Source organism: Azospirillum brasilense (genome assembly GCF_007827815.1).
In the GTDB taxonomy this organism is placed as follows: Bacteria; Pseudomonadota; Alphaproteobacteria; order Azospirillales; family Azospirillaceae; genus Azospirillum; species Azospirillum brasilense_C.
In genome coordinates this window covers 220,595-408,909 of sequence record NZ_VITH01000008.1, presented here as the reverse complement: position 1 = coordinate 408,909, position 188,315 = coordinate 220,595, and the positions used below count along the sequence as shown (strand labels likewise).

The window sequence follows — 188,315 nt, the reverse complement described above, 5'->3', positions numbered from 1 at the left end:
ATCAGCACCTTCTCGGCACCCGCTTCCAGGTGCTTGGCGGCGTCGGCGCGCTTGGTGAAGATGCCCGAGCATTCCATGGCGATCTGGATGCCCAGATCCTTCCACGGCAGCTTGGCCGGGTCACGCTCCTGCACGACCTTGATCGAGTGGCCGTTGACGATCAGCTCGCCGTCGCGGGTCTCGATGGTGCCGGGGAAACGGCCGTGGACGCTGTCGTACTTCAGCAGGTGGGCGTTGGCCTTGAGGTCGGCCAAGTCGTTGATCGCCACGACCTCCACGTCGTTGCGGCCGCTCTCGTAGATGGCCCGCAGAACCAGACGGCCGATGCGGCCAAAACCGTTGATCGCTACCCGAACAGCCATTGTTTTTCCTCCAGTCTGGCATTCCCCGACCCCGAACCATCCGGCTTGGGGCGGTCACTCCCGGCCCCGGATGTGTGGTCCGGGGCGGCAATTGTCAGCCCCGGACCGTCGGCCCGGAGCCCGATCCCACGAAGGCTCGCTCTTTTACAGGCGCGCCTTCGCCGCGGCGACCACGGCCTCGGCGGTGATGCCGAAGTGCTTGTAGAGTTCCTGATAGGGAGCCGACTCGCCGAAGCCGCTCATGCCGACGAATGCGGTGGCCGTGGCGCCCGGATAGCCGAGCCAGCGGTCCCAGCCCTGGCGGATGGCCGCCTCGACCGCGACGCGGACGCCGCTGCCGAGCACGGAGGCCTTGTAGGCGTCGTCCTGCGCTTCGAACAGCTCGAAGCTCGGGATCGACACCACGGCGGCGCCGATGCCCTCGGCCTGCAGCGCCTTGCGGGCCTCGGCGGCCAGCGAGACTTCCGAGCCGGTGGCGAGCAGCGTCACCTTGCGCTCGCCCTCGGCCTCCTGGATCACGTAGCCGCCGCAGGCGGAACGGTTCTCCGCCGCGTGCTCGGTGCGCAGGGTCGGCACGTTCTGGCGGGTCAGCGCCAGGACGGACGGGCCGTTGACGCGCTCCAGCGCGATCTGCCAGCACTCCGCGGTCTCCACGGCGTCGGCCGGGCGCAGGGTCAGCAGGTTCGGGATGGCGCGCAGGGCGGCCAGATGCTCCACCGGCTGGTGGGTCGGGCCGTCCTCGCCGAGGCCGATCGAGTCGTGGGTCATCACGAAGATCGAGCGCTGCTTCATCAGCGCGGCGAGACGGATCGACGGGCGGCAGTAGTCGGCGAACTGCATGAAGGTGCCGCCGTAGGGAATGACGCCGCCGTGCAGCGCCATGCCGTTCATGACGGTGGCCATGCCGTGCTCGCGCACGCCGTAGCGGACGTAGCGGCCGTTGAACTCACCGCGGCCCTTCACGTCGGCGGTGTTCTTCGCCTTGGTGTTGTTCGACGGGGTCAGGTCGGCGGAGCCGCCGATCATCTCCGGCACCGCCGGGACCAGGACGTCGAGCACGTTGCCCGAGGCGACGCGGGTCGCCCAGCTCGGCTTGTCCTCCGACAGCTTCTTCTTGAAGGCGGCGATCAGCTCGTCCAGGCCGGCGGGAACGCCACGGTCCATGGCCGCCTCGAACGCCTTGCGGGCGGACGGGTCCATCGCCGCGACGCGCTGCGCCCAGTCGGCGTAGGCGGCGTCGGCGCGGGTGCCGGCGGCGCGCCAGGCGTCCAGCACGTCCTGCGGGACGACGAAGGCCTCGTGCGGCCAGCCGAGATTCTCACGGGTGGCGGCCACCTCGTCGGCGCCCAGCGGCGAGCCGTGGCAGCCGTGGGTGTTGGCCTTGTTCGGGGCGCCCTTGCCGATGATGGTGCGGCAGGCGATCAGCGTCGGCTTGTCGGAGGTCTGGGCGGCCTCGATGGCCTTGGCGACGGCGTCCGGATCGTGGCCGTCGACGGCCGTCGTGTTCCAGCCGTAGGAGCGGAAGCGGGCCGGCGTGTCGTCGGTGAAGCTGAGGTCGGTCGAGCCGTCGATGGAGATGTGGTTGTCGTCCCACAGCACGATCAGGCGGTTCAGCCCGAGATGGCCGGCCAGCGAGCAGGCCTCGTGGCTGACGCCCTCCATCAGGTCGCCGTCCGAGGCGATGACGTAGGTGAAGTGGTTGATCAGGTCGTCGCCGAAGCGGGCGTTGGTGATCCGCTCCGCCAGGGCGAAGCCGACGGCGGTGGAGACGCCCTGGCCCAGCGGGCCGGTGGTCATCTCGATGCCGAGGGAGGGGTCGACCTCGGGGTGGCCCGGCGTCAGGCTGCCGAGCTGGCGGAAGCGCTTCAGCTCGTCGATGGTCATCCGCTCATAGCCGGTCAGGTAGCCCAGCGAGTAGATCAGCATCGAGCCGTGGCCGGCCGACAGGATGAAGCGGTCGCGGTCGGCCCAGGCCGGCTGCTTCGGGTTGAACTTCAGGAAGCGCGTGAACAGCACCGTGGCCACGTCGGCCATGCCCATCGGCATGCCGGGGTGGCCGGACTTCGCGGCCTCCACCGCGTCCATGGACAGCGCGCGGATGGCGTTCGCCATGGTGGTGATGGGGGCGGGCGGGGTGGCGGCGGAAGCAGCGGACATCGGGCAGGGTTCCTGAAGAATGTTCCCGTGGGCAGGCGGGCAGCGGGGCCGAATGGGGTCGGGCAACACCGATTGGGCGGGAAACAAGGCTTCCCGCAGGACGCGCGCACCATGCAGAACCCGTGTGCGCAGGTCAACCCGGGAATGGGGATGGCGGTCCGGCTTCCGGCGCATTGTGACGGCGCCATTTCCACCGTGAACTGCGGCGTAATTCCGGTTGACGGGGCGGCGTGGCCGGCCCAACTGTAGCGCTCGGCATTTTATGCATGTGCGAACATGCGGCCCGCCCGCCGTCCATCCGTCCGTCAAGGTTCCCCCGCCCATGGATTCCCTGAAAGCCTCGCTCGACCGCCTCTCCAAGGCCGTGGATCGTCTGGAGCATGCCGCGTGCGCCCGCGAGGAACGGGTGGCCAAGCGCGAGCAGGAGCTGAGCGAGTCCCTGCGCGAGGCGCGCATCGAACAGGCGCGCGCCCAGGAGAACGCGGAAACCGTGTCGAAGCGTCTGGAGGCGGCCATTGGTCGTCTCGAAGCGGTTCTGGAGAATTAAGCCATGGCCCAGGTGGACATCGAGGTGAACGGGCGTGCCTACCGCGTCTTCTGCCAGGACGGCCAGGAGGCCCGCCTGCGTGAGCTGGCCGGCTTCGTGGACGCCAAGCTGAAGCAGGTGACCGGCGGCGGGAAATCCGGGTCGGAGGCGCAGATGCTCGTGCTGACCGCCATCGTCATGGCCGACGAGATGCAGGACGTCATGGCCGGCCGCGGCCTCGCCCCGCTGTCCACGGTCAATGAGGCCGAGGTGGCCGCCGCCGTGGACAATGTCGCTTTGCGCATCGAAGAGGTTGCCGCGCGGCTCGAGCGCGCTTAAGTTAGTGAATGGAAGGTCGCTGCCTGGTTCGTCAGGTCGCAATAATCCCCAGGGCCGATAATCTTAGACTCTCGGGAGCTGTCCCTGTCCGGACCCTGGTCCGGTTACACGGCGCCCACCTGCTCTGCAGGTCATGGAGGATAAGCAATGCCAACGGCCAAGGCGGCACCTTCCGCCTTTCCCCCGAATTTCCCCGACCTTTCCAGGCGACGATGACCGACCCGCGCGCGGCCAAGGATGCCGCCCGAGCCCAGGCGCGCGCCCGGCGCGATTCCCTCAGCGACGACCGGATGCGCGCTTTTGCCGCGGATGCCCTGCGCGACCGCTTCCTGGAGGCGCTGGTCCGGCCGGGGATTCTCCCCGATGGGCCGGTCGCCGGCTATTGGCCGCTCGGTTCGGAACTCGACGCGCGGCCTTTGCTGCTCCATCTTAGATCGGGTGGGATCAAGGCGGGCGGGCGCTCCATCGCGCTTCCGGTGTCCGGGCCGCGCGGGCAGGCGCTGACCTTCCGCGACTGGGACCCGGCGCTGCCGTTGGCCGCCGGCCGCTACGGCATCCAGGAGCCGGGCGCCGACCGGCCCGAGGTCGTGCCGGCGGTGCTGCTGGTGCCGATGCTGGCCTTCGACCGCAGCGGGCATCGGCTGGGCTACGGCGCCGGCTACTACGACCGGACGCTGGACGCCTTGCGCGCGATCCGCCCGGTCCTGGCGGTCGGCATGGCCTTCGCCGCTCAGGAGATGGACGCGGTGCCCCATGGGGCGCACGATGAGCGGCTCGATTGGATTCTGACGGAGCGCGAGACGCTCCGCTTTGCGCAGTGAAGGTTGGGGACGATGCGGCTTTTGTTTCTCGGTGATGTGGTGGGGCGGTCGGGACGCGACGCGGTGATCGCGCACATGCCGACATTGCGCGAGCGGCTCGACCCCGACCTGACCGTGGTCAACGGCGAGAACGCCGCCGGCGGCTTCGGCATCACCGTGAAGATCGCCGAGGAGTTCTTCGCCGCCGGCGTCGACGTGGTGACGCTGGGCAACCATTCCTGGGACCAGAAGGAACTGGTCGCGGCGATCGACCAGCAGCCGCGCATCATCCGCCCGCTGAACTACCCGGAAGGGACGCCGGGGCGCGGCTTCGTGCTGCTGCAGGCGCGGGGCGGGCGCAAGGTGCTGGTCATGAACGTGATGCTGCGCCTGTTCATGGACCCGATGGACGACCCCTTCGTGGCGGTGGACCGGGTGCTGCGCGCCCACCGGCTGGGCCCCAACGGCGCCGACGCCATCCTGGTCGACGTCCATGGCGAGGCGACCAGCGAGAAGATGATCATGGGCCATTTCTGCGACGGCCGCGCCTCGCTGGTGGTCGGCACGCACAGCCATGTCCCGACGGCGGACCATGTGGTGATGAGGGGCGGCACCGCCTATCTGACCGACGCCGGCATGTGCGGCGACTACGACAGCGCCATCGGCATGAAGAAGGAAGTCGCCATGGCCAAGCTGATCCGCAAGCTGCCGACCGAGCGATTGAGCCCGGCGGAAGGCGAGGGCACCGTCTGCGGCTGCTACGTCGAGACGGACGACCGCACCGGCCTCGCGACCAGCATCCAGCCGGTTCGGTTGGGCGGGCGGCTGAGCCAGTCCATGCCGGTCCGGGGCTGAGCGGCGCCGCCGGTTCCGGTTCCGCGGGGCGCAAAAGGGGCGCCCCAATACTGCCATATTGACTTTCTATATGGGTAGGTGTCGTCTCCGGCGCCGAAGGCGTGCGGTGGCGCACAAAGGCTGGTACATGTGTCCCACCGCTTTCCAAGCTGTTTCACAAGACCTTTGTCTCTTTGAATCCATCTGGGGCTCGTTCGACGCATGGCCGGTCATAGCCAATTCAAGAACATCATGCACCGCAAAGGCGCGCAGGACGCCAAGCGGTCGAAGATCTTCAACAAGCTCGCCCGCGAGATCACCGTGGCGGCCAAGGGCGGCCTGCCGGACCCGGCGGCCAACCCGCGCCTGCGCGCCGCGATCACCGCGGCCCGCGTGCAGAACATGCCGCGCGACCGCATCGACCGCGCGATCAAGCAGGGCACGCCCGGCGGTGGCGACGACGCGAACTACGACGAGGTGCGGTACGAGGGCTACGGTCCCGGCGGCGTCGCGCTGATCGTCGAGGCGCTGACCGACAACCGCAACCGCACGGCGTCGGAAGTGCGCTCGGCCTTCACTAAGTACGGCGGCTCGCTGGGCGAGACGAACTCGGTCAGCTTCATGTTCAGCCGCGTCGGCGCGATCTACTACCCGGCCGCCGCCGCGGCTGCGGACGCCGTGTTCGAGGTGGCGCTTGAGGCCGGTGCCGAGGACGTGGCGTCCGACGAGAACGGTCACGAGGTCACCACCACGGTGGAGAATTTCGCGATCGTGCGCGACGCGCTGGAGGCCAAGTTCGGCGGTGCGGAAAGCGCGCGCCTGACCTGGAAGCCGCTGAACACCGTCGCCCCGTCCGAGGACGCCGCCGCCAGCCTGATGAAGCTGCTGGACGTGCTGGAGGACAACGACGACGTCCAGACCGTCGAAGGCAACTTCGACATCTCCGACGAGCTGATGCAGAAGCTGACGGCCTGATTTCAGGCCGCGGAGCGGAGGGAACCGGGGTGCTTGGGCAGGCCGGAAGGAGCGGGGCGGCGCAGCAGCCGCCCGTACGCCTGTTGGGGCTGGACCCCGGCCTCCGCCACACCGGCTGGGGCGTCATCGACGTGTCCGGCAACCGGCTGACCCATGTGGCGGACGGCGCCGTCCATTCCGACGGCGACCGTCCGCTGGCCGAACGGCTGTGCCAGATCCACGACGCGCTGACCCAGGTGCTGGAGCGCTACCGCCCCGACGAGGCGGCGGTGGAGGAGACCTTCGTCAACAACAACGCGGTCTCCACGCTGAAGCTGGGGCAGGCGCGGGCGGTGGCCCTGCTGGTCCCGGCGCTGGCCGGGCTGTCGGTGGCGGAATACGCCAACAACATGGTGAAGAAGGCCGTGGTGGGGCAGGGCCGGGCCGACAAGACGCAGGTTCAGGCCATGGTGCGCCTGCTGCTTCCCGGCTGCACCATCACCACGCCGGACGCCGCGGACGCGCTCGCCGTGGCGATCTGCCACGCGCATCACCGCGCGAGCTGGCAGATGTGGCGGCGGGGGGGTGACCAATCCCTCTCCCGCCCCGGGAGAGGGTGGCCCGAAGGGCCGGGTGAGGGGGATGCGCGGCGCGGTGCGTCCGGCACACGCGCAACCCCCTCACCCCAACCCTCTCCCCAGAGGGGAGAGGGAGTATTGTTGCCGGTAGCAAAGGACAAGCCGGCGCCTTTGCACACCAATCGAGCCGTGCAAATGCGGCGCGATTCCACCGAGGTGGAAAAGATCGTATGGCAACGTTTGCGGAACGCGCAGATGGGGGCCAAATTCCGTCGGCAGGAACCCATTGTCGGCTTCATCGTAGATTTTGTCGCGCACGACCATCGGTTGGTGATCGAACTGGACAGCGGACAGCACGCCGATCAGGCGCCCTATGACGAGCGCCGGACGCGCATGCTGGAACAGGCCGGTTTCCGCGTGCTGCGCTTCTGGAACAACGACGTGAACGACAATCTGGAAGGCGTTCTCGAAACCATCCGCACGGCGCTTTCCGCGACCACCGTGTTGCGCCGTGATCCCCTCCAGCGTTTGAGGGACAAGGAGAATTCCCCATGATCGCCAAGCTCACCGGTGTCGTGGATTCGGTCGGGACCGACTGGGTGGTGGTGGACGTCAACGGGGTCGGCTATCAGGTCGCCTGCTCCAACCGCACGCTGTCGCGCATGGCGGTGGGGGAGCGGCGGGCGCTGGTCGTCGAGACCTTCATCCGCGACGACCGGATCACCCTCTATGGCTTCGCCGATGCCGGCGAGCGCGACTGGTTCCGGCTGCTGACCACCATCCAGGGCGTCGGCTCGCGCCTCGCTTTGTCGATTCTCGGCGTGCTCGATCCCGACCAGCTCACCCGCGCCATCGCGGCGCAGGACAAGACGGCGCTCACCCGCGCCGACGGCGTGGGGCCGAAGGTGGCCGCGCGCATCGTCAACGAGTTGAAGGACAAGGTGGGCAACCTCACCCTCGGCGCCTCGGCCGCCGCCCCGGCGGCGGGCGGCAAGGCGGCGCCGGCGGCGGGCGGCCCCGACAACATGGTCATGGCGGACGCCGTCTCGGCCCTCGTCAACCTCGGCTACGGGCGATCTGAGGCGTTCGGCGCCGTCGTGGCCGCCGGGCGCAAGCTGGGCGACGGGGCCGGCGTGTCGGAGCTGATCCGCCATGGCCTTAAGGAACTCAGCCAATGACCGCCGACCAGAACGGCTCCGATCCCGACCGGCTGGTGCAGCCGGGGCGGGGCGCCGGCGATTCCGGCGAAGCCTCGATCCGCCCTCTCTCGCTCGCCGAGTTCATCGGCCAGCGGCAGGCGCGCGAGAACCTGTCGATCTTCATCCAGGCCGCCCGTTCCCGCGGCGAGGCGCTGGACCATGTGCTGCTGTTCGGCCCGCCGGGCCTGGGCAAGACGACGCTGGCCCAGATCGTCTCGCGCGAGCTGGGGGTGGGCTTCCGCGCGACCTCCGGTCCGGTCATCGCGCGGGCCGGCGACCTCGCCGCTCTGCTGACCAACCTGCAGCCGCACGACGTCCTCTTCATCGACGAGATTCATCGCCTTAATCCCGCCGTGGAAGAGGTGCTCTATCCCGCCATGGAGGATTTCCAGCTCGACCTCATCATCGGCGAAGGCCCGTCGGCGCGGTCCATCCGGATCGACCTGCCGCCCTTCACGCTGGTCGGCGCGACCACGCGCTCGGGCCTGATCACGCGCCCTCTGCGCGAGCGGTTCGGCATCCCCGTGCGGCTGCAGTTCTACGAGCCGGACGAGCTGGAGCTGATCGTCCGCCGCGCCGCGGCCGTGTTCAACATGCTCATCACGCCGGAAGGGGCGCGGGAGATCGCCAACCGCTCGCGCGGGACGCCGCGCGTGTCGGGGCGGCTGCTGCGCCGGGTGCGCGACTTCGCCTCGGTGGCCGGCGTGCCGGAGGTGGACGCGCGCATCGCCGACGCCGCCCTGACCCGGCTGGAGGTCGACCGGCTCGGCCTCGACAGCATGGACCGGCGCTATCTCGGCATCATCGCCAACAACTACAACGGCGGCCCGGTGGGCGTGGACACGCTGGGCGCAGCGCTCGGCGAGCAGCGCGACGTGCTGGAGGAGGTGGTGGAACCCTACCTGATCCAGCAGGGCTTCCTGCAGCGCACGCCGCGCGGGCGCATGCTGACCGACCAGGGCTTCCGCTATCTCGGCCTCAACCCGCCGTCGGCGCCGACCCGCCAGTTCGACCTGCTGGACCGGCTGTCGGAGGCCAACCCGGACCCGGAGGACGGCGATGTCTGACGGCCTTGGGGCGGCAAATCTCTCGGGCTGGTTTGACGAGAACGCGCAGCACAGGCTGCGCTTGCGGGTCTACTACGAGGACACGGACGCCGGGGGGCTGGTCTATCACGCCAACTACCTGCGCTTCTTCGAGCGGGCGCGCACCGAGATGCTGCGGCTGACCGGATTCACCAACGCCGGGCTGGCCGAAAGCGACGGTGTGTCATTTGCGGTACGACGGGCGGAGATCGATTTTGTCGCTCCCGCAAAGCTCGAGGATACGCTTGAAGTGGTGACGCGAATCACCGATACCGGCGGTGCCTCCTTCGCAGTTGCACAACTTGCCCGTCGCGACGGTCGCGACCTCGCGCGGGCGGAGATTCAACTGGCGATGATCAATTTGACCGGTAACCGGGCCGGACGTCCCGCGCGCCTTCCGGCGCCGGTCCGCGAGGCGCTCATCGATTTGTACAAAAGGCAGAAGCGAGACTGACTGCGATGGATCTGAATTCCGCCCAGGTGGTCGGGGCCGCGGCGAAGGCTCACGACATCACGATGTGGGGCCTGTTCTGGCAGGCCGACCTGATCGTCAAGGTCGTGATGCTGATGCTGCTGGTTGCCTCGGTGTGGTGCTGGGCCATCATCATCGAGAAGCTGATGCGCATCCGCCGCCTGAACGCGCAGGCGGACGCCTTCGAGGAGAGCTTCTGGTCCGGCGGCTCGCTGGACGCGCTGTACGACCGCATCGGCCAGAATCCGGCCGACCCGATGTCGGCGACCTTCGCCGCCGGCATGCGCGAGTGGCGCCACGCCGCCGACCGCGGCATCGGCTCCATGAAGGGCTCGCTGCAGCAGCGGGTCGAGCGCGTCATGTCGGTGACCATCGGGCGCGAGATGCTGCGCGCCGAGCGCTACATGACCTTCCTGGCGTCGGTCGGTTCGACGGCCCCCTTCATCGGCCTGTTCGGCACGGTGTGGGGCATCATGAACTCCTTCACCTCCATCGCCGCGTCGGGCAACACCAGCCTCGCCGTCGTCGCCCCCGGCATCGCCGAGGCGCTGTTCGCCACGGCGCTGGGTCTCGTGGCCGCCATTCCCGCCGTGATCTCGTACAACAAGTTCACCACCGACCTCGGGCGCTACGCCGACCGGCTGGAGACCTTCTCGGGCGAGTTCTCGGCGATTCTGTCGCGCCACCTCGAGGAGCGGGGAGCCGCCTGACATGGGAGCCCAGCTCGCAGGAAAGGGCGGCCACGGTCGGGGCCGCCGCCGCGGATACCGCGCGATGGCCGACATCAACATGACGCCCTTCATCGACGTCATGCTGGTGCTGCTGATCGTCTTCATGGTCGCGGCACCGCTGCTGACCGTCGGCGTGCCGGTGGATCTGCCGAAGACCAACGCCGCCCCGCTGGAGGCGCAGAAGGACCCGCTGTTCGTGACCGTGCAGTCCGACGGCCGGGTCTATGTGCAGGAGACGGCGGTGGAGACGGCCAACATGGTGCCGCTGCTGATCGCCGTCACCAACAACAACCCAGACGCCCGCATCCTGGTGCGCGGCGACGCGAAGATCGCCTACGGCAAGATGCTGGAGGTGATGGGCACCATGAGCGCCGCCGGCTTCAAGAAGGTCGGGCTGGTCGCCGAAATGCCCAGCGGGCCGGGCGCCACCGGGCCGCGTGTCGGCGGCTCGGCGCAGCGCTGAGACGCCACGGCGAGTTGAAGGCTGACCCATGCGCAAACCCCTGATCGCCTCGGCAACGCTGCACGTCGCGCTGGTCGCGCTGTTCGTGCTCGGCATGCCGCCCAGCGATCGCAAGCTGGACATCCCCGAGTCCATCCCGATCGAGATCGTGGACATGGGCGAGGTGACCCAGGCCGCGCGCGTCGACAAGGGCGAGCCCAAGCCGTCGGCGCCCAAGCCGCCGGTCCCCGAGGCCAAGCCGAGCCCGCCGGCCCCCGCGCCGCCGGAACCGGCCAGCGAGCCGCCGCCCCCGCCGCCGCCCCGGCCCGAGCCGAAGGTTCCGGAGCCGCCCAAGGTGGCCCAGGTGACGCCGCCCCCGGCGCGCGAACCGCCGCCGCCGCCCAAGCCGGCGCCACCCCCGCCGCCGCCCGATCCGGAGCCGGCGCCGGTGGTCAAGCCGCCCGAGCCCAAGCCGGAACCGAAGCCGCAGCCTCCGAAGCCGGAGCCGCCCAAACCGGAACCGCCGAAGCCTGAGCCTCCCAAGCCCGAGCCCCCGAAGCCGGAGCCGAAGAAGCCCGAGCCGCCGAAGCCGGAACCGGCCAAACCGGAACCGCCCAAGCCCGAGCCGAAGAAGCCCGAGCCGGCCAAGCCGGAGACTCCGAAGGCCGAGCCGAAGAAACCGGAGAAGCCGCCGGAGAAGACCGACGCGCTGGCCGACCTTCTGAAGAACGTTCAGAAGAACGCCCCGGCCAAGCCGGCGGCGTCGGAGAGCAAGGCCGACGCCAAGCCGACCCAGCACGCCGCCGCATCGGCGGCGCCCTCAGGGGCGGCCAAGGCGGTGAACGGACCCGACAAGCCGTTCAAGCCGTCGGGCCGCGCCATCGACGGCATCCGCGGGGCTGTGAGCAAGAACTGGAACTTCGACCCGGGCCGCAAGGACGCCGGGAACATGCAGGTGGAGATCATCGTTGAGCTGGGCCGCGACGGTTCGGTCCTCAACGCGACGATCAACGAGAGGTACCGCTCCCGCTACATGTCGGACGCGGCCTTCCGGGCATCGGCCGACGCCGCGCTGCGCGCGGTGAAACGGGCCAGCCCCCTGCCGATCAGCGAGTTTTCCGGCGACTTCACGCCCGCCCGGTATGAAGAGTGGCGTTACTTCGTGTTCAATTTCGACCCGAGGGACATGTTCTGACGATGACGAAGAAGACGAGGCTCCTGCTGAAGGCCGCCGGCTGCGCCGGCGCCCTGCTGCTCGCCCTCGGCGTCGCGGCGCCCGCCCCGGCCCGCGCCGAGGTGCGAATCGACATCACCAAGGGCGTGGTCGAGCCGCTGCCGATCGCCATCACCAGCTTCGCCGGTGCCGGCGGGCGCGAGGCGCAGGTCGGCTCGGACATCTCCAAGGTGGTCGCCGCCGATCTGGAGCGGTCGGGCCTGTTCCGCCCGCTCGACCCCAAGGGCTTCCTGCAGACCCCCGACCAGCTCCGCTCCGGCGAGCCGCGGTATCAGGACTGGCGCGCCGTCGGCGCCCAGGCGCTGGTCGCCGGCAACACCACCGCCATGGGCGACGGCCGCATGAAGGTGGACTTCCGCCTGTGGGACGTGGCCGCCGGCCAGTACATGCAGGGGCTGAGCTACACCGCGACCGCCGACAGCTGGCGCCGCATCGCCCACATCGTCGCCGACGCCATCTACAAGCGGCTGACCGGCGAAGAGGGCTATTTCGACACGCGCATCGTCTATGTGGCCGAATCCGGCCCGGCCAACGCGCGCAAGAAGCAGCTCGCCATCATGGACCAGGACGGTGAGAACCATCAGTTCCTCACCGACGGCAAGAATCTCGTCCTGACGCCGCGTTTCTCGCCGGCGACCCAGGAAATCACGTACATGTCGTACTTCAACAAGAAGCCGCGCGTGTACTTGTTCAACATCGACAGCGGCCGCCAGGAAGTCCTTGGCGACTTCGTCGGCATGACCTTCGCCCCGCGCTTCTCGCCGGACGGCAACAAGGTCATCATGAGCATGGCGCAGAACGGCAACACCGACATCTACGCGCTCGACCTGCGGACCCGCCGCCAGACCCAGCTCACCGATTCGCCGGGCATCGACACCGGTCCCAGCTACTCGCCGGACGGCCAGCGCATCGTCTTCGAGTCGGACCGCGGCGGCAGCCAGCAGCTCTACATCATGAACGCGGACGGCTCGGGGCCGAAGCGCCTGACCTTCGGCGAGGGCCGTTACGGCACGCCGGTGTGGTCGCCGCGCGGTGACCTGATCGCCTTCACCCGCCAGCGGGGCAGCAACTTCGCGCTCGGCGTGATCCGTCCGGACGGCACCGGCGAGCGCATCCTGACCGAGTCGTTCCACGTGGAAGGCCCGACCTGGGCGCCGAACGGCCGCGTGCTGAGCTTCTTCCGCGACGTTCCGGCCGGCGACGGCCGCGGGCGAAGCGCGAAGCTCTACACCATCGACGTGACGGGCGCAAACGAACGCCGTGTGATCACTCCGCTCGACGGCTCCGATCCCGCATGGTCGCCCTTGATTCCCTAGTGGAGTAGCCCTATTTTGCGCGCGCAAGAACGACGCTCAAGACGAAGGCCGGAAGTCGGTACTTCCGTCGGGGTCTGGCGGAAGTCGGCGGCGTTCTTCCACCACAATCCGGTCAAAACATCTCGTGTCGCTTAGGGGGTCATTTAACATGCGTATCAAGTATCTGAGCCTGATCGCCGCCGTCGCTCTGGTCGCCGCTTGCGAAACCGCTCCGAAGGATGCCGGCAACGGCGCTGGCACCGGCACTGCCCAGACCAAGCAGATTCAGGGCGGCACCCAGGAAGACCTGGTCGTCAACGTCGGCGACCGCGTGTTCTTCGGTCTCGACCGTTACGACCTGGCTCCGGAGGCTCGCGCCACCCTGGATCGTCAGGCGTCCTGGCTGAAGCAGTACCCGAACGTCACCGTGACCGTCGAAGGCCACGCTGACGAGCGCGGCACCCGCGAGTACAACCTCGCCCTGGGTGAGCGCCGCGCCAACTCGGTGAAGAACTACCTCGTCGCCGGCGGCATCAACGCCTCGCGCGTCAAGGTCATCTCCTACGGCAAGGAGAAGCCGGCGGTCCTCGGCTCGAACGAGGCCTCCTGGGCGCAGAACCGCCGTGGCGTGACCGTCGTCGACTAACGACGGCGCCCGTCCGGGTTCCAAGGGAAACGCCGCTCCGGAGCGATCCGGGGCGGCGTTTTCTTTTGGGGTGCCTGAGCTTGGCGAGCCTTTGCCCCCATCCCGACCCTTCCCCGCTGCGCGGGATAGGGGGCCTTATGCGAAGCGGCATCCATTCCCTCCCCTGCGCAGCGGGGGAGGGTTAGGGTGGGGGCAGAACGCAAAAAGCCACGCAAGCCGGGCAACGGCTGCGCTTCAGCATTCTCGAAGAAATCAGAAAGAGGGAGGATGGTGCTGCCAGAGAGGATTGAACTCTCGACCTCTCCCTTACCAAGGGAGTGCTCTACCACTGAGCTACGGCAGCGCCGGGACGGTGATGCTGGCCGGGAAGAACTTGCGGCCAACCGTCGAAGTGGCGCGGGTTATGCCACAGGCTTTGCCGCGATGCAAGCGGGGAAGAGCCTTTTCGCCAAAGAAAAATGGGCGGGGAAATCCCCGCCCATGGACACGCCCGGGATCATGCCCGCGCGTCCTCCGTCAGCCGGCCCCGGCCTCGCCCGGAGTGCCGCCGAAGGCGCTCGGCGGCGGCAGGACGGCCTCGGCGCGGAAGTCGGGGACGATGTTGGAGAGGATCGTCATCACCCGCTCCGCGTCGCCGGCGCGCGCCGCCGTCTCCAGCTCGCCCAGGGCGCGGTTGATGAGGGCGTAGTCGATGACCCGCGGCGAGGCGAGGAACACGCCGTCGGCCTCGGTGCGCGACGGCGCCTCCGCCGAGGTCAGGATCTCCTCGAACAGCTTCTCGCCGGGGCGCAGGCCGGTGAACTCGATCTTGATGTCCTCGCCGGGCCGGTAGCCGGCCAGCCGGATCATCTGCCGGGCGAGGTCAACGATCTTCACCGGCTCGCCCATGTCGAGCACCAGCACCTTGCCGCGCTCCTCCGCACGGGCGACGCCGTGGGCCGAGGCCTGGAGCACCAGCTCCACCGCCTCGCGCACCGTCATGAAGTAGCGGCGCATGTCGGGGTGGGTGACGGTCAGGGGGCCGCCCTTGGCGAGCTGGCGGGTGAACAGCGGCACCACCGACCCGCTGGAGCCCAGCACGTTGCCGAAGCGGACGGTCATGTAGCGGGTCGCCGTCTCGCCGCCGTCGCGCGGCGGCAGCATGTCGAGCGCCTGGCAGTAGCACTCGGCGAAGCGCTTGGTGGCGCCCATCACGCTGGTCGGGCGGATCGCCTTGTCGGTGGACACCAGCACCATCGCCTGGCAGCCGTTGGCCCGCGCCGCATCGGCGACGTTGCGGGTGCCGATGACGTTGGTCAGCGCGCCTTCCGCCGGGTTGGCCTCGACCAGCGGCACATGCTTCAGCGCGGCGGCGTGGAAGACCATGTGCGGGCGCTGCGCCTGGAACAGGCGGAAGATGCGGTCGCGGTCGCGCACGTCGGCGATGACCGCCTGGAGCGTCAGGGCGCGGAAGCGCTCCCGCACCTCCATCTCGATGCTGTAGAGGTTGAACTCCCCGGCATCGACCAGGGTCAGCGTTTCGGGTTCGAGGGCGGCGATCTGGCGGACCAGCTCGCTGCCGATGGTGCCGCCCGCGCCGGTGACGACGACGCGCCGCCCGGTCACCAGACTGGCGATGGCGCCGCGGTTGAGAACCGCCTGGGGCCGGCCCAGCAGGTCCTCCAGCGCGATCGGCCGCACCTCGATCTTGCCTTCGCCCAGCGCCGACTTGAACTCGGTCAGGCTGGGCAGGCGGGCCATGGACAGGCCGAGCGATTCCGCCTGCTCCAGCAGGTCGCGCAGGACGGTGCCGGGCACGTCGGCCTGTCCCTTGGCGATGATCAGGCGCTGTGGGCGGTCGCCGCGCTGCGCCAGCTCCTCGACCACGCGGGGCAGGTCGTCGGGGCCGCCCAGCACGGGCACGCCGCGGATGGCGTGGCCGATGCGCCGGTTCTTGTCGTCCAGCAGGCCGACCGCGCGGTAGGCGGCCCCGGCGTTCTGATCGAGCGAGCGGATGAACAGCTCCGCCGCGTCGCTGACGCCGAGCAGGAGCACCGGGATGCGCGGGACGCCCCCCGATGCCGGATCGTGAAGGCCGAGGCGGCGGTCCTTGAGAAGCCGGTAAGCGAAGCGCGGCCCGCCCAGCAGGACGAGCTGCACGAACCACAGGATCACCGGCAGGGAGCGCGGCAGGGCCTCCAGCCGGGTCAGCAGGAACATGACGGCGACGAAGCACAGCACGACCATCGTGACCGCGCGCAGAAGCTGCGCCAGATCGGGAACGGAGGCGTAGCGCCAGATGCCGCGGTACAGGCCGGACAGGCGGAAGACCACCGCCGCGATCAGCACCAGGATGGGAAGGCCCGTCAGCAGCGGGTCTCTGTATTCGTCGAACGCCTGCTGGCCCACGCGCAGATACAGCGCCACAACCAGGGAAACGGCCGTCATCGTCAGGTCGTGCAGGTAGACGAGGGACGCCCGCGGGGACGGGATGCGCATGCGCTTTACCTTGGAATATCGCTTTGCCGGGGCCGTTCCCTTTCGGGCAACCCGCGGCCATGATGGCCGTTCAGCCGCGCACAGCTTTGAACCATTCGGCGGTCAGGCGCAAGCCGTACGCAGGGTAGCAGGGCGGGCGCCAGTTCAGGGCGCGGCGGATGGCCCCGTCGTCGATCACCAGCGAGCCGGCGATGCGGTCGAGCATGGCCTCGCGCCGGGCCAGCCGCGCGGCGAGCGCCAGCAGGGACGGCGGCACGGGCAGAAGGCGCGCGGGCTTGTCCAACGCTTCCGCGATGGCCCGCACCAGCTCCGCCGTGGACATCGGGCGCCCGTCATGGACCAGGAATCGCCCGCCGGCCGCCTGCGGGTGGGTCAGGCACTCCTGGATGGCGTCGGCGAGGTTGCCGACGAAGATCAGGCTGCGCCGGTTCTCCAGGGATCCCAGCGGCAGGGGAATGCCGCGGTCGACCGCCTGCATCAGCCGCAGGAAATTGCCGCCGACGCCGGGGCCGTAGACCAGCGGCGGGCGGATCACCGCGACCTCCAGCCCGGTGCGGGTGGAGATCTCGGCCAGGGCGCGCTCCGCCTCCAGCTTGGAGATGCCGTAGGGGGAATGCGGGTCGGGCTCGGTCTCCTCGCTCAGCTCGTCCGGACGGCTCTCGTCGGCCAGCGCCTTGACGCTGCTGAGATAGACCATGCGCTTGACGCCGGCCGCGGCGGCGGCCTCGGCCAGCACGCGGGTTCCGGCGGTGTTGACTCGGCGGAAGGCGGCCAGCGGGTCGGACTCGCGGTCGCGCATGACGTGGACGCGGGCGGCGAGATGGACCACCCCGTCCATGCCCTGGAGCGCGTTGCCCCAGGCGGTGGCCGGGCCGATGTCGCCGATGGTGACGGTCTCCGCCGCTTGCGGAACCGCAACGTCAGGGCGGCGAACCACGGCGCGCACGCTGTGCCCGCGCGCCACCAGCAGGGGAATGACCGTCCGCGCGACGAAACCGGTGGCCCCGGTGACCAGGACTCGCATCACGCCGCCGCCCGCACAGGCCGCGCCAGCAGCGCCAGCAGCAGAACGACCGCCGCGGCGCCCGCCGGGAGCACCACCCAGCCGAGCGCCAGCGACGCCACGGCCAGCAGCAGCAGCGCGACGTTCAACGTCAGAACCAGCCGGACCACCTGGGCGTGGCTGCGCCCGCGCTGGGTGGCCTTCTGATAGAAATGCTCGCGGTGGGCCTGCCAGACCTTCTTGCCCTCGGCGAGGCGGCGCAGCAGGGTGACGGTGGCGTCGGCCAGGAAATAGGCGGGGATGAGCAGAGCCGCGACCCACAGCCCCGAGGCTGCCAGGGCCAGCAGCAGCCAGCCCAGCGTGAAGCCCAGCGGCACGCTGCCGACATCGCCCATGAAGAGCTTGGCTGGGTGCCAGTTCCACACCAGAAAGCCCAGCGCGGCCCCGGCCACGGCCAGTCCATAGAGGGCCAGCGCCGGGTCGAGCGCGGCGAGCGTGGCGACCAGCGCCAGCCCGGCGCCGATGGACGCCGCCTCGCCGCCGGCCAGCCCGTCGATGCCGTCCATGAAGTTGAACAGGTTGACGAACCACAGCCAGCCGACCGCGGCCACCAGCCGGTCCGCCCAGAAGGGCAGCAGGCCCTGGAAGACCAGCCCGTCTCCGGGAAGAGGGCCGCCGGGAAGCGTCCCACCGGGAAGCGCGGCCAGCCCGGCGACCACCGCGGCGATCTGGGCGAGGAACCGCGGCGCCGGACCCAGCCCGCGCCGGTCGTCCATCCAGGACACCGCCATCAGCGCGACCGTTCCGGCCAGGATCGGCAGCGCCCGCAGCGGATGGTCCGCCGTCATGGCGATGAGCGTCCAGGCGGGGAGGAGGGTGAGCATCACGCCCCAGCCGCCGCCGCGCGGCGTCGGGATGGAGTGGCTGGACCGGTCGTTCGGGTGGTCGAGGATCGCCTTGCGCCGCAGATAGGCGAGCACCCGCCCGGTGAGCAGCCAGGACAGGGCGAAGCTGCCGCAGAGGGCGAGAAACGGGGCCAGGGGGCTGGTCATGATGCCTCCGCGACCGGGGCCATGCCCGATTGGCTGAACTTCAGCAGGCGATGGTACAGTTCGACCGTCTTCGCGCCCACCCGGTCGGACGCCATGTCGGACTCGACGAGCCTCCGGCTGGCGGCGCCGAAGCGTTGGCGCAGGGCGGCGTCGCGCACCAGGGTTTCCAGAGCGTCGGCCAGGGCGGCGGCGTTGTCGGGCGGGACCAGCAGGGCGTTCTCACCGGCGTGGGCCACCTCGCGGCAGCCCGGCACGTCGGTGGCGACGATGGCCCGCCCACAGGCCGCGGCCTCCAGCAGGCTCTTGGGCAGCCCTTCGCGGCGGGAGGCCAGCACGGCGATGTGGCAGCGTGCCCAGACCTGCCGCACGTCGGCGCTGTGGCCGGGCAACTCGACGCCGGGAAGGGCGGCCCAGCGGTCCAGCTCGGCCTGGGTCACGGAGGTCGGGTTCTCCGGATCGGGCGTGCCGGCCAGAAGGAGCCGGACGTCCAGCCCCCTGGTCCGCAGCATCTGCTGCGCCTCGACCAGCGGGCCGACGCCCTTGTCGGCGAGCAGGCGGGCGACGCAGCCCACCGTCACCGGCGGTTCGGGCGGCTCGGGAAGAACCTGATAATGGGTGGTGTCGACTCCGGAACCGCGGATGATCCAGGCCCGCTCGTCGGGCAGCAGGCCGGCGGCCACCAGCGTCTGGCGGTCGTCGTCGTTCTGCAGGATGGTCAGGCTGTTCGGGCGCTTCAGCAGCGTCCGCAGCAGCGGCCGCGCCACCGCTCCGGCAACGCGGGACTTGAGTCCGCCGGTGCCGATGAAGGCGGAGCCCAGCCCGGTCAGCGCGTTCACCACCGCCGGCACCCCGGCCAGCCCGGCGGCCAGCCCGCCGAGAAGAACCGGCTTCATGGCGACATGGTGGACCAGATCCGGTGCCTCCCGCCGGTACAGCGCGGCGATCTCCGCCACGGCGGACAGGGCGCCCGCCGGGTTGATGCTGCGCCGCTGCCAGGACAGCGGCAGCACGCGGAAGCCCTCCGCCTCGATGCGCGGGCCGTGCTGGGCGACGCGGGTGGCGACGGCGACCTCGAACCCGGCCTCGCGGGCGGCGCGGGCCATGGGCAGGCGGTGGGACCAGAAATACCAGTCCTCCGTCACCAGATAGATCAGCTTGCGGCGGGCCGTTGCGGCGCGGGCGTTCACGGGACGGGCCTCAGGCAATGCCGTGATAATCCTTGTACCACGCGATGAAGCGGGGCAGGCCGACGTCGATCGGCGTCTTCGGCTCATAGCCCAGGTCGCGGCGGCTGACCTCGATGTCGGCGGTGGTTTCCGGCACGTCGCCCATCTGCAGCGGCTCCATGACCTTCACGGCCTCGCGGCCCAGCGACTCCTCGATGATGCCGATGAAGCGCATCAGGTCCTCGGTCCGGTTGTTGCCGAGGTTGTAGACGGCGTGCGGCGCGCCGTTGCCGTCCGGCCGCGCCGGGTGGTCCAGCGCCGCCAGCACGCCCGCCGCGATGTCCTCGACGAAGGTGAAATCCCGCTTCATCCGCCCTTCGTTGAAGACGCGGATCGGGCGGCCCGCCATGATCGCGTCGGCGAACAGGTAGGCGGCCATGTCCGGACGCCCCCAGGGGCCGTAGACGGTGAAGAAGCGCAGGCCGGTCGCCGGGAACTTGTAGAGGTGGCAGTAGGCGTAGGTCATCATCTCCGCCGCCTTCTTGGTCGCGGCGTAGATGGACATGGGGGAGTCGACGCGGTCTTCGACCGAGAAGGGCATCTTCTTGTTGGCGCCGTAGACCGAGGAGGTCGAGGCGTAGACGAAATGCTTCAGCTTCGGCATGCGCCGCGCCGCCTCCAGCAGCGCCACCTGCCCGGTGACGTTGGCGTCCACATAGGCGTACGGGTTCTCCAGCGAGTAGCGGACACCGGCCTGGGCGGCCAGATGCACCACGCCGGTGGCGTCGGCGAAATCGGGGTCCAGCGCCTCGATGGCGCTGCGGTCGGACACGTCGGCCTTGACGAAGCGGAAGCCGGGACGGGTGGCGAGGCGGGCCAGACGGGCTTCCTTCAACGCCACGGAATAGTAGTCGTTGAGGTTGTCGATCCCCAACACCGTCTCGCCGCGATCCAGCAAGGCCGCCGCGACGTGCGAGCCGATGAAACCGGCCGCGCCGGTGACCACGATCGTCATATCCACCACCCTTGACGGGCGCGCGCCGGCCAGACCCAGGGATGAAACGAATGCGCGCGCCTCCAGCCCGTCTTATGCCCGAGCCGATGGTCGGATGCCAGCCCGCAAACAGCGCCCGCCGCTTGACAGCCGCCGGGCGCACCCGATCTACTGCCGCAACCTTAATCACGTTGCCGAGCCGGACATCCATGCCGCCGAAAAAGAATCCCGCAAACCTCAACCCGCTGCAGCTCAAGACGCTGACCCTTCTTCAGGAGCTTGCCCGTCTGGAGCAGAAGCCGGTCGAGGGCGAGGAGGGTGCTTTCCAGGTCACCAACCTGCCGCACGCCCATGGCAACCACTTCCATCTGGGCAGCGCCGTCGTCGCCTCGCGTGACGCCACCGGCCTGACCAACGAGGCCGTCTGGACCATCCTCGAGCGCAAGGGCATGCTGCGCCGCGACGCCGGTTACGGCGTGGTGACCGCCGAGGGCATGGCCTACGAGACGGGCCTGCGCGACAGCATCCTGCACCGCTCCGACCACTGAGCGAGGGCACGCGCCGTGTGCGGCATCTGCGGCTTTCTGGCCGGCCCGGGCTCCGCCTCCGGGCTTGAGGCCACGGCACGGCGCATGGCCGACTCCATCGCCCACCGCGGCCCCGACGGGGACGGCGTGTGGGCCGACGGGGAGGCCGGGATCGCGCTTGGCCACCGGCGGCTCGCCATCGTGGAGCTGTCGCCGCTGGGCCGCCAGCCGATGGAATCGGCGGACGGGCGCTGGGTCATCGCCTACAACGGCGAGATCTACAATTTCCAGGACCTGCGGGCGGAACTCGAAGCCGCCGGCCACCGGTTCCGCGGCCATTCCGACACCGAAGTCCTGCTGGAGGGCTGCGCCGCCTGGGGCGTCGAGCGCACCGTGCGGCGTCTGGTCGGCATCTTCGCCTTCGCCCTGTGGGACCGCCGCGAGCGCACGCTCTACCTTGTCCGTGACCATCTGGGCGTGAAGCCGCTCTACTGGGCGCGGATGGGCGGGGCGTTGCTGTTCGGCTCCCAGCCCAAGGCGCTGCGCGCCCATCCCTCCTTCACGGCGGAGATCGACCGCGACGCGCTGTCCGCCTATCTGCGCTTTAGCTACGTCCCGGCGCCGCACAGCATCTACCAGGGCGTCCACAAGCTGGAGCCGGGCAGCATCCTGACCGTCCGTCCGGGGCGCGACCCCGAGCGCACCGTCTATTGGGACGCCGGCGACGCGGCGCGGGCCGGCATCGCCGACCGGCTGGCGCTGTCCGACGCCGACGCGACGGACGCGCTGGAGGCGCTGCTCAAGGACGCGGTCGGGCGGCAGATGATGGCCGACGTGCCGTTGGGCGCCTTCCTGTCCGGCGGGATCGACAGCTCCACCGTCGTCGCGCTGATGCAGGCGCAGAGCGCGCGGCCGGTGCGCACCTTCACCATCGGGTTCGGCGAGGACGGCTACGACGAGGCGGTGCACGCCCGTGCGGTCGCCGCTCATCTCGGCACCGAGCACACCGAGCTTCGGGTGGAGGCCAACCACGCGCTGGAGGTCATCCCCAAGCTGGCCGACTGGTACGACGAACCCTTCGCCGACAGCTCTCAGATCCCGACGCTGCTGGTGTCGGAAATGACCCGGCGCTCCGTCACCGTGGCCCTGTCCGGCGACGGCGGGGACGAGCTGTTCGCCGGCTACAACCGCTACCTCACGGCGCCCGCCCTGTGGCGGCGGATGGCGCCGCTGCCCGCCGGGCTGCGCCGGGGCGCCGCCGGGCTGATCCGCGCCGTCCACCCCGCGGGCTGGGACGCGCTGGCCGGGCTGGTCCCCGAGGGACGGCGCCCGCGCCAGACCGGCGACAAGCTGCACAAGCTGGCCGGCGTGCTGGACGCCGCCGGACCGGACGCCATCTACCGCCGGCTGGTCAGCCAGTGGCAGGACCCCGACGCGCTGGTCCGCGGCGGGCGGGAGCCGCATGGCCCGGCCTGGGACGACGGGCTGGCGGCGGGCATCCCCGATTTCGTCGAGCGCATGCAGCATCTCGACAGCGTCACCTATCTGCCGGACGACATCCTGGCCAAGGTGGACCGCGCCAGCATGGGCGTGTCGCTGGAGGCGCGCGTGCCGCTGCTCGACCATCGGGTGGTGGAGTTCGCCTGGCGCGTGCCGCAAGCGCAGAAGCTGCGCGACGGCAAGGGCAAGTGGCTGCTGCGCCAAGTGCTCTACCGCCATGTCCCGCCGGCCCTGGTGGAGCGGCCCAAGGCCGGCTTCGCCATCCCGCTGGACGGCTGGCTGCGCGGCCCGCTGCGCGACTGGGCGGAGGATTTGCTGGATGAGGGGCGGCTGCGCCGGGAAGGCTTCTTCGACCCCGCGCCGATCCGCGCCTGTTGGGCGGAGCATCTGGCCGGAATCCGCAACAACCAGCACCGGCTCTGGAACGTGCTGATGTTTCAGGACTGGAACCGCCGCTGGGGCAGCGCCGCCGCCCCGGCCCCGCTTGCCGCGAGCGCCGCATGACCATGGAAGACCAGACCAAGACTCCCGCCGTTTTGCCGAAAAAGGACGACAAGCAGGACCGGCTCGCCGCCCGGCTGCGCGAGAACCTGCGCAAGCGCAAGGAGCAGGCGCGCGGGCGGGAGAAGGACGGCCAGCCGGTCTGACCGTTGCAACGCCGGTGACGCATTTGCCGCATCGGTCCGGTTTCACGCGCACGGTATCGTTGCCGCCGATCCGGAACGGGGCAGGGCGGGGCCATGAGGGTTGATCCGGCGCGGGCGCGCCTGTGGGGCTATGGCTGCATCATTGCTTCCGCCCTGCTGTTCGGCGTGGCCGGGACAGCGGCCAAGATGATGTTCGTCGCTTCCATGCCGCCGTTGGTGATGATCGCGGTGCGCGCCATGGTGTCCGCCGCCGTGCTGGCCGCGATCATGCTGGCGCTCGGCCGGCCGATCCGGGTGCGGCGGGCGGACCTGCCGTTCCTGGGGGAGCTGGCGGTCTGGCTGACGCTGGTCAACCTGACCTTCTTCTACGCCATCGCCCTGACCAACGTGGCGCTGGCGCTGATGCTGGAATACACCGCGCCCATGCTGATCGTGGCCGCCGGGCTGCTGCTCGGCACCCACCGGATGAACCGGGCGGTGGCGCTGATCCTGGCCGGCAACGCCGCCGGCTGCTTCCTGCTGGTCGGCGCCTACGACCCGGCCCTGTGGTCGGGCAACGCGCTGGGGGCGGCGGTGGGCATGCTCTGCGCCGTGTGTTTCGCCGCCTACAACGTCCGTTGCGCCCACGGCCACCGGCGGGGGCTGGACAGCTGGTCGATGACCTTCTGGCCCTTCTTCCTGTCGGCGCTGTTCTGGCTGCTCGCCACGCCATCCATCGACTACGCTGCGGTCGAGGTGACCTGGGAGACCGTGGGCTTCGTGCTGTTCATCGGCGTGTTCGGCACGGTGGCGCCCTACTGGCTCTATCTGGAAGGGCTGAAGACCATCGAGCCGTTCCCGGCGACGGTGATCGGCATGCTCGATCCCGTCTTCGCCGGGGTGACGGCCTTCCTGCTGCTGGGCGAAACCTTCGAATTGCCCCAGCTCGCCGGGATGGCCGTGGTCTGCGCGGTGATCGCCTTCCTGAAGCGCAACGAGTCCGCCGTGCAGGCTATTCCCCGTCCGGCCGCAGAGCCTTCCTGAGCCAGATCTGCGTGTGCCCCGGCGGGTAGCCCTCCATCTCCGCCCAGACCTCATAGCCTTGCTTGCGGTAGAAGCCCGGCGCCTGGAAATCGTAGGTGTAGAGGCGCGACCAGCGGCAGCCGCGTTTCACCGCCTCCGCCTCCGCGGCGGCCAGCAGCCGGGCGCCGAGGCCGCCGCCGCGCCGGTCGTCATGGACCCACAGATAGTCCACGTACAGCCACTCCCAGTTCGTGTAACCGGTCAGCCCGGCCATCAGCGCGCCGTCCGCGTCGCGGACGGTCACCTGGAGGTCCCGCAGGTCGTAGGGGACGGTGAAGCGCTCGTTGAAGGCGCGCAGTTCGCCGTGGATCTGCTTCACCTCGTCCGGGTCGAGCCGTCCGGAGAGGGAGAGGGTCAGCCCGGCCATCATGCTGTCCTGGGTGTTGTCCCGGGCGCTGTCCTGTGTCACGCGGTCCGTCCTTTCAATTGCGGCGGGAGAAGGGCTTCCATGAGAAAAAGCCTCAATTCCTTCCCTTGAGCGCGCCCGCATGCTCCGCTACAACGCCTGACAGATTCAATCCCCGTACGACTCCCGAGACGTCCGCCGACGATGGGCGTGTCGTGGACCCTCGGACCCGCAAGATGGCCTAATCCGCCGGGCTTCGGCCTTTTCGACAGCATCTGACCGGACAAGACAGCTTCATGGACAAGATCCGCATCCGCGGCGGCAAGCCCCTTCACGGGTCGATCACGGTCGGCGGCGCCAAGAACGCGGCGCTGCCCCTGATGACCGCGGCGCTCCTCACCGACGGGACGCTGACGCTCACCAACCTGCCGATCCTCGCGGACATCAACACGCTGTGCAACCTGCTGCTCCAGCACGGCGTCGCGATCCACATGGCCGGGGCGGGCGGGGATTGCGCCGGCCGCGTGGTGGAGTTCACCGCGCGCGACATCACCAACACCACGGCCCCCTACGACCTCGTCCGCAAGATGCGGGCGAGCGTCCTGGTGCTCGGCCCGTTGCTCGCCCGCTGCGGCGAGGCCAAGGTGTCGCTGCCCGGCGGCTGCGCCATCGGCGCGCGCCCGGTGGACCTGCACATCAAGGGCCTGGAGGCCATGGGGGCGGACATCCGCATCGAGGGCGGCTACATCGTCGCCAAGGCGCCGCAGGGCGGCCTGCGCGGTGCGGAGTATGTCTTCCCCAAGGTGTCGGTGGGCGCCACCGAGAACCTGCTGATGGCCGCCACGCTGGCCCGCGGCACCACGGTGCTGGTCAACGCCGCCCGCGAGCCGGAGGTCAGCGACCTCGCCGAATGCCTCGTCAAGATGGGCGCGAAGATCACCGGCATCGGCACCGACCGGCTGACCATCGTCGGCGTCGACCGGCTGAACGGCGCCCGCCACATGGTGGTGCCGGACCGCATCGAGACCGGCACCTACGCCATGGCGGCGGCGATGACCGGCGGCACGCTGGACATCCTGAACACCCGCCTGGACCTGATCAAGGCGGCGGTGACCGCCCTGGTCCCGGCGGGCGTGGAGTTCACCGAGATCGACAACGGAATCCGCGTGTCCCGCGCCAACGGCGAGCTGGTCGGCGTGGACGTGATGACCGAGCCCTATCCCGGCTTCCCCACCGACCTTCAGGCCCAGATGATGGCCCTGATGTGCACGGCCAGGGGTGCCGGCATGATCACCGAGACCATATTTGAGAATCGGTTCATGCACGCGCCCGAGCTGACCCGCATGGGAGCCCGCATCACGGTGCACGGTTCCTCCGCCCTCGTCCGGGGTGTGGAGCGTTTGACCGGCGCGCCCGTTATGGCGACGGATCTCCGCGCGTCGGTGTCGCTGGTCCTGGCCGGTCTTGCGGCGGAAGGGGAGACGACGGTCAACCGCGTCTATCACCTCGACCGCGGCTACGAGCGGCTGGAGGACAAGCTGGCAGCCTGCGGCGCGGACATCGAACGCATCCGGGCGGAGGACGACTGACGGCGTCCTGCGCCCGTCCAGCCGTCCACAGCGAAGGGAAGCCCACGAGGATGCCCATGTCCGCCACGCCGATCCGCCTGCGCGCCCAGGATGCCGAGGATCTGAAAGTCGTCTCCGCCTGCCTGCAGGACGCCATCCTGCCGATCGGCGACATGTGCTTCCTGCCCGAAGAGGCGCGCTTCGTGCTGGTGGCCAACCGCTTCAAGTGGGAGACGGCGGACCGGCGCCGACCCGGCCCGACCGCCGACGACGACCACCTGAACCCCTTCGAGCGCGTCAATTGCGGCGTGCGCATCGAGGGGGTGAAGGCCGTGAAGCTGCGCGGCCTCGACGTGAAGGACCGCGCGCAGATCCTGGAATTGCTTTCCGTCGAGGCGGCCGACGGCGCCCTGGTCCTGAATTTCGCCGGCGGCGCCTGCATCCGGCTTGAAAGCCCGTCCTGGACCTGCTTCGTGGAGGATCTGGGCGAGCCCTGGCCGACCGGCTGCAAGCCGTGCCATCCATTGGAAGACGAACAATAATCGGGAGACCGCCATGAAGGCGCGGGTGAAGTGGGTTGATGGTCGGATGTTCGTCGGCGAGTCCGGCAGCGGCCACGCCGTGGTCATGGACGGCGCACCGGAGGCGGGCGGCCGCAACCTGGGCATCCGTCCCATGGAGATGCTGCTGATCGGCATGGGCGGCTGCACCGGCTTCGACGTGGTGATGATCCTGGAGAAGGGCCGTCAGGCCATCACCGACTGCGTGGCCGAGATCGAGGCCGAGCGCGCCGAGACCGACCCCAAGGTCTTCACGAAGATCCATGTCCATTTCGTGGTGACCGGGCGCCGCCTGGACCCGGCGAAGGTGGAGCGCGCCATCGCCCTGTCGGCCGAGAAATACTGCTCCGCCTCCATCATGCTGGGCGCCACCGCCGCGATCACCCACGATTTCGAGATCGTCGAGGCGCCGTAAGGGCGCCGGCGGCGGAGTTATGGTTGCGGAACCGGCGGGCCCCGCACGGGTTTGGACAGCGTCGATGCCTGTCCCAGCCCATGGAGCCCCGCCGCCATGTCCAGCAACCCCATCGCCGACCGCAACCGGCCCGTCGTCGTCGTCACAGGAGCGTCCGCCGGGGTCGGGCGGGCGACGGCGCTTGCCTTCGCGCGGGAATGGGGGGCGGCGGTCGGGTTGATCGCCCGCTCCCGCGACGCGCTGGAGGACGTGGCGGTGGAGGTCGAGCGGCTCGGCGGTACGGCGTTGGTGCTGCCCGCCGACGTGGCCGACGCCGAGGCGGTGGAGGCCGCCGCCGCCAAGGCCGAGCGGGAACTCGGTCCCATCGACGTCTGGATCAACAACGCCATGGTGACGGTGTTCGGGCGCATCCGCGACCTGACGCCCGAAGAGGTCCGGCGGGTGACCGAGGTGACCTATCTCGGCTCCGTCCACGGCACGATGGCGGCGCTGCGTCGCATGCTGCCGCGCGACCGCGGCCTCATCCTGCAGGTCGGGTCGGCGCTGGCCTACCGCTCCATTCCGCTCCAGGCCGCCTATTGCGGGGCCAAGAGCGCCATCCGCGGCTTTGTCGACAGCCTGCGCTCGGAACTCATCCACGACGGCAGCCGCCTGCGGGTGACCATGGTCCATCTGCCTGCCGTCAACACGCCGCAGTTCGACTGGGCGCGCAGCCACATGCCACACCGGGCGAAGCCGGTCGGCGCCATCTTCGACCCGGACGACATCGGCCACGCCATCGTCCAGGCCGCGGCGGACCCGAAGCGGGAGCACTGGCTGGGCTTCACCACGGCGGAAGCGATCATCGGGACCCAGGCGCTGCCCGCCTACGCCGATTACCGGGCGGCCTTCACCGCCTTCGAGGGGCAGGAAACGGAGGAGGCGGAGGCACCCGGCCGGCCCGACAACCTGTTCGAGCCGGTGCCCGGCCTGCATCGCACGCACGGACGCTTCACCGGGCAGGAGGAGCGTCTGTCGCTCAGCACCACGGGAACCGCGGCGCGCGGCATCGCCATCCTCGCCGGCCTGGCCCTGGCCGGGGGGATCGGCTACGCGGCGCGCGCGGCCCTGCGGAAGGAACGCGCCTGATGGCGGCACCGGCGGAGCGTCAGGGCGTGATGAGCTTCAGCCCGAGGATGCCCGCCACGATCAGCGCGATGCAGCCGAGCCGCAGGATGTCGGCGGACTCCCCGTAGATAAAGATACCGAGGATGACGGTGCCCACCGTTCCGATGCCGGTCCACACGGCGTAGGCGGTGCCGAGCGGCAGCGACTTCAGCGCCATCCCCAGCAGGGCGAGGCTGGCGACCATCGACGCGATGGTCAGCGCGGTGGCGAGCGGGCGGGTGAAGCCCTCCGTCTGCTTCAGGCCGACGGCCCAGCCGATTTCGAAGAGGCCGGCGAAGAACAGGATGACCCAAGGCATGGAACACCTCCGATGGATTGGAGGCAGGGTCGTCCCCGCCGAACTCCCCACACCCGAAACGGGTGTGCCGTGGTGAGGTCGTCCTCACGGGAGGGCGACCGGGATATAGGGATGCGGGTGGCCCGGTCAAGCCCCGTCCCAGCGGTGGCCGCTGTCGGTTTCGCACAGCATGGCGACCTCGCGGCGGGGGCAGCGGCGGTCATCCAAGGGCAGGACCGTGAAGCCGGGCGCGGGGCGCTCGCGGCTGGCCGGCTGCGGCGGGGAGGGCGACTGAGGGGGCGTTGCGATGCGGCGGGTCATGGCGGTCACCGGGGCGGAAAGGGCGTTCATCCCACCCTAGCGGCGGCGGCATTCCCGCGCTGTGGCGGGCCTCACAGGACGCGTCAGGCCCGCTTGCGCTCCGTCGCGTCCCTGGGCAGGAACAGGCGACAGGTCAGGACCGGACCGATCTCGTAGCCGTTCACGCGGGGGAAGCGCTGGGCGACGCGGTCCAGCGCCTCCTTCTGGTTGGCTGCGACGACCAGATAGGCCCGCCCGTCGCGCCAGGAGGCGGCCATGGCGCCGCTCGTGTAGAGCGCGTCCGGAGCGCGGCGGACCGACACCTCCCAGATGGTTCCGGGGCGGGCCTCCAGCCGGTCGAAGACGTGGAAAAGCTCCATCGGCGCCTGCTGGGCCGCGTCGAGCTGCCGCTCCAGAATCTCGGTCTGCCGCTTGGCCTCGGCCAGCGCCTCCTCCAGGCCACCCAGCGTACCGCGCGTCGTCTCCAGCGTCTTCCGGGCCTCTTGGAGGCGCTGCTCCATGGTCCGGATGTCCTTTTCGGCGGTGGCGATCTCGCCGCGCGCCGCGCGGACGCGGCGTTCGCCCATGCGGTTCACCAGGACGCTGACCGCCAGCAGCAGCAGCGAGGCGTAGAGGATGATCGCGGTCATGGTGAGCCCGGCCGTGCGCTGTCGTTGGCCCCGCTTGCGGCCGGGATCAACGGGATTGTTTCCGGCCGCGAGGAGAGCACCCCGTTGCGCGCGCTGAAGGCGCGCTGGAGCATCGCCGCGGCCGCATCCGGCGTGTCGGCCCAGACGCGGGCGATGTTCCGGCGATCCCAGATGGCCCGCGCGAACAGCATGCGCCGGGGATCGAGCCGGGCGAAGTCCGGGACGGTGCGCAACTCGCTCTCATAGCGCTGGGCGCCGCTCTGCGCGTCGCCGACCTCATGCACCAGGGCGATCTTGGACGCCTTGACCGACGCGATCAGGCCGGTCAGACGACCCCGCTCGGCGGTCAGCCGGTCGAGGGCTTCCTGCCGCGAGGCGGTTTCGGCCTGGGCCACCTCGATGCGGCGGCCGAGGTCGGCGAGGTCGGCGGCCTGGGCCTCCAGCTTGCGCCGCAGCAGCGCCTTGCGGCTGCCGGTGGCGGTCAGGCGCGAGGCCTCGTAGACCACGGCCAAGCCGAGCGCGCCGACGCACAGGACCAGCACGGCGAGGGCGAAGGTGTCCATGTTCATCGCGTCACCATCCGAACCGTCAGCGCCCGCCCGGTGTGCCGGTGATGTTCATCACCCCGGCCAGGGGAGAGGCGGGCGGCGCGGACAGGGATTGCCCGGAACGCCGCGCGGCTTCGAACAGGTCCCGCAGCCCGCGGTCGGGCGCGTGCGCCGGGCTGCCGCCGCGCATCGGTGTGTCCGAAACACCGCCATCCGCTTCCTCGCTGTGCGCCGTCAGCCATGCGGCGGCGGAATCGACCAGCGGCAGCGGCAGCAGCGCCCGCAGCGCCGCGCCGAGCAACGGATCGCGGCGCGCGTAGAGACCGGCCACCGCGAACAGGGCCATCGCCTCCGGCGGGACGCTGTCGTTGGCCATCGCGCCGCGCACGCAGGCCAGCAACTCGTCGATCTCCATGTCCGGCGCCCGCCCGCCCAGCGTCCGCCATCCGTCGGACAGGCGCAGCGCGGCGGCCAGCGTCTCCACGTCCGCGCCGTCCAGCGGCCGGAGCGTCACGACGCCGCCGGGGATCGCCAGGGCGCTGGCGGCGCGCATGCGGTGGGTGTTGGCCTCCTCCAGGAACAGGGCGAGCGCGGTTGGGTCGGTGCGCAGCGCGTCGAGGACGGTCAGCGAGCGGTCGCGCAGAACTTCCGCCCAATCCACCATCTCCGGCGAGGCGAGCACCCGGTCCAGGGCGCCGTCGGCCAGCCGGTTGTCCAGGCGGTTCTGCACGGTGGCCGGAAGGTCGTCCATGCGTCGCGACAAGGCCGGCCACCAGCCCGCGGTGTCGAGAACGCGGATGCAGCCGGGCAGCGGGTCGGCGATCGACAGCAGGGCAGGGTCGCGCAGCATCACCGGCTCCAGCCAGCGCGCCCACAGGCGGCGCGTGTGCGCCTGCCGCCGGCTGGACAGCAGACCGAGAAGCATGGCGCGCACCGGCAGCCCGGCCGATCGCTCCGCGGCTCGCGCCGCGCCGGGACGATGGTCGAAGCGCGACAGGAACCGGCGGAAGGCCGCGTACCGGCCGCCCGGCACGCCGTCCCGGTCGGGGCCATCCCGATCAGGGCCATCCCGATCAGGGCCATCCAGGGGGGCACCGTTCCTGCCCGTGCAATCTGGGGTCATGCCGTCCAGGTCCCTGCCATCGGAAATCCCATTTTTGAGGTCCCCGCCCTTGAGATCCATGTCCATACGCGGGTCAACTCCCTCAATTTCGGAGAGTATAAAAGATTACAGTAATACTTGGGTATTCATCAAAGGGCAGAATCGGCCCAAATTCGTGCCAGCTGCCTCTTTTGCATGGCGTTTTGTGACAATTTGCTACAGCCCTGGACGGGTGGGCTTAGGTCTCGTACCGCTTTGGTGCCTTCCTTGTCCGTCGATGCGGAACCATTTGGGTAGGTCGTGCGTGGAGGAGAGCATGGGCCAGGGTATGGACGAAGGTCTGGACGACGAGCCGTTGTTCGGACCCGACGACGGCTTCGCCGACGACTCCACGGCCAACGCCCGGCCAGCGGACCCATGGCCCGTCCTGGTGGTCGACGACGATCCCCAGGTCCACACCATGACCGAGGTTCTGCTGCGCGATTTCGAGTTCGAAGGCCGCCCGTTCGAGGTGGTCAGCGCCTTGTCCGCCGCCGCCGCGCGGTCGCTTCTGCTGACCCGCCCGGACATCCCGGTGGCGCTGCTCGACGTGGTGATGGAGACGGACGACGCCGGCCTGCGTCTGGTCCGCTTCATCCGCGAGGACCTCAACAACCACCGCATGCGCATCATCCTGCGCACCGGCCAGCCCGGACAGGCGCCGGAGCGGGACGTGGTCGTCGCCTACGACATCAACGATTACAAGGCCAAGAGCGAACTCACCGCCCAGCGCCTGTTCACCACGCTGGTCAGCGGCCTGCGGGCGTGGCGCGACATCGTGACCATCGAGCGGCACCGCCAGGGGCTGGAGCGCATCCTCGCCGCCTCCGCCCCGCTGTTCGAAACCCGCTCCATGCGCACGCTGGTGGAAGAGTTGGTGGACCAGCTCAGCAAGGTCGTGGACCACAGCGGCGGCGCCGTCCTGGCCTGCCGCCTGGTGGACCGCGGAGACGGCAAGACGCGGGCCACCGTGGTCGCCGGCTCCGGCCGCTTCTCGCGCTTCGTCGGGCGGCCCGCGTCGGACACGCTGGAACCCGACCTGACCGCCCAGGTGATCGCCGCCTTCGAGACGCAGCAGAGCGATTTCGGATCGTCGCGCTGCATCCTCGCCTTCCGCACGCGGGAGCATGGGACGACGGTCTTCGCGCTGGAGCGCAGCGAGCCCTATCGCGAGGACGATCATCGGCTGCTGGAGCTGTTCTGCGCCCGCGTCATCATCGGCTTCGACAATGTGTGCCTGTACGAGGATCTGGTGGCGCTGAACCAGTCGCTGGAGCGGCGTGTCGGCGAGCGGACGGCCGAGCTGGCCGCCAACCAAGCCGCCCTGGTCGCCGCCAAGGAGCGGGTGGAGCGGGCGCTGGAGGCGGAGCTGGTCGCCCGCGAGCAGCAGCGCCAGTTCGTCACCATGGTCAGCCACGAGTTCCGCACGCCGCTGGCCATCATCGACAGCGCCGCCCAGATGCTGACGCTGCGGGCGGAGCGGGAGACCCCGGACTCGCTGGAACGGCTGCGCGTCATCCGCAGCAGCGTCCAGCGCCTGACCGGGTTGATCGATACGCACCTGACCGACGAGCGGCTGCAGGCCGGGACGCTGCGGGTGCAGCGGGGCGAGGTCGACCTGCGGGCGCTGCTGCGCTCGGTGACGGAACCCTTCCGCACCGCCTACACCGGCTGCGACTTCCATCTGGACCTCGACCGGCTGCCGCCGATGGTGATGGCCGACGGGCATCTGCTGGGCATGCTGTTCAGCAACCTGCTGAACAACGCCTTCAAGTACTCGGACGGCGACTGCCGCATCACCGTGCGCGGCCAGAGCGAAGGGTGCATGGCGGTGGTCGAGGTGGCCGACCAGGGCCGCGGCATTCCGCAGCACGAACTGCCCCTGCTGTTCGAGCGGCATTACCGGGGAACCGGCTCGGCGGGCGTGCCGGGGACGGGGATCGGATTGCACACGGTCCGGCAGATCATCCTGCTGCACGGCGGCTCGATCAGCGCCGAGAGCACGGTCGGGCAGGGCAGCCTCTTCCGCGTCCGTCTTCCCGTGAAAGGCTGATCGCGCAAGGCCGCTCCGCCGCCGTCCACCCCTGATAATCCTTCCAGCGCGGCGGACGGAAATGTAACGTGCTCATAACAAGGCCGACGCGATGTCCGGAAACCGGTCCGGACCCTTCTGACGCGGCGGACGGCCTTTTCGCACTCCAACGGAAGAACCGTGGACTCCATTATGCTCGCTCAGCAATATGCCGGGATCAAACGGGACCTTGACGAGAAGGGCATCATTTTCTCGTTCAGTGGCTATCTGTCCGAGGGGATACTCTATTCCCTGGGCGAGGCCTTGCGGGAAAAGATGACGCTGGAGGAAACCGACGGCCCGACGGTCCGCCGGGTCTTCGCCGTCTTCGTCGAGCAGATGCAGAACATCATCCGCTATTCGGCCGAGAAGGTGACCGGCGCGCGCGAGAAGCCGGTCGAACTCAGCGCCGGGATGGTCACCATCGGCATGGAAGGCGGGAAGGTCTTCATCGTCTGCGGCAACACCGTGTACAACGCCGACGTGCCGCGCCTGCGCGACCGGTTGGAGCATCTCAAGGGCTTGGACAAGGACGCGCTCAAGACCTATTACCGGGAGCAGCTGCGCGAAACCCCGGAAGAGGGGGCGCGGGGTGCGAACATCGGGCTGATCGAGATTGCGCGGCGCGCCAGCGAACCCATCGAGTACGACTTCCTCGAACTGGACGACGGCAAAAGCTTCTTTTGTCTCAAGGCTCGGATCTGAGAGCGGCTGTGGATACCCGGACGACCATGGAATCCCTGAAATTACCCGCAACCGGCCGGACGCCCGAGGTCGATTTCGACTTCGCCCAGGGCGTGCTCCGCCTCAGCGGCGAGTCCTATCCCGACGACGTCGCGACCTTCTTCGGCCCGATCTTCGCAGCGCTCCGCAGCTTCCTTGCCGAGGAGGGCGGCCACCCCATCCGCTTCGACATGGAGCTGCTGTATTTCAACAGCTCCAGCGCGAAAGCCCTGATGAACATCTTCCAGATGCTGGAGACGGCGGCCGGCAACGGGCGCAGCATTTCCGTCACCTGGTGTTACGAGGAAAACGACGATTCGATGCAGGAGCTGGGCGAGGACTTCGCCGAGGACCTGGAGCACGTCGCCTTCACGCTGAAACAGATTCCCGCAGACGGGGCGTCATGACCTTCAACCTCTTCGCCGCTGAGGAGCAGGCCATCGAGCAGGCCCGCCTTCTGGGGGAGAGGCTGGGCACCGCCGCGCCCGAGCTGCGCGCCGACTTCGAGGCGCTGGTGGAGGCGTTCCAGCGCAGCACGCGCGAGCAGCGCCGGCTGGTCCGGGTCAGCGACCGGCTGCAGGCGCAGCTCGGCTCGGCCAACCAGGAGCTGGAGCGCCGGCGGCAGGAGGCGGAGACCGCGCTGGCCGACCTGCGCGAGGCGCAGGAGGCGATGGTCCGCGCCGAGAAGCTGGCCTCCCTGGGCGCCCTGGTGGCCGGGGTGGCGCACGAGATCAACACGCCGGTGGGCATCGCCGTGTCCTGCGCGTCGCACCTGTCCGACGCCACCGCCGGGCTGCGCCGGCGCGCCCAGTCGGGCGAGCTGAGCAAGGCGGACTTTTCCCGCTATCTGGCCACCGCCACGGACACCGCGGCGCTGATCCTGACCAATTGCGAGCGGGCGGCCAAGCTGATCGCCAGCTTCAAGCAGGTGGCGGTCGACCGCGCCAGCGCCGAACGGCGGGCCGTCAACCTCAACCGCTACATCCAGGAGACTTTGGTCAGCCTGGAGCCCAAGCTCCGCCAGGGCCGGCACACCATCGGCGTGTCCTGCCCGGACGGGCTGGTGGTCGACAGCTACCCGGGCGCGCTGTCGCAGATCCTGACCAACCTCGTGATGAATTCCGTCACCCACGCCTTCGTCGACGCGCAGGGAGCGGAGGGGCAGGGCGGCGTCCTGTCGATCACCGTGGACGAGCCGGAGCCCGGCACCGTCCGGCTGGTCTATGCCGACAACGGCCGCGGCATTCCGCCCGACCATCTGCCCCGGATCTTCGACCCCTTCTTCACCACCCGGCGCGGCGAAGGAGGCAGCGGGCTCGGCCTGCACATCGTGCATAATCTGGCGGTCGGGGCGCTGAAGGGCACGATCGTGGCGGACAGCGCGCCGGGGCAGGGGACGCGCTTCGTCCTGACCTTCCCGAAGAACACGCCCCCGGACGAGACGGCCGCCTGAACCCACCGCCTGAACCCGTCGCCTGAACGGTGTCAGACCATCCGGACGGGGGCGGAGAACACGTAGCCGACGCCGTGGACCGATTTGACCGGGGCGGTCTCGCCGATGGCGTTCTCCACCTTGTGGCGCAGCCGTCCGACCACCGTGTCGATCGAACGGTCGTCGGGATTCCAACGGCGGTTGTAGAGCGCCACGGAAATCTGGTCACGAGTCGCCGGCTGGCGGGCCTGCCCGGCCAGCAGCGAGACCAGCTTCATCTCCATGCTCGTCAGGCTGACCCGCACGCCCGCCGGGCTGGTCAGCGCCCAGGCCGTGGCGTCCAGGACCCAGCTGGCCTCGTCCGCGGAGGGCTGGCCGGAAGGTTGCGGGGCCGGCGTGGCGATGGCGGCGTTGCTGGTCTCCAGACGGCGGAGCAGGGCCTTGGCCTGAGCCTCCAGCTCACGCATTTCCACGGGCTTCACCAGATAGGCGTCGGCGCCCAACTCCAGCCCGACCACCCGGTCGACGGTGGAGCCGCGGGCGGTCACCATGATGATTCCGATGGCGGGATTCTCGCGCAGCCGCGTGGCGATCTTGAAACCGTCCTCACCCGGAAGATTGACGTCCAGAACAACCAAGGAGACCGGGCGCGAGGCGATCTGTTCGTCCAGTTCGCGCCCATTCTTCGCCCCGACCGCATCGAAGCCGCAACTGCGCAGATACTCGATCATGTCACGTCGCAGAGACGCCTCGTCCTCGACGACAACGATCGTAACGGCCGCCATCCCCTCTGCTCCCCCGTTACCGGTGCTTATTGTTCATAGGGCCGGCGCGGAAACTATATGAATTCGAATGGTAGGTCGAGCGACTTCGCCCCACGACGGCCCCCCTGCTGCACTATCACGCAACCCTCTCACGCTTAGTTACGCGATTTCCCACAGTGTGTTCCGCGTCGGGACCGCCGGATCGTCGGCCAGTCGGACGCGGAAGCCGACCATGGTGATGTCGTCGCGCTGCGGGCGGTCGCCCTGGAAGCCGGACAGGCTGGATTCGATAAGCTCCTTCTGCCGGTCGAGCGGCAGCGCGCGGCATTCCTCGACCACGCCGTGCAGCCGGCGCTTGCCGAAGCTCCGCCCCCGTTCCCCGCCGCACTGGTCGGTCAGGCCGTCGGTGCAGATGTAGAAAGTCTGGTCGGGCTGCAGGTCCAGGCTGTGATTCGTGAAGGGCGGGGTCGGGCCGGACGCGCGGTAGCCCAGGCTGCGGCGGTCGGCGCGGATCTCGGTCAGCCCGTCCGGGCCGGCGATGGCCAGCGGCAGGCGGGCGCCGGCATAGACGAGCCGCCGCCGCGCCGGCTGGACGTAGCACAGCGCCAGGTCCAGCCCGTTGTCGAAGCCGCCCTCCCAGCTCGCCGCATCGCCGTCCTGATGCAGGGCCGCCCGCACCTTCTCGTCCACCGTGGCGAGCAGCGCCGCGGGATCGGCGGCGCCCATGCCGTCGACCACGTTGTTCAGCACCGCGCTGGCCGTCATGGTCATGAAGGCGCCGGGCACGCCGTGACCCGTGCAGTCGGCGACGCCGATCAGGAAGCCGTCCTCGACCTCGCGGTAGTAGTAGAAATCGCCGCTGACCACGTCGCGCGGCCGCCACAGCACGAAATGCTGGGCCAGCCCGCTGTCCAGAACCTCGGGTTTCGGCAGGATCGAGGACTGGATCAGCTGGGCGTAGTTGATGCTGTCCATGATGCGGCGGTTGATGTCGGCCAGAGCCTCCGTCCGCTCCTGGACGCGGGATTCCAGGGTCTGGGTGTAGTCCTGGACCGTTTCGGCCATGCGGTTGAAGGTTTTGGTCAGGACGCCGATCTCGTCCTCCCGCTCGGTGGCGAGGCGGGCGCCGTAATCGCCGCGGGAGACCGCCTGGGTCGCCTGGGTCAGCCGCCGCAGCGGCCCGAGCACGACGCGGTTCAGCATGACGCTGATGATGGCGATGGCGGTGACCAGGGACAGCAGCAGCAGCCCGACCACCGGCAGCAGGGCCTCCAGCGTGTTGCGGTGGACCTCCTCCGTCGAATAGAGCAGCCGCAGCGTGCCCACCTGCCGGGTCACCCCGTCGCGCCCGCGCAGGTCGATGACCTTCTCGATGGTGGTGGAGTCGGCGGAGGTCCTGGGGTTGCCGGACACCGCCATCGGTTCGCTGTGCCCCGGCTCGAAGACGGAGACGGCGAGAATGGCCGGGTCGCGCTCGCGCAGCGAATCGATGATGTTGCGGACGGCGCGGTCGTCGATCTCCCAGATCGGGTTGGCCAGCGCGTCGGTCTGCATGGCGGCGACCAGCTGCGCCCGCTTGGTCAGCGCCGAGAACTGCTGGTGCTCCACGATGTTGGCCGACACGGCCACGGCGACCACCCCCACGGCGGCGGCGGTGACCAGGATGATGCTGCCGATGCGGGTCAGCAGCGAGCGGTCACGCCGGCCGACGGCGAGGGCGCGCAGTTCGGTCATTGGGTGATTCCCTGGCGGGCCCACAGCGCCGGAAGGGCGCCGCTGCGCTCCAGCCGATCAAGGGTGTCGTTGACCCAGGCGACGCCGACCGGGCCATCGCGGCGGACCAGGATGGTGTGCTCGTAGATCTGGTCGGTGCGGTCGGACACCAGGAGTTGCGGCGCCATGTCGGGGTTGGCCTTGAGGAATTGCGCCAGGAAGGAGCGGGTGACGATGGCCAGCGCGGCCCGCCCGGCGGCGACGCTGCGCACGTTGCCCTCATGCGTGACGGTCAGCCGGGTGTTGAAGCGCTTTTCCAGGATCTCCGGGTCGGCGGTCATGCCGGCGAAGGCGTAATGATAGCCGAGCCGCCCGAGGATCGTCTTGTCGTCGAGCCGGTCGAAATAGCTCTGGTCCATGCCCGGGCCGGCCTTGGCGACGAACACCTCCGCGTCGCGCAGATACACCCGCGAGGCGTCCACCGGGCGCCCCTTCCATCCCCAGGCGAGGCTTTCGAAGGCGATCAGGTCGAAGCGGCCCCGCTCCATGTCCTCGTAGCGCCGCTGGGGAGAGGTGCGGACCAGCTCGAATCGGAAGTCGGTCTGCTCTGCGTTCAGCAGGTCGAGCAGGGCCTGTGTGACGCCGCCGCCGGATTCGGTGACATAGGGGGGGAACTCGTAGGCGCCGACCTTGATGGTCACCGGTACGGCGACCGGGCCGGCCGGGGAGTCGGCTGTTGCAGCGAGGCCGGACGAGGGCAGGCCGCCCGCCGTCAGTCCGGCGAGCGCCAAAGCCAGTATCGTTCGGCGGGCAACCGCTTTTGCCATCCTCAGCCCCGATGCTGATCGCACGATTGTGCGGAAATTCTACGGCATTTTACCAATGTATGCGCGTATGCAGCAATCTTTGTCGTTGAATGTGAAAGAAGATTTTTACCATTAGGCCGCTTCGGTTTCCCGCTCCTCGGCCGCCAGCGCGCCGATCTCGTCGCCGCTCAGCGTCTCGCGTTCCAGCAGGGCGGCGGTGATCCGCTCCAGAGCGACGCGGTCGGCGGCCAGGATGCGGCGGGCGCGCTCCATCCCCTCGTCGGTGATGCGGCGGACCTCCTCGTCGATGCGCCAGGCGGTGCGTTCCGAGCGCACGACGGCGGGGTCGTTGCCGGCGTGGGCGACATAGCCGATGGCGTCGCTCATCCCCCAGGCGGTGACCATGCGGCGGGCGAGGTCGGTGGCGGCGCGGAAGTCGGCCTCGGCCCCGGTGGTGACGGCGTCCGGCCCGAAGACCAGATCCTCCGCCGCGCGCCCCGCCATGGCGACGGCGATGTCGGCGAGCAGCTTGGCGCGCGACACCGACACGCGGTCGCCCTCCGGCAGCCGCACCACCATGCCCAGCGCGCGGCCGCGCGGGATGATGGTGGCCTTGTGGATGGGGTCGGCCTCCGGGCAGCGGATGGAGACCAGCGCGTGACCGGCCTCGTGATAAGCGGTCAGGCGCCGCTCGTGATTGGACAATGCGAGGCTGCGCCGCTCGTTGCCCATCAGGACGCGGTCCTTCGCCGCCTCGAAATCGGCCATGCCGACGATGACCCGCCCGTTGCGCGCGGCGGACAGCGCGGCCTCGTTGGTCAGGTTGGCCAGTTCGGCGCCGGAGAAGCCGGGCGTGCCCCGCGCCACCGTGCGGACGCAGACGTCGGGGGCGAGGCGCAGCCGGCCCGCGTGGACGTCCAGGATGGCCTCGCGGCCGGCCACGTCGGGCAGCGCGACGTGGATGTGGCGGTCGAAACGGCCCGGCCGGGTCACGGCGGGGTCCAGCATCTCGGCGCGGTTGGTCGCGGCGATCACCACCACCTCGCCGCCGCCCGCGCCGCCGTTGACGATGCCGTCCATCTCGACCAGGAGCTGGTTCAGCGTCTGCTCCCGCTCCGAATGGGAGTTGGATTCGCCGCGCTTGCCGGCCAGGGCGTCGACCTCGTCGATGAACAGCAGGCAGGGGGCGGCGGCCCGCGCCGTCTTGAAGACGCTGCGCACCCGCGCGGCACCCAGCCCGACGAACATCTCCACGAAGTCGGAGCCGGAGACGGTGAAGAAGGGCACCCCGGCCTCGCCGGCCGCGGCCTTGGCCAGCATCGTCTTGCCGGTGCCCGGCGGGCCGACCAGCAGGATGCCCTTGGGCACGCGGGCGCCGGCCATGGCGAAGCGGCGCGGGTCGCGCAGGAACTCGACGGTCTCGCGAAGCTCGTCCTTCGCCTCGTCCACCCCGGCGACGTCGGCGAAGACGGTGCCGGTGTCGCTCGGGCGGACGCGGGTGGCCCGGCTGCCGCCGAGAAACTGCCCGCCGCTGAGCAGAAGCGCGCCGATCAGCAGGCCGATCACCAGGAAGGGCGCCAGCTTCTCCAGGACGGAGACGGTGCCGGAAACCAGCCCGCCGGCGTCCTCCTCGAAGGCGATGGCGATCTTGCGCCCGCGCAGTTCCTTCAGAAGATCGTCGGTGACCGGAACGACGGCGCGGAGCCGCTGGCCGTCCGGCGTGACGGCGTGCGCCCCGTCACCGCGGAAGGTGACCGAGGCGATGTCTCCCCGTTCGGCCGCCGCCACCAAGTCGCTGTAGGTCGCGATCTCCTCGGCGCCGTCGCGCGCGTAGTCGGCCCAGGCCGCAATGGCGAACCAGCCAAGCAGAAGCGCAGCAACGGCGGCGAGGGCGATCAGATACTTTTTCGGGATCGGCGGCATGGCGTCCTACAAAGGCAGCGAAAACCGTTTCCGGCACATCGCTGTCATTGATGAAGGCGCCACCGCCCGGCATCAACCGCATTCGGTCCAGGACTATTCTTTGACATACAAGTGACGAGAGGGTTAACGGGCCGGTGTCACTCCAGCCCGGCCTTCTTGCGCACGTCGTAGCTGCGCGTCCTCGACCACTCCTCCATGAACTTGACCAGCTCGGCGTCGGGCGGGTCGGGGAGGACGACCTTCAGCTTCACATACTGGTCGCCGGCCTGCTTGGTCGCCTGGTTCATCACGCCCTTGCCGCGCAGCCGCAGGGTGGAGCCGGTGTTGGCCCCCGGCTGGATCTTCAGAGCGACCGGTCCACTGACGGTCGGCACGCGGATGGTGGCGCCGAGAACCGCCTCGTTCAGGGTGATCGGCACCTCGACGTGGATGTCGGAGCCCTGGCGGGTGAAGAAGGGGTGCGCCTCGACATGGACCTCGACGATGGCGTCGCCGGCCCCGAAGCCGCCGGCGCCGGGGAGCCCCTGGCCCTTCAGCCGCAGCTTGGCCTGATCCTCCGTCCCCGGCGGAACGGTGACGTCGATGCTCTTGCCGTTGGACAGGCTGATGCGCCGCTTGGTGCCCTGCGCCGCCTCGACGAAGGGCACGGAGACCGAGTAATTGATGTCGCTGCCGCGCGACCGGGAAGCGCCGCCGCCCGCGCCGCCGCCCGCCGCGCCGCCGCGCTTGCGCCCGCCGCTGAACAGGTCGGAGAACCAGTCCTCGCCGCCGAAGAAGGAATCGTCGTCGGCGCTGCCGCCGGCCCCGCTGTAGGCGCGGCTGCGTCCGGCGTTGGCGCGGGAGCGGCCGCCGAAGCCGTGGTGCCGTTCCTGGCCGGAGGCGTCGATCTCGCCGCGGTCGAAGCGGGCGCGCTTGTCGGAATCCGAGAGCAGCGTGTAGGCCGCCGAGATTTCCTTGAAGCGCTCCTCGTTCGCGGCGTTGCCGGGCTTCAGGTCGGGATGGAACTCCTTGGCGAGCTTGCGGTACGCCTTCTTGATGTCGTCGGCGCTCGCGGAGCGGGTGAGGCCGAGGATTTGGTAAGGGTCACGCATGCGGTCCACGGACAGAGTTATTCCACCCCGAAGCCCGGGGATGAGGCGTTACGAATTGGCGACGATCTTCCACGTACCGTCGGCCTGTTTGCAAGCGGTTCCGTAGGCCAATTCGGTCTGGCTCTTCGTGGTTACCGTTTGGTGGAACTCCCGGCAATACTGACCGGCGTTGTTGTAGCCCTCGCGCGTCGTGGTCAGCGAGCCGTAGTGGCCGGTCGCCGGGTTGGTCCAGCCGATCTTGTCGCCGACCGGGGCGGCGTAGGCGCGCTTGGCCGCGGTCTCGGCGGCGGCGGCGTCCGACGGCTCGATGGCGGCCGAACCGATGAAGGCGCCCAGCAGCGGGCCGGTGCCCGAGGAGGCGACCTTGCCCGACGCGTTGCCGTAGGTCGACGAGATCCGGCCGCCGACGGTCTCCGCGTTCTTGGTGGCTTCCTTGGAGGTGCTGACGCAACCCGCAAGCAGGGCGATCGCCATCGCCGCCGGGACGAGCTTCTTCACGAACATCGATGCTGCCTCGAAAGGTTGGGAGCCGGCGTGCCTTGCTTCTGGCGCACCGGTGGACACTCATATATGCGAGGCTATCCTATCTGTGAATTGGGCATATTTGTGAACTGGCAAGACGCCGGAAACGGCGCCGAAACCTGACGTTGAAACTATGGGCCTACGGCCGCGTGACGAGGGGACAATGAGCGAATCCAACGACCGGGACCCGTACGCCCTGTTCCAGGACTGGATGGACGAGGCCACCCGCAGCGAGATCAACGATCCCAACGCCATGGCGCTGGCCACCGCCGACGCGCAGGGGGCGCCGTCGGTGCGCATGGTGCTTCTGAAGGGCATCGATCCGCGCGGATTCGTCTTCTACACCAACACGGAAAGCCGCAAGGGCGAGCAGCTTCTGGCCAACGCCAACGCCGCCCTGTGCTTCCATTGGAAGACGCTGAAGCGGCAGGTCCGCGTCGAGGGCGCGGTGGAGCAGGTGTCCGACGCCGAGGCCGACGCCTATTTCGAGAGCCGCCCGCGCGAGAGCCGCATCGGCGCCTGGGCGTCGCAGCAGTCGCGCCCGCTGGAGGGCCGCTGGGAGTTGGAGAAGCGGGTCGCCCAGTTCGCCGCCAAGTTCGGTCTGGGCGCGGTTCCCCGCCCGCCGCACTGGACCGGATTCCGCATCCTGCCGCGGCGAATCGAGTTCTGGCAGGATCGCCCCTTCCGCCTGCACGAGCGGCTCGTGTACCTGCGCGAGGGTGATCCGGCGGCGCCGGAGCCGGCGCGCTGGACGACGGAGCGTCTCTTCCCGTAAAGGACCGGTACCGTCACCACATAAGAAGACGCTCATGAGCGAAGCGCGTTCGCACCGGCTGCGCCGGTACGCCACCTACGCCAGCGTGTCGGTCTCCCTGACGCTGATCCTGGCGAAGCTGGCGGCCTATCTGGCGACCGACTCGGTCAGCATCCTGTCGTCGCTGATTGACTCCAGCACGGACATGATGGCCTCGGTGGTGACGCTGCTCGGGGTGCGGACGGCGTTGCGCCCGCCGGACGAGGCGCACCGCTTCGGCCACGGCAAGGCGGAGGCGCTGGCCGCCCTGGCCCAGGCCGCCTTCATCGGCGGCTCGGCCCTGTTCCTGACCATCGAGGCGGTGCGCCGCCTCGTCACCCCGCAGCCGGTGGGCGAGGGGGCGGTGGGCATCGCCGTGATGCTGCTGTCCATCCTGCTGACCGCCGGCCTGATCACCTTCCAGCGCCATGTGGTGACCGCCACCGGCTCGGTCGCGGTGGGGGCGGACCGGCTGCATTATTCCGGCGACCTGCTGATGAACGCGGCGGTCATCCTGGCAATCCTGCTGACCGGCTGGACCGGCATCAGCGCCTTCGACCCGCTGTTCGGGCTGGGCATCGCCGCCTTCCTGCTCTACGGCGCCCGCAAGGTCGCCCGCGAGGCGCTGAACGTCCTGATGGACCGGGAGCTGCCGGCGGAGGAGCGGGAGCGCATCGTCGCGCTGGTGGAGGCGCAGCAGGACGTCGCGGGGATGCACGACCTGCGCACCCGCAGCTCCGGCGTCGGCGCCTTCATCGAGCTGCATCTGGAACTCGACCCCGCGCTGTCGGTCGCCAGGGCGCACGACATCACCGACCGGGTCGAGGACCGCCTGAAGGACGCCTTCCCCGGCGCCGAGGTCATGATCCACCAGGAGCCCGCCGGCCTTCAGGACGACCGGCTGGACCATCGCATCGCGGACGGTCAGAGCGTTGGTGGGCAAAGCGCTGATGGCCAGAGCCCCGGTGGCCCGGGCGTCGCTGAGTAAGGTGCCGCTGATTGAGGCGCCGCGGCGTCGCCGGCGGACGTTTTTCCGCCACCGGTTGCGCGTGGGTTACCGATGCGCAATAAATGATCACATTGCCTTTTAGAATGACCCTTCCTCCGTTGCGCATTTGTAAGAGTTCGGTAATAATTGCATTGGATTTTAGCGCTCTGCGCATTCTTGTGAAACGGATGGCGGAAAGATGGACAGTGCGTTCGGCAGCCGCTCTCATTTGATCGCGGACATTGCCACCGAAGCGGGCAATCTCGGCATCGAGATCGCGGACATCGCGGGCCATGTGGAGGAGGTCAACGGCCGCCTCGGCCATCAGGCCAACGTTTTCGCGCAGTTGCGCGGCACCGGGAACAAGATGTCGGAGAGCACGCAGCGCATCTCCGCCGCCGCCAGCGTGGCGCGTTCCGTGACCGAGCAGGCCCGGCAGGAGGTCGAATCATCCCACGACCGGGTCCAGCGGTCGATGAACGACATCCACACCCTCGTTGCCGCCGTGGGAAGCATCGAAGGGCAGATCGCCGGCCTTCAGGAGGCGCTGGACCGGGTCGGCCGGGTCGCCAAGGAGATCTTCGTCATCGCCAAGCAGACCAACCTGCTGGCGCTCAACGCGACCATCGAGGCGGCGCGCGCCGGGGAGGCCGGGCGCGGCTTCGCCGTGGTGGCGAACGAGGTCAAGGCCCTGTCCAAGAAGACCAGCGAGGCGACGACAGAGATCGACGCCACGCTGAAGTACCTGAACGACCAAGCGCAGCGCCTGATGGCCGAAAGCGCGTCCAGCGCCGGCAAGGCCCGCGCGGTGAGCGAGGGCACCACCGCCATCGGCGCCGTCATCGAAACCGTCGGGCGCGCCATGGCGGAGCTGAACGGCGAGACGGACAAGATCGATGCGGCCTCCTCGGAGATTGGCGCCAACTGCGAGGAGCTTCAGCACGAGATCGACGACCTCGCGGTCGGCGTGCAACTGTCCAGCGACAATCTGGCCCAGGCGCGCGACCGCGTGAACACGCTGGTCGGCATGAGCGAGCGGCTGATCGGCATCACCGCCGAGCTGGACGTGGAGACGGTGGACACCCCCTTCATCCGCATGGTCAGCGACGCCGCGTCGCGCATCTCCGCGGACTTCGAGGACGCGCTGTCGCGCGGCGAGGTGCGCGAGGGCGATCTGTTCGACAGCAACTACCAGCCCATCCCCGGCTCCAACCCGCAGCAGCACATGACCCGCTTCACCGAGTTCTGCGACCGCATGCTGCCGAAGGTCCTCGATTCGCTGCTGGGGCAGAACGAGCGCATCGTCTTCTGCGTGGCGGTCGATTCGAACGGCTACCTGCCGACCCACAACCGGAGGTTCAGCCAGCCCCAGGGGAACGACCCGACCTGGAACGCGGCCAATTGCCGCAATCGACGTATCTTCAACGACCGGGTCGGCCTCGCCGCGGGGCGCAGCACGAAGCCGTTCCTGCTCCAGACCTACCGTCGCGACATGGGCGGCGGCCAGTACACCCTGATGAAGGACGTGTCCGCTCCGATCACCGTGCGCGGGCGGCACTGGGGCGGGCTGCGCCTAGCCTACAAGGTCTGAACCGCCGCCTCCGTCCCGCCCCCCGGTTCGCGTGCCATTGAATGTTGCAGTTTTGTGATTGCATCCATTGAATGCCGCCGGGGTGGGTTGCGGATGGTCGGCTGAGCCGGAAAGAATCGGTCGTTCGGTCATCCACGGGCGTCATCGCTGATGATCCTGGGAGGTGATGTTTATGCCCGAGCGAATCGTGGCTTTGTCGCGCGCCGTGTCCGATCTCGCCACGCGCAAGATGGATGAGATCCAAGCCGTCACGAACACGACCAAGATCCTGGCGCTCAACGCCCTGATCGAGGCGATGCGCGCGGGGGAGGCCGGGCGCGGCTTCGCCGTGGTGGCCCAGGAGGTGAAGGCCATTTCGGAGCGGATCACCGGCATCGGTGACGAGCTGCGCACCCAGATGGCCGTGCAGACGGACGAGTTGAACACGCTCGGCAACCGTTTGGTCTCGCAGTTGCGGGGCGGCCGGCTCGCCGATCTGGCGCTCAACATGATCGACATCATCGACCGCAATTTGTACGAGCGGTCCTGCGACGTTCGCTGGTGGGCCACGGACCGCGCCGTGGTGGATTGCGCTGCCGATCCCTCGGAGTCCAACCGCCGCGAAGCCGCGCAGCGGCTGGCCGTCATCCTCGGCGCCTACACGGTCTATCTCGACCTCTGGGTCGTCGACGCTCGGGGCGTCGTCCTGGCGAACGGACGGCCCGACCGCTATCGCCGCCCGGTGGGCGCGTCGGTCGCGTCCGAGTCCTGGTTCCGCGAGGCCATGTCGACCCGCAGCGGCACCGATTTCGCGGTGGCCGACATCGGCGCCAACGACCTGCTGGACCGCGCCACCGTCGCCACCTACGCCACGGCCATCCGGGCCGGCGGGGAGGAGAACGGCCCGATCATCGGCGTGCTGGGCGTCTTCTTCGACTGGCAGCCCCAGTCCCAGGGCGTGGTCGACTCCGTCCGCCTGACCGACGAGGAGCGCGCCCGGACCCGCTGCCTTCTGGTGGACAGCCGTCACCGCGTGATCGCCGCGTCCGACCGCCGGGGCGTCCTGACGGAGAGTTTTCCCCTGCGCACCGGCGGCCAAGGGCAGGGCAGCTATCCCGACGACCAGGGGCGTGTGGTTGGTTTCGCCGTGACGCCGGGCTATGAAACCTACAAGGGACTCGGCTGGTTCGGAGTGATCGTCCAGAACTCCGCCAGTCATTGCGAATAGGCGTTTCGGATTGCAGCAATTCGAATCTTTTGCGGGTCGCGCTTGAAATGTTAGCGAAACACCGCCGTGGTGCAGTTGAGCCACGGAAAGGTGTTTCGCATGCAGGCTCTCAGGCAGATCGTGATCGTACCGGAACAGGAAGACGACCTCGTGGCGGAGGCGATCCGCGACGTGTGTGTGGCGGACGTCATCGATCAGGCCACGAAGGATCGGCTGGTGGATGGGCTGACCGTCCTGAAGGCCGGGCTTCCCTGCACCGATGCCGGCTGCACCGGCTGCGTCCACCGGCGGTCCTGCGAACGTTTCATCGAAAGCATCCTGTGGACCAGTTGAACCCGTGCCAATCCGGAAGGGGACGGCCTCCCTCTTTGGAACCGGCGGGGCTGTGACGGTCGTCACCGCGTAAACCGAAAACCATGCTAAAATGCCGTTTTAACGGTCCCCGCCTGCGGTTTCCCCAGGGGATTCCCCAGTGGATTCCAGGGCGGCGCGGTGGCCCGGAGATTGGCGTCTTGAGGTCGGTATGGGCTTTTCGGTGACCTTCTGGGGGGTTCGGGGCACGGTTTCCTGCCCCCTGCCGTCCCATATGGGCTTCGGCGGCAACACGAGTTGCGTTGAGGTCCAGGCGGGCGACCAGCGCATCGTCATCGACGCCGGCACCGGCATCCGCATGCTCGGAAAACGCCTGCTGAAGGAGGGCGCCGCCACGGCGACCCTGCTGATGAGCCACACCCATCTGGACCACATCTGCGGCTTTCCCTTCTTCGCCCCGGCCTACACCAAGGGCTTCCACCTGCGTATCGTCTCCGGCCACCTGAACGGCACCCCCGGCATCGAGGCGGCCATGGCCCGGCAGATGGAGCGACCCCTGTTTCCGGTGCCCATGCGCACCATGGGAAGCAACATCGTGTTCGACGAGATCACGGCCGGCGACCGGTTCGCGCTGGGTGAGGGGGTGCAGGTCCGCACGGCGCGCCTGAACCATCCGGACGGCGCCACCGGCTACCGCATCGAGCATATGGGCAAAGCCTTCGCCTATGTGACCGACACCGAGCATGTGCCGGGCCACCCCGACCGCAACATCCTGGACCTGATCGACGGCGCCGACCTCGTGCTCTACGACAGCACCTACACCGACGAAGAATGGCAGAACCGCATCGGCTGGGGCCATTCCACCTGGACCGAGGGCGTCCGGCTGGCCCAGGCGGCCGGCGTGAAGAGGCTGGTGCTGTTCCACCACGACCCCGACCATGACGACGCCGCCATGACCGCCATCGAGGCGGCGGCCCAGGCGGTGTTCCCGGACTGCTTCGCCGCACGGGAAGGGATGACGGTCACGCTGGCCTGACCTCGGCTTGGCGCCTCTGGCCGGACCCTATGCCGGGCCGTTATAGAGGGGCTTCCTCCCCCCGCAGCGAACCCCCATCCATGCCCATTCCCTTCCTGGCCGTCCCGCCCATGACGCTGACGGTCGTCGCGCTGTTCGTCCTCACCTATGTCGGCATGGCGCTGGGGCGCTTCCCCGGACTGCGCATCGACCGCACCGGCATCGCCCTGGTCGCGGCCATCCTTCTGCTCGCCATCGGGGCGCTGGAATCGGGGCAGGTGACCGAGGCCATCGACTTCCCGACCCTGTTCATCCTGTTCGGGCTGATGGTGCTGTCCGCCCAATACGCGGCCAGCGGCTTCTACGACTGGTGCGCCCTGCGGGTCGCGCAGGCGGCGCGTTCTCCGGCCCGGCTGCTGGCGGTGACGGTGGCGGTGGGCGGAGGCCTGTCGGCGATCCTCGCCAACGACGTGGTGGTCTTCGCCATGACGCCGATGCTCTGCGTCGGACTGCTGGCGCGCCGGCTGGACCCGCGGCCCTACCTGATCGGTCTGGCCGGAGCGGCGAACGCCGGCTCGGCGGCGACGGTGATCGGCAACCCGCAGAACATCCTGATCGGCCAGATGGGCCATCTGGATTTCTGGCGCTTCCTGGCGGTCTGCGGGGTACCGGCGCTGGTCGGCCTCGTGGTGGTCTATGTCGTGGTGTGGCTCGCCTGGCGGGGCCGCTTCGGCGAGCCCGATGACCGGATGACCGGGGAGGGCGGGGCGGAGCCGGTGACGCTCGACCGGGCGCAGCTCGGCAAGGCGGTGGTGGCGACCCTGGTGCTTCTCGGCCTGTTCACCACCGACCTGCCCCACGAGATCGGCGTGCTGCTGGTCGCCGGGGCGATGTTGATCAGTCGGCGGCTGGCCTCGCGCGGCATGCTGGGCATGGTGGACTGGCATCTGCTGGTCCTCTTCGCCGCCCTGTTCGCCATCAACCACGCGCTGAAGCTGACCGGCCTGCCGGCGGAGTTCGTGTCGGGGCTGGAGGCCGCCGGCTGGCTGCCCGACCGGCTGGCGGTGATGACCCCGCTCGCCCTGGCCGCCAGCAACAGCATCGGCAACGTGCCGGCGGTGATCCTGCTGCTCGCCGCTTGGCCGTCGCCGCCGGAGGGGGCGCTCTACGGGCTGGCGATCCTGTCCACACTGGCCGGCAACCTGCTGATCCCCGGCAGCCTCGCCAACATCATCGTGGTGGAGCGGGCGGCGGCCTCCGGCGTCCGGCTCGGCTTTGTGGAGCACGCCCGTTGCGGCATCCCGATGACCTTTTTGTCGATGGGATTCGCCGTTTTGTGGTTGTGGGGCACCGGCTGGATGCGTCTGAGCTGATTTTTCTCCTTATGGGCTATGCGAATGGTGCCGCCCCTCTCCGTCCGGGGCATTGCCCTCTCTTCGCAAAGCAAAAAACTTGGGGTGGCCTCTTCGAGGCATGCCCCAAGGCACCGATGCCCAAAGCCCAAATGCCCGAAGCTCAGACGAAGGACGGAAACCGCATGTCAGAAGCCCAGACGCCCCGGACGCTGGACACCGGAGCCCAGGAACGGCCTCGGGAAACGCCCTGGGAGACGCCGGTCGTCGCGGTGGTGGTCACCCACAACCGTCTGGCCCTGCTGAAGACCTGTCTGGCGGCCATCCACGGGCAGGAGCCGCGGCCCGACCGCATCGTCGTGGTGGACAACGGCTCCAGCGACGGCACCGCCGAATGGCTGGCCGAACAGAGGGCGGTGATGCCGGAGCTTCTGGTGGTCCGGCAGGCCAACATCGGCTCCGCCGGCGCCTACCACACCGCCTTCGCCACGGCGCTGGAACTGGGCGCCCGCTGGATCTGGAGCACCGACGACGACGGCATCCCGGCGCCCGGCGCGCTGGCCGAGCTGCTGCGCCAGGGCGAGCGGCACGACCTCGACCTCGTCGGGCCGACCGTGGTCGCGGCGGAGGACCGGGGCGATCTGGCCTTCACCATGCAGGGCTTCACCAAGGCCGACGCCTTCGCCGCCGCGGCGCAGGACGGCATCGTGCCCGGCACCATCGCGCTGTTCAACGGGACCCTGCTGCGCCGCCGCGTGTTCGAGCGGATCGGCAACATCAAGCGCGAGATGTTCATCTGGGGCGACGAGTGGGAATTCACGCTGCGCGCCCGCCGGGCCGGGCTGCGCGACGGAACGGCGGTGCGCGCCCTGCATGTCCACCCGCGCAACCGCCGCACTCAGCGCCCGCTGGCCGGCGGCTTTCTCGGCACCATCGAGGAAATGCCGGAGAACCGCGCCCCCTATTTCTTCCGCAACATGGGCTACATCCACGCCACCTACGAGCGCAAGTCCATCGCCCGCATGATGGTCAAATACACGCTCTACTACCTGCTGCACCGGCGCGCCGACGTGAAGGGGCTGCGCGGCTTTTGGACCCATTACCGGGCCGGCCTCCAGAACCGCTATCCGCAGGACCTGCAGGCATCCCCCACGGCCGCGGCCCCTGTGGACGCCTCTGGCGCTCCGCCCCAGTCCTTCCCGAAAAGCGTCTGAGGGGGGCCGCATGTTCAGGGATTACACCGTCGACGGGCGGGCGGCGTCGCGCGCCGAGTCTGCGTATGTCTGGCCGGCCGCCCTGCTGATCCTGGTGGCGGCCTCGGTTCCCGTCTGGATGTTCGAGATTCCGGCGCTGGGCGACTACGTCAACCACGTCACTCGCATGTACGCCCTGGCCCATCTCGACCAGGACCCGGCGCTGGCGCAATTCTACATGGTGCGCTGGGCGATCATCCCCAATCTGGTGATGGACATCGTCGTGCCGCCGCTGGCGAAGCTGATCGGCGTGCACACGGCCAGCCGGCTGTTCGTCACCGCCAGCTATCTGGTGCTGGTGACCGGCTCCATTGCGCTGTACCGCGCCGTCTGGGGCCGGGTGGAACTGGGGCCGCTGGCCGCCGGGCTGTTCCTTTACACGCTGTCCACCTACATGGGCCTGTTCAACTACCTGTTCGGGCTGGGGCTGGCGCTGTGGGGAATCGCCGGCTGGATCGTGATGCGGGAGCGCGCGCCCTGGCAGCGCGGGCTGGCCTCGCTCGGCATCGTGCTGCTGCTGTTCATCTCGCACCTGTTCGCGCTCGGGCTTTACGGCCTGACGCTGTTGTCCTTCGAGGGCTGGCGGCTGTGGCGGAGCGGCGGCTGGCGTGAGCCGCGGCGGGCGCTGCCGGACGCGCTGGCCTTCGGTCTGCCCTTCCTGATCGTGCCGCCGCTTCTGCTGATGAGCCCGTCGTCGGGCTTCGCCGACGCGGTGCTGTGGGTCGGCACGGCGAAGCTGATGGGCTTCGACTTCCTGTTCGGTGGCTACGCCGACACGGTCGGCTATGTGACGGGCATCGCGGTCGGGCTGGGGATCGCCTGGGGCCTGTGGAGCGGGGCGTTGCGCGTCCATCCGGTCGGCGCCATCACCATCGCGCTGGGGCTGGTGGTCTACGCGGCGATGCCGCTGGTCCTGTTCGGCTCCTGGTTCGCCGACAGCCGCCTGCCCATCGGCATCGCCTTCGTCGCGCTGGGCTTCATCCGGTGGGAACTGGCGACCTCGGCCATGCGAGCGGCCTTCCTCTCCGTGGTCGTTGCACTGTCGCTGTTGCGCAGTGCCGACGCCGGGGTGGGGCTCGCCAGGGTGGACCCGCTGCTGGAGGAGGTGCGCCAGTCCCTGCAGCGGATCGAGCCGGGAAGCACGGTGCTCGCCACCTACGCCGACGAGACGCTGCACAAGTCGATCTTCCGCGCCACCCAGTTCACCGACGACCGCGCCCTGTCCTTCGGCCTGCACCACGCGCCAGTGCTCGCGCTGATGGAACGCTCCAGCCTCGTGCCGATCGCCTTCACCCATCCGGGCAAGCAGGTGCTGCTGCTGAAGCCGGACTACGCGGATCTGGATGGTGATTTCACCTACATGCCGCGCATCGGTTACGTCGCCGATGCGGTGCGCCAGCCGGGCTTGCGCGACAACCATTACTGGGCCGACTGGCCCCGGCGCTTCGGTTACGTCTATGTGCTGTTCAGCGAGCCGGGCCGCGCCAATCCGGTGCCGGAGCATCTGACGCTGGTGCAGGAGGGGCGGTACTTCCAGCTCTACAAGGTGAAGTGAGCGAGTGCGGTTGCCCCCACCCTAACCCTCCCCCGCTCTCGGCGGACCAAAGGTCCGCCTGCCGCGTCAGCGCAAACCTTTGGTTTGCGCGAGAGCTTTGCGGGAGAGGGTGCCTTCTGCGAAGCGACGACCGTCCCCTCCACCTCGAAGAGGGGGAGGGTTAGGGAGGGGGCAAAGCCACTCAGGCCGTCCCCTCCGCTCCCCAAACAAATTGGTCGAACATCGGCTGGATCACCGCCTCGCCGATGTCGCGGGTGATGAAGACGATCTTGGAGCGGTGATCCTCGCCGGGCCATTCCTGGAGCTGGACCGGCGGATGGAACATGTGCTGCACGCCGTGGACGACGACCGGCAGCGGGCTTTCCTTCACGTTCAGCAGCCCCTTGATGCGCAGCAGGTTTTCCCCGCCGGTGGCGATCAGGGCCTCCATGAAGTCGACGAAGCTGTTCCACGGGATCGGCTCGTCCACCACCATGCAAAAGGCGCGGATGTGGTCGTCGTGCCGGTTGGTGTCGTGGTGATGGTGATCGTGCCCGCAGTCGGGACCGCAGGCGTCGCCATGCTCATGGTCATGCCCATGGCCGTGATCATGAGCATGGTGGTCATGCCCGTGATCATGGTGATGGGCCTGCTCGTCGCGGTACGACTCCTCGCGGAGCCAGCGCGCCACGTCGGGGCTCTTGGTTTCCGGGTTGTAGAGACCGGCGTCGAACAGCAGAGCCGGATCGACCTCGCCGAAGGCCGCGGGGATCTGCGGGGCCGCCGGGTTGATCGCCGACAGGCGCTGGCACAGGGCGAGCGTCGTGTGGGGCGTGGCGAGGTCGGTCTTGGTCAGAACGATGCGGTCGGCGACGGCGGCCTGCTTCACGCTCTCCGGCTGGCGGTCGAGCTGGTTGGCGCCATGCACCGCGTCCACCGTGCTGATGACGCCGTCCAGGCGGAAGCGGGCGGCCAGCAGCGGGTCGCTCATCAGCGTGTGGATGATCGGGGCCGGGTCGGCGAGGCCGGTGGTCTCCACCACCACCCGGTCGAACTCCGGAATGTCGCCGCGCACGCGCTTCAGGAACAGGTCGCGCAGCGTGTCGACGAGGTCGCCGCGGATGGTGCAGCACAGGCAGCCGCTGTCCATCAGCACCATGTTCTCCGACGCCTTGGCGACCAAGAGGTGGTCCAGCCCGACCTCGCCGAACTCGTTGATGACCACGGCGGTGCGGGCCATGCCGGGATGGTGCAGGAGCCGTTGCAGCAGCGTGGTCTTGCCGCTGCCGAGGAAGCCGGTCAGCACCGAGACGGGCAGGCGGGGCGCCGGTTGGGCGGCGGGGGTGGGTGCGGCGGTCACGGGGTCTTCTCCTGGCAGTCGGTGCATGTGCCGCGCACCTCGACGGTGGGGCGGCTGACCTGGAAACCATGCTCGGCGGCGATGGTGCCGATGGCGGCGCGGATGCGCGGGTCGTCAATCTCCACGGCGTTGCCGCAGGTCTCGCACACCAGGAACTGCCCGGAATGGACGGCCCCCGGCGCCGCGCAGCCGATGTAGGCGTTCAGCGATTCGATGCGGTGGACCAGCCCGTGCTCCACCAGGAACTCCAGCGCGCGGTAGACGGTCAGCGGGGCGGTGGCCTTGCCCTCGCGCTGGCTGAGGTCTTCCAGGATGGCGTAGGCGCCGCGCGGCTTGTGGCTGTTCCAGACCAGTTCCAGCACCTGCCGGCGCAGCGCGGTCAGCCGGGCGCCGCGCTCCGCGCACAGGGCGTCGGCGCGCGTCAGCGCATCGGCGATGCAATGCGCGTGGTCGTGCCCATGGCGGGAGGCCGGGCCGGCGGTGGAGTGGGGATCGGCGGTCATGGCGTTATCTTATTACATCGCCGGACACCGACACCAGACAAAGAAGAAGGGCGGCCCCGGACGCGGGGGCCGCCCTTTCAAGGCGTGTCGCTGGATTATGGGACGGTCAGGCGTACGGTCAGAGACCGATTACGCCGCCATCCTTCTTGGTGATGGCGACCACCGACGGGCGCGGCGGCATGTTGGGCTTGAAGTCGGGCCAGCGGGTCGCCGGGTCCTCGAAGGAGGAGAGCTTGCCCTTGAAGCCTTCCCATTGGTCCACACCATCGGTGGCCGGGTGCTGCACGGCGACGAACAGGGTCTTGTCGTCGGTGGTGAAGCAGGGGCCGCACATCTCCGCGCCCACCGGCACGCGGTAGAACATCTTGGACAGGCCGCGCAGGTCGCCGTCGGTCTCCACGGCCCAGACGCCGTCGGCGGTGCCGGATGCCTTCTTCCAGTTCTCGCCCTGGTCGGTGGTGATCCACAGGCGGCCGCGGTGGTCCACCGCCGCGTTGTCGGGGCAGGAGAACCAGCCGTTGGCCGAGGTGTCGGCGTGGAACTGCGCGCCGACCTTCTCGTCCGCCGGGTTGCCGCCGCGGACCAGGATCGTCCATTCGGCCTTGGTGGCGGCGTGGTTGCCGTTTTCCGGCAGGATCTCGACGATGTGGCCCCAGTTGTTCTCGGCGCGCGGGTTGGTCGCGTCCACCTGCTCCGGCTTGCGGCGGGAGTTGTTGGTGAGGATGACGTAGACCTTGCCGGTCACCGCGTTGACCTCGATGTCCTCCGGACGGTCCATCTTGGTGGCGCCCAGCGCGTCGGCGGCGAGGCGGGCGTTGATCAGGACGGTGGCCTGGTCGGGGAAGCCCTTCTCGGCGGTCAGCGGACCCTGGCCATGGACCAGCGGTAGCCAATCGACCGAGGCGTCGGCCTTGAACTTCGCCACGTAGAGCGTCCCGGTCTCCAGGATGTCCATGTTGGCGGCGCGGTTCTTCGGGTCGAACTTCCTGGCCGCGACGAACTTGTAGACATAGTCGAAGCGCTCGTCGTCGCCGGTGTAGGCGACCACGGTGCCGTCCTTGCCGAGAGCGATCTGGCAGGCCTCATGCTTGAAGCGGCCAAGCGCCGTGCGCTTCTTCGGGGTCGAGGTCGGGTCGTAGGGATCGATCTCGACGATCCAGCCGAAGCGGTTGGACTCGTTTGGCTCCTTAGCGATGTCGAAGCGGTCGTGATGGACGCCCCAGTTGTACCATTCGCCGGGGAAGCCGTAGCGCTTCAGAACCTTGGCGTTCGGGTTGGTGTCCTCGACCTTGCCCCAGAAGTAGCCGTTGAAGTTTTCCTCCGCCGACAGCCAGGTGCCCCAGGGCGTCATGCCGCCGGAACAGTTGTTCAGCATGCCGCGGACCTTCGTGCCGGTCGGGTCGTAGCTGGTCTTCATCAGGGCATGGCCGGCGGCCGGGCCGGTGATGGCGCAGGGCGTCTCGCCGGTGATGCGGCGGTTGTAGCGGGAGTCCGCCACCGTCACCCACTTGCCCTTGACCTTGCGGATTTCGACGACGGTGCCACCGTGGGCGGCCATCTCGATGTCCACCAGCGCCTTGGTCATGCGGGCGAACTTGTCCTTCTGCTGCTCCACGCCGACGCCGGGGAACATGACCTCCTCGTCGGTGTATTCGTGGTTCACGCAGAGCAGGGCCCGGTCCGGCGACTGCGAGCCGAGCGGCAGCGGGGCGTAGCCGACGAAGTCGTTGTTGTAGCCGAACTGCTTCGACTGCGCCTCGGCCGACTGGTTCATCGGATCGAAGGCCGGCGCGCCGGGGACCACCGGGTCGCCCCAGCGGATCAGGATGTCGGCGTTGTAGCCGGATGCCACGTGATGGTCGGCGTCGACGCCGTGAGCCACTTCCTGGAAGGAGAAGCTGGCCTTGGCCGGGCGCGGGGCGCCGGTCACGGCGGCCTCGGCCGCGCGGGTCGGGGAGAGCAGGGCGGCCGGGCCGATCAGGGCGCTGACCGCGGCCCCGCTCAGCATGCCGCGCATCATGTCGCGGCGGCCGAGGCGCGCGTTGATGACGTCGCCCATGGTCGGGTTTTCGGACGGGTTGGAGCCGATGTCCTCGCGGCCCTCGAAGGTCAGATACTTGGTGCCCTTCTGGGGCAGGTCATGGGTGTCCATCGGTGTGCCTCGTCTCTTTCCGCAAATTTATTTGGGGTTGGGCGGGCGCACCTTACCGGGGGCCTGTGACGGTTTCTTTGCACCCCCATGAAGGCGGAATGAAAACACACGGTCGGGTTTCACGACTCCGTGTCGATCAATCACTGGATTTTTTGATCTCCTGGAAGGCGGCCAGCGCGCGGTCGCGGGCGGTGCCATGGTCGACGATCGGCCGCGGGTAGTCCTTGCCGAGCGTCACCCCCGCCTGCCACAGCGCCTCGTCCGGGGCTTCCCAGGGCTTGTGAATCCAGCGGTTGGACAGCTTTTCCAGTTCCGGCACGTAGCGCCGGACATAGGCCCCCTCCGGGTCGAACTTCTCGCCTTGGAGGATCGGGTTGAAGACGCGGAAGAACGGCGCCGCGTCGGCGCCGCAGCCGGCCACCCACTGCCAGTTGCCGGCGTTGTTGCCGATGTCGGCATCGACCAGCGTGTCCCAGAACCACGCCTCGCCCTCCTGCCAGGGGATCAGCAGGTCCTTGATGAGGAAGGAACCGACGATCATCCGCACGCGGTTGTGCATCCAGCCGGTCTGCCAGAGCTGCCGCATTCCGGCGTCCACGATGGGGTAGCCGGTGCGCCCGCGTTGCCACGCGCGCAGGCCCGCCTTGTCGGTCCGCCAGGGGAAGCGGGCGAAGCGCGTGTCCAGCGGCGTGTCCGGAATGCCCGGCTCCTCGCGCAGCAGGTGGTGATTGAACTCCCGCCAGCCGAGTTCCCGCAGGAAGGCTTCGGCGCCCGCGGCCAGCTCATGCCGCTGGTCGGCGGCGTGGCGCGCGGCGTGCCAGATCTGCCGTGGCCCGATCTCGCCGAAGGCGAGGTGCGGCGACATCGCAGAGGTCCCGTCATGGTCCGGGCGGTCGCGCTCCGCCGGGTAGGCGGCGACCGGGCCGTCGAGAAAATCGGCCAGCCGCTCGCGGGCCGCCGCCTCGCCGGGTGTCCAGCGCTCGCGCAGGCCGCCGGCCCAGTCCGGTGCGCTGGGCAGCAGCCCCCAGTCCTTCAGCGACTCGCTGGACACCGCCTTGGCCGGCGGGGTCAGCTTGGTCGGCGCGCGGGTGGGGCGCGGCGGCTCCGGCATCGACAGCAGCGCCTTCCAGAAGGGCGTGAAGACCCGGAAGGGCGTGTCCGACTTGGTGCGGATGGTTCCCGGCTCATAGAGCAGGGCGGCGTTGTGGGGATGCACCGTCACGCCGCGCGCGGTCAGCCGCTCGCCCACCCGGCGGTCGCGGGCGATGGCGGTGGGGCCGGCGCGGCGGTTGCACAGCACCGTGTCGGCGCCGGTTTCTTCGGCCAGCGCCGCCAGCACCGCGGCGGGGTCACCGCTGCGCAGCACCAGGGGCGAGCCGAGCGTGGCCAGCGCCTTGCCCAGCCGCTCCAGGCTGCCGTGCAGCCACCAGCGGGAGGCGGCGCCGGGAAGCCAGGGATCGTGGGCGTCCTTCTCCCGGATGTAGACCGGGATGACCGGCGCCCCATCCTCCGCCGCGGCGCTGAGCGCCGGGTTGTCGGCAAGGCGAAGATCGTTGCGGAACCAGACGAGGATGGGGGATTGATCGGTCTTCATCGGCCAACTTTAAGGACATGGACAGAAGAACGGGCATGCCAAAACGCCGCAGCCAATGACCACGGTCAGTGGCTCTTGCTACGCGGCGCCGATTGTTCCGGATCACCACGGCGGCGAAAATTTTTCCTGGGGAAATCCTATTGACGGCGATTTCCGCACCGCTATTTCCGCCTTCGCTGCCACGACGTGGAGCCGGAGGCACGGCGGCCGACGGCGCCGGTTCCACGGTCGGGGGAGGAAAGAGACGCCATCAACGGAGGAAACCATATGTCCCGCCTGTCGCGCTTGCTGACCGCCGCCACCGTCGCCCTGCCGCTGTCCCTCGCCGCCATGTCCGCAAAGGCGGCGGACATCGTGGACACTGCCGTGGCGGCGGGCCAGTTCAAGACGCTGGTCCAGGCCGTCCAGGCCGCCGGCCTCGCGGACACGCTGAAGGGCACTGGCCCCTTCACCGTCTTCGCCCCGACCGACGAGGCTTTCGCCAAGCTTCCCGCCGGCACCGTCGAAAATCTTCTGAAACCGGAGAACCGTGAGAAGCTCCGCTCCGTACTCACCTATCATGTGGTGTCGGGCAAGGTGACTTCGGCCGATATCGCCGGCAAGACGGCATCGCCGAAAACCGTGCAGGGCACCACCGTGGATATCGACGCGACGAAGGGCGGCGTGATGGTGGACAACGCGAAGGTCGTGAAGCCCGACATCATGGCGTCCAACGGCGTCATCCACGTGATCGACACGGTCATGATGCCGAACTGACGTTCTGCTTTTTCATTGAGGTCCCTCCTGCCGGACGTTTCACCGCCGGTTCCGGCAGGACCACTCGCCCGGAGAGTTCCCCCGACTCTCCGGGCTTTTTCTTTTTACGCCCTGTCCGGGGACAGGCGGCTGCGCGGGAAGCGGTGGACCTTGCCGCGGGCCAGCAGATGCACCTCGAACCGCGCCGCCAGCAGGCCGGACACCGCCGGATCCAGCACGTTCAGCCCGCCCGCGAAGGCGCCGAAGGCCGGCAGGATCAGCTTTACCCCGTCGAAGGCGAAGCAGCGCTCCCGCACCCGCCGGCCCGGCACGACGACGGCGGCCACCGGGTGCAGATGCCCCGACAACTCGCCCACGGCGCCGGGCACCGCCTCGTGCCGGAAGGTCAGCGGGCCGAGCGCCAGCTCGTCCAGGATGCGCCCGCCGAACCCCTCCGGCGGCTCCGGGTCGTGGTTGCCGGTGACCCACAGCCAATCCGTCACCCGCCCGGTCAGGTCGCGCAGCCGCGCCACGTCCCCCGCCTCCATGCGGCTCGCCGCGCGGCGGTCGTGGAAGCTGTCGCCGAGGCAGATCACCCGCTCCGGAGCCAGCCGCTCCACCAGCTCCGCCAGCCGGCCGAGCGTCGCCCGCGTGTCGTAGGGCGGCAGCATCCGCCCGCGCGCCGCGAAGGCGGAGCCCTTCTCCAGATGCAGGTCGGCGACCACCAGCGTCCGCTCCGCCGGCCAGACCAGCGCGCCTGAGGGATCGGGGGCCAGCGCGGCGCCCCGCAAGGTCATCGTCGTGTCCATGGTCATCACAGCGTCAAGCGGCCTTGGCTGTCACCGTCGGACGCCAGTTCCGGCATCGCCTCGGCCACCAGATCGGCGGCGGCCTGCTCCAGAAGCTCGTCGGTGGCGGAGCCGTCCACCCGTTCCCGCCCGATCTCCAGGATGACCGGCACGGCGAGGGGGGAGATGCGGTCGAGGTCCTTGTGGGTGATGCGGCCCTTCACCCGAACCAGGAAATCCGACAGGCGCCGCACGTCGGTCAGCCCGCCCGCCGCGTCGGCGCGGGTGGCGCGCAGCAGCACATGGCCGGGGTCGTGCTTGCGCAGCACGTCGTAGATCAGGTCGGAGGAGAAGGTGACCTGCCGCCCCGACTTCTCCTGCCCGGGATGGCGGCGGTCGATGACCCCGGTGATCAGCGCCACGTTGCGGAAGGTCCGGCGCAGCATCGAGGACTCGTCCATCCAGGCTTCCAGATCGTCGCCCAGCATGTCCTGGTCGAACAGCCCGTCCATATCCTTGGGCGTGCGCAGCGACCACACCGCCAGCACGTAATCGGTGGCGACGAAGCCGAGCGGGCCGCAGCCCATCCGCTCCATCCGCCGGGTCAGCAGCATCCCCAGGGTCTGGTGCGCGTTCCGCCCCTCGAAGGCGTAGACGACGAGGAAGCGCTTGCCCGCCTTGGGGAAGCTCTCGACCAGCAGCCCGTCGCGCGCCGGCAGGACGGAGCGCCAGCGCTGGAGCCGCAGCCATTCCTGAACGTCCTCCGGCAGGCCGGGCCACTGCGCCGGGTCGGCCAGCATGGCGCGCACCCGGTCGGCCAGCGCCGTGGTCAGCGGCAGCCGACCGCCGGCGTAGGCCGGGACCTTCGGCTCCCCGGTGCCGCCCTTCGCGACCTGTGCCTCCATCTCGCGGATGCCGAGGAACTTCAGCAACTGGCCGGCGAAGACGAAGGTGTCGCCGGGGGTGAGTCCCTGGATGAAATGCTCCTCCACCTCGCCCAGCACCGGGCCGCGGCTCAGGCGCACGCGCAGCATGGCCTCCTGCGTGATGGTGCCGACGTTCATGCGGTATTGCCGCGCCACCGCCGGCCCGGCCACCGCCATGCGCCCGTCCTCGCGCAGTTTCAGGCGGTGGAAGCGCTCGTAATTGCCGAGCGCGTAGCCACCGGTCGCCACGAAGTCCAGCACGTCGTCGAACTCGTCCCGCGGCAGCCCGGCGTAGGGGGCGGCGCGGACCACCTCGTCGTACAGGTCGTCGGGCCGGAAGGGCTCCGCGCAGGCCATGCCGAGCATGTGCTGGGCCAGCACGTCCAGCCCGCCGGGGCGGGGCCGCTCGCCGTCCAGGCTCATGGCCGCCACGGCGTCCAGGGCGGCGCGGCATTCCAGCACCTCGAACCGGTTGGCGGGGACGAGCAGGGCGCGGCTCGGCTCGTCCAGCCGGTGGTTGGCGCGGCCGATGCGCTGGACCAGCCTGCTCGCCCCCTTCGGCGCGCCGATCTGCACCACCAGATCGACCGCCGCCCAGTCGATGCCGAGGTCGAGCGAGGAGGTCGCCACCACCGCCCGCAGCTTGCCCGCCGCCATGGCGGCCTCGACCTTGCGCCGCTGCTCCGCCGCCAGCGAGCCGTGATGGAGCGCGATGGGCAGGCTGTCGTCGTTGCGGCGCCAGAGCTCCTGGAAGACCAGCTCCGCCTGGGCGCGGGTGTTGACGAAGACCAGCGTCGTGCGGTGGGCGCGGATGCGCTGGTAGACCTCTTTCAGCGCGTGCATGGCCATGCGGCCGGACCAGGGGAGCCGCTCGCGCGTCGTCAGGATCTCCACCTCGGCGGAGGCGCCGGCCCGGCCGGAGACCAGCCGCACGTCGCCGCCGTCCGCCTGCCCGGTCTTGGACAGCCAGGCGAGCAGCTGGGCCGGCTCCGCCACCGTGGCCGACAGCCCGACCCGTCGGGCCTGCGGTGCCAGCTTCGCCAGCCGCGCCAGCCCGAGGGCCAGCAGGTCGCCGCGCTTGGTCCCGGCCAGAGCGTGCAGCTCGTCGACGATGACGCAGCGCAGGTGCCGGAAGATCGTCGCCGCGTCGGCGTAGGCGATCATCAGCGCCAGACTTTCCGGCGTGGTCATCAGGATGTGCGGCGGGTTGGCCCGCTGCCGCCGCCGCTTGGATTCGGGCGTGTCGCCGGTGCGGGTTTCGGTGCGGATGGGCAGCCGCATCTCGGCGACGGGTTCCTCCAGATTGCGCTGGATGTCCACCGCGAGCGCCTTCAGCGGGGAGATGTAGAGCGTGTGCAGCCCCTCGCGCGGGCGCTCCGCCAGATCGATCAGCGAAGGCAGGAAGCCGGCCAGCGTCTTGCCGCCGCCGGTCGGGGCGATCAGCAGGGCGCTGTCCCCGGCGGCGGCGGCCTCGACCATGGCATGCTGATGCGGGTGCGGCGCCCAGCCCCGCGACCGGAACCAGCCCTGGACATTGGCGGGGAGGAGGGGGGAGGGAAGGTCGGGCATGAAGGACCGGGTGATTCGCTGAGACCGGAAAGAATAGTGTCGCGAATCGAACGGAGCAAGAACGGCCGCGCTTTTGCGTCCCGTTGACGGCTTTCGAGGCTGTGGTATTTTGGGAGGCAAGGAGGTGATGCGCCTTCGGTCTCCTGGAGGCGGAGCCGGTTTCCCGACCCCGCCCATTGGTTCCTTAGCGATCGTGGCCCTGGTTGAAGCCCGCTTCGAACTCGAACTTCATCCGGAACCAGAAGCGTCGGAGCCACTTCAGGTACCTTTTCAAGCGCATCACCTCCTCTCGGATGCCGGACGGGTAGGGCCCGCCGGCACGCAACATCCAAAGGAATGCATGGGCGCGGTCAACCGAGGATAGGGCTCGGTGGGGCGGCTGCGGCACTTGGGCGCGTGGTCGGGGTGCGAGGGCTTGCCCCCACCCTGACCCTCTCCCGCTAACGCAGGGGAGGGAATTAGGCGCCGGTGACGATGCGGACGTGGATGGGCAGGGGGATCGTGCCGCCCTGGGCCTGCGCGTCGAAGCGGCGGGTCACCTCGGCGTCCAGTTCGGCGCGCTGTCCGGCGGTGAGGGTGTGCAGGCGGTGACCGAAGCTCATCTCCAGCGTGGCGCGCCAGAAGGGCTGGCCCTGGGCGGCCTTGCGGACTGGAGTGATGTCGGTCTCGCCCACCGTGGCGAAGCCGGCGGCGCGCAAGGCCTCCGCCAGAAGGCCGGGGGCGGCGAAGCGAAACAGCGGGTCCAGGCTGCGGTCCTCGCCCAACTGGGCGGCGACGGCGTCGCCCACCGTGTCGAACAGGGCGTTGCCGGCGCGCGGCCCCCAGACCATGAAGGCCGCCCGCCCGCCGGGGCGCAGCACGCGGCGCAGTTCGGCCAGGGCCGCCGCCACGTCGGGGACGAACATGATGCCGAAGCGGCAGGTCGCCCGGTCGAAGCTCGCCGCGGCGAAGGGCAGGGCGGTCATGTCGGCGGCGGCGAAGGCCGGGCGCGGCCCGTCCGCGATCCCCGCGGCGCGGCGCCGGGCGCCGGCCATCATGCCGGGCACGAGGTCGCTGCCCACCACCAGCCCGTTCGGACCTGTCCGGAGGGCGGCGTTCAGCGCCGGTTCGCCGGCGCCGGAGGCGAGGTCCAGCACCCGGTCGCCCGCCGTTACGCCGGCGGCGTCCAGCAGGGGCTGGTTCAGCTTGTCGGCCAGATCGGCCATCGGGTCGGCCCAGCGGTCCCAGGCGTCGGCGCTGGCGGTCCAGCGGGCGCGCTCGGCGTCGCCGTCGATGGGGCAGGAGGACAAATCGGGCATGGTCAGTGGAGTAGCCTTGCGGTGCCGGTGATGCGGGGGGCGGAGTCCGCGTCGCGCAGCCGCTCGTTCAGCGCCGCGACCTCCTCCGCCAGCTTGCGGTTCGCCTCGGTCAGGGCTTGGACGCGGCCCTCGGCGGTCTGCTGCTGGGCGTTCAGGGAGGCGACGGTCTCCGCAAGCTTGCGGATTTGCTGCGATTGGCGGGCGCCGCCCTCGTTGACGCTGCGACGGATCGAGCCGACGGCGGCGAGCACGATGACGCTGACCGTCGCACCCGTCAGTAGGGCGGCGATGGCCAGGGCCCAGATCCAATCCCCCGTTGGCAGTTCCATGGCCGAAGCCGCCCCTGCGTTGCGTCCGGACCATCGGGAACGACCGTCCGGTGGACGAAGGGTTTCAGCATCCAATGAAATGTCGAGCGGGTCAAGCCAAGCGCCGGAACGGCAAAAGGCCCAGCCGTTGCCGGCCGGGCCTTTCGGGAAGACGGTGTTGCGTTCAGCGGGTCAGGCGACGGTGTCGTCGACCGGGCGGGCGGCGGCCTTGGCGCGCATGTCCTTCAGATGGTCGCCGAAGGCGCGCAGAACCGGCATGATCCGCTGCATCTGGTCCGACGTGACGTGGGCGTCGGTCTTCAGGACGATGGTCGGCGCCTCCGACATCAGGCGCTTGGCGCGCATCGGACCGACCTTGTCGTCCATGAACATGGACAGCCCCATCAGGATGCCGAGCGTCACGTCGTCCGGCGCCTTGGGCAGAGCGAGCACGTCGTGCAGCTCGTTGAGGAGGGTGTAGGCGACGATGGACGTGCGTTCGATGGTGTCAACGTCGGCGGCCATGGACATCGGCGTAATCCTTGAGGCGCTGAAAGTGTGCGATATGGCCGAAGGTTAGCGCTTGGATCGTAACCAAACTGTTAACCATCCCTCACCCGAGTCGCCACGAGTCGCTTTTTTCGAGTCGCAATCCCCGGTCGCCGAATCAGGAGAACCGACTCAGGATGCCGCGTGAGCCGGCACGGTCTTTATCGCCCGCTCCACCCGCTCGATGGCGGCCATCACCGCGTCCGGACGGGCGTGGTGCGGCATGTGGCCGGTTTCCGCCAGCAGATGCAGCGTCGACCCGGCCACCGCGTTGTGCAGTTGCACCGCGTGGGCGTGGGGATCGACGATGCGGTCCTCCCGTCCCGCGACGACCGCCATCGGGCAGCGGATTTCGGAATAGCGCGGGGCCATCGCCGCCACGCCGGGAATCAGCGCGGCGAGCTGGGCGGCCGCGGCCTCCAGCTGCGTCGGGCGCAGCAGAAAGTCGGGAGGCAGTTCGTCGTAGCTGGGCGGCACGGGGTTCGGCTCGAAGATGCGGCGCATCAGCGCCGGCAGGATCAGCCGGTCCAGCGGCGGCAGGACGGTGTGGCTGAGCAGCGGCCCGGCCGCTGGAATGGCCGGTCCCATCATGGGGAGGAAGTCGAGCCGCGGGGTCGGATGGGTGAAGGCGGACAGGATCACCAAGCCGCCGATCTCCTCCGGAAAATCCAGCGCCCAGGCCAATGCGACCGCTCCGGCCAGCGAATGGCCGACGATGATGGGGCGCTCCAGCCCCAGCTTGCGGGTGGCGGCGCGCAGCAGCGCGGCCTGGGCGGCGGGGCCGGCGTCGCGTCGCGGGGTCGCCTCGCTGTAGCCGTGGCCGGGCCGGTCGAAACAGACGCAGCGCCGGTTGCGTGCCGCCTTGTCGAGAAGACTCAGCGCCCAGTCGTCGGCGGTGGTTCCGTTGCCGTGCAGGAACACCATGGGCGTCGCCCCACCGTCTGCGGGACTCCCACCGTCTGCAGGACCATGGTCGAGGTAATGCAGGCGGGTGTCGCCAACGCTCATGAAATGCCCGGACGGCGGGTGCACACGCTCCGCCCGGTTGGTGCGCCGACGGGCGTCCAGCCACAGGCCGGCCAGCAGACCGGCGGTGAGGGCCAAGCCGCTGCGCATCAGCGGGCCCTCCGGCGACGCGCTGACGGATTGGTGCGCGGCGTGTCGGAACGGCGTGTGGGCTTGGGCATGGCCGGGCTCCTCGGGGTTGCAGGGACAGGGGTGCAACAGGAGGTGGCTGGGGCGGTTCCGGCGCGCAGGGCCGCCATGTCTCAACATTGTTTCCACAAATTAAACTAAAATCTTATCATTCTGCGGACACAAGGACGGGAGAACCGTCCACCGTTCGGAATTGGACACACGCCATACCATGAAGGTTTTTTCCAAAGCGGGAGTATCGTGATGAGCGCCGCCGCCAAGCAGCAGCCGACCCCAGCCCTGCCGGAGAGAGCCACGCCGGAGGGCGCCGCCCCGGCGGGCGCGTCGCTGCCCGCCGTCTACACCGACCTTGGCCGGATCATCGAGAGCATGACCCGTCGTTTCCTGGACGTGCTGCGGATGGAGCTGGCGCGGATCGGCATCGACGACCTCAGCCCCGGCCAGGCCCTGATGCTGATCAACATCGGCGGCGAGGAGCTGTCAGTGCGCGACCTGCTGGAGCGCGGCTACTATCTCGGCTCCAACGCCTCCTACAACCTGAAGCACCTGGTGGAGGCGGGCTATGTCGACCGCTCCGCCTCGCAGCGCGACCGGCGCACGGCGCGGCTCCGCCTGTCGGAGCGCGGCCTGAAGCTGTGCGAGGCGCTGCGCGGGCTTGAGGCCGTCCGGGTCGAGGCGCTGATCCGCACCGACGAGGAAGCCGCCGATCTGGAGACGACGTACCGCACGTTGCGCCGTTTGGAACGGGCGTGGAGCGATCTGATCCGCTACGATACGCCGGAGTACTGATCCCGAGCGTCCGTTCCGGAAGACCCAGCGCATGTCACAGCGGTCCCTGAGCCAGAAGGATGTCGAGCGCCTGCTGGCCGCCCCCGACGCCCAGGCGCGCATCGACACCATGACCCATCTGGTGCGCGACCTGGAGGCGGGGGACCTCGCCGAGGCGGAACGGGCGCTCGCCATGGACATCCTGCAGCGCTTCGCCGCCGACGCGGTGACCGCCGTGCGCGAGGCGGTGGCGTGGCAGATCCACAACTCCTCCCTATTGACCGAGCAACTGGCGGAGAAGCTGGCCCGCGACGTCGACCGGGTGGCCTTCCCCATCCTGCGCCACGCGGAGAAGCTGAGCGAAGGGCTGCTTTTGGACATCCTGCGCGAACGGCGCCCGGCGAAGGAGATGGCCATCGCCGGGCGCCGTTCCGTCTCGCCCGCGGTGTCCGACGCGCTGGTGCGCAACGGCAACGTCATCGTCATCACCGAGCTTCTGCGCAACCGCGGCGCCGTCATCGCGGAACCGTCCCTGCACAGCGTGCTCGACCGCTGGGGCGGCGTCGCCACGGTGAACGAGGCCGTGGCGGCGCGCCCCGACCTGTCGGCGGCGGTGGTGGAGAAGCTGATCCTTTTCGTGTCCGAGGAGATCCGAAACCGGCTGATCCGCACCCACCGGCTGAACCCGCGCCTGATCGGCGTCCTGGTGGAGCGGGCACGGGAGGCGGTGACCCTGCTCCTGCTGAAGCCGCTGACCCCGCGCGAGGCGGACGTGGAGCTTCTCGCCCGTCACCTGCTGATCCGCGGACGGCTGTCGGCGCCGCTGCTCTTCCGCGCGCTGTGCGCCGGGGAAATCGCGCTGTTCGACGCCGGCCTCGCGGTGCGCGCCAACCTGCCGCCGGAGAACGCCCGTCAGCTCGCCTGGGACGGCGGGTCGCACGCGCTGAAGGGCCTTTTCGCCAAGGCCGGCCTGTCCTTCACCCTGCTGAAGCCCTTCCGCGTCGCCATCGCGGTGGCGAAGGCGCTGGACTACCGGGGCGGCGACGAGGGGCGCGAGCGCTTCCAGACGGAGGCCATCGCCACCCTGTTCGACAGCTGCGGCAACAGCCAGGACCGCGAGATCGACGACCTGCTGCTGCAACTGTTCGACCAGACCTCGGCGGAGGTGATCGAGAAGGCGCTGGAGCAGGCGGGGATGCCCTTCTCTCCGCTGAACACTTGAATATCACAAGCTGAAGAACGTCTTCAGGCGGGCCAGCAGATCGTGCTCGGTCGTCGTCTGGGTGACGGCGGCGGGGGCGCTGGCGCGGCGGTGGGCGTCGTTGCGGCGCTGGCGCAGGCCCATCAGGTCGGCCAGCCGGGCGGCCAGCTCCGGACGGCGGCGTAGGACGGGGTCGAGCGCCTCTTTGTCCAGCTCGTAGACCACGGCATCGGTGTTGGCGATCACCGACGCGCTGCGCGGCTGGCCGGTCAGCAGCGACATCTCCCCGAACACGTCGCCCGGTCCCATGTGGTCGAGCAGAAGCGTCCGACCGCCAAAGGCCCCACGCACGTCCAGCGCCCCCTCGGCCACCAGGAAGAGGGAGGTTCCGGTCTCGTCCTGGCGGACCACCGCCTCCCCGGCGGCGACGTGGCGCAGGTGCATGCCCGACGCCAGCTCCGCGATCTCCTCCGGGCGGAAGGCGGCGAACAGGTCGACGTGGGACAGCAGCTCCCGCCCCAGCCCGTTTGCCGAGCAGGCGGGTGGCGCGGCGCGGCGGCGGCGCATCTCCTGCTTGGGGCTGGCCGGCTCCAGCCCGGCGCGGGCCAGATGCTCCAGGATGGTGGTCGCCACGGCGTCGCGGGTCGCCGCCAGCCGGGAATAGTCGGCCACCCAGAAGCGCGCCTGATAGGCGACGCCGTTCAAGGTGATGCTCTCCACCACCACGTCGGGCCGCGGCTCGGTGGGGACGGCGTCGCAGCAGACGATGGCCGACAGGATGATCCGCTTGGCGCGGGCCACCGGCACCTCGGCGTCGAGGGTCACCGGCACCCCGGCGCGGAAGCCGCTGCCGGGCTGGCTGTAGTTGGTGATGCGGTTGCCCGCGGCCAGCCCGTTCGGCACCACCAGAGCCGTGCCGTCCAGCGTGACCAGCCGGGTGGCCCGCCAGTTGATCTCGTCCACCCGCCCGGTGACGCCGGGGGTCAGCTCCACCCAGTCGCCGATGCGGTAGGGATGCTCGACGTTCAGCGCGATGCCGGAAAAGATGTCGGCGATCATGTTGCGCAGCGCGAAACCCAGCACCGCGATCACCACGCCGGAGGTGGCGACCAGCCCGGTCACCGGCTGCCCCAGCACGAAGGCCAGAATGCCGAGCACCGCCAGCCCGTAGAGCAGCGCGCGGAGCAGGTCGGTCAGCAGGCGCGGCATCGGCGTGGCGCGGGCGTTGCGCGCCACCACGAGGTCGATGATCCGCGACCCCAGCCACGCCGCGCCCAGCCACGCCACCGCGGCGAGCAGCGAGGCCAGCGTGTCCGCGACCATGGAGCCCGCGAAGGGAGTGATGTGGCCGGACAGCCAGGACCGCTGCCCCGCCAGACCGGCCGCCCCGAGGGTCAGCAGCGCCGGGGCCAGCAGATGGCGCAGGCCGAGGCGCGGCGGGGCGGCGCCGGGACCGGCGGGAAGCGGGGCGAGGCGGGATGAATCGGGCATGCGGGACCGGCAACCTCCTGGCCCCGTGACCTTCGCACCGCGGGCGGAACCGTCAAGCCCAAAATAGGAATAGGCGGCGGCGCCTTTCCCTTCGCGCAAAGTGGGGTGACCAGGGCGCGCTTCCGCTCCTTAATATTCGGAGGGAGGGGAGAGAAAGGATGAGAACCGAAAGACCGCGAACATTGTCCGCCCACCAAGCATAAGATTGAAACTCCCAAAGAGAAGAGCCAGAAGAGCGAGGTGTCCATGCCTCATGCCGCCATGATCGTGGCGGCCGCGCTGCTCCTGTTGCCGGGTGCGGCGTTGGCCCAAGGTGCGAATGCTCAGAGCACGAATGGACGGGAAAAGGCGCCGGAGGGTGCGCGCGCCTACATCATGTGGCCGTCCAACGGGGCGACCGTTCCGGGCGGCAAACTGTGGGTCCGCATGGGCCTGCAGAACATGGGCATCGCCCCGGCGGGCATCCGCAAGGAGGACACCGGGCACCACCACCTGCTGGTGGACAGCGATCTCGCCACCTACGACGAACCGATCCCGAACACCAAGCAGTCGCTGCATTTCGGCGGCGGCCAGACGGAGGTCCGGCTGGAGCTGCCGCCGGGCCGGCACACGCTCCAGATGATCCTGGGCGACGCGGACCATGTGCCGCACGACCCGCCGATCATGTCGCAGAAGATCACCATCATCGTTCCGCAATAAGAAGCGCGACAGGGAGGACGTCATGATGCGCAGCGCCGCCGTCCCGGTTCTTCTGGCCGTCCTGCTCGCCGCCGGGCCGCTGGCCGCGCAGTCGTCGCCGGAGGCCGACCCGCTCGACAAGCCGTTGTCGGACACCACCAACACGCCGCAGCCGGCCAGCCCGGGGCACGAGCACGAAAGCACGCCCTCCACCCCCGACGCGGCGAAGTCCGGGCGGACGGCGGCGCCGAAGGACGCCTATCTCTACATCGGCTGGCCGAATGACGGCGAAGTGGTGAAGGGCCGCTTCAAGGTGTGGTTCGGGCTGCGCAACTTCGGCGTCGCTCCGGCGGGGGTGCGGCGGGAGAAAACCGGTCACCATCACCTGCTGGTCGACGCCGACCTGCCGCCGATGGACGAGCCGATCCCCAACAACCGCAACTACATCCACTTCGGCAAAGGCCAGACGGAAACCTATCTGGAGCTGCCGCCGGGCCGGCACACGCTCCAGCTCCTGATGGGCGACGCCGAGCACATCCCGCACGACCCGCCGATCCTGTCCAAGAAGATCACCATCACCGTGCGTCCGGGCGGCGACGGCCCGCGCGTGTCGGCCCGCTGAACGTCCAGGGAGTGAGGCCATGGGATTTGAGGCCGTTGGAAGTGTCCGGCGCACCGGTTTCGCGAGGGTGGCGGCCGCCGCATCGCTCCTGCTGCTGGGAGCCTGCGTCACCTCGGGCGAGCAGGCGACCCTGGTCCAGAAGCCGAAGACCCCGCCCGTGCGCACCGTGTCCAACTTCAGCGAGGCGCTGCGCTGCATGGACACGCTGATGTGGAACCATGGCAAGCGCGACATCTTCATCACCTCCAACGGCATCCCCGACGCCACGGGGCGGGTGGCCGGCGGTACCAAGGAAATGCTGATCACCGCCGTGTCGCGCATGTCGGAGCGGTCGAACGCCTTCCGCTTCGTCGATTTCGAGCCGACGCTGGACGATGTGAACGCGCTCTACTGGATGATCGGGGTGCAGCCCAACTTCCGCGCGCCGTCCTACTACGTGCGCGGCGCCATCACCCAGCTCGACGACAATGTGGTGAGCGAGGCGGCCAGCGCCGGCATCTCGCTGCCGACCGTCGACCTGGGCATCTCCGCCGATCAGGTGATGTCGGTGATCTCGGTGGACCTGAACATCGGGGAGCTGGCGACCCGCCAGATCATCCCCGGCCTGTCGGCCAGCAATTCGCTCGCCGTCATCTCGTCGGGCAAGGGGGCGGACGCCGGGGCGGTGATCGGCAAGGCCGGCCTGTCCTTCAACGTCTCGCTCAACAAGTCCGAGGGGCTGCATCAGGCGGTGCGCACGCTGATCGAGCTCAGCACGATCGAGGTGCTGGGCAAGATGACCCGCACCCCCTACTGGCAATGCCTGGGCATCGACCAGACCAACCCGGCCTTCGCCGGGCAGGCGCGCGACTGGTTCGACGGGATGGCGCCGTCGCAGCGCGTCGCCTATGTCCAGCGCGTGCTGCTGTCCGAGGGCTATTACGACGGACCGGACAGCGGCCAGCTCGACGAGCGCACCCGCGACGCGATTTCCCGCTATCAGGCGGACAACGACCTGATCGCCACGGGGCGCATCGACTTCGACCTCTACCAGCGGATGCTCGCCCAGCCCAGCGGGCAAAAAGGGCCGGGGGCGCCGCGCCTGCAATCGGTGTCGAACGCGGGCGGGGAGGGGTTGCCGCGCGCCACCCCGGCGCCGGCCGGAGCGCCGCCCGATCTGGTCCTCAGCTCCGACCGCGGGCCGCAGCCGCGCTACCGCGCCGGGGAGGCCCTGGTGGTCAAGGTGCAGCCGACGGCCAACGGCTTCGTCTACTGCTACTACCAGGACGCCGCCGGATCGGTGGCCCGCATCTTCCCCAACCGCTTCCAGCCCGACAGCTTCGTCCAGGCCAACCAGCAGGTGGAGGTCCCGCCGGGCGCGCAGAAGCCCTTCAACCTGCGCATGGACCGCCCCGGCGCCTCCGAGACCATCGCCTGCGTCGTCTCCCCCGACGAACTCGGGACGCGCATCGCCGACCGCTACAAGACCGAGGATCTTCAGCCCATTCCCGGCGCCACGCTGGCCGATGTGGTGGGTGCCTACGGCAGCATCCAGGGGACCAACGTGCGCAGCCGGCAAATGGCCGTGCAGGTTCTGCCCGCCGTGTCGGCTCAACGTTAGGGGTTTGGGATAGGGATTGTGGGCCGGCTCACAGCGCGGGGGCGGGGGCGGGGGTAAAGAAGGGGGCAGCCGAACACCACGCCAGATCATGGCGCCGACTCATGGGAGACCACCGATGCCGCGACCGACCTCCAAGACCATCGCCCGACGGCTGAACGGCGTGGCGCTTCCCGCTCTGGCCCTGCCGATGATCGCCCTGGCCTGCATGGCGGTCCCGGCGCGAGCGCAGACCGTCGAGGGCTCCGGCGGCAACCGGGTCATGATGTTCGAGCGCCCGCCGACCGTGGACGAGCTGCGCGAGGCGGTGAAGCCCGGTCCGGCGACCACCGCCCCCATGGCCGACGGCACCGAACAGCCGAAGATCCGCACCCGCAGCATCGAGATCATCGGCGGCGGCATGAACAGCGCCAACCGCCCGCGTCCGACCGACAGTGTGAACTACGGCGCGCCCGCTCAGCAGCAGGCGACCCCGCAACAGAGCTACAGCCCGCCCACCGCGCCGGTGGCGCAGCCGGAACCGGCGCCCCAGCCGAAGCCCAAGCGCGCGCCCGTGCAGGAGGCCGCGGCCCCGCCCGTCGCCCCGCCGCCGGCCGCGCCGCGCCGCTCCAACGGCGTGCAGCCGGCCACCCTCTCCGCGCCGGAGACCCCGGCGGAGACCCGCCCGACCAACGGCTTCGGCTTCCGCATCAACTTCGCCTTCAACTCCGCCGATGTCCCGAAGGAGTTCTATTCCTACGTCGACGCGGTCGGTGGGCTGATGTCGCAGGACCCGCAGCTCCGCCTCGTCATCGAAGGGCACACCGACGCCGTGGGAAGCGAGCAGTATAACCTCGCCCTCTCCGAGCGCCGGGCGGTGTCGGTGGGCGAGTATCTGGTGCGCGTCCATCACATCGAGCCGCAGCGCATCGCCATCGCCGGCCTCGGCAAGAGCCAGCCGCTGACCCCCGACCCGACCGACAGCCGCAACCGGCGCGTCGAGTTCCGGCCCATCCAGTGATCGAGAGGGAAGGGAGGACGCGCCATGGTCCGGAAACTCCTTCTCCTGGTGGCGGTCGCGGCGCTCCCCCTCGTCGGGGGCGCCGCCGACGCGACGGTGGTCCGCAAGAAGAGCAGCGACGCGGGCGTGCAGCCCGGCGGCCTCGACGTCGGGGTCCCCAAGGGCCGTGTGCGCATCCAGTGCTGGCAGGACGGCGAAAAGATCATCGACGAGAGCGATCTGAACGTCCTGTCGCTCAGCGTCGCCAGCCAGTTGAACGCGCTGCGCTTCCGCCGGGCCGGCGAGCCGGAGAACAGCCTCGCCATCGTGACGCGGAACCGGACGTCGTGCCTGTTGAGCCCGAAGGGCTGATGATTGGGGGAGTATTGCCCCCTCCCTGACCCTCCCCCGCCTTCGGCGAGGGAGGGAATTGGTGTTGAACGCACAGAAAATCCCTCTCCCGCGAAGCGGGGGAGGGAGGGGACCCACGGAGTGGGGAGGGTGGGGGCAACACCTTGCCCCCGACTCCTCAATGCACGCTGACCAGTTCCATCCCATGCTCCTGAAGCGTCGCCCCCGCCGACGCGCGGTCGGTGTCCAGCCACAGGCAGGTGCCGTTCGCGGCATACACGGCGTAGGCGGGCAGGCCGTCGACCTCCACCGACCGCAGATAGGCGACCTCCAGGATTCCATGACGGGCGAAGCGGTCATCGAACCCGGCGGCGAAGCCCTCGGCGGCGTCGGCTTTGGTGCGGCGGTCGGTCATGGTCGGTCTCCTCGGGCGCTGGGGCGGACCAACGGGGCGCCGGTCCTGCCCGGCACTCTAGGGGGCTGGACCGGGCCGCGCTGTGGAGCCCGCCACACTCAGTACGTTGGAAGGTGCCCAACTCCTGCGCAACTTTGTGCCGCACCTCACAGCGCCCGCCGTCTTCCGCCGTCTAGCCTCGACGGGCCGGCATTTTGGCCGGCGCGCATCATTTCGGAGGTCCGACCATGCCCGTCCGTTCACGGCGTCCGCCCTTCTTTGGGCCGGGTCCGCAACCCCGTCCTTCCCCCTTCGCCGCCTGGACAGGCGTCCGGGAAACGCCAATGATTCCGCGATCCCCGCCGGTGGAGGCCAGCATGGCGCACAGGACCCTGAGCGGACTCGTGGCGGCGGCCCTGACGCTGGCCGCTGTCGGAGCGGTCGGCGTCACGCCCGGCCGCGCGGTGGCGGAGCCGGCGGTGGTCGTCGCCTCCACCGCCCCCGGCTACGCGCAGGGGCAACTGGTCCCCGACGGCGCGGCGGTCACCGTGCCGGACGGCGCCAACGCCATGTTCCTGTTCGCCAACGGGCGCATGCTGCGGGTGAAGGGGCCGTTCGACGGGCCGCTCGACCGCATGCCCGACGCCGCAGGCTGGACCGGCGTCGGCAGCCTCGTCGGCGGCGAGCGATTCTTCCAGACTGACCTGGGTGCGGCCCGCGCGGTCGGCACCCCGATGCAGAAGGGGGAGGAGCAGGTCTTCACCCTCGACCCCGGCCGCCCCGGCACCCAATGCGTGAAGTCCGGCGGCACGGTTTTGCTGCGCAAACCCGCGGACCCGGCGCTGGTCCCGGCCACCCTGCGCGCGGAGGGGCGCGAGGCCGCCACGCTGCGCTGGGACAAGGGAACCGCGGTGCCCTGGCCGCGTGAGCTGCCGATGGCGGACGGCACCGCCGTCTCCGTCGCCGGGCCGGACGGGCGGGTGCGCCACAGCCTGACCCTGCGGGTGATCGCCGCCGAGGGGATCGCGGCGGGGCAGGGCGCGGAGCTGGCCGTCCGGCTGGCCGGCGCCGGCTGCGCGGCACAGGCGGCGGCCCTGCTCGACCCGGTGCGGGACAGCGTGGCGCCGCTGAATCTCTATCTCGCCACCGATCGCGGCCTCTACCCGACCTATCGGTCCGGGGAGGCGGTGACGCTGGTGCTCCAGACGAACCGGGACGCGCATCTCTACTGCTACCTGCGCAACACGCGTGGCCAGCTGACGCCGATCTACCCGCCGGGACCGTCGGCCAGTTCGCTGGTGGAGGGGCACCGCACCTTGACGCTGGCCGGCGACCGCATGCCGGTGCCGCTGCGCGCGGGGGAGCGGTCGGGGAGCCTGTCCGCCGATCAGGAGGTGCGCTGCTTCGCCGCCGGGCGTGACCTTGGCGCCGACCTGCCGGGGCGGCAGGACGCCTTCCGCCCGCTGACCGACGAGGCGGCGGCCCGGCTGGAGCGGACGCTCGCCTCGCTGAAGCAGACCGAACTGGTGATGGCGCAGGTGATCCTGCGCGTGGAGTGAGGGCGCCGCCGTTGGGGATATCGGGGGGCAGGCCAAGCGGGGCAAAAGCCCCGTGGCTCGCCAAAGGACTGGCCAAGGGGTTGGTGGGCTTGGCCGCGGTGGCCGGCGTGTCGGCGGCGGCGCTGGGGCTGACCCGGCTGGTGCCGCCCCTGCGCTCCGCCGACGAGAGCTTCCGCGACCTCGCCATCGCCTACTTCACGCCGCCCGCTCCGCAGCATCCCGGCATCGTGCTGGTCACGCTGGGGGAGGACCTGTTCGCCACGCTGGCCTGCCGGTCGCCGGTGGACCGCGGCTTCCTCGCCGATCTGGTGGGGACGCTGGAGGCGGCGGGGGTGCGGGCGATCGGGCTGGACATCCTGTTCGACCAGCCGACCCTGCCGGCGCTCGACGAGCGGCTGCGCCAGCGCATCCAACGCGCCACGGTGCCGGTGGTCGCCATCACCGCGCTCGGCGACACGCCGCTGACCGAGGAGCAGCGCCGCTACCTCGGGCGCTTTCTCGACGGCATCCCGCACGGTCACGCCAACCTCGCCAAGGACCGGCTGGACGGCACGGTGCGCTGGCATGTGCCGCGCGGGCCGGACGGGCTGCCCAGCTTCCCGGCGCGGCTGGCCCAGGTCGCCGGAGGGGCGGCCGGGGGGGAGGTCCCGGCGGAGCCCTTCCGCATCGACTGGCACGCCCGCCCGTCGCCGGACGCGCAGCCCTTCCCGGCCTATCCGGCGGACATGGTGGGGCTGCTGCCGCGCGGCTGGCTGGCCGGGCGGATCGCCGTGGTCGGCACCGTCCTGGTCGGGGTCGACCAGCACCGCACGCCGCTGTCGGTCGCCGGCCTGTCCACGCCGGGGGTGGAGATCCAGGCCCACGCGCTGGCCCAGATCCTCGACGGGCGGACCAGCCGCGACCTGTCCGACGGCTGGATGGTCGCGCTGGTGCTGGCGTTGAGCGCCGCGGGGGTGGCGCTGGCGGCGGCCGGCTGGCCGGTGTGGCTACTGGTGCCGGCCAGCCTGCTCGGGCTGCTTGGCCTGTGGGCGGCGGCGCTGGCGCTGTTCGCCCAGGGCGGACCGCTGGTGGCGATGATGGCGCCGTCCGCCGCGTGGCTGGGCGGCATCGCGGTGATGACCGCGCATCTGTCGCTGAAGGAGCGCACCGACCGCCGCAGCCTGATGCAGCTGTTCGCCAACCACGTCTCCCAGCCCGTCGCCGACGAGATCTGGCGGGAGCGCGCGACCTTCCTGGCCGGCGGGAGGCCCCGCCCGCAGGAGCTGACCGCCACCGTCTTCTTCTCCGACATCGAAGGCTTCACCACCGTCTGCGAGGCGCTGGAGCCGGAACCGCTGATCCTCTGGCTGGAGGGCTATCTCGACGCCATGGTGCGGGTGGTGGCGGCGCATGACGGGATCGTGCTGCGCTTCATCGGCGACGCCATCCTGGCGGTCTTCGGCGCCCCCGTCGCCCGCACCACCCAGGCGGAGATTGACGCCGACGCCGAGCGCGCCGTGCGCTGTGCCATCCAGATGGGGCGGGAGCTTCGGGAGCTGAACAAGCGCTGGCAGGCGGAGGGGTTGCCGGCCATCGGCATCCGCGTCGGCATCCACACCGGTCCGCTGGTGGCGGGCAGCCTGGGCGGGCTGCGGCACATGGAATATTCGCTGCTCGGCGACACCGCCAACACGGCGGCCCGGCTGGAGGCGCTGGGCAAGACGGTCGACATGCGCTCCTCCCCCCATTGCCGGATCGTCATCGGGGAACCGACCTGGACGGCGGTGCAGGGCACGGTGGCCGGGCTGCCGGTCGGTGAGATGGCGCTGAAGGGCAAGCGCAAGGCGGTCCGCGCCTGGCTGGTCCTCGACCGCGAGGGGGAGGAGGTGCGGCCCGCGGCGGAGGCCGGGGAGTGACCGCCCTTCTCCGTATTCGGGATTAGGCTGAATGAACGCTTGGTGCGCAGGAATCGAAATATTAAGCTGGGGAGAACGGCAATTTTATGCCGAAGGGTGCCGGGTATGGGGTGCGCAACCGCCTTCCCACCATGGAGCCGGCCGATGTTTGACGGACCCTTGACGCAGCATCGTTTGGGCAGGGACCTGTGGTCGCTCGCCTTCGTCCTGCTGTTGCTGGGGCTTCTCGGCTGGGCACCAAGGGCGTTCGCCCAATCCTCTCCTCCGCAATCGCCGCCGCCCCAGGCCTCCCAGTCCCCGGAGAAGCGCATCGCGCTGGTCGTCGGCATCGGCAAGTACGAATTCGCCCCCGAGCTCCAGAACCCGGTGAACGACGCCAAGGCCATCGCCGAGGCCCTGCGCAAGCTGCAGTTTGACGTGGATGAGAAGTTCGACATGGACAACCGCGGCTTCGAGCGGGCGCTGCGGGACTTCGGCATCCGCGCCTCGCAGGCCGACGTGGCGGTGATCTTCTACGCCGGGCACGGCATCCAGGTGGGCGGCAACAACTACATCGTTCCGGCCGACGCCAAGCTGGAGCGCGAGCGCGACCTCGTCTACGAGGCGATGCCGCTGAACCTGATGATGGGCGAGCTGTCGCAGGCGCGCAAGCTGGGCATCCTGATGCTCGATTCCTGCCGCAACAACCCTTTCGTCGACCGGCTGAAGCAGGCCGGGCAGAACCGCATCCAGGTCAATTACGGCTTCGCCCGCGTCGACGACACGCCCAGCGACACGCTGGTCGCCATGGCCACCCGCGCCGACCAGTTGGCCGAGGACGGGCAGGGCGACCACAGCCCCTACACCGACGCATTGCTCCAGCACCTCCAAACGCCGGGGCTGGAACTGAGCCTGTTCTTCCGCAACGTGCGCGACACCGTGCGGCAGGCGACCAACGGGCGGCAGGAGCCCTACATTTTTGGTTCGCTGGGGGCGGCGCCCTTCTACTTCAACCCGCGCCCGCCGAACCGCCCGCCGGTGCTCGGCGAGATCCGCCCGCTGGAGCTGTCCGACCGCGCCGACGCCGAGCCGCTGCGCATCGGGCGCCCGACCGATCCCGACGACGACCAGCTCTTCGCCCAGATTTCCGGCCTGCCGCGCGGCGGCAGCGTGCGCATCGGCGACCGCATCGTGCTGATCGGCGACTACCTGACCGTGGAGCAACTCGCCGCCACCAGCTTCAAGCCGGACGCGACGGTGGTGGGCGACGCCGGGCGCTTCGACTTCGCGATCATGGATGGGCGGGGCGGCGTGGTGCGGGGCGGTGTCGCGATCACCATCAAGCCGAGCAACCGCCCGCCGGTCGTCGCCGGCGCGCGCACCGTCCGCGCCCTGCCGAACCCCCTGGCCATCGAGGCGCCGGTGGACCCCGACGGCGACCCGCTGACCATCACCGTCACCGCCGTGCCCGACCGCGGCAAGGTGCGCGACGGCGCCACCCTGATCCGCCCCGGCGACCGCCTGCCGGCCGAGGGGCTGACCCGGCTGACCTTCGACCCGGAGCAGGAGCGGGCGGGCGCCGCCGGCGCCTTCACCTATCAGGTGGAGGACGGCAAGGGCGGCAAGGCCACCGGTACCGTGACGCTGGAGATCGCCCCGCCGGGTGCCGCCCCGGCCGCTCCGGCGCTTGAGGAATCGCTGTGGCAGATGGTCAAGGGCAGCCGCGAGCCCGCCGACTTCGAGGCCTTCCTGCGCCTGTTCGGCAGCGGCGCCTACGCCAAGCCGGCGCGCGAGAAGCTGGGCGCGCTCACCCCCGCCGCCAAGCCGCCGGAGGTCGCGTCAGCGGCCCCGCCGCCTTCGACAAAACCAGCGCCTCCTCCGGTTTCGCGCCCGGCCCAGGCTCCAGCCGTCGAGGCGGCGGCACCGCCCCCACCGGCCCCGCCGCAGCCGGCGCCCGCGCCGGAGCAGGTGGCGGCAGCACCCCCGGCCGGCAACGGGAACAGCGCGGTGCGCAACCACAGCAAGTCGGCCAGCTTCCAGGACTGCCCGGACTGCCCGGTGATGGTGCGCATCGCGCCCGGCAGCTTCAGCATGGGCAGCGACCAGGGCGACCGCTCGGAACGTCCGGTGCACAAGGTAACCATCGCCAAGCCCTTCGCGCTCGGCGCCTACGAGGTGACGGTGGCCGAATGGCGCGCCTGCGTCGAGGGCGGCGGCTGCACCGGCGGCATGCCGCGCATGACCAAGCCCACCGACAGCACCCCGATCCACAACATCTCCTGGCTGGAAGCCCAGGCCTACGCGAAGTGGCTGAGCCAGAAGACCGGTCAACGCTACCGTCTGCCGTCCGAAGCCGAATGGGAGTACGCGGCGCGCGGCGGCACGACGGGCCGCTACTGGTGGGACGGGCAGACGGGGACGCTCGCCAATTGCAAGGACTGCGGCGGCGCGCAGGAGCGGCTGACCCCCGCCTCGGTCGGCAGCTACAAGCCGAACCCCTTCGGCCTCCACGACATGAACGGCGGCGTGGCGGAGTGGGTCGCCGACTGCTGGCATGCCGACTACGCGGGCGCGCCGACGGACGGCAGCGCCTGGACGTCCACCACCTGCCGGGAGCGCGTGCTGCGCGGCGGGTCGTGGCGGGGCGGCCTGGCGGACATCACCGACACGGCGCGACTGTTCTACGATCCCGACGTGCGGTACCTGAACAACGGGGTGCGGGTGTTGCGGGAGTTAAATTGAGGGGGAGTGGTTGGGTCGGGCCCCCTCCCTAACCCTCCCCCTCTTCGAGGTGGAGGGGACTGCCGCCGCTTCGCAGAAGGCACCCTCTCCCGCAAAGCTCTCGCGCAAACCAAAGGTTTGCGCTGACGCGGCAGGCGGACCTTTGGTCCGCCGAGAGCGGGGGAGGGCCGGGGTGGGGGCCCGGCGCGACACCTCACCCATTCGCCTCGGCGATCTCCTCCAGCGCGTCGCGGTCGAGCAGGGTGATCCGCCCGGATTCCACGGCGATCACGCCGTTGCGCTGCCATTCGCCGAGCAGCTTGTTGATGCTCTCGCGCGACACGCCCACCAGACAGCCGAGCTGCTGCTGCGACAGCTTGATGTCCAGCTTCAGCCCGCCCGGCGTCGGCTTGCCGAACACGTCGGCCAGCCGCATCAGCGCGCGGGCGAAGCGCGACGATGCCTCCAGGAACAGCGTGTCCTCCAGATGCTCACTGGTTTGGCGCAGGCGCTTGCACAGCACGGTGATGAGCTGGAGCGCCACCGCCGGGCGCTCGTTGAGCAGCGGCACGAACTTGGAACGGTCGAGCACCAGCAGGTCGGTCTCCTCCAGCGCCACGGCGTCGGCGGTCCGCGGCTCGCCGTCGAGCAGGGCGATCTCGCCGAACAGGCCGCCCTTGTTGATGATGTTCAGCACCAGCTCCTTGCCGTCGGTGGAGTGGGAGCAGATCTTCACCCGCCCGCGGATGACCGCCATCATGCTGTCGCCGGGGTCGCCCTTCTGGAAAATGACCGCGCCGGGCCGGAAATAGGCCAGCCGGGCGCTGGCGGCGAGGCGTTGCAGTTCCGGCTTTTCCAGATGCTTCAGCAGGAAATGCCCGGACAGCACCAGTTCCTTGTCGAACGCGATCCGCACCGTCGTCATGGTCGCCCCCATACGGCTCGATGCCGGACAGTGTAGCGGGCGGACGGCCCGCAACCGCGGCGCCAGAGGCGGTAACGCGCTCGCCCGTCCCTGCCACGTTCTTGCGGGCATAGCGGGCGGGACCGACCAAAGGTGAATCTTGTCCTGCCCAATGGTTCGTGGATACCATCGTCAGCAAGACGTCCGGTATGAGGCGCCGGCCAAAGAACCCGGCTTGAAAACAGGGACCGCAGAACAGGGAAGGAGACGAGCGTGGACTCCACCACCCCGTCCGCAGAGCTGTCCAGGCGCGCGGCCAACCATGTGCCGCTGACGCCGCTGGACTTCCTGCGCCGCTCCGCGATGGTCTATCCGGACAAGACCGCGGTGGTCTACGGCCCCCTGCGGCGGAACTGGTCAGAGGTCGAGCGCCGCGCCCGCGCGCTGGCCTCCGCGGTGAGCCGGGCCGGCGTCCGGCCAGGGGAGGTGGTGTCGGTCCTGGCCTTCAACACCCCGGCGATGCTGGAGGCGCATTTCGGCATCCCCGGCGCCGGGGCGGTGCTGAACGCCATCAACACGCGGCTCGACGCGCCCACCGTCGCCTTCATTCTGGAGCATGCCGAAAGCCGCCTGTTCCTGGTCGACCGGGGCCTGTCCGCGGTGGCCCGCGCCGCGCTGGAGCGCATGGCGGCCCCGCCGCGGGTGGTGTGGATCGACGACCCGGCGGCGCAGGACGCCGACCCGGTGGGCGATCTGGAGTATGAGGATTTCCTCAAGACCGGCGACCCCGAGGCGCCCTGGCGCACGCCGGAGGACGAGTGGGAGTCCATCGCGCTCAACTACACCTCCGGCACCACCGGCAACCCCAAGGGCGTTCTGTACCATCACCGCGGTGCCCATCTGAACGCGCTCGGCAACGTCATCACCTTCGGGCTGCGGCCCGACAGCGTCTATCTGTGGACGCTGCCGATGTTCCACTGCAACGGCTGGACCTATCCCTGGGCGGTGACGGCGGTGGGGGCGACCCATGTCTGCCTGCGCGCCGTCGACCCGGCGGCGATCTTCCGCCTGATCGCCGAGGAGAAGGTCACCCATCTCTGCGGCGCGCCGGTCGTGCTGACCATGCTGATCCACGCGCCGGACGCGGTGAAGCGCGGCTTCGACCACGGCCCGGTGCAGGTGGCGACCGGCGGCGCGGCGCCGCCCAGCGCAGTGATCGCGGGGATGGAGCGGATGGGCTTCCGCCTGACCCACCTCTACGGCATGACGGAATGCTACGGCCCCTCGACCGGCTGCGCGTGGCAGGAGGGCTGGGCGGAGCTGCCGCTGGAGGAACGGGCGGTGAAGATGGCCCGCCAGGGCGTGCCCAACGTCACCATGTCCGAGCAGACCGTGCTCGACCCCAACAGCGGTCGCGCGGTGCCCGCCGACGGCGAGACGCTGGGCGAGTTGGCGCTGCGCGGCAACACGGTGATGAAGGGCTACCTGAAGAACCCGGCGGCGACCGACGAGGCGCTGCGCGACGGCTGGCTGCACACCGGGGACCTCGCCGTGCTGCACCCCGACCGCTACGTCGAGATCAAGGACCGCGCCAAGGACATCATCATCTCCGGCGGCGAGAACATCGCCTCGCTGGAGGTCGAGGAGGTCCTGTACAAGCACCCCCACGTCATGGAGGCCGCCGTCGTCGCCCGTCCCGACCCGACATGGGGCGAGACTCCCTGCGCCTTCGTCACGCTGAAGCCGGGATCGGAAGGACGGGTGAGCGAGGCCGAGGTGATCGGCTGGTGCCGCGACCATCTCGCTCATTTCAAGGCGCCGCGGACGGTGGTGTTCGGGGCCTTGCCGAAGACCTCGACCGGGAAGATCCAGAAGTTCGTGCTGCGCGAGCAGGCGAGGGGGTTGTGAGGGGAGTTTTTGCCCCCTCCCTAACCCTCCCCCGCTTCGCAGGGGAGGGGATTTGGCTGCGAAGCAGCGGAGTTCCCTCCCTCGCCGAAGGCGGGGGAGGGTTAGGGAGGGGGCCCGACGCATGAACCCCACCGTCACAAACCCAGGACCCCCATGATCCTCTCCCTCACCAACCGCACCGCCCTGGTCACCGGGGCCTCCGCCGGCCTGGGCCGTCACTTCGCGGGCGTGCTGGCTGCGGCCGGCGCCCGCGTTGCTCTGGCCGCGCGGCGGCGCGAGAGCCTGGACGCCGCCGTCGCCGAGATCGAAGCGGCGGGTGGGCAGGCCGTCGCCGTGCCGCTCGACGTCACCGACGCCGCCTCCGTCCGCGACGGCGTGCGGATGGCCGCGAGCGCGCTCGGCGGGCTCGACATCCTCGTCAACAACGCCGGCACCACGGTGTCCAAGGCCGCGCTCGACCACGCCGAAGAGGAGTGGGACCGTGTCATCGACACCAACCTGAAGGGCGCCTTCCTCACCGCGCAGGAGGCGGCGCGCGTGATGAGGGAGCAGGGGCGGGGCGGGTCGATCGTCAACATCGCCTCCATCCTCGGGTTGCGGGTGGCCGGCCATGTCGCAGCCTACGCCGCGTCGAAGGCCGGACTGGTCCAACTGACTCAGGCGCTGGCCCTGGAATGGGCGCGTTACGGCATCCGTGTCAACGCGCTGGCCCCCGGCTACATGGAAACCGACCTGAACCGCGATTTCCTGGCGACCGACGCCGGGCAGGCGCTGATCCGGCGGGTGCCGCAGCGGCGGCTGGGGCGGCTGGCCGACCTCGACGGGCCGTTGCTGCTGCTCTGCTCCGACGCGTCGGCCTACATGACCGGCGCGGTGGTGCCGGTGGACGGCGGGCATCTGGTCAGCACCTTGTAAGCAAAGAAGAAAGAACGAGGAGAGGACCCGAACCGATGGATTTCAGCCTGCCCCCGCCGATCGAGGAATTCCGCCGCCGCGTGCGCGCCTTCGTGGAGGAGCGCATCCTGCCGCTGGAAGCCGACCCGGCCTCCTACGACGCGCACGAGAACATCGCGCCCGCCCTGCTGGAGCGCCTGCGCGGGGAGGTGAAGGCCGCCGGGCTGTGGGCGCCACAAATGCCGACGGCGCGCGGCGGGCAGGGGCTGGGCATCGTCGGCATGGCCGCCGCGTACGAGGAAATGAACCGCTCCATCTTCGGGCCGGTCTGCTTCAACTGCGCCGCCCCTGACGACGGCAACATGCAGCTTCTCAACAAGGTGGCGACCGAGGCGCAGAAGGAGCGCTGGCTCCAGCCCATCGTCGACGGCACGGTGCGCTCCGCCTTCGTGATGACCGAGCCGCATCCCGGCGGCGGTTCCGACCCCTCGATGATGAAGACGCGGGCGGAGCGCAAGGGCGACCGCTGGGTGATCTCCGGCCGCAAATGGTTCATCACCGGGGCGGGGGAGGCGCAGCATTTCATCCTGATCGCCCGCACCTCCGACGACGCGCGCAAGGGGCTGACCGCCTTCCTGTTCGACAAGGACCAGCCCGGCTGGGAGATCGTCCGCCGCATCCCGATCATGGGGCCGGAGGAGCATGGCGGCCATTGCGAGCTGCGCTTCGACGGGCTGGAGGTTTCCGACGAGAACGTCCTGATGAAGGTCGGTGATGGGCTGAAGGCGACGCAGATCCGCCTCGGCCCGGCGCGGCTGACCCATTGCATGCGCTGGACCGGCCTGTCGAAGCGGGCCATGGAGATCGCCGCCGCCTATGTCCGCGAGCGCGAGAGCTTCGGCACCACGCTGGCCGGGCACGAGGGCGTGCAGTGGATGATGGGCGACGTCGCCATGCAGATCGAGATCGGGCGGCTGCTGGTCATGAAGGCGGCGTGGCAACTCGACCGCGGCGACTTTGCCCGCAAGGAGGTGTCGATGGCCAAGGTCCATGTCGCCGAGACGCTGCACAAGGCGGTGGACACGGCCATCCAGCTCTGCGGGGCCCGGGGCTATTCGAAGGACACGGCGCTGGAGTGGATGTACCGCTACGCCCGGCAGGCCCGGCTGGTCGACGGAGCGTCGGAGGTCCACAAGATGGTCCTGGCGCGATTCTACATGGACGAGGGCGACGGCTTCTGGGCCTGGGGGTGACGGGATGGGCGCATTGATCGACGGGGAAAGCCGGCCGCGGCTGGAATCCTGGCTGGCCGGGGCGACCGGCGCGACGCGCGTGGCGGTGGCCGACGAAGGCACGCTCGGCGGGGGAGCCATCTCGCTCAACCTCGCGGTGACTCTGGACATCGACGGCGGGCCGCAGGCCGGGCGGCACGCCTGCGTGCTGCGCGCCCAACCGGGCGGAGGCGCGGCGGCGTCCGGCATGAAGGCGAGCATCTCCAAGGCGCAGGAGTTCGCCGTGCTGCGCGCCGCCTTCAGCGCCGGGGTGGCGGCGCCGGAGCCCATCGCCGCCTGCGGCGACCCGGCGGTCCTCGGCGCCGACTTCTACATCATGCGCCGCGCCGAGGGCATCGGGGCCGGGCACAAGGTGGTGAAGGCCGACCAGCCGCAACGCGGACTCGCCCGCGAGCTTGGCCGGCAGTTGGGGCGCCTGCACAAGGCTGGGCCGGACACGCCGGGGCTGGAGGATTTGCCGGTTCCGGCCATGTCGCCGGCGCTCGACTGCGTCCACGCCTACCGCGACTGGCTGGGCGATCTGGCGCTGCGCGACGCCGTCCTGGCCTGGGGGCTGCGCTGGCTGGAGATCCACGCGCCGCCGCCGGGCGATCTGGTGCTGTGCCACCGCGACTACCGCACCGGGAACTATCTGGTGAAGGACGGCGGGCTGACCGCCATCCTGGATTGGGAGTTCGCGGGATTCAGCGATCCCATGGAGGATCTCGGCTGGTTCTGCGCCCGCTCCTGGCGCTTCGGGCGCCACGACCGCGAGGCCGGTGGGCTGGCCGGGCGGGAGGACTTCTACGCCGGCTACGAGGAGACTTCCGGCCGCCGGGTGGACCCGCGGGCGGTCGCTTACTGGGAAACCGCCGCCTACATGCGCTGGGCGGCCATCGCGGTCCTCCAGGGACGCCGCCACACCTCCGGGGAGGAGCCGTCGCTGGAACTGGCGCTGACCGGGCGGATGCTTCCGGAGATCGAGTGGGACCTGTTGCGCCACATCCATGGGCTGGGGCTGACGGCCTCCGCCCCGGCGGCGGTGGATGCCGAACCGTCCGGCGATGCCGATGAAGAGAGGGTCGCCTGATGCGCACCAGCCCCGACGCCCAGGAATTGCTGAGCGTCATCGCGGAAACGTTCCGCACCGACCTGCTTCCCCACATCCCGCCGGCCCAGCGCTACACGGCGCTGATGATCGCCAACGCGCTCGGCATCGTGCAGCGCGAACTGGCCGGGGTGGATGAGGCCGGTCACGCCATGCTGGCGGCGCTGGCCCTGCTCTACGGCGAGGACGCCGACGACAGCCTGTCCGGCACCGACCTGCGCCAGCGGGTGGAGGCCCTGCAGCACCGGCTGTGCATCGAGATCGCCGCTGGCGACTTCGACCACGACGGCCAGGACGTGCTGATGGAGTGCCTGGAGGAGATCGTCCAGGCCCGGCTGGGCATCGCCAATCCGAAGGTGCTGCGGGGGTAAAAAGTGTTCCCCTCTCCCGTCCCGGGAGAGGAGAACGAAGGATGTGGGCGTCACTCCGCGATCGGCTCGTAGAATTCCGGGCCGAAGTCGGCGGCTTGGCGGCTGGTCACGTTGAAGGGCTTTTTCAGGCCGCCGCGGAAGTAGCGCTTTACCAGATCCTGCCACGTCTCCACCGGGTCCACGCCGCGCTTGGCGCAGAGATGGCCGAACCAGCGGCGTCCGGCGGCGACGTGGGTGATCTCCTCGTCATGGATGACCTGGAGCAGGGCGGCGCTCTCCGCGTCGCCGAACTCGCGCAGGCGGCGGACGGTCTCCGGGGTGACGTCGAGCCCGCGCGCCTCCAGCACCATCGGCACCACGGCCAGCCGGGCGGCGAGGTCATGGGCGGTGGTGGTCGCGGCCTGCCACAGCCCGTCATGGGCCGGCAACTCGCCATAGCCGGAGCCAAGCTGGTTCAGCCGCTCCTCCAGCATCTGGAAATGCCGGGCCTCGTCGTCGGCGACCTGCACCCAGTCGTCGGTGAAGCCCCTGGGCATCCCCTCGCCGACGAAACGGCACACGATGTCCCAGGCGAGGTCGATGGCGTTCAGTTCGATGTGGGCCAGCGCGTGGAGCAGGGCGAGGCGGTTCTGCGCGCTGCCGCCGCGCCCGCGCTTGGGCATGTCGCGGGGCAGCATCAGGGGCGGGCGCTCCGGGCGGGAGGGGCGCTCCGGCGGGGCCAGCGCGCCGAACTCCGTGATGCGTCCGTCGCGCCACGCCGCGGCATAGTCCCGCGTCAGGCGCACCTTCTCCAGCGGCGCCGCGGTGGTCAGAACCGCGACGGCCGCGTCGCACAGCGTGGTCACCATCCATACGCAACGAAATGGGGGTTCAGGATGTCGGCCTTGCCGTAGAGGAAGGGCGAGCCGTCCGGTTGCTCCACCCGGCCGCCGGCGGCGGCGAGGATGGCGTGGCCGGCGGCGGTGTCCCACTCGCTGGTCGGGCCGAAGCGGGGGTAGAGGTCCGCCTTGCCCGCGGCCACCGTGCAGAATTTCAGCGAGCTGCCGCAGGTCACCCGGTCCTTCACCGTGTAGCCGGCGAGGAAGCCCTCCAACTCGCTGCCGCTGCCGTGGGAGCGGCTGGCGACCACGGTCAGGCCGTCGGGCGGCGGCTTGCGGACCTGGATCGGGTAGTCGTGGCGCCCCTCCACCCAATGGACGGCGGTGCCCGCCCCGCAGGCGGCGTAGAGGTCGCCGGTGGCCGGCGCGTAGACGACCCCCAGGATCGGACGCCCGCCGTCGATCAAGGCGATGTTGACGGTGAACTCGCCGTTGCGGTTGATGAATTCCTTGGTGCCGTCGAGCGGATCGACCAGCCAGAAGCGCCCGCCGGAGATGTCCGGCCGGTTCCCGGCGGCCACGGCTTCCTCCGCCACCACCGGAATGCCGGGGGCGATGTGGTGCAGGGCCGGGGTGATGACGTGCTCGGCGGCGAGATCGGCCTGGGTGACCGGGCTGCCGTCGACCTTTGTGGCGGCGTCGATGCCGTCGTTGTAGAAGCGCAGGATCACCTGACCCGCTTCATGGGCGATGGTCCGCACCTTGGGCAGCAGGCTCGCCGCGGCGGTGTCGGTCATGGGTGGTCCTCCGGTCGGCTGGTGGGCGAACGGTCACCATAGCGCGCCCGGATGGTGGGCTGGAAGGCTGGAAAGGGCGGGGAGGATGGGAGAATGCGGATGAAGGCGGGCTGGCGCGCTATGGAGACGGCGGACCTGGACCGTGTGATGGCCATCGCCGAGGTCGTGCATCCCGATTACCCGGAGGACCGTGCCGTTTTTGCCGAGCGGCTGGCCCTTTACCCGGACGGCTGCGCCATGGCGGACGCGGATGGGATCGGCATCGGCTACATCGTCCTGCATCCGGGCCGGCTGGGCGTGCCGCCGCCGCTCGATTCGCCGCTCGGCGCGCTGCCGGAAGCGCCGGATTGCCTCTATCTGCACGACGTCGCCCTGCTGCCGGCGGCGCGCGGCCTGGGGTTGGGAGCCGCCGCCCTGGAGCGCATGGACGCCCTGGCGGCGCGGCAGGGCTTCCGCTGGCTGGCCCTGACCTCGACGCCCGGCGCGCGGGCCTTCTGGGACGCGCAGGGGTTCTTGCCGCAGGACGGTGGGGCCGGGTTGGCGGCCAAGCTGGCCTCCTACGGCGGCGGCATGACCTACATGACGCGGCCGGTGAAGGGCTGATTTCGGCGATCAATGAAATTTGCCACAAATTGTATACATCCCGCCCGACGGGGATTCGATTTGCGGCAAGTTGTCCGACCCCGGCGGCTGGTCGCGGATGCTATCGTGCAGCGCTCCCGACACCTTCAGCACGGCCGTTCGCCGGCAGGCCCCCATGCAGCCATCCGCCCGCTTTCCGTGGAAGTCCGAATACACGGTCGGAAACGAATCCATCGACGAGCAGCACCGGACCCTTCTGGAACTGGCCGGCCTGCTGCACATCGCGGTGGCGGCGGGGCAGGGCTACAAGATCATCCAGAGTGCCTTCGCTGCCCTGGTGAAGTACACGGAGGAGCATTTCTCCGCCGAGGAGCGGTTCTGGACCGACGCCAGGAGCGGCGCCGTCGAGACGCACAAGCGGCTGCACCGGCAGATCACGGACGAGTTGCTGGCCCTGCGGTTCGAGGGCCCCTACGGGGTGGTCTTCTGCACGCCAAACGAACTGACCAACTGGGTCGAGCACCGGCTGATCGCCCATTTCATCGAAGAGGATCAGGGTCTCTACCGCAGCCTGACCCAGGGCGCGAAGCGGAAGCGGACGTCTGCCTGACCGCCGCCTGATCGCTGTCTGATCGTCATCGGATCGCTGTCGGACGGCCGTCGCTTTCACAACCGGCCCGCAATCCGGCCGCCGTGGCCCTTCTCACCCAGCCTTGGTGGACGCCGAAGATGCGCCCACTCCATCGCGGATGGCCTGCCCGGACGGCGGACTGGAAAACACGTTCGCATGAATATTTGAAGACAAACGAATGAATGCAAATGCATTCAAATAAAATAGTTTTATTTTTTCTAATTATCACCGGTATTTTTGATGAGCGCCCCGGCCATTCCAAAATAAATATCAATGAATGCAATTCGGGAATTGATGAATTGCGCCGTTTTGGCGGACGTTCGCGTCAAGGCCATGCGGAGGTTGGGGCATTCTGCCAACCGCGAGGGAACGCCATGACTGCACCTTACCTGCTGCCGCCGACCACCTCCGCGCCCTATCCGTCCAGCCTTCCGTCGGGAACCGTGAAGCTGTACGCCGATCAGAACTGGAGCAGCGACAGCCTGACCATCACCACCTCGGGCGCGATCGAAGGCGTTCAGAGTTCCTTTGCCGGGACCAACCTGAACGACCGGACCACCTGGGTTGCCTTCAACCTGCCGGAGGGGGTCGTCCTGACCCTGCTGGAGCACAAGACCACTCCACCCGCCGGCCAGCCCTACAGCTTCAACGGCTGCGGGCGTTGCGTCGATCTGATCGGCAACGGCCAGACCCAGACGGTCGATGTCGAGAAGCTCGGCGCCAACGACTGCCTGTCCGCCTACATCTGGCGCACCGTGGATCTGAACACCGGTGTCTTCCAGCTGTTCGACGGGCTGAACTACGCCGACAACCGCAACACCTTCTTCCTGTGCGAATGGCCGATGGGGACGGTTCTGTCGTTGGCCGGATGGTTCATTTGCGACCGGGCGGCGTCGATCTATTTCGGCGGGCTGACCGCCCAGCAGGTGGCGCTCTACGACGGCGGCCAGGGCGACGGGGAAACCATGTCCGTCGCCGGCTGGCTGAGCATGGACGGCATTCCCGACCTGCGCAGCTACTCCTTCGTCGACAAGGAAGGCTCGTGGAAATGGGATCTGCTGACTCCGGTCCATTCGGAGGTTGAGCCCTTCACGATCACCTCGCCGGTCCCGACCAACCCGTCGAGCACGATCTCCAGTTCCATCTCCGGCACCAACGAGGGGGCGGCGACGATCACCGACACGGTGTCGGTCACCAGTGGGAAATCGCAGTCGCTGACTCTGTCGGTCACCGATTCCTACACGATCGGCTATGTCCAGGAGGTGCGCTTCACCTACGGGATCGGTCTGACCGGCGAGGTCGAGGTCGGCTGCACCTTCTCCATGTCCTACACCTACACGGGCACGAAGGAGACCTCGGTCACCAATTACTACGATCTGTCGGTGAGCCAGGCGGTCGAGATCCCGGCCGATTGCCGCTACAGCTCGACCATGACCATCCTGATGGCCGAGATCCCGCCGACCTCCTACAGCACGCCGGCGGTCTTCTACTACACCCAGCAGGTGCCCGGTTCGACCTACGATGCGGCGATGAGCGCCGAGCTGGGCAAGACGGTCTACGCGCTGCGCCAGACGGTGACGGGCTACGTCAACGGCGGCGTCTCGGTGGACGTCCGGAGCAGCACGGAAACCCAGCCGCTCTCCGTCGCGGCGCTGGCCGACGCCTGACGCCGGCACCGCCCGCGACGCGGGTCCGCCATCACAGGTTTCGCGTCCAACGTTGCCTTTGCCGTGGAACGGACCCAAGTCTAGCTGGTTTATGATGTGGCGCGGCTGCCGGATGGGCGCGGGATTCCCCGCCCGTCCGGCGGCCCCGCTCCACCAGACCAGCGGAGCGACGGCGGCGGATGAAGAACTCGGACAATGGCCGGATCGATCGGAACGACACGCTCTGGTACAAGGACGCGGTCATCTATCAGCTTCATGTCAAGGCGTTCTACGACGCCGACAACGACGGCATCGGCGACATCGCCGGCCTGACCCAGAAGCTCGACTACATCCAGGAGCTTGGCGTCACCACGCTGTGGCTGCTGCCCTTCTACCCTTCGCCGCTGCGCGACGACGGCTACGACATCGCCGACTACAAGGCGGTCAACCCGTCCTACGGCAATCTCCAGGACTTCAAACGGTTCCTGCGCGAATGCCACGACCGCGGCCTGCGCGTCATCACGGAACTGGTCATCAACCACACCTCCGACCAGCATCCGTGGTTCCAGCGCGCCCGTCAGGCCAAGCCGGGATCGAACCACCGCAATTTCTACGTCTGGTCCGACACCGACCAGAAGTACCAGGGCACCCGCATCATCTTCTGCGACACGGAAAAGTCCAACTGGACTTGGGATTCCGAGGCGCAGGCCTATTTCTGGCACCGTTTCTATTCGCACCAGCCCGACCTGAATTTCGACAACCCGAAGGTCCTTCAGGAGGTGCTGAACGTCATGCGCTTCTGGCTGGACATGGGGGTGGACGGGCTGCGGCTCGACGCCGTTCCCTACCTGAAGGAGCGCGAGGGCACCAACAACGAGAATCTGCCGGAAACCCACGATGTCCTGAAGGCAATCCGCACGGAGATCGACAAGGGCTACGGCGACCGCATGCTGCTGGCCGAGGCCAACCAGTGGCCGGAGGATGTGCTGCCCTATTTCGGCGATCTGGAGAAGGGCGGGGACGAATGCCACATGGCCTTCCACTTCCCGCTGATGCCGCGAATCTACATGGCCGTCGCCATGGAGGACCGGCACCCCATCGCCGACATCATGCGCCAGACCCCGGACATCCCGGACGAATGCCAGTGGGCCATCTTCCTGCGCAACCATGACGAGCTGACGCTGGAGATGGTCACCGACCGCGAGCGGGACTATCTCTGGGACTTCTACGCCGCCGACCGGCGCATGCGGATCAACCTGGGCATCCGTCGCCGCCTCGCCCCGCTGCTGCAGAACGACCGCCGCAAGATCGAGCTGCTGAAGAGCCTGCTGCTGTCCATGCCGGGCACGCCGGTGCTCTATTACGGCGACGAGATCGGCATGGGCGACAACATCTATCTTGGCGACCGCGACGGCGTGCGCACGCCGATGCAGTGGTCGCCCGACCGCAACGGCGGCTTCTCGCGCGCCGACCCGGCGCGGCTCTATCTGCCGGCGATCCAGGACCCGATCTACGGCTTCCAGGCCATCAACGTCGAGGCGCAGCAGCGCAGTCCGTCGTCTCTGCTGAACTGGATGAAGCGGCTGATTGCCGTGCGCCAGCAGCACAAGGCCTTCGGGCGCGGCAGCTTCCAGCTCCTCTATCCTGGCAACCGCAAGGTCCTCGCCTATCTGCGCTGCCATTCGACGGAGGAGGGCGACGAGGTCATCCTCTGCGTGGCCAACCTGTCCCGCTCCGCCCAGGCGGTTGAGCTGGACCTCAAGCAGTTCCGCGGCCGCGTGCCGGTGGAAATGCTGGGCCGGACGGTCTTCCCGCCGGTCGGCGATCTGCCGTACCTGCTGACCATCCCCGCCTACGGCTTCTACTGGTTCGCGCTGGCCGCCGAGGCGGCTCTGCCGTCCTGGCATGAGACGATGCCGGAGCCGGTGCCCGACCTGCTGACGATCGTGGTGCGCGACGGCTGGAAGAGCCTGATCAGCGGGCGCGCGGAGGCCGAGCTGGCGCGCGACATCCTGCAGGCCTACCTGCCGCAGCAGCGCTGGTTCGCCGCCAAGGACCGTCGGATCGAGCGCGCGCACGTTCCGGTGTCGGCGCGGCTGGACGGGCCGGGCGACGGCTTCATGCTGCTCCACACCGACGTCGAGCTGTCCGGTGGCGGCACGCAATCCTACTTCCTGCCGCTCGCCATGAGCTGGGAGGAGAACGCCGGCAACACCGGCTGGCCGCTGCTGCCCTTCACGCTGGCCAAGGCCCGGCGCGGTCCGCGGACCGGCGCCATCTACGACGCCATGCAGGCCGACGCCTTCACCCGCAGCCTGCTGACCGCTTTGCGCGAGGGGCGGGAGATCCCGGCGTCGCACGGGCACCTGCGCTTCTCGCCAACGGCCTGCATGGCCGACCTGACGGTGGACGACGACACCGAAATCCGCCGCCTGGGCGTGGAGCAGAGCAACAGCTCGATCCTGGTCGGCAGCCAGGCCGTGCTGAAGGCCTTCCGCCGCCTGACCCCCGGTGCCCATCCGGAGATCGAGGTCGGGCGCTTCCTGACCGAGGTGGCGGGCTTCCAGAACACGCCGTCGCTGCTCGGCTCCGTCGAGCATGTGGCGGAGGACGGCACGCCGACCGCGCTGTTCGTGCTCCAGGGCTATGTGCGCAACCAGGGCGACGGCTGGAGCAGCACCGTCGATTCGCTGGTGCGCGACCTGGACGACATCCGTCTCGGCCTTGCCCACGATCCGGAGGAGCCGACCGAGGGCGAGCCCTTCGGCATGCACGCCGCCATGATGGCGACGCTCGGCCAGCGCACGGCGGAACTCCATTGCGCGCTGGCGAAGCGGACCGGCGATCCGGCCTTCGATCCCGAACCGGTGACCGCCGACGACCTGAAGGGCTGGGGCGAGGCCGCCCGACGGCAGGCCGAGGCCGCCTTCGCCGCTCTGCCCGGCGCGCTGGACCGTCTGGCCCCCGCCGTGCGCGAGCAGGCGGAATCGCTGCTGGCCCGCCGCGCCGACGTGATGAGCCGGCTGGCCGAACTCGCCGACACCCCGCCGCAGGGCGACAAGACGCGCATCCACGGCGACTATCACCTGGGGCAGGTGCTGCGCGCCCAGAACGACTGGTACATCATCGACTTCGAGGGCGAGCCGGCGAAATCCCTGGAGGAGCGCCGGGCCAAGCACAGTCCGCTGCGCGACGTGGCGGGGATGCTGCGCTCCTTCAACTACGCCACCTGGGCGGCGCTGTTCCGGATCGACGAGACGGGCGTTCTGGAGGAGGCCGGTGCGGTGATGGAGGCGGCGCTCGATTGGGAGCGGCGCAGCATGCAAAGCTTCCTGGAAGCCTACCGCACCGCCATGGGCGCCTGCCCGGACGTGCCGGACGGAACCGCCGCCGACCGCCGCCTGCTGGCGCTGTTCCTGATGGAGAAGGCGCTGTACGAGATCGCCTACGAGGCCGCCAACCGGCCCAACTGGATCGGCATTCCGGTGAAGGGCGTGCTGGGGCTTCTGGACGGCGAGTCTTGAGGCGAAACCCGATGCGGGACATAGGACGCCGCGGGCGTGGTGTGACAAACGCCCCGGCGCTATGTTCACACCCCAAGAACGAGCAAGGGTAAGGGGAAAGTCAGCCGATGCCGAACGACATCCGAACGGGAAACCGTGCCAAGGCGCAGGAAGCGTCGCCGAAGGCCGTGTCGCCGTTGAGCGGCGGCATCGAGGCCATCGTCCACGCCGACCACGGTGATCCCTTCGCGATCCTGGGCATGCACCAGTCCGGCAAGGACCGGCCCGTCGAGGTCCGCGCCTTCATCCCCGGCGCGGAAAAGCTCTGGGTGGTCGACAGCGCCTCGGGCGATCCGGTGGGCGAAGCCGACAAGGTCCATGGCGAGGGCTTCTTCCTCGCCGTCCTGCCCGACCGCAAGGAGCGCTTCCGCTACCGCCTGCGCGTCCAGTTCCCGCTGGCGACAGTGGAGTTCGAGGACGCCTACCGCTTCTCGAACGTCCTGGGCGAACTGGACATCCATCTGTTGGCCGAGGGAACCCACCTCAAAAGCTTCGAGCGGCTGGGCGCCCACCCCCGGGAAATCGACGGCGTGGCCGGCGTGGCCTTCGCCGTCTGGGCCCCCAACGCCCGGCGGGTCAGCGTTGTCGGCGACTTCTGCGACTGGGACGGTCGGCGCCTGCCGATGCGCAAGCGCGTGGAGGCCGGCGTGTGGGAAATCTTCGTGCCCCACGCCACCGTCGGCCAGCGCTACAAGTTCGAGATCAAGGGGGCAGGCGGCGACCTGCTGCCGCTGAAGTCGGACCCCTACGCCTTCCAGGCTGAGTTCCGCCCGCAGACCGCGTCCGTCGTGCACGGCCTGCCGTCCTACGACTGGCAGGACACCGAGTGGCAGCGGACCCGATCCGCCAGCGCCGACCTGACCGCGCCGATCTCCATCTACGAGGTCCATCTCGGCTCCTGGGCGCGGGTGCCGGAGGAGGGCGACCGCTTCCTCACCTACCGGGAACTGGCCGACCGGCTGGTGCCCTATGTGAAGGATCTCGGCTTCACCCACATCGAGCTGCTGCCGATCACCGAGCACCCCTTCGACGGCTCCTGGGGCTACCAGCCGATCGGCCTGTACGCGCCGACCAGCCGCCACGGCACGCCGGAGGACTTCAAATATTTCGTGGACGCCTGCCACGCGGCGGGGATCGGGCTGCTGCTCGACTGGGTCCCCGGCCATTTCCCGACCGACCCGCACGGGCTGGGCTGGTTCGACGGCACGCACCTCTACGAGCACGCCGATCCGCGCCAGGGCTACCACCAGGACTGGAACACGCTGATCTACAATTTCGGCCGGACGGAGGTGCAGAACTTCCTGCTCGGCAACGCGCTGTTCTGGCTGGAGCATTACCGGCTGGACGGGCTGCGGGTCGATGCCGTGGCCTCCATGCTCTACCTCGACTACAGCCGCAAGGCCGGCGAGTGGGTCCCGAACCGCTTCGGCGGGCGCGAGAACCTGGAATCCATCGCCTTCCTGAAGCGGATGAACGAGCTGACCTACGGCCAGAACCAGGGGATCATGACGGTGGCCGAGGAGTCCACGGCCTGGCCGGCGGTGTCGCGGCCCGTCTATCTCGGGGGCTTGGGCTTCGGCTACAAGTGGAACATGGGCTGGATGCACGACACGCTGGAGTATATGGCGAAGGACCCCATCCACCGCCGCTACCACCACCACCAGCTCACCTTCGGCCTGATCTACCAGTTCTCGGAAAACTTCGTCTTGCCGCTCAGCCACGACGAGGTGGTGCACGGCAAGGGCTCGCTCATCAACAAGATGCCCGGCGACGACTGGCAGAAGTTCGCCAACCTGCGCGCCTATTACGGCTTCATGTTCGCTCATCCCGGCAAGAAGCTGCTGTTCATGGGCGGCGAGTTCGGCCAGTGGCGCGAATGGAGCGAGGCGCGCAGCCTGGACTGGCACCTTCTGGAGGAGCCGCTGCACCAGGGGCTGCACGCGCTGGTGCGCGACCTGAACCGCATGTACCGCGGCCTGAAACCGCTGCACCAGACCGACTGCGACCCGGCGGGCTTCGAATGGATCGAGGCCAACGACAGCGACAACTCGATCCTCGCCTTCCTGCGCAAGAGCGGGGAGGATCCGGAGCACCATGTGGTGGTGGTCTGCAACTTCACCCCGCTGCCGCGCGACGGCTATCGCGTCGGCGTCACCCTGCCGGGCCGCTACGAGGAGGTGCTGAACACCGACGCCCCCGAGTATGGCGGCAGTGGTGTCGGCAACGCCGGCGGCGTGGCGAGCGAGGAGACGGAATGGCACGGCCGTCCGCACTCCATCAGCCTGACGCTGCCGCCGCTGGGCACGCTGGTGCTGGAACGCAAGGCCGGGTAGGGGCAGCGTTTCGATCAACGGGAGAAGGGAGGAGCGGCGTTCCGCACTTGACGTGACCGGCGTGCCGCTCCTTTATTGCAAGAGGTGGCTATCCGCTTCGGCTAGGTCAGCCGCTGCGCCGACGCAAGCCGCTTGCGGTTCCGCCCGATCTCCAGTGCCCGTGGTGAGTCTGCCCTGATGTCCATCTCCACCGCCACGCGCACCGCCGTCTGGCCCGGCAAGCCCTATCCCCTCGGGGCGAACTGGGACGGCTTCGGGGTCAACTTCGCTCTCTTTTCCGCCCACGCCGAAAAGGTCGAGCTGTGCCTGTTCGACCAGACCGGCCAGCGCGAGGTCGAGCGGGTCGTCCTGCCGGAGCACACCGACGAGGTCTGGCACGGCTATCTGCCGGAGGCCCGGCCCGGCCTGCTCTACGGCTACCGCGTCCACGGCCCTTACGAGCCGGCGGCGGGACACCGCTTCAATCCGAACAAGCTGCTGCTCGATCCCTATGCCAAGGCGCTGTTCGGGCCGTTCCGCTGGTCGGACGCCCATTACGGCTACCGCGTCGGCTCGACGCGCGAGGATCTGTCCTTCGACCGGCGCGACAACGCGCGCGGCATGCCCAAGTGTCGGGTGGTGGACCGCGCCTTCACCTGGGGGCACGACCGGCACCCGGCGGTGCCCTGGTCGGACACGGTCATCTACGAGACGCATGTCGGCGGCTTCACCATGCGCCACCCGGAGGTGCCGGCCCCGCTGCGCGGCACCTTCGCCGGGATGTCGACCCACGCGGTGATCGATTATCTGAAGGCGCTGGGCATCACCTCGGTGGAGTTCCTGCCGGTGCAGTCCTTCGCCGACGACCGGCATCTGGTCGGGCAGGGCTTGCGCAACTACTGGGGCTACAACAGCGTCGGCTTCTTCGCGCCCGAACCGCGCTACATGACCACCGGCGTGCTGTCGGAGTTCAAGACCATGGTCGCCCGCCTGCACGAGGCGGGGATCGAGGTCATCCTCGACGTGGTTTACAACCACACGGGCGAGGGCAACCATCTCGGCCCGACCCTGTCCTTCAAGGGCATCGACAACCTCAGCTACTACCGGCTGCTGCCCGACAACCCGCGCTTCTACATCAACGACACCGGCACCGGGAACACCCTGAATCTGAGCCACCCGCGCGTCCTCCAGATGGTCATGGACAGCCTGCGCTACTGGGTGACGGAGATGCACGTCGACGGCTTCCGCTTCGACCTCGCCACCGTGCTGGCGCGGGAGCCCTATGGCTTCGACCCCGGTTCGGGCTTCCTCGACGCCGTGCGGCAGGACCCGGCGCTGGCCGACGTCAAGCTGATCGCCGAGCCGTGGGACGTCGGTCCCGGCGGCTATCAGGTCGGCAATTTCCCGCCGGGCTGGGCGGAGTGGAACGACCGCTACCGCGACACCGTGCGCCGCTACTGGCGCGGCGACGACGGCATGCTGCCGGAACTGGCGGGGCGGATCGCCGGCTCGTCGGACCTGTTCGAGAAGCGCGGGCGGCGGCCCTGGTCGTCGGTGAACTTCGTCACGGCGCACGACGGCTTCACCCTGCACGACCTCGTCTCCTACAACGACAAGCACAACTGGGCCAACGGCGAGGACAACCGCGACGGCCACTCCGCCAACCATTCCTGGAACCACGGGGTGGAGGGCGACACCGACGACCCGGCGGTCCGCGAGGCCCGCGCCAAGCAGAAACGCAACCTGCTGGCCACCCTGTTCCTGTCGCAGGGCACGCCGATGATGCTGGCCGGCGACGAGATCGGTCACAGCCAGAAAGGCAACAACAACGCCTATTGCCAGGACAACGAGACCTCCTGGCTCGACTGGGCGCGGCTGAAGGGAGAGGGCGGGCCGATGCTCGCCTTCGTCAAGCGGCTGATCGCGTTGCGCAAGGCGCACCCGGTGCTGCGCCGCCCGGTGTTCCTGCACGGCCGCCGCACTTCCGCGGACGGGCTGAAGGACATCGTCTGGTACACCCCGCAGGGGGTTGAGAAGTCGGCGGAGGATTGGCGCAACGGCCACGCGCGCTGCATCATGCTGCTGCTGAACGGCCATGCCGGAAGCTACACCGGGGTGGACGGGGCGCCGCAGGACGACGGGGTTCTGCTGATCGTGCTGAACGCCCACACCGACACCGTGAACGTCACCCTGCCGGAGGTGCCCGACGCGCGCGGATGGCGCTGCGTGCTCGACACCCGCGTGGCGGACGGCGCCGGCGACGGGCGGATGCAACTCGCCGGGCGGACGATGCCGGTGGACGGGCGGACCGCGCTGGTGTTCGTGCAGGTCGAATCGCCCGGTCGTTGATGCGGGTCAATAGGTGGTTTTTTCCGCCTGTGCTAACGTCGGGACCGGGGGTGGGTCCTCCACCTCCGGTTTTCGCGGAACCGACGCATGCCCGACTACGACTTCTCCCTGGTTGATGCGGCCATCATCGACACGCAGTCCAACAGCCAGCGCGTCCTGCGCGAGGTGCTGGCGCGGCTGGGGATGAAGAAGACGGCGGTGCATGGCTCGGCCCAGGACGCGGCGGAGGCGGTGACCGCGGCCACGCCGGACCTGATCCTGCTGGACATCGACGGCGAGGAGCCGGAGGCGCTGCGCCTCATCCGCCGCCTGCGCAACGAGCCGGACACCCGCAACCCCTACGCCTGCATCGTCGCCACGACGTGGCAGCCGACGCCGCTGCTGCTCATGCGCGTCACCAACGCCGGGGCCGACGACCTGCTGGTGAAGCCGGTGTCGCCCAAGAAGGTGCAGGACCGGCTGGCCGCCCTGATCGAATCGCGCAAGAAGTTCGTGGTGACCGCCGACTACACCGGCCCCGACCGGCGCAAGTCGCCGCGCGAGGGCGCCCAGGTGCCGCTGCTCGACGCGCCGAACACGCTGCGGCTGAAGGCCACCAACCGCTGGGCCCACATCAACGCCCGACAGTTGATGGCCGAGGCCAACCACTTCGTCAACGAGCAGAAGCTGCTGCGCATCAGCGTGCAGGTCGCCTTCCTGATCGAGTTCGCCGCCCCCGGCCTAGCCGTCCGTCCGCCAGAGCGCATGGCGATGGAGCATGTGGGCCGCGTTCCCGCCTTTCTCGACGACCTGCTCCGCCGCCTCGACGACCTGAGCGAGCCGGGGCCGACGGAATCGGTCGCCAAGTCCTTGAAGATGATGGCCGAGCGGCTGCGGCTCCACGCCGAATCGGGCGCCGTCGCGGCGGAGGAACTGGAGAGCGCCCGCTCGCTCGCCCGCGACCTCATGCGGGCCGTGGACACGGTCCGCTCCCTGGACGCCATGATGGCCGAGGTCGCCGCCGCCGTGTCCGGTTACCGCACCCGTCTGGAGCAGATGACACAGGCCAAGGCGGAGGCCGCGCGGGCGGCCTTGGCGGTGCCGGCGGCCGGTGGGAATGCCTCGAAAGAGGCGGTGGAAGGATGACCCGGCGAAGGGCGCGCCGCTGACGGCGAAGCCGGGATCATCCAGGGTTGCGGCGCGTTGTCACCCTTGCCCCGTCGCCGCCCGCGAAAGCGTTGCGGTCAATATGAAAATTCGAATGTTCGGGGCTGGACGGAATCGGCCCGACGCGCAATGCTCGCGCGCAGGCCGTTGCGGCCACGATGACGCCACCAAGACGCCACGACCGACAAACGCGGGGACCCCTGAATGAGCGATCTCGACCGGCTTGCCGAACGGCTTGGCATCGAGCCCTTCTACCATGACATCTGGGGCAGCCGGCGCGAGACCTCCGACGCGACGAAGCGGGCGCTGTCCGCCGCCATGGGCTATCCCGCCGGCACCGGCGAAGAGCTGGCGGCGAGCCTGCACGCGGTGGAGGACCGGGCGTGGCGGCGCATGCTTCCCCCCGTCCTGGTGATCGACGAGGGGGCGCCGCTCAGCCTCGCCCTGGCCGTCCCGGCCGGTCTGGAGGACGCCGAGCTGACCTGGACGCTGACCGAGGAGGGCGGGCTCGCCCACCGCGCGTCGCTGCGTGTCGGCAACCTGCCGCTGGCCGACCAGCGGGTGCTCGACGGCGTGGCCTACGAGCGCCGCACGGTCTCGACCCGCCTGCCGCCGACGCTGCCGCTCGGCTATCACCGCTTGTCGGTGGTGATCCGGCCCCAGGGCGTGGGCGGCACGCTGGAGGGCGGCACGGTGCTGATCGTCGCGCCGCAGCGCTGCCTGACGGTGGAGGACGTGGTGCCCGGCGGACGCACCTGGGGCATCGGGTTGCAGCTCTACGCGCTGAAGAGTGGCGACGACTGGGGGATCGGCGACTTCGACGACCTCGGGCGCTTCGCCGAGACGGCGGCGGGGCTCGGCGCCGGGCTGGTCGGGCTGAACCCGCTGCACGCTCTGTTCCCCGCCGACCCCAACCACATCGGCCCCTATTCGCCGAGCAGCCGGACCTTCCTTAACAGCCTCTACATCGACGTCGAGCGGGTGCCGGAGCTGGCGGCCACGCCGCAGGCGCAGGCGCTCATCGCGTCGGAGGACTTCCGCCAGCGGCTGGCCGCCGTGCGGGCGACGGAGCTGGTGGACTATCCCTCCGTTTCCGCCCTGAAGATGCCGGTCCTGGAGGCGCTGCACGCCACCTTCCGGGCGCTCGGCGGGAGCGACGCGCGGCGACAGGCGTTCGAGGCGTTCCGGCGCGAGATGGGCGAGCCGCTGCGCCGCCACGCCGTGTTCGAGGCGCTGCACGAGCATTTCTACCGCCGCGACCCGTCCCAGTGGATGTGGCGGACGTGGCCGCCGGCCTTCCAGCATCCGGACAGCCCGGAGGTCCAGGACTTCGCCGCCGAGCAGGCCGAGCGGATCGAGTTCTTCGAGTATCTGCAATGGGAGGCCGACCGCCAGCTCGGCACGGCGGCGGAGCGCGGGCGGCGGGCCGGGCTGCCGATCGGCTTCTACCGCGACCTCGCGGTGGCGGCGCATCCCGGCGGGGCGGCGGCCTGGGGCGAATCGGGCATCCTGGTGCAGGGCGCCAACGTCGGCGCGCCGCCGGACCAGTTCAACATGAAGGGGCAGAACTGGGGCCTCGCCCCGCTGTCGCCGGTGGGCCTGCGCGAATCGGCCTATGGCAGCTTCATCGCCATGCTGCGCGCCAACATGCGCCACGCCGGGGCGCTGCGCATCGACCATGTGATGGCCCTGCAGCACCTGTTCTGGATTCCGGCGGACGGCAGCGACGGCGCCTATGTCGAGTACCCGTTCGAGGATCTGCTGCGGATCATCGCGCTGGAAAGCCGGCGCAATCGCTGCATCGTCATCGGCGAGGATCTCGGCACCGTGCCGGAGGGCTTCCGCCCGGCGCTGGAGCGGGCCGGCATCCTCAGCTACCGCGTGCTGTATTTCGAGCGCAGCGCCGATGGCGGGTTCAAGGCGCCGCAGGAGTATCCGGCCGGGGCGATGGTCACGGTGACCACCCACGACCTCGCCACCTTCAAGGGCTTCTGGACCAACCGCGACCTCGACTGGCGGGCCCGGCTCGACCTCTATCCCGACGAGGCGGCGCGCAACAAGGACGTCTGGGACCGCGGCGTGGACCGCTGGTGGATGCTCCAGGCGCTGGAGCGGGAAGGGCTGCGCCCGGCCAACTACCCGAACAACGAGGGCTCGCAACCCTTCTCGCGCGAGCTGATGGAGGCGGTGCACCGCTACCTGTCCCGCTCGCCGGGGCGCATCGCCATGGTGCAGATCGAGGACGCGCTGGGCGAGGTGGAGCAGCCGAACCTGCCGGGCACTGTGGACCAGCATCCCAACTGGCGCCGCCGCCTTGGCCTGCCGGTCGAGGCGATGGCCGGGGATGAGGGGGTGCGCCGGCTGGCCGAGGCGGTGCGCAGCGAGCGGTCCTGAGGCCGGCCGGACCGGAAGCTGATTGCTATCCCGCGCTATTGGCTTACACTTCGCCTCAGTCGTCGGGCAAAAGAACAGGGAGCCGCGCGCCACGCCGCGCGGCCGATCAAGACGGAGGGGTAGATGAAAGGTGATCCGAAGGTTATCCGGCACCTCAACACGATTCTGACGAACGAGCTGACGGCCATCAACCAGTATTTCCTGCACGCCCGCATGTTGAAGAACTGGGGCCTGCACCGGCTGGCCGGCAAGGTCTACGAGGAATCCATCGGCGAGATGAAGCACGCCGACAAGCTGATCGAGCGCATCCTGTTCCTGGAAGGTCTTCCCAACCTGCAGGACCTGCACAAGCTGAAGATCGGCGAGGACCTGCCGGAGATGTTCACCGCCGACCTCGGCATCGAGAGCCACAACCGCGGCAACCTGCTGGAGGCCATCGCCGACTGCGACGCGGTGCGCGACTATCAGAGCCGCGAGATCTTCCGGGAGATCCTGGAGGACACCGAGGAGCACATCGACTGGCTGGAGACCCAGCTCGACCTGATCCAGCGCGTGGGCCTGACCGCCTACCAGCAGGAGCAGATCTACGGCGAGGATTCCTCGTCCTGAGCGATGGGGTCTTGAACCACCGTCAAGGGTGCGCTGTCTAGACGGACACCCCAGCCGACGCACCGGTCGCATAGGCCGCGGCGTCGGCCTTGCGGTAGGCGGTGATGGCGGCGGACCAGGGTTCGATGTGCAGGCCGCTGCCCATGGCGTCCTGATGGATGCTTTGCGCGAGGAAGCCGGCGTTGGGCTTGGCGCTCAGGCGTGGAGACGCGCCGGTCACCGGCCGGTCGCCGGCCTCCGCATCGTCCAAAGCGAATTTCGAGGAGGAACCGGCGCGGCCGGCGCGGTTGCCGTCCGCTCCGCCCAGTTCCGTGCGGTTTCCGCTTTTCAGCGCGTCGTCGGTGGCCGAGACGTCGTCGGAGCGCCGGCGCTCCTGTTCCCCCGGCACGCGCCGGATGGGCTGCACCGCAATGGCTTCGCTGGCCAACATCTGCCGAAGCCGACCCATCCCGGACAGGGACTGAGCGCTCGACGCCGATGATAGGGACAGGATGCTGGACACGGGGGCGGGGCGGCTTGTGGGTGAACTTGGTCCCGTATGGTATCAGCGCAAAGCTTCCCGATGCCTTAAAAAATTCGGGCAGGGGCACGGCGCCGTGGTGGCCGTCCATCCGACGGCGCCGAGGGTTGCGGTTCCGAGGGGTTAAGCCCCCTTGCGGCCACGAACATTGCGGCGGACGACCGACTGCGCCTCCACGATCAGATCGCTGCCACCCAGGACGCGGGTGAACAGCGCCTTCACCGTCGCTTGTCCATGCACCGTCAGCACACCGCTGCGCGTGTCGTCCTCGATCTTCAGCACCGCGGTGTGGGCGCCCAGGAAGCTCCTGGAAAAGGCGTTGTCGAAGAAGCTGCGGATGTGACCGTCCCGCTGGTCGTCGAACATCACCCGCCCACCGGCCAGGGCCGCCGCGTCCACCGCCTGCGCCAAACGGGCCTGCACGGCGTAACCGCGCACCGTCTCCAGGGTGTAGCCGGCGCCCACCGTCAGGGGGAGGCCGAGTGCGACGATCAAGGCCAGCGCAAGCCTGCGCCCGGAGCGCCGTTCCTGCCGATGCTGGAGCGCGTAAGGGTGGTAGACCATCACCATCGCCGGACCCAAAAAAATGTGAAGGAGAACGCAAGACCAAATCTGCCGGGTTTGCCTTAATGAGCGATTAACGGCGGTCAAATAAGTCTTTGAATGTTTAAAAGCGTTATAACGAGAGCGTGTGTTCGTTCGCGCATTCTCTCATTATTATTTTGAGTTATGCGAAGCTTTTTATCGTTATGAAGGCAAAATGGTTCGAAATTCGTATTAAATCCCTTCGGCGGTCCGGCATGGCGGGACCGCCAGAGACCATAAAGATTCCGCGCGGCATCGGAAGGGCGAAAAAGAAGGATCGGCCATGCGGCTCGGCGATGCGCCGAAAGGATGCGGGAATAAAGCCGTCCGTCCCGGCGTCCACGATCCACCATCGTCTGAACAACAAGGCAGGGGAGGGTACCCATGGTCCGCACCATCTTTGGGGCTGGTATCGGCGCTGCGCTATCGGCGGCGGTGCTGTTGACCGCGGCACCGGCATCCGCACAGACGTCCGGAGGTTCCCCGGGCATGACCTTCTTCATCACCAGCGTGGGATCGGGGACGGGCGCCGATCTCGGCGGCCTGGAGGGTGCTGACCGCCACTGCCGGCAGCTGGCGCAGGCCGTCGGGGCGGGAAACCGCGACTGGAAGGCCTATCTGTCCACCCAGGCGGCGGACGGGCGGCCCGCGGTCAACGCCCGCGACCGCATCGGCGCCGGCCCCTGGCAGAACGCCAAGGGGCAGGTGATCGCCCGCACTGTGGAGGATCTGCACGCCGCCAACGGTCTGACCAAGGAGACCGGGCTGACCGAAACCGGCGAGACGGTCAAAGGCCGCGGCGACACCCCCAACACCCACGACATCCTGACCGGCAGCCAGCCGGACGGCCGGGCCTTCGACGGCGCGGAGGACCGCACCTGCGGCAACTGGACCCGCAGCGGGGCCGAGGGTGCGGCCATGGTCGGCCATCACGACCGCATCGGGCTGAGCGACGACCCGCCGGCCAAATCCTGGAACAGCTCGCACCTGACGCGTGGGGGCTGCAGCCAGGACGCCCTGAAGGGCACGGGCGGGGCGGGGCTGCTCTACTGCTTCGCGGCGAACTAGCCGGCATGGGGCGGGGGGCTCGTCCGCCCGCTCCCTTTCCGCCGGCGTCCCGGGGCGCTACAGTCGCCACTTCCTGACAGTGTGTGGAGGCGGCCCGATGCGGGGCGGGGCGTGGCGTTCGGCGGTGCTGGGCTTTGCGGTGGCGGGCGTGGCGCTCGCCTTCCTGGGGGTTGAGATCGGGCGGCTGGCCGTCGCCGACCCCGAGCGCTCCCTGCTGGACATGGGGGCCGTCGGGCTCGGCGTGCTGGCGCTGTGGATGGCCTTCGCCCGGCTGAACCGCCATTTCCGCGATCTGGGCCGGCTGCGCGAGACCCTGTCGGCGTGGCGCGGGCGCAACGCCGCCTCCCTCGCCGCCGACGCGAAGGAGGACGAGGCCGGCGACCTCGCGCGGGCGGCGGCGGAGGCCCTGCGCCATGGCCGCCATGGTGAGGCGCGTCCCGGCGAGCGGCTGGCCGGCGTGATCGCCGCGCTGGAGGAGCCGGTGGTGGTGCTCGACGACTTCGGGCGGATCGAGACGCTGAACCCCGCGGCCTCCGCCCATCTCGGTCTGGCGGTGGGGGCCGACATCTACGACCACCTGTCGCGCCCCGAGCTGTTCCGCGCCATCGAGCGGGCGCGCGAAAACGGCCAGATGGTCTCCGCCCTGCTGCGCCGCGCCCAGGGCGGCGAGGTGCCGGTGCGCGTCAAGGATCTGGGGCTTCAGTCGGGGATCGCCCTGGTCTTTCCGGCGAAGGCCGGCGAGGCGCAGCCGCTGCTGTCCGGCGAGCGGCTGCTCCTGCGCCCGAACGCCCGTCCCGTCCACCTCGGCGACGAGGACCCGCTGCTGGCGTTGCCGTTGGTCAGCCTGTGGGTCGCCACCGCCGCCACGCCCGTCACCGGCCGCCCGGAGGACGGGCCGGTCGTCGCGGTGGGCACGGTGCGGATGGTCGGGCCGCGCGTCTTCCGCAGCCTTTCTCTGGAGCTGTTCATCGACCCCGGCGCCCCCATCCCGGCGGAGGGCTCCGCGCTCCACGGCGTGACCACGGCGATGGTGGCGGGCGCCCGGCCCTTCGCCGCGGCCTGGCCGGTGATCGCCGACGCCCTGCGCGGCTGCGCGGTGGTCGGCGTGGGGGTCGAGGCGTCGCTCCGCACGTTGGCCCGCGCCTGCCGCGACGCCGGCCTGCCGGAACCGGAGGCACCGCCGACGCTCGACCTCGTGCGGCTGGCCGCAGCGCTCGACCCGGCCTTGGAGGGGCCCCCGGACGGGGCGTCGCTGGAGCGTCTGGCCGCCGCCTTCGGCGTCGCGGCCGACCGCCGCCTGGGTCCCTTCTCCCCCGCGCTGGTCGAGGCGGAACTGGCCGCGGTCCTGCTGAAGCAGCTCGACCGTCGGGGGATCGTCACGCACGGGCAGGCGCGGGCCTTCGCCGCCGGTCAGGCGGGCGCGTTGCCCCAGTGAACCTTGCCCCAGTGAACCTTGCCCGGTTGACGGTTCACCGCCATTTCGGCCGCCGCTCGGCCTTCAGCGCCTGCACCGCCTGATCGAGCGTCTGCAGGAACTTCGACTTGTCCTGCTGGCTCATCGGCTTGTTGCCGCCGCTGACCACGCCCATGTCGCGCAGGTCCTGCATCAGCGCGCGGGTGGCGATGGCCGAGCCGATGCTGTCCTCGGTGAAGGGGCGGCCGGTCGGGCCGATCACCACGGCGCGCCTCTTGACGCAGCGGTCGGCGAGCTGGATGTCGGCGGTGACCACGACGTCGGTCTCGGTCGCGTGCTCGGCGATCCAGTTGTCGGCGGCGTCGAACTCCGACCCGACGACGACCAGTTCCGACAGGCATTCATTGGGCAGGCGGAGCGGACCGTTGCTGACGATCCACACCTTGATTCCGTTGCGCCCGGCCACCCGGTAAATTTCCGACTTTACCGGGCAGGCATCGGCATCCACATAAATCTCGACCACCCGGCTTCCCTCCTTCGCCGTTTCATGCCGCGTCCTTATGCGCTAAAACCCTGAACGAGCGAAGTGGCGCCGCGGGTGGCGTCCTGGATTTTTCCTTTTTGTGCAGAAGGGTCGGAGCGGCGCATGGCGTCCTATCAATATGTCTATGTGATGAAGGGCCTGTCCAAGGTCTACCCCGGCGGCAAGAAGGTTCTGGACGACATCTGGCTGTCCTTCCTGCCCGGCGTGAAAATCGGTGTCCTCGGCGTCAACGGCGCCGGTAAGTCGACCCTGATGAAGATCATGGCCGGCCTGGACAAGGACTATTCGGGCGAGGCCTGGGCCGCGCAGGGCGCCAAGGTCGGCTACCTGTCGCAGGAGCCGCAGCTCGACCCGACGAAGACGGTGCAGGAGAACGTTCTGGAGGCCCTGGCCGAGACCAAGGGGCTGCTGGACCGTTTCAACGCCGTGTCCGAGGCGATGGGCGACCCGGACGCCGACTTCGACGCGCTGATGGCCGAGCAGGCCGAGCTTCAGGAGAAGATCGACGCCGCCGACGCCTGGGACATCGACCGCACGGTCGAGATCGCCATGGACGCGCTGCGCTGCCCGCCGGGCGATTCCGACGTGACCAAGCTGTCCGGCGGTGAGCGCCGCCGCGTCGCGCTGTGCAAGCTGCTTCTGGAAAAGCCCGACCTGCTGCTGCTCGACGAGCCGACCAACCATCTGGACGCCGAGTCCGTGGCGTGGCTGCAGAAGCACCTGGAGGACTACAAGGGCACCGTCGTCCTGGTCACCCACGACCGCTACTTCCTCGACAACGTGACCGGTTGGATTCTCGAACTCGACCGTGGGTCGGGGATTCCGTGGGAAGGCAACTACTCCTCCTGGCTGGAGCAGAAGCAGAAGCGCCTGGAGCAGGAAGGCCGCGCCGAGGAGGCCCGCCAGAAGCAGCTCGCCACCGAGCTGGAATGGATCCGGCAGTCCCCGCGCGCCCGACAGGCCAAGAGCAAGGCCCGCATCTCCGCTTACGAGACACTGCTGGCCGAGAGCGGCAAGGAAGCGACGGGCGAGGCCCGCATCGTCATCCCGACGCCGCCGCGCCTGGGCAACGTCGTCATCGAGGCCGAGAGCATCAACAAGGGCTTCGGCGACCGCCTGCTGATCGACGGCCTGTCCTTCCGCCTGCCGCCGGGCGGCATCGTCGGCGTGATCGGTCCGAACGGCGCCGGCAAGACCACCCTGTTCCGCATGATCACCGAGCAGGACGGGCCGGACGCCGGCACCTTCCGCGTCGGCGAGACGGTGAAGCTGGGCTATGTCGACCAGAGCCGCGATTCGCTGAACCCGAACAAGACCGTGTGGGAGGAAATCTCCGACGGGCTGGACATCATCGACCTCGGCAAGAAGTCGATGCCCAGCCGCGCCTACGTTTCGTCCTTCAACTTCCGCGGTCCGGACCAGCAGAAGAAGGTCGGCCAGCTCTCCGGCGGTGAGCGCAACCGCGTCCACCTCGCCAAGATGCTGAAGTCCGGCGCCAACGTGCTGCTGCTCGACGAACCGACCAACGATCTGGACGTCGACACGCTGCGCGCGCTGGAGGAGGCGCTGGAGAACTTCGCCGGCTGCGCCGTGGTCATCAGCCACGATCGCTGGTTCCTCGACCGCCTCGCCACCCACATCCTGGCCTTCGAGGGCGACAGCCACGTGGAGTGGTTCGAGGGCAACTTCGAAGCCTACGAGGCCGACAAGAAGCGCCGTCTGGGCGAGGATGCGGTGAACCCGCACCGCATCAAGTACAAGCCGCTGGTCCGTTCCTGAGCGGCGGCTCCGGCTGGCTCCCTCTCCCCACCCGGGAGGGGGAGCCGCCCTCCGTTACCCTTCCAGCTTCTGATGCTCCAGGAAGGCGGTCTTCAGGAGCTGCTTGAGATCGTCGCCATACTGGTGGAAGCGCACGGACACCTGTCCCTTCCCAACGCCCTTGTGCACCACCACCATCCGCGCGGTGGCGGTGACGTCGTCCCGCCCGGTGATGGACAGGCGACCCTCGATCGTCTCGCCCTCCTCGAACAGGTCGTCCGGAGCGTAGAAACTGACGCCGCCGATCGACCAGTTGCGGGAGGAGTGGGCGCCGTGGTCGGTCTGGACGACCAGACAGGGCTGGGCGTAGCGCTTCTGCGCCCGCCGTTCCTCCGGCACCGGCGGCGGCGGCGGGGCGGTGTCGACGGCCACGGTGATCCCCGTGCCGTCGAGCTTCGCCCCGCCCAGCTTGGCGGACCGCAGCACCGCGTCCTCCATCCGGGCGTCGCGCAGGTCGGCGCCGGTCAGGTTGGCCCCGTCGAAATTGGCGGGCCAGGGTCGGTCGCCGGACAGCCGGGCCGGACGGGCGTCGGCGCGCGCCAGAACGGCGCGGGACAGCCCGGCGCGGCGCAGGTTGGTGCCGTTCAGGCAGGCTTCCGTCAGGTCGGCCCCGATCATCTCGGTGTAGGAGAGGTCGGCCATCTCCAGGCTGGCCTTGCGCAACCGTACCCCCATCAGGCGGCAGCGGCGCAGCCGGGCGGCGGCGAGCACGCGTCCGGTCAGGTCGGCCCCGATCACCGATACGAGATCGAGATCGAGGTGCCGGCCCTCGGCGCCCTGACTGTTCACCCACCGCTCATGCTCTGCGACGGCCTCCAGGAAGACGCCCGATGGCATCGGCTTGTAGGCCGGTTTGACGATGGCGTTCTTGGGAAGGGAGGCCGGCAGGTAGTTGCGGTCGAGCGTCGCCTCGTCGATGGTCGTGCCGTCGAAGGTCACGCCGTCCAGCGTGGCACCCCAGAAATCGGCGCCGACCAGCACGGCGGCGGTCATGTCGGCGCCCGTCAGATCGGCGTCGTTGAGATCGGCGCCGCTGAGGTCGCAGCCCGTGAAGTTCGCTCCGGCCAGGATGGAGCGCTCCATCTTGGCCTCGGTCAGGCGGGTGACGCCGTCGCTGCGCGGCTTGTCGTCCGTCCCGTTCATCAGCGATCCGGCGCGGAAGTCGGCGCCACGCAGGTTCGCGTCGGTCAGGATGGCCCGGTGCAGGTTGGCGCCACGCAGGTCGGCCCCGATCAGGGTCGAGGCGGTCAGGTTCGCCCCCTCCATGTCGGCGCCGAACAGGTCGGCCTGCGAAAGGTCGGCGCGGACGAGGCGGGCACCGACCAGGTTGGCCCCGGCCAGCTTCGCTCCGTTCAGGTTCACGCGGTCGAGGTTGAGATTCGAGAGATCGCGGAAGCTGAGGTCGGCCCGCCGTCCGCCGCGCCGGGTCAGCCAGGTCTGATGGGCGAGGATGATCGCCTTGATCTCGTCGATCTCGTTCGGAGTCCGGTCGGCCATCGGATGGGGCGCCCGCTGCTGCAACACACAAGAGAGGCTTCGGGCGCGACCATACCCCTTCCGGCGGTGTTCGTCACGGAATCGCCGTTTGGACCATCATGAAAAAGCCGCCATGAAAAAGGGCCGCCCGAAGGCGGCCCGCAAGATAGTACTCTCATGCCGGGAGCGAACAATCAGCCGGCGCTGCCGACCTTTTGGCGGAGCGCCTGGAGCAGCCCTTCGACCCGTCCGCCGTTCTGGCCGATGACGGAGGCGAACTCCTGGCGCTGGGTCACGCCCATGCTGACGCCCTCGACAACCACGTCGATGATCTTGTAGGCGGTGTCGCGCTTGCGCACGCGCCAGTCCACATTCACCGGCGGGCCGTTGGGGCGGACGATCTGGGTGCTGACCATGGTGTCCGCTTCGCCTTCGACGCGGGATCCGGAGATGCGGAAGGTCTCGCCCGAATATTCGACGAAGCGGTCGGCGTAGGTGTTGACGATCAGCCGCTCGAAGAGCTTCTGGTACTCGTCGTGCTGCTGCGGCGTGGCGGAGTTCCAGTAGCGGCCCAGCACCCAGCGACCGATGTAGGCCACGTCGAAGCCCTGGTAGAGCAGGGTGCGGAAGCGCTGCACCGCCTGTTCGCGCGACAGGCTCTTGTTCGAGAAGGTGGCGACGGCCTCGTTCCCCAGCGATTGGATGAACGCGGTCGCGCCCGGATCGGCCGACTGTGCGGCGGCGGGACGGCCGGCCCAGCTGCTCACCGCGAGCAGGGCCGCGCACACAAGAAACAGGCGACGTGTCATCAGCATGGCAGGCAAAAGTGGCTGCCGCGGGGGCTTTGTCAACACTCAATCGGCGAAAGGATCGAGCGCGGACGGTCGCGCCGCGGCAGGCCTCCTCCTTATTTCTTGGCGGGTTCGTCGAAATCGGGGAATTCCGGCGTCGCCGGCGCGATGTCGTTGGCGATCGCGGCGCGGCGCTGCTGCGCGTAGAGGCTGCGGGCCGTCGCGTAGAAGTCCAGCGAGTTCTTGCGCAGATCGTCGATCTCGCGCAGGAGCTGCGAGCGGCGGTCCAGGCCGGCGGCGGCGGTCCGCCCGTACATGGCGTTGTCCGCCCCGGCGGCGTTGGTGCCGATGCGGAACGGGTCGGCCAGCGTGTCGACCCCGTAGCCCAGCGTGTCGCGGACGTTCGACGGGCCGAGGAAAGGCAGCACCACATAGGGGCCCGGTCCGACGCCCCAGACGCCCAGCGTCTGGCCGAAATCCTCCGGACGGTCGCCGATTCCGGCCTCCGTCGCCACATCGGCGAGACCGCCGAGGCCGAGGATGGTGTTGGTCATGAACCGGCCGGTGGCGATCTGGGCGCCCTCGAAATTGCCCTGCAGCAGGTTGTTGGCGATGTAGAGCGGGCCGAGCAGGTTCTGGATGAAATTGTGCACCGCCTGACGCATCGGGTCGGGGACGACGCCGACATAGACCTCCGCCGCCGGACGGATCAGCAGGATGTCCGCGGTCTCGTTGACGGCGAAGACGAATCGGTTGGGGATCTCCAGCGGATCGCTGACCGTGGCGTCGGCCTCGTTGCTGCCGGGCGCGGTCGCGCAGCCCGCCATGCCGAGGGCGACAACGGCCACGGCGGCCGAGCGAAGAAGGGAGCGGGAGAGATTGGCCAGCTTCATCGGCGACGGCTCTTTCTGGGGACACGACTTTGGGCGGGGCATCCGTTCCGCGCTCCCATTGCGCCACGTCCGATGGGAAAGTCCCCCCGACGGGCGGCAACGGAGGCTGCCGGACAGGACATCGCCCGGAAAATCCGCGCGATCCCTTTGATCCGTGCCTAACACAGGCGCCGCCTTTTGACCAGCGTGCCACGCGAGGTCACCGTACGGATACCGCCTGATGTGGTAGGATTGCCGCGCCCTTCGCGCCACGTCCGGGCGTCCCGTCGGCCGTGGCTCCCCGATTGGACGGGGAAACCGGTGAAAACGTGTTTACGCTGCATAAAGATATCTTTATATCTGTATCCCGCATGGCGGACCGTGGTGGTCCGCCGATCCTTCGGGGTGATTCGGGGCGGTGCCGGCGGTCATGGACGAACTGCTTGCGACATTGAAGGCGGCGGCGGAGACCACGCGGCTCCGGCTGCTGGCGCTGTGCGCGCATGGCGAGCTGACGGTGACGGAGCTGACCCAGATCCTGGGCCAGAGCCAGCCGCGGGTGTCGCGCCATCTGAAGCTGCTGTGCGACGCCGGCCTTCTCGACCGCTTCCGCGAGGGAACCTTCGCCTTCTACCGGCTGACGGAGCGCGGCGCCTCGGCGGAGCTGGCGCGGGTGCTGGTGGACGCGATCCCGTCCGACGACCCGACCCTGACGCTGGACTTGGAACGGCTGGAGGCGATCAAGCGCGCCCGCTCCGAGGCGGCGGCCAGCTATTTCCGCGAGAACGCCGCCCGCTGGCACGAGATCCGCTCCCTGCATGTCGCGGAGCGCGAGGTCGAGGAGGCTCTGCTACGCCTGATCCCCGCCGACGGGATCGGCGACCTGCTGGACATCGGCACCGGCACGGGCCGCATGCTGGAGGTGCTGGGCCCGCGGGCCCGGCGCGCCGTGGGGGTGGACCAGTCGCGCGAGATGCTGTCCATCGCCCGCACCAAGCTGGAGGACACGGCGCTCCGCCACTGCCACGTCCGGCAGGCGGACATGTACCAGCTTCCCTTCCCATCCGGGTCCTTCGACGCGGCGGTCGTCCATCAGGTGCTGCATTTCGCGGAGTCCCCGGCCGACCTTCTGGCCGAGGCGGCGCGGGTGCTGCGGCCCGGCGGCCTGCTGCTGGTGGTCGACTTCGCTCCCCACGCCCTGGAGACCCTGCGGGCGGAGCACGCGCACCGCCGCCTGGGCTTCGCCGACGCGGAGGTCGCCGCCTGGTGCCGCCACTGCGGTCTGGACTGCGGCCCCGTGGTGCATCTGCCGGGCGAACCGCTTACCGTATCCATCTGGCCGGCGGTGCGCGCCGCGAAGGGCGCATCGCCGGCCGACCCCTCCATCCTCTCCATCAGCGGAGCCCAGTCATGACGTCCGGCACCCCGTCGGTCAGCTTCGAATTCTTCCCGCCCAAGACGGAGAAGATGGAACAGAGCCTGTGGCAGGCGATCCAGCGTCTTGCCCCGCTCGGCCCGTCCTTCGTCTCGGTGACCTACGGGGCCGGCGGCTCGACGCGCGAGCGCACGCACAACACGGTGACGCGCATCCAGAAGGAGACGGGCATCCCCGCCGCCGCCCACTTCACCTGCGTGGGCGCGACGCGCGAGGAGATCGACGCCATCGCCCGCACCTACTGGGATGCCGGCATCCGCCATCTCGTAGCCTTGCGCGGCGATCCGCCGGAGACCGAGGGCGGGGTGGGCGGGCGCTACGTCCCGCATCCCGGTGGCTACGCCTACGCCGCCGATCTGGTGGCCGGGATGAGGAAGGTTGCCGACTTCGAGATCTCCGTCGCCGCCTATCCGGAATCCCATCCGGAGGCGCCGAGCGCGCAGTTCGACCTCGACAACCTGAAGCGCAAGGTGGACGCCGGGGCGACGCGGGCGATCACCCAGTTCTTCTTCGACAACGACGCCTATTTCCGCTTCCTCGACCGCTGCGCCGCCGCCGGAATCACCGTGCCGATCGTGCCCGGCATCCTGCCGATCACCAATTTCGCCCGCGCGGTGGAGTTCGCCGGCAAGTGCGGGGCGGCGATGCCCAAGCGCTTTGCCGAAACCTTCGAGGGGCTGGATTCCGATCCGGAGACCCGGCAGCTCGTCGCCGCGACCATGGCGGCCGAGCAGTGCCAGGCGCTCCAGGCCCAGGGCATCAAGGACTTCCACTTCTACACGCTGAACCGCTCCGACCTGACGGTGGCCATCTGCCGGATGCTGGGCGTCAAGGCCAAGCAGCCGGCGGTGTCCTGACCGCCCCCCTGTGCTAGGGTGTTGCGGATGATCGCGGTCGCGGAGGAAGGGCCATGGACAGCCGGATCGGCTACGACGACGACTTCTACGCCTGGACCCAGGAACAGGCCCGCCTTCTCCGCGAGGCCGCCCGCGAACGCCTCAACACGCCCATTGATTGGGATCATGTGGCGGAGGAGATCGAGGATATGGGCAGGAACGACCGGCGTGCGATCAACAGCCATCTTGCCCGTATCATCGAGCATCTTTTGAAACTGGAGTTCTCTCCGGCTTCCGACCCGCGCAGCGGTTGGCGGAAGTCCGTACGCGAACAGCGTGCGGCGGCCGTCGATGCGCTGGCCGACAGTCCCAGCCTGAAGGGGCATGTCGATCTTCCGTCCGCGTTCCGCCGTGGACGCGGCTTCGCCACCGACGGGCTTGGACAGGATCGCGTTGATGAACATGCCCTTCCTTCCGAATGCCCTTACGGACTTGACCAGCTTCTTGACGAAGACTGGTGGCCGGTGAACCGCCACGATCTCGTCTGAGACGCCGATTCCCTGACTTTCCGCACGACCTTCCTCCCGAAACGGACCCGATCTTCCCATGCCGCACATTCTCGACACTCTCCGCGACCGCGTCCTGCTCTGCGACGGCGGGTTCGGCAGCCGCATCCAGGCGCTCGACCTCGACGTGGAGAAGGACTACTGGGGGCACGAGAACTGCACCGACATCCTGCCGCTGTCGCGCCCGGACATCGTGCGGGAGATCCACCGCGGCTATTTCGAGGCCGGCGCGGACATGGTGGAGACGGACACCTTCGGCGCCTCCCCGGTGACGCTGGGCGAATTCGGCATCTCCGAGAAGGCGTTCGAGATCAACCAGCGCGCGGTCGAACTGGCGCGCGAGGCGGCGGAGACCTTCACGGACGGTCAGCCGCGCTTCGTCATCGGCTCGGTCGGGCCGGGCACCAAGCTGCCCAGCCTGGGGCACATCCCCTATCAGGACCTTGAGGACAGCTTCTTCGTCCAGGCGGCCGGCCTGATCGCCGGCGGCGCCGACGCCATCCTGGTCGAGACCTGCCAGGACCCGCTGCAGATCAAGGCCGCCGTCAACGGCATCAAGCGCGCGCGCGCCGAAGCGGGAAGCGACACGCCGGTCTTCGTCCAGGTGACGGTGGAGACCACGGGCACGCTGCTGGTCGGCACGGACATCGCCGCGGCGGCCACGGTGATCCAGGCGCTGGACGTGCCGCTGATGGGCCTGAACTGCGCCACCGGCCCGCTGGAGATGAGCGAGCATGTGAAGTGGCTGACCCAGAACTGGCCGGGCCTCGTCTCCGTGCAGCCGAACGCCGGCCTGCCCGAGCTGGTCGACGGCAAGACGCACTACCCGCTGCGCGCCGACGACTTCGCCCATTGGCTGGAGCGCTTCGTGACCGAGGACGGGGTGAACCTCGTCGGCGGCTGCTGCGGCACCAACGTCCCGCACATCGCGGCGGCCAACCAGATGCTGCGCAAGCTGGCCCCGGCCGGGTCGCACCGCCCGAACCCGAAGGGCCGCACGGTCCATTGGGTGCCCGCGGTCGCCTCGCTCTACTCCCAGGTCACGCTGCGCCAGGAGAACGCCTTCTTCGCCATCGGCGAGCGCTGCAACGCCAACGGCTCCAAGAAGTGGCGCGAGCTTCAGGAGAAGAACGATTGGGACGGCTGCGTCGAGATGGCGCGCGAGCAGGTGAAGGAGGGCTCGCACACGCTGGACGTCTGCACCGCCTTCGTCGGGCGCGACGAGGTGGCGGAGATGAAGGCCGTCGTGCAGCGCTTCGCCGGTTCGGTCACCGCCCCCCTGGTCATCGATTCCACCGAGTACATCGTGCTGGAGAAGGCGCTGGCGCTCTACGGCGGCAAGGCGATCCTCAACTCGATCAACTTCGAGGACGGCGAGGAGCCGGCCCGCAAGCGCCTCGCGCTCGCCAAGAAGTTCGGCGCGGCGGTGATCGCTCTGACCATCGACGAGGAGGGCATGGCGAAGACGCCGGAGCGCAAGCTCGCCATCGCCAAGCGCCTCTATGACCTCGCGGTCAACGAGTTCGGTCTGCCGGCCCACGACCTGCTGTTTGACCCGTTGACCTTCACCATCGCCACCGGCAACGAGGACGACCGCAAGCTGGCCATCTGGACGCTGGAGGGCATCGAGGCGATCAGCCGCGAGATGCCCGGCTGCCAGATCATCCTGGGCCTGTCCAACGTCTCCTTCGGCCTGAACGCGGCGGCCCGCCACGTCCTGAACTCGGTCTTCCTCGACCACGCGGTGAAGCGCGGCATGACCGGCGCCATCGTGCATGTGTCGAAGATCATGCCGCTGCACCAGATTCCCGAGAAAGAGGTCAAGACCGCCGAGGACCTGATCTTCGACCGCCGTGCGGAAGGGTATGACCCGCTCCAGGCCTTCATCGCCCTGTTCGAAGGCCGCAAGGCCGCGGACGCCAAGAAGAAGGCCCGCGCCGAGACGGTCGAGGAGCGGCTGAAGGAGCGCATCGTCGACGGCGACCGCACCGGGCTGGAGGACGATCTGGCCGAGGCGATGAAGACCCACCCGCCGCTGGAGATCATCAACACCTACCTGCTCGACGGCATGAAGGTGGTGGGCGAGCTGTTCGGCGCCGGCAAGATGCAGCTTCCCTTCGTGCTCCAGTCTGCGGAGACCATGAAGGCCGCCGTGGCGTGGCTGGAGCCGCACATGGAGAAGCTGGACGGCCAGCAGAAGGGCACCATGGTGCTGGCCACCGTGAAGGGCGACGTCCACGACATCGGCAAGAACCTTGTCGACATCATCCTGACCAACAACGGCTACAAGGTCGTCAACCTGGGCATCAAGCAGCCGGTCGGCGCGATCATCCAGGCGGCGAAGGAGCACAAGGCCGACGCCGTCGGCATGTCCGGCCTGCTGGTGAAGTCCACCGTCGTCATGCGCGAGAATCTGGAGGAGATGACCCGCGAGGGGCTGGAGGTTCCGGTCCTGCTCGGCGGTGCCGCGCTGACCCGCGCCTATGTGGAGACGGACTGCGTGGCCTCCTACGGCTCGGGCCGCGTGGCCTACGCCGGCGACGCCTTCGACGGGCTGACCCTGATGGACCAGGTGGTGGGCGGCAGCTTCGACCAGCAACTCGCCATCCAGCAGGCCAAGCGGGCGGGGCGGGCGGTCAACCGCCGCCGCGTGCTCGGTCAGGCGACGAGCGCCACGGTCGGACCGGTGGACAAGGACGCCGCCCGCGCCCGCCGCGCCCGTCTGGCCGAGGGCGTGCCGGTGCCGACGCCGCCCTTCTGGGGGCCGAAGGTCATCGAGCATGTGCCGCTGAAGACGCTGGTGACCTACCTGAACGAGCGCATGCTCTACCAGCTCCAGTGGGGCTACCGGAAGGACGGCAAGTCCTTCGAGGAGTTCAAGGAGTGGGCGAAGAAGGAGCTTCGCCCGGTGCTCGACCGCATCCTCCAGATCGCCGCGAAGGAAGAGATCCTGCGGCCCCAGGCGGTCTACGGCTACTGGAAGGCGGCGGCCGACGGCGACGACGTCATCCTGTTCGCCGAAGACGGCATCCGCGAGGTCGCCCGCTTCACCCTGCCGCGTCAGGCCAAGGAGGACGGCGAGTGCATCGCCGACTTCCTGCGCGACGTGAACGACGGCGAGCGCGACGTGCTGGGCCTGCAGATCGTCACCATGGGCCAGCATTGCGCCGAGGTGGCGCGGGACTGGTTCGCCGAGAACCGTTACCAGGACTATCTCTACCTGCACGGACTGTCGGTGGAGATGACCGAGGCCATGGCAGAGTACGTTCACGCCCGCATCCGCGCGGAGCTGGGCTACGGCGCCGAGGACAGCCGCGACAAGGAGAAGCTGCTGCAGCAGGCCTACCGCGGCAGCCGCTACAGCTTCGGCTACCCGGCCTGCCCGAACCTCGCCGACCAGGAGCAGCTTCTGACGCTCCTCGACGCCGGCCGGATCGGCGTGGAGATGTCCGACGAGCACCAGCTCCACCCGGAGCAGAGCACGTCCGCCATCGTCCTCCACCACCCGCGGGCGAAGTACTTCAGCGTGTGATGATAAGGAACCGTCGCTTCCGCGACTGGCGGAGGCGACGGAGTCCGATGCGGATTGTGACCTGCTTTTAGAACTTCTTGATCTGGTAATAGGTGTCGGCGTCGAAGCTGATGTAGCTGATCCGGCTGCCATCGGTGTTGACGTAGAAATGCAGATCGGTCTGTTCGCCCGGCACCCGAACGGTGAAATGCTTGCATTTGCCGGCGGCTTTCAGCGGACGGGTCTGGTGCTGGTGGATGTTCCACAAGACCGTGCAGGTGGGGGCTCCGCTGGAGGCGGCCTTTTCCAAAGCGCTCAATGCACGGGCGCCGTTCCGGCCGGTGAAATCATATTGGCGCCTGTTGCTGAACGTGGTGTCGACGTATTTTTGAAGCGTTGCCAGCGCCACATTCTCCAGGTCGACGATCAAGTCGGGCACCTTTTCGTGAGCTTTGGCAAAATCAGTCTTGCTGTTTGCGTTTTGAGCCAATGCCAACATGGTCACCTCTGCGTTTTGAAAGGAGGAGGCGCGTGTTCGTCGCATCTCCATCCTATGGAACGAGGGGCATGCGGCACTCGTGAAGGATGGTTGTTCAGAGCTTAAAAAACCTGAGCGTGTGCGTGGTCGCTTCGAGCAAGCCGGTTCCCAAAGCGTGGCAGCATCGCTTATCCTTGAGGGCATGAACCATTCGCCCGCCCCGCTTTGCCTGCACCGGGAAACCGTCCGCCCGGAGTGGATCGACTACAACGGCCACATGAACGTGGCCTATTACCTGCTCGCCTTCGATCACGCGACCGACGCCGTGCTCGACCATTTCGGGATCGGCAAGGCCTACGCGGAGGGAGAGGGGCGGTCGATGTTCGCGGTGGAGGCGCATCTGACCTACGCCCGCGAGGTGACGGAGGGCGACGGGCTGACCTTCACCTCCCTGGTCCTGGGGGCGGACGCCAAGCGGCTGCATCTGTTCCACGAGATGCGCCATGAGGAGGACGGCTTCCTCGCCGCCACGGCCGAATTCGTCCTGCTCCATGTCGATCTGGCGGAGCGCCGGTCGGTGCCGCTGGCGCCGGACGCCGCGGAACGGCTGGCCCGCACCGCGGCGGAGCACGCCGCTCTGCCCGTGCCGCCGCAGGCCGGGCGTTCGGTCGGGCTGCGCGCGCCGAAGGGGGCGTGACGGTACGTCGCTCCCGCCACCGCCTTTTGTTGCGCCGGACCCTTTGTTATTCGGCACCCGCGACACTATCTGTTGGCGCATGAAGACGACAATTTTCGCCGCCTTCGCGGTACTTTCCACCTTCCTGGGCACTGCCCTGGTCCCCTCCGCCGCATTGGCCGAATGCACCGACCCGGCGCAGCCGAAGGTGAACTGGCGCCGCTGCTATTTCGACGGGCGCGATCTGTCGTCTGCGAAGCTGGCCGGGGCGATGCTGCGCGACGCCACGTTCCAGCGGGCCACGCTGAAAGACGCCGACCTGTCGGACATCGACGGCTATCGCGCAAAATTCTTCAGCGCGACCATGCCGGGGGTGAAGCTGGACGGCGCCCGCCTGATCGAGGCCGACTTCACGCGGGCCGATCTGACCGGGGCCTCCCTCAAGGAAACCGACCTGCGCAACGCGAAGCTGGTGAACGCCATCCTGCAGAACGCCGACTTCACCGGGGCGCGGCTGGGCGGGGCGGACCTGCGGCACGCCGATCTGTCGGGCGCCACCTGGATCGACGGCACGACGGTCTGCGCCGCGAAATCCGTGGGCCAGTGCAACTGAAGGATTCGCAGGTAAATTTCCATTCGATTGTAATATAATGTCTCAACTGGAAAGTCGCTTGCTCGCCTCTTTCCCGCTGCGGTAGCTTTTTTTCAAAGGTTGGTGGAAAGGCGGGCATGATGGCGGGCGATCAGGATTTCGAGACGGCGCGAATTCTCGCGAGCCGCGCCATGGATCGGATCGCCGCGCATGGGCTTTTGCCGAATCCGGAGAACTTCACCCTCTGGTACGCCTATTTCGGCGGGCAGAATCCGGAGCTGGCGCGGGCCATCGAACTGGCCCAGCGCGACGGTGCCGTGCTGTCGCAAGGCCATTGCGACGAGCTGTACAAGCGCTTCTTCACATTGGACGCCGAGGCGCAGGCCATCCGCGAGACGTCGGAGCGGGCGCGCGTCGCCTTGGGGCGCATCCTCGACCAGTTGGGCAGCGTCGGGTCGGAGACCGATCGCTACGGGCAGACGTTGGCCGGCTTCCGCGGAGAGCTGGACCAGCCGATGAGCCTGGCCGAGCTGCGCGCGATGGTGGCGGCCATCGCGGCGGAGACGACCGCCATCGTCGACCGCCAGACCCGCCTGCAGAGCCAGCTCCTCGAATCCAGCCAGCAACTCGCTGAATTGCGAGTCGTGCTGGATTCCGCGCGGCGGGAGGCGATGACCGACGGGCTGACCGGAATCGCCAACCGGCGCGGCTTCGATCTGGCGCTCGCCTCCGCCGCCGAGGAGGCTTTGCAGACCGGCATGCCGATGACCCTGCTGATGGTGGACATCGACCATTTCAAGCGCTTCAACGACGTCCACGGCCATCTCGTCGGCGACCATGTGCTGAAGCTGGTCGCCAAGGTCCTGACCGAGGGGGTGAAGGGCCGCGACACCGTCGCCCGCTACGGCGGGGAGGAGTTCAGCGTCATCCTGCCCCACACCGCGCTTGCCAACGCGGTCAAGGTGGCCGAGCAGCTCCGCGCCTCCGTGGGGTCGCGGCAGATCATCAACCGGACGCGCAACGCCAACTACGGATCGGTGTCCCTGTCGGTTGGCGCCGCGGAATACCGCCCCGGCGAGGACCTGCTGGCCCTGCTGCGCCGCGCCGACGAGGCGCTCTACACCGCCAAGCGCGGCGGGCGCAACCGCGTCTGCGCGGAGGCGACGGTGGCGGGCTGAGCGCCGCCCGTCAGGTGCGTCCGGTCAGGCGCCGGATTGCGGCGTCGGTTTCGCCTGTCAGACGGGCCATCAGCGCCGCCGCGGTCTGCCGCCGCGCCAGCCGCACCCCCTGACCGGCCCACAGCGAGAGGAACTCCACCCGGCCCTGCTGGGCGGCGGCGCTGCGCATCGGGCGGGTCAGGGCGTTCTGCAGGGGGAAGGGCAGGGCGTCGCCGTCCGCGATGTCCTCCATGACGCGGTTGACGATGCCGCGGGCCGGACGGCCCGAGAAGGCGCGGGTCACCCGCGTCTGCGTCTCGCGGGCGTCGAGGATCGCCTGTTTGTGCGCCTCGGGAATGCCGGCCTCCACGCAGGTCAGGAAGGCGGTGCCCATCTGCACCCCGGCGGCGCCCAGGGCCAGGGCCGCCGCGATGCCGCGCCCGTCCATGATGCCCCCGGAGGCCAGAACCGGCAGGGTCACCGCGTCCACCACCTGCGGGACGAGCGCCATGGTGCCGACCAGTCCGGCGGCGAAATCCACCGCCTCGGCACCCGTCGCGAAGCTGCCGCGGTGCCCGCCGGCTTCGGCCCCCTGGGCGACCACCGCGTCCATGCCGGCCCGCTCCAGCGCGATGGCCTCCTCGACGCTGGTCGCCGTGCCGATCAGCAGCAGGCCGCGCGCCGTGATGGCGGCCAGCGCGTCGGCGGGCGGGATGCCGAAGGTAAAGCTGACGGCCGACGCCCCGCAGTCCAGCGCCGCGGCCAGTTGGGCGGCGAAGCCGTCGGCCGCCAGGGCTGGTGTCCCGGGAGCGGGCAGACCGAGGTCGGCGTGGTAGCGCGCGATGCGGGCGACTGCGGCGTCCATCCGGCCGACGTCCGGCGCGTCGGGTGCGGGCAGGGGGGCGAACAGGTTGATCCCGAAGGGGCGGGCGGTCCGGGCGCGGATCGCCCGTCCCCGCTCGGCGATCTGGTCCGGAGTCAGGTAGGCCGCCCCGATGAAGCCGATGCCGCCCGCCTCGCCCACCGCGGCGACGAGGTCCGCCGTGTCGGCGCCCCCGGCCATTGGCGCTTGGACGATGGGGTGGGACAGGCCCAGGCGCTGGGTCAGAGTGGTGTGAACCGGCATCGCGCCGCCCTCCGCATTCGATGATCCGCGGAGGGAGGCTAGGACAGTCCGGCCATGCTGAAAAACGATTTGTTCAGATGGGACGGATCATGTCGGGTGATGGATTTGGGGGGCGCCTCAGGCGGCGCGCAGCCACACCGCCGTGTCGTGGAAGGCGGCACCACCGGCCGGTGGAATCGGCTCGGGCGAGGTCAGGGTGTTGATCCCGATCCCCTCCAGGAAGGCGCTGTTCGGCCAGATGCCTTCCACGATCACCACCCCGCGCGGCACCCCGGCGAAGGGCTTGGCGTGGACGACGACGCTGCCCAGCCCATTGCCGAGGCGCACGGCGTCGCCCTCGGCCAGGGCGAGGTCCGCCGCGTCCTCCGGATGGATCAGGACGGTCGGACGGCCCTCGCGGCGCTGCGCGGTCACCGTCTCGGTGAAGCTGGAATTCAGGAACTGCCGCGCCGGGGCGGTGACGAGGCGGAAGGGATGCTCGGCGTCCGCCGGGCGGCCCGGCGTCATGTGGTCCGGCAGATCCGGCAACTGGCCGGCGCCGTAGGGGCCGAGCGCCGCCCAATCCGGCGCGAAGCGGAAGCGCCCGTCCGGGAAGGCGAAGCCGTTCAGGAAATGCGAGGTCTCGAAATCCGGCTGGGCGTCGATCCAGCGCTGCTCCGTCAGGGTGGCGGCGTCGGTCAGGCCGGAGGTCTTCAGCATGGAGTCGATGATCTCCAGCGCGCTCATCCCGAAGCCCGGATGCTCGGCGCCGACGCGGCGGGCCAGTTCGGAAATCACCCAGTGGTTCTCGCGCGATTCGAACTGCGGCTCGATCACCTTGCGGCCGATCAGGATGTGCATCTGCCCGCCGCCACGGTAGAGGTCGTCATGCTCCAGGAAGGTGGTGGCGGGGATGACGATGTCAGCCAGCTGCGCCGTGTCGGTCATGAACTGCTCGTGCACCGCCACGAACAGGTCGTCGCGCAGGAAGCCGCGGCGCACGCGGGCGCTGTCCGGACAGATCGCCGCCGGGTTGGTGTTCTGGATCAGCATGGCGGTGACCGGGGGGCCGCTGGCGATGTCCTCCCCGGTCAGCACCGCGCCGATGCGCGACTGGTCGAAGCCGCGCACCGATGTGTCCAGCCGGTCCAGCCCCTCCGACAGGGTGCGGTCGATGCTGTAGATGCCCGACGAGCAGTAAAGCGCTCCGCCGCCCTTGTGCGCCCAGGCACCGGTGACGACCGGTAGGCAGGACACCGCGTGCATCTGCGCCGCCCCGTTATGGGCGCGCGTCAGCCCGTAGCCCAGCCGCAGATAGCTGCGCTTGGTCGTTCCGTAGAGTCGGGCGAAGTCGACGATCTCCTCCACCGTCAGGCCGGTGATCGCCGCCGCCCATTCGGGGGTGCGGGTGGCGAGATGCGCTTCGAGCCGGTCCGCCCCGGCGGCGTAGCGGTCGAGATAGGCGCGGTCGGCCAGACCGTCGCGGAACAGCACATGCATCACCGCGCAGGCCAGCGCGCCGTCGGTGCCGGGGCGCAGCATCAGGTGACGGTCCGACACCTCCGCCGTGCCGGTGCGGTAGGGATCGATGGTGACCAGCTTCGCCCCGCGGCCCTTGCGGGCACGGCTGACGTGGGTCATCACGTTGACCTGGGTCGCCACCGGATTGCCGCCCCAGTTCACGATCAGGTCGCTGTCGGCCATCTCGCGCGGATCGGCGCCGCGGATGTCGCCGTGGCCAGCCAGCCAGCCCATGTTGGCCGGCGTGTCGCAGACCGTGCTGATCTGCCGGGAATAGCCCTTCGCGTGGCGCAGCCGCTGGATGCCGCCGCGCTGCACCAGCCCCATGGTGCCGGCGTAGAAATAGGGCCAGACGGCCTCCGGACCATGGACCCGCTCGGCCTCGAGGAAGGCGTCGGCGATGTGGTCCAGCGCCTCGTTCCAGCCGATCGCCGTCCACTGGCCGGACCCCTTCGGACCGGTGCGGCGCAAGGGGGTCTTCAGCCGGTCGGGGGAGTGGACCCGCTCGGCGTATCGGCTGACCTTCGCGCAGATCACGCCCGCGGTGTAGCTGTTGGCGGCGGCCCCGCGGACCTTGCCGATGCGGTCCGGCGCCACCCGCTCCACTTCGAGGGCGCAGGTGCTGGGGCAGTCGTGCGGGCAGGCGGTCGGCAGGAAGACGGAGTTCACGGGAGGACGCCTCGGCGGGTGGAAAGCGGCGGTCAGCTTATGTCCGCCGTCCGGCTTTCCGCAACCGGTCTGGATTGTTTAAGGACTGCCATCAGATTTCAATATTGCAGCCCTATCCTTGTGGTGGCGCGTCTCGGAAAGATGTATGTTTCGAAAAAATGCACTCATAGAGCGTGCATGACGCGTTTGAGGCATGGATCAACGCTGCAAGGGGAAGCCGTATGATCGCGAATATTGCCGGGGACGCCCGGCGGGCGTTGCGGGCCGGGATGCTCACCTTCATCGGGGCCGTGGTCGGCGCTGTCGCCGGCATGGCCGCTCCCGGGCTCGCCACGGCGCGGGCGGATGCCATCAAGCTCGGCTATGTGGAGTTCCCGCCCTACACCCAGACCGACGGCGGGGCCGCCAAGGGCAGTCTGATCGAGGCCTTCGACAAGGCGGCCAAGGCGGCCGGCATCGCCTACACCGCGGAATCGGCCCCGGCCCGTCGCCTCTTCTCCGGAATCACGGAGGGCGAGTTCAACATTTTCCTGGGCATCCGCACGGTCAAGGAGTTTGACGGCACCACGCTGATCAGCGCGGCCCCCATCGCCCGGATCGAGCTGAACGCCTACGGCATCGGCGAGGCACCGGCGGTGAAGGCGAAGGAGGACTTGGCCGGCAAGGCGGTCATCGCGCTGAACGGCTATTCCTACGGCGGCTGGCGTGCCTGGATGGAGGACCCGGCCAACAAGGTGCAGATGGTCGACGCCCGCACCGCCGACCAGGCGCTGCAGCTTCTCCAGGCCGGCCGGGCGCCGACGCTGCTGCAATACTCGCTGCCGATGCAGCAGGCGCTGGGCGGGAAGACGCCTCCCGACCTCAAGGCCACGCCGGTCCAGAGCCTGGACGTCTACATCGTCGTGTCGAAGAAGACCCCGGACGCCGAGGCGGTCCTGGCGAAGCTCGAAGCCGGGTTCAAGGCGACCCAGTAACGCCATCCCATTGACTCCGCCGGGGGCGCCGTCGCGCGCCGGCCGTTCGGCAACCGGTTGTTCAGAAGGAAAAAGGGCGGATCATGACGGTCATCGGTTCGGCGGACGGCACTCAGGGCGGCGGCCAACAGGCTGGAGGTTTGGGCTTGCGCCTGCGGGCGTTGCTGCTGATCGGCGGCGTGCTGCTGGTCTATCAGGTGCTGGCCATCGCCTGGGGCGTGCACAGCTCGGCCAACCAGGCCAAGGAGACACTGGCGGCGCGCGCCGACATGGTGGCCTCGCTGCAGGCCCGCGCCGCGGCGATCCCGCTCTATGACTTCGACACCGAGCAGGTGCGCGAGGTCGCCAAAGCGCCGTCCTCCGACCCCGACTTCCTCGGCGCCCAGGTCCGCGACGACAAGGCCAAGGTGGTCGCCGAGGTCGGCGACACCAAGGCCGCCAAGGGCTTCATCGAGGTGGTGAAACCCATCGTCGGCGGGCAAGCCGGGCAGCGCAAGACCATCGGCGAGTTCGTGCTTCGCCTGCGCACCGACCGGGTGGAGGCGCGGGTGACCGCCGACGCGGTGACCCAGATCGCCGTCGGGGCGGTCGCCTTCCTCGCCATCATGGCCGCGCTCTATTTCGTCGTCTCGGCCATCACGCGTCCACTGATGCAGATCACCGCGATGGTCGGGCGGCTCGCCCAGGGCGACTACGCGGTCGCCGTGCCGGCGCTGGACCGCCGCGACGAGATGGGAGCGATGGCCCGCACCATCGACATGCTCCGCCAGAACGCCCAGCAGCGCCAGCGGCTGGAGGCCGAGAAGCTCGCCCGGCAGGCCGAGGAGGCGCAGCGGGGCGAGCGGCTGACCCGTCTTGCCGCGGCCTTCGACCGCTCGGTCCAGGCGACGGTCGGGGAGGCCTCCACCGCCGCCTCGCAGATGAAGGGCAGCGCCGGCAGCATGCTGGAGAGCGCGCTGCGCGCCGACCAGTGCAATTCGTCGGTGGCCGGCGCCGCCGACGAGACCAGCCGCACCGTCCAGACCGCCAGCGCGGCGGCGGAGCAGCTCACCCAGTCGATCCGCAGCATCGCCGAGAGCGTGAAGCAGTCGGTCGCCATGTCCGCCCAGGCCATCGACCGCGCCGACGCCAGCCGCAAGACGGTGGAGGCGCTGGCCGCCGGCGCCGCCAAGATCGGCGAGATCACCAGCCTCATCACCTCGATCGCCGGGCAGACCAACCTGCTGGCGTTGAACGCGACCATCGAGGCGGCGCGGGCCGGGGAAGCCGGCAAGGGCTTCGCCGTGGTGGCGAGCGAGGTGAAGAACCTGGCCAGCCAGACCGCCAAGGCGACGGAGGAGATCGCCACCCAGATCGGCGCCATCCAGTCGGTGACCCAGGAGACGGTGTCCGCCATCGGCGCCATCACCGAAACCATCGGGCAGCTCAGCCAGCGCTCGGCGGAGATCGCCGCCTCGGTTCAGGAGCAGCTGGCCGCGACCGGCGAGATCGCCGACAAGGTCCGCACCGTGGCCGGCGAGGCCGACACGGTGACCCGCAGCATCGCGGTCGCCTCCGGCGCCTCGTCGGAGGTGGCGACGGCGGCCCGGGAGTCGGTGGAGGTCGCACAGACCCTGCAGGCGCGCTTCGTCGATCTGCGCGACGAGGTGCAGAGGTTCCTGGCCTCGATCAAGGCGGCGTAAACGGCCCGCGATGACACGCAACTGGCCTGCGGTGGGCGCGCATGCCCGCCGCGGGCAAGTTGCGTTTCCGCTTTTCGCCTCGCCGCACTAGGATGCCGGTCCCGAAAGGCGAGGATGATATGGACGACGGATTGAAGTGCCCGAAATGCAACTCCGAGCATGTCTATCAGGATGGCATGCTGTGGATCTGCCCCGAATGCGCCCATGAATGGAACCCGCAGGCCGAAGGCGGCGCGGGTGCGGAGGCCGCGGCGGACCAGGGGGTGCGGGACGCCAACGGGAACGCGCTGAGCGACGGCGACGCGGTGACGGTCATCAAGGATCTGAAGGTCAAGGGCTCGTCCCTGGTCGTCAAGGGTGGCACCAAGGTGAAGAACATCCGTCTGGTCGATGGGGCCGACGGCCACAACATCGCCTGCAAGATCGACGGCATCGGCGCGATGAACCTGAAGTCGGAATTCGTCAAGAAGGCCTGACGTCCCCGGCTTCCCCGAAAAGAGAAACCCCTCGCCGGAGCGCTCCGGCGAGGGGTTTTCCTTATGGGCCTTCCCCCGGGGACGATGGGTTACATCATCCCCAGCGCGCGCGGCAGCCAGGTGGAGATGATCGGCACGTAGGTGATCAGCACCAGGAAGCCCAGCATCGCCAGCAGCCACGGCCAGACGGCCACGGTCAGCTCGGTGATGCCCATCTTGGTGATGCCCGACGCGACGTAGAGGTTCAGGCCCACCGGGGGGTGGCACATGCCGACCTCCATGTTCACCACCATCATGATGCCGAAATGGACGGGATCGATGCCCAGCTTCATGGCGACCGGGAACAGGATCGGCGCCATGATCAGCACGATGGACGACGGCTCCATGAAGTTGCCGGCCATCAGCAGAAGGATGTTGGTCACCAGAAGGAAGGCGATCACGCCCAGACCCTGGCTGACGATCCAGTCGGCGATGGCCTGCGGGATGTTCTCCGACGTCAGCACGAACGAGAACAGCACCGCGTTCGTGATGATGTAGAGCAGCATCGCCGACATGCTGGCCGAGGACAGCAGGACCTTCGGCACGCCGCGCAGCGGCATGTCCTTGTAGACGAAGACCGCGATGATGAAGGCGTAGACGGCGCTCATCGCAGCGGCTTCGGTCGGCGTGAAGACACCGGAATAGATGCCGCCGATGACGATGACGATCAGCGACAGGCCCCAGATCGCCTCGCGGAAGGCCTTGAAGCGCTCGCCCAGGCTGGCCTTGGGCAGGCGCGGATAGCCGAACTTGCGCGCGCGGTACCAGGTGACGCCGCCCAGCACGAAGGCCAGCATCAGGCCGGGGATGACGCCCGCCATGAAGAGCTGGCCGACCGAGGCGGAGTGCGCGGTGCCGCTGGTGGCGACGCAGTACATCACCATCACGATGGACGGCGGAATCAGGATGCCCAGCGCGCCCGAGGTGGTGATGACGCCGGCGCCGAACTGCTTCGGGAAGCCCTGGGCGACCATCGCCGGCAGCACGATGGAGCCGATGGCCACCACGGTCGCCGGGCTGGAACCGGACACCGCCGCGAACAGGGCGCAGCCCATCACGCCGGCAAGGCCGAGGCCGCCGTGCCAGTGGCCGACCATCGCGGTGGCGAAGTTGATCATGCGCCGGGCCACGCCGCCGTGCGTCAGGAAGTTGCCGGCCAGGATGAAGAACGGGATCGCCATGATCTCGAACTTCTCGATGCCGGTGAACAGCTTCAGCGCCACGGCCTCGATCGGCACATGGGTCATAGTGAAGAGGAAGGTCAGAACCGTCAGGCCGAGCGAGATCGAGATCGGCATGCCGGTCAGCATCAGAACCAGCAGAAGGCCGAAGATGATGGCGGCGTTCATCGGTCGTTCTCCTTCGGTCCCTTACCAATGACAGGGCCGTTGCCGGGCTTGCGGCCCTCGTGATGGGCGATGTCGTGCGGGTGCAGGTTGTCGTCCATCTCGTACCAGTTGACGTCCTGCGCGGCGCGCTGCGGGTCGGTGGTGTCCTCCTCCAGACCCTCGACATGGCCGTGGTCGTGGTGCGGCAGTTCGCCGGTGCGCAGGAAGTTCACCATCACCTGAAGGAAGCGGAAGCACATCAGGTAGGAGCCGAGCGGGATCGCCAGATAGATGATCCACATCGGCCATTCCAGGTCGGCCGACACCTGCTCGGTGTCCGACATGTGCCAGACGAAGGTGGACCCCATCGTGCCGACCACGCCGGTGAACGTGGCGCCGGCCAGCAGGCCGAACACGATGAATTTCGCGCGCAGGGGCGTGGACAGCTTGTTGATGAGAACGTCCACACCCACATGGATGCCGGTGCGGACACCGTAGGCGGCGCCGAACTTCGCCATCCAGACAAACATGTAGATGCACAGCTCCTGCGCCCAGGCCAGATTCCAGTGGAGGATGTAGTCCTGGATGATGGGGAAACCGGCGGCGTAACGGTGAACGACGGAGACGAAAATGATCGTCGTCGCCGCAGCCATCAGGAAGGCGATAATAACCTCTTCCAGATGGTCTAGGATTTTCATGGGCATGGTGGCTCCGCGCGCAGGAGGAAGCGCCCGCGTCGTACGCGCGGGCGCTTGCCGAAGGCTGTGCGTTGGTCTTGCTTGATTGGACCGGGCGGTGGTGCCGCCCGATCAGACTCTCGTGATCACTCGCACTTGGCGGCGTCGGTCTCGGTCTTGATGCTCGCCAGCAGTTCCTTGCCGACGCGCGACGCCATGTCCTCGTGGACCGGCAGCATGGCCTGGCGCCACGACGCGCGCTCGTCCTTGGTCAGCTCGTAGAACTTGGTCTTGCCGGCGGCCTTCATCGCCTCCAGCGCCTTGTCGTTCTCTTCCTGGGCGATGTTGTTGGCGTACTCGGTCGCTTCCTTCATCGCGCCGTCGAGCTGGGTGCGGACGTCGGCCGGCAGGCCGTCCCAGAACTTCTTGTTCACGATGACCGCGTAGCCCAGATAGCCGTGGTCGGAGAGCGTGGCGTTGCTCTGCACCTCGTGCATCTTCTGGGTGTACATGTTGGACGGCGGGTTCTCGGTGCCGTCGACGACGCCGGTCTGCAGCGCCTGATAGACCTCGGAGAAGGCCATCACCTGCGGCAGGGCGCCGAGCGCGCGCATCTGCGCGTCCAGCACCTTCGACGACTGGATGCGCATCTTGAGGCCCTTGAAGTCCGCCGTGGCGTGCAGCGGCTTGTTGGCGCTCATGATCTTGAAGCCGTTGTCCCAATAGGCCAGACCGGTGATGCCCTTGTTCTCCAGCTTCTGGAACAGCTGCTTGCCGATCGGGCCGGTGGTGACCTTCACCAGGGCGGCCTTGCAGGGGAAGATGTAGGGCAGGTCGAAGATCTCGAATTCCTTGGCGCCCAGCGGGCCGAACTTGGCCAGCGACGGGGCCAGCATCTGCACGGCGCCGAGCTGCAGGGCCTCCAGCTCCTCTTTGTCCTTGTAGAGCTGGCTGTTGGGATAGACCTCGACCTTCACCTTGCCGCCAGTGCTCTGCTCGGCGAGCTGCTTGAACTTCTCGGCGCCCTTGCCCTTCGGGGTTTCCGGAGCGACGACGTGGCTGAACTTGATGACGATCGGCTCCTGCGCGGTGGCGGCGGTGGCGGCCATCAGGCAGCCGGCGGCGACGGTGGCGCACAGCAGCGAAACGAACTTCATAGGGGTCATCCTCCACTTGTTGTTGGTCAGACTGATGGTCCGGCCTTTGATATTCTTTCATTGTTCGATAATTTCGCCGCCGACGCTATTGTGGAAATCCGTAGCTGTGAATGTGACGCATTGGTTGCCGTGCCAACACCTCTCCCCCCCATGACCGGCGGCGCGGCCAGCGCCGCCCACGGCCTCGGCCAGCGCGGCCCGGTGCAGGCCATGCCCATCGTGGCGATGGCGCTGGTCGTCCTGCTGTTCGGTGTCTTCCTCTGGGTGCTCCACCGCAGCGAACGGGAGGAGGAAACGCTCACCCTCATCAAGGACGTGCTGTGGGTGGAGCAGAATCTCCATTTCCAACTCACCTCCGATGAGGAGAAGCTGCAGTATCTCGCTGAATCGCTGGGGCGCGAGGACACCACACCGGTGAATTATACGGTGATGGCGCGCCACATCGTGACGGTGAACCCGGCGATCCAGCGGGTGGTGCGGCTGGACCCCCAGGGCCGGCCGGTGCGTTCGGAGCCGCCGGTGGAGGACGGGCCGGCCCTGGACGACGCCTTCGGTCCCAGCCCGCGCGCCGACGCCTTCCTGATCGCCCGCTCCTCGGGCCGCCGGGCCTATTCGGCGCCCTACCGGCTGGGAGCGGCGGACACCGCCTTCGAGATCGTCATTCCCATCTTCCACGGGCAGGAGTTCGCCGGCGCGCTCGCCGGGGTGCTGTCGATCGACGCCCTGCTGACCCATCATGTGCCCTGGTGGTTCGCCCAACGCTACCAGCTGGAGGTCATCGACCCCTACGGGGCGGTGCTGGGGACCAAGTCGCGCATCGCCATGCCGGAACCGCGGCGCAGCCACGTGGTGCCCTTCGACCCGCCCGGTCACGGCCTGACCCTGGTCGCCACGCTGCATCAGCTCTCCGGCAACCTCGGGCGCAACATCCTGATCGCCGCGATCTTCGCGCTGACCGTCTCGGCCCTGTGGAGCCTGTGGGCGGTGCGCCGCCACATCGCCCGGCGCATCCGGGCGGAGGAGGCGCTGCGCGCCGAGCACGCCTTCCGCAAGGCGATGGAGGACAGCCTGACGGTGGGCATGCGCGCCCGCGACCTGGACGGGCGCATCATCTATGTGAATCCGGCCTTTTGCCGCATGGTCGGCTGGTCGGCGGAGGAACTGGTCGGGGCCGGGCCGGTCATGCCCTACTGGCTGCCCGAGGATCTGGTCCACACCGAGGAGGTCTTCCGCGCCGTCCTGGCCGGCAACGCGCCCGCCAACGGCTTCGAGCTGCGCTTCCGCCGCGCCAACGGCGAGCGGTTCGACGCGCTGATCTACGAGGCGCCGCTGATCGACGCCAAGGGACGGCACACCGGCTGGATGGGCTCCGTCCTCGACATCACCGAGCGCAAGCGGGCGGAGGAGTTGGCCCGCCAGCAGCAGGAGCGGCTGCAGCAGACGGCGCGGCTGATCACCATGGGCGAGATGGCCTCCACCCTGGCCCATGAGCTGAACCAGCCGCTGTCGGCCATCGCCAGCTATTGCACCGGCTGTCTCAACCGCCTCCAGGCCGGCAGCATCCGGCCGGATGAGCTGGCGACGGCGCTGGAGAAGCTGTCCGGGCAGGCCAGGCGGGCAGGCCAGATCATCCGCCGGATCCACGACTTCGTGCGCAAGAGCGAGCCGAACGTTGCGCCCTGCTGCCTGGCGCGGGTGTTGGAGGATTGCGTGGCGCTGATGGAGGCCGACGCCCGCCAGCAGGGGGTGAAGCTTGTGCTGGAATTGGGGCGCGGCCTGCCGTCGGTGATGGCCGACCGCATCCTGCTGCAGCAGGTGGTGGTGAACCTGATGCGCAATGGCATCGAGGCCATGGCGGCGACGCGGCGTGACCGGCGCCGGCTGAGCGTGACGGTGCAGGCGCAGGACGGGGCCGTCCTGACGCGCATCCAGGACCGCGGTTGTGGCATTTCGCCCGAAAATGCGGAAAAACTGTTTTCTCCCTTCTTCACCACCAAAACCGAGGGCATGGGCATGGGCCTGAACATCTGCCGGTCCATCATCGAGCACCACCAGGGACGCCTGTGGTTCGAGCCCGCGCCGGACGGCGGCACCATGTTCCTCTTCTCCCTGCCGGTCCTCTCCGAACCATCGGCGACCGGTGCCCTTGACGAGAGAGCCGCCGATGTGTGAGCCGAAGCTGCACATCGTCGACGACGACGAGGCGATTCGCGACGCCATGGGCTGGCTGTTCCAGTCGCGCAACGTGCCGGTGGCCTCCTGGCCGTCGGCGGAGGCGTTCCTCGCCGATTACGATTCCGCCATGGCCGGCTGCCTTCTGCTGGACATCCGCATGGAGGGGATGAGCGGGCTGGAGCTGTTCGACCGGCTGACCGCCATGGGCTGCCGGATGCCCGTGCTGTTCCTCACCGGCCATGGCGACGTGCCCATCGCCGTGTCGGCTTTGAAGAAGGGCGCCCGCGACTTCGTGGAGAAGCCCTTCAACGACAACGACCTCGTCGACCGGGTGATCGACGCTCTGGCCTTCGACGCCGGGGAGCGGGCGCGTCAGGCCGGGCAGGCCGGCGTGGCCGCCCGGCTGGCGACCCTGACCCAGCGCGAACGGCAGGTGATGGGGCTGGTGGTGGCCGGCAAGCTGAACAAGGTTATCGCCGACGAGCTGGGGATCAGCATGCGGACCGTCGAGGTGCACCGCGCCCATGTCTTCGAGAAGATGGGGGTCAAGACGGCGGTGGAGCTCGCCCGAATTCTCGCGACGGTGGGCTGAGCGCAGGGGGACGGACAACCGGCGGGCTTGACAGGAGCGCGGATGCGCGCGACCCATTGGGGTGGGAGGCACGCCGCCTTCCCGTTCCAGTCCCGACGCCATTCCGTTTCCGTAAACGGTCGGAGAGTGCCTTGCGACTGCCCTCGTCGACGCTTGGTCTGGGGCTCGCCGCCATCGCCCCGCTGCTGCTGTTCCTGGCGGTGGTGGTCTGGATTCTGGACCTCCGGCAACAGGACGTGCTGGCGGCGGAACTGGCGGCGCAGGCGCGGTCCGTCATGGTCGCCATCGACCGGGAACTGGAAAGCAAGGCCCGTCCTCTTGAGCTTCTCGCGGCACTGAGCCGCCGAACGGTGAACGACGTTGCCCTGCTGAAGTCGGAGGCGGAGGATGCCGTGCGGAGCCAGCCGGGCTGGCTGGCGATGGGGCTGGTGACGGTTGAGGACATGTCCTTCCTGTTCCACACGCAGTACCCGCTGGGCGCGCCCCTGCCGCAGCCGCGCCTGGACGACGTGACCCGGCAGGTGGCCGCCACGCGGAGGACGGTCGTTGGTGGTGTTCTCCCACCGGGCGGGCCGCCGGGGCGTCCGGCGCTGATCGTCCGCGCGCCGGTCCTGGATCCGGATGATCCCGAGGGAACGTCGATCCGCCATGTGCTGTCGCTGGCGGTCGGGCTGGACGGGCTCGACGCCGTGCTGCGCGGGTCCGGCATTCCCACGGCCTGGACGGTGTCGGTCGTCGACCCATTCATGGTCATCGCCGCACGGTCCCACGACCCGGAACGCCATGTCGGCCAAAGGGTCCGGGACCTGATGGTGCCCCGGCTGACGGGACAGAACCAGGGGCTGTTTTCAGCGACGACGCGGGAGGGGCACGAGGCGCTGGTCCTCGTCCACCGATCGCAGCAGACCGGCTGGTCGATCATCGTGGCCGTTCCGTTCGAGCAGATCAGCAGCCAGTTGAACCGGACGCGCACCACCATCCTGGCCGGTGCGGCGGGCGCCGGTCTGGCGACGCTGGTGCTGTCGCTGGTGGTGACGCGCCACGTCCGCCGCCGCCGCCACGCCGAACGCGAGGCCCGCATCGCCCGCGAGGCCATGCTGGCGGAGCAGCGCCGCCGGCTGGAGGCGGAGAAGGAGCATGCGGAAGCGGCCAATCTGGCCAAATCCGACTTCCTGGCCAACATGAGCCACGAACTGCGCACCCCGCTCAACGCGATCATCGGTTTCAGCGAGGCGCTGCTGTCGGGGCTGTTCGGTCCCAGCCCGCCGAAGCACCAGGATTACATCACCAGCATCCACGCATCCGGCCAGCATCTGCTGTCGCTGGTCAACGACGTGCTGGACATGGCGAAGGTCGAGGCGGGGCGGCTGGAACTCTATCCGGAGCCAGTGTCCGTCGCCGTGCTTTTGGAGGAATGCCTGGAGTTGATGGAGGCGCTGTCCGCCCAGAAGGGCGTGCGGGTGGAGGGTGGGGCGGTCGAGCCCGGCCTGACGGTGATGGCCGACGCCATTCGTTTGCGGCAGGCCGTTCTCAATCTGCTGTCCAACGCCATCAAGTTCACGCCGGCGGGAGGGCGGGTGCGCGCGGATGCGGTGCGCGACGAGGGGGGCTGCGTGGTCCTGACCGTCGCCGATTCCGGAATCGGCATGTCGCCGGACGACATCCAGATCGCGCTGGAGCCGTTCCGTCAGGTGAACAGCTACATGACCAAGGCCCATTCCGGCACCGGGCTGGGGTTGCCGCTCGCCAAGCGCTTCGTCGAGGCCCATGGCGGGCGGCTGGACCTGCGCAGCGCGCTTGGCGAGGGCACGGTGGTGCGCATCATTCTGCCCGGCGGGTCGCCAGCCCGCCCGCCAGCCGGGCAAGGGACCATGGTGTTGCTCAAGGCCGATTAGGTCGTGTCCGACGAACAATGGCGCGATTAATGACGGCGCAATGAAGGTCGAGAAGAGGGAGAGACACTTGGTTCCGAAACCGGCGGCTATGCAAGCCCGGCCTTCACGGGCTACGGTCGTACGTGACCCGCAGGCCGAAAACTTGTTCGTTGCTTTGCTTCCAGTTCATGCCCGTTGAACAATACACCTTACCCAGAGTGGGGTGATCGCTGCTAGTATAAGGCGACATTGCTGACCAATTTCCATTGTGAGCGATGTCGCAACGGCCAGGTCCCCATGTCCCTGTTCCTTGATGCGTCATGTCACAAAGATTGTAATGCTCATGGCGACGGTGATCTCCCGGCAATGGCCCGGACCATCCTTGCACCACAATGTTTGTCGCGTCGGATGGTAATTGTACGCACAAGCTCGCGCAATTAGAGTAATCCACTCTATAGTTATGCTTGGCAACGCTTTCTATGCTCTTGCCGATCACGGCGCCAAGTGCGGCACCCACCACGGAGCCGACCGGACCTCCTATGGCTGTGCCAATTGCTGTTCCCGCGCCGCTCCCCGCCTGAGCCGTTGCATCCTCGATTTTCTTTTGAACATTCCTTGCGTTTACCTCCTGGCCATTGGCGCAAGGGGGACGGTCAGGGCTGGCTGAAAACCCAAGCGCGGGGACCTTTGCCGTGTCTTCCGCACAGAACTGCCGATTCCAATCGTTTTGCCATCCTTCGATTTTAATATCCATGCAATTTGAATAAGTTGGAAATGAGTACAGAGCTATCAAAGCGGGTATGCATTGCCATCTCATTACCGGTCCCTCCATGAGGCCGCGGATATCGACGGTTTTGGTCCATTAAAAATACATTATTTGTTTCATAGAAGCACAATTTATGAATGAGGGCAATAATCATTGCGCGCTAATGCACGAAACGCATTAACTACAAAAAATATTTATGGCAAATCTGCTCTCAATAATCATGCTGTGCTATGGAGCTTCGCTCTGTAAGCGATAAAATGTCAATGATGCGGGATACTTTCTCGATGCAATATACAATTATTGGAGTGTCTATCGAAAATTTTCTTGGAGGTCGGTTGGGATTTGCTGGAAGTGGGGCGCGGGCAACTCGCAATTTCGCCAAAAGAAGATAACCCATACGGGAAATTGTGGCGTCTTACAGCAACCATCATAGTGCCTTGTGGCATGCGATCGTGGAGGGTGCTATGGGCGGCGCCTTAAAAACTCTGGCGACGGTTGTGACGATGTCCGTGTGGGTGACCGCATTCCCGGCGGCCGCGTTCATCGATTTCTCTGATGGATCGATCAAGGTCAAGCACGGCATCGACAATGCGACGCTGGATCGCCTCGCTGGCATGATCAATGCCCTTCCAGAGGCGGCGCGAAGGGAAGCGATCCTTGGCTTGCAGCAAGCGCTACCAGAAATTGAAAAGAGCGTCGATAAGGCCATCGAAAGAATGGGCGTTGAGATTGATAGAGCGATTTCAAACTTGGGTTGCGTTGCCCAAGGAACGGTGTTTCAGGTAACGGAGTCCATCAGCAGTATCTTGCCGGATGTTTGGCAAAGTCAGTGCGAGCAAAGTGACCCAAAAACAGCCAGCGGCTCCACTTTAGTGCGAGACGCTCGCGTGGATCTGTGTGACACCCGAGGGGCAATGAGGGTCAGTAACGCCCCATCTTCGTTATCCGACGCATACCTTGATTATCTGGTTCGCTCTGAATACAGACGTTGCGCAGCAGCACACAGCGAGCCAAAGCGGCGCATTTACGAGTTCCAAGCGGAGGCTATATCCTACGCAAAGATGTGGGACTCGCTATCGAGAATCTGTGCTGATACTATCGACTGCTACACCAAGCGTCTTTCATCCCTGAAACTCATTGTTTCCAACGCAAACCCCCGCGACACCGCGGCGGCGAGAGCGAGCGAGCGACTTACGCAGGCGACCCTTCCCGATGGCTGGCTGGCCAACTGGAAACGGAACTTTCGTGATTACGAGAAATCACTGTATGTCATGGCTGCGATTGAAGAGGATATTCAATACTCTTCGAACGCGCGGAAAAAAGCAAATGACAAGTTGCATCAGGCCATGACAACAAAAACTTCTGCTGAGAACGACGTAAAATACGCGGAAGGGGAGATTCCGAAACTGGGGGCAACGCCCATGAGCGATATAAATGAGATAAATAAAAAGGCAAAAAGCATACTTAATTATCTATCAGCTGCAAATCAGAAAACTGTCGATGCCGATATTCAAGCGCAAGAAGCCCTTTCTTTTTCCATCGAAGCAAAGCAAAGAGTTGAGGACATTATGGCGAATTCAGCATCTGTCAGAAAACAAATTCCAATTCTCAAGGCTGCAACAGAAGCGGCGCGACAAAAGGCTATTGGTCTTTCGCTTAGGAGATATTATATTAGATAAAATACGTTAGATCGTACCAACCAATCATAATGGTTCTTATTGTTGAACAGCAACGTCCCTGTTTCTTGGCTGGGCGGAAGGCGGCAGGGCCTGCGAAGGCGATCACAGAGATTGCCATCGTATCTGGGTCCTGGCGCCAAAAGGGCTCCCATGGGGCTGATCCGATCGCTGTTCGGCCCAGGGGCGCGACGGGAGCCATGCTGAGCGACGCGATAGGGCGTCGGCTGTTGCCCTTGCTTCCGCCCGCAATCCCAGAACCGGCGCTCACGCCCACGCTGCCGGGGCGCGACATGCATCCAGCGCTTGGTCATGTCGCGTGGCAAGCGCATCTTGCGGATGGTCGGAAAAGCCGTTTGCGGACCGACTGTCATCGGATGAGTCGCAAAGAGGACGGCCGGTCGAGCGCGGCGGGCGCGGTCAGGCCGCCACGCGCTTTAGACGGGCTTCCATGCTGTCGAGACCGTCGGCCAATTCCGCCGCCGCCTGGTCGGCGATCGTCCGGGTGAAGGCCCAGGCGTCGTCCGTGGCGATGCGCGCCGCCTCGACGCGGGCGGACAGACGGTTGTGCTGGCCGCGCAGGGCGTCCAGAGTGCGCTCCAACTCGTCCCGGCTCATGCCCTGATACCCCTCAAGGCCGAACCGCTCCACCTGCGACCGCAGCCGGTCCAACCGGTCGGCGGTCGCCTGAAGCAGGGTACGGCATCTTGCATCATGGGCGTGCCGGTTGCGGCGGCTCATCTCGTGCTCCTCCCTTCGGATCGCTCAGCGGTCCCTTCGGCCGGATGCCCGGCCAGTGTTCCAGCGTGGCGCCGCGCGCTGGACGCTCGATTTCAAAAGACTGTGCATTGCACAAATGCACGGCCACGGCGCCAGAATAAGAAATCCATCCGGTTGCTTTTCATAGACGTATGAAAAGCAATTCCAGTTCCAGAGGACTTGATTTTTTGTGCGTCCTGCCCAATCGGGAGCGTTCCATGCCGCTCCGAATGCTTCGGATTTCTTGAATCCGGCTGGGCTCTTTCTGCACGATCGGTCCCGCCCCGTCAAGCGGGCCAGGGGTATAAGTCTATGGCGATTTGTCGCAGCCGAAAGGAAGAGTCCTATTTCTATCAAGCGGAAGAACTTGACGCAAAAAGGCCATTCCGTTTCGAAATAACCCGGATCTCTCCTGGATTAAAAAACCGCTCAACGGTCGTCATGCGCCCGTCGCTGCTGTCGTCCGACCGGGCGCAACTGCCACGTTTTGGTGAAGGGACTTGGCGGACTTGGGGAGCCCGTCACTCCGCCGCGATGCCGTAGGGGAAGCTTTCAGCGTTGGCCGGTTCCGGCAGGGCGGCTTGGCCGGGGCAGGACGGGCACTGGTTCGCGCAGTGGCTTTGCACCATGTCCCGCATCATCGGCACGCATTTGCCGCACTGGACCTGACGCTCGTAATGCCGGAAGACGGAGGCCGGGGTGCGGGCGCCGTTCTCAAGCGCCTTGGTGACCTGCTTGTCGTTCAGCGCGTGGCAGATGCAGACGTACATGGGCCCCCGGCAGCGGTGCGTGTTGTGCGGTTGTGCTGGAGCCAATGTGCTGCGACTGAGAATGATTGTCAATTGATCTGAATCATGACGGCCAAATTTGAGCGGATTGCGGCGGAATGTCACAGCTCGATCGAACGGGGGATGCGGCTACCTCCGTCGTCGACGCTTTTCTTCAAGCGGCGGGAGGATGCGGTGCGGCGAATGGGGTGGATGCTGGTGGCTGGGGTGGCCATCCTTTGGGCCGGGGCTGCCGCGGCGGAGGTGGGCATGCGCGCGCTGGCCTTCACCGACCCGGCGGATGGCGGGATCGCCCGCGCGGTGGTCTGGTACCCGACGGACGCACCGGAAACGCCGGTGCGTCGTGGCCCCTTCGCTTTCCGGGTGGCGGAGGGCGGGCCGCTGACCGAAGGGCGCCACCCGCTGGTGATGCTGTCCCATGGGTCCGGGGGAAGCGCCTTCGGGCACGCCGACACCGCCATGGCGCTGGCCCGGCGCGGCTACGTGGTCGCGGCGGTCCATCACCGCGGCAACGCCTTCGACGGCGACCGGGACGCCGGCACGGAGCGGATGTGGCGGAACCGTCCGGCCCAGCTGTCCGCCGCGCTCGACCATGTTCTGGCGGACCCGGATCTGGCCGGGCGCATCGATGGCGATCGCGTCGGCGCCTTCGGCTTCTCGGCCGGCGGGTACACGGTTCTGGTGGCCGCCGGCGGCGTGGCGGAGTTGGGGCGCATCGCCGATCATTGCCGGACCCCGCCGGACGGCGAGCGCTTCTGCCATCTTGGGAACGAGGAGACGCCGGGCCGCGTCGAGGCGCGCGACCCGCGCATCCGTGCCGCCGTCCTGGCGGCGCCGGTCGGCGTTCCCTTCTCCAAGGACGGCCTCGCCGGGGTGACGATCCCCATGCGCCTCTACCGGGCGGAGCGGGACGAGCAGATCGCCGCCTCCCAGGTCGAGGGGGTGCGCGACCGTCTGCCGACGCCGCCGGAGTATGAGGTGGTGGGCGACGCCGGACACTTCGCCTTCCTGATGCCGGTGCCGGCCGCCATCGCCGCGGAGGTCGGGCCACCCGCCCAGGACCCGCCGGGCTTCGACCGCGCGGCCTTCCATGAGCGTCTCAACACGGAGATCGCCGATTTCTTCGACCGCGCTCTTGCAATCGGGCGCCAGGGGCGCTAGCCCCTCGGCATGAGCGACTCATCCGACACCGCGTCCGCCCGCGCGACCCCGGCGCACGCGCCCCTGGGGCAGACCATCTATCTGGCGCCCGAGGGCTTCGTTCCGGACCTCGTGGCCGAACTGGGCGACGTGGCGGCGGTGGAGGACCGGCTGGTCTTCGCCGACGGACCGGCCCGTCCGGCCGCCTGGGCGCAGAACATCTGGCACGACCCGGTGCGGATCGAGTTCGCGTCGATCAAGGAAGGCGCGCGGGCCCTGCGTTCGATCCAGCGCAACTGGGCGCTCTGGACGCTGCGTCATCACCGGCGGGCCAGCCTGATCCAGGAGAACCTGCCGCACGTCTCGGCCAAGCCGGTCGTCTTCCCGTCGCCGCTGCCGACGGCGCCGCTGGGCTCCTGGACGCTGCTGGATGAGAACACCATCGTGGCGGCGGCGCGCTGCTCCAGCCCCTACCGCCACGGCGAGGTCGCCTTCGTCGAGAACCGCACGGTGCCGCCCAACCGCGCCTATCTGAAGCTGTGGGAGGCGTTGACCCTGTTCGGCGAGCAGCCGGGGCCCGGCGACCGCTGCATCGACCTCGGCGCCTGCCCCGGCGGCTGGAGCTGGGTGCTGCACGAGCTGGGCGCCAGCGTGGTCAGCGTCGACAAGGCGCCGCTCGACCCGGCCATCGCCGCCCTGCCGCGCATCGAGTTCCGCCAGGAGAGCGCCTTCGGCCTGAAGCCGCAGGATGTCGGGCCGGTGGATTGGCTGTGCTGCGACGTGATCTGCTACCCCACGCGCCTGCTGCGGCTGGTGAACCAGTGGATGGAGAGTGGGCTGGCCAAGCGCTTCATCTGCACGCTGAAGTTCCAGGCCGAAACCGACCACGAGACGGCCCGCGCCTTCGCCGCGATCCCCGGCGGGCGGGTGCTGCACCTGCACCACAACAAGCACGAGCTGACCTGGATGTGGCCGGCGGCTCCCGTCTGAGCGCGGCTACGCCCGGCGCAGGGCCAGTTCCAGCGCCGGCTTGAGAATCGAGGCGGCGCCGTAGCCGATCTCCACCACCTCCTCCGCGCGGTCGAACTCCAGGATGCCGATGTGGGCGAGCCGCGGTGCGATCAGCACGTCAGGCGGCTCGCCGGCGAGGCGGGAGCGGGTGATGCGGTCCTGCATGATGTCGATGGACCCGGCCATCACGTCCATCACGTTGGGCGGGACGTCGGAGGCCGGGGCGCGCGTCAGCTGGTCGGCGAGGAAGCGTGTGCGCGCCGCCGGCCGCCGGCCCATCCAGGAGGCGATCTGCGAGGTCAGGGTGGAGAAGACCGGCGAGGTCGCGTCCCCCGCCGGGGCCATCGCCTCTTCCTGAAGGGCCTGGGCCTGCTGCATCTGGGCCGCCTGCATCTGGGCCGGCTTCGCCTCCGCGGCCTTGCGCAGCTTGGCGGCGCCGCGACCGGAGGGGCGGCTCAGCGGCGACAGCTCGCTGTTCAGGTTGACCGCGATCACCACGTCCGCGCCCAGCGCGCGGCAGAGCGACACCGGCACCGGGTTGACCAGCGCGCCGTCCACCAGCCAATGGTCGTCGCGCCGCACCGCCGGGAACAGGCCGGGCATGGCGGCCGACGCCTGCACCGCGCTGAGCATCGGCCCGTCGCGCAGCCAGATTTCCCGCCCGGTGCTGAGGTCGGTGGCGACCGCGGCGAAGGGCTTGCGCAGCTGATCGATGGTGACCTCGGTCCGGTGGTTGCGGAAGCGGTCGAAGGTGCGGTCGGCGGCCAGCAGCCCGCCGCGGCGGAAGGTGAGGTCGATGATGCCGAGCATGCCGAGCCAGCCCATGCTCTGGGCCCAGGCCTGCAGCTCGTCCAGCTGGTCCGTCAGGTAGGCCGCGCCGACCACGGCGCCGATCGAGGTCCCGCAGATCACGTCGGGCTCGACCCCGATCTCCTCCAGCGCGCGCAGGACGCCGATGTGGGCCCAGCCGCGCGCCGCCCCGCTGCCCAGGGCCAGTCCGATCTTCAGTCCGCTCACCGCCAGCACCTCGTGTCTTGTGGGCTCGGTCAGGCTTGTCCGGCGCCGACGCGTCGATGGGTGTCCAAAGGGATTTGGGGCATCGGACCGTCGGTGGAAACCCTTCCATCCGGAGGACGCGGAACGCGCCCGGGGGCCTCCGCATGGGGGATGCCGAAAATTGTACCCGCTTTTGCCCTCTATTTGACTTGCATCAGTTTTTCTTCCGATTACCTGTGGCATTGCGATGGATGAAAGAGTTTCCGGGTGACGTTAACCAAACATCAACTGGAAGCGTCCAATGTCGCTCTCAACACGGACAGTCAGGGATGGCGGAGGTTGCCATGGCCCAGGAATTCAAGAGTTTCAAGAAGGATTGGCAGCGCTGGTCGGCGGCGGAGAAGCTGACGGCGGTGGCCATCCTGATCGTCGCCGCGGTCGCGCTGGGTGGCCCTGTGACCATTCTGTTCTGAATTGCCTCGGGTGACCGGCGCATTTCGCCTCACAGCAGAGAGGCGAGGGCCGCGATCCCGAACGCTCCCAGCACCGCGCCCGAAACGCGGTTGACCCATAGCATGGCGGCGGGCGTGACCCGGCGCCGGAACGCCCCGACCGAGGCGCTGAGCCCCAACCACCACATCGCCGAACCGAGGAAGACGCCCGCGACGAGCAGGGCGGCGACACCGGTGCTGCTTCCATCCCCCGCCGACACCCCCAGCCCGCCGAACACCGCGGCGAAGCTGAGGATCGTCGCCGGATTGGCGAGCGTCAGCGCGAAGGTGGAGGCGTAGGCCCCGGCCAGACCGCCGCCGCCGCCGCCGCGGGCGTCCGCGGCGCGCTCCGCCGGACGGGCGCGCAGGGTGCTCCAGCCCAGCCACAGCAGCATCAGCCCGCCGACCAGCTTCAGCGCGACCTGCGCGCCGAGCAGCGCGTCGGTGACCAGGGCCACCCCGAAGCCGGCGATGGCGCCATAGACCGCGTCCGCGCTGGCGGCGCCCAGCCCGCTGACGAAGCCGTGCGCCGGCCCGTCGGCCAGGGTGCGCCGGATGCACAGAAGCCCGATCGGCCCGACCGGGGCGGCGATGCTGAATCCGATGATCAGGCCCTTCAGCAGGGCGGGCAGCGCGTCCATGGCGAATGCTCCAACAAAGGCGTCAATCTGATTCGATGGGAAGGACCGGCGTCTCCTTGACCGAGGAGAGCGCGATCACGGTGTGGGAGCGCACGACGCCGGGGAGCGCCTTCAGCCGGTCGGAGAGGAAGCGTTCCAGCGCCTCCGTGTCGGCCACGCGCACCTTGAGCAGATAGGACCAGTCCCCGGTGACGTGGTGGCACTCCTGAACCGCCGCCGTGGCGCGCATGGCGTCTCGGAAGGGCGCGTCATGCTCGGGACGGTCGAGCAGCACGTCGACGAAGGCCAGCACGTCCAACCCGGCGGCCTTGGGCGACAGCCGCGCCCCCCAGCCCTGGATCACGCCGTTGGCCTGCAGCTTCTTCAGCCGCTCGTTCACGGCGGACACCGACAGTCCGGCCGCCGTCCCGATGTCGGCGTAGGAAGCGCGTCCATCCCGTTGGATGTGCGCGATGATTTTGCGGTCTGTATCGTCCATAGCCGCAATATTTGCTGATTATGCTCGGTATGGCAAGAGCTATGTGCGGGTCAGTCGCCCATCCGGCGGAAATCCGGCTTGCCGGCGCCGCAGCGCGGGCAAAACCAGTCGGCCGGCAGGTCCTGGAAGGCGGTGCCGGCCGGCGCGCCATGCTCCGGGTCGCCGACGCGGGGGTGGTACTCGTAGCCGGGGCAATCGCCGCCGCCGCACCGCCAGACGTCGGACAGGCGCGGGTCCTCGGCCCGCGCGGGGCGGGCGAACAGGGCCAGGATGACGGCCGGAATGACGGCGGCGATCAGGCGCAAGGCGCCACGCCGCTGAAGGAGAAGGAGCGGGGGGTGGGGAGGGGTGGCGGGCATGGCGGACCGTCCGGCGGATCGAGGTGCCGCACTATGCCCCGCGATCCTTTGCGGGATGATGACGGTGGTGGAGCGAAGGGAAGCGGGTCAGCGCCGCCGCGGCGCCTTGCCCTTGAGATGGGCGCGCTGCAGCTTCGCGCCGGCCAGATCCGCCCCGTCCAGGTCGGCGTTCTCCAGGTCGGCGTCGGTCAGGTTGGCCTGGACCATGCGGGAATCGGTGAGCATCGCCTGCCGCAGGTCGGCGCCCATCAGGTTGGCGGCCCAGGAGCGGCCGGTGGGCCGTCCGCTGGGGTCCTTGATCTCCGCCGGCCCGAGGTTGACCCGCGTCAGGTCGGCCCCGGTCAGCCGGGCGAAGCTGAGGTTGGCGCCGGACAGGTCGGCGCCCATGAGGTTCGCGTGCTCCAGATTGGCGCCGGACAGGTCGGCCATCATCAGCCGGGCGCCGGTCAGCGCCGCGTCGGACAGGTTGGCGCCGCGCAACGAGGCCGCGCTGAGATTGACGCCGCGCAGATCGGCGCGGCTGAGGTCCGTGCCATCCAGGTCGGCGCGTTCGCCGCGCTGGCCGACGCTGTCGATCCAGCGCTCATGGTCGAAAATCGCCCGCTGGATTTCCGACCCCATGCTGTCGATCGGGCGGGTCAGGCAGGCGGCGCCAAGCTTGGCCTGCGAAAGATCGCAATCGACCATCCGCGTGCCGACCAGATCGGCGTTGTCGAAGGTGCAGCCGTCCAGCAGGGCGCCGGTCAGGTTGGCCCCGTTCAGCCGCGCCCCGGACAGGTTGGCGTCGGTCAGCACCGCGCCGGAGAGGTCGGCGTTCTGCAGCACCGCTCCGCACAGATCGGCTTCGGTCAGGTTGGCCCCGGCCAGCACGGCGCCGGTCAGGTCGGTCGGAATGCCGCCCTCCGCCGTGGCGCCGCCCTGAAGACGGGCCAGGGCGGTCCGGTGGGTCTGCCGGGTGGCTTCGGCGTCCTGGACATCCGGACCGGTGCCGCGGCGGGCGCAGCCACCCGGTTCCAGCGTGCCGGCGCGCAGGTCGGCGTCGCGCAGATTGGCGTTGGAAAAGTCGGCGGAGCGCAGCCGCGCGCCGCGCAAATCCGTCTGCATCAGGTTGGCGCGGGTGATGTCGGCGTCGCGCAGGTCCACGCCGAAGAGGTCGGCACCGGCGAGGTTGGTGCCGCTGAGCCGGCTGCGCGCCAGCTTCGCCCCGACCAGCCGGGCGCCGCGCAGGTCGCGCTGCGACAGATCCGCGCCCTCCAGATCGGCCAGCGCCAGGTTGGCGCGCGCGCCGCCCGGCTGGCCCTTGATCCAGCGGGCGTGCCGGTCCAGCACTTCGGCCAACTGGTCGGGCCGAAGATAGGAGGGTGCCGGCGCGGGGGCTGTGGCGACGGGGGGCACGGGCAGCAATCGAACGGGGGTTGTTTTCGCTATCCAAACTATGGGGGTAGATTCCTTACCGAAGACTAAACGGTAAAGGTCACGGCAGTACCTCTTATGGTTGCCGTTTTTTACCCTGCCCTTGTCACGACCGGTTCCGTGAGCCGTCGGGGGCATGGCTCCGGCACCGGCGATCCGGAAGCGAATCGGGGAGGCGAATCGGAGGACGGGCCGTCGTGTTTCACTCTTGTAACGCGACGCGCCACCGTTCCAACCCGCGCACGGCCATCCCATAAGTCCAGGAAATCTGGGCGTTTTAAAGACGTTAACCATTGGTTTCTTGACAGAAGCGGGGGCTCTGCCGCCAAAAGGCATCGGACAAAAAGGGGGCGGTCCATGCGCCGCTCCGTTCGGGACCCCATGGAGGCATGATGACCGAGGCCAAATTCCAACCGACCCCAGCAGCCAAGCTCGGCCGGAGGGAACTGTTGCGCATCGGTCTGGCGACGGCCGCCGCCGGGATGGTGATGGCACCGGAGGTGTCGGAGGCGGCTTTGCGCGCCCCGCCGCGGCAATTGGTCCTGCTCAACCTCCACACCGGCGAGCGGGTGCGGGCTGAATACTGGTCCAAGGGCCGCTACCAGCGCGACGGCCTGCGGGAGATCAACCATCTGCTCCGCGATCACCGCACCGGTGCGGTGCATCCCATCGACCCCAAGCTTCTCGACCTGCTGCACGCGCTGACCCGCAAGGTCGGGGGCAAGACGCCGGTGCACATCATCTCCGGCTACCGTTCCCCAGAATCCAACGCCTGGCTGCGCGAGCAGGACGGCAGCGGCGTCGCCCAGAACAGCTTCCACATGCAGGGCAAGGCCATCGACCTGCGGGTGCCCGGCCTGCCGCTGCGCACTCTGCAACGCGCGGCGCTCAGCCTGCGCGGCGGCGGGGTGGGCTATTACCCGGACAGCAATTTCGTCCATGTCGACGTCGGCCCGAAGCGGCAGTGGGCCTCCTGACCGGCCTTCCGTGAGGAAACGAAAAAAGCCCCCGCCGCTTGGACGGGGGCTTTTTCTGTCGCTGAACCGTGGTCGACGGGGCCGCCTTACTCGACGGTGACCGACTTGGCGAGGTTGCGCGGCTGGTCGACGTCGGTGCCCTTCAGCACGGCGACGTGGTAGGCCAGCAGCTGGACCGGGATGGCGTAGAGCAGCGGGGCGACCAGCGGGTCGCAGGCCGGAAGCTCCAGCGACCAGCGGACCTTGTCGGACAGCTTGTCGATGCCCTTCTTGTCGGCGATCAGCAGCACCTTGCCCGACCGCGCGCAGACCTCCTGGACGTTGGACACGGTCTTTTCGAACAGGTTGTCCGACGGCACCAGGACGATCACCGGCACGCTCTCGTCGATCAGCGCGATGGGGCCGTGCTTCAGTTCACCCGCCGCGTAACCTTCGGCGTGGATGTAGCTGATTTCCTTGAGTTTCAGCGCACCTTCCAGAGCCAGCGGGTACATCGCGCCGCGCCCCAGGTACAGAACGTCGCGGGCCTCCGCGACCTCCTGCGCCAGCTCGTGCAGGCGTTCGTCGTGGGCCAGCACGTCGGCGGCGCGGGCCGGCACCTCGCGCAGGGCCTGGGCGATCTGCTGCATCCGCTCGGCCGGGATGACGCCGCGGTCGTGGCCGACCGTGACCGCCAGACAGGCCAGCGTGGTCAGCTGGGTCGTGAAGGCCTTGGTCGAGGCGACGCCGATCTCCGGGCCGGCCATGGTGTAGAGCACCGCGTCGGACTCGCGCGCGATGGTGCTTTCCGGCACGTTGACGATGGACAGGATCTTCTGGCCCTGGCGCTTGCAGTAGCGCAGCGCCTCCAGCGTATCCAGCGTCTCGCCCGACTGGCTGATGAACAGCGCCACGCCGCCCTCGGGCATCGGCGCCTCGCGGTAGCGGAACTCCGAGGCGATGTCGACCTCGACCGGCAGACGGGCCAGCGTCTCGAACCAGTATTTCGCCACCACACCGGCGTAATAGGCGGTGCCGCAGGCGACGATGGTCAGCTTCGTCGCCTTGGCGATGTCGAAGCTGGTCTCCGGCAGCGTGACGCGGCCGGTTTCCGGGTTGATGTAGGCGTTCAGCGTGTCGCCGATGACCTGCGGCTGCTCGTAGATCTCCTTGAGCATGTAGTGCCGGTAGCCGTCCTTGCCGATCAGCGCGCCGGACAGGGCGGTGGTCTTGACCGGACGCTCCACCACCGCGTCGTTGGCGTCGTGGATCACGGCGGCGGTGCGGGTCAGCTCGACCCAGTCGCCGTCCTCCAGATAGCAGATGCGGTTGGTCAGCGGCGCCAGGGCGAAGGCGTCGGAGGCGAAATACATCTCCCCCTCGCCGTAGCCGACGGCCAGCGGCGTGCCGTGGCGGGCGCCGATCAGCATGTCCTCCTGGCCGGAGAACAGCAGCACCAGCGAGAAGGCGCCGGTGAAGCGCTTGAAGGAGGCGGCGGCGGCCTCGACCGGGCCCAGCCCCTCCTTCTCCATATAATAGGTGACGAGGTGAGCGATCACCTCGGTGTCGGTGGCGCTTTCGAAGACGTAGCCGTGCTCGATCAGCTCCGCCTTCAGCTCCTGGTAATTCTCGATGATGCCGTTGTGCACCACGGCCACACGGTGGGTGGCGTGCGGATGGGCGTTGTTCTCGGTCGGGCCGCCGTGGGTGGCCCAGCGGGTGTGGCCGATGCCGATCACGCCCGGCAGCGGCGCCTCGCGCAGCTTGGCGTCGAGGTTGAGCAGCTTGCCCTCGGCGCGGCGGCGCTCGATGCCGCCCTTGACCAGCGTGGCGACGCCGGCGCTGTCGTAACCGCGGTATTCGAGGCGGCGGAGACCCTCGACGAGACGGGGGGCCGCGTCATGCGTGCCGATGATGCCGATGATGCCACACATGAACCTGCAACTCCTGAATGATGGCCGGGGCCGGGTGAACGGTCAACCGGGGCAATCTTACGCCTTTTTCGCTTTCTCGTTTTGCTTCCGTTCGCGGAAACGCTTGGCCCAGCCGGTGTAAGCCTGCTGGCGCCCGCGCGCCACGACCAGCGCGTCGCCCTCCACGTCGGTGGTGACCACGCTGCCCGCCCCGACGATCGCGCCGTCGCCCACCGTGACCGGGGCCACCAGCGCGGTGTTGGAGCCGATGAAGGCCCCGGCGCCGATGTCGGTGTGGCTCTTGGCGTAGCCGTCGTAATTGCAGGTGATGGTCCCGGCGCCGATGTTGGCCTTCGCCCCCACCCGCGCGTCGCCGATGTAGGTCAGGTGGTTGACCTTGGCGCCGGCCTCGATCTTCGCGTTCTTGATCTCGACGAAGTTGCCGATGTGGGCGTCGGGGCCGATCTCCGCCCCCGGGCGCAGGCGGGCGTAGGGGCCGACCTGGGCGCCGCTGTCCACGCGCACCTGCTCCAGATGGCTGAAGGCCTTGATCTCGACCCGGTCGGCGACGACCACGCCGGGGCCGAACACCACATGCGGGCCGACGATCACGTCGCGGCCGAGGCGGGTGTCCACGCAAAAGGTGACGCTGTCCGGATCGGTCAGGGTGGCGCCGTTGTCCATGGCGGCCTTGCGCAGGCGGCGCTGGATCAGCTTCTCCACCTCCGACAGTTCGGCGCGGGAATTGACGCCGACGACCTCCGCCGGGGCGGCCTCGACCACCGCGCAGGCCATGCCGTTGCTGCGGGCGATCTGGACCACGTCGGTGAGATAGTATTCGCTCTTGGCATTGCTGTTGCCGATGCGGCTGATCAGGTCGAACATCCGCGCGCCGTCGAAGGCCATCAGGCCGGCGTTGCACAGGGTGACCTGCCGCTCCTCCTCCGAGGCGTCGAGATACTCGACGATCTTCTCCAGCCCGCCGCGGGCGTTCAGGATCAGGCGGCCGTAGGCGCCGGGATCGTCGGGGCGCATGCCCAGCACGACCACCGCCGGGTCGCTCGGCTGGCGCCGCGCGGCGACCATGGCGCGCAGCGTGTCCGGCGTGACCAGCGGGGTGTCGCCGTAGAGCACCACGACGTCGCCGTCGAAGCCTTCCAGCAGGCCGAAGGCGGCGCGCACGGCGTCGGCGGTGCCGCGCTGCTCGTGCTGCACGGCGGTGGGGTAGGGGGCGACGGCGTCGGCCACATTGTCCATGCCGGGGCCGACCACGACGACGACATGGTCGGGGTCGAGCGCCCGCACCGCGGACAGGACGTGGCCGACCATCGGCTGGCCGGCCACGCGGTGCAGGACCTTCGGCAGGTCCGACTTCATGCGGGTGCCTTTGCCGGCGGCGAGAATGACGCAGGCGAGCGGGCGTTGCGGAGTCATCGGATATCCCTGCAGTATTGGAAACGGGTTATGGCGGACGGGTGGAAAAGCGAGCGCATCAAAATCCGGGCAAACAGTCAGTCCTCAAGCATTGAGTGCCACATCCGGCGCCGGGACCCCAAGTCAACTTTTGTGTCAATCTGACATACACAAATCGCGGCCCGAGGGTGTACGCATCCCGCGCCGTCGGCGCCGAAGGGCCTATGCCGGGGGTGGGGCGCGGGAACTGGGGGTCGCCGCCGGGGGAGGGGCGTGCTATCGAAGGAGGTATTCGCCCGTCTTCGAACACCCTGGGATATCCGCCATGCCCGCTGCCATGCCCGCTGCCGCGCCCGTCGCCATTCCCTTTTCCGCGGTCGTCTTCGACCTGGACGGCACGCTGATCGACAGCGCGCGGGACATGACCCGAGTCCTCAACCGCACCCTGTCCCGCTTCGACCGCCCGGCCCTCAGCGAGGCCCAGGTGCGCGGCATGGTGGGCGACGGCTCGGCCGCGCTCGTCCGGCAGGCCTTCGCGGCGACGGGCGACGCCCTGGCCGAGGAGACGCTGCGGATGGCCCTGGCCGATTACCTCGACGACTACTTCCAGGACGACGAGCCTCCGGTGCTCTATCCCGGCGTCCCGGAAACCCTGGCGGCGCTGGCCGAGGGCGGCGTGAAGCTGGGGCTGTGCACCAACAAGCCGGAGCGCATCACCCGGAAGCTGCTGGACGCGCTGGGCTTGTCGCCCCTGTTCGGCGCGCTGGCCGGCGGCGACACGCTGCCGGTGAAGAAGCCCGACGGGCGCCACCTGTCCTGGGTGGTCGAGGCGCTGGGCGGGGGCCGCGCCGCGATGGTGGGCGACAACCGCAACGACGTGACCGCCGCCCGTGCCGCCGGGGTGCCGGTGGTGGCGATGACCTACGGTTATCCCCGCATGCCCGTGCAGGAGCTGGGCGCCGACCTGCTGCTCGACCGCATCGCCGACCTGCCGGACGCCCTGCGGCGCCTGGGCCGCTGAACGGGATGGCCGGCTTCGCGGGGGCAGCGAAGGCTTTGCCGTAGGTCTCCTTCTTGTCATGGTTAACGAGAGATTAACGGTGGCTAACGAAAGGTAAATGTAGTTGGATGGGTGCATCGAATGGTGGTGAGCGAAGGAGACACCCGATGGCCCAGATCCTTGCCTTCCCCGGTAAGACCCAGACCGGCAACACCCTCTCCGCCGACGCTCTGTCCATCGAAGGCCACAACGCCGCCCGCACCCCGGCCAACAGCCAGATCGACTCGGCCACCGCCGACTTCGACCGGATGATGGCGCACCACAGCGACCTCCAGCGCAAGATGGCTGAGTTCAACCGCCTGTGCGAGCAGGCGCTGGCCGAGCGGCCGATGGCCGACCTGCTCTACCACCCCACCGTCGGCAGCGGCGGCGTCGGGCGCGCCTGATCCGTTAAGGCGGGGCGGGGCGCTCCGCCGTCTGGTCGGTCTTGTGGGCGGCGGTGAGGTGGATGACCACCCCGCCGAATCCGCTGTCGGTCTCCAGCCGGACGGGCAGGGGCGGGCCGGCCCCTTCCACCGGAGCGATCCACAAATCGACGGGCGGGCGTTCCTCCCGCCCTCCGCCGCGCTGCCAGAAGGCTTGGCGTGGCGTGCGCTCGTAGCCGGCGATCGGATTGTGCGACACCCGGCATTGCCGTGCCGCGCCGGTGAACACCGAATGGCGCGACGCCCCGATCATGGTCATTCCCCGGTCCGTGAAGATCATGTCGTAGCGCCTCCGCCCGTCATAAATGGGCACCGTGCGCTGGCATCCCTCACCGTGCAGCCCCGCCATCAGCATCTCAAGGACGCCACTCAGCGGGTCGCGGGTCTGCCGCGTGAGGTTCTCGGGGACAGGGTCGCGGTCCTCCTCCGCCGGCGGCGGGGAGACCTGGGAGCGGACGCTTCCATCCGGGCCGTAATCGAGGGTGACCGTCCGCGGGGAGCCGCGCAGGACGCCGGATTGGGTGTGGCGGATCGGCGAGACGCCGTCGGACCGCACCGTGCCGACGCTCAAGGATTGCGTTTCCCAGGGAAACAGGCGCCCCAGAAAGCCGTCCGTCGCGGCGTTGACCTGAACGCTGTAGCGGCCCTCGGTCAGGGTCAGTTCGGCCCGCGCATCGAGCACGGCCACGCCGCCGACATGGACGCGGTAGTCCAACTGCCAGCGCTGCGCCAGGGCGGGCAGGGGGAGCAGCCCGGTGACCGCCGCGCCCAATCCGGCGACGAGACCGGCGACGAGGGCGGCCGAGGGACGCTTGGCGGGAAGCTTGACGGGAAGCGCGGTCCGGTGCGTCATGTCCATTGGCTCATCGGGGGCTCCGGGCGGAAGGGCTTCTTTGATATTGGTGCGAAACAGGTGCTTGACAGGAGGGGGCGGGGCCTTTAGAAACCCGCCTCACCGCAGCGGTGGCAACGACGCGACAGCGAAACGAGCCTGATGCCGACGCGGTTTTACTGGGATGGGCGCATAGCTCAGCGGGAGAGCACACCCTTCACACGGGTGGGGTCGTAGGTTCAATCCCTACTGCGCCCACCATCCCAAAGTCCGGTGGTTCCAGGGCTTTGCGGATGGTACCATCCCCTCCACCACGAGAGTTGGTTAAGACCGGGGTCCATCGGACCTCGCTTTGCCGTCTCCGCGGTGCGTCAGCGGTTGTTTCTTTGGGATGGGCGCATAGCTCAGCGGGAGAGCACACCCTTCACACGGGTGGGGTCGTAGGTTCAATCCCTACTGCGCCCACCATCCCAAACACCGCCTCCTCTCAAAAACATCACCAGAAAACGCTCCAGCAATGAACCGTCGCGCCAATGGCGCGATTCGGTGCTCGGAGTTTCACTGCACAAAAATCCCGGCGCAGCCGCGCGTGTCTTTTTGAGACGAACGCCGCCGCAGTTGATTCAGATCATCTACAGCGCGTGGGGTTTTCGTCTATCGCTTCCAACATCCGATTTGCTCAATCATCTGGAAGCAGTGACATGGAAGATACGCGCGTGACCCTTCTCGCCCTCGGCCTGCTGGTCGTGGCGCTTGTCGTGATCCTCGGTTCGGTGGTGCTGTCTCCGGCCACCCTGGTCCTCCTGGCCACGCTCGGCGCCTGGGTGAACCTGACCTATCTGGTCGTCGTCACGCTGATGCGTTGACCCAGTCCGCGGGCGGGAGACCGCGCGGTCCGACCCGCCCGCAGGATGGAAAAATTTCAAATTCGGGCTCGCCCGGTTAATTCCATGACTGGACAGCGCCGATCCGGCGGTTTATCCCAGCGCCGTTTATGACGCCTGTGGAGCACCCGCCATGACCTCCCTCGCCGCCGCCCGCCTGCCGGAGTCGGAACAGCCCCTGCCGGTCGTCCGCAGCGTCGACGATCTCCGCGCCCAGGTGTCCGCCTGGCACCGCGACGGCAAGACGGTGGCCCTGGTGCCGACCATGGGCGCGCTGCACGACGGCCATCTCGCCCTGGTGCGCCGCGCGCGGGAACTGGCCGACCAAGTGGTCGCCAGCGTCTTCGTCAACCCCACCCAGTTCGCCCCGCACGAGGACTTCGACCGCTACCCGCGGGACGAGGCCGGGGATTCGGGCAAGCTCGCCTCGGCGGGCTGCCATCTGCTCTACGCCCCCACGGTGCGCGCCATGTATCCGGAGGGCTTCGCCACGGCCATCTCGGTCGGCGGCCCGGCGGAGGGGCTGTGCGGCACCTTCCGGCCGCAGATGTTCGGCGGCGTCGCCCTGGTGGTGACGAAGCTGTTCCTGCAGGCCCAGCCCGACGTGGCGGTGTTCGGCGAGAAGGACTACCAGCAGCTCATGGTCATCCGCCGCTTCGCCCGCGATCTCGACATTCCGGTGCGGGTGGAGGGGCTGCCGACGGTGCGCGAGGCCGACGGGCTCGCCATGTCCTCGCGCAACGCCTACCTGTCCGCCGACGAGCGCGCCCGCGCACCGGAGCTGAACCGTGCGCTCCTTGAGGCCGCCGCGGCGTTGGCCAGTGGCGCGGAGGCCGCCTCGGTGCTGGAGGCGGTGCGAGCGCGCATCACCGCCGCCGGATTCGGCTCCATCGACTATGTCGAGCTGCGCGACGCCGACACGCTGGCGCCGGTCACCCGTATGGAGCGTCCGGCGCGCCTGCTGGCCGCCGCCTGGATGGGCAAGGCCCGCCTGATCGACAACGTCCCGGTCCTTCCGGCGTAGCCGCCGGCGTTCCATCCCCGGTCCGCACGCCTGCCCCGCCACGCGAAGGATCGCAGAGGGGGTGTGGTGTCCTATACTCTCTGGCGACCGCGCTGTTGCGCGCAAGAACCAAGGGAAGGAAGGCACCATGCCGTATGATTCCGTGGACACCGCCCGCCGTCTTGGGTTGAAGGACGCCGAGCTGCTGCGATTCCAGGGCTTCGTCGATGGCCGGTGGATCGACGCCGACAGCGGCAAGACCGTGGAGGTGACCAACCCCGCCGACGGCAGCGTTCTGGGCAGCGTGCCGATGATGGGCGCGGACGAGACGCGCCGGGCCATCGACGCCGCCGAGCGCGCCTGGCCGGCCTGGCGGGCGCTGACCGCCAAGGAGCGCGCGAAGACCCTGCGGACGTGGTTCGACCTGATGATGGCGAACCAGGAGGATCTGGCCCGCATCATGACGGCGGAGCAGGGCAAGCCGCTCGCCGAGGCGCGGGGCGAGGTGGCCTACGCCGCGTCCTTCATCGAATGGTTCGCCGAGGAGGGCAAGCGCGTCTACGGCGACACCATCCCGCAGCATCTGCCGGGCCGCCGCATCGTCGTGACCAAGGAGCCGATCGGCGTCACCGCCGCCATCACGCCGTGGAACTTCCCGGCGGCGATGATCACCCGCAAGGCCGGTCCGGCGCTGGCCGCCGGCTGCCCGATGGTTATCAAGCCGGCGACCGCCACCCCGCTGACCGCGCTCGCCATGGCGGTTCTGGCGGAGCGGGCGGGCATTCCGGCGGGCATCCTCAGCGTCGTCACCGGCTCCGCCCGCGCCATCGGCGGCGAGATGACCGGCAACCCGACGGTGCGCAAGCTGACCTTCACCGGCTCCACCGAGATCGGCAAGGAGCTGATGGCCCAATGCGCCGGCACGGTGAAGAAGGTGTCGCTGGAGCTGGGCGGCAACGCGCCCTTCCTGGTCTTCAACGACGCCGACCTCGACGAGGCGGTGAAGGGCGCCATCGCGTCCAAGTACCGCAACACCGGCCAGACCTGCGTCTGCGCGAACCGGCTTCTGGTGCAGTCCGGGGTCTACGATGCCTTCGCGGCCAAGCTGGCCGAGGCGGTGAAGGCGCTGAAGGTCGGCCCCGGCCTGACCACGGACGGGGCGCAGCAGGGGCCGCTGATCGACATGGCGGCGGTGGAGAAGGTCGAGGACCACATCCGCGACGCCACGGAGAAGGGCGCCCGCGTGGTGCTGGGCGGCAAGCGGCACGCGCTGGGCGGCAGCTTCTTCGAGCCGACCATCCTCGCCGACGTGACCCCGGCGATGAAGGTGGCGCGCGAGGAGACCTTCGGCCCGGTCGCCCCGCTGTTCCGCTTCGAGACGGAGGAGGAGGCCGTGCGCATGGCCAACGCCACCGAGTTCGGGCTGGCCGCCTACTTCTACAGCCGCGACATCGGGCGCGTCTGGCGGGTGGCGGAGGCGCTGGAATACGGCATCGTCGGCATCAACGAGGGCATCATCTCCACCGAGGTCGCCCCCTTCGGCGGCATGAAGGAAAGCGGCATCGGCCGCGAGGGTTCCAAGTACGGCATCGAGGATTACTTGGAAATCAAGTATTTGTGCATGGGCGGCATCGGCGGCTGAAAACCGGGCGCTGATTTCAAGTGAAAAAGCGGGGCCGGTCGCGCAAGTCGCTTTGACCGGCCCCGTTTTTTTATCTAGGATAAATCATCGTTAAATATGCCCATGCCCCATCCAGGGGAATGATGGGGGAAAGGCGGCCCGGTGCGCTTCCTGCTGCGGCGCTCCGATGGGGACCCGGTGTCGTTGATGCCCGTCCTCATCGCGGTGTTCCTGGTGCTGCTCGCCGCCCTGGGCACCTGGACGGTGGTCGCCGCCAAATCCGGCGCTCGCAGCGCCGGTGGCGACCGCAAGGCGCAGAAGACCTACGCCTCCCTTCCGACGATGACCTTCACCCTGGGCGGTGGCGACGCGCGCCAAGTGGACATCCGCGTGCTGCTGGAGATCGAACCCACCGCGGATCCAAACCCGGCGACGCCCTACGTCCCCCGCATCGCCGATCAGATGGCCGACCGGCTGCGCCAGATCGAGCCCGGCCAGTTGAACGGGGCCGAGGGCGCCAACCTGATCAAGAGCACCGTGGCGAGCGTGATGAAGCGCGAGGCGCAGGCCATCCGGGTGCGCGAGGTGCTGCTGGAGCGGATGGTGGTGCGGTAGGAGGGCCGCTGGCTCCGCTTGCCCCCCCTCCCGCGCTTGCGCGCGGGTCCCTCCCTCCCCCGCTTCGCGGGAGAGGGAAGACTGCCCCCTCTCCCGCGAAGCGGGGGAGGGTCGGGGAGGGGGCGAAACGCCCCTAGGAGAACGCCTTACTCCGCCGCCGCCCGGCGGTCGGCGTCGCGCTTCAGACGGGCGCGCTTCAGCTCCTCGGCCAGCAGGAAGGCCAGCTCCAGCGCCTGGCTGGCGTTCAGCCGCGGGTCGCAGGCGGTGTGGTAGCGCAGCGCCAGCTTGTGGTCGGTGATCGCCTGGGCGCCGCCCGTGCACTCCGTCACGTCCTGGCCGGTCAGCTCGAAATGGACGCCGCCGGCGTGGGTGCCCTCGGCCTCGTGCACCGCGAAGAAGTCGCGCGCCTCCGACAGCACCTTCTCCACCGGGCGGGTCTTGTAGCCGCTGGAGGACTTGACGGTGTTGCCGTGCATCGGGTCGCTGGACCAGACGACGACGCGGCCCTCGCGCTGCACCTTGCGCAGCAGGGGCGGGAATTTCTCCGCCACCTTGTCGGCGCCCATGCGGACGATCAGGGTCAGGCGGCCCGGCTCGTTGGTCGGGTTCAGCAGGTCGATCAGGCGGATCAGCTCGTCCGGATCGGTCGTCGGGCCACACTTCAGGCCGATCGGGTTCTTCACGCCGCGCAGGAACTCGACATGCGCGCCGTCCAGCTGGCGGGTGCGGTCGCCGATCCACAGCATGTGGGCCGACACGTCGTACCAGTCGCCGGTGGTGCTGTCGACGCGGGTCATCGCCTGCTCGAACGGCAGCAGCAGCGCCTCGTGGCTGGTGAAGAACTCGGTCTCGCGGATCTGCGGGGTGGTCTGGGCGGTGATGCCGCAGGCCGCCATGAAGCCCAGCGTCTCGTCCAGCCGGTTGGCGATCTCGCGGAACTGCTCACCGGCGGGGGAGCGCTCGACGAAGCCCAGCGTCCACTGGTGCACCTTGTGCAGGTCGGCGTAGCCGCCCTGCGAGAAGGCGCGCAGCAGGTTCAGCGTGGCGGCGGCCTGGGTGTAGGCCTGCATCATGCGCTCCGGGTCGGGAACGCGGGCGTCCGGCGTGAAGTCGAAGCCGTTGATGATGTCGCCGCGGTAGGACGGAAGCTCGATCCCCTCCAGCACTTCGGTGTCGGCGGAGCGCGGCTTGGCGAACTGCCCGGCCATGCGGCCCACCTTGACCACCGGGATGGCGGCGCCGAAGGTCAGCACGACGGCCATCTGCAGCAGGACGCGGAAGGTGTCGCGGATGTTGTTCGGGTGGAACTCCGCGAAGCTCTCCGCGCAGTCGCCGCCCTGCAGCAGGAAGGCGTTGCCGGCGGCGGCGGCGGCGAGGCTGTCCTTCAGCCGGCGCGCCTCGCCCGCAAAGACCAACGGGGGATAGGAGGACAGGCGCTGCTCGACCGCTTCGACCTTGGACGGGTCCGGATAGGTCGGAAGCTGCTTCGCCGGCTTCGACCTCCAGCTGTCGGGGGACCAACGCTCAACCATGACGCCCGCTCTTTCCTTGTGCTAAGGGTTCCTCTCGAAGGCCGGATGACGGCCAGAGGGGTACTCTGTATAGCGGTCGCCGGGAAATTTTTCCATAGTTTCGACCGCAACTTCCGCAATGGATGATGCGGCGCCGCGCCCGAAAAAGCGTGCTGGCCGGGGCGTCCGGCGGGAGCCTATACAGACGGTTACGCAGGTGTGCGGAAGGGTCAACGGGTGAAACCATCCTCCTGGGGTCAGGCGGCCTCCGTCTATCTTGACCGGCGCGTTCTGGCCATTCTGTTCCTCGGCTTTTCCGAAGGGCTGCCGCTGGCGCTGACCGGGTCCACCCTGTCGATCTGGCTGCGCGAGGGCGGCGTCAGCAAGACGGCCATCGGCCTGTTCGCGCTGGTCACCATGCCCTACGCGCTGAAGTTCGTCTGGGCGCCGCTGATCGACCGGCTGCGCCTGCCGGTGATGACGCGGCTGTTCGGGCGGCGGCGCGGCTGGGCCCTGGTGGCCCAGGCCGGGCTGATGGCGGCCCTGATCGGGCTGGGCAGCACCAACCCGGTCACCGACCTGTGGTGGACCGCCATGCTGGCCGTGGTGGTGGCCTTCTTCTCGGCCAGCCAGGACATCGTGGTCGACGCCTACCGCGTCGAGGTTCTGGAGGAGCACCAGCAGGCCGCCGGTGCGGCCATCCTCGTGCTCGGCTACCGCTTCGGCATGCTGGCGGCGGGGGCTGGGGCCTTGTACCTCGCGGAGTTCTTCGGCTGGCACATCGCCTATTACGTCATGGCCGGGCTGGTCGCGGTCGGCATGGTGACGATCCTGCTGAACCGCGAGCCGAAGGTCGCGGACACCGCGGAGTCCAAGGCGCGGGAGCAGCATGTGGCCGACTGGCTGACCGCCCGCCCGCACCTGACGGGCTGGAAGGCGGACCTGCTGGCCTGGATCTACGGCGCCGTCGTGGCGCCCTTCGTGGAGTTCATGACCCGCCCGGCCTGGGCGGCGGTCCTGCTGTTCATCGCCTGCTACAAGCTGGGGGACGTGCTGGCCGGGGTGATGTCGGCGCCCTTCTACGTCGATCTCGGCTTCGAGAAGACGGAGATCGCCAACGTCACCAAGCTGTTCGGCCTGTGGGCGACGATCATCGGCGGGCTGATCGGCGGCGTGCTGGTCGGGCGCATCGGCGTGCTGCGCGGGCTTCTGGTCGGCGGGCTGATGCAGATGCTGTCCAACCTCGGCTATGTCATGCTGGCGCAGGTCGGGCACGACGTGTCGGCGCTGGCGGTGACGGTGGCGCTGGAGAATGTCTGCGGCGGCATCGCGACGGCGGCCTTCGTCGCCTATCTGTCGAGCCTGTGCAACACCGCCTACACGGCCACGCAATACGCGCTGCTCAGCAGCTTCTACAAACTGGGAGGCGACCTGTTCGGCGCCTCGTCCGGCTGGCTGGCCGAGCGGATGGACTGGAGCAGCTTCTTCCTGCTGTCGACCGGCGGCGCGGTGCCGGGACTGCTGGTGCTGCTGTGGCTGATGACGCGGCCGAGGCCGGACGAGGCGGTGGTGAAGGCAGGAACGTAACACTTGCCCCCACCCTGACCCTCCCCCGCTGGGCGGGGGAGGGGAATATGGACCTTACTTCACCGGGGTCATCTTGCCGGAGCCGGGGCCGGCGCCGAGATCGGCACCCGTCACCGGGTTCACGTCGGTGCGCGACATGGTGCGCTTGGCGGCCTCGTTGACGGCCTTCATCTCTTCCGCCGCCAGCCGGACCGAGGGGTTGCCGTCACCGCCGCTGACCGGGCCCTGGTCGGGGGTGACGTTCACGAACTCCCACTGCTCGCCCTGGTTCCACGGGCCGCGCATGTCGCCGTCGCCCTGGCTCATGTTGTAGTACTTGTCGGTGTATTCGGGGTTGCCCGGCAGCTTGCCCGGCGGGAAGTTGTTCTCGATCGAATAGAGCGCCTTCTCGAACATCTTCTGGTGCGCCACCTCGCGGGTCATCAGGAAGGTCAGCGCGTCCTTGACGCCCGGGTCCGGGGTGATGTTGATGAGGCGCTCATAGATGATCTTGGCCCGCGATTCCGCGGCGATGTTGGAGCGCAGGTCGGCGGTCGGCTCGCCGATGCTGTCGATGTAGCCGCCGGTCCAGAGCTGCCCCGCGGAGTTGGTCAGGGCCGGGCCGCCGCCGTAGAGCAGGGCCAGCGTGTGGCTGCCGTTGCCCTTGGCGATGTCGGCGTAGAGGTCGGTGACCTCCTCGGCGCCTTCGGCCAGCTTGCCCTTCACGCCCTTGGTCAGCATGGCGACGATGCTGCCGATGATCTCCAGATGGCTCAGTTCCTCGGTCGCGATGTCGATCAGCATGTCCTTGCGGCCCGGGTCCTCGTCGGACAGGCCCTGCGTGAAGTAGCGCAAGGCCGCCGCCAACTCACCCTGGGGTCCGCCGAACTGTTCCAGCATCAGGCTGGCCAGCTTCGGGTCCGGTTCAGCGACGCGGACGGTGTACATCAGGTTCTTGTTGTGCATGAACATGCGTAGGAGCCCTCCGGGAGCCTTGATGAAGGATCGGAGGCGGCGGCTTCGGCGGGGGTGCTTGACCGCCGCCGTGAGTGCCGCCGCCATCGTCGTGTGCCCTCAACACAGGCTTCTTAGAAGCGTTCCAGGAAAACAGGCGCCTGACCTTTGGTTTTATGTCCGATCGTCAGGACACCTTCTCACGCATCAGGACGAACTCCTCCGCAGTAGAGGGATGCAGGGCGATGGTGCGGTCGAAATCTCTCTTTGTGGCGCCGCAGTTCAGGGCGATGCCCAGCCCCTGGACGATCTCCGGCGCGTCCATGCCCATCATGTGGCAGCCGAGCACGCGCTGGCTCTCCCCGTCCACGACCAGCTTCATCAGGACGCGCTCGTCGCGGCCCGACATGGTGTGCTTCATCGGGCGGAAGCCGGCCTTGTAGATGTCCACCGTCGCGAATTTCGCCCGCGCCTCCGCCTCGGTCAGGCCGACGGTGCCGAGCGGCGGGATGGAGAAGACGGCGGTCGGGATGTTGGCGTAGCTGATGCTGGTCGGGTTGTCGTTGAACAGCGTCTCGACGAAGGCCCGCCCCTCGGCGATGGCGACGGGGGTCAGGGCCATGCGGTCGGTGACGTCGCCGACGGCAAAGATGTTGTCCACGCTGGTGCGCGAATACTCGTCCACCCGGATCGCCCCGGCCTCGTCCAGCGCCACGCCGGCGGCCTCCAGCCCGAGGTCGCGCGTGTTCGGACGGCGCCCGGTCGCCGCCATGACGAGGCCTGCCGAATGCTCCCGCCCCAGCTGGTCGGTGACGGTGAAGCCGCCGGGGCCTTCCTCGACCTTTACCGGCTGGGTGCGGGTGAGGATGGTGATGCCGCGCTTGCGCATCTCCTGGGCCAGCGCGACGCGGATGTCGTCGTCGAAGCCGTTCAGCAGCTCCTCGCCGCGGATCATGATCGTGACCTCGGCGCCCAGGCCCCGGAAGATCCCGGCGAACTCGACGGCGATGTAGCCGCCGCCCAGGATGATGACGGAGTGGGGCAGGGTGCCGAGCTGCAACGCTTCGTTGGAGGTGACGGCGTGTTCGATCCCCGGAATCTTGGGCAACGCCGGCCAGCCGCCGGTGGCGACCAGGATGTTCTTCGCGGTGTAGCGCTTGTTCGCCACCTCCACCGTATGGCGGTCGATCAGCCGCCCGAAGCCGGTGTGCAGGGTGACCCCGGAGTTCTCCAGCATCTTGATGTAGATGCCGTTCAGCCGGTCGATCTCGGCGTCCTTGCGCCCGATCAGCGTTGCCCAGTCGAAGGCCGGCATGGTGGTGGACCAGCCATAGGCGCTGGAATCCTCGAAGGCGTCGCGGAACTGGGCGGCGTAGACCAGCAGCTTCTTCGGCACGCAGCCGCGGATGACGCAGGTGCCGCCGACCCGGCTGCCTTCGCAGATGGCGACCTTGGCCCCCATGGCCGCGGCCCGCCGGCTGGCCGCGACGCCGCCGGAGCCGGCACCGATGGTGAACAGGTCGAAATCGAACTCGGCCACGGCCGTCTCCTTGCAATCCCAAGAGCCATAGCGGCCCACGATCCGAACGGGACAGGAGTGTTCCCCATTCCGGAACGCCTGTCGAGCCTTGGGCGAGGCGATGGAGCGGGGCGGCGGGCTGGATTTCCGTCAGCGCATGACGAGTTCCTGGACCAGCACCTGCCGGATCTTCATCGCGCCGAGTTCCTTCGCGGCGGTGCGCATCACCGCATCCTTGATGTAGAAGGCGCCGTTGCGCCCGCGCAGTTCGCCGGGGTCGGTTTCCAGCATCACGTTGGTCATGGCGCTGGCGATGCGCGGCCCGTAGCTCTCCACTGTCTTGACCGGGGCCGTCGGCTCCATGTCGAGCACCACGCGGACCCGCAGCTCGCGCAGGCGGTCGCCGTCGCTCAGCGTGAAGATCATCGCCGGCAGGCGCGCGTAATTGGCGGCGGTGCGCAGCGTGTCCCCCACCACGCGCCCGGCCTGCGCCGTACCGGGCTTCAGCAGGAAGGCGCCGCCGGTGCCCGCGGCGGCCAGCCCGGCCATGGTGCAGAGAAGCCCGACCACCACCCGGCGGCCGAGACGATCGAGCGTCGAGGGAGCCGCCTTAATGTTCGGCGCGTTCTGGCGGATTGTCCGGCTCATGCCGACCTCGTCGCTTTTTCGGGCACCGAAGGGGAGCGGCGCCTGTTCTTGGGTGCATGGTGGATGGGTAAAAGGAAATCGTCAAATACAGGTATTTTATACTTTTTGGCGAGAGCGCATTACAGTCAGGAACTGCATATCTCTTCTCATCTTCTTTGTGTTTGAAATGCGCCGGATTTCGTAGCGTATTTTTGGTAAATCACTGTTGCTTGCGGCGGTGGGCTGTCGCGGATGAAGCCTCTTCCACCGGAGGGCCGGGGCGTATAATGCTGGTTTCTCTATCGGATCGCCGTTCCCGCGGTGGGGGCGGCCTCCGGACGTGACCGTCGCGAAGGGCAAGAGCGGGAAGACAAGGACATCGCCATGGACGAGACCAGGAACCAGCCGCCGGCCAGTCACGCGCCCGCCAGCCATCCGCCCGCGTCGGCCATCACCGAATGGACCGACACCTATTTCAAGCGGACCAAGGAGGCGGTTGGGAAATTCGGTGACAAGAAGGTCACCTACGCCATCTTCATGCGCCGCCCGGTGGTCTGCGCGCCGCGACTCGCCATTGAATGGCTGGAGGCGGTGGCGCGGGAGCGCGGGTTCGACCTCGACATCGTTCTGAACTATCCGGAAGGAAAGTGGGTCGGTGCGGGCGAGCCGATCCTCTACATCACCGGCTCCTTCTACCATCTGGTCGACACCGAGACGATCATCCTGCAGAAGCTCGGCCCCGCCTGCGTCGGCGCCTACAACGCCTTCACCATGTGTGCCGACCTGCCGAAGACCGCCTTCCTCGCCATGGAGGCGCGCCACTGCGCCGGCACGGAGATGGAGGAGATGATGGCCTACGCCGCCTCGGTCGGGTCGGACCGGGCGAAGCGCAAGGTTGGCGCCAAGGGCTTCATCGGCAACGCGACCGACGCCACCGCCCATTTCTTCGGCCAGAAGAAGGGTATGGGCACGATGCCGCACGCGCTGATCGGCTACGCCGGATCGACCGTGCGGGCGGCGGAGATGTTCCACGAGACCTTCCCCGAATTGCCGCTGACCGTCCTGGTCGATTACTTCGGGCGCGAAGTGACCGACGCGCTGGAGGTCTGCCGCCGCTTCCCCGGCCTCGCCGCGCAGGGCAAGCTGGCGGTGCGGCTCGACACGCCGGGCGGGCGCTTCCTGGAGGGGCTGGACCCGCCGGGCTCCTACGCGGTGCTGGAGCGGCACGCGCCGCATTCCATCCGCGGCTACCGCGACGAGACGCAGCTCCGCTACCTGATCGGCACCGGCGTGTCGGCGGCGGCGATCCATTTCATGCGCGAGAAGCTGGACGAAGCCGGTTTCCCGGCGGTGAAGATCGTCGCCAGCTCCGGCTTCGGCCCGGCGAAGTGCCGCCTGATGGCGGAGGCCAACGCCCCCGTCGACATCATCGGCACCGGCAGCTATCTGCCCGAGCGCTGGACCGAGACCTACGCCACCGCCGACATCATCGAATATGACGGCGAGAAGCGCGTGAAGGTCGGCCGCGAGTTCCTGTTCCGCAAGTAGCATCGTCGTTCCGCACACTGTCGGTCCGCAAGAAGAACGCCCCTCCGCCGGCCGCGCCGCGGAGGGGCTTTTGCATTCAGCGCCTGTGTTCAGCGGGACAGCACCATCACCAGCCGTTCGACCGGCGTGTTGTTGACGAGGTGCGAGTCGACGATCTCGTCGATGTCGGCGGGCGTTTCCGGGCGGTACCACAGCCCCTCCGGATAGACCACCATCAGCGGCCCAGCGGAGCAGAAGCCGAGACAACCGGTCCAGGCCATGCCGACGTCCAGCAGACCCTTGGCCTGGATGCGCTGGCCGAGTTGCTCCCACAGCGGGTGGGCGTTCTTCGCCGCGCAGCTCCCGCGCGGGTGGCCGGGCGGGCGCTGCTGGGCGCAACAAAAGACGTGGTGGCGGAACACCTGAGGCAGGTCGAGAGACATCGAAGGCTCCATAGGCCATAATTTAATTATGGTTATAGAGCTTGCTGCGCTGCAGCGCCACCGTTTAAAACGATTCCAATGTCTCAGCAGTCCTATTCATCAGGCATCCTCTGCCAGCCGCAGGCCGGTGAAGGACAGGCGGGATTCCGGCCGCAGGTAATGCCGGGTCGTCGGGTTGGCGTGGTCGAAGGGGGTGACGCAGCTGCCGCCCCGCAGCACCATGCGGTTGATCATGAAACGGCCATGGACGGCCTCGTCCACCCCGTCCGGCAGGCGGTAGCCGGGGTAGGGAGCGAAGGGGCTGCGCGTCCATTCCCACACGTCGCCGAACAATTGCCAGGGGCCGTCGCCGTGGCAGGTGCTGGGGCGCGGGTGACGGTGGCCGGTGCCCAGCAGGTTGCCCATGCTGTCGCAGCGCGATGCCACGGCCTCCCACTCGGCCTCCTCGGGCAGGCGCTTGCCGGCCCAGCGGGCGAAGGCGTCCGCCTCGAACCAGCTGACATGGCAGACCGGCTCGGCGGGATCGAGCGCGCGCATGCCGTAGAGGGTGAAGATCTGCCACGCGCCGTCGCGCCATTCCCAATAGAGCGGAGCCTGCCAACCCTCGGTCTGCACCGCCTCCCAGCCATCGGCAAGCCAGAGCGAGCGCTTGGCGTAGCCGCCGTCCTCGATGAAGTCGCGGAAGGCGCCGCAGGACACCGGCAGGGCGGCGAGGCGGAAGGGCTCCAGATGGACGCGGTGGCGTGGCCCCTCATGGTCGAACCCGGCTCCGGCCTCCGTCCTCCCGATCTCGACGAGGCCGCCCTCATGCTCGATCCAGCGTTCGGGCTGTGGCGGGGCCGGTACGCTCTGCGGCGGCTGGTCGTAGGCAGGGCGCAGCGGGTTGCTCCAGAAGGCGTGCTTGATGTGGGTCAGCAGCCGTTCCTGGTGGCGCCGCTCGTGCGTGATGCCGACGATCACCCGGTCGGCGATCTCCGGCAACTCCGCTTCGTCGGCTTGGTTCAGAAGGTGCAGCACCGCGGCGTTCACATGGTCGCGGTAGCGCATCACCTCCGCCGCGTTGGGCCGGGAGAGCAGGCGCAGGGTGGGGGAGGGAAGCTGGTGGCTGCCGAAGCGGTCGTCGCGCGCGGCGAACAGGGTGAGGAAGGCCGGGTCGAAGGGGCGATAACCGGGATTGCAGGGCACCAGGACGGTGGTTTCGAACAGCCACGTCGTGTGGGCGAGGTGCCATTTGGCCGGGGCGCCGTCGGCCACCGACTGGACCATCAGGTCCTCGGGCGACAGAGGGGCGGCGAGTTCGGCGGTGCGGGCGCGGATCTTCTGGAAACGGGTGGAGAGCGCTTGGCGAAGGGCGTCGCCGGACGGCTGGGCGTGCGTGGCGAGATGGGTGTCGGGCACGGGGGAACCTCCCTGCGGGAGCGGGTTTTCCGCGGCGGGAACGGCGCGGGAACGCGCCCGGACTCCGCCGGAGAAACAACAGGTCCATTGTGCCGCATGGTCCAACCATCCTGGGTGGCGCATCGGAGGGGGGCTTTCTCCGAATTCGCGCATCGCACCCGCGGTGGGCTTGGGGTCAGGCGTCCACCACCAGATGCGGACGGAAGGCGCCTTCGAGCGTCAGGAGCAGGCGCAGATACACGGCGACGCGCCGCGATGTCGTCGTCCGCTGTTCCAGGCAATCGCGGAGCTGGTTGGCGAGCGCCACATTCTCCGCCGTCTGTCCGGGCGGAAGCGCCGGGTGAGTCGGCGCCGCCATGTCGACGATGTGGTCATGGTCGACCGACTGGGCCGCGAGGGCTTTCTCAAGGAGCGCCGCCGCGATGCGTTCGATGTCCTGATCCGCCGGCGGCGGCTGGGCGAGGTTGGGGGCGAGGTGCGGCGGCGGGCGGCGGTTGGCGAGTTGCGCGCGCAGATTTTGCTTGATGCGCGCCCGCTGCCCGGCGTTCAGCGTGTCCAGTTCATCGATCTCGTCGAACAGCAGGTCGTAGAGGCGCCGCCGCTTGTGGTTGGCCTCGTCCTGGTCGCGGCGTTCCTGCTGCTCGCGCTCCTGCTGTTGCAGGTCCTGCCGATTCTGCCGCCGTTTCCGGCGGTCGGTCGCGCTGCCGGTGCGATCCACCACGCCGGCCGAACGGACCAGGGGTTCCGGGCGTCCGATCGATCCGTCGGTCATGGCGACCTCCACCGAAAGTGGCTGGGACTGTTCAGTGTACCAACTGTCGCGATTCTGTCAAGGTGACGCTTTGGCCTGCGGCGGAGGCTCCGTTTCAGATGAGCGTTGCTCACCTGAACGCGCGGCGTACTCGTTTGTCAGGGGAGTGGCTCGGGCTCGACAGTGGGGCATCGCAAACGCAGGATAAAAGGACCGCGTCATGCCCCTGACGACCAAACACGCCGACCCCGCCACTCCCATCCTGTGCGTCATCGCCGGAGGAATTGCCACCCTCACCCTGAACCGCCCGGCCAAGCTGAACGCCATCAGCACGGCTCTGGCCGGCGCCATGCTCGACACGCTGGACGCGCTGGAGGCCGACCCGGCGGTGCGGGCCATCATCGTCACCGGCGCCGGGGAGCGCGCCTTCTCCGCCGGGGCGGACATCGCGGAGTTCACTCCGGCCGTCCGACGGGGACCGGAAGCCGCGGTGCGCGCCTTCCGGCCCGGTCAGACGCTGTGCGCGCGGATTGAGTCCTTCCCCAAGCCCGTCATCGCCGCGGTCAATGGCATCTGCTACGGCGGCGGCTGCGAGATCCTGGAGGCGGCGCACCTCGCCGTCGCCAGCGAGAAGGCGAGCTTCTCCAAGGCGGAGATCAAGCTCGGCATGATGCCGACCTTCGGCGGGACGCAGCGGCTTCCCCGGAACGCCGGGCGCAAGCGGGCGCTGGAATGGCTGCTGACCGGCGACGCCTTCCCGCCGGCGACGGCGCTGGCGGTGGGGCTGGTCAATCAGGTTGTGCCCCACGACGCGCTGCTGCCGGTGGCCTTCGAACTGGCCGGGCGGATCGTCCGGCATTCCCCGGCCGCGGTTTCCGGCATCCTGGGGGCGGTGACCCGCGGCCTGAACATGACCATCGGCGAAGGGCTGGCGGTGGAGACGGAGCGCTTCGCCCGGCTGGCGCCGGGGGCCGACCTGCGCGACGGGCTGGAGGCGTGGCTGTCGCGCTGAATCACGCTCGCTCCGGGGGACCGTCCGGCATTTCGGTTTGCGCGGGGGCGTGCCGCCGTGCAGGATGCGGGGGTGGATGTGGACCGCTCCGCCCCCTATCTTCCGGGGCCGGGGCTTTTTGGCGTGGATGGCATGAGCGACGAGAACACCCTGTCCGAGAGCGGCGAATCCTTGGAAAACCGGCGCAAGCGGCTGCGCTTCCGGTCGTGGCACCGCGGCATGCGCGAGATGGACCTGCTGATCGGCAGCTTCGCCGACACCCATGTCCCGGACTTCGACCACGCGCAGCTCGACCGCTACGAGGCGCTGCTCGAACTCAGCGACCCCGACCTCTACAACTGGTACGCCGGGCGCGAGCCGCTGCCCGCCGAGCATGACACCGACGTCATGCAGCTGTTGACCAAGTTCCGCTACACGCCCCGTCAGGGGTCCTGAGGCCCGATCCTTGCCCAGCTTCGAACAGTTGCAGCCGGGACGCTCCGGCCGCCTTCTGGTCGGCGGCGCCCCCGCCGGCCATGACGCCCGCGTCCTCGCCGACCTCGCCAAGCGGGCGGGGAGCGCCGGACTTCTCCACGTCGCGCTCGACGACACCCGCGCCGCCCAGCTGGCGGAGGCGCTGGCCTTCTTCGCGCCGTCGCTGGAGGTGCAGGTCTTCCCGGCCTGGGACTGCCTGCCCTACGACCGGGTGTCGCCCAACGGCGGCATCGTGGCGAAGCGCATCGACACACTGACCCGCCTGCTGGCGCGCAAGGCGGACGCCGCACCGCTGGTCGTGCTGACCACGGTCAACGCCATGGTGCAGAAGGTGCCGCCCCGCGCCGCCTTCCGCGACGCGGTGTTCTCGGCGAAGCTGCGCGACCGGATCGACCTGGAGAAGCTGCAGCGCTATCTGGCCGGCAACGGCTACACCCGCGCCCAGACGGTGCGCGAGCCGGGCGAGTTCGCCGTGCGCGGCGGCATCGTCGACCTGTTCCCGCCGGGCACCGACGAGCCGTTGCGCCTCGACCTGTTCGGCGACGAGCTGGAGGCGGTGCGCAGCTTCGACCCCATGTCGCAGCGCACCACCGACAAGCGCGACGGCGTCGATCTGAAGCCGATGTCGGAGGTCTTCCTGGACGAGGCCGGCATCGCCCGCTTCCGCTCCGGCTACCGCGAGCTGTTCGGCGCCGTCACCGACGACGACCCGCTCTACGAGGCGATCAGCGCCGGGCGCAAGTACGGCGGCATGGAGCACTGGCTGCCGCTGTTCCACGAGACCATGGAATCGCTGCTGGCCTACATGCCCAAGGCCATCCTGTCGCTGGACCATCAGGCGACGGAAGCGCGCGATTCGCGCATCGCGCAGGTGGTGGACTTCCACGCCTCCCGCGAGAGCATGATCGTCATCGAGAAGCGGACGGGCTCGCCGGTCTACAAGCCGGTGCCGGTCGGCATGATGTTCCTCGACGCCCAGGCCTGGGACGACCTGTTCGCCGCCCACGCCGTGGCGCAGCTCCAGCCCTTCGGGACGCCGCCGGGCATCAAGGGCACGCTGGACGCCGGCGGGCGCCGCGGCCACGACTTCGCCGAAGAGCGGGCGCGGCCCGACGTCAACGTCTTCGAGGCGGTGAAGGACCACATCCGCGCCCTGCGGGCCGACGGGCGGCGCGTGCTGGTGGCCGGCTATTCCGCGGGCTCCCGCGACCGTCTGATGACGGTGCTGGGCGACCACGGCATTCCGGGACTGGAGCCGGCGGAGAGCGTCGAGGACGTCCGCCGCTTCGACCGCAACATCATCGGCATGATCGTGCTGGGGATGGAGCACGGCTTCACCTCCGCCGACATGGCCGTCATCACCGAGCAGGACATCCTCGGCGACCGCCTCGTCCGTCCGGCGGCGAAGAAGAAACGCAAGGCCGCCAACTTCATCGCCGAATACACGGCGCTGGCCTCCGGCGACCTCGTGGTGCACATGGACCACGGCATCGGGCGCTACGACGGGCTGGAGACGCTGGAGGTGTCGGGCGCCCCCCACGACTGCCTGCGGCTGATCTACGAGGGCGGCGACAAGCTCTACGTCCCCGTCGAGAACATCGAGGTGCTGACCCGCTACGGGTCTGAGGATGCGCACGCGCAGCTCGACAAGCTGGGCGGGGCCGGCTGGCAGGGCCGCAAGGCCCGCGTCAAGAAGCGCCTGAAGGACATGGCCGAGGCGCTGCTGAAGATCGCCGCCGAGCGCATGCTGAAGAAGGCCGACCCGGTCTACACGCCGGAGGGCGTCTATCAGGAGTTCGCCGCCCGCTTCCCCTATCCGGAGACCGACGACCAGCTGAAGGCCATCGAGGAGGTCTTCACCGATCTCGGCTCGGGCCGTCCCATGGACCGGCTGGTCTGCGGCGACGTCGGCTTCGGCAAGACGGAGGTGGCGTTGCGCGCCGCCTTCCTCGTCGCCATGAGCGGCCAGCAGGTCGCCGTGGTGGTGCCGACCACGCTGCTGGCGCGCCAGCATTTCAAGACCTTCACCACCCGCTTCGCCGGGCTGCCGCTGCGCATCGTCCAGCTCTCCCGCATGGTGACGCCCAAGGAGCAGACCAAGGTCAAGCAGGAGCTGACGGAGGGCACCGCCGACATCGTCATCGGCACCCACGCGCTCCTCGGCAAGGGCGTGCAGTTCAAGCAGCTCGGCATGGTCATCGTCGACGAGGAGCAGCATTTCGGCGTGAAGCAGAAGGAGCGGCTGAAGGAGCTGCGCGCCGACGTGCACGTCCTGACGCTGACCGCCACGCCGATCCCGCGCACGCTCCAGATGGCGCTGAGCGGCGTGCGCGAACTGTCGCTGATCGCCACACCGCCGGTGGACCGTCTGGCGGTGCGCACCTTCGTGTTGCCCTACGACCCCGTCGTGGTGCGCGAGGCCATCCTGCGCGAGCATTACCGGGGCGGCCAGACCTTCTACGTCTGCCCCCGCGTCGAGGACCTGCCCAAGGTCGCCGAGCGGGTGCGCGAGCTGGTGCCCGAAGTCAAGATCGTCACCGCCCACGGCCAGATGCCGGCCAGCGAGCTGGAGGAGGTGATGACCGCCTTCGACGAGGGCAAGTTCGAGGTGCTTCTCGCCACCAACATCATCGAGAGCGGCATCGACATCCCCAACGCCAACACGCTGATCGTGCACCGGGCGGACATGTTCGGCCTGGCCCAGCTCTACCAGATCCGCGGGCGCGTCGGCCGGTCGAAGGTGCGCGGCTACGCCTACCTCACCTACGCGCCGAACAAGCCGCTGACCGGCACGGCGCAGCAGCGGCTGCACGTCATCGAGACGCTGGATTCCCTGGGCGCCGGCTTCCAGCTGGCCAGCCACGACATGGACATCCGCGGCGCCGGCAACCTGCTGGGCGAGGAGCAGTCGGGGCACGTCAAGGAGGTCGGCGTCGAGCTGTACCAGCACATGCTGGAGGAGGCCGTCGCCAACGCCCGCGCCAACATGGACGGGCAGGTGCCGAGCGGGGCGGAGGACCAGCCCTGGACCCCGCAGATCAACCTGGGCACCCCGGTGCTGATCCCGGAGGAGTATGTCCCCGATCTGACGGTGCGCCTGTCGCTCTACCGCCGCATCGCCGATCTGGTGGACCGGGCGGAGATCGACGGCTTCGCGGCGGAGCTGATCGACCGCTTCGGCAAGCTGCCGGGCGAGGTGGAGAACCTGCTCGACGTGGTGACCATCAAGCAGCTCTGCCGGCAGGCCGGGGTGGAGCGGGTGGACGCCGGGCCGAAGGGCGCCGTGCTGACCTTCCGCAACAACAGCTACGCCGAGCCGGCCAAGCTGCTGACCTACATCAGCCAGCAGATCAGCCTGATGAAGCTGCGGCCCGACCACAAGCTGGTCTACACCCGCGAATGGGCCGACGAGGCCCAGCGGGTGCGCGGCGTCAACCGGCTGATGAGCGATCTCGCCCAGATGGCCGGCGGTGGCGCCGTGCCGAAGGGCGAGGCGCCTCCACCGCCGCCACCCCCGCCGCCGCCGCGCCCCAGCGCGCTGAAGGCCGGGTCGAAGTTCGGGCGGAACATCCCCTCGCGTCCCTTCGGGCGGCGCTGAGGCGATGAAAAAGGATGGGGGCCCCAAGGACAGGGGCTTGGCGAAGGCCCTGGCGCTCGGCGGCGACCGGCGGGCCTTCGGCAACATTCCTACGGTGGCGGAGGCGGTGGCCGCCGACCCCGCCCGCCTGCCGGAACTGGTGGCCTGCCTGTTCGACGCCGACGCCGGGGTGCGGATGCGCGCCGCCGACGCCTTGGACCGGGTGTCGCGCGGCGACGCCCGCCCGCTGGACGCCTTCGCCGAACGCCTGCTGACCGAGGCGGCGGCGATCGAGCAGGCCGAGGTGCGCTGGCATCTGGCGGCGATCCTGCCGCGCCTGAGCCTGAGCGTGGAGCAGCGGGAGCGGGTGGTCGCGCTTCTGGAGGGCTGGTTCGAGAACCGGGCCAGCCGGATCGTGCAGAGCGCCGCGCTTCAGGCCATGGTCGATCTGGCGGCGGACGATCCGGAGCTTCGCCCGGTCGCGGCGGACATGCTAGGCCGCGCCATGCGCTCGCGCATCCCGTCGCTGGCGGCCAGGGCGAAGCGCATCCTCAAGCCCTTCGAGGTGGACCGCGCCACGCTGGACGCCGCCCTGCTGCCGGAGACCAAGCCGCTGACCCTGTCGGTCCTGCCCGACCGGCTGGCGGTGGCGCGGCTGGCGCCGGGGGACGGGATGCCGACGTGGCTCGACTGGACCGATCCGCTGGTCAGCGCCACCCGCACGGGGGAGGAACTGTCCATCCTCTGCCGCGAATCCCGCGTGCCGGACGGCGTGACGGCGGAGTGCGGCTGGCGCGCCTTCAAGGTGGAGGGGCCGCTGGACTTCTCGCTGTTCGGGGTGCTGGCGCGCATCGCCGTGCCGCTGGCCCAGGCCCGCGTGCCGATCTTCGCCATGTCCACCTACGACACCGACTACGTGCTGGTGCGCGACGAGGACGTGGAACGCGCGGCCGACGCGCTGAAACGCGTCTGCACCGTCCTGCCCGGTTAAGCCTGGGGAGCTTTCTCCGCCTCGACGGCGGCGAGCACGCCCAATTCCTCCAACTGGGTGACGGCGCCGGTCAGGCTGGTGGCGACGCGGTCGGCCGAGGTCTGGGTGGTGGCTTGCTCCGGCGCGTCGGCTTCGGGGTGGGCGCTCCACAGGCAGAGCAGGATCGGCACGTCGGGGCCGAAATGCAGCCGCAGGCGGCGCACCAGCCGGCGGGCGTGCGACAGGGCCGACGGGTTCAGGTAGGACAGCGCCACCGCCGAGACGCCGGTCGGGGCCAGCGCGGCGATGGAGCGGACCGAGACCTTCTCGCAGGGGAGCACATCGGCGCGCAGACCGCGCGGGCGCAGCATATGGCCGAGCAGAGCCGCCGCCGCCTCGTCCAGGTCGTTGCGGGCGCCGATGCACAGGACCAGCGGCGTGTCTTCCACGGCGGGCGGGGAGGCTTCCATCATCTCGTCCAGCAGGGCGACCATGCCCTCGGCCACCGCCTGCCGTCCTTCCGGGTTCAGGCGGTTGCGCTGGCGGTCCTGCTCGGCCAGCGACAGGGTGGGGATGAGCAGCCCGTGCCCGGCCTCCACCAATCCGCCCTTGCTCATCTTCTCCTCGGCGATCTCCATGGCTTCGATGGGATCGCGGGCGAGCAGGCGCTGGTACAGCTTGGCCTCTTCGGGCAGCACCGGGCGGTCGCCCAGCATCACCTCCAGGAAGTGAAGCTGCGGAACGTGCCGCCCCAGCACGACGAGGCAGACGGTCAGCGGCGTCGCCAGCAGCAGCCCGACCGGTCCCCACAGTGTGGTCCAGAACACCGCCGCCACGATGATCGCCAGCGACGACAGGCCGGTGGCCGAGCCGTAGAGCCAGGGTTCCACCACGTTGTTGGAGAACAGCTCCACCGCCACGAACAGGGCGATGCAGAGCAGCGGCAGGGTCCATCCCCCATCGACCGCGAAGGACAGCAGGATCGGGAAGGCCGCGGCGATGGCCGGCCCCAGGAAGGGGATGAAGCGCAGCACCGTCGACAGCAGGCCCCAGAGCAGCGGGTTCGGCACGCCGATCAGCCACAGCCCGACCCCGATGGGCAGGCCATAGGTGACATTGACCACGCACTGCATCAGCAGATAGCGGCTGACCCGTTCGCCCGCGTCGTTCATCGCCTCCGTCGTGCGGCTGAGGTCGCCGGACCCGGCCAGCCGGATCAGCCGGTCGCGCAGGTCCTCGCGCTGCAGCAGCATGAAGATGGTGAAGACCAGCACCATGCCCGCCGTGGCGACCGGGGCCATCGCCGGCCCCAGCACGTCGCTGATGATGGTCAGGGCGTCGGAGCCGTCCTGCTCGATCCGCACCGGCACCGGTTCCCGCGCGGCGCCGGGGGTGGGCAGGGCGTTGGACTGCGCGGCGGGCGCGGTCTCGCCGGTCACCTGCTCCAGACCCTGCTTCAGGTCGCGGAAGGCTTCGGTCGCCTGCTGCACCACCCCGCCGCTGCCCGCCGACGCGGCGCGGGAGCGCAGCGAGTCCAGCTTGTCATGCACATTCTTCTGATAGCTGGGCAGGTTGTTGGCGAGGTCGGCGATCTGCCCGCCGACCACCATGCCGAAGCCGGCGATGCCCGCGAAGACCAGAACCACCACGGCCAGCACGGAGGGTATCCGGCCCAGCCGCAGCCGCTCCAGCCGGCTGACGATGGGCGCCAGGACGAAGGTCAGCAGCACCGCCAGCGCGATGGGGACCAGGATGTCGCTTCCCAGATACAGCGTCGCCACCACCAGCGCGATGACCAGCAGCGTCGTCTGGGTGGAGGCGGGCGGGGCGGCCTTCGGCACCGGAATGGGGCGGGCCTGCAACCGGCGGGCGGTGTCTTCGGCCATGATTGGTGGTGCCTCGGCGGAGAGTTGAGAGAGTGCAGAACACGGCCGGACGCGGCGCGTTCCGGCGCGTCGGGTGCGATCGCCGCAAGACACCGTGACGATTGCGGTCGACGGCCTGTTTAAACCCGCGTGGTTATCTCGTCAGAAGGAGGGGGCTATGCGTAAGGTTGCTGTTCCGGTCCTGTCGGCGGTCGCGCTTCTGGCCTTGGGGGGATGCGCCGAGACGTCGAGCTGGTTCGGTGGGGGAAGCGAACAGGCATCCCGTCCGATGTCCGAACAGTCGCTCCAGACCGCCTCGCGGATCGAGCCGCAGGCCATGCTGGGCAAGTCCGTCGTCGCCTATGACGGGCAGAAGGTGGGGCAGGTCGAGGATGTCCTGTTCAACCGCAGCAACCGGCCGAGCCAGCTCGTGGTCTCCACCGGCGGCATCATGGGCATCGGCGGGCGGAACGTGGCGCTGGACATCGACAACGTCCGCTACAACCAGCAGCAGGACGCCCTCGTGGCGACCCAGCTCACCAAGGATCAGTTCGCCAACCTGCCGGAATTCCAGTATGGCGGGAACATGGTCTCGCTGAACCGGCAGAAGACCGCTCATTGAGCGGCCTCAATCCTCCGGCTTGCCGGAGCGCAGACGCTTGATGTCCGACCGCTGACCCTTGGCCTCCAGGCGACGCTTCTTGGAGCCGAGGGTCGGCTTGGTCGGGCGTCGGCTCTTCGGCACCACCGTCGCGTCGCGGATCAGGTCGATCAGCCGCTCGCGCACATCCTCGCGGTTGCGCAGCTGGCTGCGGTAGGTGTCGCCGACGATGATCAGCACGCCCGCCGCGGTCATGCGCGAGCCGGCCAGCCGGACCAGCCGGGCCTTCACGTCTTCCGGGATGTTCGGCGAAGCCGCCACGTCGAAGCGCAATTGCACCGCGCTGTCCGTCTTGTTGACGTGCTGGCCGCCGGGACCGGACGCGCGGATGAAGCTCTCCTGAAGCTCGCTCTCGTCCAGGCTGATGCGCGGGGTGACCCGGATCATCAGTCGGCCGCCGCCGTCACGCCTTCCTGCTCCTCGACCCCGAGGTCGAGAAGCGGGAGGAAGCTGGCGGGCTCCTGCGCGCCGGACAGCGCGTAGCGCCGGTTGAAGATGTAGCAGGGCACCGCCTGCAGGCCGAGTTGCCGCGCCGTGGCGTCGGCGTTGAAGACCGCCGAGGTCTCGGCATCGCCGGTCAGCAGAGTCTTGATCTCGTCGAAATCGAAGCCCAGGCCGGCGGCGGTCGCGGCCAGCGTGTCGCGGTCGCCGATGTCCAGCCCGTCCACGAAATAGGCGTGGAACAGCGCGTCGGCCATGCGGTCGCCCAGCCCGTGGCGGGCAGCGATGCGGATCAGCCGGTGCCCGTCGAAGCTGTTGGGCGTGCGCCGGATTCGGTCCAGCCGCAAGGGCAGGCCGTCGCGTTCCGCCGTTTCCTCGACAACCAGATGGATCTGCCGCGCCCGCTCGGTGCCGCCGAACTTGGCCGCCAGATAGGCGCTGCGCTCCATGCCGCCCGGCGCCATGTCCGGGTTGAGCTGGAAGGGCTGCCAGCGCAACTCCACCTGGACGCGCGGCCGGTCGGCCAGCGCGCGGGCAAGCCGACGCTTGCCGATGTAGCACCAGGGGCAGATCAGGTCGGCGTAGGTTTCGATCAGCATGGGACCACTATCCCCCATTCCCGCCCCGCCGCGCAACCGCCCTGCCCATGGGGCATCCCGCCGCGTTCGGGCAACCGCCTTTGCAACCCTTTGTTAACCCTTGCCGCCGGAGAGTCGCGGGGTTCCGCGGATGAGCGTCCGCGGCGGTCGGAGGCGTGTGGCAATGGCGAATTCCTATGTGGACGGCAAGGTGCGCGACGCGCTGGTGGCGGCCAAGGGGAGCCGGGCGACCGCGCAGAAGCTTCTGATGGCCTGGGCGGCCGAGGACCCGCAGCTTCTGCTGGGCATTTCGCAGCCTTTTCTGAAGGCCATCGCCGCCGCGGCGATCGAGCGCGGCGTCCGCCCGTCGGCGCCCAGCCGGTCCGCGCCCGCGCAGCCGGGCCGGTCGCGTGGTTCCGCGGATTCGGCGCTGAGCAAGGAGGCGCTGGCCGACGTGCTGAGCCGTCTTGGCCGCGATCCCGGAGAGGACGCACCGGCGCCGCGTGGCCGCGCCGGCGCGCCCGCTCCGGTCAAGTCGGCCACCATGGTGGTTCCCGCCGGCAAGGGCGGGCAGGGCGGCGTCACCCATGAAAAGGCGATGATGACCCTCGCCAAGGCCTTCGTGGCGAAGAAGATGCGCTGAGGACCGACGCGGGGGGGGGGGGCTCCGCCGGGCTTACTGCTCCGCCGTGGTCATCATCCGCTCGATCCAGCCCGGCTGCCGCGGCTCCGGACGAATGTCCGGCGGCGGGCTCGCCAGGGCGGTGTGGCCGTTGCGGTGCGGGTCGGGGATGTGGTGGCAATCCACGTCGGCCAGCGTCTTATAGCAATAGAGGCGGGAGCGGTCGACGTAGACCTTCTCCGGACAATAAACCCCGGACTCGGAGAAGGACACCGAGGAGCAGTCGCGCCCGGTCGCCGCGGACACCAGATGGTCGCCGAGCGTCTTCTTGGTGCTGGTGATGGAGACGAGATCGGCGCCGGCGCTGGCGACCATCATCGGGCCGCTGCAGGCGCCGAGCGGAAGGGCCGCCAGCGCCAGCAGCGCGATTGACCGAGCGAGCCTCATCACCCCTTGCACCCCGTCCCGTGTTCGAGTCCGATTCCAGGCGAACCTCATTAAAAAGCCGTGAATCAACGCAGCAGCGTGCAGATTCGCGACCGGCACTGCACCAGCACGAAGGTGTCCTTGTCCTCGGTGCAGCCCACCTTGAACACCGTCTGACCGGAGCGGCCGGTGACGTAGCTCATCACCTCCACCTTGGCGGGCGTGCAGTTGCCCAGCGACTTCGCGGCCTCCTTCGCCTCGGCCTGCCCGGCGGAGACGTTGGCGGCCTGGACCGTCGGCCACGCCGACAGGCACAGCGCGAGGGCGCCGAAGGCAGCGGGGCGGAAAGCGGGGACGCGCATGGCCGGATCGATGGGCTGGTGGGTGCTGACAGAACTTATGGCACGGGCAACGCGAATTCGGCTGTGCAAAAGTGGTAACCACGGACTCACGCGCTTGTTGCGCGGTCCGCGTGCCGGTGGGACAGGAGGAAGCGCAGCGTCTCCCGCGCGGCGTCCGGCCCCTGCGGGTCGGTGTAGCTGCCGCCCTGGCTGCCGCCGGACCAGGCGTGGCCGCTGCCGTGGACGGTCCACTGCTCGAACAGCGTCGCTCCCTCGCGGTCCTTGTGGATGGTGCGGGTAAAGCCGCGCCCGCCGGGGACCTGTCCGTCCGCGGTCGTCGCGGTCAGCCCCTCCGCGTTGGCGGTGGCCTGGGCCATCACATGATCGGCGTTGCGCGGGTGCACGACCTTGTCCGCGTCGCCATGGAAGACGATGGCCGGAACCACCGGCGCCCCGGCCGCCGGGCGCTGGCCGGGCGAGGAGCCGGCCTTCATCGCCAACAGGGCGGACGGAACGCCGGTCGCCGAGCCGTAGGGCAAGCCGGAATGGACACCCACCGCGGCGAACAGGTCGGGATAGGTGGTCGCCAGGACCATCGCGGCGGAGCCGCCCGCCGAAATTCCGGCGACGTAGACGCGCTGCGGGTCGGCCCCTTGTTCCGCCACGACCTGCCGGGTCGCTCCGGCGATCAGCGCCGGTTCGCCGCGCTCGCGGCGCTGGTGGTCGGGGTTGAACCAGTTCCAGCACTTCTTGTCGTTCGCCGCGGGAGTCTGCGCCGGATAGAGGACGAGGCAGCCGGCCTCTGCGGCCAGCCGGTTCATGCGGGTCCCGACGGCGAAGTCCTCCGGCGACTGGGTGCAGCCGTGCAGCATGACCAGCAGCGGACGCGGTGCCGTCGCGGCTCCCTTCGGCACGAACAGCCGGTAGGCAAGCGAGCCGGAGTCGCCGGTGAAGACCCCGGAGTCCATCGGTTCCGCCAGGGACCCCGGTTTCGGCGGGGGCGGGGGAACGGGCGCGCCGCGGCGGAACAGCTTTCCGGTCAGGCGGCGGAGGAACGCGGCGGCGCGGGCCAGGGCCGGGCGGGGCCGGTTGGTGTCGGTCACGGTCGGCGGCTCCGGGGTGATTTGGGAAGGACGGCGGCGGATGGTACGGGACGGAGGTGGCGGAGGACAACCGGCATGGCGGTTTGCGCCGGGGCTCCAACTGCGCTAACCATCCGGTTCCGCAAAGCCCCCCATAGGCGTCAAGGTGGCCCGACCGTCATGAGCACCGACATCACCCTGGTCCTGGGCGGCGCCCGCTCCGGCAAGAGCCGCTACGCCGAGGGACTGGTGACCGCGTCGCCCGGCCCGCGGGTCTACATTGCCACCGCCCAGATCTGGGACGCCGAGATGGCCGACCGGGTCGCCCGTCACCAGGACGACCGCGGCCCCGGCTGGACGACGGTGGAGGAGCCGCTCGACCTGCCCGGCGCGCTGCGCCGCCACGCCGGTGTCGGAACGGGTGTGCTGGTCGATTGCCTGACGCTGTGGCTGTCCAACCTGATGATGGCCGAGGCCGACGTGCCCGCCCGCGCCGCCGATCTGCTGGCCGCCTTGGCCGGTGTGGAGGGGCGGGTGGTGCTGGTTTCCAACGAGGTGGGGCTGGGCATCGTGCCGGACAATGCGCTGGCCCGCCGCTTCCGCGACCATGCGGGGCGGCTGCATCAGGACATCGCCGCCGTGGCCCATCGGGTGGCCTTCGTTGCCGCCGGGCTGCCGCTGCTGCTGAAGGGAGAGACGCCATGACCGAAGATGCCGACCAGAAGCTTGACGATCAGAACGCGCGCCACGCCGAAAAGATGAAGCGGCGCAAGGCGCTGCACGACCGGGTGGTGGCCAGCAAGACCCAGGAGAAGGGCCTGCTGATGGTCAACACCGGCAACGGCAAGGGCAAGTCCACCGCCGCCTTCGGCCTGATCCTGCGCGCCGCCGGGCATGGCATGCGGGTTGGGGTGGTGCAGTTCGTCAAGGGCGCCTGGTCCACCGGCGAGACGGTGGCGTTGGAGCGATTCGACGACCTCGTGGACTTTTTCACGATGGGTGAGGGCTTCACCTGGGAGACCCAGGACCGCGAGCGCGACATCGCCGCCGCCAAGGCCGCCTGGGCCAAGGCGCAGGAACTCATGGCCGACCCCCAATACAGCCTCGTCGTGCTCGACGAGCTGAACATCGTCCTGCGCATGGGCTACCTGCCGGTCGAGGAGGTGCTGCCGGTGCTGACCGGGCGGCGCGAGGGGTTGCATGTGCTGGTCACCGGCCGCACCGCCAAGCCGGAGCTGATCGAGGCCGCCGATCTCGTGACCGAGATGACGCTGGTCAAGCACCCCTTCCAGGCGGGCATCAAGGCCCAGCCGGGCATCGAGTTCTGAGCCATGGCCGCAGCGAAGACGCCCCCGCGCGCGATCATGCTTCAGGGCACCGGGTCCGACGTCGGCAAGTCGCTGCTGGTGGCCGGGCTGTGCCGGGCGCTGGTGCGCCGCGGCCTGACCGTGCGGCCCTTCAAGCCGCAGAACATGTCCAACAACGCCGCCGTCACCGCCGACGGCGGCGAGATCGGGCGCGCCCAGGCGCTCCAGGCGCGGGCCTGCGGGGTGGCGCCGTCGGTCCACATGAACCCGGTGCTGCTGAAGCCGCAGTCGGACGTCGGCTCCCAGGTGGTGGTGCGCGGCGTCGTGGCGGGCACGGCGCGGGCCGGCGACTACCAGTCGCGCAAGGGGCAGCTCCTCCCCACCGTGCTCGACAGCTTCGAGCGGCTGAAGGCCGAGGCCGACGTGGTGGTGGTCGAGGGGGCGGGCAGCCCGGCCGAGGTCAATCTGCGGGCCGGCGACATCGCCAACATGGGATTCGCCACCGCGGCGGGCGTGCCGGTGGTGCTGGTCGGTGACATCGACCGCGGCGGGGTGATCGCCAGCCTCGTCGGCACCCACGCCCTGATCCCGCCGGAGGAGCGGGCGCTGGTCGCCGGCTTCCTCATCAACAAGTTCCGCGGCGACGTGCGGCTGTTCGACGGCGGCCTGTCGGTCATCGCCGAGCGCACGGGCTGGCCGAGCTTCGGCGTGGTGCCCTGGCTGGCCGACGCCGCCCTGCTGCCGGCGGAGGACGCGGTGGCGCTGGACACCTGGAAGACCCGCGCCGGGGGGCGGCTGCGCGTCGCCGTGCCGATGCTGTCGCGCATCGCCAACTTCGACGATTTCGACCCGCTGGCCCAGGAGCCGGACGTCGCCTTGTCCATGGTGCCGCGCGGCCAGCCGCTGCCGGGTGACGCCGATCTGGTCATCCTGCCGGGCAGCAAGGCGACCATCGCCGATCTGGCGGTGCTGCGCGCCCAGGGCTGGGACGTCGATCTCGCCGCCCATCGCCGGCGCGGCGGTCGGGTTCTGGGCATCTGCGGCGGCTACCAGATGCTCGGCCGGCGAATCGCCGATCCGGACGGCATCGAGGGACCGCCGGGGGAGGCCGAGGGGCTGGGCCTGCTGGAGGTCGACACCGTGCTGAAGGGGCCGAAAGTGCTGGAGGAGGCGAGCGGGGTGGAGACCGCCACCGGGGCCGCGGTCGCCGGCTACGAGATGCACATGGGCCGCACGGAGGGGGCGGACCGCTCCCGCCCGATGCTGACCCTGGCAAACGGGCGGACGGACGGGGCCGTGTCCGCCGACGGGCGGGTGATGGGCTGCTACCTGCATGGCCTGTTCGGAGCGGACGGCTTCCGCGCCGCCTTCCTGGCGGGGCTGGGCGGCGAGACGTCCGGCCAATCCTACGCCGCGACGGTCGAACAGGCGCTCGACCGCATCGCCGTACGGCTGGAGGAGCATGTGGACATCGATGCTCTGCTGGCCGCGGCGCGGTGATGGAAGGCGGGCGTTTCATGAAACCGATTTCATGATCCCGCAACGCTGGGGTCAGGCGGAGGGCGCTAGAACTACAGTCATTGACGACGTTTGATTACTGGCGAGTCATCCACCGGCGGTTCCCGCCGCCGGCCACACACGATCCGGAATGTTCCCGCATACCCTCGGATCGTTTCTTGCGGCGGTGTGCATCGGGTTTTTGCCTTGGATCGGCGTCCCCCGCCCAGGCTTCCCCCCAAACCCCTTGCACACCGCCGTCTTCTTTTCCCCTCCCAGCCATCCTCGGCAAACCGCCGCGCTTGACGCGGAGCCCCCTCGGCGGGCTTGAATGGGTGCCACAGGCCCCGTCGCTCCCCCCTGCCGAGACACCATTCCCGTGCGTCCCGTCGTTCTCTTCCCCCTGTTCCGCCCGGTGACGGCGCTCCCCGGCCTCGGTCCCCGGCTGGGCAAGCTCGTCGAAAAGCTGGCCGGTCCGCAGGTCGTGGACCTGCTGTGGCACCTGCCTTGCGGCGTCATCGACCGTCGCTACGCCCCGAAGATCGCCGAGGCGCCGAACGGGCGGATCGCCACCATGACGGTGCGCATCGATTCGCACGCCGCTCCGCACAATTCCCGCCACCCCTACAAGGTCCGCTGCACCGACGAGACGGGCGTGCTGGAGCTGATCTACTTCCATGTGAAGGGCGATTGGCTGGAACGGCAGATGCCGGTCGGCAAGACGGTGGTGGTGTCCGGCAAGGTGGAGTGGTTCCACGACACGCCGCAGATCACCCACCCCGACGCCGTGGTGCCGCTGGAATCGAAGGACGAGATCGAGGCGGTGGAGCCGGTCTATCCGATGACCGCCGGGCTTCCGGCCAAGACGCTGCGCAAGGCCGTGCGCGCCATGCTGACCGACGTGCCGGAGCTGCCGGAATGGCAGGACGCGGCGTGGCGGTCGCGCAACGGCTGGCCGACGTGGCACGAGTCGATCCGCCGCGCCCACACGCCGGAGGACGAGGCCGACCTAGCCCCGACCAACCCGATCCGCCGCAGGCTGGCCTATGACGAACTGCTGTCGAACCAGCTCGCCCTGACGCTGGTCCGCATCCAGCAGCGCCGCCTGTCGGGCCGCGTCATCCAGGGCGACGGGCGGCTGCGCGCCAAGGTGGCCGCGGCGCTGCCCTTCTCGCTGACCAACTCCCAGGCCACATCCCTTGCGGAGATCTACGAGGACATGGCGGCGGAGCGGCGGATGCTGCGCCTGCTCCAGGGCGACGTCGGCAGCGGCAAGACGGTGGTCGCGCTGATGGCGATGCTGAACGCGGTGGAGGCCGGTCATCAGGCCGCCCTGATGGCGCCGACCGAGATCCTGGCCCGCCAGCACGCCGAAAGCCTCGCCCCGCTGTGCAAGGCGGCGGGGGTGGACCTCGCCCTGCTGACCGGGCGCGACAAGGGCAAGGCGCGGCAGGCGGTGCTGGACCGGCTGGCCTCGGGCGAACTGCCGCTGCTGGTCGGCACCCACGCGCTGTTCCAGGAGGACGTCGCCTTCAAGGACCTCGCCCTGGCGGTGATCGACGAGCAGCACCGCTTTGGCGTCCACCAGCGGCTCCAGCTTTCCGCCAAGGGGCGGGCGGTGGACGTGCTGGTGATGACGGCGACGCCGATCCCGCGCACGCTGACCCTGACCGCCTACGGCGACATGGACGTGTCGCGCCTGACCGAGAAGCCGGCGGGGCGCAAGCCGATCCAGACCGTGACCATCGCGCTCGACCGGCTGGAGGAGGTGGTGCACGGCATCCACCGCAAGGTGCAGGAGGGCGCGCGGGTCTATTGGGTCTGCCCCCTGGTCGACGAATCGGAACAGACCGACCTCGCCGCCGCGACGGAGCGCCATGCCTTCCTGCGCGCCACCTTCGGCGACCGGGTGGGGCTGGTCCACGGCAAGATGCGCGGGCCGGACAAGGACGCGGTGATGGCCGCCTTCCAGGCCGGAAACCTGGACGTCCTGGTCGCCACCACGGTCATCGAGGTCGGCGTGAACGTGCCCGAGGCCACCGTCATGGTGATCGAGCACGCCGAGCGCTTCGGCCTCGCCCAGCTTCACCAGCTCCGCGGCCGGGTGGGGCGCGGCGAAAAGCCGTCCTCCTGCCTGCTGATGTTCGACCCGCAACTGACCGAGACGGCGCGCGCCCGGCTGAAGACGATGCGCGACACCGAGGACGGCTTCGTCATCGCCGAGGAGGATTTGCGGCTGCGCGGCGCCGGCGAGGTGCTGGGCACCCGCCAGTCAGGCCTGCCGGAGTTCCGCATGGCCGATCTGGCGGTGCACGGCGACCTGCTGGCGGCGGCCCGCGACGACGCGAAGCTGATCGTGGATCGTGATCCCGATCTGGCCGGCGAGCGCGGTCAGGCGCTGCGAACGTTGCTGTACCTGTTCGAACGGGACGCGGCGGCCAAGACGTTGCGGTCGGGGTGAGCGATCCTTAAAGGAGTACATATTCAATCAGAATTAGCCAATTTTTTGGCGTTACGAAGTTTTTTTACTATTTCATATTGATCGACTGTATTTTCGGCTCATATTTTTAAATAGAAATGGTAATTGTATGTCTTTCTGTGTGAGTGATGCTCTTTTATTTTAGTGTTCTGCTTTTTGGGGTTATTAAAAATAGTTAGATCGGTAATGATTGGAAATCTAATCATCTAATGTAGCTGAATGTTTGTCTTGATTTTATCGTTTCCTCGATCTACGATTTGGTCGTCATTCTCCGTTTTCTGCAATTGAGAAATGCGCTGACTGCCAATCTTCGTTCGCCACCGCCTTGTGTGGTGGCTTGGAAATGCATGGTCAACCTGGAACCGATTGGCTTCGGGCCGTGGCTGTGTGGGATGGCGCAGTGATTTGGTTCTCCGCAGTCGAGGAACGCGACCATGATCATTTCCGATGTCTCCTCTCCCGTCAGCGGATCGACCCAGCGCGCAACGTCTCCGGTTCCGCCCCCCGCTGTTTCGTCGACGCATGGAACCGGGGCAGGGGTGGCAACGGGCGCTGCCGGACTTACCGACACTGTGTCGTTGAGCCCTCTGGCCTCCTCCTTGCGTGATGAATCCTTGATGGCGTTCAATGCGCTGTCCGCCGAAACACGGACGCAGCTGTCGTCGCTGGTCGACAGCGGCAAGCTGACCGGCGAGGACGTCCACAACGCGCTGAAGCAGCGGCTCAAGGAGTCCCGGCGCACGGCCTACTCGGCGACGTTCCGCATGGCTCACAATGAGAACGCCGCCCTTTTCTCCAACGACGGCACCACGCCGGACGATTTCAGGAAGGCTTTGAGCGCCACCAGTGCGAAGCGGGAAGAGCTTATGGCAAAGCTGTCCTTGTTGGATCAGCGTGGGCAGGGCGGGCCGGAATCGTATGGCGAGATTTCAGCCTCGCTGATGGCGCAGAGCACCAACCCAGCTCTGCTGCGAGCGCAATCCAATGGTCAACGTATAGTCCTGGACCCATTCCAGAGCTTCAGTCTGACGCAGCCCGTCGATTCGCGGATGGCGTACACACGCAAGGAAGGCGATGCGGCCTACAAGTTGAAGGACGCCGGCGTGGATCTGTCGTCCATCGACAGGGCCCTTCGCTCCCTCGGAGAGCGGGACGCGGCATCTCTGATTGCCGAGCGGACGGGGCAGCCCTCCAGCCATACGGTTGCGCAGGACCGTGAATTCTCCGCCGATGAATCGGTCTTTCCGTCGATCTCCTTGCCCGCACCGCAGGGAAGGACGGACGCTCCGGCCATGGGCCAGAGGATTCAAATCAGCGAAGAGGTCAAGGCGGCGTTGGAAGCGCAGGTCAAGAGCGGGCGCGATCCCTTTGAAAACGCGAAAGCCGGCCGCCAATACCGCGAAGGCATCCGGGTGAGCTACTGAGGGACACGCACCGGTCAGGCGCTTTTGCGCTCCCGATCCAGCTTGTGAAGCTGCGGCGGGGGCTTGCGGTCGGGCGGGGTGACGATGCCGCCGGACATCACCAGTTTCAGCCCGTCCTCCACCGTCATGTCGAGAACGGTGACCTCGCGCCGCGGCAGGATCGCCAGATAGCCGGCGGTCGGCGGGGCGCAGGGGATGAAGACGTGGACCATCTCCTCTTCGGAGATCTTCTGGATCTCCGGATGGGCGCCGCCGGTGATGAAGCCCAGCGACCACATGCCGTGGCGCGGGAACTCCACCAGCACCACCTCGCGGAAGGCCTTGGACTTCTTGGCGAGCACCGTCTCGACGATCTGCTTCACCGCCCCGTAGACGGAGCGGACGACCGGCATGCGCTCCACCACGCCCTCGCCGATGCGCACGACCAAGCGCCCGACATAGCCGGCGGCGAAGGCGCCGATCAGGGTCAGCACGATGATCAGCGTCAGCACCCCGATGCCGGGGATCGAGAAGGGCAGGTAATTCTCGGGATTGTAGGCGGAGGGGATCAGCGGGCGCACATGCCCGTCGATGAAGGCCAGCAGCCACCAGCCGAGATAGACCGTGACCGCGATCGGCGCCGTTACCAGAACGCCCGCCAGGAAATAGGCGCGCAGCCGCCCCGTCAGCCCGATGCCGGCGGGCCGGTGGGACGTGCTCTCGTCCGCCGCGCTCTGGCTGTCCTGCTCGTTCCGATCCACCGCCCCACCCCCGAAAATCCGACGCCCGCTATAGTGATACAGGACATGGCTCCTGCTCAATCCACAACGACGTATCGGACGGCGGGAAAGAGTCGCCGGGGAGAATGCGAAGGAACCCCCTCCGGGGGGCTGGTCCGCCACCCCCGCGCGCATCACATCGCTGAGAATGACCCATACCCCCCGCATCCTTTCGCTCGCCACGGCTCTGCCGCCCCATCGTCTCGGCCAGGACGAGGCGCTCGGCGTCGCGCGCGCCGTCTTCGGGCCGCGGATGCGCGACTTCGAACGGCTGGTGCCGGTCTTCGCCAACACCGGCATCGAAACCCGCCACGCTGTCATGCCCATCGACTGGTACATGGAGCCGCGCGGCTGGCCGGAGCGCACCGCCGCTTTCCGGGAGGGTGCCCTGGCCTTGCTGGAAGAGGCGGCGGGGCGGGCGCTGGCCCATGCCGGCCTGAAGCCGCAGGACGTGGACGCCATCGTCTGCGCCTCGACCACCGGCATCGCAACGCCCAGCCTGGAGGCGTTGCTGCTGGAGCGCATGGGCTTCCGACCCGACACGGTGCGGCTGCCGCTGTTCGGGTTGGGTTGCGCCGGCGGCGTGCTGGGGCTGACCCGCGCCGGGCAGATCGCCCAGGCGATGGTGGGGCGGACGGTGCTGTTCCTGGTGGTGGAACTCTGCACGCTGGCCTTCCGGTCGGCCGAGGCGACACCGACCAACGTGGTCGCCAGCGCCCTGTTCGCGGACGGTGCCGCCGCGGCGGTGCTGCGCGCCGATGCGGAAGGGGAAGGGCCGCGCCTCGTCGATGGGGCGGAGCACACCTGGCCGGGAACGCAGGACGTGATGGGCTGGCGGGTCGAGGATGACGGCCTCGGCGTGATCTTCAGCCAGAGCATCCCGGCGCTGATCCGCAGCCGGCTCGAGCCAGTGCTCGACGGATTTCTGGAGCGGCGGCGGCTGGCCCGCGGTGACCTCGCCGGGCTGATCGTCCATCCCGGCGGCGCCAAAGTGCTGCACGCCCTGGAGGAGGTTTGCGCCCCGGTGTCCGCCGGGCTGGACGACGCCTGGGCGGTGCTGCGCCGCTGCGGCAACATGTCGGCGGCCAGCGTGATGTTCGTGCTGGAGCGGCGCATCGCCTCCGGTGCCCGCGGCCCCCATCTGACGAGCGCGCTCGGCCCCGGCTTCACCGCGGCGCTGGCCCAGATCGACCTCTAGGAGCTTTGGGAATGGAGACGCTGCCGCTGGGCTGGCCCCACGTCGTTTTGCTGCTCGTCGCGGCCCAGCGCCTGGGCGAACTCGTGGTCGCCCAACGCAACACGCGCCGGCTGCTGGCCAAAGGCGCGCAGGAGGTCGGGGCCGCCCATTACCCGCTGTTCGTCGGGCTGCACGCCGGCTGGCTGGCGCTGCTGTTCGCCGTCGTGCCGGCGGACGCGCCGATCAACGGCTGGCTGCTCGCCCTGTTTGTTCTGCTGCAGGCCGGGCGGGTCTGGGTGATCGCCACGCTGGGGCGGTTCTGGACCACCCGCATCATCACCCTGCCCGGCGCGCCGCTGGTGCGGCGCGGGCCGTTCCGCTGGGTCCGCCACCCCAACTACTTGGTGGTGGCGGGGGAATTGGCCGTTCTGCCCCTGGTCTTCGGGGCGTGGTGGATCGCGGTGCTGGCGACGCTGCTGAACGTGCCTTTGACCCTGCACCGCATCCGTGTCGAGGATGGCGCGCTGTCCGGACGGCGCACGCTCAGGTCAGCAGGAAGCACAGCATCGTGACGCAGCCGGCGATGGCCGCCCCGTCGAGATGGTTGGGGAAGGCGTGCCAGAAGGATTCGCGGGGCTCCGGCTCCTCGCGGTCCATCTCGTCCAGCCACAGGCCGGCGGGCAGGCCGCCGTTGGCGCGCTCCGCCAGGGCGCCGGAGAGATGGGCCATCGAGACGGCCAGATAGCAGAACTTCACGAAGTTCAGGACGAAGTACATCGGCCCGCCGGCCTCGGCGATGGGGTCGGTCACGCCGCCCATGGCCGCCACGGCGGTCGCCATGGCGATGGCCGCGGCGAAAG

General features: G+C 68.9%; 173 protein-coding genes, 3 tRNA genes, 1 other RNA gene and 2 pseudogenes (1 of these 179 cut by a window edge). 107 read left to right on the top strand and 72 right to left on the bottom strand.

Annotation, left to right across the window (positions count from 1 at the left end):
* Together FBZ83_RS19085 and tkt are read right to left on the bottom strand one after the other, a co-directional pair.
* The coding region (locus tag FBZ83_RS19085) for a glyceraldehyde 3-phosphate dehydrogenase NAD-binding domain-containing protein (RefSeq protein ID WP_247888368.1) at positions 1-362 on the bottom strand (362 nt) is incomplete at its 3' end.
* Positions 363-506: 144 nt separating this feature from the next.
* A complete protein-coding gene (tkt, locus tag FBZ83_RS19080; RefSeq protein ID WP_145686984.1) occupies positions 507-2,519 on the bottom strand; it encodes a transketolase in 2,013 nt (670 codons plus the stop codon).
* 322 nt (positions 2,520-2,841) lie between these two features.
* Here tkt and FBZ83_RS19075 point away from each other — a divergent pair, with 322 nt between their 5' ends.
* The 16 genes and pseudogenes from FBZ83_RS19075 to pal all read left to right on the top strand — a co-directional run bounded on the left by FBZ83_RS19075 (position 2,842) and on the right by pal (position 13,654).
* Complete coding sequence (locus tag FBZ83_RS19075; protein ID WP_145686982.1) at positions 2,842-3,066, top strand: hypothetical protein; 225 nt, start codon at positions 2,842-2,844, stop codon at positions 3,064-3,066.
* Between the two features lie 3 nt (positions 3,067-3,069).
* A complete protein-coding gene (locus FBZ83_RS19070; protein WP_014240504.1) occupies positions 3,070-3,384 on the top strand; it encodes a cell division protein ZapA in 315 nt (104 codons plus the stop codon).
* A 13-nt stretch (positions 3,385-3,397) separates the two neighbouring features.
* Positions 3,398-3,557, top strand: a non-coding RNA gene (gene ssrS, locus FBZ83_RS19065) — 6S RNA.
* A 39-nt stretch (positions 3,558-3,596) separates the two neighbouring features.
* On the top strand, positions 3,597-4,205 hold the full coding sequence (locus FBZ83_RS19060; RefSeq protein WP_145686980.1) for a 5-formyltetrahydrofolate cyclo-ligase: 609 nt from the start codon (positions 3,597-3,599) through the stop codon (positions 4,203-4,205).
* 12 nt (positions 4,206-4,217) lie between these two features.
* Complete coding sequence (locus FBZ83_RS19055) at positions 4,218-5,039, top strand: TIGR00282 family metallophosphoesterase (RefSeq protein ID WP_145686978.1); 822 nt, start codon at positions 4,218-4,220, stop codon at positions 5,037-5,039.
* Positions 5,040-5,240: 201 nt separating this feature from the next.
* Positions 5,241-5,993, top strand: a complete 753-nt coding sequence (locus FBZ83_RS19050; protein ID WP_014240508.1) for a YebC/PmpR family DNA-binding transcriptional regulator — start codon at positions 5,241-5,243, stop codon at positions 5,991-5,993.
* Positions 5,994-6,022: 29 nt separating this feature from the next.
* Positions 6,023-6,559 (top strand): annotated as a pseudogene (gene ruvC, locus FBZ83_RS31995) (crossover junction endodeoxyribonuclease RuvC); the annotation flags it as partial.
* The gene (locus FBZ83_RS32365; RefSeq protein ID WP_282186906.1) at positions 6,542-7,105 is read left to right on the top strand and encodes an endonuclease domain-containing protein; all 564 of its coding nucleotides are present in this window, start codon (positions 6,542-6,544) and stop codon (positions 7,103-7,105) included. The pseudogene ruvC and the gene FBZ83_RS32365, both read left to right, overlap by 18 nt.
* Positions 7,102-7,728, top strand: a complete 627-nt coding sequence (ruvA, locus tag FBZ83_RS19040; RefSeq protein ID WP_145686973.1) for a Holliday junction branch migration protein RuvA — start codon at positions 7,102-7,104, stop codon at positions 7,726-7,728. Before FBZ83_RS32365 ends, ruvA begins: the two co-directional genes overlap by 4 nt.
* Entirely contained in the window at positions 7,725-8,816 is a 1,092-nt protein-coding gene (ruvB, locus tag FBZ83_RS19035) for a Holliday junction branch migration DNA helicase RuvB (RefSeq protein ID WP_014240511.1), read from the top strand. The genes ruvA and ruvB overlap by 4 nt, the downstream gene beginning before the upstream one ends.
* Positions 8,809-9,288 (top strand): tol-pal system-associated acyl-CoA thioesterase, encoded by a 480-nt coding sequence (gene ybgC / locus FBZ83_RS19030; protein WP_145686971.1) that lies wholly within the window; start codon positions 8,809-8,811, stop codon positions 9,286-9,288. The genes ruvB and ybgC overlap by 8 nt, the downstream gene beginning before the upstream one ends.
* A 5-nt stretch (positions 9,289-9,293) precedes the next feature.
* Positions 9,294-10,016: a protein TolQ gene (tolQ, locus tag FBZ83_RS19025; RefSeq protein ID WP_109069625.1), complete on the top strand. Its 723-nt coding sequence runs from the start codon at positions 9,294-9,296 to the stop codon at positions 10,014-10,016.
* A gap of 1 nt (position 10,017) precedes the next feature.
* Positions 10,018-10,500: a protein TolR gene (gene tolR / locus FBZ83_RS19020; protein ID WP_014240514.1), complete on the top strand. Its 483-nt coding sequence runs from the start codon at positions 10,018-10,020 to the stop codon at positions 10,498-10,500.
* A 28-nt stretch (positions 10,501-10,528) separates the two neighbouring features.
* Positions 10,529-11,674, top strand: a complete 1,146-nt coding sequence (locus FBZ83_RS19015) for a TonB C-terminal domain-containing protein (protein WP_145686969.1) — start codon at positions 10,529-10,531, stop codon at positions 11,672-11,674.
* 2 nt (positions 11,675-11,676) lie between these two features.
* On the top strand, positions 11,677-13,029 hold the full coding sequence (gene tolB / locus FBZ83_RS19010; RefSeq protein WP_094307343.1) for a Tol-Pal system beta propeller repeat protein TolB: 1,353 nt from the start codon (positions 11,677-11,679) through the stop codon (positions 13,027-13,029).
* 148 nt (positions 13,030-13,177) lie between these two features.
* Positions 13,178-13,654 carry a peptidoglycan-associated lipoprotein Pal gene (pal, locus tag FBZ83_RS19005; RefSeq protein ID WP_145686967.1) on the top strand — a complete coding sequence of 159 codons (477 nt, stop codon included), beginning with the start codon at positions 13,178-13,180 and terminating at the stop codon, positions 13,652-13,654.
* A gap of 268 nt (positions 13,655-13,922) precedes the next feature.
* On the opposite strand, the gene FBZ83_RS19000 is transcribed toward pal, so the two are convergent.
* The 6 genes from FBZ83_RS19000 to FBZ83_RS18975 all read right to left on the bottom strand — a co-directional run bounded on the left by FBZ83_RS19000 (position 13,923) and on the right by FBZ83_RS18975 (position 20,368).
* Positions 13,923-13,997, bottom strand: a tRNA-Thr gene (locus FBZ83_RS19000).
* A gap of 173 nt (positions 13,998-14,170) precedes the next feature.
* On the bottom strand, positions 14,171-16,132 hold the full coding sequence (locus FBZ83_RS18995; RefSeq protein ID WP_145686965.1) for a polysaccharide biosynthesis protein: 1,962 nt from the start codon (positions 16,130-16,132) through the stop codon (positions 14,171-14,173).
* 70 nt (positions 16,133-16,202) lie between these two features.
* Positions 16,203-17,156, bottom strand: a complete 954-nt coding sequence (locus FBZ83_RS18990) for an NAD-dependent epimerase/dehydratase family protein (RefSeq protein ID WP_145686963.1) — start codon at positions 17,154-17,156, stop codon at positions 16,203-16,205.
* Positions 17,156-18,187 (bottom strand): MraY family glycosyltransferase, encoded by a 1,032-nt coding sequence (locus tag FBZ83_RS18985; protein ID WP_145686961.1) that lies wholly within the window; start codon positions 18,185-18,187, stop codon positions 17,156-17,158. The genes FBZ83_RS18990 and FBZ83_RS18985 overlap by 1 nt, the downstream gene beginning before the upstream one ends.
* Positions 18,184-19,374 carry a glycosyltransferase family 4 protein gene (locus FBZ83_RS18980; protein ID WP_247888367.1) on the bottom strand — a complete coding sequence of 397 codons (1,191 nt, stop codon included), beginning with the start codon at positions 19,372-19,374 and terminating at the stop codon, positions 18,184-18,186. Before FBZ83_RS18980 ends, FBZ83_RS18985 begins: the two co-directional genes overlap by 4 nt.
* Before the next feature lie 10 nt (positions 19,375-19,384).
* Positions 19,385-20,368: an SDR family NAD(P)-dependent oxidoreductase gene (locus FBZ83_RS18975; RefSeq protein ID WP_145686958.1), complete on the bottom strand. Its 984-nt coding sequence runs from the start codon at positions 20,366-20,368 to the stop codon at positions 19,385-19,387.
* Between the two features lie 188 nt (positions 20,369-20,556).
* Between FBZ83_RS18975 and FBZ83_RS18970 the strand changes: the two genes are divergently transcribed.
* The 4 genes from FBZ83_RS18970 to FBZ83_RS18960 all read left to right on the top strand — a co-directional run bounded on the left by FBZ83_RS18970 (position 20,557) and on the right by FBZ83_RS18960 (position 24,044).
* On the top strand, positions 20,557-20,895 hold the full coding sequence (locus FBZ83_RS18970; protein ID WP_014240524.1) for a hypothetical protein: 339 nt from the start codon (positions 20,557-20,559) through the stop codon (positions 20,893-20,895).
* 15 nt (positions 20,896-20,910) lie between these two features.
* Complete coding sequence (gene asnB, locus FBZ83_RS18965; RefSeq protein ID WP_145686956.1) at positions 20,911-22,878, top strand: asparagine synthase (glutamine-hydrolyzing); 1,968 nt, start codon at positions 20,911-20,913, stop codon at positions 22,876-22,878.
* The gene (locus FBZ83_RS31500) at positions 22,875-23,021 is read left to right on the top strand and encodes a hypothetical protein (protein WP_186466133.1); all 147 of its coding nucleotides are present in this window, start codon (positions 22,875-22,877) and stop codon (positions 23,019-23,021) included. The genes asnB and FBZ83_RS31500 overlap by 4 nt, the downstream gene beginning before the upstream one ends.
* Before the next feature lie 93 nt (positions 23,022-23,114).
* Positions 23,115-24,044 (top strand): DMT family transporter, encoded by a 930-nt coding sequence (locus FBZ83_RS18960; RefSeq protein ID WP_145686954.1) that lies wholly within the window; start codon positions 23,115-23,117, stop codon positions 24,042-24,044.
* Here FBZ83_RS18960 and FBZ83_RS18955 read toward each other — a convergent pair.
* Positions 24,013-24,492: a GNAT family N-acetyltransferase gene (locus FBZ83_RS18955; protein ID WP_247888366.1), complete on the bottom strand. Its 480-nt coding sequence runs from the start codon at positions 24,490-24,492 to the stop codon at positions 24,013-24,015. The genes FBZ83_RS18960 and FBZ83_RS18955 overlap by 32 nt on opposite strands.
* Before the next feature lie 233 nt (positions 24,493-24,725).
* Between FBZ83_RS18955 and murA the strand changes: the two genes are divergently transcribed.
* From murA to FBZ83_RS18935, 4 genes are all read left to right on the top strand, one after another.
* Positions 24,726-26,018 carry a UDP-N-acetylglucosamine 1-carboxyvinyltransferase gene (murA, locus tag FBZ83_RS18950; protein WP_035674026.1) on the top strand — a complete coding sequence of 431 codons (1,293 nt, stop codon included), beginning with the start codon at positions 24,726-24,728 and terminating at the stop codon, positions 26,016-26,018.
* Positions 26,019-26,068: 50 nt separating this feature from the next.
* On the top strand, positions 26,069-26,539 hold the full coding sequence (locus FBZ83_RS18945; protein WP_247888365.1) for a DUF2948 family protein: 471 nt from the start codon (positions 26,069-26,071) through the stop codon (positions 26,537-26,539).
* A gap of 13 nt (positions 26,540-26,552) precedes the next feature.
* On the top strand, positions 26,553-26,972 hold the full coding sequence (locus tag FBZ83_RS18940; RefSeq protein ID WP_145686951.1) for an OsmC family protein: 420 nt from the start codon (positions 26,553-26,555) through the stop codon (positions 26,970-26,972).
* A 96-nt stretch (positions 26,973-27,068) separates the two neighbouring features.
* Positions 27,069-28,100, top strand: coding sequence for an SDR family oxidoreductase (locus tag FBZ83_RS18935; RefSeq protein ID WP_145686949.1), 1,032 nt, complete (start codon positions 27,069-27,071; stop codon positions 28,098-28,100).
* A gap of 19 nt (positions 28,101-28,119) precedes the next feature.
* Here the strand turns inward: FBZ83_RS18935 and sugE are convergent, their stop codons facing one another.
* From sugE to FBZ83_RS18910, 5 genes are all read right to left on the bottom strand, one after another.
* Complete coding sequence (sugE, locus tag FBZ83_RS18930; RefSeq protein ID WP_114860985.1) at positions 28,120-28,437, bottom strand: quaternary ammonium compound efflux SMR transporter SugE; 318 nt, start codon at positions 28,435-28,437, stop codon at positions 28,120-28,122.
* A gap of 126 nt (positions 28,438-28,563) precedes the next feature.
* A complete protein-coding gene (locus tag FBZ83_RS18925; RefSeq protein ID WP_145686944.1) occupies positions 28,564-28,767 on the bottom strand; it encodes a hypothetical protein in 204 nt (67 codons plus the stop codon).
* Positions 28,768-28,820: 53 nt separating this feature from the next.
* On the bottom strand, positions 28,821-29,366 hold the full coding sequence (locus tag FBZ83_RS18920; protein ID WP_145686942.1) for a hypothetical protein: 546 nt from the start codon (positions 29,364-29,366) through the stop codon (positions 28,821-28,823).
* Positions 29,363-29,935, bottom strand: coding sequence for a hypothetical protein (locus FBZ83_RS18915; protein WP_145686940.1), 573 nt, complete (start codon positions 29,933-29,935; stop codon positions 29,363-29,365). The genes FBZ83_RS18920 and FBZ83_RS18915 overlap by 4 nt, the downstream gene beginning before the upstream one ends.
* Positions 29,936-29,954: 19 nt before the next feature.
* Positions 29,955-30,947 (bottom strand): hypothetical protein, encoded by a 993-nt coding sequence (locus FBZ83_RS18910; RefSeq protein ID WP_145686938.1) that lies wholly within the window; start codon positions 30,945-30,947, stop codon positions 29,955-29,957.
* A gap of 385 nt (positions 30,948-31,332) precedes the next feature.
* Between FBZ83_RS18910 and FBZ83_RS18905 the strand changes: the two genes are divergently transcribed.
* The 4 genes from FBZ83_RS18905 (at position 31,333) to FBZ83_RS18890 (ending at position 35,302) form a co-directional block, all read left to right on the top strand.
* A complete protein-coding gene (locus FBZ83_RS18905) occupies positions 31,333-33,108 on the top strand; it encodes an ATP-binding response regulator (RefSeq protein ID WP_145686936.1) in 1,776 nt (591 codons plus the stop codon).
* 159 nt (positions 33,109-33,267) lie between these two features.
* Complete coding sequence (locus FBZ83_RS18900) at positions 33,268-33,831, top strand: SiaB family protein kinase (protein WP_247883225.1); 564 nt, start codon at positions 33,268-33,270, stop codon at positions 33,829-33,831.
* Between the two features lie 26 nt (positions 33,832-33,857).
* The gene (locus FBZ83_RS18895; RefSeq protein WP_145686933.1) at positions 33,858-34,256 is read left to right on the top strand and encodes a DUF1987 domain-containing protein; all 399 of its coding nucleotides are present in this window, start codon (positions 33,858-33,860) and stop codon (positions 34,254-34,256) included.
* The gene (locus FBZ83_RS18890; protein ID WP_145686931.1) at positions 34,253-35,302 is read left to right on the top strand and encodes a sensor histidine kinase; all 1,050 of its coding nucleotides are present in this window, start codon (positions 34,253-34,255) and stop codon (positions 35,300-35,302) included. The genes FBZ83_RS18895 and FBZ83_RS18890 overlap by 4 nt, the downstream gene beginning before the upstream one ends.
* Positions 35,303-35,334: 32 nt before the next feature.
* Here FBZ83_RS18890 and FBZ83_RS18885 read toward each other — a convergent pair whose 3' ends face one another.
* From FBZ83_RS18885 to FBZ83_RS18860, 6 genes are all read right to left on the bottom strand, one after another.
* Complete coding sequence (locus FBZ83_RS18885) at positions 35,335-36,066, bottom strand: response regulator transcription factor (RefSeq protein WP_145686929.1); 732 nt, start codon at positions 36,064-36,066, stop codon at positions 35,335-35,337.
* 138 nt (positions 36,067-36,204) lie between these two features.
* A complete protein-coding gene (locus FBZ83_RS18880) occupies positions 36,205-37,779 on the bottom strand; it encodes a SpoIIE family protein phosphatase (RefSeq protein WP_145686927.1) in 1,575 nt (524 codons plus the stop codon).
* On the bottom strand, positions 37,776-38,549 hold the full coding sequence (locus FBZ83_RS18875) for a substrate-binding periplasmic protein (protein WP_247888364.1): 774 nt from the start codon (positions 38,547-38,549) through the stop codon (positions 37,776-37,778). Before FBZ83_RS18875 ends, FBZ83_RS18880 begins: the two co-directional genes overlap by 4 nt.
* Before the next feature lie 147 nt (positions 38,550-38,696).
* On the bottom strand, positions 38,697-40,487 hold the full coding sequence (gene ftsH, locus FBZ83_RS18870; RefSeq protein ID WP_145686923.1) for an ATP-dependent zinc metalloprotease FtsH: 1,791 nt from the start codon (positions 40,485-40,487) through the stop codon (positions 38,697-38,699).
* A 137-nt stretch (positions 40,488-40,624) separates the two neighbouring features.
* Positions 40,625-41,578: a DnaJ C-terminal domain-containing protein gene (locus FBZ83_RS18865; protein WP_145686921.1), complete on the bottom strand. Its 954-nt coding sequence runs from the start codon at positions 41,576-41,578 to the stop codon at positions 40,625-40,627.
* Between the two features lie 48 nt (positions 41,579-41,626).
* Positions 41,627-42,082 carry an RT0821/Lpp0805 family surface protein gene (locus FBZ83_RS18860; protein ID WP_145676938.1) on the bottom strand — a complete coding sequence of 152 codons (456 nt, stop codon included), beginning with the start codon at positions 42,080-42,082 and terminating at the stop codon, positions 41,627-41,629.
* A 181-nt stretch (positions 42,083-42,263) separates the two neighbouring features.
* On the opposite strand from FBZ83_RS18860, the gene pdxH reads away from it, so the two are divergent.
* From pdxH to FBZ83_RS18815, 9 genes are all read left to right on the top strand, one after another.
* Positions 42,264-42,875 carry a pyridoxamine 5'-phosphate oxidase gene (gene pdxH, locus FBZ83_RS18855; RefSeq protein WP_145686919.1) on the top strand — a complete coding sequence of 204 codons (612 nt, stop codon included), beginning with the start codon at positions 42,264-42,266 and terminating at the stop codon, positions 42,873-42,875.
* A gap of 34 nt (positions 42,876-42,909) precedes the next feature.
* Positions 42,910-43,881 carry a cation diffusion facilitator family transporter gene (locus FBZ83_RS18850; protein WP_145686917.1) on the top strand — a complete coding sequence of 324 codons (972 nt, stop codon included), beginning with the start codon at positions 42,910-42,912 and terminating at the stop codon, positions 43,879-43,881.
* 199 nt (positions 43,882-44,080) lie between these two features.
* A complete protein-coding gene (locus tag FBZ83_RS18845) occupies positions 44,081-45,472 on the top strand; it encodes a methyl-accepting chemotaxis protein (RefSeq protein WP_145686915.1) in 1,392 nt (463 codons plus the stop codon).
* Positions 45,473-45,644: 172 nt separating this feature from the next.
* Positions 45,645-46,679 carry a methyl-accepting chemotaxis protein gene (locus tag FBZ83_RS18840; RefSeq protein ID WP_145686912.1) on the top strand — a complete coding sequence of 345 codons (1,035 nt, stop codon included), beginning with the start codon at positions 45,645-45,647 and terminating at the stop codon, positions 46,677-46,679.
* A 99-nt stretch (positions 46,680-46,778) separates the two neighbouring features.
* Positions 46,779-47,012, top strand: a complete 234-nt coding sequence (locus tag FBZ83_RS18835) for a hypothetical protein (RefSeq protein ID WP_145676924.1) — start codon at positions 46,779-46,781, stop codon at positions 47,010-47,012.
* A 190-nt stretch (positions 47,013-47,202) separates the two neighbouring features.
* On the top strand, positions 47,203-48,027 hold the full coding sequence (locus FBZ83_RS18830; RefSeq protein WP_145686910.1) for an MBL fold metallo-hydrolase: 825 nt from the start codon (positions 47,203-47,205) through the stop codon (positions 48,025-48,027).
* A gap of 80 nt (positions 48,028-48,107) precedes the next feature.
* A complete protein-coding gene (locus FBZ83_RS18825; RefSeq protein ID WP_145686908.1) occupies positions 48,108-49,379 on the top strand; it encodes an SLC13 family permease in 1,272 nt (423 codons plus the stop codon).
* A gap of 164 nt (positions 49,380-49,543) precedes the next feature.
* Positions 49,544-50,572 carry a glycosyltransferase gene (locus FBZ83_RS18820; protein WP_145686906.1) on the top strand — a complete coding sequence of 343 codons (1,029 nt, stop codon included), beginning with the start codon at positions 49,544-49,546 and terminating at the stop codon, positions 50,570-50,572.
* A 10-nt stretch (positions 50,573-50,582) separates the two neighbouring features.
* Positions 50,583-52,166, top strand: a complete 1,584-nt coding sequence (locus FBZ83_RS18815; RefSeq protein ID WP_145686903.1) for a hypothetical protein — start codon at positions 50,583-50,585, stop codon at positions 52,164-52,166.
* A gap of 181 nt (positions 52,167-52,347) precedes the next feature.
* Here FBZ83_RS18815 and FBZ83_RS18810 read toward each other — a convergent pair whose 3' ends face one another.
* The 4 genes from FBZ83_RS18810 to FBZ83_RS18795 all read right to left on the bottom strand — a co-directional run bounded on the left by FBZ83_RS18810 (position 52,348) and on the right by FBZ83_RS18795 (position 57,754).
* The gene (locus FBZ83_RS18810; RefSeq protein ID WP_145686901.1) at positions 52,348-53,532 is read right to left on the bottom strand and encodes a CobW family GTP-binding protein; all 1,185 of its coding nucleotides are present in this window, start codon (positions 53,530-53,532) and stop codon (positions 52,348-52,350) included.
* Entirely contained in the window at positions 53,502-54,008 is a 507-nt protein-coding gene (locus tag FBZ83_RS18805; protein ID WP_145686899.1) for a Fur family transcriptional regulator, read from the bottom strand. Before FBZ83_RS18805 ends, FBZ83_RS18810 begins: the two co-directional genes overlap by 31 nt.
* A 118-nt stretch (positions 54,009-54,126) precedes the next feature.
* Positions 54,127-56,160: a PhoX family protein gene (locus FBZ83_RS18800; RefSeq protein ID WP_145686896.1), complete on the bottom strand. Its 2,034-nt coding sequence runs from the start codon at positions 56,158-56,160 to the stop codon at positions 54,127-54,129.
* Positions 56,161-56,296: 136 nt separating this feature from the next.
* On the bottom strand, positions 56,297-57,754 hold the full coding sequence (locus tag FBZ83_RS18795) for a cryptochrome/photolyase family protein (RefSeq protein ID WP_145686894.1): 1,458 nt from the start codon (positions 57,752-57,754) through the stop codon (positions 56,297-56,299).
* A gap of 267 nt (positions 57,755-58,021) precedes the next feature.
* Here FBZ83_RS18795 and FBZ83_RS18790 point away from each other — a divergent pair, with 267 nt between their 5' ends.
* The gene (locus tag FBZ83_RS18790; protein ID WP_145686892.1) at positions 58,022-58,510 is read left to right on the top strand and encodes a fasciclin domain-containing protein; all 489 of its coding nucleotides are present in this window, start codon (positions 58,022-58,024) and stop codon (positions 58,508-58,510) included.
* A 104-nt stretch (positions 58,511-58,614) separates the two neighbouring features.
* Here FBZ83_RS18790 and pdeM read toward each other — a convergent pair whose 3' ends face one another.
* From pdeM to FBZ83_RS18760, 6 genes are all read right to left on the bottom strand, one after another.
* On the bottom strand, positions 58,615-59,304 hold the full coding sequence (pdeM, locus tag FBZ83_RS18785) for a ligase-associated DNA damage response endonuclease PdeM (RefSeq protein WP_145686890.1): 690 nt from the start codon (positions 59,302-59,304) through the stop codon (positions 58,615-58,617).
* Positions 59,304-61,772, bottom strand: coding sequence for a ligase-associated DNA damage response DEXH box helicase (locus FBZ83_RS18780; RefSeq protein ID WP_145686888.1), 2,469 nt, complete (start codon positions 61,770-61,772; stop codon positions 59,304-59,306). The genes pdeM and FBZ83_RS18780 overlap by 1 nt, the downstream gene beginning before the upstream one ends.
* A 458-nt stretch (positions 61,773-62,230) precedes the next feature.
* On the bottom strand, positions 62,231-63,070 hold the full coding sequence (locus FBZ83_RS18775; protein ID WP_145686886.1) for a class I SAM-dependent methyltransferase: 840 nt from the start codon (positions 63,068-63,070) through the stop codon (positions 62,231-62,233).
* A gap of 2 nt (positions 63,071-63,072) precedes the next feature.
* Positions 63,073-63,399 (bottom strand): TMF family protein, encoded by a 327-nt coding sequence (locus FBZ83_RS18770; protein WP_145686884.1) that lies wholly within the window; start codon positions 63,397-63,399, stop codon positions 63,073-63,075.
* 171 nt (positions 63,400-63,570) lie between these two features.
* Positions 63,571-63,903, bottom strand: a complete 333-nt coding sequence (locus FBZ83_RS18765) for a hypothetical protein (RefSeq protein ID WP_247883222.1) — start codon at positions 63,901-63,903, stop codon at positions 63,571-63,573.
* A 156-nt stretch (positions 63,904-64,059) separates the two neighbouring features.
* The gene (locus tag FBZ83_RS18760) at positions 64,060-65,043 is read right to left on the bottom strand and encodes an alpha/beta fold hydrolase (protein ID WP_186466126.1); all 984 of its coding nucleotides are present in this window, start codon (positions 65,041-65,043) and stop codon (positions 64,060-64,062) included.
* Between the two features lie 282 nt (positions 65,044-65,325).
* Between FBZ83_RS18760 and FBZ83_RS18755 the strand changes: the two genes are divergently transcribed.
* A complete protein-coding gene (locus tag FBZ83_RS18755; RefSeq protein ID WP_145686880.1) occupies positions 65,326-65,871 on the top strand; it encodes a MarR family winged helix-turn-helix transcriptional regulator in 546 nt (181 codons plus the stop codon).
* A gap of 31 nt (positions 65,872-65,902) precedes the next feature.
* Positions 65,903-67,072, top strand: a complete 1,170-nt coding sequence (locus FBZ83_RS18750) for a DUF2336 domain-containing protein (protein WP_145686878.1) — start codon at positions 65,903-65,905, stop codon at positions 67,070-67,072.
* A 3-nt stretch (positions 67,073-67,075) separates the two neighbouring features.
* Here FBZ83_RS18750 and FBZ83_RS18745 read toward each other — a convergent pair whose 3' ends face one another.
* Positions 67,076-68,542, bottom strand: coding sequence for a mechanosensitive ion channel family protein (locus tag FBZ83_RS18745; protein WP_247888363.1), 1,467 nt, complete (start codon positions 68,540-68,542; stop codon positions 67,076-67,078).
* 246 nt (positions 68,543-68,788) lie between these two features.
* Between FBZ83_RS18745 and FBZ83_RS18740 the strand changes: the two genes are divergently transcribed.
* The 5 genes from FBZ83_RS18740 (at position 68,789) to FBZ83_RS18720 (ending at position 72,790) form a co-directional block, all read left to right on the top strand.
* Entirely contained in the window at positions 68,789-69,241 is a 453-nt protein-coding gene (locus FBZ83_RS18740) for a DUF4399 domain-containing protein (protein ID WP_145686875.1), read from the top strand.
* Between the two features lie 22 nt (positions 69,242-69,263).
* Positions 69,264-69,842, top strand: a complete 579-nt coding sequence (locus FBZ83_RS18735; RefSeq protein WP_247888362.1) for a DUF4399 domain-containing protein — start codon at positions 69,264-69,266, stop codon at positions 69,840-69,842.
* A gap of 67 nt (positions 69,843-69,909) precedes the next feature.
* The gene (locus FBZ83_RS18730) at positions 69,910-71,442 is read left to right on the top strand and encodes a DUF4384 domain-containing protein (protein ID WP_247888361.1); all 1,533 of its coding nucleotides are present in this window, start codon (positions 69,910-69,912) and stop codon (positions 71,440-71,442) included.
* Between the two features lie 115 nt (positions 71,443-71,557).
* On the top strand, positions 71,558-72,439 hold the full coding sequence (locus FBZ83_RS18725; protein ID WP_145686873.1) for an OmpA family protein: 882 nt from the start codon (positions 71,558-71,560) through the stop codon (positions 72,437-72,439).
* A gap of 24 nt (positions 72,440-72,463) precedes the next feature.
* Positions 72,464-72,790 carry a hypothetical protein gene (locus FBZ83_RS18720; protein ID WP_145686872.1) on the top strand — a complete coding sequence of 109 codons (327 nt, stop codon included), beginning with the start codon at positions 72,464-72,466 and terminating at the stop codon, positions 72,788-72,790.
* A gap of 157 nt (positions 72,791-72,947) precedes the next feature.
* On the opposite strand, the gene FBZ83_RS18715 is transcribed toward FBZ83_RS18720, so the two are convergent.
* Positions 72,948-73,184: a DUF1150 family protein gene (locus FBZ83_RS18715; protein ID WP_145686871.1), complete on the bottom strand. Its 237-nt coding sequence runs from the start codon at positions 73,182-73,184 to the stop codon at positions 72,948-72,950.
* A gap of 356 nt (positions 73,185-73,540) precedes the next feature.
* Between FBZ83_RS18715 and FBZ83_RS18710 the strand changes: the two genes are divergently transcribed.
* From FBZ83_RS18710 to FBZ83_RS18700, 3 genes are all read left to right on the top strand, one after another.
* Positions 73,541-74,722, top strand: coding sequence for a DUF4384 domain-containing protein (locus FBZ83_RS18710; RefSeq protein WP_145686870.1), 1,182 nt, complete (start codon positions 73,541-73,543; stop codon positions 74,720-74,722).
* Positions 74,723-74,820: 98 nt separating this feature from the next.
* Entirely contained in the window at positions 74,821-76,617 is a 1,797-nt protein-coding gene (locus tag FBZ83_RS18705; RefSeq protein ID WP_247888371.1) for an adenylate/guanylate cyclase domain-containing protein, read from the top strand.
* Between the two features lie 144 nt (positions 76,618-76,761).
* Positions 76,762-79,338, top strand: coding sequence for an SUMF1/EgtB/PvdO family nonheme iron enzyme (locus FBZ83_RS18700; RefSeq protein WP_186466124.1), 2,577 nt, complete (start codon positions 76,762-76,764; stop codon positions 79,336-79,338).
* A gap of 193 nt (positions 79,339-79,531) precedes the next feature.
* On the opposite strand, the gene FBZ83_RS18695 is transcribed toward FBZ83_RS18700, so the two are convergent.
* On the bottom strand, positions 79,532-80,242 hold the full coding sequence (locus FBZ83_RS18695; protein ID WP_172428347.1) for a Crp/Fnr family transcriptional regulator: 711 nt from the start codon (positions 80,240-80,242) through the stop codon (positions 79,532-79,534).
* 252 nt (positions 80,243-80,494) lie between these two features.
* Between FBZ83_RS18695 and FBZ83_RS18690 the strand changes: the two genes are divergently transcribed.
* The 5 genes from FBZ83_RS18690 (at position 80,495) to FBZ83_RS18670 (ending at position 85,773) form a co-directional block, all read left to right on the top strand.
* A complete protein-coding gene (locus FBZ83_RS18690) occupies positions 80,495-82,129 on the top strand; it encodes an acyl-CoA synthetase (protein WP_145686863.1) in 1,635 nt (544 codons plus the stop codon).
* Between the two features lie 153 nt (positions 82,130-82,282).
* A complete protein-coding gene (locus tag FBZ83_RS18685) occupies positions 82,283-83,044 on the top strand; it encodes an SDR family NAD(P)-dependent oxidoreductase (RefSeq protein WP_145686861.1) in 762 nt (253 codons plus the stop codon).
* Between the two features lie 35 nt (positions 83,045-83,079).
* Complete coding sequence (locus FBZ83_RS18680; protein WP_145686859.1) at positions 83,080-84,276, top strand: acyl-CoA dehydrogenase family protein; 1,197 nt, start codon at positions 83,080-83,082, stop codon at positions 84,274-84,276.
* A 4-nt stretch (positions 84,277-84,280) separates the two neighbouring features.
* Positions 84,281-85,384: a phosphotransferase family protein gene (locus FBZ83_RS18675; RefSeq protein ID WP_145686853.1), complete on the top strand. Its 1,104-nt coding sequence runs from the start codon at positions 84,281-84,283 to the stop codon at positions 85,382-85,384.
* On the top strand, positions 85,384-85,773 hold the full coding sequence (locus FBZ83_RS18670; protein WP_145686842.1) for a DUF6285 domain-containing protein: 390 nt from the start codon (positions 85,384-85,386) through the stop codon (positions 85,771-85,773). Before FBZ83_RS18675 ends, FBZ83_RS18670 begins: the two co-directional genes overlap by 1 nt.
* A gap of 50 nt (positions 85,774-85,823) precedes the next feature.
* Here the strand turns inward: FBZ83_RS18670 and FBZ83_RS18665 are convergent, their stop codons facing one another.
* Entirely contained in the window at positions 85,824-86,621 is a 798-nt protein-coding gene (locus FBZ83_RS18665) for a ferritin-like domain-containing protein (RefSeq protein WP_145686833.1), read from the bottom strand.
* On the bottom strand, positions 86,615-87,388 hold the full coding sequence (cysQ, locus tag FBZ83_RS18660; RefSeq protein ID WP_145686831.1) for a 3'(2'),5'-bisphosphate nucleotidase CysQ: 774 nt from the start codon (positions 87,386-87,388) through the stop codon (positions 86,615-86,617). The genes FBZ83_RS18665 and cysQ overlap by 7 nt, the downstream gene beginning before the upstream one ends.
* A 93-nt stretch (positions 87,389-87,481) precedes the next feature.
* On the opposite strand from cysQ, the gene FBZ83_RS18655 reads away from it, so the two are divergent.
* The 9 genes from FBZ83_RS18655 to bfr all read left to right on the top strand — a co-directional run bounded on the left by FBZ83_RS18655 (position 87,482) and on the right by bfr (position 102,620).
* The gene (locus FBZ83_RS18655; protein ID WP_247888360.1) at positions 87,482-87,991 is read left to right on the top strand and encodes a GNAT family N-acetyltransferase; all 510 of its coding nucleotides are present in this window, start codon (positions 87,482-87,484) and stop codon (positions 87,989-87,991) included.
* Positions 87,992-88,145: 154 nt separating this feature from the next.
* Complete coding sequence (locus FBZ83_RS18650) at positions 88,146-88,580, top strand: bacteriohemerythrin (RefSeq protein ID WP_186466123.1); 435 nt, start codon at positions 88,146-88,148, stop codon at positions 88,578-88,580.
* Between the two features lie 395 nt (positions 88,581-88,975).
* Positions 88,976-90,268 carry a hypothetical protein gene (locus FBZ83_RS18645; RefSeq protein WP_145686827.1) on the top strand — a complete coding sequence of 431 codons (1,293 nt, stop codon included), beginning with the start codon at positions 88,976-88,978 and terminating at the stop codon, positions 90,266-90,268.
* Between the two features lie 179 nt (positions 90,269-90,447).
* Entirely contained in the window at positions 90,448-93,771 is a 3,324-nt protein-coding gene (gene treS, locus FBZ83_RS18640; RefSeq protein ID WP_145686825.1) for a maltose alpha-D-glucosyltransferase, read from the top strand.
* A gap of 107 nt (positions 93,772-93,878) precedes the next feature.
* On the top strand, positions 93,879-96,143 hold the full coding sequence (glgB, locus tag FBZ83_RS18635) for a 1,4-alpha-glucan branching protein GlgB (RefSeq protein WP_145686823.1): 2,265 nt from the start codon (positions 93,879-93,881) through the stop codon (positions 96,141-96,143).
* Between the two features lie 177 nt (positions 96,144-96,320).
* Positions 96,321-98,471, top strand: coding sequence for a glycogen debranching protein GlgX (gene glgX / locus FBZ83_RS18630; protein ID WP_145686821.1), 2,151 nt, complete (start codon positions 96,321-96,323; stop codon positions 98,469-98,471).
* An 87-nt stretch (positions 98,472-98,558) separates the two neighbouring features.
* Entirely contained in the window at positions 98,559-99,596 is a 1,038-nt protein-coding gene (locus FBZ83_RS18625) for a response regulator (protein ID WP_145686817.1), read from the top strand.
* Positions 99,597-99,821: 225 nt separating this feature from the next.
* A complete protein-coding gene (malQ, locus tag FBZ83_RS18620) occupies positions 99,822-102,011 on the top strand; it encodes a 4-alpha-glucanotransferase (protein ID WP_145686815.1) in 2,190 nt (729 codons plus the stop codon).
* A gap of 123 nt (positions 102,012-102,134) precedes the next feature.
* Entirely contained in the window at positions 102,135-102,620 is a 486-nt protein-coding gene (bfr, locus tag FBZ83_RS18615) for a bacterioferritin (RefSeq protein WP_014240606.1), read from the top strand.
* Positions 102,621-102,657: 37 nt separating this feature from the next.
* On the opposite strand, the gene FBZ83_RS18610 is transcribed toward bfr, so the two are convergent.
* Both FBZ83_RS18610 and FBZ83_RS18605 read right to left on the bottom strand, forming a co-directional pair.
* Positions 102,658-103,050 (bottom strand): hypothetical protein, encoded by a 393-nt coding sequence (locus tag FBZ83_RS18610; protein ID WP_145686813.1) that lies wholly within the window; start codon positions 103,048-103,050, stop codon positions 102,658-102,660.
* Positions 103,051-103,263: 213 nt separating this feature from the next.
* A complete protein-coding gene (locus tag FBZ83_RS18605) occupies positions 103,264-103,704 on the bottom strand; it encodes a hypothetical protein (protein ID WP_247888359.1) in 441 nt (146 codons plus the stop codon).
* A 510-nt stretch (positions 103,705-104,214) separates the two neighbouring features.
* Between FBZ83_RS18605 and FBZ83_RS18600 the strand changes: the two genes are divergently transcribed.
* Positions 104,215-104,793, top strand: coding sequence for a hypothetical protein (locus tag FBZ83_RS18600; protein ID WP_247888358.1), 579 nt, complete (start codon positions 104,215-104,217; stop codon positions 104,791-104,793).
* 97 nt (positions 104,794-104,890) lie between these two features.
* Positions 104,891-106,228 (top strand): PAS domain-containing protein, encoded by a 1,338-nt coding sequence (locus tag FBZ83_RS18595; RefSeq protein ID WP_145686807.1) that lies wholly within the window; start codon positions 104,891-104,893, stop codon positions 106,226-106,228.
* 34 nt (positions 106,229-106,262) lie between these two features.
* Here the strand turns inward: FBZ83_RS18595 and FBZ83_RS18590 are convergent, their stop codons facing one another.
* Positions 106,263-106,730 carry a YaiI/YqxD family protein gene (locus FBZ83_RS18590; protein ID WP_145686805.1) on the bottom strand — a complete coding sequence of 156 codons (468 nt, stop codon included), beginning with the start codon at positions 106,728-106,730 and terminating at the stop codon, positions 106,263-106,265.
* Positions 106,731-106,853: 123 nt separating this feature from the next.
* Here FBZ83_RS18590 and ettA point away from each other — a divergent pair, with 123 nt between their 5' ends.
* Positions 106,854-108,530 carry an energy-dependent translational throttle protein EttA gene (gene ettA / locus FBZ83_RS18585; protein WP_145676799.1) on the top strand — a complete coding sequence of 559 codons (1,677 nt, stop codon included), beginning with the start codon at positions 106,854-106,856 and terminating at the stop codon, positions 108,528-108,530.
* Positions 108,531-108,584: 54 nt separating this feature from the next.
* Here the strand turns inward: ettA and FBZ83_RS18580 are convergent, their stop codons facing one another.
* The 3 genes from FBZ83_RS18580 to FBZ83_RS18570 form a co-directional block, all read right to left on the bottom strand.
* Complete coding sequence (locus tag FBZ83_RS18580) at positions 108,585-110,066, bottom strand: pentapeptide repeat-containing protein (protein ID WP_145686803.1); 1,482 nt, start codon at positions 110,064-110,066, stop codon at positions 108,585-108,587.
* Between the two features lie 173 nt (positions 110,067-110,239).
* Positions 110,240-110,860, bottom strand: a complete 621-nt coding sequence (locus FBZ83_RS18575; RefSeq protein ID WP_247888357.1) for an MlaC/ttg2D family ABC transporter substrate-binding protein — start codon at positions 110,858-110,860, stop codon at positions 110,240-110,242.
* Between the two features lie 92 nt (positions 110,861-110,952).
* Positions 110,953-111,729: an MlaA family lipoprotein gene (locus FBZ83_RS18570; protein ID WP_145686801.1), complete on the bottom strand. Its 777-nt coding sequence runs from the start codon at positions 111,727-111,729 to the stop codon at positions 110,953-110,955.
* A gap of 409 nt (positions 111,730-112,138) precedes the next feature.
* On the opposite strand from FBZ83_RS18570, the gene FBZ83_RS18565 reads away from it, so the two are divergent.
* From FBZ83_RS18565 to metH, 4 genes are read left to right on the top strand one after another with little or no spacing between them, the layout of a single operon-like run.
* Entirely contained in the window at positions 112,139-113,122 is a 984-nt protein-coding gene (locus tag FBZ83_RS18565) for an ArsR/SmtB family transcription factor (RefSeq protein WP_145686799.1), read from the top strand.
* Positions 113,119-114,000: a methylenetetrahydrofolate reductase [NAD(P)H] gene (gene metF / locus FBZ83_RS18560; protein WP_145686796.1), complete on the top strand. Its 882-nt coding sequence runs from the start codon at positions 113,119-113,121 to the stop codon at positions 113,998-114,000. Before FBZ83_RS18565 ends, metF begins: the two co-directional genes overlap by 4 nt.
* A gap of 53 nt (positions 114,001-114,053) precedes the next feature.
* On the top strand, positions 114,054-114,527 hold the full coding sequence (locus FBZ83_RS18555; RefSeq protein ID WP_145686794.1) for a DUF29 domain-containing protein: 474 nt from the start codon (positions 114,054-114,056) through the stop codon (positions 114,525-114,527).
* A 58-nt stretch (positions 114,528-114,585) separates the two neighbouring features.
* Positions 114,586-118,077, top strand: coding sequence for a methionine synthase (gene metH / locus FBZ83_RS18550; RefSeq protein ID WP_145686792.1), 3,492 nt, complete (start codon positions 114,586-114,588; stop codon positions 118,075-118,077).
* A gap of 67 nt (positions 118,078-118,144) precedes the next feature.
* On the opposite strand, the gene FBZ83_RS18545 is transcribed toward metH, so the two are convergent.
* Positions 118,145-118,555: a hypothetical protein gene (locus FBZ83_RS18545; protein ID WP_145686790.1), complete on the bottom strand. Its 411-nt coding sequence runs from the start codon at positions 118,553-118,555 to the stop codon at positions 118,145-118,147.
* Positions 118,556-118,736: 181 nt separating this feature from the next.
* On the opposite strand from FBZ83_RS18545, the gene FBZ83_RS18540 reads away from it, so the two are divergent.
* The 3 genes from FBZ83_RS18540 (at position 118,737) to FBZ83_RS18530 (ending at position 120,980) form a co-directional block, all read left to right on the top strand.
* The gene (locus FBZ83_RS18540; RefSeq protein WP_145686783.1) at positions 118,737-119,231 is read left to right on the top strand and encodes a thioesterase family protein; all 495 of its coding nucleotides are present in this window, start codon (positions 118,737-118,739) and stop codon (positions 119,229-119,231) included.
* A gap of 79 nt (positions 119,232-119,310) precedes the next feature.
* Positions 119,311-119,823: a pentapeptide repeat-containing protein gene (locus FBZ83_RS18535; RefSeq protein ID WP_145686776.1), complete on the top strand. Its 513-nt coding sequence runs from the start codon at positions 119,311-119,313 to the stop codon at positions 119,821-119,823.
* A gap of 116 nt (positions 119,824-119,939) precedes the next feature.
* On the top strand, positions 119,940-120,980 hold the full coding sequence (locus tag FBZ83_RS18530; RefSeq protein ID WP_247888356.1) for a GGDEF domain-containing protein: 1,041 nt from the start codon (positions 119,940-119,942) through the stop codon (positions 120,978-120,980).
* Between the two features lie 10 nt (positions 120,981-120,990).
* Here FBZ83_RS18530 and FBZ83_RS18525 read toward each other — a convergent pair whose 3' ends face one another.
* Positions 120,991-122,085 (bottom strand): NAD(P)H-dependent flavin oxidoreductase, encoded by a 1,095-nt coding sequence (locus FBZ83_RS18525; RefSeq protein WP_145686774.1) that lies wholly within the window; start codon positions 122,083-122,085, stop codon positions 120,991-120,993.
* Between the two features lie 117 nt (positions 122,086-122,202).
* Complete coding sequence (locus tag FBZ83_RS18520) at positions 122,203-124,254, bottom strand: molybdopterin oxidoreductase family protein (RefSeq protein ID WP_145686773.1); 2,052 nt, start codon at positions 124,252-124,254, stop codon at positions 122,203-122,205.
* Between the two features lie 221 nt (positions 124,255-124,475).
* Between FBZ83_RS18520 and FBZ83_RS18515 the strand changes: the two genes are divergently transcribed.
* From FBZ83_RS18515 to FBZ83_RS18505, 4 genes and pseudogenes are all read left to right on the top strand, one after another.
* Positions 124,476-125,228 carry a transporter substrate-binding domain-containing protein gene (locus tag FBZ83_RS18515; RefSeq protein WP_145686771.1) on the top strand — a complete coding sequence of 251 codons (753 nt, stop codon included), beginning with the start codon at positions 124,476-124,478 and terminating at the stop codon, positions 125,226-125,228.
* A gap of 83 nt (positions 125,229-125,311) precedes the next feature.
* Positions 125,312-125,995: pseudogene (locus FBZ83_RS32555) on the top strand (HAMP domain-containing protein); the annotation flags it as partial.
* Positions 125,969-126,910, top strand: coding sequence for a methyl-accepting chemotaxis protein (locus FBZ83_RS32550; RefSeq protein ID WP_432612496.1), 942 nt, complete (start codon positions 125,969-125,971; stop codon positions 126,908-126,910). The pseudogene FBZ83_RS32555 and the gene FBZ83_RS32550, both read left to right, overlap by 27 nt.
* Positions 126,911-127,029: 119 nt before the next feature.
* A complete protein-coding gene (locus tag FBZ83_RS18505) occupies positions 127,030-127,386 on the top strand; it encodes a zinc ribbon domain-containing protein YjdM (protein ID WP_145686769.1) in 357 nt (118 codons plus the stop codon).
* Positions 127,387-127,475: 89 nt separating this feature from the next.
* On the opposite strand, the gene FBZ83_RS18500 is transcribed toward FBZ83_RS18505, so the two are convergent.
* From FBZ83_RS18500 to FBZ83_RS18490, 3 genes are all read right to left on the bottom strand, one after another.
* Positions 127,476-128,774 carry a TRAP transporter large permease gene (locus FBZ83_RS18500; protein ID WP_137114664.1) on the bottom strand — a complete coding sequence of 433 codons (1,299 nt, stop codon included), beginning with the start codon at positions 128,772-128,774 and terminating at the stop codon, positions 127,476-127,478.
* A complete protein-coding gene (locus tag FBZ83_RS18495; RefSeq protein ID WP_145686767.1) occupies positions 128,771-129,457 on the bottom strand; it encodes a TRAP transporter small permease in 687 nt (228 codons plus the stop codon). The genes FBZ83_RS18500 and FBZ83_RS18495 overlap by 4 nt, the downstream gene beginning before the upstream one ends.
* Before the next feature lie 119 nt (positions 129,458-129,576).
* Complete coding sequence (locus FBZ83_RS18490; RefSeq protein ID WP_145686765.1) at positions 129,577-130,587, bottom strand: TRAP transporter substrate-binding protein; 1,011 nt, start codon at positions 130,585-130,587, stop codon at positions 129,577-129,579.
* Between the two features lie 150 nt (positions 130,588-130,737).
* Here FBZ83_RS18490 and FBZ83_RS18485 point away from each other — a divergent pair, with 150 nt between their 5' ends.
* The 4 genes from FBZ83_RS18485 (at position 130,738) to FBZ83_RS18470 (ending at position 137,673) form a co-directional block, all read left to right on the top strand.
* Positions 130,738-132,759, top strand: a complete 2,022-nt coding sequence (locus FBZ83_RS18485) for a sensor histidine kinase (RefSeq protein WP_145687009.1) — start codon at positions 130,738-130,740, stop codon at positions 132,757-132,759.
* Positions 132,752-133,354 carry a response regulator transcription factor gene (locus FBZ83_RS18480; RefSeq protein WP_145686763.1) on the top strand — a complete coding sequence of 201 codons (603 nt, stop codon included), beginning with the start codon at positions 132,752-132,754 and terminating at the stop codon, positions 133,352-133,354. The genes FBZ83_RS18485 and FBZ83_RS18480 overlap by 8 nt, the downstream gene beginning before the upstream one ends.
* Positions 133,355-133,485: 131 nt before the next feature.
* On the top strand, positions 133,486-135,249 hold the full coding sequence (locus FBZ83_RS18475; RefSeq protein WP_145686761.1) for a sensor histidine kinase: 1,764 nt from the start codon (positions 133,486-133,488) through the stop codon (positions 135,247-135,249).
* A gap of 1,209 nt (positions 135,250-136,458) precedes the next feature.
* Complete coding sequence (locus tag FBZ83_RS18470) at positions 136,459-137,673, top strand: hypothetical protein (protein WP_145686758.1); 1,215 nt, start codon at positions 136,459-136,461, stop codon at positions 137,671-137,673.
* A 417-nt stretch (positions 137,674-138,090) separates the two neighbouring features.
* On the opposite strand, the gene FBZ83_RS18465 is transcribed toward FBZ83_RS18470, so the two are convergent.
* Together FBZ83_RS18465 and FBZ83_RS18460 are read right to left on the bottom strand one after the other, a co-directional pair.
* On the bottom strand, positions 138,091-138,411 hold the full coding sequence (locus tag FBZ83_RS18465) for a hypothetical protein (RefSeq protein ID WP_145686756.1): 321 nt from the start codon (positions 138,409-138,411) through the stop codon (positions 138,091-138,093).
* Between the two features lie 539 nt (positions 138,412-138,950).
* Positions 138,951-139,199, bottom strand: coding sequence for a (2Fe-2S)-binding protein (locus tag FBZ83_RS18460; RefSeq protein WP_145686754.1), 249 nt, complete (start codon positions 139,197-139,199; stop codon positions 138,951-138,953).
* 201 nt (positions 139,200-139,400) lie between these two features.
* Here FBZ83_RS18460 and FBZ83_RS18455 point away from each other — a divergent pair, with 201 nt between their 5' ends.
* Positions 139,401-140,378: an alpha/beta hydrolase family protein gene (locus FBZ83_RS18455; RefSeq protein ID WP_145686751.1), complete on the top strand. Its 978-nt coding sequence runs from the start codon at positions 139,401-139,403 to the stop codon at positions 140,376-140,378.
* Between the two features lie 9 nt (positions 140,379-140,387).
* Positions 140,388-141,347 (top strand): SAM-dependent methyltransferase, encoded by a 960-nt coding sequence (locus FBZ83_RS18450; protein ID WP_145686749.1) that lies wholly within the window; start codon positions 140,388-140,390, stop codon positions 141,345-141,347.
* A 6-nt stretch (positions 141,348-141,353) separates the two neighbouring features.
* Here FBZ83_RS18450 and FBZ83_RS18445 read toward each other — a convergent pair whose 3' ends face one another.
* A complete protein-coding gene (locus FBZ83_RS18445; RefSeq protein WP_307833608.1) occupies positions 141,354-142,385 on the bottom strand; it encodes a patatin-like phospholipase family protein in 1,032 nt (343 codons plus the stop codon).
* A gap of 323 nt (positions 142,386-142,708) precedes the next feature.
* Between FBZ83_RS18445 and FBZ83_RS32360 the strand changes: the two genes are divergently transcribed.
* Entirely contained in the window at positions 142,709-142,837 is a 129-nt protein-coding gene (locus FBZ83_RS32360; protein WP_282184081.1) for a hypothetical protein, read from the top strand.
* A 29-nt stretch (positions 142,838-142,866) separates the two neighbouring features.
* Here FBZ83_RS32360 and FBZ83_RS18440 read toward each other — a convergent pair whose 3' ends face one another.
* From FBZ83_RS18440 to FBZ83_RS18425, 4 genes are all read right to left on the bottom strand, one after another.
* The gene (locus tag FBZ83_RS18440) at positions 142,867-143,496 is read right to left on the bottom strand and encodes a LysE/ArgO family amino acid transporter (protein ID WP_145686745.1); all 630 of its coding nucleotides are present in this window, start codon (positions 143,494-143,496) and stop codon (positions 142,867-142,869) included.
* Positions 143,497-143,518: 22 nt separating this feature from the next.
* Positions 143,519-143,974: an Lrp/AsnC family transcriptional regulator gene (locus FBZ83_RS18435; RefSeq protein ID WP_145686743.1), complete on the bottom strand. Its 456-nt coding sequence runs from the start codon at positions 143,972-143,974 to the stop codon at positions 143,519-143,521.
* A 50-nt stretch (positions 143,975-144,024) separates the two neighbouring features.
* Entirely contained in the window at positions 144,025-144,333 is a 309-nt protein-coding gene (locus tag FBZ83_RS32480) for a rubredoxin (protein ID WP_145686742.1), read from the bottom strand.
* Between the two features lie 87 nt (positions 144,334-144,420).
* On the bottom strand, positions 144,421-145,728 hold the full coding sequence (locus FBZ83_RS18425; RefSeq protein ID WP_145686740.1) for a pentapeptide repeat-containing protein: 1,308 nt from the start codon (positions 145,726-145,728) through the stop codon (positions 144,421-144,423).
* Positions 145,729-146,138: 410 nt separating this feature from the next.
* Between FBZ83_RS18425 and FBZ83_RS18420 the strand changes: the two genes are divergently transcribed.
* Positions 146,139-146,723, top strand: coding sequence for a DUF882 domain-containing protein (locus FBZ83_RS18420; protein ID WP_247875149.1), 585 nt, complete (start codon positions 146,139-146,141; stop codon positions 146,721-146,723).
* A gap of 86 nt (positions 146,724-146,809) precedes the next feature.
* On the opposite strand, the gene glmS is transcribed toward FBZ83_RS18420, so the two are convergent.
* Both glmS and glmU read right to left on the bottom strand, forming a co-directional pair.
* Positions 146,810-148,636 (bottom strand): glutamine--fructose-6-phosphate transaminase (isomerizing), encoded by a 1,827-nt coding sequence (gene glmS / locus FBZ83_RS18415; RefSeq protein WP_145686738.1) that lies wholly within the window; start codon positions 148,634-148,636, stop codon positions 146,810-146,812.
* A 57-nt stretch (positions 148,637-148,693) separates the two neighbouring features.
* Positions 148,694-150,049, bottom strand: coding sequence for a bifunctional UDP-N-acetylglucosamine diphosphorylase/glucosamine-1-phosphate N-acetyltransferase GlmU (gene glmU / locus FBZ83_RS18410; RefSeq protein ID WP_145686736.1), 1,356 nt, complete (start codon positions 150,047-150,049; stop codon positions 148,694-148,696).
* Positions 150,050-150,353: 304 nt separating this feature from the next.
* Here glmU and FBZ83_RS18405 point away from each other — a divergent pair, with 304 nt between their 5' ends.
* Positions 150,354-151,049 carry an HAD-IA family hydrolase gene (locus FBZ83_RS18405; protein WP_247888355.1) on the top strand — a complete coding sequence of 232 codons (696 nt, stop codon included), beginning with the start codon at positions 150,354-150,356 and terminating at the stop codon, positions 151,047-151,049.
* 146 nt (positions 151,050-151,195) lie between these two features.
* Positions 151,196-151,474, top strand: a complete 279-nt coding sequence (locus FBZ83_RS18400; protein WP_145686734.1) for a hypothetical protein — start codon at positions 151,196-151,198, stop codon at positions 151,472-151,474.
* Positions 151,475-151,478: 4 nt separating this feature from the next.
* Here FBZ83_RS18400 and FBZ83_RS18395 read toward each other — a convergent pair whose 3' ends face one another.
* Complete coding sequence (locus FBZ83_RS18395) at positions 151,479-152,366, bottom strand: DUF3108 domain-containing protein (RefSeq protein ID WP_145686732.1); 888 nt, start codon at positions 152,364-152,366, stop codon at positions 151,479-151,481.
* A gap of 165 nt (positions 152,367-152,531) precedes the next feature.
* Here FBZ83_RS18395 and FBZ83_RS18390 point away from each other — a divergent pair.
* The 6 genes from FBZ83_RS18390 (at position 152,532) to FBZ83_RS18365 (ending at position 156,468) form a co-directional block, all read left to right on the top strand.
* Positions 152,532-152,606 (top strand) — tRNA-Val (locus FBZ83_RS18390).
* A 132-nt stretch (positions 152,607-152,738) separates the two neighbouring features.
* Positions 152,739-152,813: transfer RNA gene (locus FBZ83_RS18385), tRNA-Val, on the top strand.
* A gap of 233 nt (positions 152,814-153,046) precedes the next feature.
* Complete coding sequence (locus FBZ83_RS18380) at positions 153,047-153,211, top strand: hypothetical protein (RefSeq protein ID WP_014240656.1); 165 nt, start codon at positions 153,047-153,049, stop codon at positions 153,209-153,211.
* A gap of 151 nt (positions 153,212-153,362) precedes the next feature.
* Complete coding sequence (gene panC / locus FBZ83_RS18375) at positions 153,363-154,253, top strand: pantoate--beta-alanine ligase (protein WP_145686731.1); 891 nt, start codon at positions 153,363-153,365, stop codon at positions 154,251-154,253.
* 127 nt (positions 154,254-154,380) lie between these two features.
* Entirely contained in the window at positions 154,381-155,874 is a 1,494-nt protein-coding gene (gene gabD, locus FBZ83_RS18370) for an NADP-dependent succinate-semialdehyde dehydrogenase (RefSeq protein ID WP_145686729.1), read from the top strand.
* 186 nt (positions 155,875-156,060) lie between these two features.
* On the top strand, positions 156,061-156,468 hold the full coding sequence (locus tag FBZ83_RS18365) for a flagellar basal body-associated FliL family protein (protein ID WP_247888354.1): 408 nt from the start codon (positions 156,061-156,063) through the stop codon (positions 156,466-156,468).
* A gap of 146 nt (positions 156,469-156,614) precedes the next feature.
* On the opposite strand, the gene FBZ83_RS18360 is transcribed toward FBZ83_RS18365, so the two are convergent.
* Complete coding sequence (locus FBZ83_RS18360; protein WP_014240660.1) at positions 156,615-158,000, bottom strand: class II 3-deoxy-7-phosphoheptulonate synthase; 1,386 nt, start codon at positions 157,998-158,000, stop codon at positions 156,615-156,617.
* A 216-nt stretch (positions 158,001-158,216) separates the two neighbouring features.
* On the opposite strand from FBZ83_RS18360, the gene FBZ83_RS18355 reads away from it, so the two are divergent.
* Positions 158,217-159,566 carry an AmpG family muropeptide MFS transporter gene (locus tag FBZ83_RS18355; RefSeq protein ID WP_145686725.1) on the top strand — a complete coding sequence of 450 codons (1,350 nt, stop codon included), beginning with the start codon at positions 158,217-158,219 and terminating at the stop codon, positions 159,564-159,566.
* 54 nt (positions 159,567-159,620) lie between these two features.
* On the opposite strand, the gene FBZ83_RS18350 is transcribed toward FBZ83_RS18355, so the two are convergent.
* From FBZ83_RS18350 to FBZ83_RS18340, 3 genes are all read right to left on the bottom strand, one after another.
* On the bottom strand, positions 159,621-160,517 hold the full coding sequence (locus tag FBZ83_RS18350) for a manganese catalase family protein (protein WP_014240662.1): 897 nt from the start codon (positions 160,515-160,517) through the stop codon (positions 159,621-159,623).
* Positions 160,518-160,686: 169 nt separating this feature from the next.
* Positions 160,687-162,039: a glutathione-disulfide reductase gene (gene gor, locus FBZ83_RS18345; protein WP_145686723.1), complete on the bottom strand. Its 1,353-nt coding sequence runs from the start codon at positions 162,037-162,039 to the stop codon at positions 160,687-160,689.
* A 129-nt stretch (positions 162,040-162,168) separates the two neighbouring features.
* The gene (locus FBZ83_RS18340) at positions 162,169-162,666 is read right to left on the bottom strand and encodes a flagellar basal body-associated FliL family protein (RefSeq protein ID WP_145686721.1); all 498 of its coding nucleotides are present in this window, start codon (positions 162,664-162,666) and stop codon (positions 162,169-162,171) included.
* Between the two features lie 363 nt (positions 162,667-163,029).
* On the opposite strand from FBZ83_RS18340, the gene FBZ83_RS18335 reads away from it, so the two are divergent.
* Entirely contained in the window at positions 163,030-164,193 is a 1,164-nt protein-coding gene (locus FBZ83_RS18335; protein WP_094302254.1) for a nicotinate phosphoribosyltransferase, read from the top strand.
* Between the two features lie 89 nt (positions 164,194-164,282).
* Here the strand turns inward: FBZ83_RS18335 and FBZ83_RS18330 are convergent, their stop codons facing one another.
* The 3 genes from FBZ83_RS18330 to FBZ83_RS18320 all read right to left on the bottom strand — a co-directional run bounded on the left by FBZ83_RS18330 (position 164,283) and on the right by FBZ83_RS18320 (position 166,785).
* A complete protein-coding gene (locus FBZ83_RS18330; protein ID WP_145686719.1) occupies positions 164,283-164,615 on the bottom strand; it encodes a (2Fe-2S) ferredoxin domain-containing protein in 333 nt (110 codons plus the stop codon).
* Between the two features lie 99 nt (positions 164,616-164,714).
* Positions 164,715-166,013, bottom strand: coding sequence for an ergothioneine biosynthesis protein EgtB (egtB, locus tag FBZ83_RS18325; protein ID WP_145686716.1), 1,299 nt, complete (start codon positions 166,011-166,013; stop codon positions 164,715-164,717).
* Between the two features lie 175 nt (positions 166,014-166,188).
* A complete protein-coding gene (locus FBZ83_RS18320; RefSeq protein ID WP_145686714.1) occupies positions 166,189-166,785 on the bottom strand; it encodes a hypothetical protein in 597 nt (198 codons plus the stop codon).
* A gap of 199 nt (positions 166,786-166,984) precedes the next feature.
* On the opposite strand from FBZ83_RS18320, the gene FBZ83_RS18315 reads away from it, so the two are divergent.
* The 4 genes from FBZ83_RS18315 (at position 166,985) to FBZ83_RS18300 (ending at position 172,818) form a co-directional block, all read left to right on the top strand.
* Positions 166,985-167,776, top strand: a complete 792-nt coding sequence (locus tag FBZ83_RS18315) for a crotonase/enoyl-CoA hydratase family protein (RefSeq protein WP_145686706.1) — start codon at positions 166,985-166,987, stop codon at positions 167,774-167,776.
* A 132-nt stretch (positions 167,777-167,908) separates the two neighbouring features.
* Positions 167,909-168,211 (top strand): succinate dehydrogenase assembly factor 2, encoded by a 303-nt coding sequence (locus FBZ83_RS18310; protein ID WP_145686698.1) that lies wholly within the window; start codon positions 167,909-167,911, stop codon positions 168,209-168,211.
* A 10-nt stretch (positions 168,212-168,221) separates the two neighbouring features.
* A complete protein-coding gene (gene mfd, locus FBZ83_RS18305; RefSeq protein WP_145686684.1) occupies positions 168,222-171,848 on the top strand; it encodes a transcription-repair coupling factor in 3,627 nt (1,208 codons plus the stop codon).
* A gap of 37 nt (positions 171,849-171,885) precedes the next feature.
* Positions 171,886-172,818: an ACT domain-containing protein gene (locus FBZ83_RS18300; RefSeq protein WP_247888353.1), complete on the top strand. Its 933-nt coding sequence runs from the start codon at positions 171,886-171,888 to the stop codon at positions 172,816-172,818.
* Here FBZ83_RS18300 and FBZ83_RS18295 read toward each other — a convergent pair.
* Positions 172,815-174,683 carry an AI-2E family transporter gene (locus FBZ83_RS18295; protein WP_145686673.1) on the bottom strand — a complete coding sequence of 623 codons (1,869 nt, stop codon included), beginning with the start codon at positions 174,681-174,683 and terminating at the stop codon, positions 172,815-172,817. The genes FBZ83_RS18300 and FBZ83_RS18295 overlap by 4 nt on opposite strands.
* 157 nt (positions 174,684-174,840) lie before the next feature.
* Between FBZ83_RS18295 and FBZ83_RS18290 the strand changes: the two genes are divergently transcribed.
* Positions 174,841-175,284, top strand: coding sequence for a PRC-barrel domain-containing protein (locus tag FBZ83_RS18290; RefSeq protein ID WP_079285195.1), 444 nt, complete (start codon positions 174,841-174,843; stop codon positions 175,282-175,284).
* 6 nt (positions 175,285-175,290) lie between these two features.
* Here FBZ83_RS18290 and arfB read toward each other — a convergent pair whose 3' ends face one another.
* Both arfB and FBZ83_RS18280 read right to left on the bottom strand, forming a co-directional pair.
* Complete coding sequence (gene arfB, locus FBZ83_RS18285; RefSeq protein WP_145686671.1) at positions 175,291-175,710, bottom strand: alternative ribosome rescue aminoacyl-tRNA hydrolase ArfB; 420 nt, start codon at positions 175,708-175,710, stop codon at positions 175,291-175,293.
* Positions 175,710-176,363: a DsbA family oxidoreductase gene (locus tag FBZ83_RS18280; RefSeq protein ID WP_145686669.1), complete on the bottom strand. Its 654-nt coding sequence runs from the start codon at positions 176,361-176,363 to the stop codon at positions 175,710-175,712. The genes arfB and FBZ83_RS18280 overlap by 1 nt, the downstream gene beginning before the upstream one ends.
* Positions 176,364-176,526: 163 nt before the next feature.
* Here FBZ83_RS18280 and FBZ83_RS18275 point away from each other — a divergent pair, with 163 nt between their 5' ends.
* Positions 176,527-176,985, top strand: a complete 459-nt coding sequence (locus FBZ83_RS18275) for a hypothetical protein (protein ID WP_145686668.1) — start codon at positions 176,527-176,529, stop codon at positions 176,983-176,985.
* Between the two features lie 33 nt (positions 176,986-177,018).
* Here the strand turns inward: FBZ83_RS18275 and FBZ83_RS18270 are convergent, their stop codons facing one another.
* The 3 genes from FBZ83_RS18270 to FBZ83_RS18260 all read right to left on the bottom strand — a co-directional run bounded on the left by FBZ83_RS18270 (position 177,019) and on the right by FBZ83_RS18260 (position 178,834).
* On the bottom strand, positions 177,019-177,411 hold the full coding sequence (locus FBZ83_RS18270; protein WP_145686666.1) for a hypothetical protein: 393 nt from the start codon (positions 177,409-177,411) through the stop codon (positions 177,019-177,021).
* 65 nt (positions 177,412-177,476) lie between these two features.
* The gene (locus FBZ83_RS18265) at positions 177,477-177,752 is read right to left on the bottom strand and encodes a hypothetical protein (protein ID WP_145686665.1); all 276 of its coding nucleotides are present in this window, start codon (positions 177,750-177,752) and stop codon (positions 177,477-177,479) included.
* A gap of 86 nt (positions 177,753-177,838) precedes the next feature.
* Positions 177,839-178,834 (bottom strand): extracellular catalytic domain type 1 short-chain-length polyhydroxyalkanoate depolymerase, encoded by a 996-nt coding sequence (locus FBZ83_RS18260; RefSeq protein ID WP_247888352.1) that lies wholly within the window; start codon positions 178,832-178,834, stop codon positions 177,839-177,841.
* A gap of 159 nt (positions 178,835-178,993) precedes the next feature.
* Between FBZ83_RS18260 and cobU the strand changes: the two genes are divergently transcribed.
* The 5 genes from cobU (at position 178,994) to FBZ83_RS18235 (ending at position 185,520) form a co-directional block, all read left to right on the top strand.
* Positions 178,994-179,518: a bifunctional adenosylcobinamide kinase/adenosylcobinamide-phosphate guanylyltransferase gene (cobU, locus tag FBZ83_RS18255; protein WP_145686663.1), complete on the top strand. Its 525-nt coding sequence runs from the start codon at positions 178,994-178,996 to the stop codon at positions 179,516-179,518.
* Positions 179,515-180,141, top strand: coding sequence for a cob(I)yrinic acid a,c-diamide adenosyltransferase (cobO, locus tag FBZ83_RS18250; RefSeq protein ID WP_145686661.1), 627 nt, complete (start codon positions 179,515-179,517; stop codon positions 180,139-180,141). Before cobU ends, cobO begins: the two co-directional genes overlap by 4 nt.
* 3 nt (positions 180,142-180,144) lie before the next feature.
* Positions 180,145-181,620, top strand: coding sequence for a cobyric acid synthase (locus FBZ83_RS18245; protein WP_145686659.1), 1,476 nt, complete (start codon positions 180,145-180,147; stop codon positions 181,618-181,620).
* Positions 181,621-181,996: 376 nt separating this feature from the next.
* Positions 181,997-184,078: an ATP-dependent DNA helicase RecG gene (gene recG, locus FBZ83_RS18240; protein ID WP_145686658.1), complete on the top strand. Its 2,082-nt coding sequence runs from the start codon at positions 181,997-181,999 to the stop codon at positions 184,076-184,078.
* Positions 184,079-184,530: 452 nt separating this feature from the next.
* Positions 184,531-185,520: a hypothetical protein gene (locus FBZ83_RS18235; protein WP_145686656.1), complete on the top strand. Its 990-nt coding sequence runs from the start codon at positions 184,531-184,533 to the stop codon at positions 185,518-185,520.
* 14 nt (positions 185,521-185,534) lie between these two features.
* Here FBZ83_RS18235 and FBZ83_RS18230 read toward each other — a convergent pair whose 3' ends face one another.
* Positions 185,535-186,260 (bottom strand): DUF502 domain-containing protein, encoded by a 726-nt coding sequence (locus tag FBZ83_RS18230; protein ID WP_145686651.1) that lies wholly within the window; start codon positions 186,258-186,260, stop codon positions 185,535-185,537.
* Between the two features lie 166 nt (positions 186,261-186,426).
* Between FBZ83_RS18230 and FBZ83_RS18225 the strand changes: the two genes are divergently transcribed.
* Together FBZ83_RS18225 and FBZ83_RS18220 are read left to right on the top strand one after the other, a co-directional pair.
* Positions 186,427-187,476 carry a type III polyketide synthase gene (locus FBZ83_RS18225; protein ID WP_145686640.1) on the top strand — a complete coding sequence of 350 codons (1,050 nt, stop codon included), beginning with the start codon at positions 186,427-186,429 and terminating at the stop codon, positions 187,474-187,476.
* Positions 187,477-187,487: 11 nt separating this feature from the next.
* Positions 187,488-188,027 (top strand): isoprenylcysteine carboxyl methyltransferase family protein, encoded by a 540-nt coding sequence (locus tag FBZ83_RS18220; RefSeq protein ID WP_145686629.1) that lies wholly within the window; start codon positions 187,488-187,490, stop codon positions 188,025-188,027.
* Here the strand turns inward: FBZ83_RS18220 and FBZ83_RS18215 are convergent.
* Positions 187,999-188,315: the 3' portion of a hypothetical protein gene (locus tag FBZ83_RS18215; protein WP_114856885.1), read on the bottom strand. The gene runs 97 nt beyond the window's last position; only the last 317 of its 414 coding nucleotides appear in the window; its start codon lies beyond the right edge, outside the window; its stop codon occupies positions 187,999-188,001. The two genes, FBZ83_RS18220 and FBZ83_RS18215, sit on opposite strands and share 29 nt — an antisense overlap.

Bases quoted from the DNA above. Each gene is read 5' to 3' on its own strand.
- FBZ83_RS18380 (WP_014240656.1), top strand. From the start codon at position 153,047: ATGGAAGATACGCGCGTGACCCTTCTCGCCCTCGGCCTGCTGGTCGTG.
- FBZ83_RS18535 (WP_145686776.1), top strand. From the start codon at position 119,311: ATGAAGACGACAATTTTCGCCGCCTTCGCGGTACTTTCCACCTTCCTG.
- FBZ83_RS18820 (WP_145686906.1), top strand. From the start codon at position 49,544: ATGTCAGAAGCCCAGACGCCCCGGACGCTGGACACCGGAGCCCAGGAA.
- FBZ83_RS18460 (WP_145686754.1), bottom strand. From the start codon at position 139,199: ATGTACGTCTGCATCTGCCACGCGCTGAACGACAAGCAGGTCACCAAG.
- FBZ83_RS18680 (WP_145686859.1), top strand. From the start codon at position 83,080: ATGGATTTCAGCCTGCCCCCGCCGATCGAGGAATTCCGCCGCCGCGTG.
- FBZ83_RS18395 (WP_145686732.1), bottom strand. From the start codon at position 152,366: ATGACGCACCGGACCGCGCTTCCCGTCAAGCTTCCCGCCAAGCGTCCC.
- cysQ (WP_145686831.1), bottom strand. From the start codon at position 87,388: ATGACCGACACCGCCGCGGCGAGCCTGCTGCCCAAGGTGCGGACCATC.
- sugE (WP_114860985.1), bottom strand. From the start codon at position 28,437: ATGCCTTGGGTCATCCTGTTCTTCGCCGGCCTCTTCGAAATCGGCTGG.
- FBZ83_RS18340 (WP_145686721.1), bottom strand. From the start codon at position 162,666: ATGAGCCGGACAATCCGCCAGAACGCGCCGAACATTAAGGCGGCTCCC.
- FBZ83_RS18295 (WP_145686673.1), bottom strand. From the start codon at position 174,683: ATGGCCGAAGACACCGCCCGCCGGTTGCAGGCCCGCCCCATTCCGGTG.
- FBZ83_RS18795 (WP_145686894.1), bottom strand. From the start codon at position 57,754: ATGAAGACCGATCAATCCCCCATCCTCGTCTGGTTCCGCAACGATCTT.
- FBZ83_RS18800 (WP_145686896.1), bottom strand. From the start codon at position 56,160: ATGGACACCCATGACCTGCCCCAGAAGGGCACCAAGTATCTGACCTTC.
- FBZ83_RS31500 (WP_186466133.1), top strand. From the start codon at position 22,875: ATGACCATGGAAGACCAGACCAAGACTCCCGCCGTTTTGCCGAAAAAG.
- FBZ83_RS18775 (WP_145686886.1), bottom strand. From the start codon at position 63,070: ATGCCCGATTTGTCCTCCTGCCCCATCGACGGCGACGCCGAGCGCGCC.
- FBZ83_RS19015 (WP_145686969.1), top strand. From the start codon at position 10,529: ATGCGCAAACCCCTGATCGCCTCGGCAACGCTGCACGTCGCGCTGGTC.
- FBZ83_RS18500 (WP_137114664.1), bottom strand. From the start codon at position 128,774: ATGAACGCCGCCATCATCTTCGGCCTTCTGCTGGTTCTGATGCTGACC.
- FBZ83_RS18745 (WP_247888363.1), bottom strand. From the start codon at position 68,542: ATGCCCGATTCATCCCGCCTCGCCCCGCTTCCCGCCGGTCCCGGCGCC.
- FBZ83_RS18860 (WP_145676938.1), bottom strand. From the start codon at position 42,082: ATGTTCGTGAAGAAGCTCGTCCCGGCGGCGATGGCGATCGCCCTGCTT.
- FBZ83_RS18580 (WP_145686803.1), bottom strand. From the start codon at position 110,066: ATGGCCGACCGGACTCCGAACGAGATCGACGAGATCAAGGCGATCATC.
- FBZ83_RS18420 (WP_247875149.1), top strand. From the start codon at position 146,139: ATGACCGAGGCCAAATTCCAACCGACCCCAGCAGCCAAGCTCGGCCGG.
- ruvA (WP_145686973.1), top strand. From the start codon at position 7,102: ATGATCGCCAAGCTCACCGGTGTCGTGGATTCGGTCGGGACCGACTGG.
- FBZ83_RS18455 (WP_145686751.1), top strand. From the start codon at position 139,401: ATGGGGTGGATGCTGGTGGCTGGGGTGGCCATCCTTTGGGCCGGGGCT.
- FBZ83_RS32480 (WP_145686742.1), bottom strand. From the start codon at position 144,333: ATGCCCGCCACCCCTCCCCACCCCCCGCTCCTTCTCCTTCAGCGGCGT.
- FBZ83_RS18575 (WP_247888357.1), bottom strand. From the start codon at position 110,860: ATGCTGATGACACGTCGCCTGTTTCTTGTGTGCGCGGCCCTGCTCGCG.
- FBZ83_RS18310 (WP_145686698.1), top strand. From the start codon at position 167,909: ATGAGCGACGAGAACACCCTGTCCGAGAGCGGCGAATCCTTGGAAAAC.
- FBZ83_RS18555 (WP_145686794.1), top strand. From the start codon at position 114,054: ATGGACAGCCGGATCGGCTACGACGACGACTTCTACGCCTGGACCCAG.
- glgX (WP_145686821.1), top strand. From the start codon at position 96,321: ATGTCCATCTCCACCGCCACGCGCACCGCCGTCTGGCCCGGCAAGCCC.
- FBZ83_RS18880 (WP_145686927.1), bottom strand. From the start codon at position 37,779: ATGACCGAACTGCGCGCCCTCGCCGTCGGCCGGCGTGACCGCTCGCTG.
- FBZ83_RS18465 (WP_145686756.1), bottom strand. From the start codon at position 138,411: ATGAGCCGCCGCAACCGGCACGCCCATGATGCAAGATGCCGTACCCTG.
- FBZ83_RS18750 (WP_145686878.1), top strand. From the start codon at position 65,903: ATGTCACAGCGGTCCCTGAGCCAGAAGGATGTCGAGCGCCTGCTGGCC.
- FBZ83_RS18470 (WP_145686758.1), top strand. From the start codon at position 136,459: ATGGGCGGCGCCTTAAAAACTCTGGCGACGGTTGTGACGATGTCCGTG.
- FBZ83_RS18490 (WP_145686765.1), bottom strand. From the start codon at position 130,587: ATGAAGTTCGTTTCGCTGCTGTGCGCCACCGTCGCCGCCGGCTGCCTG.
- FBZ83_RS18935 (WP_145686949.1), top strand. From the start codon at position 27,069: ATGTCCAGCAACCCCATCGCCGACCGCAACCGGCCCGTCGTCGTCGTC.
- metF (WP_145686796.1), top strand. From the start codon at position 113,119: ATGACGTCCGGCACCCCGTCGGTCAGCTTCGAATTCTTCCCGCCCAAG.
- FBZ83_RS19070 (WP_014240504.1), top strand. From the start codon at position 3,070: ATGGCCCAGGTGGACATCGAGGTGAACGGGCGTGCCTACCGCGTCTTC.
- FBZ83_RS18885 (WP_145686929.1), bottom strand. From the start codon at position 36,066: ATGGCGGCCGTTACGATCGTTGTCGTCGAGGACGAGGCGTCTCTGCGA.
- FBZ83_RS18805 (WP_145686899.1), bottom strand. From the start codon at position 54,008: ATGACCGCCGATCCCCACTCCACCGCCGGCCCGGCCTCCCGCCATGGG.
- FBZ83_RS18225 (WP_145686640.1), top strand. From the start codon at position 186,427: ATGACCCATACCCCCCGCATCCTTTCGCTCGCCACGGCTCTGCCGCCC.
- FBZ83_RS18760 (WP_186466126.1), bottom strand. From the start codon at position 65,043: ATGCGCAGCGGCTTGGCCCTCACCGCCGGTCTGCTGGCCGGCCTGTGG.
- FBZ83_RS18675 (WP_145686853.1), top strand. From the start codon at position 84,281: ATGGGCGCATTGATCGACGGGGAAAGCCGGCCGCGGCTGGAATCCTGG.
- gabD (WP_145686729.1), top strand. From the start codon at position 154,381: ATGCCGTATGATTCCGTGGACACCGCCCGCCGTCTTGGGTTGAAGGAC.
- cobU (WP_145686663.1), top strand. From the start codon at position 178,994: ATGAGCACCGACATCACCCTGGTCCTGGGCGGCGCCCGCTCCGGCAAG.
- FBZ83_RS18905 (WP_145686936.1), top strand. From the start codon at position 31,333: ATGGGCCAGGGTATGGACGAAGGTCTGGACGACGAGCCGTTGTTCGGA.
- FBZ83_RS18440 (WP_145686745.1), bottom strand. From the start codon at position 143,496: ATGGACGCGCTGCCCGCCCTGCTGAAGGGCCTGATCATCGGATTCAGC.
- FBZ83_RS18810 (WP_145686901.1), bottom strand. From the start codon at position 53,532: ATGCACCGACTGCCAGGAGAAGACCCCGTGACCGCCGCACCCACCCCC.
- FBZ83_RS18895 (WP_145686933.1), top strand. From the start codon at position 33,858: ATGGAATCCCTGAAATTACCCGCAACCGGCCGGACGCCCGAGGTCGAT.
- treS (WP_145686825.1), top strand. From the start codon at position 90,448: ATGAAGAACTCGGACAATGGCCGGATCGATCGGAACGACACGCTCTGG.
- FBZ83_RS18485 (WP_145687009.1), top strand. From the start codon at position 130,738: ATGACCGGCGGCGCGGCCAGCGCCGCCCACGGCCTCGGCCAGCGCGGC.
- FBZ83_RS18360 (WP_014240660.1), bottom strand. From the start codon at position 158,000: ATGGTTGAGCGTTGGTCCCCCGACAGCTGGAGGTCGAAGCCGGCGAAG.
- ettA (WP_145676799.1), top strand. From the start codon at position 106,854: ATGGCGTCCTATCAATATGTCTATGTGATGAAGGGCCTGTCCAAGGTC.
- FBZ83_RS18645 (WP_145686827.1), top strand. From the start codon at position 88,976: ATGACTGCACCTTACCTGCTGCCGCCGACCACCTCCGCGCCCTATCCG.
- bfr (WP_014240606.1), top strand. From the start codon at position 102,135: ATGAAAGGTGATCCGAAGGTTATCCGGCACCTCAACACGATTCTGACG.
- FBZ83_RS18825 (WP_145686908.1), top strand. From the start codon at position 48,108: ATGCCCATTCCCTTCCTGGCCGTCCCGCCCATGACGCTGACGGTCGTC.
- FBZ83_RS18540 (WP_145686783.1), top strand. From the start codon at position 118,737: ATGAACCATTCGCCCGCCCCGCTTTGCCTGCACCGGGAAACCGTCCGC.
- FBZ83_RS18320 (WP_145686714.1), bottom strand. From the start codon at position 166,785: ATGACCGACGGATCGATCGGACGCCCGGAACCCCTGGTCCGTTCGGCC.
- tolQ (WP_109069625.1), top strand. From the start codon at position 9,294: ATGGATCTGAATTCCGCCCAGGTGGTCGGGGCCGCGGCGAAGGCTCAC.
- metH (WP_145686792.1), top strand. From the start codon at position 114,586: ATGCCGCACATTCTCGACACTCTCCGCGACCGCGTCCTGCTCTGCGAC.
- FBZ83_RS18595 (WP_145686807.1), top strand. From the start codon at position 104,891: ATGCGGGGCGGGGCGTGGCGTTCGGCGGTGCTGGGCTTTGCGGTGGCG.
- FBZ83_RS18400 (WP_145686734.1), top strand. From the start codon at position 151,196: ATGGCCCAGATCCTTGCCTTCCCCGGTAAGACCCAGACCGGCAACACC.
- FBZ83_RS18920 (WP_145686942.1), bottom strand. From the start codon at position 29,366: ATGACCGCGATCATCCTCTACGCCTCGCTGCTGCTGCTGGCGGTCAGC.
- tolB (WP_094307343.1), top strand. From the start codon at position 11,677: ATGACGAAGAAGACGAGGCTCCTGCTGAAGGCCGCCGGCTGCGCCGGC.
- glmS (WP_145686738.1), bottom strand. From the start codon at position 148,636: ATGTGTGGCATCATCGGCATCATCGGCACGCATGACGCGGCCCCCCGT.
- murA (WP_035674026.1), top strand. From the start codon at position 24,726: ATGGACAAGATCCGCATCCGCGGCGGCAAGCCCCTTCACGGGTCGATC.
- FBZ83_RS18695 (WP_172428347.1), bottom strand. From the start codon at position 80,242: ATGACGACGGTGCGGATCGCGTTCGACAAGGAACTGGTGCTGTCCGGG.
- FBZ83_RS18685 (WP_145686861.1), top strand. From the start codon at position 82,283: ATGATCCTCTCCCTCACCAACCGCACCGCCCTGGTCACCGGGGCCTCC.
- FBZ83_RS18265 (WP_145686665.1), bottom strand. From the start codon at position 177,752: ATGCGCGTCCCCGCTTTCCGCCCCGCTGCCTTCGGCGCCCTCGCGCTG.
- FBZ83_RS18435 (WP_145686743.1), bottom strand. From the start codon at position 143,974: ATGGACGATACAGACCGCAAAATCATCGCGCACATCCAACGGGATGGA.
- FBZ83_RS18330 (WP_145686719.1), bottom strand. From the start codon at position 164,615: ATGTCTCTCGACCTGCCTCAGGTGTTCCGCCACCACGTCTTTTGTTGC.
- FBZ83_RS18245 (WP_145686659.1), top strand. From the start codon at position 180,145: ATGGCCGCAGCGAAGACGCCCCCGCGCGCGATCATGCTTCAGGGCACC.
- FBZ83_RS18960 (WP_145686954.1), top strand. From the start codon at position 23,115: ATGAGGGTTGATCCGGCGCGGGCGCGCCTGTGGGGCTATGGCTGCATC.
- FBZ83_RS18830 (WP_145686910.1), top strand. From the start codon at position 47,203: ATGGGCTTTTCGGTGACCTTCTGGGGGGTTCGGGGCACGGTTTCCTGC.
- FBZ83_RS18815 (WP_145686903.1), top strand. From the start codon at position 50,583: ATGTTCAGGGATTACACCGTCGACGGGCGGGCGGCGTCGCGCGCCGAG.
- pdeM (WP_145686890.1), bottom strand. From the start codon at position 59,304: ATGACCATGGACACGACGATGACCTTGCGGGGCGCCGCGCTGGCCCCC.
- FBZ83_RS18765 (WP_247883222.1), bottom strand. From the start codon at position 63,903: ATGGCCGCCGACGTTGACACCATCGAACGCACGTCCATCGTCGCCTAC.
- FBZ83_RS18985 (WP_145686961.1), bottom strand. From the start codon at position 18,187: ATGACCAGCCCCCTGGCCCCGTTTCTCGCCCTCTGCGGCAGCTTCGCC.
- FBZ83_RS18915 (WP_145686940.1), bottom strand. From the start codon at position 29,935: ATGAACATGGACACCTTCGCCCTCGCCGTGCTGGTCCTGTGCGTCGGC.
- FBZ83_RS18625 (WP_145686817.1), top strand. From the start codon at position 98,559: ATGCCCGACTACGACTTCTCCCTGGTTGATGCGGCCATCATCGACACG.
- FBZ83_RS18995 (WP_145686965.1), bottom strand. From the start codon at position 16,132: ATGCGCATCCCGTCCCCGCGGGCGTCCCTCGTCTACCTGCACGACCTG.
- FBZ83_RS18365 (WP_247888354.1), top strand. From the start codon at position 156,061: ATGCCCGTCCTCATCGCGGTGTTCCTGGTGCTGCTCGCCGCCCTGGGC.
- arfB (WP_145686671.1), bottom strand. From the start codon at position 175,710: ATGATCCGGGTCACCCCGCGCATCAGCCTGGACGAGAGCGAGCTTCAG.
- FBZ83_RS18970 (WP_014240524.1), top strand. From the start codon at position 20,557: ATGCCGCCGAAAAAGAATCCCGCAAACCTCAACCCGCTGCAGCTCAAG.
- FBZ83_RS19050 (WP_014240508.1), top strand. From the start codon at position 5,241: ATGGCCGGTCATAGCCAATTCAAGAACATCATGCACCGCAAAGGCGCG.
- pal (WP_145686967.1), top strand. From the start codon at position 13,178: ATGCGTATCAAGTATCTGAGCCTGATCGCCGCCGTCGCTCTGGTCGCC.
- panC (WP_145686731.1), top strand. From the start codon at position 153,363: ATGACCTCCCTCGCCGCCGCCCGCCTGCCGGAGTCGGAACAGCCCCTG.
- FBZ83_RS18235 (WP_145686656.1), top strand. From the start codon at position 184,531: ATGATCATTTCCGATGTCTCCTCTCCCGTCAGCGGATCGACCCAGCGC.
- tkt (WP_145686984.1), bottom strand. From the start codon at position 2,519: ATGTCCGCTGCTTCCGCCGCCACCCCGCCCGCCCCCATCACCACCATG.
- FBZ83_RS18545 (WP_145686790.1), bottom strand. From the start codon at position 118,555: ATGTTGGCATTGGCTCAAAACGCAAACAGCAAGACTGATTTTGCCAAA.
- FBZ83_RS18755 (WP_145686880.1), top strand. From the start codon at position 65,326: ATGAGCGCCGCCGCCAAGCAGCAGCCGACCCCAGCCCTGCCGGAGAGA.
- FBZ83_RS18735 (WP_247888362.1), top strand. From the start codon at position 69,264: ATGATGCGCAGCGCCGCCGTCCCGGTTCTTCTGGCCGTCCTGCTCGCC.
- ruvB (WP_014240511.1), top strand. From the start codon at position 7,725: ATGACCGCCGACCAGAACGGCTCCGATCCCGACCGGCTGGTGCAGCCG.
- FBZ83_RS18505 (WP_145686769.1), top strand. From the start codon at position 127,030: ATGGACGACGGATTGAAGTGCCCGAAATGCAACTCCGAGCATGTCTAT.
- FBZ83_RS18280 (WP_145686669.1), bottom strand. From the start codon at position 176,363: ATGCTGATCGAAACCTACGCCGACCTGATCTGCCCCTGGTGCTACATC.
- FBZ83_RS18565 (WP_145686799.1), top strand. From the start codon at position 112,139: ATGGACGAACTGCTTGCGACATTGAAGGCGGCGGCGGAGACCACGCGG.
- FBZ83_RS18890 (WP_145686931.1), top strand. From the start codon at position 34,253: ATGACCTTCAACCTCTTCGCCGCTGAGGAGCAGGCCATCGAGCAGGCC.
- FBZ83_RS18515 (WP_145686771.1), top strand. From the start codon at position 124,476: ATGATCGCGAATATTGCCGGGGACGCCCGGCGGGCGTTGCGGGCCGGG.
- FBZ83_RS18715 (WP_145686871.1), bottom strand. From the start codon at position 73,184: ATGACCGACCGCCGCACCAAAGCCGACGCCGCCGAGGGCTTCGCCGCC.
- FBZ83_RS19075 (WP_145686982.1), top strand. From the start codon at position 2,842: ATGGATTCCCTGAAAGCCTCGCTCGACCGCCTCTCCAAGGCCGTGGAT.
- FBZ83_RS18720 (WP_145686872.1), top strand. From the start codon at position 72,464: ATGGTCCGGAAACTCCTTCTCCTGGTGGCGGTCGCGGCGCTCCCCCTC.
- malQ (WP_145686815.1), top strand. From the start codon at position 99,822: ATGAGCGATCTCGACCGGCTTGCCGAACGGCTTGGCATCGAGCCCTTC.
- FBZ83_RS18650 (WP_186466123.1), top strand. From the start codon at position 88,146: ATGCAGCCATCCGCCCGCTTTCCGTGGAAGTCCGAATACACGGTCGGA.
- FBZ83_RS18350 (WP_014240662.1), bottom strand. From the start codon at position 160,517: ATGTTCATGCACAACAAGAACCTGATGTACACCGTCCGCGTCGCTGAA.
- glmU (WP_145686736.1), bottom strand. From the start codon at position 150,049: ATGACTCCGCAACGCCCGCTCGCCTGCGTCATTCTCGCCGCCGGCAAA.
- FBZ83_RS18975 (WP_145686958.1), bottom strand. From the start codon at position 20,368: ATGACGATCGTGGTCACCGGCGCGGCCGGTTTCATCGGCTCGCACGTC.
- FBZ83_RS18605 (WP_247888359.1), bottom strand. From the start codon at position 103,704: ATGGTCTACCACCCTTACGCGCTCCAGCATCGGCAGGAACGGCGCTCC.
- cobO (WP_145686661.1), top strand. From the start codon at position 179,515: ATGACCGAAGATGCCGACCAGAAGCTTGACGATCAGAACGCGCGCCAC.
- FBZ83_RS18610 (WP_145686813.1), bottom strand. From the start codon at position 103,050: ATGTTGGCCAGCGAAGCCATTGCGGTGCAGCCCATCCGGCGCGTGCCG.
- FBZ83_RS18405 (WP_247888355.1), top strand. From the start codon at position 150,354: ATGCCCGCTGCCATGCCCGCTGCCGCGCCCGTCGCCATTCCCTTTTCC.
- FBZ83_RS18945 (WP_247888365.1), top strand. From the start codon at position 26,069: ATGCCCATGTCCGCCACGCCGATCCGCCTGCGCGCCCAGGATGCCGAG.
- FBZ83_RS18530 (WP_247888356.1), top strand. From the start codon at position 119,940: ATGATGGCGGGCGATCAGGATTTCGAGACGGCGCGAATTCTCGCGAGC.
- FBZ83_RS18940 (WP_145686951.1), top strand. From the start codon at position 26,553: ATGAAGGCGCGGGTGAAGTGGGTTGATGGTCGGATGTTCGTCGGCGAG.
- tolR (WP_014240514.1), top strand. From the start codon at position 10,018: ATGGGAGCCCAGCTCGCAGGAAAGGGCGGCCACGGTCGGGGCCGCCGC.
- FBZ83_RS18495 (WP_145686767.1), bottom strand. From the start codon at position 129,457: ATGCCCATGAAAATCCTAGACCATCTGGAAGAGGTTATTATCGCCTTC.
- FBZ83_RS18570 (WP_145686801.1), bottom strand. From the start codon at position 111,729: ATGAAGCTGGCCAATCTCTCCCGCTCCCTTCTTCGCTCGGCCGCCGTG.
- FBZ83_RS18710 (WP_145686870.1), top strand. From the start codon at position 73,541: ATGGCGCACAGGACCCTGAGCGGACTCGTGGCGGCGGCCCTGACGCTG.
- FBZ83_RS18655 (WP_247888360.1), top strand. From the start codon at position 87,482: ATGCGGATGAAGGCGGGCTGGCGCGCTATGGAGACGGCGGACCTGGAC.
- FBZ83_RS18450 (WP_145686749.1), top strand. From the start codon at position 140,388: ATGAGCGACTCATCCGACACCGCGTCCGCCCGCGCGACCCCGGCGCAC.
- FBZ83_RS18670 (WP_145686842.1), top strand. From the start codon at position 85,384: ATGCGCACCAGCCCCGACGCCCAGGAATTGCTGAGCGTCATCGCGGAA.
- FBZ83_RS18770 (WP_145686884.1), bottom strand. From the start codon at position 63,399: ATGGAACTGCCAACGGGGGATTGGATCTGGGCCCTGGCCATCGCCGCC.
- FBZ83_RS18865 (WP_145686921.1), bottom strand. From the start codon at position 41,578: ATGCGTGACCCTTACCAAATCCTCGGCCTCACCCGCTCCGCGAGCGCC.
- FBZ83_RS18790 (WP_145686892.1), top strand. From the start codon at position 58,022: ATGTCCCGCCTGTCGCGCTTGCTGACCGCCGCCACCGTCGCCCTGCCG.
- FBZ83_RS32360 (WP_282184081.1), top strand. From the start codon at position 142,709: ATGGCCCAGGAATTCAAGAGTTTCAAGAAGGATTGGCAGCGCTGGTCG.
- FBZ83_RS18700 (WP_186466124.1), top strand. From the start codon at position 76,762: ATGTTTGACGGACCCTTGACGCAGCATCGTTTGGGCAGGGACCTGTGG.
- FBZ83_RS18840 (WP_145686912.1), top strand. From the start codon at position 45,645: ATGCCCGAGCGAATCGTGGCTTTGTCGCGCGCCGTGTCCGATCTCGCC.
- glgB (WP_145686823.1), top strand. From the start codon at position 93,879: ATGCCGAACGACATCCGAACGGGAAACCGTGCCAAGGCGCAGGAAGCG.
- FBZ83_RS18315 (WP_145686706.1), top strand. From the start codon at position 166,985: ATGCCCCTGACGACCAAACACGCCGACCCCGCCACTCCCATCCTGTGC.
- FBZ83_RS19055 (WP_145686978.1), top strand. From the start codon at position 4,218: ATGCGGCTTTTGTTTCTCGGTGATGTGGTGGGGCGGTCGGGACGCGAC.
- FBZ83_RS32550 (WP_432612496.1), top strand. From the start codon at position 125,969: ATGGCCCGCACCATCGACATGCTCCGCCAGAACGCCCAGCAGCGCCAG.
- ftsH (WP_145686923.1), bottom strand. From the start codon at position 40,487: ATGCCGCCGATCCCGAAAAAGTATCTGATCGCCCTCGCCGCCGTTGCT.
- FBZ83_RS18925 (WP_145686944.1), bottom strand. From the start codon at position 28,767: ATGAACGCCCTTTCCGCCCCGGTGACCGCCATGACCCGCCGCATCGCA.
- FBZ83_RS18725 (WP_145686873.1), top strand. From the start codon at position 71,558: ATGCCGCGACCGACCTCCAAGACCATCGCCCGACGGCTGAACGGCGTG.
- FBZ83_RS18835 (WP_145676924.1), top strand. From the start codon at position 46,779: ATGCAGGCTCTCAGGCAGATCGTGATCGTACCGGAACAGGAAGACGAC.
- FBZ83_RS18525 (WP_145686774.1), bottom strand. From the start codon at position 122,085: ATGCCGGTTCACACCACTCTGACCCAGCGCCTGGGCCTGTCCCACCCC.
- FBZ83_RS32365 (WP_282186906.1), top strand. From the start codon at position 6,542: ATGTGGCGGCGGGGGGGTGACCAATCCCTCTCCCGCCCCGGGAGAGGG.
- FBZ83_RS18990 (WP_145686963.1), bottom strand. From the start codon at position 17,156: ATGCGAGTCCTGGTCACCGGGGCCACCGGTTTCGTCGCGCGGACGGTC.
- FBZ83_RS18290 (WP_079285195.1), top strand. From the start codon at position 174,841: ATGCGTAAGGTTGCTGTTCCGGTCCTGTCGGCGGTCGCGCTTCTGGCC.
- FBZ83_RS18220 (WP_145686629.1), top strand. From the start codon at position 187,488: ATGGAGACGCTGCCGCTGGGCTGGCCCCACGTCGTTTTGCTGCTCGTC.
- FBZ83_RS18335 (WP_094302254.1), top strand. From the start codon at position 163,030: ATGGACGAGACCAGGAACCAGCCGCCGGCCAGTCACGCGCCCGCCAGC.
- pdxH (WP_145686919.1), top strand. From the start codon at position 42,264: ATGAGCGAATCCAACGACCGGGACCCGTACGCCCTGTTCCAGGACTGG.
- FBZ83_RS18845 (WP_145686915.1), top strand. From the start codon at position 44,081: ATGGACAGTGCGTTCGGCAGCCGCTCTCATTTGATCGCGGACATTGCC.
- FBZ83_RS18600 (WP_247888358.1), top strand. From the start codon at position 104,215: ATGACCTTCTTCATCACCAGCGTGGGATCGGGGACGGGCGCCGATCTC.
- FBZ83_RS19060 (WP_145686980.1), top strand. From the start codon at position 3,597: ATGACCGACCCGCGCGCGGCCAAGGATGCCGCCCGAGCCCAGGCGCGC.
- FBZ83_RS18665 (WP_145686833.1), bottom strand. From the start codon at position 86,621: ATGGTGACCACGCTGTGCGACGCGGCCGTCGCGGTTCTGACCACCGCG.
- FBZ83_RS18780 (WP_145686888.1), bottom strand. From the start codon at position 61,772: ATGCCCGACCTTCCCTCCCCCCTCCTCCCCGCCAATGTCCAGGGCTGG.
- FBZ83_RS18740 (WP_145686875.1), top strand. From the start codon at position 68,789: ATGCCTCATGCCGCCATGATCGTGGCGGCCGCGCTGCTCCTGTTGCCG.
- ybgC (WP_145686971.1), top strand. From the start codon at position 8,809: ATGTCTGACGGCCTTGGGGCGGCAAATCTCTCGGGCTGGTTTGACGAG.
- FBZ83_RS18270 (WP_145686666.1), bottom strand. From the start codon at position 177,411: ATGAGGCTCGCTCGGTCAATCGCGCTGCTGGCGCTGGCGGCCCTTCCG.
- FBZ83_RS18850 (WP_145686917.1), top strand. From the start codon at position 42,910: ATGAGCGAAGCGCGTTCGCACCGGCTGCGCCGGTACGCCACCTACGCC.
- FBZ83_RS18480 (WP_145686763.1), top strand. From the start codon at position 132,752: ATGTGTGAGCCGAAGCTGCACATCGTCGACGACGACGAGGCGATTCGC.
- FBZ83_RS18275 (WP_145686668.1), top strand. From the start codon at position 176,527: ATGGCGAATTCCTATGTGGACGGCAAGGTGCGCGACGCGCTGGTGGCG.